General features: G+C 38.7%; 162 protein-coding genes and 1 pseudogene (1 of these 163 running past the window's edge). 79 read left to right on the top strand and 84 right to left on the bottom strand.

The genetic code is table 11. From position 1 onward, the window contains the following. A pseudogene (locus R2R28_RS02720) lies at positions 1-213 on the bottom strand (AraC family transcriptional regulator); the annotation flags it as partial. A 1,060-nt stretch (positions 214-1,273) separates the two neighbouring features. Then, positions 1,274-1,990: a sulfite exporter TauE/SafE family protein gene (locus R2R28_RS02715; RefSeq protein ID WP_316824172.1), complete on the bottom strand. Its 717-nt coding sequence runs from the start codon at positions 1,988-1,990 to the stop codon at positions 1,274-1,276. 850 nt (positions 1,991-2,840) lie between these two features. On the opposite strand from R2R28_RS02715, the gene R2R28_RS02710 reads away from it, so the two are divergent. The 4 genes from R2R28_RS02710 to R2R28_RS02695 all read left to right on the top strand — a co-directional run bounded on the left by R2R28_RS02710 (position 2,841) and on the right by R2R28_RS02695 (position 8,834). Beyond that, on the top strand, positions 2,841-3,173 hold the full coding sequence (locus R2R28_RS02710) for a LytTR family DNA-binding domain-containing protein (RefSeq protein ID WP_316824171.1): 333 nt from the start codon (positions 2,841-2,843) through the stop codon (positions 3,171-3,173). A gap of 268 nt (positions 3,174-3,441) precedes the next feature. Next, the gene (locus R2R28_RS02705; protein WP_316824170.1) at positions 3,442-5,520 is read left to right on the top strand and encodes a sugar-binding protein; all 2,079 of its coding nucleotides are present in this window, start codon (positions 3,442-3,444) and stop codon (positions 5,518-5,520) included. 16 nt (positions 5,521-5,536) lie between these two features. Then, a complete protein-coding gene (locus tag R2R28_RS02700; RefSeq protein ID WP_316824169.1) occupies positions 5,537-7,588 on the top strand; it encodes a hypothetical protein in 2,052 nt (683 codons plus the stop codon). Between the two features lie 31 nt (positions 7,589-7,619). Continuing rightward, positions 7,620-8,834 (top strand): DUF5000 domain-containing lipoprotein, encoded by a 1,215-nt coding sequence (locus R2R28_RS02695; protein ID WP_316824168.1) that lies wholly within the window; start codon positions 7,620-7,622, stop codon positions 8,832-8,834. Positions 8,835-9,100: 266 nt separating this feature from the next. On the opposite strand, the gene lepB is transcribed toward R2R28_RS02695, so the two are convergent. From lepB to R2R28_RS02655, 8 genes are all read right to left on the bottom strand, one after another. Continuing rightward, entirely contained in the window at positions 9,101-10,099 is a 999-nt protein-coding gene (lepB, locus tag R2R28_RS02690; RefSeq protein WP_316824179.1) for a signal peptidase I, read from the bottom strand. A gap of 169 nt (positions 10,100-10,268) precedes the next feature. Continuing rightward, positions 10,269-12,158 (bottom strand): O-antigen ligase family protein, encoded by a 1,890-nt coding sequence (locus R2R28_RS02685; protein WP_316824167.1) that lies wholly within the window; start codon positions 12,156-12,158, stop codon positions 10,269-10,271. Then, complete coding sequence (locus tag R2R28_RS02680; RefSeq protein WP_316824166.1) at positions 12,148-12,726, bottom strand: hypothetical protein; 579 nt, start codon at positions 12,724-12,726, stop codon at positions 12,148-12,150. Before R2R28_RS02680 ends, R2R28_RS02685 begins: the two co-directional genes overlap by 11 nt. 60 nt (positions 12,727-12,786) lie before the next feature. Beyond that, the gene (locus tag R2R28_RS02675) at positions 12,787-15,621 is read right to left on the bottom strand and encodes an outer membrane beta-barrel protein (RefSeq protein ID WP_316824165.1); all 2,835 of its coding nucleotides are present in this window, start codon (positions 15,619-15,621) and stop codon (positions 12,787-12,789) included. Further along, positions 15,621-16,871, bottom strand: a complete 1,251-nt coding sequence (locus tag R2R28_RS02670; RefSeq protein WP_316824164.1) for a 6-bladed beta-propeller — start codon at positions 16,869-16,871, stop codon at positions 15,621-15,623. The genes R2R28_RS02675 and R2R28_RS02670 overlap by 1 nt, the downstream gene beginning before the upstream one ends. Before the next feature lie 113 nt (positions 16,872-16,984). Continuing rightward, positions 16,985-18,121, bottom strand: coding sequence for a 6-bladed beta-propeller (locus R2R28_RS02665; protein ID WP_316824163.1), 1,137 nt, complete (start codon positions 18,119-18,121; stop codon positions 16,985-16,987). A gap of 221 nt (positions 18,122-18,342) precedes the next feature. Further along, positions 18,343-18,666 carry a hypothetical protein gene (locus R2R28_RS02660; RefSeq protein ID WP_316824162.1) on the bottom strand — a complete coding sequence of 108 codons (324 nt, stop codon included), beginning with the start codon at positions 18,664-18,666 and terminating at the stop codon, positions 18,343-18,345. Between the two features lie 20 nt (positions 18,667-18,686). After that, the gene (locus tag R2R28_RS02655; RefSeq protein ID WP_316824161.1) at positions 18,687-19,007 is read right to left on the bottom strand and encodes a hypothetical protein; all 321 of its coding nucleotides are present in this window, start codon (positions 19,005-19,007) and stop codon (positions 18,687-18,689) included. A 1,070-nt stretch (positions 19,008-20,077) separates the two neighbouring features. On the opposite strand from R2R28_RS02655, the gene R2R28_RS02650 reads away from it, so the two are divergent. Genes R2R28_RS02650 through R2R28_RS02640 form a run of 3 tightly spaced genes read left to right on the top strand, consistent with a single transcriptional unit; the run spans position 20,078 to position 23,554 of the window. After that, positions 20,078-20,443, top strand: coding sequence for a BlaI/MecI/CopY family transcriptional regulator (locus tag R2R28_RS02650; RefSeq protein WP_316824160.1), 366 nt, complete (start codon positions 20,078-20,080; stop codon positions 20,441-20,443). 4 nt (positions 20,444-20,447) lie between these two features. Continuing rightward, the gene (locus R2R28_RS02645) at positions 20,448-21,965 is read left to right on the top strand and encodes a M56 family metallopeptidase (protein ID WP_316824159.1); all 1,518 of its coding nucleotides are present in this window, start codon (positions 20,448-20,450) and stop codon (positions 21,963-21,965) included. A 5-nt stretch (positions 21,966-21,970) separates the two neighbouring features. After that, entirely contained in the window at positions 21,971-23,554 is a 1,584-nt protein-coding gene (locus R2R28_RS02640; RefSeq protein ID WP_316824158.1) for a hypothetical protein, read from the top strand. Positions 23,555-23,727: 173 nt separating this feature from the next. Here the strand turns inward: R2R28_RS02640 and R2R28_RS02635 are convergent, their stop codons facing one another. The 10 genes from R2R28_RS02635 to R2R28_RS02590 all read right to left on the bottom strand — a co-directional run bounded on the left by R2R28_RS02635 (position 23,728) and on the right by R2R28_RS02590 (position 41,273). Then, positions 23,728-27,006, bottom strand: coding sequence for a TonB-dependent receptor (locus R2R28_RS02635; protein WP_316824157.1), 3,279 nt, complete (start codon positions 27,004-27,006; stop codon positions 23,728-23,730). A 9-nt stretch (positions 27,007-27,015) separates the two neighbouring features. Then, positions 27,016-29,520 (bottom strand): phosphocholine-specific phospholipase C, encoded by a 2,505-nt coding sequence (locus R2R28_RS02630; RefSeq protein ID WP_316824156.1) that lies wholly within the window; start codon positions 29,518-29,520, stop codon positions 27,016-27,018. Between the two features lie 17 nt (positions 29,521-29,537). After that, positions 29,538-32,744 (bottom strand): TonB-dependent receptor, encoded by a 3,207-nt coding sequence (locus tag R2R28_RS02625; protein WP_316824155.1) that lies wholly within the window; start codon positions 32,742-32,744, stop codon positions 29,538-29,540. Between the two features lie 116 nt (positions 32,745-32,860). Further along, positions 32,861-33,850, bottom strand: a complete 990-nt coding sequence (locus tag R2R28_RS02620; protein WP_316824154.1) for a FecR family protein — start codon at positions 33,848-33,850, stop codon at positions 32,861-32,863. A gap of 52 nt (positions 33,851-33,902) precedes the next feature. Then, positions 33,903-34,442, bottom strand: coding sequence for an RNA polymerase sigma factor (locus R2R28_RS02615; RefSeq protein WP_316824153.1), 540 nt, complete (start codon positions 34,440-34,442; stop codon positions 33,903-33,905). A 143-nt stretch (positions 34,443-34,585) separates the two neighbouring features. Then, the gene (locus R2R28_RS02610; protein ID WP_316824152.1) at positions 34,586-35,431 is read right to left on the bottom strand and encodes a sulfite exporter TauE/SafE family protein; all 846 of its coding nucleotides are present in this window, start codon (positions 35,429-35,431) and stop codon (positions 34,586-34,588) included. A 986-nt stretch (positions 35,432-36,417) separates the two neighbouring features. After that, on the bottom strand, positions 36,418-36,948 hold the full coding sequence (locus R2R28_RS02605) for an outer membrane beta-barrel protein (protein ID WP_316824151.1): 531 nt from the start codon (positions 36,946-36,948) through the stop codon (positions 36,418-36,420). A gap of 47 nt (positions 36,949-36,995) precedes the next feature. Further along, positions 36,996-37,739, bottom strand: coding sequence for a porin family protein (locus R2R28_RS02600; protein WP_316824150.1), 744 nt, complete (start codon positions 37,737-37,739; stop codon positions 36,996-36,998). A gap of 6 nt (positions 37,740-37,745) precedes the next feature. Beyond that, positions 37,746-38,807, bottom strand: a complete 1,062-nt coding sequence (locus R2R28_RS02595; RefSeq protein ID WP_316824149.1) for a PCMD domain-containing protein — start codon at positions 38,805-38,807, stop codon at positions 37,746-37,748. Between the two features lie 75 nt (positions 38,808-38,882). Next, a complete protein-coding gene (locus R2R28_RS02590; RefSeq protein WP_316824148.1) occupies positions 38,883-41,273 on the bottom strand; it encodes a phosphoketolase family protein in 2,391 nt (796 codons plus the stop codon). Positions 41,274-41,591: 318 nt separating this feature from the next. Between R2R28_RS02590 and R2R28_RS02585 the strand changes: the two genes are divergently transcribed. Further along, positions 41,592-41,801 (top strand): hypothetical protein, encoded by a 210-nt coding sequence (locus tag R2R28_RS02585; RefSeq protein ID WP_316824147.1) that lies wholly within the window; start codon positions 41,592-41,594, stop codon positions 41,799-41,801. 140 nt (positions 41,802-41,941) lie between these two features. Here the strand turns inward: R2R28_RS02585 and R2R28_RS02580 are convergent, their stop codons facing one another. The 5 genes from R2R28_RS02580 to R2R28_RS02560 all read right to left on the bottom strand — a co-directional run bounded on the left by R2R28_RS02580 (position 41,942) and on the right by R2R28_RS02560 (position 48,820). Next, positions 41,942-42,556, bottom strand: a complete 615-nt coding sequence (locus R2R28_RS02580; protein ID WP_316824146.1) for a class I SAM-dependent methyltransferase — start codon at positions 42,554-42,556, stop codon at positions 41,942-41,944. Positions 42,557-42,786: 230 nt separating this feature from the next. Further along, positions 42,787-45,183 (bottom strand): TonB-dependent receptor, encoded by a 2,397-nt coding sequence (locus R2R28_RS02575; protein WP_316824145.1) that lies wholly within the window; start codon positions 45,181-45,183, stop codon positions 42,787-42,789. Positions 45,184-45,186: 3 nt separating this feature from the next. After that, positions 45,187-46,536 carry an HTTM domain-containing protein gene (locus R2R28_RS02570; protein WP_316824144.1) on the bottom strand — a complete coding sequence of 450 codons (1,350 nt, stop codon included), beginning with the start codon at positions 46,534-46,536 and terminating at the stop codon, positions 45,187-45,189. After that, positions 46,523-47,641 (bottom strand): imelysin family protein, encoded by a 1,119-nt coding sequence (locus tag R2R28_RS02565; RefSeq protein WP_316824143.1) that lies wholly within the window; start codon positions 47,639-47,641, stop codon positions 46,523-46,525. Before R2R28_RS02565 ends, R2R28_RS02570 begins: the two co-directional genes overlap by 14 nt. 78 nt (positions 47,642-47,719) lie before the next feature. After that, positions 47,720-48,820, bottom strand: a complete 1,101-nt coding sequence (locus R2R28_RS02560; RefSeq protein ID WP_316824142.1) for a DUF4856 domain-containing protein — start codon at positions 48,818-48,820, stop codon at positions 47,720-47,722. Between the two features lie 146 nt (positions 48,821-48,966). Here R2R28_RS02560 and R2R28_RS02555 point away from each other — a divergent pair, with 146 nt between their 5' ends. Together R2R28_RS02555 and R2R28_RS02550 are read left to right on the top strand one after the other, a co-directional pair. Then, positions 48,967-49,641: a response regulator transcription factor gene (locus tag R2R28_RS02555; RefSeq protein ID WP_316824141.1), complete on the top strand. Its 675-nt coding sequence runs from the start codon at positions 48,967-48,969 to the stop codon at positions 49,639-49,641. After that, positions 49,641-50,879: a HAMP domain-containing sensor histidine kinase gene (locus R2R28_RS02550; RefSeq protein WP_316824140.1), complete on the top strand. Its 1,239-nt coding sequence runs from the start codon at positions 49,641-49,643 to the stop codon at positions 50,877-50,879. The genes R2R28_RS02555 and R2R28_RS02550 overlap by 1 nt, the downstream gene beginning before the upstream one ends. A gap of 12 nt (positions 50,880-50,891) precedes the next feature. Here the strand turns inward: R2R28_RS02550 and R2R28_RS02545 are convergent, their stop codons facing one another. Further along, positions 50,892-52,067: a hypothetical protein gene (locus R2R28_RS02545; protein WP_316824139.1), complete on the bottom strand. Its 1,176-nt coding sequence runs from the start codon at positions 52,065-52,067 to the stop codon at positions 50,892-50,894. 603 nt (positions 52,068-52,670) lie between these two features. Here R2R28_RS02545 and R2R28_RS02540 point away from each other — a divergent pair. The 9 genes from R2R28_RS02540 to R2R28_RS02500 all read left to right on the top strand — a co-directional run bounded on the left by R2R28_RS02540 (position 52,671) and on the right by R2R28_RS02500 (position 64,993). Continuing rightward, positions 52,671-55,724, top strand: a complete 3,054-nt coding sequence (locus R2R28_RS02540) for a TonB-dependent receptor (RefSeq protein ID WP_316824138.1) — start codon at positions 52,671-52,673, stop codon at positions 55,722-55,724. A gap of 19 nt (positions 55,725-55,743) precedes the next feature. Then, positions 55,744-57,522: a RagB/SusD family nutrient uptake outer membrane protein gene (locus R2R28_RS02535; RefSeq protein ID WP_316824137.1), complete on the top strand. Its 1,779-nt coding sequence runs from the start codon at positions 55,744-55,746 to the stop codon at positions 57,520-57,522. Positions 57,523-57,680: 158 nt separating this feature from the next. Then, on the top strand, positions 57,681-57,935 hold the full coding sequence (locus R2R28_RS02530; protein WP_316824136.1) for a hypothetical protein: 255 nt from the start codon (positions 57,681-57,683) through the stop codon (positions 57,933-57,935). Positions 57,936-58,071: 136 nt separating this feature from the next. After that, entirely contained in the window at positions 58,072-59,310 is a 1,239-nt protein-coding gene (gene dctA / locus R2R28_RS02525) for a C4-dicarboxylate transporter DctA (protein ID WP_316824135.1), read from the top strand. A 96-nt stretch (positions 59,311-59,406) separates the two neighbouring features. Continuing rightward, positions 59,407-60,072 carry a GDSL-type esterase/lipase family protein gene (locus R2R28_RS02520; protein WP_316824134.1) on the top strand — a complete coding sequence of 222 codons (666 nt, stop codon included), beginning with the start codon at positions 59,407-59,409 and terminating at the stop codon, positions 60,070-60,072. After that, positions 60,072-60,983, top strand: a complete 912-nt coding sequence (locus R2R28_RS02515) for an alpha/beta hydrolase (protein ID WP_316824133.1) — start codon at positions 60,072-60,074, stop codon at positions 60,981-60,983. Before R2R28_RS02520 ends, R2R28_RS02515 begins: the two co-directional genes overlap by 1 nt. 667 nt (positions 60,984-61,650) lie before the next feature. Next, positions 61,651-62,571: a M57 family metalloprotease gene (locus tag R2R28_RS02510; RefSeq protein WP_316824132.1), complete on the top strand. Its 921-nt coding sequence runs from the start codon at positions 61,651-61,653 to the stop codon at positions 62,569-62,571. Between the two features lie 128 nt (positions 62,572-62,699). Then, a complete protein-coding gene (locus tag R2R28_RS02505; protein ID WP_316824131.1) occupies positions 62,700-63,284 on the top strand; it encodes a TetR/AcrR family transcriptional regulator in 585 nt (194 codons plus the stop codon). Between the two features lie 158 nt (positions 63,285-63,442). Continuing rightward, complete coding sequence (locus R2R28_RS02500; RefSeq protein WP_316824130.1) at positions 63,443-64,993, top strand: DHA2 family efflux MFS transporter permease subunit; 1,551 nt, start codon at positions 63,443-63,445, stop codon at positions 64,991-64,993. A gap of 242 nt (positions 64,994-65,235) precedes the next feature. Here the strand turns inward: R2R28_RS02500 and R2R28_RS02495 are convergent, their stop codons facing one another. Continuing rightward, complete coding sequence (locus R2R28_RS02495; protein ID WP_316824129.1) at positions 65,236-67,296, bottom strand: TonB-dependent receptor plug domain-containing protein; 2,061 nt, start codon at positions 67,294-67,296, stop codon at positions 65,236-65,238. 153 nt (positions 67,297-67,449) lie between these two features. On the opposite strand from R2R28_RS02495, the gene R2R28_RS02490 reads away from it, so the two are divergent. Next, positions 67,450-68,214 carry a hypothetical protein gene (locus R2R28_RS02490; RefSeq protein ID WP_316824128.1) on the top strand — a complete coding sequence of 255 codons (765 nt, stop codon included), beginning with the start codon at positions 67,450-67,452 and terminating at the stop codon, positions 68,212-68,214. A gap of 160 nt (positions 68,215-68,374) precedes the next feature. On the opposite strand, the gene R2R28_RS02485 is transcribed toward R2R28_RS02490, so the two are convergent. The 4 genes from R2R28_RS02485 to R2R28_RS02470 all read right to left on the bottom strand — a co-directional run bounded on the left by R2R28_RS02485 (position 68,375) and on the right by R2R28_RS02470 (position 72,517). Further along, positions 68,375-69,784 (bottom strand): alpha-L-fucosidase, encoded by a 1,410-nt coding sequence (locus R2R28_RS02485; protein WP_316824127.1) that lies wholly within the window; start codon positions 69,782-69,784, stop codon positions 68,375-68,377. A gap of 121 nt (positions 69,785-69,905) precedes the next feature. After that, positions 69,906-70,208, bottom strand: coding sequence for a GNAT family N-acetyltransferase (locus R2R28_RS02480; protein WP_316824126.1), 303 nt, complete (start codon positions 70,206-70,208; stop codon positions 69,906-69,908). 321 nt (positions 70,209-70,529) lie between these two features. After that, on the bottom strand, positions 70,530-71,654 hold the full coding sequence (locus R2R28_RS02475; protein WP_316824125.1) for a glycoside hydrolase family 18 protein: 1,125 nt from the start codon (positions 71,652-71,654) through the stop codon (positions 70,530-70,532). 20 nt (positions 71,655-71,674) lie between these two features. Then, positions 71,675-72,517 (bottom strand): ThuA domain-containing protein, encoded by an 843-nt coding sequence (locus R2R28_RS02470; RefSeq protein ID WP_316824124.1) that lies wholly within the window; start codon positions 72,515-72,517, stop codon positions 71,675-71,677. Between the two features lie 345 nt (positions 72,518-72,862). On the opposite strand from R2R28_RS02470, the gene R2R28_RS02465 reads away from it, so the two are divergent. The 3 genes from R2R28_RS02465 to R2R28_RS02455 all read left to right on the top strand — a co-directional run bounded on the left by R2R28_RS02465 (position 72,863) and on the right by R2R28_RS02455 (position 76,137). Next, entirely contained in the window at positions 72,863-73,540 is a 678-nt protein-coding gene (locus R2R28_RS02465; RefSeq protein ID WP_316824123.1) for a phosphatase PAP2 family protein, read from the top strand. Next, positions 73,541-75,064 carry a glycosyltransferase family 39 protein gene (locus R2R28_RS02460; protein WP_316824121.1) on the top strand — a complete coding sequence of 508 codons (1,524 nt, stop codon included), beginning with the start codon at positions 73,541-73,543 and terminating at the stop codon, positions 75,062-75,064. It abuts the gene before it with no gap. A 113-nt stretch (positions 75,065-75,177) separates the two neighbouring features. Beyond that, positions 75,178-76,137: an alpha/beta hydrolase gene (locus R2R28_RS02455; RefSeq protein ID WP_316824120.1), complete on the top strand. Its 960-nt coding sequence runs from the start codon at positions 75,178-75,180 to the stop codon at positions 76,135-76,137. A gap of 15 nt (positions 76,138-76,152) precedes the next feature. On the opposite strand, the gene R2R28_RS02450 is transcribed toward R2R28_RS02455, so the two are convergent. Together R2R28_RS02450 and R2R28_RS02445 are read right to left on the bottom strand one after the other, a co-directional pair. Continuing rightward, a complete protein-coding gene (locus tag R2R28_RS02450) occupies positions 76,153-76,350 on the bottom strand; it encodes a hypothetical protein (protein ID WP_316824119.1) in 198 nt (65 codons plus the stop codon). 1,101 nt (positions 76,351-77,451) lie between these two features. Then, positions 77,452-78,336, bottom strand: a complete 885-nt coding sequence (locus R2R28_RS02445) for an NAD(P)H-binding protein (RefSeq protein WP_316824118.1) — start codon at positions 78,334-78,336, stop codon at positions 77,452-77,454. Positions 78,337-78,416: 80 nt separating this feature from the next. Here R2R28_RS02445 and R2R28_RS02440 point away from each other — a divergent pair, with 80 nt between their 5' ends. Continuing rightward, positions 78,417-78,776, top strand: a complete 360-nt coding sequence (locus tag R2R28_RS02440; RefSeq protein WP_316824116.1) for a helix-turn-helix domain-containing protein — start codon at positions 78,417-78,419, stop codon at positions 78,774-78,776. Positions 78,777-78,887: 111 nt separating this feature from the next. Here the strand turns inward: R2R28_RS02440 and R2R28_RS02435 are convergent, their stop codons facing one another. Next, positions 78,888-79,976 carry a metallophosphoesterase gene (locus tag R2R28_RS02435; protein WP_316824115.1) on the bottom strand — a complete coding sequence of 363 codons (1,089 nt, stop codon included), beginning with the start codon at positions 79,974-79,976 and terminating at the stop codon, positions 78,888-78,890. 296 nt (positions 79,977-80,272) lie between these two features. Between R2R28_RS02435 and R2R28_RS02430 the strand changes: the two genes are divergently transcribed. Then, complete coding sequence (locus R2R28_RS02430; RefSeq protein ID WP_316824114.1) at positions 80,273-81,244, top strand: Gfo/Idh/MocA family oxidoreductase; 972 nt, start codon at positions 80,273-80,275, stop codon at positions 81,242-81,244. Positions 81,245-81,247: 3 nt separating this feature from the next. Next, on the top strand, positions 81,248-82,336 hold the full coding sequence (locus R2R28_RS02425) for a cell division protein ZipA C-terminal FtsZ-binding domain-containing protein (protein WP_316824113.1): 1,089 nt from the start codon (positions 81,248-81,250) through the stop codon (positions 82,334-82,336). A 151-nt stretch (positions 82,337-82,487) separates the two neighbouring features. On the opposite strand, the gene R2R28_RS02420 is transcribed toward R2R28_RS02425, so the two are convergent. Next, the gene (locus R2R28_RS02420) at positions 82,488-83,459 is read right to left on the bottom strand and encodes a zinc-binding alcohol dehydrogenase family protein (RefSeq protein WP_316824112.1); all 972 of its coding nucleotides are present in this window, start codon (positions 83,457-83,459) and stop codon (positions 82,488-82,490) included. A 61-nt stretch (positions 83,460-83,520) separates the two neighbouring features. After that, on the bottom strand, positions 83,521-84,102 hold the full coding sequence (locus R2R28_RS02415; protein ID WP_316824111.1) for a Crp/Fnr family transcriptional regulator: 582 nt from the start codon (positions 84,100-84,102) through the stop codon (positions 83,521-83,523). 128 nt (positions 84,103-84,230) lie between these two features. Between R2R28_RS02415 and R2R28_RS02410 the strand changes: the two genes are divergently transcribed. After that, positions 84,231-85,973 (top strand): ABC transporter ATP-binding protein, encoded by a 1,743-nt coding sequence (locus R2R28_RS02410; RefSeq protein WP_316824110.1) that lies wholly within the window; start codon positions 84,231-84,233, stop codon positions 85,971-85,973. Between the two features lie 506 nt (positions 85,974-86,479). On the opposite strand, the gene R2R28_RS02405 is transcribed toward R2R28_RS02410, so the two are convergent. The 11 genes from R2R28_RS02405 to R2R28_RS02355 form a co-directional block, all read right to left on the bottom strand. Beyond that, complete coding sequence (locus R2R28_RS02405) at positions 86,480-88,273, bottom strand: right-handed parallel beta-helix repeat-containing protein (RefSeq protein ID WP_316824109.1); 1,794 nt, start codon at positions 88,271-88,273, stop codon at positions 86,480-86,482. Between the two features lie 59 nt (positions 88,274-88,332). Then, positions 88,333-90,579, bottom strand: a complete 2,247-nt coding sequence (locus tag R2R28_RS02400; protein WP_316824108.1) for a beta-galactosidase — start codon at positions 90,577-90,579, stop codon at positions 88,333-88,335. Positions 90,580-90,653: 74 nt separating this feature from the next. Beyond that, complete coding sequence (locus R2R28_RS02395; RefSeq protein WP_316824107.1) at positions 90,654-91,133, bottom strand: DUF5018-related domain-containing protein; 480 nt, start codon at positions 91,131-91,133, stop codon at positions 90,654-90,656. A gap of 17 nt (positions 91,134-91,150) precedes the next feature. Beyond that, the gene (locus R2R28_RS02390) at positions 91,151-93,037 is read right to left on the bottom strand and encodes a RagB/SusD family nutrient uptake outer membrane protein (RefSeq protein ID WP_316824106.1); all 1,887 of its coding nucleotides are present in this window, start codon (positions 93,035-93,037) and stop codon (positions 91,151-91,153) included. Positions 93,038-93,051: 14 nt separating this feature from the next. After that, positions 93,052-96,435, bottom strand: coding sequence for a TonB-dependent receptor (locus R2R28_RS02385; protein ID WP_316824105.1), 3,384 nt, complete (start codon positions 96,433-96,435; stop codon positions 93,052-93,054). 149 nt (positions 96,436-96,584) lie between these two features. After that, entirely contained in the window at positions 96,585-97,637 is a 1,053-nt protein-coding gene (locus R2R28_RS02380) for a FecR family protein (protein WP_316824104.1), read from the bottom strand. Positions 97,638-97,743: 106 nt separating this feature from the next. Continuing rightward, positions 97,744-98,322, bottom strand: a complete 579-nt coding sequence (locus R2R28_RS02375; protein ID WP_316824103.1) for an RNA polymerase sigma factor — start codon at positions 98,320-98,322, stop codon at positions 97,744-97,746. Between the two features lie 238 nt (positions 98,323-98,560). Next, a complete protein-coding gene (locus tag R2R28_RS02370; RefSeq protein WP_316824102.1) occupies positions 98,561-99,142 on the bottom strand; it encodes a peroxiredoxin family protein in 582 nt (193 codons plus the stop codon). 53 nt (positions 99,143-99,195) lie between these two features. Continuing rightward, entirely contained in the window at positions 99,196-99,444 is a 249-nt protein-coding gene (locus tag R2R28_RS02365; RefSeq protein WP_316824101.1) for a hypothetical protein, read from the bottom strand. A 60-nt stretch (positions 99,445-99,504) separates the two neighbouring features. Then, positions 99,505-99,771 carry a zf-HC2 domain-containing protein gene (locus R2R28_RS02360; protein ID WP_316824100.1) on the bottom strand — a complete coding sequence of 89 codons (267 nt, stop codon included), beginning with the start codon at positions 99,769-99,771 and terminating at the stop codon, positions 99,505-99,507. Between the two features lies 1 nt (position 99,772). Continuing rightward, positions 99,773-100,372 (bottom strand): sigma-70 family RNA polymerase sigma factor, encoded by a 600-nt coding sequence (locus R2R28_RS02355; protein ID WP_316824099.1) that lies wholly within the window; start codon positions 100,370-100,372, stop codon positions 99,773-99,775. A 133-nt stretch (positions 100,373-100,505) separates the two neighbouring features. Between R2R28_RS02355 and R2R28_RS02350 the strand changes: the two genes are divergently transcribed. Genes R2R28_RS02350 through R2R28_RS02340 form a run of 3 tightly spaced genes read left to right on the top strand, consistent with a single transcriptional unit; the run spans position 100,506 to position 102,831 of the window. Next, on the top strand, positions 100,506-101,297 hold the full coding sequence (locus R2R28_RS02350) for a DUF1223 domain-containing protein (protein WP_316824098.1): 792 nt from the start codon (positions 100,506-100,508) through the stop codon (positions 101,295-101,297). 39 nt (positions 101,298-101,336) lie between these two features. Beyond that, entirely contained in the window at positions 101,337-102,056 is a 720-nt protein-coding gene (locus R2R28_RS02345) for a cytochrome b/b6 domain-containing protein (protein ID WP_316824097.1), read from the top strand. Beyond that, positions 102,040-102,831, top strand: coding sequence for a molybdopterin-dependent oxidoreductase (locus R2R28_RS02340; RefSeq protein ID WP_316824096.1), 792 nt, complete (start codon positions 102,040-102,042; stop codon positions 102,829-102,831). Before R2R28_RS02345 ends, R2R28_RS02340 begins: the two co-directional genes overlap by 17 nt. 4 nt (positions 102,832-102,835) lie before the next feature. Here R2R28_RS02340 and msrA read toward each other — a convergent pair whose 3' ends face one another. The 3 genes from msrA to R2R28_RS02325 form a co-directional block, all read right to left on the bottom strand. Next, entirely contained in the window at positions 102,836-103,492 is a 657-nt protein-coding gene (gene msrA, locus R2R28_RS02335) for a peptide-methionine (S)-S-oxide reductase MsrA (RefSeq protein ID WP_316824095.1), read from the bottom strand. A 9-nt stretch (positions 103,493-103,501) separates the two neighbouring features. Continuing rightward, the gene (gene msrB / locus R2R28_RS02330) at positions 103,502-103,969 is read right to left on the bottom strand and encodes a peptide-methionine (R)-S-oxide reductase MsrB (protein ID WP_316824094.1); all 468 of its coding nucleotides are present in this window, start codon (positions 103,967-103,969) and stop codon (positions 103,502-103,504) included. Positions 103,970-104,097: 128 nt separating this feature from the next. Next, positions 104,098-104,280: a twin-arginine translocase TatA/TatE family subunit gene (locus R2R28_RS02325; RefSeq protein ID WP_316824093.1), complete on the bottom strand. Its 183-nt coding sequence runs from the start codon at positions 104,278-104,280 to the stop codon at positions 104,098-104,100. A gap of 226 nt (positions 104,281-104,506) precedes the next feature. Here R2R28_RS02325 and R2R28_RS02320 point away from each other — a divergent pair, with 226 nt between their 5' ends. From R2R28_RS02320 to R2R28_RS02275, 10 genes are all read left to right on the top strand, one after another. Then, positions 104,507-104,737, top strand: a complete 231-nt coding sequence (locus R2R28_RS02320) for a hypothetical protein (RefSeq protein ID WP_316824092.1) — start codon at positions 104,507-104,509, stop codon at positions 104,735-104,737. Between the two features lie 313 nt (positions 104,738-105,050). Next, positions 105,051-106,031, top strand: coding sequence for a GTP 3',8-cyclase MoaA (gene moaA / locus R2R28_RS02315; protein ID WP_316824091.1), 981 nt, complete (start codon positions 105,051-105,053; stop codon positions 106,029-106,031). Between the two features lie 6 nt (positions 106,032-106,037). Beyond that, positions 106,038-107,216, top strand: coding sequence for a gephyrin-like molybdotransferase Glp (glp, locus tag R2R28_RS02310; protein ID WP_316824090.1), 1,179 nt, complete (start codon positions 106,038-106,040; stop codon positions 107,214-107,216). A 2-nt stretch (positions 107,217-107,218) separates the two neighbouring features. Further along, on the top strand, positions 107,219-107,959 hold the full coding sequence (locus tag R2R28_RS02305; RefSeq protein WP_316824089.1) for a sulfite exporter TauE/SafE family protein: 741 nt from the start codon (positions 107,219-107,221) through the stop codon (positions 107,957-107,959). 1 nt (position 107,960) lies between these two features. After that, positions 107,961-108,458 carry a molybdopterin-binding protein gene (locus R2R28_RS02300; protein WP_316824088.1) on the top strand — a complete coding sequence of 166 codons (498 nt, stop codon included), beginning with the start codon at positions 107,961-107,963 and terminating at the stop codon, positions 108,456-108,458. 4 nt (positions 108,459-108,462) lie between these two features. Further along, positions 108,463-108,696, top strand: coding sequence for a MoaD/ThiS family protein (locus R2R28_RS02295; RefSeq protein ID WP_316824087.1), 234 nt, complete (start codon positions 108,463-108,465; stop codon positions 108,694-108,696). A 5-nt stretch (positions 108,697-108,701) separates the two neighbouring features. Next, a complete protein-coding gene (locus R2R28_RS02290; RefSeq protein WP_316824086.1) occupies positions 108,702-109,808 on the top strand; it encodes a ThiF family adenylyltransferase in 1,107 nt (368 codons plus the stop codon). A 1-nt stretch (position 109,809) separates the two neighbouring features. After that, the gene (locus tag R2R28_RS02285) at positions 109,810-110,253 is read left to right on the top strand and encodes a molybdenum cofactor biosynthesis protein MoaE (RefSeq protein ID WP_316824085.1); all 444 of its coding nucleotides are present in this window, start codon (positions 109,810-109,812) and stop codon (positions 110,251-110,253) included. A 1-nt stretch (position 110,254) separates the two neighbouring features. Then, positions 110,255-111,163, top strand: coding sequence for a bifunctional molybdenum cofactor biosynthesis protein MoaC/MoaB (gene moaCB, locus R2R28_RS02280; RefSeq protein ID WP_316824084.1), 909 nt, complete (start codon positions 110,255-110,257; stop codon positions 111,161-111,163). 260 nt (positions 111,164-111,423) lie between these two features. Continuing rightward, positions 111,424-111,765 (top strand): hypothetical protein, encoded by a 342-nt coding sequence (locus R2R28_RS02275; RefSeq protein ID WP_316824083.1) that lies wholly within the window; start codon positions 111,424-111,426, stop codon positions 111,763-111,765. 1 nt (position 111,766) lies between these two features. Here the strand turns inward: R2R28_RS02275 and R2R28_RS02270 are convergent, their stop codons facing one another. The 8 genes from R2R28_RS02270 to R2R28_RS02235 form a co-directional block, all read right to left on the bottom strand. Further along, positions 111,767-112,300 (bottom strand): hypothetical protein, encoded by a 534-nt coding sequence (locus tag R2R28_RS02270; RefSeq protein WP_316824082.1) that lies wholly within the window; start codon positions 112,298-112,300, stop codon positions 111,767-111,769. A gap of 384 nt (positions 112,301-112,684) precedes the next feature. Continuing rightward, complete coding sequence (locus tag R2R28_RS02265; protein ID WP_090503206.1) at positions 112,685-112,873, bottom strand: cold-shock protein; 189 nt, start codon at positions 112,871-112,873, stop codon at positions 112,685-112,687. A gap of 121 nt (positions 112,874-112,994) precedes the next feature. Next, positions 112,995-113,285, bottom strand: coding sequence for a hypothetical protein (locus tag R2R28_RS02260; RefSeq protein ID WP_316824081.1), 291 nt, complete (start codon positions 113,283-113,285; stop codon positions 112,995-112,997). A gap of 411 nt (positions 113,286-113,696) precedes the next feature. Continuing rightward, entirely contained in the window at positions 113,697-114,587 is an 891-nt protein-coding gene (locus tag R2R28_RS02255; RefSeq protein WP_316824080.1) for an SMP-30/gluconolactonase/LRE family protein, read from the bottom strand. 140 nt (positions 114,588-114,727) lie between these two features. Further along, the gene (locus R2R28_RS02250) at positions 114,728-116,488 is read right to left on the bottom strand and encodes an ABC transporter ATP-binding protein (RefSeq protein ID WP_316824079.1); all 1,761 of its coding nucleotides are present in this window, start codon (positions 116,486-116,488) and stop codon (positions 114,728-114,730) included. Next, entirely contained in the window at positions 116,472-118,208 is a 1,737-nt protein-coding gene (locus R2R28_RS02245) for an ABC transporter ATP-binding protein (RefSeq protein ID WP_316824078.1), read from the bottom strand. The genes R2R28_RS02250 and R2R28_RS02245 overlap by 17 nt, the downstream gene beginning before the upstream one ends. 143 nt (positions 118,209-118,351) lie before the next feature. Next, positions 118,352-118,951 (bottom strand): phospholipid scramblase-related protein, encoded by a 600-nt coding sequence (locus R2R28_RS02240; RefSeq protein WP_316824077.1) that lies wholly within the window; start codon positions 118,949-118,951, stop codon positions 118,352-118,354. Between the two features lie 323 nt (positions 118,952-119,274). Beyond that, positions 119,275-119,880, bottom strand: a complete 606-nt coding sequence (locus R2R28_RS02235) for an LURP-one-related/scramblase family protein (protein WP_316824076.1) — start codon at positions 119,878-119,880, stop codon at positions 119,275-119,277. Between the two features lie 299 nt (positions 119,881-120,179). On the opposite strand from R2R28_RS02235, the gene R2R28_RS02230 reads away from it, so the two are divergent. Then, positions 120,180-121,025 carry a S1 RNA-binding domain-containing protein gene (locus R2R28_RS02230; protein ID WP_316824075.1) on the top strand — a complete coding sequence of 282 codons (846 nt, stop codon included), beginning with the start codon at positions 120,180-120,182 and terminating at the stop codon, positions 121,023-121,025. 71 nt (positions 121,026-121,096) lie between these two features. On the opposite strand, the gene R2R28_RS02225 is transcribed toward R2R28_RS02230, so the two are convergent. The 3 genes from R2R28_RS02225 to R2R28_RS02215 form a co-directional block, all read right to left on the bottom strand. Then, complete coding sequence (locus tag R2R28_RS02225; RefSeq protein WP_316824074.1) at positions 121,097-121,771, bottom strand: MCP four helix bundle domain-containing protein; 675 nt, start codon at positions 121,769-121,771, stop codon at positions 121,097-121,099. A 114-nt stretch (positions 121,772-121,885) separates the two neighbouring features. After that, positions 121,886-123,319, bottom strand: a complete 1,434-nt coding sequence (locus R2R28_RS02220) for an ATP-dependent RecD-like DNA helicase (protein WP_316824073.1) — start codon at positions 123,317-123,319, stop codon at positions 121,886-121,888. Positions 123,320-123,662: 343 nt separating this feature from the next. Further along, the gene (locus R2R28_RS02215) at positions 123,663-124,802 is read right to left on the bottom strand and encodes a putative sensor domain DACNV-containing protein (protein WP_316824072.1); all 1,140 of its coding nucleotides are present in this window, start codon (positions 124,800-124,802) and stop codon (positions 123,663-123,665) included. A 331-nt stretch (positions 124,803-125,133) separates the two neighbouring features. Here R2R28_RS02215 and R2R28_RS02210 point away from each other — a divergent pair, with 331 nt between their 5' ends. From R2R28_RS02210 to R2R28_RS02190, 5 genes are all read left to right on the top strand, one after another. Further along, positions 125,134-125,940, top strand: coding sequence for a DUF3822 family protein (locus tag R2R28_RS02210; RefSeq protein ID WP_316824071.1), 807 nt, complete (start codon positions 125,134-125,136; stop codon positions 125,938-125,940). Then, positions 125,931-126,464, top strand: coding sequence for a 16S rRNA (guanine(966)-N(2))-methyltransferase RsmD (gene rsmD, locus R2R28_RS02205; RefSeq protein ID WP_316824070.1), 534 nt, complete (start codon positions 125,931-125,933; stop codon positions 126,462-126,464). The genes R2R28_RS02210 and rsmD overlap by 10 nt, the downstream gene beginning before the upstream one ends. Before the next feature lie 127 nt (positions 126,465-126,591). Further along, complete coding sequence (gene coaD / locus R2R28_RS02200) at positions 126,592-127,053, top strand: pantetheine-phosphate adenylyltransferase (RefSeq protein ID WP_316824069.1); 462 nt, start codon at positions 126,592-126,594, stop codon at positions 127,051-127,053. A gap of 323 nt (positions 127,054-127,376) precedes the next feature. Beyond that, positions 127,377-127,880, top strand: a complete 504-nt coding sequence (locus tag R2R28_RS02195) for a sigma-70 family RNA polymerase sigma factor (protein ID WP_316824068.1) — start codon at positions 127,377-127,379, stop codon at positions 127,878-127,880. After that, complete coding sequence (locus tag R2R28_RS02190; RefSeq protein WP_316824067.1) at positions 127,870-128,475, top strand: hypothetical protein; 606 nt, start codon at positions 127,870-127,872, stop codon at positions 128,473-128,475. The genes R2R28_RS02195 and R2R28_RS02190 overlap by 11 nt, the downstream gene beginning before the upstream one ends. Before the next feature lie 133 nt (positions 128,476-128,608). Here R2R28_RS02190 and R2R28_RS02185 read toward each other — a convergent pair whose 3' ends face one another. After that, a complete protein-coding gene (locus R2R28_RS02185; protein ID WP_316824066.1) occupies positions 128,609-129,220 on the bottom strand; it encodes an NUDIX hydrolase in 612 nt (203 codons plus the stop codon). A gap of 491 nt (positions 129,221-129,711) precedes the next feature. Here R2R28_RS02185 and R2R28_RS02180 point away from each other — a divergent pair, with 491 nt between their 5' ends. Further along, positions 129,712-130,578 carry a hypothetical protein gene (locus R2R28_RS02180; RefSeq protein ID WP_316824065.1) on the top strand — a complete coding sequence of 289 codons (867 nt, stop codon included), beginning with the start codon at positions 129,712-129,714 and terminating at the stop codon, positions 130,576-130,578. Positions 130,579-130,664: 86 nt separating this feature from the next. Here the strand turns inward: R2R28_RS02180 and R2R28_RS02175 are convergent, their stop codons facing one another. Together R2R28_RS02175 and R2R28_RS02170 are read right to left on the bottom strand one after the other, a co-directional pair. Further along, the gene (locus R2R28_RS02175; RefSeq protein ID WP_316824064.1) at positions 130,665-131,708 is read right to left on the bottom strand and encodes an NAD(P)-dependent alcohol dehydrogenase; all 1,044 of its coding nucleotides are present in this window, start codon (positions 131,706-131,708) and stop codon (positions 130,665-130,667) included. Positions 131,709-131,846: 138 nt separating this feature from the next. Further along, the gene (locus tag R2R28_RS02170; RefSeq protein ID WP_316824063.1) at positions 131,847-132,023 is read right to left on the bottom strand and encodes a hypothetical protein; all 177 of its coding nucleotides are present in this window, start codon (positions 132,021-132,023) and stop codon (positions 131,847-131,849) included. A 287-nt stretch (positions 132,024-132,310) separates the two neighbouring features. Between R2R28_RS02170 and pyrE the strand changes: the two genes are divergently transcribed. The 7 genes from pyrE (at position 132,311) to R2R28_RS02135 (ending at position 142,522) form a co-directional block, all read left to right on the top strand. Beyond that, the gene (gene pyrE / locus R2R28_RS02165; RefSeq protein ID WP_316824062.1) at positions 132,311-132,976 is read left to right on the top strand and encodes an orotate phosphoribosyltransferase; all 666 of its coding nucleotides are present in this window, start codon (positions 132,311-132,313) and stop codon (positions 132,974-132,976) included. 37 nt (positions 132,977-133,013) lie between these two features. Continuing rightward, a complete protein-coding gene (locus R2R28_RS02160; RefSeq protein ID WP_113951480.1) occupies positions 133,014-133,412 on the top strand; it encodes an SRPBCC family protein in 399 nt (132 codons plus the stop codon). Positions 133,413-133,554: 142 nt separating this feature from the next. After that, positions 133,555-136,230 carry an alpha-L-rhamnosidase gene (locus R2R28_RS02155; RefSeq protein ID WP_316824061.1) on the top strand — a complete coding sequence of 892 codons (2,676 nt, stop codon included), beginning with the start codon at positions 133,555-133,557 and terminating at the stop codon, positions 136,228-136,230. A 1,182-nt stretch (positions 136,231-137,412) separates the two neighbouring features. Further along, positions 137,413-140,013, top strand: coding sequence for an ATP-dependent chaperone ClpB (clpB, locus tag R2R28_RS02150; RefSeq protein WP_316824060.1), 2,601 nt, complete (start codon positions 137,413-137,415; stop codon positions 140,011-140,013). A 409-nt stretch (positions 140,014-140,422) separates the two neighbouring features. Beyond that, positions 140,423-141,076: an outer membrane beta-barrel protein gene (locus R2R28_RS02145; protein ID WP_316824059.1), complete on the top strand. Its 654-nt coding sequence runs from the start codon at positions 140,423-140,425 to the stop codon at positions 141,074-141,076. A gap of 11 nt (positions 141,077-141,087) precedes the next feature. Further along, a complete protein-coding gene (locus R2R28_RS02140) occupies positions 141,088-141,708 on the top strand; it encodes a hypothetical protein (protein ID WP_316824058.1) in 621 nt (206 codons plus the stop codon). Between the two features lie 163 nt (positions 141,709-141,871). Beyond that, positions 141,872-142,522: an outer membrane beta-barrel protein gene (locus R2R28_RS02135; RefSeq protein ID WP_316824057.1), complete on the top strand. Its 651-nt coding sequence runs from the start codon at positions 141,872-141,874 to the stop codon at positions 142,520-142,522. A 952-nt stretch (positions 142,523-143,474) separates the two neighbouring features. Here R2R28_RS02135 and R2R28_RS02130 read toward each other — a convergent pair. After that, positions 143,475-144,677, bottom strand: a complete 1,203-nt coding sequence (locus R2R28_RS02130; protein ID WP_316824056.1) for an MFS transporter — start codon at positions 144,675-144,677, stop codon at positions 143,475-143,477. 106 nt (positions 144,678-144,783) lie between these two features. On the opposite strand from R2R28_RS02130, the gene R2R28_RS02125 reads away from it, so the two are divergent. After that, complete coding sequence (locus tag R2R28_RS02125; protein WP_316824055.1) at positions 144,784-145,341, top strand: NAD(P)H-dependent oxidoreductase; 558 nt, start codon at positions 144,784-144,786, stop codon at positions 145,339-145,341. Between the two features lie 318 nt (positions 145,342-145,659). After that, positions 145,660-146,262, top strand: coding sequence for an outer membrane beta-barrel protein (locus tag R2R28_RS02120; protein WP_316824054.1), 603 nt, complete (start codon positions 145,660-145,662; stop codon positions 146,260-146,262). Positions 146,263-146,343: 81 nt separating this feature from the next. Here the strand turns inward: R2R28_RS02120 and R2R28_RS02115 are convergent, their stop codons facing one another. Continuing rightward, complete coding sequence (locus R2R28_RS02115) at positions 146,344-147,996, bottom strand: M28 family metallopeptidase (RefSeq protein WP_316824053.1); 1,653 nt, start codon at positions 147,994-147,996, stop codon at positions 146,344-146,346. A 327-nt stretch (positions 147,997-148,323) separates the two neighbouring features. Here R2R28_RS02115 and R2R28_RS02110 point away from each other — a divergent pair, with 327 nt between their 5' ends. The 4 genes from R2R28_RS02110 (at position 148,324) to R2R28_RS02095 (ending at position 150,491) form a co-directional block, all read left to right on the top strand. Continuing rightward, positions 148,324-149,067, top strand: coding sequence for a hypothetical protein (locus R2R28_RS02110; RefSeq protein ID WP_316824052.1), 744 nt, complete (start codon positions 148,324-148,326; stop codon positions 149,065-149,067). A 103-nt stretch (positions 149,068-149,170) separates the two neighbouring features. Then, the gene (locus R2R28_RS02105) at positions 149,171-149,524 is read left to right on the top strand and encodes a c-type cytochrome (RefSeq protein ID WP_316824051.1); all 354 of its coding nucleotides are present in this window, start codon (positions 149,171-149,173) and stop codon (positions 149,522-149,524) included. A gap of 25 nt (positions 149,525-149,549) precedes the next feature. Next, a complete protein-coding gene (locus R2R28_RS02100) occupies positions 149,550-149,987 on the top strand; it encodes a hypothetical protein (protein WP_316824050.1) in 438 nt (145 codons plus the stop codon). Between the two features lie 45 nt (positions 149,988-150,032). Then, positions 150,033-150,491 carry a c-type cytochrome gene (locus R2R28_RS02095; RefSeq protein WP_316824049.1) on the top strand — a complete coding sequence of 153 codons (459 nt, stop codon included), beginning with the start codon at positions 150,033-150,035 and terminating at the stop codon, positions 150,489-150,491. A 176-nt stretch (positions 150,492-150,667) separates the two neighbouring features. Here R2R28_RS02095 and R2R28_RS02090 read toward each other — a convergent pair whose 3' ends face one another. Further along, on the bottom strand, positions 150,668-153,493 hold the full coding sequence (locus R2R28_RS02090; protein ID WP_316824048.1) for a S8 family serine peptidase: 2,826 nt from the start codon (positions 153,491-153,493) through the stop codon (positions 150,668-150,670). Positions 153,494-153,615: 122 nt separating this feature from the next. On the opposite strand from R2R28_RS02090, the gene R2R28_RS02085 reads away from it, so the two are divergent. Beyond that, positions 153,616-154,452 carry a M57 family metalloprotease gene (locus R2R28_RS02085; RefSeq protein WP_316824047.1) on the top strand — a complete coding sequence of 279 codons (837 nt, stop codon included), beginning with the start codon at positions 153,616-153,618 and terminating at the stop codon, positions 154,450-154,452. A 387-nt stretch (positions 154,453-154,839) separates the two neighbouring features. Here R2R28_RS02085 and R2R28_RS02080 read toward each other — a convergent pair whose 3' ends face one another. Continuing rightward, positions 154,840-157,347, bottom strand: coding sequence for a S9 family peptidase (locus tag R2R28_RS02080; protein WP_316824046.1), 2,508 nt, complete (start codon positions 157,345-157,347; stop codon positions 154,840-154,842). A gap of 175 nt (positions 157,348-157,522) precedes the next feature. On the opposite strand from R2R28_RS02080, the gene R2R28_RS02075 reads away from it, so the two are divergent. The 4 genes from R2R28_RS02075 to R2R28_RS02060 all read left to right on the top strand — a co-directional run bounded on the left by R2R28_RS02075 (position 157,523) and on the right by R2R28_RS02060 (position 162,065). Then, positions 157,523-158,401 (top strand): polysaccharide deacetylase family protein, encoded by an 879-nt coding sequence (locus R2R28_RS02075; RefSeq protein WP_316824045.1) that lies wholly within the window; start codon positions 157,523-157,525, stop codon positions 158,399-158,401. A 52-nt stretch (positions 158,402-158,453) separates the two neighbouring features. Then, a complete protein-coding gene (locus tag R2R28_RS02070; RefSeq protein ID WP_316824044.1) occupies positions 158,454-159,815 on the top strand; it encodes a M1 family aminopeptidase in 1,362 nt (453 codons plus the stop codon). Positions 159,816-159,826: 11 nt separating this feature from the next. Beyond that, positions 159,827-160,711 carry a polysaccharide deacetylase family protein gene (locus R2R28_RS02065; protein WP_316824043.1) on the top strand — a complete coding sequence of 295 codons (885 nt, stop codon included), beginning with the start codon at positions 159,827-159,829 and terminating at the stop codon, positions 160,709-160,711. A 187-nt stretch (positions 160,712-160,898) separates the two neighbouring features. Further along, positions 160,899-162,065 carry a DUF3298 and DUF4163 domain-containing protein gene (locus tag R2R28_RS02060; RefSeq protein ID WP_316824042.1) on the top strand — a complete coding sequence of 389 codons (1,167 nt, stop codon included), beginning with the start codon at positions 160,899-160,901 and terminating at the stop codon, positions 162,063-162,065. A 56-nt stretch (positions 162,066-162,121) separates the two neighbouring features. On the opposite strand, the gene R2R28_RS02055 is transcribed toward R2R28_RS02060, so the two are convergent. From R2R28_RS02055 to R2R28_RS02035, 5 genes are all read right to left on the bottom strand, one after another. Continuing rightward, positions 162,122-162,574 carry a 3-oxoacyl-ACP synthase gene (locus R2R28_RS02055; RefSeq protein ID WP_316824041.1) on the bottom strand — a complete coding sequence of 151 codons (453 nt, stop codon included), beginning with the start codon at positions 162,572-162,574 and terminating at the stop codon, positions 162,122-162,124. Between the two features lie 44 nt (positions 162,575-162,618). After that, positions 162,619-162,963 carry a DUF1801 domain-containing protein gene (locus tag R2R28_RS02050; protein WP_316824040.1) on the bottom strand — a complete coding sequence of 115 codons (345 nt, stop codon included), beginning with the start codon at positions 162,961-162,963 and terminating at the stop codon, positions 162,619-162,621. A gap of 161 nt (positions 162,964-163,124) precedes the next feature. Then, complete coding sequence (locus R2R28_RS02045; RefSeq protein ID WP_316824039.1) at positions 163,125-163,700, bottom strand: nitroreductase; 576 nt, start codon at positions 163,698-163,700, stop codon at positions 163,125-163,127. Between the two features lie 102 nt (positions 163,701-163,802). Continuing rightward, complete coding sequence (locus R2R28_RS02040; RefSeq protein ID WP_316824038.1) at positions 163,803-164,363, bottom strand: hypothetical protein; 561 nt, start codon at positions 164,361-164,363, stop codon at positions 163,803-163,805. A 256-nt stretch (positions 164,364-164,619) separates the two neighbouring features. Next, positions 164,620-165,300: a hypothetical protein gene (locus tag R2R28_RS02035; RefSeq protein WP_316824037.1), complete on the bottom strand. Its 681-nt coding sequence runs from the start codon at positions 165,298-165,300 to the stop codon at positions 164,620-164,622. Positions 165,301-165,673: 373 nt separating this feature from the next. On the opposite strand from R2R28_RS02035, the gene R2R28_RS02030 reads away from it, so the two are divergent. From R2R28_RS02030 to R2R28_RS02015, 4 genes are all read left to right on the top strand, one after another. Next, complete coding sequence (locus tag R2R28_RS02030; RefSeq protein ID WP_316824036.1) at positions 165,674-167,296, top strand: ABC-F family ATP-binding cassette domain-containing protein; 1,623 nt, start codon at positions 165,674-165,676, stop codon at positions 167,294-167,296. Positions 167,297-167,460: 164 nt separating this feature from the next. Next, positions 167,461-168,156 carry a DUF4397 domain-containing protein gene (locus R2R28_RS02025; protein WP_316824035.1) on the top strand — a complete coding sequence of 232 codons (696 nt, stop codon included), beginning with the start codon at positions 167,461-167,463 and terminating at the stop codon, positions 168,154-168,156. Between the two features lie 120 nt (positions 168,157-168,276). Next, a complete protein-coding gene (locus R2R28_RS02020; protein WP_316824034.1) occupies positions 168,277-168,861 on the top strand; it encodes an RNA polymerase sigma factor in 585 nt (194 codons plus the stop codon). Further along, on the top strand, positions 168,854-170,074 hold the full coding sequence (locus R2R28_RS02015; RefSeq protein WP_316824033.1) for a hypothetical protein: 1,221 nt from the start codon (positions 168,854-168,856) through the stop codon (positions 170,072-170,074). Before R2R28_RS02020 ends, R2R28_RS02015 begins: the two co-directional genes overlap by 8 nt. A 268-nt stretch (positions 170,075-170,342) precedes the next feature. On the opposite strand, the gene R2R28_RS02010 is transcribed toward R2R28_RS02015, so the two are convergent. Then, positions 170,343-171,415 (bottom strand): IS3 family transposase gene (locus R2R28_RS02010; protein WP_316824032.1). Its coding sequence is split into 2 segments (ribosomal slippage): positions 170,343-171,154 and positions 171,154-171,415, totalling 1,074 coding nucleotides; the frame shifts between segments, so codons are not numbered across the junction. A 79-nt stretch (positions 171,416-171,494) separates the two neighbouring features. Between R2R28_RS02010 and R2R28_RS02005 the strand changes: the two genes are divergently transcribed. Further along, positions 171,495-171,686, top strand: a complete 192-nt coding sequence (locus tag R2R28_RS02005; RefSeq protein WP_316824031.1) for a Uma2 family endonuclease — start codon at positions 171,495-171,497, stop codon at positions 171,684-171,686. A gap of 68 nt (positions 171,687-171,754) precedes the next feature. On the opposite strand, the gene R2R28_RS02000 is transcribed toward R2R28_RS02005, so the two are convergent. From R2R28_RS02000 to R2R28_RS01985, 4 genes are all read right to left on the bottom strand, one after another. Next, positions 171,755-172,261 carry a peptidylprolyl isomerase gene (locus R2R28_RS02000; protein ID WP_029280752.1) on the bottom strand — a complete coding sequence of 169 codons (507 nt, stop codon included), beginning with the start codon at positions 172,259-172,261 and terminating at the stop codon, positions 171,755-171,757. 292 nt (positions 172,262-172,553) lie between these two features. Continuing rightward, on the bottom strand, positions 172,554-173,057 hold the full coding sequence (locus R2R28_RS01995; RefSeq protein ID WP_316824030.1) for an endonuclease V: 504 nt from the start codon (positions 173,055-173,057) through the stop codon (positions 172,554-172,556). Further along, on the bottom strand, positions 173,057-173,863 hold the full coding sequence (locus tag R2R28_RS01990) for a hypothetical protein (RefSeq protein ID WP_316824029.1): 807 nt from the start codon (positions 173,861-173,863) through the stop codon (positions 173,057-173,059). Before R2R28_RS01990 ends, R2R28_RS01995 begins: the two co-directional genes overlap by 1 nt. A 143-nt stretch (positions 173,864-174,006) precedes the next feature. Next, a complete protein-coding gene (locus tag R2R28_RS01985) occupies positions 174,007-176,016 on the bottom strand; it encodes a thioredoxin domain-containing protein (protein ID WP_316824028.1) in 2,010 nt (669 codons plus the stop codon). A 127-nt stretch (positions 176,017-176,143) separates the two neighbouring features. Here R2R28_RS01985 and R2R28_RS01980 point away from each other — a divergent pair, with 127 nt between their 5' ends. Together R2R28_RS01980 and R2R28_RS01975 are read left to right on the top strand one after the other, a co-directional pair. Continuing rightward, the gene (locus tag R2R28_RS01980; protein ID WP_316824027.1) at positions 176,144-177,127 is read left to right on the top strand and encodes a YhcG family protein; all 984 of its coding nucleotides are present in this window, start codon (positions 176,144-176,146) and stop codon (positions 177,125-177,127) included. 4 nt (positions 177,128-177,131) lie between these two features. After that, positions 177,132-178,229: a dipeptide epimerase gene (locus tag R2R28_RS01975; RefSeq protein WP_316824026.1), complete on the top strand. Its 1,098-nt coding sequence runs from the start codon at positions 177,132-177,134 to the stop codon at positions 178,227-178,229. 194 nt (positions 178,230-178,423) lie between these two features. On the opposite strand, the gene R2R28_RS01970 is transcribed toward R2R28_RS01975, so the two are convergent. The 3 genes from R2R28_RS01970 to R2R28_RS01960 are packed head-to-tail and all read right to left on the bottom strand — an operon-like array spanning position 178,424 to position 181,307. Then, a complete protein-coding gene (locus R2R28_RS01970; RefSeq protein WP_316824025.1) occupies positions 178,424-179,317 on the bottom strand; it encodes a glycoside hydrolase family 25 protein in 894 nt (297 codons plus the stop codon). 47 nt (positions 179,318-179,364) lie between these two features. Next, positions 179,365-180,330 (bottom strand): hypothetical protein, encoded by a 966-nt coding sequence (locus tag R2R28_RS01965; RefSeq protein WP_316824024.1) that lies wholly within the window; start codon positions 180,328-180,330, stop codon positions 179,365-179,367. Between the two features lie 17 nt (positions 180,331-180,347). Then, a complete protein-coding gene (locus tag R2R28_RS01960; RefSeq protein ID WP_316824023.1) occupies positions 180,348-181,307 on the bottom strand; it encodes a phytanoyl-CoA dioxygenase family protein in 960 nt (319 codons plus the stop codon). A gap of 172 nt (positions 181,308-181,479) precedes the next feature. Between R2R28_RS01960 and R2R28_RS01955 the strand changes: the two genes are divergently transcribed. The 3 genes from R2R28_RS01955 to R2R28_RS01945 all read left to right on the top strand — a co-directional run bounded on the left by R2R28_RS01955 (position 181,480) and on the right by R2R28_RS01945 (position 184,552). Then, on the top strand, positions 181,480-182,700 hold the full coding sequence (locus R2R28_RS01955; protein WP_316824022.1) for an MFS transporter: 1,221 nt from the start codon (positions 181,480-181,482) through the stop codon (positions 182,698-182,700). A 394-nt stretch (positions 182,701-183,094) separates the two neighbouring features. Continuing rightward, positions 183,095-183,985: an OmpA family protein gene (locus tag R2R28_RS01950; protein WP_316824021.1), complete on the top strand. Its 891-nt coding sequence runs from the start codon at positions 183,095-183,097 to the stop codon at positions 183,983-183,985. Positions 183,986-184,006: 21 nt separating this feature from the next. Beyond that, on the top strand, positions 184,007-184,552 hold the full coding sequence (locus R2R28_RS01945; RefSeq protein ID WP_316824020.1) for a hypothetical protein: 546 nt from the start codon (positions 184,007-184,009) through the stop codon (positions 184,550-184,552). Positions 184,553-184,642: 90 nt separating this feature from the next. Here R2R28_RS01945 and R2R28_RS01940 read toward each other — a convergent pair whose 3' ends face one another. Further along, positions 184,643-185,623, bottom strand: a complete 981-nt coding sequence (locus tag R2R28_RS01940) for a glycoside hydrolase family 43 protein (RefSeq protein WP_316824019.1) — start codon at positions 185,621-185,623, stop codon at positions 184,643-184,645. A 934-nt stretch (positions 185,624-186,557) separates the two neighbouring features. Further along, the gene (locus R2R28_RS01935; protein WP_316824018.1) at positions 186,558-187,928 is read right to left on the bottom strand and encodes a dipeptidase; all 1,371 of its coding nucleotides are present in this window, start codon (positions 187,926-187,928) and stop codon (positions 186,558-186,560) included. Between the two features lie 256 nt (positions 187,929-188,184). Here R2R28_RS01935 and R2R28_RS01930 point away from each other — a divergent pair, with 256 nt between their 5' ends. The 3 genes from R2R28_RS01930 to R2R28_RS01920 are packed head-to-tail and all read left to right on the top strand — an operon-like array spanning position 188,185 to position 191,262. Further along, complete coding sequence (locus tag R2R28_RS01930) at positions 188,185-189,159, top strand: SGNH/GDSL hydrolase family protein (protein ID WP_316824017.1); 975 nt, start codon at positions 188,185-188,187, stop codon at positions 189,157-189,159. A 55-nt stretch (positions 189,160-189,214) separates the two neighbouring features. Continuing rightward, the gene (locus R2R28_RS01925) at positions 189,215-189,757 is read left to right on the top strand and encodes a PH domain-containing protein (protein WP_316824016.1); all 543 of its coding nucleotides are present in this window, start codon (positions 189,215-189,217) and stop codon (positions 189,755-189,757) included. Further along, positions 189,757-191,262, top strand: coding sequence for a PH domain-containing protein (locus tag R2R28_RS01920; RefSeq protein WP_316824015.1), 1,506 nt, complete (start codon positions 189,757-189,759; stop codon positions 191,260-191,262). The genes R2R28_RS01925 and R2R28_RS01920 overlap by 1 nt, the downstream gene beginning before the upstream one ends. 283 nt (positions 191,263-191,545) lie before the next feature. Here the strand turns inward: R2R28_RS01920 and R2R28_RS01915 are convergent, their stop codons facing one another. After that, positions 191,546-191,869, bottom strand: a complete 324-nt coding sequence (locus tag R2R28_RS01915) for a DUF493 family protein (protein WP_316824014.1) — start codon at positions 191,867-191,869, stop codon at positions 191,546-191,548. Positions 191,870-192,449: 580 nt separating this feature from the next. On the opposite strand from R2R28_RS01915, the gene R2R28_RS01910 reads away from it, so the two are divergent. Then, on the top strand, positions 192,450-194,351 hold the 5' portion of the coding sequence (locus R2R28_RS01910; protein ID WP_316824013.1) for an ATP-dependent helicase. The gene runs 402 nt beyond the window's last position; only the first 1,902 of its 2,304 coding nucleotides appear in the window; its start codon is at positions 192,450-192,452; the stop codon falls past the right edge of the window.

Here is a 194,351-nt window from a genome sequence, read left to right as displayed (position 1 = left end):
TTCGGTGAGGATGCGGGCCGGACCATCGAATTTCATTTCCGAATGCACCAAAAACAGACCATTTGTTGAGAGCTGATAATTTTTGATCCCCACAGGGGCATCTTTTATGGTAATTGATTTTTCGGATAATCGGTGATCGGGAACATACTTATCTGGAATCTCTTCCATGAACAGAAAATCTTTCTGATGCTCTATTCTTGCCTTTACAATCATTTTCCGGTTAATTAATATTAATCATAGATTAGACAAATATAGTAATATTATTTATATCAATTCTAAATAAGAAACTTTATATAGTTCTATTCGTGGAAAATCATGTGAACAGAACCCAGTACTTTAACAATTAAATTTAGGACGGGACAAACTGATATAAACTGGGTTTTTCATAATAGGTTGAATGAAAATTTTACCACTAGGTTTATAACCTGGTTTCTTCTTCTTTATAATTTCAGCAATTGCCAATACAAGAAGAATAATCGGCTAAATTCAATAAAAAGGTATTGGAAAATAAACAGAGAATAACCATACATTTGCAACAAACAATAGAAACAACACAACAATAAACAATATAAATAGCACAACTAAAAACAATAGAAATAGCACAACCACAAACTACACAACAATAAAAAAATCTAATTGATGTTATTGCATTTATTAGAAACGAAGCAAGAACTCTAAAGCAGGAGATGTTAATGCATTAGGTCTTAATAGACTGGCTAGAATATCATCAGAACAAATTAAAAGGCAATGGCGACACCAAAGGAAAAATTTGCAGAAGCATTATAAACACTAAAAAAACTTCAGAAAGATGGCTCGGAAGGAATCCATACAAAGGAAATCCCGAGCCGTTCCCAACGGGAGATTCTGTTGAATAATGGCTTTATAAAAGAAGTTTCTGAAGGCTGGCATATCTCATCCGACCCTTCTGAAGCTCCTGGAGATACAAAATCCTGGTACAGTTGTTATTGGGATTTCTGTGCTAAATTCATTCGGCACAAGTATTAAGAAAACTGGTGTCTTTCTGCGGATCAGTCGCAAAATGAGCACTCCACTAAAAGTTATAGAATCTGAGAAATTAGATTTAATATCGAAAAATTCGCCCCCCTTTCGATCTAACTCATTATCAAAACATTTTTCCCTAGCAACAGGGATAAAAGCGGATACCTGCCAGTGAATAATGCCGGGAAGCCTAAATAGCGGGTAGCCGGCAAGTTGCCCACACAAGAAAAGGATTTGATCAAAATCACAAAAGGTCATAAACTAGAAACCATTTCTATGCAGCATACCCCGTTAGCAAAGTATTCACAATCAAAAAGACACCAATCGCAATAAGCCCGAAATAGACATACTTAAAAAAAGTACCTCCGCTAATTTGATGATTAAGATAGCGCCCTAAAAATATTGCTGGAAAAACAGCAGGCAAGGAGGTCAAAAAATATTTCAGCACCTCCAAGGTAATCAGCCCTTTCGCAGAATACCCGATGGCACCTATAAAACTTACCGGTAGGAAATAAGCCTGGAGCGTTGCCCTGAAATGTTTGGCACTCCAGTTCCTCATATTTCCGTAAACAACAAGAGGTGGTCCATTTACCCCATATGCCCCACCCAATACCCCCGATAAAAAACCGCATATAAAAAGCCATGGCTTACTATCTGTTTTAAGGGAAAGCGCGTTCTTGCCAAAAACGGCATATAACGCATATAAAACAATCAGTAGCCCTAAACCGATTTTCACCCAGAACTCATTGCCATAAATTAAAATCAGCAAGCCAAACGGTATACCTAAAATGGCAAAAATGATCAACCATTTGGCGCTGTTAAAATGTATCTGGCTATGATCCTGTACAACCACAACAAAGGCAACCAAAATTGAAATCAAAACAGACAAGGGAACAGCAACCTCTAGCGGAATAAAATGTATAAATAAATGAACTCCATATTTCCTATAAAAATACGATTTTTTATGCGTAAAACTCCCCCAAAAGCTCAATAATGCAGTATAATAGAACTATCCGAAGATGAGACATTAGTCTACTATGAATGGTGTCAGTTATAAAGAAAGCGCCACAATCCTGAAGCCTTAGTTTAGATAAAAAGTGCAGACCATATAGGTTTGCAGCGCGAATATTAAAAAACAGTTCCGAAATAGAGGAAGTTTAGGCTAAAAGCGTTGTTAGCATAATCAGTCCCTTTCGCTATTTCCTCATTACAATGAGTCGAACACAGGTTTCTCTCTAAATCTTATTCAACTTTGCTCGATGAGGTTCCAGATCGGACTTCCGGTTACCACCTTTTTACCCAAGCTTGCATAGATGTGATCGTCAAGCCATATCTATGTGGGTTATGCTTCATCCTGATACCCGGGAGATTGGAATCACACCAATACAGAACTACCGTTAAACGCATCAAGCGTTCTACACTTTCCTGCTGTCTCAGCAGTTTCGGTGTAAACGGATCGCAGACCAAAAATGAAGAAGAACCACTTTAAAGCGGAATGGGGTGACAGCTTAAACGCGGAACGGGCAGCCTTTTTGCCGAAATGCCCATTCTGTGCCCTCATCGGTGATGGCACAGGCATTTCCACTTTGAAAATCTTATTTCATATCCGGAAAATAAATTATTGGAACGCCGTATATCAACTACAAAATTGTATTTAAAAAAATGATTGTATAATCCATCTTTTTGCCCGAAATATCTATTTTTAAAGCTACTTATTCAGTCTATTTTAGCGTACCCCCCATGTACATTTTACGGGGCGACCTGACCAGATATCAAAGTTATCTACTTCCCTTAATTATAGCGCTGATACTAGCAGGTAAACGGAAAATCTAAATGAAGCTATGAAAAAATTAATTGTTAACTCTCACGACTCACTCCGTGTTATTGCACACTCTGATATCACTTTTTGCAAATCCGACAACTGCTATACCAGCATATTTCTGAATACAGGTGAAGAGTTGGTAATGTGCAGATCTATTAAAAAAATATCCGAAGCCCTCGAGGGTACCTCATTTATCAGGGTAAACAGATCCTATCTGATCAATAGAGAATCGATCAAACTCGTTGATAAAAAAAACAAGCATGTGGAACTCAATGGTGGTGAATGTATCCCCTACACTACTTCGCTTGCAAATCTTGTAAACATGATCTCTGATGGTATGGCCGTGCTATAGTATAAAAATCTTATTCGATAATATTAGCTGGCTGTCAGAGCGGAAATAATGCTGTTTCGGCTTCCGCCCGGATCCTTTGGAACCCTTAAGCAAAAAACAGTCTTTCAGCCATAATTGATGGAGAAAACAGGACAGATTATCAATTGATCTGACATATTAAAATTGCTAAAATTTTCCCGGTAACCAGACCTTAAACAGATTTCACCTGCCTTTTCAACAATGCAGACGTTGGAGATATACCACTTTATTTATCATCAATCCATTTAAAATGCCCCATCAAAAAAAGCAACATGTCCTCATCGCACTTTTAAGTGTTTTAATGCTGCTATCCTGCAAAAAAGACAAGGATGGCATCGGCAGGCTCGCTCCGGCGATTATGAAAACAGCCGGCGATTTACATATTACCGGTCTTTCCTATCTTATCTGCAACCATGACCGCATCTTGTATTCCCGCTTTGCGGATGATGGACTGAAGTTGGATCCAAATGCATATAACGACATTATCACTAATTTTTCAGGTCCGGTCTTACTTAACAGGATGATGAAAGATAATCAGATAAACGCTGGAACAGGACTGGAAAAAATTGTTCCTTCCCTAAAACCAGATTCACTGACGGTCAGTGATCTGGTTTTTATCAAAGCGGACCGCATTTCCCCTTTTTTTGATAGCATACCATTGATGAACAGCACAATCCGCAGCACGATCGCATCGGTAGGTACGAAAAACGGCGATCTGCTGGATAAGTTCACTCGGGCAACATTGAAGTTGGAAAAAAAACAGGATCTCAGGTCACTCTTTGAAAATGCTTTTTTAGTATCAAATTATTTCGACGACGCTTTCACAGAATACAGTTACAGGGATACTGCAATCCAAAATCTGTCGCCTACCTGGTATACACGAAATATTGTTGGTTTTTTCGGCTGGAATGTATTCAAGTTCCACCGGGAAACACTTTTGTGGAAATCCTTTACGGTCTCGGGAAAGAGTGTCCTTATATTCAAATCACCGGACAGGGATTTATTCATTTCCATTGCTTATGATAAAATAGATGTGCTGGAAACGGATTTTCTCCATAAAAAAGACCTGCTACAGTCCCCCATGGCACTCGTAATACTTAAATACCTATTCCTCCCCGGGAAAGTGGGTGATATCGACTATGACCAGGGGGAGGGAGGATTAACATCGGCATTTACCAGGGTGAAAAACCTGGAAGGCTATATTTTTCTCACAAGGGAACTGCTCGCCTATGCGAGGTTCGAGCAAAAATATGGCAGTATCCGTAAAGCGGATAAGCTGTATGGTATCTATAAAAGGTCCTTGGATAATTCTCCGTTAACGGCATATGTAAATAAATCACCCCTGGCAGAAATCAACTACGTGCCTGATAACCTGGATGCTGTTATCCCTTTTAATATCACCGCAGATACGGTTGTCCGGTTTTTTGGGGCGGGACAGGTGATTACCAAGGATGATTATATTACCAGCCCCGAAAATTATGACCATATACAGATCTATCTTAACAAAAACGTTCCTCCTGATGAGATCAGCTATGAAGATCTCCGGCTTTTCCAGTACAACTATGGACTTAAAACGGTAAGTGGCATAAAAGATAGGCAGTTCCCAGACAGTTCCCTGTTGGATCCGGGGATAAAGTTTGCCTTCAGTGACCCAAATGATACCTGTTATACTTTAGAGGCAAGGATTCCCTGGAAGTCAGTATATGGTAGGTCCTTAAGAAAGAAAAGCCTTGGCGCAAACATTTTCATAGGTGACAGTGACCTTGATGAAAATTACCGTAAAAGTATGGTTTCATGGGTGGTCAAATCTGATGAATATTGGAATGATGCCTCTAAGTACGGGCAGATTATGTTTTCAGAGAAAGGAAAAGCCGGTGATCCAAGAAAAAATTATTGTATAAGATCCAATGCAGCACCATTGATAGACGGGGTGATGGATAAAATCTGGGAGATGGCAGACTTTTCAACCGTAAACACTCCTTATATAGGAAAAGCGTCGGCCTTCGATAGTTCAGCCAGATTCAAAACCCTATATGATAATGAATATATTTATTTTTTTGTACAGGTAACCGATAACTGTAAAAACCCTGCCGGTATTACAACAAAGGATAAATGTTGGATAACAGATCCCCGGACTGGGGAAATTATCTGGAAAATGTCGGCCCCTGCTTCCAAGGGCATGCCTTCTTTTTTTGTTGACAACAGTATACATCTCAAAAAAGGCAAATATCAGTTGCATTACAGATCGGATAAGGGCAGTTCATTCGAAGGTTTTTATGGGCCTAACCCCATTTATGGTTTTTATGGTGCACAAATTTATCTTTTATAATCATATCCATTCAGACATGAGACCACAACTTAACCTTTTGCTCTTTTTTGCGTTAAGCATATTTATCTCCTGTGGGCGCAATTACGGTAGCGCTATGGATAACGCTCTTGAATCCGCCGGAGATAACAAAAATGAACTTATAAAGGTACTCGACCATTATTCCGCCCCGGGTGACAGTTTAAAACTTAAGGCTGCAGAATTTCTGATCCTAAATATGTCCGGGCACAGCGGTTATCAGAAGAGTTCTATAGGTATCTATTCAGATATGTTTTCGATCATAGATACGCTTTCCTATATGAAAGATAAAGTAACAAACGATGATAAGATCCATATCGGTGATTCAGTAACCAAAAGAATTGGGCTTCCGGATCCCGATTCGATGAAGACCGTTCCGGATAACCGGTTGGTTTCCTCAGGCTATCTGATCAATAATATCGATTTTGCGTTCAGTGCCTGGAAGAATGCCCCCTGGGCAAAAAAAGTCAGCTTCAATGACTTCTGTGAATATATACTTCCATACCGTATAAGGGAGGAACAGCTGCAATATTGGCGCCCCCAGCTCTACACCGAGTACCTTCCGATGCTCAACAGGATACCTGAAAACAAAAATATAAAACCTGTATTTGACAATCTAAACTGGAATCTTAACACGGAAACCAATTTTACTGTTTTTTTCAACAGATATTATCCTTTTGCCCAAAGCATCAGTGATGTTCTGGCCGGAAAAATAGGTGGCTGTGAAACCACGTCATTTTATTCAGCTACTGTAATGAGATCGCTCGGTTTACCCGTGGCAGTGGATTTCATCCTCCACTGGGGCAGTACAAATAACAGCCATTTCATGGTAAATGCAATTGACCAAAGTTTCAGGCCACAATTGATCACAAATGAAAATATCCAGAGAAGCACCTGGAGTGTAGTTGATTTTTCCTCTGACTATATAACCGAAAGACATCGTTTTACCAATAAGGATACCCCTTTCGGAATGTATGTACAGCATGTCAAGACCATTCCAAAAGTTTACAGATTTACTTTCAGTGCCGATAGGGAATTGGAGGAATTGAACAAAACAGTACCCAAGGACTATCTGGCGCCGGATTTCCGAAAAACAAATCTTAGGGATGTAACGGACAAATTTGTAAAAACATCTTTCTTTTCCCTTAAAGTGAAAGATGAGTTCCTAAAATATAAAGCTGCTTACCTGTGTGTATTTGACATCAACGGATGGAAGCCAATTGCCGTAAAAAAGATGAACGGCGAAAATGTAATTTTTGACAATCTGGGATGCAATGTGGTTTATTTGCCCGCAGTATTCGATAAAGGAACGGTCATTCCGATTGCCCCCCCTTTCTACTCTGATACATCAAATGTTATTACCAGTTTTACGGCAACAAACAGCAGTAGGGCTAAAATAAGGCTTTTGAGAAAATATCCCCTGCATTCTTATACTGCATATCATACCGAAACTTTGAAGGAAGGGCGGTTCGAGGGTTCGAATTCAATGGACTTTACCAAGGCCGATACATTGTTTACCATAAAAAATTATCCATTTTATATGAACGAGGTACAGATACCAAATGTGAAAAAATTTAGGTTTCTAAGGTATGTTGCGCCGCCGGGGGGAAGCTGGGAGGCTGACAACATTGCTGAAGTACAGTTTTACGGTGGTACCGGAAAAGAGCTGTTAAAGGGAAAGATCATTGGGAAAAAAGGGGTGTCCGGCCATGAGATCGAAAAAGCATTCGATGATGATCTGGATAGTTATTACCAGAATGAGCAGGGTAAAGATGGATGGATCGGTATTGATCTGGGCACAATGGAAGAAAAACGGGTATACTCCATTAAATTTTGTCCCAGGAATGATACCAACTGCATTTTGCCCGGGGTAGACTACGAGCTTTATTACTGGGACAAAAAATGGATTTCACTTGGCAGCAAAACGGCAGACAGTTATCATCTGGATTACAATAAGGTACCAAAAAATGCATTGTTCTGGTTAAAGGGCCTAAACGGAGGAACCGAAGAAAGAATTTTCACTATTGAAAATGGCCAACAAAAATGGTGGTAGCATTTTCTCAACTGAATGAATAAGAAAAAATATGAAAAAAGCGCACTCAGTTATGATAAAAACATGGCTTGGTTTAACTGCCCATGCCCTATTGTTTTCAACTTTTTCCTGTAAATACATGGATGGCCACAAAGCTAATCCGATAAGGGAAGTTAGTGTAATCAATACCTTCGGATCGGCCAAAATAACCTTCAAAGTAGCCAGACAATCTGATTTCTCCTACATAATGGCCAGTTATCCTATAAACAAAGAAAAAATACGCCAGGTTAGGTCAGACCTGAAGGGCACTCTGACCGTTGACGGTTTCAGCAGTTCCGCTGAATATACCGTAATCCTTCAGGCAGTCGGTCGGGAGGGTAATATATCAGATCCGGTAAAGGTGAAGGTACATCCACTTATGCCCTATCATCAATCTGTATGTTCAGCGCTGAGATTGAGGCCAGCATATGGGGGGATCAGTGTATCCGGTGAGAATAAAGCCAATTCGTTATTATCGCTTCATTTATTATCATATAACGACACCTTGGAGCGGTATGTCGAAAAAGATGTTTCCATACTTGCCATAGGCAAATTGGATCTTTATTATGGAAATATGGGCCGGCAAACGCAGAGAATAGCCGTATACATCTCTGATAAATTCGGTAATGCCTCAGATACGGTATACAAAGTGATGAAGCCGTTAAGGGAGGATAAACTGGACAATACCAGGTTCTATAACTATCCACTGCAAAATGATGGACGGATCGGGTTCGACTGGTATTTCAGATACCTATTCGATGGAAATCTGGGCGAACCGGGCTGGCATACCGAGAGCATGCACATGGGGGGGCTTATGATGGGCACGGTAGGGCTTGGCACTCCTTCCATGATCAGCCGTTTGGTATTATACAACAGGCTTCCAGGCATTTACCAGGACCAGAATCCAAAGAAATTTACCGTATGGGCGTCCACAAAAAAAGAACCCAAGGATTTTCGGGATTGGCCAATATCAACTACCCCCGAGGGTACTGTACTTGGAGATTGGATAAATCTGGGGAATTTTGTGCTTCCCATGCCCCAATCAGGGCTTCCTCCCACCCAGGCCAATAATGATGACCGCGCGGCCGGTGCCGGCGGCTTTAGTTTTAAGCTTAAAACAGAACTGAATGGTGCCAGGTATATGCGTTTCCAATGTACGCAAACCTGGGGAGGGCTTGATTATGTTAATGCCAATGAGATCACGTTATTTGGCAGAGGAACAAATTGAGCAATGGGGTAAACTAAACCTATTAAATATAGGAACGGTTTCTGATCTATCGGGCCATTGTAAAGTCTTGTTCTGCCAAAGGGCAGTTGATATGGCAGGACAATAACCTTTAACTGCATCTCCCCCTATCTATCCACATTTCAATCTTTACCTGTAATAAAATATCCCGGTGGACAAGGCTTACCACTGGGACAATCGAAATTGAAAAATTCCCCGGAAATCCCCGTTTAGTAGCAACCCCATATCTTTTTAACGTGCCAACTGAATCAGAATCTAAAGGAAAATACGACTTTCCCCTCTATCTGTTCTTCGGAGATGAACCCCCAGTATCTCGAATCATAGGAGCGGTGCCTGTTATCCCCCATAAAAAAATAATAATCACGGTTGAACCTGTAATCTTCCAATTTTTGGCCATGCAGGTATAGTTTCCTTCCAATTAGTTTGACATCTTTTGTTTCGGATAAGATCGCCTGATAGTAGAGGTAAATGTTGCTGCCGGTCAGTTTGATATATAGATTTTTCGCTGGTACAGTAAGAGGTCCAAAACTGTCACCGGTCCATTTGGAAAGCGATTCTTCCCTTAACTGTTTAGGCATATCACAGAAAAAACGCCAGCCGATAGGAACATATGCGATTTTACCGCCTGCGGCCATACTATGAAACTTTTGTTTTTGATCCCGGGTCAGGTAGGCACTTATACTGGAATCTTCATTCACCTCATAAAAGATATCATTTTTTAGGGCATATTTTATGAACTCTTCCCTCTGCCCGATAGTAAATCTATATCTGTTCTTCACTGTTGGATTTTGGTGCAGTTCTTTTCCGTCAACGCTGATGCTATCACCGGCAAGGATAATTTTATCCCCTGGCAGCCCGATGCATCTTTTAACAAAAAATGAGCTTGTGTCCTTTGTTTTTTTAAAAACGATGATGTCCCCACGCTTAACGCGTGCTGTACCTGAAAGCCTTAGATAAGGCCAATCGCGCGACTTTATGGAAAGATTGTTCAGCCAGGGGATATCGGCTATGCCCCTGGGAAATTTTGGGCCATACACCAATTTGTTTACGACCAGTTTATCATCCGGAAAGATGGCGTTTTCCATCGATTCGCTGGGAACTTTATAAAAATCAAGGATAAACAGCCGAAAGATGATTACATAAATCAATCCCAAAACTGCAGTAACTATAAATCCTGTCCAGTCGCCCAGTTTAAATGAAACAACCGTATATACTGTCAGTATCAACAACAACAACAGGCAGGCCATCCAGAATAGGTTTAGAATTGCCAGGCCCAATGAGGCTATTGCAAATAGCAGAAGAATAATTAACCTGTGTTTTTTTTGCGAAAAAAGTTTTATACCCATCGGATAGAAGAAACTATAATTATGATATTTGATTTCCAGAAGTATGTACTGTAAATTCCAGCCCGCTGTATTATTTATTTATGATCGATAAAATTTTGGTTGTGTCAAAATTCCGGCCGGCTACAACCTGTGCCATCTTTGTTTTTATTTCCCTGGTTGCCGGGGAATTGATTTTGACGGCCATCTTCAAAATGTTATTGGCAGATTTTACAGCACTTTCCTTATTATTCAGTTCCAGGAGGGAAATTACCTGGAGATATCTGGGATAAAGTCTTGAAGGGATCATATCGGAGGCCTTCATATATGATGCCAGGGCGAGGTCAGGACGTTTCAACTTTCTGAAACAGTTTCCACGGGCTATCTGTAGCGGATAATTATCAAAATAGTATTGTGCAGAATCAAGCAATTTCAGGGCCGGTAACGGTTCATTTGCCTTTAACAACAAATTACCATACTGCATAAGGAAAAGTCCATCTGTTTTCAGGAAAGGGTGGGCCGAAACAAAAAATGGAACGGCGTCCACGAATTGCCCGCTATCAGATATCTGGGATCCCGTTCCCCAATTCCGATAACTGCGTACCATCTTATTTAAGTATAGTGCAAATAGCACAGAAAAGACCAGGTATATAGGAATAAAAGAATATTTAAGAAGATTGAATCTGGCTTTTCCTATTCCAAAAGAAAAAATTTTAGTGTCTGAAGAAGCTAAAAAAGCCAGGGAGCATACTACATTTAATTTAATGGGAAGGATCTGCTCTGAATAGGAAAATAACGCAAAAACGATCTGCGCCGATAGCACTGCTTTTGTTATTATTACCAATGCATTCTTTTTCCTTATAAACATGATGCGGACCATGATTACCAGAATTGCAACAGCCCCAATAATCCCATTTTCAGATAAGTAGACCATAAGGATATTAAATGGGTACTTGATTTCTCCGGCAATATCTCTGTATGGGCTGGATGGGTGCCCACGGAAATATTCAGACTGATAAGCCATATACTTAGAACTGAAGTTATCAAATCCGCTACCGAAAATGGGATTATCGGACACCATTCTGCCAGTTATCTCCCATACCAGCAATCTTCCATCACTTGAATCACGGTTTATATAATACAGTAAAAAAGTAACCGACAGCATTACAAGTCCCAGTAATATAAAAATATAGATCTTCCTTATGGAGAATTTTCCCGAGAGATGAAAATATGGCAAACGGTGGAAAAACAGTGAGCAGAATATCACAAGCCCCAACCAGGAGGCCCTTGATTTGCAAGCGGAAAGCACTAAAAAAAAGCATACCATGCAACAGATAAGAAAGCCTGGAAATATTCTATCGACTATTCCCCTGGAAAGCCCAAAAGATCTCAAACCGGGCCTGAATGCTAAATCATCCCTGGATAAATATAGTCCAATGGTAACACAAAACCCATATAATACATACCCAGACAGTGGCCCCGGATTAAAAAACGTTCCTGTTATCGGGAAATTCCCACTTAAACTGGGATAAAACCCGTACAGTTGCAAAAGTCCATAGAAAGCCTGGATGAGGCAGCCAACAACGCATGCGTATAAGAAATAAATATACAGCTTGGGATTAAACCTTAAAAATAAATAAAGTAGCGACAATCCTATTAACTCGATCAGCCTAGGGGAAAATCCCGAAACCGTGTGGGCAGAATATCTTCCCAGGCCTATCAACAATATCAGGATAACCAGGATAACATCCGTCAGGGTAAAGGAAAGAACAGCTTTCTCTCTTGGCAATGGGCTGAACAGGCAAAATCCCACTACTATAATCACGCCATAAGAAAAAAATGCTATCTGTCCGGCCCTAACCTGATAAAGATCGGGAACCGTTATAGAGGCAGTAAGTGATAAAAGAATGCTTATACCAATGCAGATGCAGAATTTGACCAACCTAGAGCGCACATTTTCTGTTATGGGTACATTAAAAAACATCAACTATCCCTTTCAGATAATTCCTGGTCTGGGCCGGATATTCCAATGGCCTTGTTAAAAATATAAACCCTGATGAATTATCCCTCCCCGAAAATACAGAGTAATATGAAATCCCCTCTTTATCGATGGCAGAAACCTGGGACGGACAATAGAAAAAATTCGAGATTTTTTCCTGATATAGCCTTTTATATTTTAAATATTCTGTCATATTCGGTTCATCGACCAGTACTACAAGGTTCTCTTTCCCTACTCCTTTGGCGATATAGCTTAAATTACTAAATATCGAATCGATACATTCATGACAGTCATTCCGCAAAAACCTGAACACAAGCAATTTTTCTTTCTTTAGCTTATTCAGGCTATCGACTATATCGGGTGAAAATTGTACACGGTCAAAAATATGTTTCTTATCCGAGTTGGTATCAATACTGCGGCTAAGCTCATTGATCATAATATTTTCTTTATTTCTTAACCAGGTCTGATATATACACAGGGATAAAAGTGCTATAAAGCAAAAGGTTACAAAAAAATTTTTCTTTAAAAAAAGTAGTTGCTGATTTAGTTTCATATTAAATATTGTTTAGTTCTTTACTTAAAATCACCAAAAGATCAAATTCCGCGAACCATCTTATTTTTTACGGTTTTTCTTCCCAAACTGCCTTGGATAATAAGATACCGTTGCCATAAAATAATGTTGCAGGACATTTTGGCTCCCGATCGTAAAACTGTTCAAAGCACCGTAGTTGATTACACTCCTGTTCTGCCGTAGCAGGTCAAGTGCGGAAAATTTGGTTTCCAGATTATTCCCCTTTAACAACCGGTAGGTTAGTGCGGCGTTCCAGATGGCAAATTTGATCGCATCACTGCCTGTGGCAGTACTATTGTTAAATGTTATGTTACTGTTTAATATCAGTTTTTTTGTTACGCTATAACCCGAGCTTAAAGTTGTAGAAACATTTGTTCCGCTGTATGAGGCCATAAATGTTTCCTGTGAGGATTTATAAGTGGAATAGGACTGTACTCCTTCAAGGGCAAAACAATCCTTGTAGGTGAAATTAAATTTGATGCTTGTATTCGTATTCAGACCCTTTGCATATGCATAAATCCCGTTTACATAGCCAGGATTTCTGGATATGTTCAAAGTGTTGTTCAGGCTGATCTGAAGTTCTGATGTCTTTAACTTAAGGGCTTTTCGGATACTTCCACTAAAATTTAAATATTTGCCGGTACCCGCATTTACCAGATAGCTCACTCTCCTGTTATCATCAGCAATCAGCAGACTATCGGCGAATACCCCTTCTGTTATACCGCCCGCAAGTTCGATTTGGTAATTCAAGGTGTTTTTTGTTTGCTGGGCCTCATGGGAAAAACCAAATGATAGTGCCCTGGTTACCGATTCCCTTAGGCCAAGATTCCCTTTTTGTATATTATAAATATTTGCACTATCTATCAAAGGAGCTAATTCCTGTAAGCTCGGGATGCGGATGGAGGTATTAAAACCCAATGAATAGCTCTCATTGAAATCGCCATACTTCTCATGGGCAAACCGGATATTTCCATTGGGGGCAAATTGGCTATATTTGCGCCTGATATTTTGGAAGGATTTATCGGAACGGTTATCCTGATAGATGAGTTTCTGCTGCAATGTGCCGCTGATAACCAAACTTTTGGAGAACCTATTCGACAATACGGAGGATATTGACCTGCTTAAGGTAAAATTGGGGGTTTCTTCTATGGTATAAGCCTGTGTCTGGTTACTTAGATAGGCATTATTCTGATAGTCGGTGATAGAATCATTGGAATCCCCTACGACATTGGTATTTTTTCTGTTATTGATGCTGATCGTGTTACCCACAGAAAAATCCAGCCCCAGAAAATCTGTTTTTCCGAATAGCAGTTCTTTAAGGTTGTTAAATTCAAAATTCAACTGCGGATTTACACTGTTATAGCCGGTCTGATATTTCCGGTTAAACCTTTTATTTGAATTTGGACTGGAAAACGATATAAAATCAGTTTTATTAACCCTGTTTGACCGGTCATTATCCAAGTTCAAGGAAAAATTCACACTCAAACCTTTAAACCGGTGAAAGAATTTGGTAAAATTTTCGCTTAGGACATACCTGATGTCTAAACTGTAATTACTGCTTTTGCCATTCGCCGAATCACTTCCAATACTCGAACTAACACGTTGGTTTTCAGAATTGAACGACCCGACAACTGACTCATTTACGCTTTGATAGCTATTATCTTTAAAGGACTGGTTGATGGTCAAAGCATGGATGGTTCTCACCCATTCATATTTTGAGTCGAAATTCTTATTTGAACTGTATGAGTTACGTGCATTGAGATGTTCCTCAAGAATTTTTCCATTCAATTGCGTGGTTGTTGTAGTCTCAGATGAAGATGAATTGTCGTTATCCCTTGTTTGGGCAAAGTAATTCAGGCTTAAAATATTATTGGCACCATATATTGGCCTATCCAAAAAATTGTATGTCATGTTTGCGCCAAGTGCCCTGGGCCGGGTTATGCCGGGAATCATGAAATCCGGACGGTATTCTAATCCGGTACCTGCACCTTTGAAGGTACTATTGGCCAATAGGCTACGCACATCGTAGGCTATTTTATTGATGTTGTTATCTGCACCTACTATGGAAATCTGCACCTTTGAATTAAATGCATTAAGATTGGCGTCGGATTCATATCGCTTATTGCTTCCATACCCTGCTCCGATTTTGCCAAAATATCCAAAGTCCCTGCCCTTTTTTAGCTTGACATTCATTTCAACAGCAGAATCCAGGGGATTAATATTGCCGGCTTTCTTATATACCTGAATTTTTTCGACAGCATTTTTCGCGAGGTTCTGAGTAGCAATCTTATAATCACCGCCGAAAAACTCTTTACCGTTGACCAGTAAACTCCTGACTTCCCTTCCATTAACAGTTATTTTACCATCTCCCCAAAGTACAATGTTGGGTATCTTTCTAAGCAGATCTTCTACCACTGCATTACTATCTAACTTAAATGCCGCCGCATTAAACTCCAGGGTATCGCCGTTCATGCTTATTGGCGGTACAGAAACGACCACCTCCTTTAGTGAAATAGTTTTTTGATTCAAGATAATGGTTTTCAGGTCAATGGACCCCGAGACAGGTATGGTAAAGGTTCTGTATTCCGATTGGTAACCAACATTGCTTATCAGCAGCTTTAATGGTCTATCAACAGGGAGATTTTTAAAGTTGAACTCACCGTATGTGTTGGTTATCTGGTAACCAATTAGTGAACTGTCCTGTTTTAGGGCATTATAAACAGATACTGTCGCAGATTTTAGGACATACCTAAACGTAGTATCCCTCACAATACCTTTGGCAGCTCCTGTATTTACCATATTTTTTTGTTGGGCAGCTACGATTACGGAAATACCTGCCAGTATCACGGATAGGATAAACGAACGGTAAAACTGCATTATCGTTTCGGTTTTGGCTTGAGCCTAACAATAACAGGATTGCTACTTTTATTTTGTGTCCTGAAATACTCGGTCAATACAGGATTGTATTTGATTTTTTTTTCTGCGTTCTGCTCATTAAGGGCAAACATGGCCAATGAAGAGTAACTATTGTACAGCAAACCATCCTGATAGAGATGGAAACCTCTATTCTTATACTCATCCAACACACCCAGATCAGTTACCGGCAGAAAAGAGGAAAGAGCGTCGGGCTCAAGGTCCCCAATGGACATTAACTGATTATCCTTTAAATTATAAATAAAGGCTTTCCGGTCGAATCCAAAACTGCTGAAATTAAAGAATAAATTATCCCCACATGTATAAGTATTGAAAATCCCATAAAATTTATCGCGGTTTTTCATAAGATACTCCATCCTTTTACCCTTATAGCTGGAGTTTTCGATAAATCCGTCCGGTAGGGAATACTTCTCAGGCAGTATAAATCTGTATGCTAGTTCCGCTTTTTTCTCCCCTATCCTATAAATGTTGTTTTCAAAGTACCTGGTATAGAATACTTCGCTGCTACTGCCATAATCAAAGAAAACCTTTCCACTGTTTATCAGGTCATCATTTATGATTTTATTCAATGCAAATGGGAAAAAAGCAGTCAAAAACCTGTTCTCGCTGTTATACAGCACGAGTTCATAGTAAGAACTGTCCATATTCGATTTTATCAGCTCGTTTGATCTGACCACTATTCCGCTTCCGGGAAACCTATAAACGATATCCCACTCTTTTTTATTGGCAGGTTCTTTTTTGACCAGGCTTCCATCCAGATCGAAAAATACGGAGGATTTACCTGCCTGTATAGTTATAAGAGATTTGCTTCCTACCTTCCTGATCTGGAAACCATAAAACATCTGGTCCTCCTGTTTGCCAATGGTATTGATTTTACCTTGATTTATTTTGGCAATGAACTTTCCGTTCCTATCAAAAATAAAAATGTTCTTGGTATCTTCATCAAAGATCACAAATCTGTTTTCTGCGATTTCCAGTTGCTTGATTTTTCCAAAAACGCTCTCTTTTTTACTTTCTAAGGGAATAAATTCTACTTCATCAAAAATGTCTGAAATCGATGTTCCCCTTGCATCACCCGGATCAATCCTCAAAGTAATTACTTGTGAGCTATCTATTTTAACTTTCTGGGCCAAAGTCGACGACGAAAATAAAACCCCGAAAATGAGTGCGGCTTTTTTAATTTTGGTTAACATAGATTAGATGAATTGGAATAGATCATTAAATTACACCTTTTATATACATTATTAGAATAATATTGTCCATATATCCGGACAATGTCCATTTTTAAACTATCCCAATACATGTGCTATTTTAATTTATATACAATTAAGACCGGATTACTATTATTATTGAGTGTTGAATCTATTGCCTTAATGTAGGGAGGCACTTTAGCCCAGTCTTTAGGGCTGGATTTATAGACATTCATTTGGGATTTGAAGAAAATTGCCTGTCTGGTTGAAAGGATATAATCATCATTTCCATCATGGCCGAAAAGGTTTTCGAAATGGATCAGGTCATGCTTATTTTCGATAAAGCTGAAGGACTCGGCTTTACCATCCTTTTTGGAATACACGACAATGCTGTTTTTTCCGTAACTGAAAACCAGGAAGTTTTTGGTTTCCCTGAAATTACTGATAAAAAAGCCGTATTCATTTTTCATTGCTTCATTGTAAATATCTGAAGCAGGAAGATTTTTATCGAGTAATGAATCCGGCATATTTTTTTTTCCAAAATTGATCCTATAGGCAGGAATAATCTTGTCATCCGAATATTTGTAAATTACGGGGCTATATGGAACGGTAACATATGTACCCAGGCTATTAAGTACATTTGGAAAGACAGTCGAAAAAAAATTAAATTTTTCGGAAATGGCGTCCTTATGAATAAATTCATTTTTATCCCCACTATTCAGATCAAGCACATTAGCGGTATAACTGCCTGTAGGGTTAATTGTCAGCAATTTGCCTTTTGCAGGAATATCAATATTTTTATAATACCCCTCAAGTGGCGTTTCTGAGAGAAATTTGCCTTCCATATTATAATAAATTAGCTTGTATGGGCGATGAGTGTGTACAAGTATACGTTTTGAAGCTTTATCAATTGCAAAATCCATGATTCCGATATATTTTCCTTTATCAACACCAATGTCATGGATCTTGGTTATAAATTTGCCATTCCAATTAAATATAAATACACTATTTGTTGCCCGGTCAAGAATGTAAATACGGTTATCAAAAATTGATATCCGGTTGATGTTACCGATTAGGGATGCAGCGCTGGTCTCTAAAGAAATGACTTTTGAAGAGTCGAAATATTTATCGAAATTTCCTATCGCATTTTCTGGTGCAACATCAACCTTGATTTCTTTCCCCATATCTTCATGGTTGCCACCTTTACAGGAAATAAGGAAAAGGCATGCAACAATAATAATTATTCTCTTCATCTATTGTAATTTATTTTGGGATAGTCTGTTAGTGTTATCGTGTTTAATATTCTTACTTAAAATCAACTATGGCCATATTTCTATGTTTCACCGAAAAAAGGAATATCATCGGTAGGCCTTATGAATAGTTGAACAGGCAATGATTATTCATTGCCTGTTCTTTTTCTTTGGAAAAATATTATCTGAAAAATTATTATTTGTGTCAGGAATATTTATTTCAATTAACTACACACAATCTTTTGATTACTAATAGTATGACTAGGCGTACAAGAAACACTACCAGTTCCTATACAGTTTACAGTAACAAAATCACTCGAATTCTTACACACCTTTCCGTCAACAATCATAGAAGTAACAGTAGATCCAGTTTCTTCATTTTTTACAGCAACTTTTCTTGGACCACTAGTGTCCTCGAAATTTGCTGATGCAGAGTTTTCTACAAGCGAAAGATTTATTCCGAAATGGGCACTTTTGTCAATCTGGATATTATAAAAACCTAAGGCCGCAATCATGGCGATAAAGGCAAATTTAGTTATTGTTTTCATGTATTTTTTCAATTTATCAGTTAACAGGTCGAATGCTCGTTGCTTTTTACAACAGATGGGGTACATCTCTGACTGCCCTCTCCAAGACAGCTTACAATAACCTGATCATAAGTTACCACGCATGTCCCACCTCCAGGCTTTGTTATTGTGTTTTTAACATGGGAGGTAATTTCATCTTTAAGAAAATAGCCTTTACTTTCTTCGGCCTCAAAATTGGCAGATGCGGAGTTTTCTACAAAAGATAGGCTCGCTTCAGATTTTGTAGCCTTATCAATCTTCAGATTGAAAAAACCAAGAGCTGCTATCAATACGAACAGCGCCGTTTTAATCGTTGTTTTCATGTTTTTTTTGATTAAGATTTTTATAAAGATATATAATGTTACCTGTCTTGAAATAACGTTTACGACTGTATTATGATTACACCATGTTTATCTATGAAAAGGCTATATTCTGTACTGAATACAAGCATCTCTAATATTAAACATTTAGTTGATCCCTCCAACTCACGTTCTATGCGCGAAACAATATCAATAGTATAGAGCTAGAATATTTTCGCAAAAACTACTCTCCTCCCATTTTTTCCAGGGTTTGATATTGGCCCGATATATTTAAGATTAGGATAGAAAAACCAATCCAATTAACCCCTTTCCGTCAAAACACTAACGTAAAGACAAACAATAATTTACAGTGAATATATTTCTGGCGAGACGGGGTCAATCTATTCTGGTTTATCCACCAGAGCATAGTACACCGACATTTCGCTCTTACCCAGCTCTTTCAGTTGAGGGAATATTAATTAAGAAGTTTGTAATTTGAATAAATTGTTGCATACAAAACAATCATATTTTTGTATCTTTATGATAAAGAATTTGCACTAAAAAAATAGAGGTGAGTTTTTGGCTGAAAGGAACCAAAAATGATTTTAATTATCTGATAAACAAGCGATTAAAGGAAAGGTTCGACTCCCTTCGGCTCCACAAATCTTTAAAAGAATCCGCGAAATTTCAATAATCTCGCGGATTTTCTTTTTTCCATACAATCCATCATGATATAAGCATTACATGTCATTATCTAACGGGCCAACTACGGTTTGTTCTTCTGGTTGTATATGGTTATAAACCCTTCCCTTATCGGTATCCTTCAAATGGGTTACTTTATTATTTATATCGTAGAGCTAATATGCCTACGTTAATGCTAAAGCAGGCACGCTGTGTGAGGATAAATCTGTTTAAAACTTATAGATTAACAACGATCATAAATATTTTTTCAAAAAAAATAATGACTAATAATTAATTAAATAACTAATAATAAGTAAATTAAAATTTAAACTACAAAAAATAGTTTATAAACTAAAAAATATAGTTGCAAAACTAGATCATATAGTTATATTTACAAAAAATAAATTTGTACCATGAATAAATTAACAGCGAAAGAAGAAGAGGTAATGGGATATTTCTGGGCGCATGGCCCTTTGTTTGTTAAACAGTTACAAGAGTTATACGACGAACCAAAACCTCATTTCAATACCTTATCCACTATGGCCCGTTCTTTACAGGACAAAGGTTTTCTCGGTTTTACTGCCTTTGGTTCAAGCCATCAGTACCATCCGGCGATCTCTCTGGAAGGATATAACCGCGGCACGCTCCAAAGCGTAGTCAGCAAATACTTTAACAGTTCTTATAAAAGGGTGGTATCGGCATTAATCGAAGAGGAGAATATCAGTATTGCAGAATTGAAAAAACTAATTGAAGAGGTAGAAAAAAACCAAAAAAAATAACGTTATGGGCCTGTTCTTCATCCACATCATTAAGTCGTCTTTTTGCCTGATCGCATTTTACCTGGCTTATAAAATGTTCCTCAGCAAGGAGACCTTTCACCGTGCAAACCGCTTTATCCTGTTAAGCATCATTGTAGCTTCCATGATTATCCCCGCAATGCAGCTTACCATATCTGCCCCTAGCGTGGCAGCTTTGCCGGTTCGCGTACATAATTTTGAGCAGTTATTGTTTAAACAGCCAACGCAATCGGGCGGATTTACCACCGGGCTTGCCGAAATCATTTACCCACTACTGTTTTGCATTTATTTTATCGGCTTTTTTGTTCAGTTGATTATCAGCGGCATTAATTTTATTCGAATATATAAACTGGCAAACAGTGCTAAACAAATGCCTTTTGGTAAATATATCATTGCCGTTACTACGCAGCAACACCCTGCTTTTAGCTGGGGTAAGTATATTGTGCTGTCAGAAAAAGAATATGCCGGTAACCCGGAAATCATTATACAGCACGAACTCATCCATCTTGAAAGGCGTCATTCGTTAGATCTTTTACTCACCGAAATAACCATCATTTTGTTCTGGTTCAATCCGGCGGTACGGCTATTAACCCAGGAGTTAAAAGACACACACGAATTCGAAGTCGACAGTGCACTGATCAGTCAGGGAGTTGATGCCAAAGCATACCAGTTACTGCTCATCAGAAAGGCGGCTGGCGAAAAAATATATTCCATTGCCAACACCTTTAACCAGAGCAAACTTGCTGTACGGATTAAAATGATGCTTAGGCAACGTTCTGCCCCATGGGCAAGCCTGAAATACCTTTGCATTGTGGTACTCAGCACGTTCTCGATAATTGCCTTTGCAAAACCGGGAATAGCTGAAAACATTCAGGCCATGTCTACAGAGAAGCTGGGCAGCTTTATAAAAAAACAGGTAAACAAAATATCCGGTCCGGTTAAGGAGGATCTGCCTGTAAAAAAAGAGAAACAACCTGATAAAGCGGTTTCGGCACCTTTAACCTTATCAGATCATGCTCCGGGCAGTTCTGTTGCGCGGGCAGACCAACAGGAAATAATTACCGGAAAAGAAGGTACGCCCATATGCATTGTTGATGGAAAACCCATCACTTATGCCGATTTTAAACTCATTAACCCTGATGATATCAAAACAGTAACGGTATTAAAGGAAAAAGAGGCTACGGAAGCCTACGGCGAAAAAGGAAAAAGTGGTGCCATTATTATCTCACTATTTAAAGAACGCCAGCCAACGGTAAACAACAATGCAGCATCACTACTGAAATTTATGCTATCAGCGGTCAACAAACCAAAATGCGTATTTTTCCTGAACGGCACCAAACTCAGTGATGAACAACAGGTAGCGATTAACAGGGCGCTTCCATCAATGGCCAATATCAACAATTTAATAGAAAGCATCGTTACCATTACAGGCAAAGAAGCCCTGGATAAATATGGAGACGAGGGCATTAACGGAGTCTTAGAAATCCATCTAAAAAGCAGATAAATCTCATGAAAAAAATTATGTTATGCATAGCGTGCTTTACGCTTGCCCTGGCTTGCTATGGCCAAAAAAACAGCATCATAGAACTAAATGGCAGCTGGAGTTTTAAAAAAGGTGACAACCCTAAATGGGCAAAGCCTAAAGTAAACACTGCAAGCTGGGACAATAGAATACTACCGGTTTGGGATTGGGACATCAACTACCTGGGATATGGCTGGTACCGAAAAGAGGTTACGTTAACGGCACAGGAAACTTATTTTTTTAACCTCGGACAAGCAGATGATGATTGCGAAGTTTATTTTAACGGCGAACCGCTTAAACTGTACATCAGCAAACGCCCCGGCAATGATAATGCCGATACGAGTAAGTGGAACCAGTGGAAGAAATACCGTTCTTACTACATTCCTGCAAAACTGGTAAAATCCAATGAAAAGAATACCATAGCCATAAGGGTATGGAACACACTTGGAGCACAGGGCGGTATCCGATATGGCAATATATTTATCGGAAACACTGTTTTTTACAACCAGTTACCAGTAGAAATGCAGGGCAACTGGCTAAAAACCGATGGCAGCAATGAATGGCTGATTGGTATTTATAACAGCAAGATTGCTTATAAGGGTAAAGTATGGGATTACAGTAATATTAAAAAAGAAAACGACGGTTTCGCTATCAGCATCATTAATGGAGGAAAAACCGAAACCATTTTTGCAAAAATGGATGCCGCTACCGGCAACTGCCTTATAGGTACCAATGATAAAAGCCTGGAACTTTGCAGTCTTGGTGAAACCAATAAGCCATTATCAGATACCGGGAAACTGCAGAATTATACACAGGCCGACACCACATCGGGCAAAGCGTACTTTAGTGGTTATATTAAAGACTTTGTGCCTGCCAAAGGAATTGATGCCGTTATAGAATTAAGAGCATTAAATAGCGGCCAGTCGTTTGAAAAACGGATGCCGGTTAACGCCGATGGCACTTTCAGTATGGATATTCCACTTAATGGCGCCCATCAGCTTTTACTTCGCCTGCCCAACATATCCGAAACCATCCCGGCTTACGTTGCACCGGGTAAAAAAACCTTTGTGGGTATTGATCCGGAGGAATTTAAAATCAGGGTGACCAATGAATATTATAACCGCGACCGGCCGACCTTATACATGGGTGATGCAGTTTTACAGAACAAACTTACCTTGCAAACAACCTGGTTAAATAGCCTGGTAGAGGACGATAAAAAAGTATGGGACAGATTTGTTTACACAGGAGGCCAGTACGCAGCAGCGAGTTACGCAGATGAACAGTTGAACGATATCGCAGCTTACATTGGCCAGAATTATAACAAATACGGAGATACTGCGGCATTAAAAAGTGCTAAGTTATGGTCTGCACGTACCCTCATTGCCTCACCTGAGAACGCTATTTTTAACAGCACTTTCAATTTAATATTACAGAACCTGGGCGAACACCTTGAAGGTTTACAATACCGGGTAAAAGCATTGCGGATTGCCGAAAAAACCAAAAATGCCGAACAGGTAAGCGCCTATAAACAGCAGATCAAGAAATATGTATCAGATATGATCAAAAACTAATCTTTTTTTAAGTAAAATTCGAAAAAGGAATAAACTGATGAATACCTCCTATTCCATAAATTACCGCTAAGCTCTCTAATGTCCCGTTCAGCAAAAGTTTATCAATTATGCTGAACAGGACAATTTTATTTTTGTAAATTAAGTACCGGTTCCGCTAAAAACTAAAATGCCACCTAATCAAAGGTATATCTGATGCCGAACTGTATCAAATAGGTCGAATTAATGCTGTAATCGTTCCTGAAGGTTTCGTTAACCAGTTTGCCACCAACAGTAGCCAATTGAAAAGACGGCATCACTGTTCCGTTGGGTTGTACTTTATCCAGATTAACGGGAATCAGTAAAGCGCTGCTGTTAACCAGTTTTTTCAATCCCCAGCTGCTGTTGAGCAGGTTACCTACATTAAATATATCTGCACTAAGCTCCAGGTTGTGTTTTTTATCCTTTCCATTTAATCCAAATGTACTGCTAAACCTCAGGTCAATCTGGTGCCTCCATGGCAAAAGTGCGCCATTGCGTTCTGCGTATTCGCCCATTTTTGACCTCAGGTATTTATCCTGTTCAATATAACTGAAAAAAGCCCTGTTCTGCTCCTCAGGACTATAGTTGAGGTTTCCGTTAACTGTAGAAACCGTAAGTGTGGAAAAAGTAATTTCAGCTGGGTTTTTCGGAATATAGATGAGCGATCTGTTGGTACCATCCCCAATCAGATCCCGAGAATAGGTATAAGAAAACCGTCCTTCAGAACTTCCCTGATAAACCATGCCGAAATTTAAGGTTATGGCACGGGAAATTTTTAATGGCAGGGTTACTGAAGAAACAATCCGGTTTGGCGCTACATATCCGGCATATCCTAATGCGGGGTTATTAATCCCATTCACCGAAGGCGTGGCATTAAGGGCCGAAAGTGTCTGGTCGCCATCTCCATCGTTGTAATTTTTTGCCCTGCTCCTTACATAAGCTATTGATATATCTAACCCACTTTTAAATTTCCTGTTCAGGCTTCCCATAAAAGAAAGGTAATAACCACCGGAAGAATTGGAAATCGAAACCACATTCATGGCAGAATTCCCCGTTGGATCGCGTTGGCCGGAAGCATTTAACGGATTGATGAACTTATCTTTGTTTGCCCTTGGATAAACAAGCCTGTGATCCGGATACTCGGGAATATTCAACGGAACAGGATTGACAAGGTTGAGGTCGTGGAACAAAATACCGCGGATATCGTTATTGTAAACCAGTTCCATTTTTGCTTGAATGCCGGCAGGAAGTACCACATCTAAACCGATACTCGATTTCCAGCTCTGTGGCATTTTAAAATCATTAGAAAGGATACTGCTTACCGATGGAAGTACATCACTCCCTTTGCGCAGGGCCGGTTGGTGATAATCGGGATCAAAAACAGTTGGCGTATTGGATTGCCCCTGCCAGGTTTGACTGATCTGGCCTACTCCTGAATACCTTGCCTGGCTGATGACCCATACAAAAGGAATCCTCCCTGTGAAAATTCCCGTTCCTGCTTTTAAAACATAGCCATTATCTCCAAAAAGATCATATTTAAATGCTATCCGTGGTGATAGCAATAGTGCCGGCCTGGGTAGTAAAGCAGTATTTACCTGTTGCCCGTTCGAAAATACAAGCTGGGATAAGGCCTTATTATCAGGCAGAGGTTTGGTATAAGCGGAGATATCACCCCTCAAGCCAATGTTAATCACAATATTTGAGCCCAGATTTACGGTGTGCTGCAAAAAAGCAGAGTAATTCAGGTAATCGAAAGTGTAACTGGGTGATGTATCTTTTCCTTCGGTAGTATAGGTAAGGGCATAATCGACAGGTTTTTTGCCGCTTACAAAATCATCCCATGAGGAAAAAGTATAATATCCTGTACCAAATGGCATATAACTATTGCTGGTATTCATGTAATCTGCCTGAAAACCAAAATCCCAGCTATTTTTGCCGGGTTTCCAATGTATAATATCAGTTAATGAAAGTAAGGTTACCGCTCTTTTATTGTTCAGCGAAAAAGGCTCATAACCAAATGAAGTAAAGGGTAAGCCATCTTTCATGATATCAACAAATGGAAAAAGCTGACTTTCGGAAGTCCGGTATTCATTCTGGTGGGTATAAGAAGCCCGCATGGTATTGCTGAGCGTATTGGAAAGCCGTTTGTTCCATTCGGCAGCAAGCGAATAAAAGTTAGAACGGGTATCGAAATTAGCGTTACTAAAGGGTAAGGCATTTAAACTCCGTCTTCCGGCACTCGCTGCAAACGGGGTAAGTGGACTTCGTGAGGCGTTAACCAATTCGGGTTTGTTACTTATCAATTGGTTATAACGGATGCTCAGGGTATTGTTGCGTGCAATATTCCAATCTATACGGGCAAGAAACCTGTTGCCGGCCACCGTAAAATTGTAGCCCTGATATGGCCCTGTAAGGTAACCATAATGGCTGGCCAGATACGAACTGATTGCATCGAGCTCGGTAACCGTAGGCCGTGCAATATTAGGGCTGCTGCCATAATCCTGACTACCGGTAGCCGCACTAAAGGTTTGAGACTGATATACTTCTTTCTCCTGTTCAATACTTAAAAAATAAAAAAGACGGTTTTTAATGATGGCCCCTCCCATCCTTGCCCCCAAAAGGGAATAACTTCCCGGTCTTTTGTCTATAGATTCTCCGCCTACCTTGTACCCATAACTACGGCTGCCACGGAAATAAGAATATACCGCTCCGGCTGTGTTGTTGCTGCCTGAACGGCTTAAAATATTAAGGGCACTTCCGATAAAGCCCGATTCCCAGATGGCATTATAGGGTGCATTATTGATCGAAATCTCAGCAATGGCATCGAGGGAGATAGGCTGGGCACCGTTACCAGGCAGGTTATCGCCGACACCGAAGTTGTTGTTAAATTCTGATCCATCAATTGTAATAAAATTCTGCCGGTAATTGCCTCCTGCTATAGCCGATCCAAAAGCCTGCGGAGTAAGCCTTATAAAATCAGGAAGCCCACGTTTAATGGTAGGTAACAGCATCATTTTACGAGCGCCGATATTAAAAGCTCCGGCACCAATAAAAGATTTATCAAGACTATCTTTTTTCGTAGCACCAACCCTTACATCGGCCAATATCAGGATTTCTTCATTTAGCACCACGTCGATTACCATTGGCTCATCAAGTTTAAAATATAAACCCGGGCGCTGGTACTTTTGCAGTCCAATTCTTTTGATTTCCAGGCGGTATGGTCCTCCTGGCATCACTCCCGGAACCAGATAACCTCCTGCAGCATTGGTTGCACATCCATACACCGTGCCTGTGGTTTCATAGGTAAGGGTAACGGTAACACCTGGAAGTGCAGCACCCTGAGCATCCCTCACCCTACCGGTTAAAACCGTTCTTGTGGTCTGCGCAAAAACAGCCGAAGATAATAAGGAAAAAAAGATGATCAGGGTGCGCATTTGTGATTTTTAAACCATTTTACCCATTAACGGGTCTGTTTTAGTCTCTTTTCCTGTCTCTACCCTTCCGGCAAATCTTTCCATAAAAACCTTATTCCCTTTTAAAATCACCTGAAAATCGTACCAGTTATGGCTTTTGTTTAGGTTTAGCATCAATGATGTACTGCTTTTTGCAGCAACTTTCACCAGGTGTTTACCCGTTTTATAGGCCATATCTTCGATCATTAACTCAAGGGCTACAGCCCCTTCGTTATGCAATAAAACCACCACGTTTCCATTTAATGCGGTTTTAGTTAAATCTTTCTGGTAAGTGCATTTAATGGTTATTGCCGGGTTTTTACCATCTCCTTTAAATTCCCTGAAAAATCCGTTTGGTCCATAAGCACGCAAATGGTACTGGCCATTGCTAAAATCATTTAACTGCCATTCATCCTGAATGCGATCTCCGGCTTTTACTGTATAATCCCAAACCCTAAGGGCTTCATCTTTATAAGGGTTCATGGCATATACCGTAAAAGGTGATCCAACTGCTTTTTTACCAAAAACAGTGTTGCCGGCAGAAAAACCTACCTGATATTTTCCGTTTTCCAGCTTTCCGTCAACATACAATTCGTATGGCAGGGCGCAGGATGATCTGATTCCTTTTTCCTGTTGTGGAAAATAAGGTGATGTACTATGATCTGTATTTATGGCCTTGATTTCATCAGCGTTCAGTTTTCTATAATTATCAGGCAGATCTTTGAATTTGGCCGAATAGATTTTTTCCATAAAAGGTTCCTTCTCCAGGCCTTTTGGATAGGCAATTTTTTCGCCATTATACGGTCTGAATACCGATGTAAGATCGCCACAAACTGTTCTTCTCCAGGGCGAAATGTTCTCTTCAATTACCTTTTTTCCGTATTTTTTCCCGATAAAGGTTTCTAAAAACTGCAATGAAGAAGTATGATCGAACACTTCAGAACATACATATCCCCCTCTGGTCCAGGGCGATACAATTACCATAGGCACTCGATAACCTAAGCCGATCTGACTTTCCCTGATATTGCTTTCTTTCATTGATGGATTGGTCTGCTGGTCTTTCGCGGCATAATCCAGTTTAGTATCCAGCCCTGTCGAAACCTTACCGGCATTTTCTTTAAAAGGGTGTGGTGGTACAAAGGGAGGTACATGGTCAAAATAGCCATCATTCTCATCATAAGTCATGATAAAAATGGTCTTTTTCCATTTTTCGGGGTCTTTAGTAAGAATTTCCATTACTTCGCTTACAAACCACGAACCGAACCAGGGCACCCCTGGGTGATCGGAAAAGTTTGCCGGGGTCATCAGCCATGAAACTGTAGGCAATTTCCCTTCATCTACATCTTTTCTGAACTGATGCAAAATGTCGCCTTTTGGAATGTTCAGTTCTCTTTCTACACCCTTTTCATCATATTTCATTGCAGTAAGCGAATGGAAATCCGGATCATTGGCATTTACGCTGAATGCCTTTGCGTTTAAGTTTTTAGCTTTTTCAGAAAGGCCGGCATGGTTTTCCATTGTATATTCCTTTTCCTCATTTTCTGTTTTGAGCAGGAGTTTGCGCAGGGCCTCAACCTTTGTGCGTTCTTCTTCGCTTAGGTTTTCTTTTGATGAATCGGCAATCTGTTTTAACAACGACTCCTTTTTTTCTTTAAGGTTGGCAATGGCACCAGGATTTAAGCGCACATTGTACTGCTCAAAATATTCGATTACATTGGTACCGAAGTTACTGAGCCAGGCACTCGATTCGCCGTTCAGGCCAAAGCCCATGGTGAGCTCGTTCTGGTAAATTTTCCACGATACGTTATTTTCTTCCAGGCGTTCGGGATAGGTTTTCCAGTTTAAGGTAGGTTTATCATAATTGCTGATGTTCCATAAGTGTGCTTTCCCATCAGGCGTATTGTTTTCCCTCACGGTACCCGTCATCCAGTAATAACGGTTTGGGTGGGTACCTGCTATCACCGAACAGAAATTCTGGTCGCAAACGGTAAAGGCATCGGCAAGCGAATAATAAAAAGGGAAATCCTCACGTTTGCAATAACCGATGGTTAATGGCATGTGTGCATAGGTTGGTTTATAGGCCTTTTTCACATCCAGCCATTTATCATACTTTCCACCATTACGAGCATCGGTTTGGTCGGTCCAGTTGTGCGGAGTAGATCCCATCCAGGCAATTTTCGTATCCTTTATATCCAGGTGCCAGGGTGCATAAGTTTCGCCTTCTTTATTAGATTGCAGCCAGACTTTATTCTTATTGGGTAGCTCAATCGCCCGCGGGTCGTTAAAGCCCCTTACCCCCTGCATTAAGCCAAAAACATGGTCAAAAGAGCGGTTCTCCTGCATCAGAAAAACAACATGTTCTGCATCATAAAAGGTACTGCCCAATGCAGGGTTTATAGCCAGGGCCTTTTCTATTGCCGGTGGCAACATACCAGTTAAGGCAGCGCCTCCTGATAGGAGGGCTGCCTTTTTTATAAAATCTCTACGTGAATCCATCAATTATGTTCTGTTTTTTAAAATGAATATCTTGCACCAAGCTGGATCTGATAAGGTGTTCCAGCGGCCTGGGTTACGCCAACATTTTCGTTTACACGGTACTCATATTGTTTTTTAACCTGATCAAATTTGGTTACGGTAAGTAAGGTCTGATCGCCCAGGTTATAGTTTACGCCCCATTTTTTGTTCAATAAATTGGCAAAGTTGAAGGCATCAAAACTTAAGGTCAACTTTTGGCTCTTATAAGTTTTAAACTCCTTTTGCACGCGGATATCAAAAGTTCCCGAAAATGGGTTAATACCGGCATTTCTGTCTGCAATTTTGCCCAGGCTTTTCAGAATATATTCTTTAGCCCTGTTATCAGGATTGTTTAGCACCTTTTCCATCGAAGCTTTGTTGGCTGCACTGGTAAGCGGACTGTTCGGATCAAATACAAAAGCAAGGTCGTTGTCGTTACCCGGACCGCCTACAAAATCACCGTTAATATCAGCATCTACGCTCAGCGAATAACGCGTTCCACCGATTCCCCTAAAAGTAGCGGCCATCGAAAATCCTTTCCAGGTTGGTGTACTTCCGTAAACAACCAGTTTATTCCTGAACTGGTTATCAGAATAAACAACCTGCGAAAGATCGCGTGGATCTGATTTTACCGGTCTGAAAGTTGAAGTATTGGCTACGTTTCCATTATAAGATGAATTATCTTTAGCATCGTTTAAGGTATAACTCACATTGATATAGCCATCCTTTAGGTAACGGAAACTTGCATCCAGGATCATGGCTTTCTGCTCAAGGGTAGCGCCGTTGGTGAGCATTAATACCCTACCTACCTCATTTGTTTTCCTTCCCAACACGTTATTGGTAATGCCCGAGGCAGTAATAGAGGCTGCAGGAACAAAAACACCACGGTTTTCTTCGTTTGTAAGGGTGAAATATGGATTATCTACCATATTCTTGTCCAGATAAACATAATTGTTCTTTGTATAAGAATACAGCAGGTTAACACCAAGCCTTAAGCGGTCGCCAATGATTTTGTTGTAGCTTAAATTTGCTTTAAAGATCGATGGCATTTTAAGGTTCGGATCATTCAGGTTGATGGTCGAAACATATGGTACACCCGCGATAATGCCCGGTGCTGCCGAAGGATCTCTACGGTATAATGGGAAATCAGGTGTTGGTACCAAACTTGGCCCTGAAGCTGGTCTTGAAACATCGATAGAAGCCACTTTCGTTCCGCTGTTCTGGATGTTGTTTACCTGCGCATAGTTTACCGGGTAAGATGAGAATAAACCTCCACCCAGGCGGATAATGTCTTTTTTCTCATTGTTGATGTCCCATGTCAACTGGAAACGTGGCTGTACTTTACCTGCATCGGTAATTTTACTATCGGTACGCAAACCAAGTGTACGTTCTACAACCGGGTTATAATCTGCCTGGGTAAGGAAACTGGTTACATCGTAACGCACACCAAACATGGCGTTGATATCTTTTGCAATGTCAAATTCAACCTGCCCGAAAAGTGAAAGGTTTAAAATGTACTGCTGTACCGATGGAATGCCGTTAATTGGTGCTTCCCTTGCATACCTGGATGCACTCAGGTTATTAAAATCCGACAAACTGTTGAAGATAAACCGACCGTTCTGTTCACTCGAAATGTAAGTGTCCATATAGGTCAGGGTATTGTCGGTACCAAAGGTAAATTTGTATTTATCGAGATTGTAATATGATGTATTGATTAACTGAAACTGGTTTTCTAGGTTGTTTTCAGGAAAGAAACGCTGACCACCAAGCTGAACGGTTTTGTTTCCAAGCGTACCGTTTGGCAGTGTAGAACGGACCGTTACAATTGCCCTTGGGATATTTGCTGCAGGAAGTTCGCTATTGGGCACATAATCGCGGCTTGCCGTTTGGTACTGTAATTTAAACTCATTTAAAAACGATGGGCTCAGCTGAGAACGCAGGGAAACAAGCGTACTGTTTTCGCTCGATTTAAAATCACCCCATACCTCAAAAAGGCTGATATTGGAGTTATCGCTATTGCTTACCGGGTTTAACCAATCGCTGTAATTGTTTCTGATGGTTAACCTGTGTTTATCGTTGATTTGCCAGTCGATCCTTGCAAAAAAGGTGTTAGCAAGTGTTTTTCTTTTAAATTCGCCTACCTGTGGACCGTTTCCAAGGCCGTATTTGGCCCTTCCGATATTGATTACACTGTCTAAAGCACCTTTGCTGATCCCTAAACTCACTGCATCGGCATCATTTCTGATATCGGCAATAAAAAATGGCATGCTTTCATCCTGACGGTCTAACGCAGTAAAGAAATGTAATTTATCCTTAATGATTGGTCCGCCAAGGCTAAAACCATATTGGTTGGTGGTAAATTTCTGCTCGCGTTTATTTCCCCTGATGTCGTACGGACTTGCCAGGAAATCAGAACGGTAATAATCAAATACCGAGCCCGTAAGGGTATTGGTACCCGATTTAGTTACAGCTGACACTGTACCTCCGCCCTCGCGGCCCCTGCTTACATCATATACGTTAGCGGCCACCTCAAATTCTCTGATCGCCTCAAGCGATAAAGAATAAGGGCCGCTACCGATTGCACCTGAAGTTAAGTTATTTCTGGCGCTCGCTCCATCAATCAGGTAATTGGTAGAAGAAGCCCGTTGCCCCGAAATATTGGTTCCATTGGTCGTTGGCGCCAATGCAGACAGGTTATTGAAATTCCTGTTCTGTGTAGGCAGCTGCTGAATATTCTGGGCAGTAATTGCCGTACTCGATCCAAGTCTGTCGATACGCTTGGAAAGTGAGTTGGCACTTACGTTTACCTCGCTCAGCTGGGTATTGGATTCGCTCATACGGAAATCAGCAACAATATTATCGCCCTGGTTTAAGGCCAGATCTGATTTGCTCTGTTTAGGATAACCGATATAGCTTACGGTAACGCTGTAAGGCTTGCCCAGCGGCAACTGAATGAGGGCATAAGCACCTTCTTTATTGGTAGAAGTTACTGTTCTGAAACCTGTAGACTCATTGCGCACCACTACAGAGGCCCCTGGGATGGCGATTCCCTTTTCGTCAGTTACCTTTCCCCGTATAGAGGCATCGGTAGATTGGGCAAAAGTGAGGTTGGTAGAGGCCAGTAAAAACAGGCAGATAAGTGGCAAATGTGCCAAAAACAAAATTTTTCTCTTTGAAAGGTTAATAAAATGGTAATAATGTCGCATATTTATTTGCTTAATTGATTTTTCGGAATTGATTAAAACTCGGTAGTGCTGCTTCAGCATTATCGTACTCCGGGTTCCTATGGCTGTAGGAATCCGGTTCTTTTTTAAAGGCTATGTCATTTTGCTGGATTGATAATTAATGCATGATCTGTTAACTGGTAATTCATCCCCGTTTTGATGGCCAGGTAACCAAGTACCTGCCGGAGATCTGAATATTTTAACGAAAGGCTGTATTTAGGGAGGTTAGCGCCATCGGTTATCACTTCTACTTTAATATTATACTGTCTGGATAACACATGCCCAATCTGAACCAGATCCATTTGATCGAGATAAGCAGAGCGGTCGGTTCTCCAATCGGCATACTTAGCAGTCGGTTTATTCGCTATTGTGGTTTGATGGTTTTCATTATTATAACTCAACACCTGATTTTTGATGAGATTTTCGCCAAGAACAAGCACATGTTTTCCTTCTCTTTTTTCTACCCTCACCTTCCCTGTTCTCACCGCTACCTGATAACCCTTACGTTCTGGATAGGCATTGATATTGAAAGAAGTTCCCAGTACCGTTGTGGTATATTGGCCAGTAACGATCCTGAACGGGCGGAGTGTATCACGCTTCACTTCGAAAAAAGCTTCACCGCGATCGAGCATTACGTTACGTTTTACCGCCCCTTTAAAATCGCGGGGGATGCGGATAACGGTTCCGGCATTCAGGTATATGGTAGTACCATCTGGCAACACCATCTTTTTAATTTCGGCATTACCTGTAGCAAAAGTATCATAAACCATTTCGAGTTGAGGAGCCTGATAGACCTTACTTTTTAGCAGAAAAAATGAAGCAAAGCCAAGAATGAGCGCAACAGATGCTGCAATGGCCCAATATTTTTTATTGATTTTGGGTTTTTGTCCCTGTTTTGATATTTGAGAAGTGATCCCGGAGAAAATATCTTCTCCCACTCCTTCCCCAATCTGCATCTGTTGATCAGCACTATCTTTTTCTTTGGAGGCAAACCACTGATCGATGATTTTCTGATCTTCATCATTGGCCGTACCCGATTGATATTCGGACAGCTTTTGGGAAAGGAATTTTCGTACTTTGGATTTCATTCATCCATAAAGCGTGCGAAAGCACAAAAAGTACTTTAAGCGAACATTAAACTTATGTTAACTTTATGCGCTGCCGCAAACGCTTCAACGCTTCGGAGATATTGTTCTTTACGGTTTGTTCTGATAAGCGGAGTTCGCGGGCAATTTCGCGGATAGATTTTTCTTCGTGCCGGCTCAGCTCAAAACATAATTTCATGTTAAGGGGCATATTAACGATTTCAGAATCGATAACCGTTTGCAATTCGCGCCTGATCATTACCTGTTCTACTGTATCGTAATGATGCAGATCTTCGGTCAGGAGTTCCGCCCCTGCAAGGCGTACCTTATTTTTTCTGAACAGATCAATTACATCGTTGCGCGCAATTTTGACCAGGTAAGGCCAGAGCGAATCGGCAATAATTAAAGTGTTTCTTTTATTCCAAAAGGTAATAAAGGTGTTTTGAAGGATATCTTTCGTATGCTCTTCATCATCTACCAGCTGCATTACTACCGAATAGAGCCGTTTCCAGTAAGCATCAAAAACATTTTTAAATGCTTTGTCATCACCAGACTGGATGGCTTTTAAAAGCTCAATGTCAGATTTGTTGCCCATATCGATTAATGGCTCAAAATTAGCCAATCGATTATTAAGCCACCGTTAAGCTTATCTGAACAACAGGTTTGTTACGCCTATGTGCTGGTATGTGTATTTTTTGACATCCAACTCCTTTCGGCACTCCTTAAGTGTTGAAAAATTTAATCAATAACCAACCAAAGAGAAATAATTGATCCTTGGCCATAGCTATTTATATCCAAAACATCTTCTGGGCAGGTTTGCTCCTTAAAACCCGCGTACAAATGTTTTACTGTTAACACAGCGTTGACAATTAAGAAGATGCCAATTAAGATCAGTCCGAAATAAATATATTTAAAAAAAGAATTGTCTTTAATTTTATGGTTCAGGTATCTTCCTAAAAATATTGCAGGAATTACAGCTGGCAAAGAAATTAAAAAGTATTCGAAAACTTTTAATGTAATCAGGCCTTTTGCAAAATATCCGAGGGCGGCAATGGTGCTTGCCGGTAAGAAATAAGCTTGCAGCGTTGCCCTGAAATGTTTAGCGCTCCAGTTTCTCATATTGCCGTATACAACAAGTGGCGGCCCATTAACCCCATAGGCACCACCAAGTATACCTGAAACAAATCCACAAACAAATAACCATAACATATTATCTGATTTTAGCGAAAGGCGGTTTTTACCAAAAATGGCATAGAGGGAATATAGGATAATGAGTAACCCTAATCCGGTTTTCACCCAAAATTCGTTACCGTATATTAAAATAATTAATCCGATTGGTATACCTAAAATGGCAAATATGATGAGCCATTTTGCACTGTTGAAATGTATTTGCTGATGATCCTGGATAACCACAACCAAAGCAACAAAAATTGAAATCAAAACAGAAAGCGGTACGGCAATTTCTATTGGGAGAAAAAGAATAAACAATGGCACAGCGACTAATGACTCACCAAAACCAAAGGTTGAACGAACGAGCGTGGCAACAAAACTTATGATAAAAATATTAAAATATATAAACTCCATGTAGTGTTTAAAATACGCTTTTTTTTCGACAAAACCGCATTACAGGAGAAATTTTCAGGTTTTATCTCTCCATAATACTTAATAATTCCCAGCTGTTATCCCGGTCGTGATGCCTTTGACATTGACAGAGGTTTTTCAAATAAAACTGTTATTGAAAGCAGTTACCTAAAGACATTCCGAAAAACCTGAATGTCCTAAACTTCTTAACAGTCAAAAAAAAATGGAGCGATTTATCTAGATAAATTTCTCGACGGCGTTGCACTCGGTCGAAAGGATGGCCGGTCTTTGGACTGATTATTGGAATCTGTTATTGATAAAGGATAGAATTTTGCAAATACATTGGAGGTTTAATGACAGTGCGTAGAATCGTCATTTCCAACTTGATTGGGAACCAAGGAGTGCTCATAAATGCCTTTAAAAAAAATGAAAATGTATGAATAATCGTAATACCTTGGTAGGGCTTGCAGCGCCTATCGTGTGAACACAATTAATTATAAAGATTCTTTTCCCGCGCTATGCCGCGGCGGCAATGTAGTTTTTCACAGTTAATGTTGTTTTTAATGGTGTTCAAGAATGCTGCACATTTTAGGGCGCCAATTACCCAAAGCGCTTTGTCAATCCGGCAATGTGGCTTTTCACTGCCCCACGCTCATCAAAAAAACAGCGGCAATTGTTTTGCTCGTTTCTGCTCAATGAAAGTTTGAGTGATATTTTCACAAAACCACTGCGTTTCAGGTTTGGTAGTGCAAGTTGTCCTATTGTGCAACTGTTTTTTTGATCCTTCCGCCACTTGGGATTGACGGAGTTCTTCGGTTAGGGCTGTGTTATTTCAAAGCAAGCTGGCATAACGCCATAAAAATTTAAAAAAGATGTGTCCACACGATAGGCCCAGGCGGGAATGACGGTCGATTTTTTAAATCTGTAATTGACAGGATCAGTGACCAGATATAACAAGTCGTCATCTGTCATTGTTAGCCTAATAGCTGTTATAAAAGAATATTATAGGCCAGTTTGAGACTCAGGAAAGTAGGATCATCCCTGGTACCCCGTACATCGGTAACCTGATACCTTGCGCCAAATTCGAAGTTTTTCAGAACATAACCAATACCCAAACCTAAACCCAGGTTGAGTTTAGTTTCGCTGAGTGATATTTCTGCATTCCTGCCCACGATCCTGTTTACAGAGGTGCCAGCCTGCAATTCTAAAGAAACCTTATTGGCAAGATACCTGTAGCCCACATAAATGGGAACCGCCGCATAATTTGCTTGCACCCCATCGGGTAGTTTTTTTACCGGAAAGCGGTTATAACCCGCCTCAAAGGTTACCTGTTGGTTGTATTCTGAAAAGCCATGCATCCATTTGATTGCACCACCGTACCCGAAATTGGTTACTTCGAGCATTGCTGATGTTGGCCTGCAAATCTGGCCAGAAACCTGCAGGTAGTTTTTTCCACTTTGCGCATAAAGCCCCAAACTGAAAGTGCATAGAATTAAAATAAGATGTACCTTTTTTTTCATTGTCAAATTGTGATGTTAAAAATGAAAGAATATTTTTTAGCGACCTGTTAAAATTGATAAGACATACCTAAAGTTGCATAAATGTTGTACATATTGAAAGAGATACCACTAAAAGAATCCGGAAAAACCGGCCTTAATCCCCATTGGAGATCGGCCTTAACGGCAAAATTTTTATAAACGGATTTAGCGGCCCCGGCAACAATACCATAATCGGTTTTTCTTTCTTCCTTAGCGAAATCAAACGTGGCATTATCGATGGTAATTTTCTCCCCGAGGGAATTTCCTTTGCGGAGATAACCATCGGAAACACTTCCATAAAAAGAAGGCTTGATCAGGCGCGCAAAATAAAACCCAAGGTTAAATTTCCAGTTATTCTCACTCCTGTATACCGCATAAACAGGCACTGAAAGATAGATATTTTTCGCCTTTGTTGTATTCGTCCCGCTAAAATCTCCTTCTACAGATGCATCATCAACAGAAACCTGGGTATGAAAATATTGAACACTATCCCTTACTGCCATCGCCTTCCAATCTATCCTGACACCGGTTCCCAGGCCCCATTTTTTCTTTAACATATAAATCAGCTCATATCCAAAACTGGGCGAAAAACCTGGAGAATAGCTATTTATCTCCCGAATATTTTCAGGAAAGGATACTGGGGCCAGTCCGCCAAGGTTGTAACCCACAAATACACTGTGCTGAAATTTTCGGATATCGAACCTGGTTTTCTCCTGGCCGAATAAAAAGCCTGCCGGAATCATTAAAATAAATACAAATAAAATGTTGCGCATGATTTATTATTTTGGAATTACCGCTAAATGATCTACTACCAGCCTGCTGCCCAGGGCACCACGGTAATGGTCTCCTTCCTTACTCGAAGAGGTTACGATGGCCATCATCATCTTTGTTCCGGCCTGGGCTGTCCAACCCTGCCTGTAAACAAATGGGATATCAAATTTGGTGAAAGCCGACTTCATGGAACCATCATTGAGCACAGCCTTTGCAACAACCCGGTCAGACGTTAAAATATTTGTTCCGTTTAACCGTTGGGTACCTTCAAATAAAACGGCATATATCGTGCATTCATCTGTTCTGCCCGGAATGATATTCTGATTTTCATCCTGGTAATTTGCACCCGGAACGTATTTATAATATCCTGTAAAACGACCTGGAAGGCCCACATAAGGCTCACCAAACTCAGTTGCGGCAAGTGGCTGTGTTAACACTACAGAAGGATTAAAATTACCAATATACAAAGAGCCGGCATACAGGTATATTCCTACAAATGCAGATAAAGCTGTACCTTTTATGGTTACCATTTCGGCCGCCCTGGTACCCATATAACCATCGGTTGTTGATCTGGTTGGATAAGCGAGCGGATCTTTAGCAACACCTGAAATGGCTACCCCCTCATTGCCTGAACTCCAAACAGTACTCAGGTCATCCTCGATGGGGTACTCCCATTTATCATTGTCATTCTGTCCCCATTTTTCAAACTCAAAACTCCAGTCGCCCACATTAATCACCTGAATAACATAGTTTTTTTTATTTTCGGGCCGTTCGGCTGTAACCGTATAGGTAATTTGTCCGGTTGTATTGAAATTAATCTTTTCTCCGGATGACGGATATATTTTTGCATTTTTTGATACGGTTATGGTTGGTACGACGCCCTGTTCGTATGCTTCTTTAGTGAGGTAAAGTAAAATTTTACCATTGGCCTGATCTATAAAGGTATCTCCCGTGAGCTGTTTGGGATCAATACTAAAGGAAGTGATATCGGCCTCCGGATTTTTAGGTGCATCCTTGATACAGGATCCCAGTAATAACAGTAAGCAGGATACCAAAAGCAATCTCTTCATGGTTAACAGTTGAATGAGTAAAGTAATATTGATGGCAAAGGGTGCGATAATAACGCTGGCAATTAATTTAGTGATCTATTCAGAATCATTTCTTGTTTCCCATTGCCATGTTCTGATTTCTGGCATATCTATCCCGTTTTCACGGATAAATAATTTATGTTTAATCAGCTGCTCTTCCATTTCCTGTTTTAAATAAGCACTTGTGGCACCCAATTGCGGCAAACGTTTAAGGGCATCTATCACCAGGTGAAAGCGGTCCATTTCATTAAGTACCGTCATATCAAATGGCGTAGTGATGGTTCCTTCTTCCTTATATCCACGCACATGAATATTAGAATGGTTGGTACGGCGGTAGGTAAGCCGGTGTATCAGCCATGGATAAGCATGGAAAGCGAATATAACCGGTTTGTTTCGGGTAAACAAGGCATCAAAATCGTCATCATTTAACCCATGCGGATGCTCCGATTCGGGTTGCAGTTTCATCAGGTCGACCACATTTACAACCCGTATCTTCAGGTTGGGCAGGTGCTCACGAAGTATGGAAACTGCTGCCAGTATCTCCAATGTGGGTACATCGCCTGCACAGGCCATTACAATATCAGGCTCCTCTCCTGCGTCGTTGCTTGCCCATGGCCATATCCCTATTCCCCGCGTACAATGTACAGTTGCCTCTTCAATAGAAAGCCATTGCGGAGATGGATGTTTTCCTGCAACCACCACATTTACATAATGCCGGCTACGCAGGCAATGGTCCATAACCGATAAAAGGCAGTTGGCATCAGGAGGAAGGTAAACCCTTACTACCGAAGCCTTTTTATTGACCACATGATCAATAAAGCCTGGATCCTGATGGGTAAAGCCATTGTGATCCTGTCGCCATACATGTGATGCCAGCAGAATATTAAGTGAAGATATTTTACGTCGCCAGGCTATACCCGCAGTGACCTTTAACCATTTGGCATGTTGGTTAAACATAGAATCAATAATATGTATAAAGGCTTCATAACAGTTAAACAAGCCATGGCGTCCGGTGAGCAAATAACCTTCCAGCCAGCCTTCGCACTGGTGTTCACTGAGCATCTCAAGCACCCGTCCATCTTTTTTCAAAAGATCATCCGAAGGCACTGTAACAGCATTCCATTGCCTGTTGGTAACATCAAAAACAGCATTTAACTTGTTGGAAAGGGTTTCATCCGGGCCAAATAATCTAAAATTCCTGGTTTCCTCGTTCAATTTGATCACATCCCTGATAAAAGCACCTAAAACCAATGTATCACCTGGCCCCATGTTGCCTTTTTTCTCAATTGTAAAACCATACCGGTGAAAATCGGGCATACGGAGATCTTTAAGTAACAAACCACCATTGGCGTAAGGGTTAGCTCCCATCCTGCGTTCTGCCACTGGTACAAGGGCCGCCAGATGAGGCAATAACCGGCCCTTTTCATCAAATAATTCTTCCGGTTTATAACTATGCAACCACTCTTCAAGTTGTATCAGGTGTTCTGGCGATTGCGCCGGATCAGAAAGTGGCACCTGATGTGCACGGAATGATCCTTCCACCTGAAGACCGTCGACCATTTTCGGTCCCGTCCAGCCTTTTGGGCTTCGCAGAATAATCATTGGCCAGCTTGGACGGCTCTCGTCCCCATTTTGTGCTTTTTCTTTAATTTCTTTGATCTCTGAGATCACCTGATCAAGCAGCTTGGCCATTTCCAGGTGCATAGATACCGAATCATCACCAGAGAGTAAATAGGGTTTCCAGCCATATCCTTTAAAAAGGCTGATCAGTTCTTCTTCAGGTATCCTGGCTAGTACGGTTGGGTTGGCAATTTTATAACCGTTAAGATGTAGTATAGGTAAAACAACACCATCGGTAACCGGATTGAGGAACTTGTTGGAATGCCAGGCTGTTGCCAGTGGGCCGGTTTCTGCCTCGCCATCACCAACTACACAGGACACAATAAGCGAAGGATGATCGAATACGGCACCAAAGGCATGACTGAGTGAATAACCTAGTTCGCCGCCTTCATGAATTGAGCCCGGACACTCCGGCGAAACATGACTGGGAATGCCTCCAGGAAAGGAAAATTGTTTGAAAAGTTTGATTAAGCCCTCTTCATCCTGCGATATTTCGGGATAAACTTCAGAATAGGTACCTTCCAGATAAGTCTGTGCCACCATAGCCGGTCCCCCATGGCCCGGCCCCGAAACATAAATCATGTTTAAATCATACTTTTTAATTATGCGGTTGAGGTGAACATAAATAAAATTCTGCCCGGGAGTTGTTCCCCAATGCCCTAATAAAACCTGTTTAATGTGTTCTGCTTTTAAGGGCTCTTTTAATAAGGGATTTGCACGGAGGTAAATCTGGCCGACAGCCAGGTAATTGGATGCACGCCAGTATGCGTGGAGATCTGCAATATTTTCAGGTGACAGGTCGTTTCCGCTCAGTTGATGTTCAGTCATAGGATAATAATAGGTGATCAATAAATATCGAAATTTGCCTTTAAAATTCAGGTATGGCTTTTAATTTTTCTATCATCATCAGTTTCTGATCATTTGCTAATGTTTCCTAAAATTGCCACGCCCTTTACCTGTTGCTTTATTTAAGTAACATCGCAGCCATAAGAAAGGTTTAATAAAAAAAGGATCAAAAAAAAAACTGCTGGAATATTGCTGTGCATTCATCCTTGGAAAACTTTTTGACTGCTTTTAAAACCATTTGCCTTGTTTTGCGATTATAGGATTGCAGTATTTAACATTAACTTAAAAAAACAAGTAAAAATGAATGCAGACCTTCAAAAATTCATTGACAAATTTGAACCCAATAAATTTAAAATGATGGCAAAAGGAATTGAGATCAGGGGCGTTAATGATATCCATAGGAACATTGCGGAAGCAAAGGCACTGATCGAAAAACTTAAACTGGCGCTTACCGTAGACCATAATGCGCAAATGGTAAGTTATGGTGCCTTCGAAGTAAATGCCCTATAATCTACACCAATGGAGTAGGCATTAATATATTCCCGGTACGTGGAGATACGTATCGCGAAATTGTAAAATACTTTTGAAAAGTATTTTATGATAGCCATACCATCCCGCTTAAAAACCGGTTGGAGGTAATTTTAGGGGAATCAGTATGATTTACGTAAACACCAGGTGGTCATTGAGCGCATGTTCTGAACATTGGTTGTTTTTATAGGCTCATGCAAAGTTGCCGCAAGTTTGGTGGTAAACCTCAACAACATTTCCTGATTCACCAAAAACCGTTCAGATTCATCGGGTAGGATATACTTTCCGTTGCCGATTGACCTGACCAGGTTTTCAATGCCGATATCAGAAGCCAGGCGACAGAACAGATAACCTCCAGGACGGATCACCCGCCACATATCGTTTAACATTTCTTCAAAATGCTGAATATTGTTTGCGAAATGGAGCACCGCACTGCTGATCACCAGGTCGAACTTTTCATCTTCAAAGGAAAGCTTTTCGACCAATTCGACCCTGAAATTTTCCGAAGAAGTGTTATCAGCATAAGGTGCCGCCAGTTGTTTAATCTTTACAATATTGCCTGCCGAGGAATCGACACCGTAAACTTCATATCCCGAACGCAGAAAATATTCTACATTCCTTCCCTGCCCGCACCCGGCATCCAGAATGGTTCGGCAATCATCGTAGGTACCTTTTAAAAGCTGATCAAATAAATAAATATCGATATTACCAAACTGTTCACGCAGGTTCTCTTTCATAAAACAAACATAATGATATTCCTTGCATCCTCAGGATCCACAACCCGAATCCGTATTTATTCTGTGCTTTCACATCTTTCAGACCGCCGAGTACACGCATACTTTATGAAATCAAAATCAGCATATAATTGAAAAATAGCAGCCAGAATGAACTAACTGCTACTCATGTTCTAATTATTGTTCATCCTGTATTAAAATTTGAGGACTAATCACACTGTCTTTTTCTTCGTTTACAACTTAAACTGAAGCGTTAAATAATAGGTTCTTGGATCAGATGGTAAAATACCCGGCCCCGGATAACCATCGGCCCTGCGGGTAAAATACTTCTCATTTAACAGGTTATTGATACTGCCTGATAAGGTAAACCATTTCCAGTTGTAACTGGCAGAAAAATCGACAATTTGATATGCCGGCACAATACCGTCAACAGCTGTTGGGGTGCTTGCTGCGTTGGTGGCATCAGAAAATTGTTTTTCTACATAAGAATACTGCAAACTGGCATTAAATATTTTATTACCGAAAGATAAACCCGTACGAAACAATAATGGGGGTACAAATTCTACTTCTTTATCTTTTATTGCTGTATTACTGGTATTGATATACCGGGCATTTATTAATGAAAAATTGGTGTAAGCCACCAGTTTATATTTAGCTGCTCCATGCGTAAAAGCCTTTAATAAATCGGCCTCTACCAAACTCTCGAAACCAATATTGCGGCTATCGGCTACGTTAGTTCTTAAACGGTAGATCATATTGCTCGCATCGGTGGTAAAAACCGAGCCAATCCTGTCGTTATATTTCAGGTAAAACACGCTTAAATCGTAATAAAGCCAATCTTTTAAATTCCCCCTTACTCCACCATCGGCCGTGTAACCCCTTTCATCTTTCAATAAAGAATCTACCCTTGCGTTTTGGTTTTGTACCCTTAAATCTGTAAAGTTGATAGACCTGTAGTTCTGCGAAATATTGGCATATAGCTCAATGGCCGGATGCGGTTTATATGAAGTACCAATACCAAAAAGAACGAACGAGCGTGGATTGCTTTTGTTATCGGTTTTGATCAAATCGGGAACACCAAATTGAAATTGCGTGTAATTTCCTTTAGCGCCTGTGTAAATATATTCGAATCGGGCACCGGGGGTAATGCTCCATTTGTCGGTTATCTGGAAAATATTTTCTGCAAACAAGGCTAAATTTGTACCGGGAAAACGAAAATCAGATTTATTAGGCTGACTGTTTAAAAAGTTAAAATCAGGCCCTAAACCGGTGTCTGCATCACCCTGTTTTTTAAAAGTTAAGCCTTTATATGCTCTTGCCCCCACCAATAAGCTGTTGGTTTGGTTGTTAAATAACTTATACTGGTGCAATACCCTAAGCTCCGAACCGTAATTATCATATTTATCAGCCATTAAATCTCTTGGGGTGCCTTCGCCCGGGTCAGGGCGATTGATGTAGCTTAACACCCCTAGAGCTTCCCTCCCAGCATCTAAGTGGTAGTTGATCCAGTTTAATTTAGTATGCTCACCCAATTGGTAATCTAAACTTAAATTAAAGAGATTCCATTTTACCTTAAACCAGTTCCGAGCCCTTACCGATACTGAAGCATCTGCCTCAAACTGTTCATCGGTTAAGCCACCAGGCTGTTGCGCCAGGTAATCCATATGGGTATATTCTGCAGTTAATTTTAGCTTACTGGTAAACGCATAATCTAAGTGCGCGTAAGCCGTATTTTGATCAAAATATCCGTTTGGCCGCCAGCTATCACCTTTTTTATACTGATAGAAAGCATAATAATTTAGTTTTTTTACTTGTCCGCCAAGGCTGTTAAAAGAGTTAAAAAAGCCATATGAGCCAAGGGTTTGCCTGCTTGTAAACTCAAGTTGCTTATCCGTAGGACCTTTTTTCATCTTAAAATTAATCATACCGCCAAACTGTGTTCCATACTGCAAACTTGCTGCGCCGCGTACAATTTCAATCCTGTCCAAAGCTTCGGTTGGTGGGGTATAATAGCTTTCAGGATAACCCAATGCATCAGCACTGATGTCGTATCCATTTTGCCTCATATTAAAATTAGATACCCTGCTGGGGTTTAAACCACGGCCACCGATACCCAATTGTAGTCCGCCGCCATCGTACTCCCAAATATTTAAGCCTGCAACACGGGCATACACCTGCCTGGCGTTGTTGGTAGCCAAATTGGCATTGATGTTTTTTAAGTTAATCACCTCTGTTTTTTTACCGGCATAAATGGCGGTTCCTTCTACCTGGTTCAGTTTATCGGCAACCCTGTCGTTTATTTTGGTAATGTCAACAGCATCAAGTTCGATGGCCTTATAGGTTTCTAAATTAATATCGATCTGGACATTGTGGTCAACTATTTCGATGTTCTTTTTAACAGCTGCAGCACCAACATAAGAGATACTTACCGTATATTTCCCAGCTGATAAATCTTTAAATACAAACGCTCCATTCGCATTACTTACTGTGGTTTTATTCTGGTTTTTTAAAATAATTGTTGCGCCTTCAACCGGTTTTTGCAATAAGGTTATTTTACCCGCTATTTCAAATTGCTGGGCTTTGGCAAAAACAGATATCAAACAAAAAAACAATATGCAGGTAATTCTCATATACTAAGGTTTTGGGTTAAATGGCAAAATCCATTTATAATGTTTAAAACTAAGGGCCTCACTGGCCAAATCAATGTTACTATCAATAAAGGGGGCCGATCTGCGTCCGTTTAGTGTTACGTAAATCTGGGCATAAACCTGGGGTTGTTTAATGCCTTTTTGGCTATAAATATGATTAAGATAATGGGCATACCTTAAAATAAGATCGGGTTGGGTAGCCATCATTTTCTCTTGCTGGGTACTCAGGAAAGCAGTATTGTTTACTTCGTAGGTTTTACCCGTTGCTTTATCGCGCACATAAAAATTTGCCGTGCCCACTTTTTCCATCAACATTACCCGCCACGAAAACCGGTAACCTTCTTCTGTCCAAAATAATGGACCGGGATAAGCCAAATACCTCAATGGAATGATGATTTGTATCAAAAAAAATATCCCAAAAAAAGTTAATATCCATTTTTGTGAGACTGGTTTAAAAAGTATGGGATTATTATTATTGTAAAAAGAACGATTAAAAAAACCTAATAATTTACGGTGAAAATTACCGCTAAAAAAAATCAATGTACTTAAAACCATCATGTAAGGGAACATCCCTATTGCCGGAAAAAATATGGCTGTAGCGATGTGAAAACCCAATACAACAAGATAAGCTAGAAAGCGAGTTTTACGGTTTAATAGAAAAAACACGATAAAAAGATCATAAAATGCACCAAACCAGCTAAACAAATAAGCCATCCACCCTTTGTACATCAGTTGGCCAATAAGAGGCAAATGGCTTTTTGTGGGTAGCCAGATTTTCATAGGCTGTGCTTGCAGCAACCAATCGGGATTTAATTTTGCCAGTCCTGCAAAAATATAAACAACCGATAGCTGTAATCTGATTACTCCCACAGTCCATTTTGGCACTTCTGTTACCTTTATGGAGGGGTTTAATTTTACATCTACAGAAAAAAAACTTCCTGCCGGCAACCAGATCATCATAAAACTCACCACGCTAATAAAATAATAGTGGTTTAAATAGTAGGTTACATCAATCAGTTCTACATAGGTGAACAGTAAAAAAAAGATAGTAATGGCAAAACGATACCAAAAGCCCAGTGCAATGGCCAGGGCCGATAAAGCTATCCCTACAAAAACCAGGTGCATTCCCAAATCATCCAGTGGTTGCACCCAATTAAATCCCATAAAAGTAAAATGGTATTTTGGCGTAATGTATTGAGTGGTAATCCATCCGTTAAGCCAAAAACGAATAGTGCTTAGCAGCATGATGCTGCCAAATAATATTCGAAAAGTAATTAATGGTGCAATAGATACCGGTAATTGTATCCACTTTAAGGCTTTTTTAATCGCCGTCATTATCTACATAAGAAATTTGTACACCTAATTTAGATACCGCATCGGTTTTTATTAGCCTTAATAAAAGCTGTATTTCTTTATTCGCATCTTCAATTGCTGGTTTATTATTGGCCAACGCTGACGATAATGGAGCCGGAATAGCTTTTAATTTCGCATCAACCACACTAAACTGGTTTAATATTTCGTCTCTTAACGGTTTGTTGCCAAGGGCTACCAATAAATCTGAAATTCCTTTGCCGCTACTGCCTCCGGTAAATATATTTTTAAGGCCGTTCATATTCTCTATGGCTAAATCAAGCGAGAAACCTGAATAATAAGCTTCGCAAAGCTCAGGGAACTGAACACCGCCAGATTGTGTACCAAAAGGCCAGCCAATGCGTGGACCTTTAAGCATATCCATTTCGTAGGCAAACTGGTTTAACATAAAACTAATCGGACTGCCTGAGTCGCTTTTTGTATTTGCGATAAACTGACTTCGGTAAGTGCTTTTCCAGGTATTTAGGGTTTGATCCAACAGGCTTTTGTTCCTGTCGAGTATATCCTGAACATATTTTTTGCGGTTGGCGCTGTTGGCATTTGTAAATTTTGCCAGGGCATCATTAGCAAAAAATAAGTAATCTAAAGCTGGGAAACCCTGTTGGTGTATGGCCGAGTTTTGCGCCAAATTCCAGCTGCCGCTGGCAATATTATCTTCCATGATGGCTAAATCAGTTTTTTCGCCCACTTTTTTCATGGTATTGGCAGGTAAAGTATTGATAAAACCTATGAAAGAATTATTGCGTGAGGGACCAAATTCCAAGACAGAAATACGCTCTACCTGTAAATAAGTATCCTTAAAAACAATTTTGAGTGCCGCTTGAGTGGTTGCGTTTGGGGTAGCCAGAAAAGCAGTTACCGCCGTTTGCAGCAGTGCTAATTTTTGTTGTGTTTGTTCATAAGCCGGTATAATTAAATTATCGGCGTAATTGGTTAACATGGCTGTTTTATCAAAACCATTTGCTGTTGGTTCGTCGGTTGGATTACTTTTTTTAGAACACGAAATGTAAAAAAGTACCAATACTACCGACAGAACGGAAATCCCTATTTTTTTTATGCTACCCATCATTATTTTTTTTTAAATTCAAAAACTCTCTGCACTATAAAGTACAGAGAGTTCTGATATCAATTATATTTTATCTAACTATTAAAGACCGTATGTTGCTTTTAATATTGCCTGCGCTTCAACTAGTTTTGGATAACCAGGTTCGTTTAACAAATCATAAAAACTGGTATTAATAATAGCAGTTAACCTGGTGTAGTTTGCTGCCGAAAGTTTACTGGTTGCTGGCCTGTATTTGAAAGAAGAAATAAAGCCCCAACCTTCTGATAAAGCATGAAATTTAGCTCCTGGTAATGTACCTAAGCCCACATCTCCCGTAGTTGGAGAAGTTACATATTCTAATGCGGCAGCTGCGGCCAATTGCTCCCATTTATCTAAAATAATCTGGATTTGTGCATCACGTACTTTAACATCTTTAGCACCAATTGCTGCTCTTCCGGTTAAAAAGGCATTAAAAATTACTTCGCCAGCTTTAATCCCTTTACCACGTTCGGCTAAATACCCACCCCAGGCTAAAGGTCTGTCAGTTGCTGGAAGTGTGTTGGCATAAGTAACATTCGGATCGTAGTTTACAGGAACGGCCAAATAACCAAATGCTTCGTCAAAATGTTGTTTTTGTAATGCTATGGTAGCATCTGTTTTTACAGTCGCCAATAAATCAACAACCTGTTTAAACAATAAACTTCCCATTAAACCTTTTGCAATGGCCTGTGTATATTCTAAGCCTTTTCCATCAACAGCTATTTTACCAGTTGCAGTACGGCTAACATAACCTGCGGTTCCATTAGTGGCAGCGGTAGCACCTAATGACTGGCTAATGTTTACCAATCCATCAAAATAAGCTTTAAAAGCAGGACCATCAGTAATTTTTCCGGCTATATTTACACCTGAAGTATTTAAGGCAGTCTCTGTAAAAGGACTGTTGGTGTTGTTCCAAAAATCGTTCGCTTTTGTAGCGGTTAAAGCTGCAGCACCGGTGTTACCTGTTCCGGCATAAGTATTTTGTTCTAACCACATTCTCACCCGGCTACTCGAACTTGCATAACTGGCATCGCTAAAATTATAAGTTTTTGGTACGTCATAAGGCGCAATCACTTCATCTTCTACCTTATCTTTTTTACATGAGGCAAGGCTCAAAACTGCAAGGGCTACTAACGCCGAGTGTTTAAAGTATTTGTTTTTCATTTTATTGATTGTATGTTTTTATTGATTTTTAATTTGTATTAAGTCTAAATAAGCCTTATTCTTGTGCAAAGATTAAAACCGATTCTAAAGTTTTTCTAAAGAATTGGATTTTTTTCAGATTTTTTTTCAGAAAAATCCAACTAATCATGAAATTACTATTTGTGGAAGACGAGCCCGTTCTGCTTGATGAGATGCTCAGTTATTTTTCGTTGGATGGAAACATCTGCGAGCAGGCAAATGACTTTGAACAGGCTGTTGAAAAAATAAATACCTATGCTTATGATGGAATTGTATTGGATATTACCCTACCCGATGGAAATGGTATAGATTTAATCCCACAGATCAGGACCTGCCAGATGGGCACCGGTATCCTGATTTTATCTGCAAAAAATTCACTCGCTGATAAAGTAAATGGATTAAACCTCGGTGCAGATGATTATTTAACCAAACCTTTTTACCTGGAAGAACTTAGTGCAAGGGTGAACGCACTTTACCGCCGCAAAGCTTTACAGGGAGAAGAAAACATTTTGTTTGATGGTTTCACAATCGATACGGCAGGGAAATGCCTCTTGTTTGGGAAGGAAGAAGTTAAACTCACTAAAAAAGAATATCAGTTATTAATCTATTTTGTGGTCAATAAAAACAGGGTGGTAAGCAAATCGGCCATAGCCGAGCACATTTGGGGTGATAATTTTGATGAAGCCGATAATTTTGATGTAATTTATGTACACATGATGAACCTCCGCAAAAAACTGATTAAAACAAACGGTACAGATTATATTAAAACGGTAAGAGGTTTGGGATATAAATTTGTGAGCTAATGAAACTCCTCACCAGAACCATTATTAACTACTTCTGGCTCACGATAGGTGTATTACTGGTTACCGGATTTTTGCTCTACGGCTTTTTGTATTTGCAGATTTTTGAAGAAATAAAAGAACAACTGCAACTGCAGGAATCCATGGTTGCCAAAGAAATCAGCGAGGGCAGAAAAGTTAATTTCCCCCTGGTTAAAACTGAAGCGGTACCCCTCGATCGTTTAATGGTAAACCCGGTTTTTAAGGATACCTTAATTTATGATGACATTCAGAAAAAGAAGGAAGGTTATTATATTTTACGCCAGCCAAGGCAAATTAACGGACAGGTTTACATGATCGAAGTAATGACCACCCATATTGGCTGGGATGGTTACTCGAGGGCAATTATTTTTATTTTTATTTTAATTGCCATGATGATTGTGGTAGTGGGGTCGATCATCAATTACTTTTCGAACCGCAAATTACTTTGGCCTTTTCTACAAAATTTAGACCGTTTAAAGGTTTATTCGGTTTCTTCGAACGAGAAACTCGAACTGGTGGGTTCGGACATCAGCGAATTTAAAGAATTTAACCTGGTTATAAACGGACTTACTGAACGTGCAGGTGGCGAATACCGGGTATTAAAAGAATTTACCGAAAATGCCTCACACGAAATTCAGACGCCGTTATCCATTATCCAGGGCAAGCTCGACCGCATGAGCCAGTTCGATCAATCGGTTGAAATGACCGGGTTTATCGCAGATGCAAAATCAGCAGTAAATCGCCTAACCAAAGTAAACAAAGGTCTTTTATTACTTGCCAAACTGGATAATGGGGCATTTCCGGATGAAAACGTTTTAGATATCTCAAATTTACTTTTCCGCCAGATGGAACAGATTGACGACCTTATCGATCACAAAGCGATTAAACTTGTTACGGAGATTAAACCAAAAAAGATTACAGCCAGTGCGTCGCTTATGGAAGTACTCATTTCGAACCTGTTATCTAATATGATAGCGCATTCGCCAAAAGGTGCTACGGCAAAAATTGTGCTGTTAAAAAACAAAATTTCTTTTGAAAATTCAGGTAACCAGCTTCCCTTCGAAGAACATAAATTATTTAACCGGTTTGGAAAAAGCGTTTTGGGTAAAACCGGTAATGGATTGGGCTTGCCTATTGTACAGCAAATTTGTTTGTTATATGGATGGCAAATCTCTTACTGTTACCGTGGAGGAAATCACATTTTTGAAATCATATTTTAACAAAAGGTCTTTTCACTTATCCTGTAAATTACCAATTAGCACGGTAGAATCAGGGTTTCTAAGCAATATACTGTTTTCATCAAGCAGGGTCCTCAGGTTTTTATCTGGCAACGAATCGAGCAGGATATTCTTCAGGTAATAATTACGGTGTTTGCTGCCCTCATCCAGTCTGATAATTTTACACTTACAGCTGCTATTTTCGATCGTGTTCAGGATTTCTTTTGTAGAACCAAAATTACTCTGTTTGATGTAAACCTCCCGAATGCCGATTACATCATTATATTCACCCGTATCAAAATTCCAGGAAGCAGAAATCACACTCTGAAATTTATTTTTTGCATCGAGGCGCATGAGCGATAATCTGGGCGATTCTACGGTATCCCGATCGTTGGATACATACGAATGTATCGAAATAATATCTTTGCTCTCAAACTGCATATAACCATTATGGTTAAAGTTTGCTCCATAACGTTTAAATACAAAATAACCACCTTTAAAACTGACATCAATTACATTGGTAACCACCTGATGGTACCTGTTTTTTTCAGAACGGCGTGCCTGCGGACTTCCAATGTACACCAGCCAGGTACCCACCAGTTGGTTAATTTCGGATAAGGTAGGCTGATAAACGCCAATTTTCATATCGGCAGTAATCGTTTGTAGCTTATTAGAAGTACGGAAGGTATAAAAAGCAAGAAATAAGCAGCTGGCAAAAAGCACTACAGCTGCAATGCGCCAAAAACCAAGGTTAAAAATACCAGGAAATTTTGAAACATTTAACTCATTATGAAAAGATTGTTTCTCAAGCAAATTTGTGTCCGTTGGATTTTCTTCGAAACGTTTGCGCCCTACTCCATACAAATAAATATAACAGGCATCTATCAGAAAAGAACGTGGATTTGATACCATGCCATTGCAGGCATCTTTAATTTGTCCACCAGTGATATCATACCTCAGATTTGGATAACTTAGGTTATTTTTATTGCGATCAGGGGCATATTCTTCATGCCCTAAATTTGCAGAAGTTACAGGCAGCGAATTGCTGATTTCGCTGAGCATTTTGGCAATCTCCTCATAGTTTTTGCGGTTCGTATTCCGTCTTACCTCATTACCGGTAATCCTTTCATACTTTTCAAATACCTGGGTAAGTAGATAAACAATTTCCTCTTTACCTGTTTTAAGACTCATTTTTTAAAATCCTTTTTGAATTTACGTTAATATCTGATGATGCAATTTAACAAACATGAACAAAATATTACGTAGCCACAAATTATTTCAATCAACGTAACGGCTTATTTTCAATACCACATAAAGCTAACAAAAACACAAAACAATTTGATTACCAACAAATTATAATAATTTCGGAAATTTCATTTTCGATTTCAGAAATCATCAATCACATTTCTAAATGCTAAAGGATAATGAATTGTAAGAAAACCCTCCTTATTTAGTATAACCAAATATCAGTACAAATGTATCCCTTTGGATGAATAGCTTATTGAAAATTCAAGGGCTTAAAACCAAAGGCATTTTTACCGTAAAAATAACTAACCAAACCAGCGTAATTATGATGAGCAAACAATCCCATTATCCATTTTTTTATCGGAAGGTGAACACGTCTAAATAAGATTCGCCATCTCGATTTCGTTACACCGTCATTGATAAACTTCAATAAAGAGACTCTTCATTGCGAGGCACAGCTTCCTCGGCTGAAAAGCCTCCCTGCAATGACAACTTCTAACACGGCTTCATGCACCTAAGCATTAAAAAAAGAACCAAATTAAACCAAATATGATCAAATATTACTTAACTAAAAAAACGTATTGGAGCATAGTGAGCGCTTCCAGGCTGCTCCTGCTCGCTTTACTGCTCAGTGCATTTTTAATAACGCCGGCATTTGCCCAGCAACTGGTTACAGGCACAGTAACCGATACCGACAAAGAAGTTTTAGTTGGTGTTATCATCCAGGTTAAAGGCAAAAGCAAGCCAGCAACAACCAATAGCGAAGGTAAATTCAGTATAGAAGCTAAGACGGGAGAAACGCTTGTTTTTTCTTATGTGGGTTTTACGCCACGCGAAATTGTGGTAGGGCAAAACAATAAAATCACGGTAGTGATGGAATCGAGCATTGCCAACTTAAACGATGTAGTGGTGGTGGGTTACGGAACACAGAAAAAATCAGACCTCACTGGTGCAGTGGCCACGTTAAATACTAAAATATTAGAAGAACGACCACAAACCAATATTGTAAATGCATTACAGGGCGCAGTACCGGGACTAAATATCTCCATTACCGGTTCGAATGCTGAGGGTAGCTCTTCGGTAACGCGGATCAGGGGCGATAAATCAATCACGGCAGATGCCAGGCCTTTAATCATTTTAGATGGTATCCCTTTCGATGGCGCATTTTCTGAAATCAATCCTAATGATATCCAGTCGCTTGAAGTGCTTAAAGATGCATCCTCATCAGCTATTTATGGTGCACGGGGCGCAAACGGTGTCATTATCATCACCACCAAAAAAGGTACCGAAGGAAGGCTGAGTATCAATTATGATGGTTTTATTTCTTTCGATAAGGCCATTAATATTCCACAGATGATGGATGGCGAAACGTTTTGGAAATACAAAATAGAAGCACTTAAAGCTGCCAATACCACTACGCCTACGCCAGCCAATCCGGAGCCGTGGCTGGGTACCATTACCCCTACCGAATTTAGGATGCACAATGCAGGTCAATCTACCAACTGGATCGACGTGGCTACACAAAACGGGTTTAAACAACAGCACAACCTTTCTTTTAGCGGTGGAAATAAGGGCACTAAATTCTTTGTTTCCTTTAACCATTCCAATACAGAGGGGGTAGCTTTAAATGATGAATTTACCAGGGATAATTTCAGGATAAACCTGGATCAGAACCTTACCTCATGGTTAAAATTCTCTACCAACACCCAAATGGGCCGTTATGTGCGAGATGGCTGGCCACCCGATTTTGGAAGGGCATTCAGGATGAACCCACTTTCTGAAGCTTACGATGCCAATGGCAATATCAGGCTTTCATCATGGGAAGATTCGAGTGTTGCCTTTGCAAAAAACCCTTTAAGCGCCATTAATGAATTGAACAGTGATAAAACCCTTAAAATTATCACCAATAATGCATTCGATATCACGCTGCCGTTTATTCCCGGTTTAAGCTATAAACTGAACACAGGTTATACTTACCAGGCCAACAATTATAAAAACTACAGGGGTAGAAATACGTATGAAGGTGCACAATCAAACGGCGAACTGAATACCAGTTATACCGAAAACAACGACTGGATTTTAGAGAATATCCTGACCTATAAACATGATTTTGGCAAACACCGCATTTTTGCAACCGGTTTATACTCGGCACAAAGCAAAGTGAACGAAAATAATTCGGTTACCGGAAAAGATTTCCCTAACGATGTAATGTATTATTACCAGGCCTCGAAAGCGGGTGTATTATCGGGAACTTCTTCTTATTCGAAACTAAACCACGAATCGCAGATGTTAAGGTTAAACTATTCGTACGATAGCCGTTACCTATTAACAGCAACGGTGCGCCGCGATGGATTTTCTGCATTCGGCGACAACACCAAATACGGCATATTCCCTTCTGTAGCCCTGGGTTGGAACATTTCGAACGAAGATTTCTTTAAAAAATCATCTGCATCGAATGTACTTTCCAATTTAAAATACCGCTTATCGTGGGGTAAAAATGGTAACGAGGCTGTAAATGCTTATGTAACCTTGCCAAGTTTGGCCACTTTTAACTACCTCAGCGATGATCATAAAGCGCTTTACGGTTTTTATCCATTGCAGCTGGCTTCGCCCAATTTAGGCTGGGAAACCACTACTTCTTTAAATACCGGTTTAGATTTCGAGTTGTTTAAAGGCCGGGTTACCGGAACTTTTGATGCTTATTGGTCTAATACTTCCGATCTGCTTTTAAGCCGCACCATCCCATCCATTAACGGAACCAGTTCGGTAACCGAAAACATCGGTAAAACTTCAAACTCAGGTTACGAGGCCCAGTTAACTTTCAATGTTTTCCGTACTAAGGATTTCAGCTGGTCATCTACCCTTAACTACTCACATTACAATACCAAAATTAAGGATGTGGGGATTTACGACCAGAACGGAACGCCGATAGATGATGTGGGCTCAAGATGGTTTATCGGTCAGCCGATCAATGTAAACTACGATTATGTTTTTGATGGCATCTGGCAGATCAGCAACGCTGCAAACCCAACAGGCCAACAAGATCCGCGTTATATCTATTCTATCCCCGGCAACGTAAAATACCTGGATGTAGATGGCGTAAACGGCATTACCACTGCCGACAGACAGCTTATCGGCCGCACCATTCCGGATTTTACCATGAGCATGTTAAACTTTTTCAGTTATAAAGATTTCACTTTTAGTTTTTTCCTCAATGGGGTTAAAGGCATTACGGCCAGGGATGTATTATTGAATGAAAACGATATGTCGTACAGGCAAAACGTGCTGAACCGCGAATTCTGGACACCAGGCAATCCGATCAACACCTATCCAAAAAACGACCTTAACGGCGCAGTTAATCCATTAAAATCGGGTTATTACCGCAAGGCGGATTATCTCCGTTTGCAGGATATTACACTGGGCTATAAAGTTCCCGCTAACCTGTTAACCAAAATACGGCTGGAAAGATTAAGTGTTTTTGTAAACATTAAAAACCTGGCCACCTGGACCAGCTGGAAAGGCCTCGACCCTGAATTTATTGGAAGTCAGCTTGCCGCACCACAGGTTCGATCGTATGTATTGGGCTTAAAAGTAGGATTGTAAATTATTTAGACGTATAAGAATGAAAAAGTTAATCTATATTTTAATAGCCATGATGCTTATCAGCATTGGGGGCTGTAAAAAAGAATTTCTGCAGGAAGAACCCCGTGATAATACCTATGCAGATAACCTGCTGGTAGATTATACCGGTTTTAAAACCATGGTAACGGCATTACAGGGCATGATGCGCCACGAATATCGCCGTGTTGATGCTTTTGGAGGCTTCGGAAGCCTGCCGTTGGTGCAACAAAGCATGTGGAGCTGTGGCGTTGATAACTCCTGGAGCAATAATTCACACAGTTCTTTCAAATTTATGTATTACCCGAAAAATATCGATCAAACCGATGCAGAACCATTTAAAGCAACTTTTGAGTGGCTCTACCGCATGGTTACCACCTCGAACATGATCATTACCCGGGCCGAATCGCCTTCGATAAACTGGGGAAGCGGAAGTAAAGATGAAATTGTAGCTTCGGCACGTTTTTTCAGGGCCTGGGCTTACCGCCACCTCACCTACTCTTTCGGAGCCGTACCGCTGGTTACAGAAGAAATTAACGGGGTAAACTACCGTAAAGACTGGGATCGTACACCTGTTGCAGAAATCCGGGCGGTAATGGAAGCCGATTTAAAATTTGCAGCCGAAAAACTTCCTGCCAGGGCTGCTTCAAATACTTCAGTTTCTGGGGCACTGGCCCGTCATTACCTTGGCGAACTTTATCTGGCCATGGATAAACCACAGGACGCCAAAAATGCCTTACAACCATTGGTAGAAGGGGCTGCTTATAAACTGATGACTACCCGTTTTGGTTCAAATGCCACTAAACCCGGTTGTGCATTTATTGATGTTTTCCGTTCGCCATTTTACGCTCAGGGTAACCAGGAGGTGCTTTATGCCTTCGTTAATACCGAACCAGAAGTAGAATCGCATGGTACTTCGGCCATCTACATCAAAAGCACCTATAAAAACTATTATTCTAATGATGTGGTGATCCGTAAAAGTAACCTGAATGCTCCTGAATATGTAAGTGGTGTGGTAACCCTGCCGCAAATATTCTGGCTGGTAAACGGCGGAAAAGGAGCCGGCAGATGTGTGCCTTCTCTTGGTGCAATCCGTTTATACAATTACAAAAATCAGGGTACGGTGGATGACAGGATTTCGGATTACAGCATGGTTTGGAAAATTTACGAGAAAAATGCCGCAGGAAATATCGTAGAGTTTTTATCAGGCGGTAAAACACCGATTGATACCACTTTAACGGCAGCCATGCTGGATGATAACCGTACCACCATTCAAAATTATAAATGGCCAACCACACGCAAATGGGATTATACACAAACCATAGCTTCGAGGGGTGATGCAGACGAATCGTACAACGATGTTTCTTACCTGCGCCTTGCCGATACTTACCTGCTTTATGCAGAAGCCTTATTTAAACTGGGCGACATGGGCGGCTCCATTACCTGGATAAACAAAGTGCGTAACCGTTCTAATGCCATATCTATTAGTACAACGGATTTAACCACTGGCGGATTGGATTTTATCCTTGACGAACGTAGCCGTGAGTTATTATCGGAAGAAGAACGCAGGCATACTTTGATGCGTGTAAGTCAGGAAAAAGGTGGTGATGAAAGGGATGTAAACAACTATTTCAAACGCCGTACCCGGAAATACAACGAAATAGCCGGCCGAAATGCCAGGGGTATGAACGATTACGATACACCTGTGCTGTTTCCGCTTCCACAGGATTTTATCGACTCCAATACCGGCCGTAAACTTACTCAGAATCCGGGTTACCATTGATAAGATGAGATTGTATCATAAATATATTTTTCATCCTGAGCTTGTCGAGACGCTTTTAACAGTATTAAGAAAGGTCCTTCAACAAGCTCAGGATGACACGATAAGCTACTATTGACATTATTTATTAATCCAATAATAATAAACACTTTACACTCACCATGCATTTCTGCCTAACTAAGCCAAAGCACCGCACCTCCGTTTTACTTAATTACGGCCTAACAAATTTTTCGGGTTCCACTAACCGAGCCATACCACTGACTTCAAAAGAAAAATTTTCAGCCGGCATTTTTTGTTTTTTCATAGGCTTTTATGTTTTCAACGGCATTCAAGCTAGCTGCGCTGGTCTTTTTGATGCCAAAAAGAAAGAGCCCTTCGGCGGCGGCGAGCCGGGGCAAGACCGTGCCATAGGGTAAAAAAATTATTAGACCTCTTAAAAATATTGGCTTTTACATAATCAATTATTCCTCAGGATGACAATTCTATTTTTAAAATCCATCCTCACAACGATCTCATTACACAAGAAAAACATAAACTAAAACAGAAAATAAGTTGAGATATTTAAAAACACTATACGTACAGGTATTAATTGCCATTGTGCTAGGCGTTATCGTTGGGTACCTTTACCCTTCATTCGCACCATCGGCCAAACTCATCAGCGATACCTTCATCAATATGATCAAAATGATCATTGCACCTGTTATTTTCCTCAGCATTGTAATCGGGATTGCAAAAGCAGGTGATATTAAAAAAGTTGGCAAAATGGGTTTAAAAGCCATTGTCTATTTCGAAATCATCACCACTATTGCCATTATCATCGGTTTGGTTATCGCAAACATCATTAAACCCGGCGAAGGTGTAGAAAAACCCGTAACTGCCGCAGCACAGGCGGTACATGGGGCAGAAATAGACTGGAAAGAGTTTATTGCGCATATTGTTCCGGGGAATATTGTAGAGGCATTTGCCAAGGGCGAAATTGTTCAGGTATTATTTTTCGGGGTTTTATTTGCCATCGCTTTAAGCAAAATGAAATCAGCCGGCGATAGCGTAATTGCTGGTTTTGAAAAAATCAATCAGGTATTATTCAATATCCTTCATATTGTGATCAAAGTGAGCCCCTTGGGTGCTTTTGGCGGCATGGCCTATACCATTGGTAAGTTTGGGTTTGCCACATTAGCAGTTTTGGGCAAATTGCTCATCACCTTCTACATCACCGGGTTTGCCTTCATTTTTATTGTGCTTTACCTGGTACTCAAAGCCAACGGATTTAGTTTATGGAAACTGCTGAAGTACATCAAATCCGAACTATTGATTGTACTTGGCTCGAGCAGCAGCGAAGCCGTTTTGCCCAATATTATGGAAAAACTGGAAGCGGCAGGCTGCGAGAAAAGCGTGGTCGGTCTGGTCGTTCCGGCGGGTTATAGCTTTAATCTTGATGGCACCAGCATATACCTCAGTTTAGCTGTTGTTTTCCTTGCCCAACTTTTTCATGTTAACCTTACCCTGGGGCAGGAAATTACCATTATCGGCATCCTGATGCTTACCAGTAAAGGTGCTGCAGGTGTAACAGGAAGTGGCTTTTTAGTGCTTACCTCTACCCTAACTGCTTTAAAAATTATTCCGCTCGAAGGTTTGGCACTTTTGGTAGGTGTAGACCGTTTTATGAGTGAAGGAAGGGCCATCATCAACGTAATCGGCAATACCATTGCCACCTTAGTCATTGCCAAAAGTGAAAAATTAATTGATGTTCAAAAATATTTAGCTACAGTAGAAAATCCTGAAAAGAAATAATGGATATGATACAGGCCGCAAATACCATGATCAATCAATTTTGCGGCATTTAAACTACTCCAAAATATTTGCAACGAGGAAATAAAACAAAATCCAATGAAAAAAATAAAACTATTGATCGTTTTCTGCTGCTTTTTTGCCTCTTTAAGCATGGCACAGGAAAAGCACCGTTTTTTTAACGATGTACAGGTCATAAAAAGTTACGATAAAATTTATGCCCCTGCTGCTAATCCTATCCTGTTTATCGGCAGTTCATCAATCAGGCGCTGGAGCAATCTGCAAAGCACTTTTGGTGCATATAATGTTTTGAACAGAGGCATCGGGGGAGCGGTAATTGATGACGTTACCTATTACCTCGATGATCTGCTGTTTGTTTACCAGCCGAGGCAAGTGGTGATTTATGTAGGTGAAAATGATATCCCGATCGAAAATGAATCACCGGAAATTATCCTCGAAAAAACCATTACACTTTACAAGGCCATCAGGTCAAAATTGCCTGAAATTCCTGTTGTTTACATCTCGCTAAAACCGAGCCCGGTACGGGATAAATACCAGGCAAAATGCATCGCGACGAACAAACTCCTCCGATCCTTTTTTGAAAAGGGAAAAAACACTTCATTTGCAGATGTTTTTACGCCAATGTTAAAAGATGGCAAATCGCGCCCGGAATTGTTCGTTTCGGATATGCTGCACATGAAACCCGAAGGATATAAAATCTGGGAAAAAGTATTAAAACCAAAACTCTTAAAACCAACAAAGTAATGAAATGGCATTTATTGATTTTTCTGCTCTGTATTTCTGTCGTTGTTAAAGCACAACAGGAATTTAACCTTTACACCGGAAAAATTCCCAATTCAAAAGGATGTGAGGTTAAAGAAGTATGGGCGGAAGAAAACGGTAAACGCGGGACGGTGAAAAAAGTTACTGTGCCAACCTTAAAGGTTTTTATGCCTGAAAGTACAGGGAGCAATCGCCCGGCGGTAATTATTTGTCCGGGTGGTGGCTATGCCAACCTCAGTATTTTTGATGGTGGTTATGAAACGGCAACCGAGCTAAACAAAGCCGGAATAGTGGCTTTTGTACTAAAATACCGTTTATCAGATAGTTTATGCAATACAAATAACAGCCTGATAGCTTTACAGGATGCCCAGCAAGCCATTTACCTGATCAGGGAAAATGTAGCAAAATATGGTATCAACCCTAATAAAGTGGGCTATCTTGGTTTTTCGGCAGGAGGACATTTAGCCGCTATGGCTTCTACTCATTTTGAAGATAAGCAAATTGATTCCGACATCAGTTTAAGGCCCGATTTTACCATTCTTGCCTACCCTATTATCAGTTTCCGCGATTCGTTAACGGCACCGGGATCTAAAACCAAAATTAACCTTTTAGGTAAAAACGTAACCCAAGCGCAGATCAGGTGGTATTCGGCAGAACTAAATGTAAGCAATCAAACACCTCCTGCCTTTCTGATCCATGCTTCTGACGATCAAACGGCTCCGGTAGAAAACAGTCTGAGTTATTACGAAGCGCTGCATAAAAGAAATATCCCTGCCACCATTAAAGTATACCAAAAAGGCGGACATGGTTTCGCCAATTATAACAAAGCAGAAGATGACCATTGGCTACCACAAGCGGCAAAATGGTTAAAGTTGAATCATTTCCTGGATTAGGCTGTCATTTTTGAATTGAATGAAACAGTCAAATTTGATTCATCCCTTAAACAAATAACTGTTGATATTTTTAAACGATCACCAAGCCCGTTTTAATTCTTTGTTCTAGTATGAGTTATGGAGATTTCATTTTGCTTTCGAAGCCCTTAAATATGCTTCGACTATATCTTCGGCAATAATTACAAATTTTTTAACACGTTTTGACTCTGATGGTACGCTATTTAAAGCTAAAAACTACACACAATTATAATTTTCATGTAAATTTTAATAAATAAAAAATACATAAAATTGTTACAAACAACTACAAATCTCATTTGGTGTAAAATTCTAAGGTTCAACCACACCCAGCAGCTGTAATATTAAACAACTACCTATATTTGTTTCACATCCCACATAAACTAATTAAAACTAACTATGATGGGACCATTCCACATTTGCTTCAGTCTTTCAGAACGTTACAGTTCAAGCGGCCATTTTTTTTATTTTAATATATCTTCTCAAATCCCCCTCCGGGATCTAATTTGTATTGCCCCTGAAATACTGTAGCTGATATCACGAATATCAACTCATATTAGTCTATTCTATAAAAAAGCCTGATAAACTGTATCCGGTTTTTCATAAAAACCTTGTAAGATCAACTATTAACTAACTTTTAACTATCAAACCCATGAAAACACAATTTTCGAAATGGAAAGTAAGCTATATGCTTATTTTATTGGCTGGCATAGCAATAGCTATCAGCTGTAAAAAAAACAACAACAGTAACGAAGGTCAAAATCAGGATCAAACGCAATTAACCAAAGATGAAGAAATGGCCATACTAAAAGCAGGCTTTTCTCCAGATGATGCCTTCAGAAAAGATGGCGGTTATATGGTAGAAGGCGATATTTTTTTAGATGCGAACAACCTTGCCACTCAGCAAAAAATAGTAGAGGATTTAAAACAAAATAAACCCACAACAGAACAATACCGAAGTACAAATATTGTTGCTGTCGGCGTATCAAAAGAGTTAAAAATAAAAGTTGATGCAGGTACATCGGAAAAAGTATTCAGGGATGCCACAAGTGAAGCCATTAAACGTTATAACGATCTTAATTTAAAGTTGACCTTTAAACTTTTAGATGCCAATGCTGTAGAAACAGCTGATATTGTAATTAATGGTGCAGATTTAGGAAAAACACCAGATGGAAAAAAAACCATTCTTGGACAGTCTGCAGGCTTTCCGGCAAATGGAAACCCGGCTTCTCCGATTAAATTGAGCACTGTGGTATATGGTCCCAATTATAATAACAACAATCTACTGGCTAGTGTAATTGCACATGAGATAGGCCATGCCATTGGCTTTAGGCATACCGATTATGCAGATAGAAATTATAGCTGTGACATAAAAACATATAATTCTTTTTTTGGAAAATATAGCAAGCAGAATGAAGGGCAGGGAACCGGTGGGGCTATTCATATTCCGGGAACACCGCAAGCCGAAAATGGTGATCCAAATTCATGGATGCTTGCTTGTATTGAAGGTGATAACCGTCCATTTACAGCAAATGATAAAGTTGCTATAAAAGCCCTTTATCCTGTAAAATAATAAAATACCGTCGGTCTTACAAAATGGTAACCGGAATACTGGTTACCATTTTTTGTTTTGTAAGCGCCATGTAAATAGAAAAATATAAATCTCCATATTTGCGACCGATTGTTCATATTTACACCGTCATGAGAAAAGCAGAACGTACCAAACAATTCATTATTGAAAAATCAGCACCGGTTTTCAATACTAAAGGTATTGCTGGTACTTCTATGAACGATATTATGGAAGCTACGCAATTGGCAAAAGGTGGTGTTTACAGGCATTTTGCCAGTAAAGAAGCCTTGAGCCTGGAGGTTTTTAACTATTTGAGCAACCTGATGCACGATGGCGTTACCGGGGCTGTAAGGGAGATACCAACGGCCAAAGGAAAACTTTATGGTTTGCTCGATTTTTACGATAACCGTATTTTATCAAAATGGGGTGGTTGTGCCATCTTAAATTTTGGGGCAGAGGCTGATGATACCAATCCGGTGATGAAGGAGAAAGTACGTGCTGCCATCCACCGGTTTAAAAACCGCATCAGCAAAATCATCATCGATGGACAGGAAAATGGCGAATTTTCTAAAGATTTCGATGCAGAAAACTACGCTATCAAAGTTTTCACGATGTATGAAGGTGGCGTATTAATTAGCAAAATAGAAAATAACCCAGAGTACCTTCATCACATTATTGCCATGCTGAAAAAAGAAATCGAGCCTCATATCCTCTAAAATTTTTTACCCAAAAAGAGACCGATCATTCACTTTTTTAATATTACCGATCATTTTGAAAATCTCCATTATATAAAATCAACCCATCTAAAAATCAGCAACTATTTTTTTACCCAAAAAGAGACCAATCGTTCACTTCCATACTCCCCCCAAAAAAAATGACCAGTTTAAAACGCATTCTATTAATTATCACGGTATTAATGGCCGCTGTGATGGAACTTATTGATACCACTATTGTAAACGTGGCCCTTTCGCACATGAGCGGAAACCTTGGCGCCACATTAGAAGATACCACCTGGGTGGTTACAGCTTACGCCATTGCCAACGTAATTATTATCCCCATGACGAGTTTTCTGACCGCAATATTTGGCCGCAGGAAATACTATATCGGTTCGATTATCGTATTTGTAATCTGCTCCATTATGTGCGGGGGAGCTCCGGATATATGGACATTGGTTGCTTTTAGGTTTTTACAGGGCTTAGGCGGTGGTGCGCTGTTATCGGTTTCGCAGGCCGTAATATTCGAACTCTTCCCCAAAGAAAAACAGGGTGCAGCCAGTGCCATTTTTGGTATAGGTGTATTTATCGGTCCAACTATTGGCCCAACAATGGGTGGTTTAATTATTGATAACTACAACTGGCCGCTTATTTTTTACATCAATATCCCCATCGGTATTGCTGCGGCTGTTTCCTGTTATTTTCTCCTTACTGAGCCGCTTATTAAACCCAAGATAAACAAGGTAGATTGGCTGGGTATTATCCTGCTTGCTGTGGGTATCGGCTCTTTACAAACGGTACTGGAACGCGGACAAACCGAAGATTGGTTCGCTACGGGGTATATTATTGTATTAACCATTACTGCCATTGGGGCTATAACGGGATTTATCTTCTGGGAATTACATGTTACCCATCCAGTAGTTAACCTGAGGGTATTTAAAAGCAGGTCGTTATCCATTGCAGCAATTTTAACCTTTATTACGGGTATAGGGATGTTTACTTCGGTTTTTATGACGCCTGTTCTGGCCCAGCGCCTGCTTGGCTTTACGCCTACCGAAACAGGACTTATGCTACTGCCCAGTGCGGTAATTGCCATATTTGCACTCATTGCTTCGGGCAAGCTGATGGCCAAAGGAGTATCGCCGATTTTGATTGTTGTTTTGGGTTTTATCTGTTTTATTTATTTCAACTGGAGCATGGCAGGAATTAATTTTGGTATTTCTGCCGGTGCCATCAGCATTAATCTGATTTTCAGGGCTACGGCCATGGCTTTTTTAACGGTTCCCCTCACCTTACTGGCGGTATCATCATTGGCTCCGGCCGATATTCCGCAGGGTGCATCCTTAAATAATATGATGAGACAATTGGGCGGCGCATTCGGCATATCAGCAGTAAATACCTATTACGCCCAAAGAATAGCGGTGCACCGTACAGATTTGTTAACGCACATCAACCCCTACAATCCGCAGGCTGTTGAGCGTTTAAATTCGTTAACGTCGTATTTTCAGGGGAAAGGCATCAACGCCATGGATGCCCGTATGAAGGGAATTGGCGTGTTGGAGCATACCATCAGCACACAATCTTCGATGCTCAGCTACATTGATTGTTATTATTTTGTGGGCTTGCTTTTTGTAGTCACCCTGCCTTTATTACTTTTTGTAAAGGCGCCAAAAAATCCGGCAGCTGCTAAAATGGTCATTTCAGACCATTAAATTTACTCAGGTGAGTTCAGGTGCATGATGTGGTTATAAAATGCGTATGTTAATTAACCATCCAGCTTAAACACCTGAGAACATCTGGACTGTTGAAGGATAATCTGTACGCAGATTTTTTAACCATATGAGAAATATAAGAACATGTAAACTAATATGATCCTTAATACCTTATACGTTTGCCTAGGCTACCCATGAAAAAGCGGCACGATCCTGCCGCCTGTATTTTTTGCTTTAATAAGCTATTCTACTTTGTAAATAAATTGCTGAGCGCAGATTTCACCTTTCGAACCGATGCCCTCGATAGAAATGATGTAGTTACCGGACAAAAGGCCAGTGTTGAATGCAATTTCTCCCCTTCCGGCCCAATCAGTTTTTAATTGAGGTGCCCAAAAAACTGTAGGTCCGGTAGGTTTGGTGTTATATTTAAAAACCGCAGCATATGCTGCGGGGAACTCTATCTCCAAAACAGCTTTATGATCAGTTTTTAATGGTGTTTCCCTTCCGTTTTTGGTGGTGATGAGCAACACCCCTCCAGATCCGCGGATGCCGTAAATACCCGCATAAGCCGGGCTTTTCATAAATTCTATTTGAGCAATATCCCTTGGCGAAATCGTATTTAAATCTCCTCCATCTGCCCCGTTAATCAACACCAGTACATTCGGGGAATGAGATCCTACGCCTGAACGAAGCCGGAGGGCTTTACCACCTCCTATCATCTGTGTTCCGGGCAAGAGTACATCCAGTGTACCTAAATCGGGCATTTTCTCGAGTACCTCGGGGCCAATTACCACATCGGCATTGCCACTACCATTTAAGTTTGTTGATTTATAGGCTTCTTTTTGACCTTTTATGGTTATAGTATTGAGCTTAATTCCCTCCTGTTTAGGTGGTGATAAAGATTTTTGATCCATTATGCCTGAAGCCTGAGAAAAGTGATTTCCATTTTGTGGTGCCGAAACAAGTAAAGACCCCCTCAATGGTGTAGAAATAGAATCAGGCACAATTTCACTTCCTTCTTTATCACCATTCAATTGCAGTCGCATGGGCGTAAAAACCAGGCTATCGGGTACAGAAAAGCTGAATTTTCCTTGATTATCCGATACAGCATCAGCAAACATGCCATTGCTTAGGTTACCAATAATCAGCGAAACTTTTGCCCCGGCCAATGCCTTTCCTTTCTTTTTAACGGTTCCCCTTATTGGGATACCAGTTTCCGGGAAACCTTCTTTTAAAGCAGGTTGTTTGGAAAAAAATGGAGTCTCTACTTGTTGTTCGGATACTAATTCCAGCTCTGTGGCATTGTAATCATGATCCAATGTATTATTATTCAAATATCGCCCGAAAAATATTTTTTTCTCTATTTCGGATACTCCAAAATTTAGTTTTGATGAATCGGCTTTAGACACTGAAATGGCGAATGTGCCTTCAATTGGTCTTCCTTCTTTTCCAAGTACCTCCAAAGGTAATTTTAGCTGTTGATTTAATGGATAGCTTTTTTGTAGTCCGAATATTTGAATTTTATTACTCCTTGCAGCCGGGCAAACGACCGCTTTTTTTGCCAAAAGTGTTCCGTTCGCACGAAAAAGCGCAAACCAAATCAGGCCATCAGGCAATTTAGCCTTTGGAATATCGAGTGTAATTTTTTCATCAGGAAACCGGGTAGGAAAAACAAAAAGCGCTTTCTGATCTGCAATGGGTACGAGAAATAGCTTTTCACCATTTAAAACATCTTTAGCAGCCTGCAGGATTACCCTAATGCTATCCCTATTCTTTTCTATTTCAATATTATAACTGGAAACCTGTTTTTTGGATAAATTAGGCTGAACTTTCGTGGAATGACCCCGGTCTGCTATCGTTTTTTCTGTTCCTATAAAAATGGCTGTCGAAAAAACAGGTTGATTTCCGGAGGTTTCAACCAACTCAACGGATGCATTGAGCCTATAATTACCTGTTACCAGCCCATGCAATATAGGCAATTGACCATATCCAATACCATCTTTCATCAGAAGTCGCTGTTTGGAAACCACTACCCCTCCTGCATTACGCAGTTCTATATTCAATATCCTCGATGAAAGCCCGATGGAGATATTTTGAGGTCCCAATATAAATCCACTCATCCAAATGGTATCACCGGGAAGGTAAAATTTTCTGTCAATGGACAGATATGCTTTTTCTAATGGGTTAACCGGATACCTCTTTTTGATATTGGAGAGTAAAGTATCAATGCTATGTTCATTTTGGGCAAATGCCTGTGCAGAGCAGATCAGAAAACACATGGAGAAGAGCAATTTTTTTAGCATCAGGAAAAACAGGGATTATATAGGGTTAGGCTATTTCAGTTAAAGATATAGAATTTGGAGGCTGATTCAAATATCCTGTGAATTTCATATTTGATTTTCTCCGTTTCATTGTATAAATTGAACCGGAATTATTATTCTATTCAAATCAACTTTATGAAACGGTATCTTTTTATCATTCTTTTAGCACTCTCTTTTTCTGTAAAGGCACAACCCAATCTTAATCATTACAAATATATTATTGTGCCCGAGAAATTCACTTTTCTAAAACAAGTCAATCAATACAACTTAAATCGCATTACAAAGGCATTATTTGAGGACATGGGTTATACTGTTTATTTTGATAATCCGGATTTACCTACAGAAGTTGCAAGCGACAGGTGTAAGGCATTAACAGCTGATTTAGAAGAAAAGAACAGTATGTTTGTAACCAATCTTACGGTTGTACTTAAAGATTGTAAGGGCAATGTGGTATTAAAAAGCAAGGAAGGCAAGAGCAGGGAAAAAGAATATCAAACATCATACAACCTGGCGTTGAGAGATGCTTTCAATTCTATGACCGATTTTCGTTATACGGCAGGCAGCACGCCAGAAACTTCGGCACCGACCCCAATAGCTGCAACAGCACCTGCCAAAGAAGTTAAAACTGAACCTGTACCAACGCCTGCTAGCCAGCCGGCAACAACAGAAACAAAAATAACCGAAGCGGTATTGTATGCACAACCAACAGCCAACGGGTATCAATTGGTTGATGCAACACCTAAAATTGTGATGACCTTGTTAAAAACCTCTGTCGAAGATTGTTTTATTGCCAACAATGGAAGCACTGCAGGTGTGGTTTTAAAGAAAAGCGGTACCTGGTATTTTGAGTATTACAAAAACAATATACTGGTTTCTGACAAACTGCCAATAAAGTTTTAAGATTAGAGGGTAAATTGGTTAACTATTTAAATCGGTTAATTGAGGCAAAAACACCTATCACCCATTCTCAATCTTATTTTAATCGCAAAGGACGCCTAGCCTACAAAAATGATTTGTAGGCTTTTGACTAAAGACTTTCGACTGAGAACTTTGGACTAAGCTATCTTCTTTCATTAAATACCTGGAACTCGGCAATTGACGGGGTTTCTTTGGCATGCGCGATACGGATACGGACTTTGCTGGCCCAAACGCGATCGAAACGATGAATTTTAATGCGGTCTTCATTTTTACCGTCGAAAACCTTTTTCCAGTCCGCGCCATTCCAATATTCGAGTATGTAGGTATCAATATTTACTTTTTGTTCTGCCACAACGATGGTATTGATTGCCTTTTCGTTTTTAAAATCGACTTCGTACCATGGATTTTCAACTGCACTGTTCGATTCCCACGAGGTTCGGTAGCTATCATCATTGGCAAAATCCATAATGTCCATATCATTGCTCCAGCTCGAATTGGTGGCCTGGTTTTTAGCCAGGTTACTCGAAATAATCGGCAAACCCAGTGGTGGAAGTGCTTTGGTTGGTCCTTCGTTTTTCCATAATTGTCCAACTTCTTTTAAAGCGGCAATGGCATTATCGTCTATTAAACCATCCCGGTTTGGGGCCACATTCAGAATAAAATTGCAACTGGCTTCATTTAAAGGTTTTATTAAGTCGTTCACAATTTCCTGTGGTTTTCTTACTGGTACGGTAGGAAAATCGGTTTTCCAGAACCAGGAAGTATTGATTGGCAAACAAGCTAAAGTTGGCATCAGCTTACTTTCTTTTGGCATACGTTGCCCCGCACCCATTTCGTAAGTTTTGATATCGGTATAATAAAGTCCTTCGGATGGATATTTTGCACCATTTAAATCCATCACCAAACAATCAGGCTGCAAACGCTTAATCAGGGTGTAAATATCTTCGAAAGGAACATCGTCATAAGAAATCCTCGACCAGGGTGCATCCCACCCATCGATAATCAGGGCCTCAATTTTGCCATATTTGGTTAACAGTTCGGTAAGCTGCTGTTTCACCATATCGATATGTTTTGGCGTAATCTGGTTGGGTCTTAACTTATGGTGTGTATCCAAAATAGAGTAATAAAGCATCACTTTTAAGCCATTTGCACGAAAAGCATCGGTAAATTGTTTTACAACATCTTTACCGTAAGGGCTGTTCATTACGTTATAATCGGTGCTTTTGGTATCCCAGATGCAGAAACCGCTGTGGTGTTTAGTGGTTAAACAGCCATAACTCATATTGGCCGATTTTGCAGCTTTGGCCCATTGGTTGGCATCGAGTTTTTTGGGGTTGAATAATTTTGGTGAAGCTTCGGGATCCGGCCAATCGGCATTGGCATAGGTAGGAATATTGTAATGGATGAACATTCCGAAACGCAGATCGACAAACTGCTGCTGAAGTGCATTTAATTTTTTGGAAGCTTCGGTTGTATTTTGAGCCATGGCCCCGATTGAAATCACTAAAAAAAGAACTAGTAAAACGTTTTTCTGAATGGATAAAAGCTTCATTGTTGGTTTGGGTATGATGGTTAAGATTTACAGGTAAAAATATAATTGTATAAGAGGTTAAGGCAAAGCAATTCCTTTATGCACAACACTTTTTGTGGGTCAAAGTGTAAAAGAGCAACTTTTATTCTTCTTTCACTTTATTCCAGATATCTTGATAAAGGGCCTCATGCCTTCTAAACTGGAGGTGTACGTAAGGACAGAGCGGAATTACTTTCAGGTTATTTTGGCGCACATAGGCTACCATTGCATCAAGCAATAATTTCGCATAACCTAATCCCTCTTTTTCAGGCGAAACCTCTGTATGATAAACAGTGAGGTCGTTCCCTTGAATATCAAATACCATTTCGCCAACTTTTCCATCTTGATCATGCAGATCGAATGAGCTTGGTCCGTTTTCCTGAATATTGATTTTAACTTCTGCCATAAGGTTGGGTAATTTTAAGGCAATTTAGCAAGAATTAAGTTTTTTGTTTGGGATAAGCTCATAGAATAGTTTTCGTAACAAAAAAGTGGCTTCGGTAAAGATCATTTTGCGTAATTCCTCCATCTGTCATCTTGAACGCAGTGAAGGCCCCTTCTTTTTACAGCCGGATATCAATTTCCATGGTTTTAAAATGCTATCAGGAATCAACGACTCTAGATTTCTCCATTTTTTGTTTCCTGCAGATGGTGCAAAAAAGAACGCAGATTTATATGTGCAGCCAGATTTTACCTTCTGACAGTTCAAAGTAAATAGAGGTCTAATTTACTTCATATCTTTATTAATCTGATCGAGCAGGTACCCTTTCAGGTCCGAATCGTTTTCCCAGTACATTACGCCACCCATCTGGTTTTTCTTTACATACTTACATTTTTCCATTACTGATTTTTCATCGTCGAAAGTCATAAATTCTTTTGTTTCATTATTAAAAATATAAGATGCCTTTGCCGATTTATCTACAAAATGTTTAAATCCTTTTTTATTAATCAAACTGTCGCGGATAAACGTATAACCTTTGCCATAACCCTGTGTTTGTACACTATCTGCAATTCCATTTTGCGATGCATCTTTTAATTTGATCATCCTGCCATAAAACGCGATGCCCATTACCAGTTTACTGGCGGGTACACCGGCCTTAACAAAAGCCTTAAAAACGGCATCACCACTATTCCCTTTGTATTTATCAGAAGCATAGAGGTTGGTATGGTGTACGGCCACACCATCACCCGGATAAAAATCGTAGGTCATCAGGTTCACAAAATCCAGATAACTTTGCACTTTATCCATTTCAGTATGGTTGATGTAATTATTAAAACCTCCAACGGCAATCGTCAACAGTTTTTTCGATCCGGTTTCAGTTTCAAGTTTATTTAATTCATCGCGTAATGCCGCCATCATCAGGGTAAAGTTCTTTTTATCTTCGGGACGGTACACATTTCCCTGCTCTCCGGGAATACCCGGATATTCCCAATCGACATCTACTCCGTCAAGTTTAAATTTACGGGCAATATCTACCGCACTTTTTGCAAAAGCAACTCTTGCGGTATCCGTAAGCGCAGCATCCGAGAAATTCTCGCTCCAGGCCCATCCACCAATGGAAATCAAAATCTTTAACTTAGGGTTCTGTGTTTTTAAAGCAACCAGATTCCTGAGGTTCACGGTATCGGTAGCCGGCCTGTTGATGAAAGCACGGTTATCTTTTACGTTAATAAATGCATAATTGATGTGCGTGAGTTTTTTTGGCGCAATAAGCGAAACATCAACCAATCCGCGGTAACCGCCAACATAACCGATAATGACCTTTTCGGTTTCATTCTTTGATACGGCCATCACCATGCATGCGATAATCAACACCGGAAAAACCGCTAAAAACTTTAAATTTCTTTTCATTTTGCAGATTTTTAATAGGACTATTTAATGTTTTTACCTGTTCCCAACCACAAAAGAGCGTTGATCATTAATTTATCCTGCGCGGGATTACCGAATGAGGAAGAAAGCGATTTATTGGTATTATCGTATTTATGCTCATAATCCATATCGTTATGCCCCATGTTTATATACACCATTTTAAACTTTTTGTTGCTCCATACCACGGGATAAAAGCCACTGCGCCAGATTTCATGCTGTTTTGGCCCGGTACCCAGGGGGAAACTTGTTGAATCGATTGATAGCAGGATGTCGATATCAGGATTATTGCGCAAGTCGTTTTTCCAGCGGTACCATTCATTGGGCTGCGCCTTAAAGGTTTGAGGCAGCGTTGCAGTAACCGGGTGTTTAACGCCTACCCTTAATATGGCGCTGGTAGGTCGCCAGGTATTACTCCCGTACTCGCCAGATCCCAAAAATGTATTGTGGTACCAATCCCAGTTTTGCGGAACAGCCGAATTGTTTAAGCCAAAGGCCGCAAAATGGAAACCCATCCATCCGCCGCCTTTTTCCATGTATTTTTGGAAAGCTTCGCGTTGCTCAGGCTTTTCAGGACGGGTATCTAAAAATAATACCACCTGATAACTGGCAAGGAATTTTTCGTTCAGGTTTTCCCAGTTGGAGGTAGAATCGTATTCGAAATTATATTCTTTAGCCATTTTCGGAAACCATATATTGGCTTCGTGTACAAAACTGATGTGCGCCAGATCGCTCTTAGCCGTGTAAAAGGCAATCACCTTAAATTTCTTTTTCGATGCCGCCAACAGGCTTCCCGAACAGAGCAAATTTGCCAAAAAGAAAAGGAGAAGTAAATATATTTTTTTCATAACCATAGTTTCCAATCATCTGATCCTGCCAGGCACTCGCTATAAGATTACTTTAAACGGATCAGGGCCAATATCGTTATTTTTGATCCGTAATTATTCCAACAAGCACCTAAGCTTACCACTACAAATCCACTTCATTGCGATTTTAACGACATTCCTTTATAAATTAGAACTTAAAATGTGAGGCCGATTATTTTTCATGTTAAAAAGCAATTTGTTAAATAGAATAAATACCCTGTTTCCAATCTGTAAACTTTCCCTAATCAGGTGACATAAACATGACAAATCCTTAACCTGGAGGTGATCTTCAACTGGTAATTTTATCAACAGGAAACTGTGATCAAAATGGTAAAACGACTGACAAAACTCCGCTATTATTTCATTACGGTACTATCTGTTCTGGTGGCAGCCTTTATTTTCAAATTTTGCTTTTCTAAAACAGAAGGTTTTCTCCTATTCAATCAATATCACCCCGCTTGGCTGGATTTCTTCTTTAAATATGCTACCAATTTTGGTGATGGTTTAATCAGCATTTTGGCGGCAATCATCTTGCTTTCGCTAAGGAAAAAGAAAAAGGCGATGACGGTTACCCTTGCTTATATTTATTCGGGCCTGTTGATACAGGTTGCAAAAAGGATATTCCACATGCCCAGGCCAAAATTCTTTTTTGAGCAAACTTTATTTCAGTATTCTCATTTTGTTGATGGCGTTAGGATGCATGATCAAAACTCTTTTCCATCGGGCCATACGGCTTCTGCATTTGCCCTGGCAACTGTTTTCGTACTGGTATTTAAGAAAAAGAAAATCTCTTTTTTGTGTCTTTTTATGGCCATTACGATTGGTTATTCGCGGATATACCTGGCGCAGCATTTTCTGATCGATGTAATTGTTGGAGCCATTGCCGGGATGGGCTGTGCGCTGCTCAGTTATCATCAGGTTTACGACCTTAAACTTTTCAGATCGGCTAAAGTTGCCAGGAGGTATAAAAAACTTAAAATTGCCAGTCAGGCAAATGCGATTTAGGTGAAAGATTTACCGGTTAAACTGTGGTTTTTTATTGCCGCCATATCCTTGTTGCGGATCATCGTAGCCTCATCATTGGCATTGGGTAACGATGAAGTATATTATTGGACTTACGCTTTACATATAGAGTGGAATTATTTTGATCATCCTCCCTTTGTGGCTTGGTTAATCAGAACTACAACTGCCAATCTTTATCTGCACAACGAATTAGCGGTTCGTTTTGGTGCAATTATTTCATCAGCAATCTGTACCATTATTGTATTTAAAACAGGCAAATTACTACTTAGTGAACGTGTAGGCTGGTATGCGGTGCTGCTTTATACTTCATCATTTTATTGCAGCATTATTGCCGGTACGTTTATCCTGCCTGATAGTCCGCAAATGGTTTTTTGGCTTTGGAGTATCTATTTACTGATCAAAATTACCAGATTCATTAAATTAAGCTTGCCAACATTAAACCTTTGGTACTGGTTTGGTTTGGCAACCGGCCTTTGTATGATGTGTAAAATACATGGCATATTTTTATGGTTTGCCGTGCTGTTATTTGCGCTAATTAACAACAGAAAAATGCTTTTTCAAAAAGGTCTGTATATTTCTATGCTCATCAGTTTAGTTGTGATTTCTCCGGTGATTATCTGGAACATACAACACCATTTTATCACCTACACTTACCATAGCGACCGGGTTAGCCTGTTCCATGCCGGCATTAATCCTTTGGCTTTTGCAAGAGAAATTAGCGGGGAAATATTTTACAATAACCCCATGGTTTTTTTCCTGGTCTGGACTGCTGTATTTGGACTATTCCGTAAAAAATATCACCAGCATAAAAGTGACATACGAGTACTGTTGTGCTGTGGACTTCCGCTAATTTTTACCTTGATTTTTCTTTCCATTTTCCGAGATACCCTGCCCCATTGGTCTGGCCCGGCATACACCTGCTTAATATTTCTTTCTGCACTACAGCTCGAATCATACACGCCACCAAAAGCAAAACTTATGATAACAGCGTCCCTCCTGTTTTTCTTCGCTATTGTGGTAACGGCTTTACCCATGATTCATTTTTATAAAGGATCTTTCTCTTCTGATCAAGATGCGCTGCATTTTGGTAAAGGCGACCCCTCATTGGATTTATACGGCTGGCGAGAAACAGGAAAAATAATCGACACTGTTTACAACATGGAGAAAGATAAAACAATCCACACCATGGTGATTACCAAATGGTTTCCCGCGGCACATTTGGATTTTTATACCAATATGCAAACGGGACTAAATACTTATGGAATAGGAGAAATATTTGATCTTCACCAGTATTATTGGTCGAACCGGCTTAAACACAAGTTAACCTTCGGAGACAACGCCTATTACATTATTCCATCTAATCTTTATGATGAAAACGATCTGAATTTTGTTAAAAGGCAGTTTAAAGGTTGTAATAAACCACTTATTTTACCTGTTTTAAGAAATGGAGCTATTTGTAAAAACATCCTCATTTTTAAGCTGAAAGGTTATAAAAAACGAAAATAGCGATGATTATGCCTGCTAAAAGCAATCTTTTATCTTAAAATTGCGATAAAATTGAAAATGCGATAAATTAGCTGAAATCAAAAAGGCTTTGATAGTACAACTAAAAAAAATAGATGATGCCCAATAACAGAATATATCCGCTAAGCATTTTTTTCCTTGTTTTTTTATTCAGCTACCTATCATCCTCTGGGCAAATTGTATTAAAGGATAAGAAATACCGTGTAGAAACCAAAATATTTTCGGAAACCGATTCTGTTCCTCTAAAACTGGATATTTATTACCAGGGACAAATAACAGAGAAGAAACCAACCTTACTTTTTGTATTTGGTGGCGGTTTTGTACTGGGCCGCAGAGATAGTAAATTATATGAGCAATATTTTAATACATTGATTGAACATGGTTTCAAAGTGGTTTCGGTTGATTACAGGCTTGGGCTTAAGGGCAAAAAATTCCCGACGCCATTTAACACCTCTAACCTAAAAGCAGCAATTGATACCGCAACTGCAGATGTTTTTAAAGCCACGGCTTATCTTTTAAAAAATTCAAAAACATTAGGTGTAGATACCAGCATGATCATCATTTCGGGATCGAGTGCTGGAGCCATTACCGCACTGCATGCCGATTATAATAAACGGAATGCGACACCATTAGCGGCAGCCTTGCCGGCAAATTTCCAGTATAAAGGGGTAATTTCGTTTGCAGGTGCCATTTTAAGTTATAAAGGAGCACCAAAATATGCAGTAGCGCCTGCACCAACCATGCTTTTTCATGGTACGGATGATAAACTGGTACCTTATAATAAGGTAAGGTTATTTAACCGCGGCTTTTTTGGTTCAAAATACCTGGCACATCAGTTTAAAAAAAACAATTACCCCTATTACTTTCAATATGTACAGGATATGGGCCATGAAATAGCCGGCTCACCAATGGCTGAAAATCTGCCCGATATTTTATGGTTTATCGAAAATTATATTGTGAAGCATAAACGTTATTTTATGGAAGTGGATTTTAAAGATGCCGATAAAAAACGCACTTTCAATTTATCTGCAGCTAAAAAAGTGATTGGGAACTAAGAAACTACAAAACGATTAATGATCGGCCCCGCCTGCCTGTTCGCCAAGGATACGTTCTATTTCCAGCATCATCTGCTCAGCCAGTCTTTGTTTGGCCATTGATTTAGAAAGATAGGCTTCAGCAAAGGTAGCATCCAGCTCATCCATAATAAAGGCGTATTTAGCCTTAAGTTCTATGAGATCAATCTGAAGCTTCTTTGGAAGGTTTTGCATGTTACAAAGCTAAAAAAAGCAGAACGTAATTTCTGATATACTTCGTCATTTTTCCTTTTTTAAAAAAAATATTACCAAATGGGTAAATCGTTAAAACAATCTGTGTTTCCTTTCGTTTATATCATAATTCCGGCGTGGTTTCCGGAATTCATTTGTTTGGTTAGTTGATTAGGGATCAATCTCAAATTGAATCCCTTTTCTTTTTTTAAGCTATCTGGAAAGGTATTGATCTATGGGAAAATTCTTAGTGGTGTAAGATGTTACCAGCTTACACTTAATCAAATCCTTTTTAGATTAAATGCTAAGTCAGGTGGTAACACCTGACTTCACTATTAAAGATTATTTTACTGCATTCTTCATAGCCATTAGTATAAGAACCGAAGATGAATGATTTAACCTTCGCCATTATCTTAGTGGTGTAAGATGTTACCAGCTTACACTTAATCAAATTCTTTTTAGATCAAATGCTAAGTCAGGTGGTAACACCTGACTTCACTATTAAAGATTATTTTCTTAGTGGTGTAAGATGTTACCAGCTTATACTTAATCAAATCCTTTTTAGATTAAATGCTAAGTCAGGTGGTAACATCTGACTTCACTATTAAAGATTATTTTCTTAGTGGTGTAAGATGTTACCATCTTACACTTAATCAAATCTTTTTAGATAAAATGCTAAGTCAGGTAGTAACACCTGACTGCACTATTAAAGATTATTTTACTGCATTCTTCATAGCCATTAGCATAAGAACCGAAGATGAATGATTTAACCTTAGCCATTATCTTAGTGGTGTAAGATGTTACCATCTTACACTTAATCAAATTCTTTTTAGAATAAATGCTAAGTCAGGTAGTAACACCTGACTTCACTATTAAAGATTATTTTACTGCATTCTTCATAGCCATTAGTATAAGAACCGAAGATGAATGATTGAACCTTAGACATTATATTAGTGGAGTAAGATGTTACCATCTTACACTTAATCAAATTCTTTTTAGATTAAATGCTAAGTCAGGTAGTAACACCTGACCTCACTATGAAAGATTGTTTTACTGCATTCTTCATAGCCATTAGCATAATAACCGAAGATGAATGATTTAACCTTAGCCATTATACGCTATGGCAAACTCTGTAGCAAAATCCTCTAATTTAATTTTACCAGCCGGAACAATCCCTTTCGCTTCAAAATCTTCCCACAATACTTCACTTCTTATTGCTGTACCCATTTCTACATAAACCCTTGCCATTTCTGGTGGTAAACCTGCACCCACCATACCATCGTAAGCTTGTGTGTCGTCAAACTCTATCCAGGGTAGATCTGTTTTACCTATTGCTGTACCCAAAGCCGATGCCACTTCGCTAAGTCTACGCTTATCACTGGCAATATAAACAATACTGCTTCCGGTAAATCCTTCATCTATCTTACTTGCAGCAACAGCAGCAATGTCTTTTGGATCAACCATTATAATCGTTTGATTAGCACCGTAATTAGATCCAATAATACCTGCATGTTTAATCAAATCAATATTTGCATAAAAGTTATTGTAAAAAAATGCAGGACGTAAAGTTAACAAGTCGATATTTTCCAATTCGCCGAAAATTTGTTCTACGTCATGCAATCCGGCAATTGGCCCGGTACCTTTATCTAAATGGGCACCAATACTACTCAACAAAACCACTTTTTTTACCCCGACTGCTTTAACTGCATTTGCATAATGCTGTCCAACGGTTTTAATATGCTCACGTACATTGCTTGCTGCAAAATGAGGTGGAACCATCAGATAGGCCAGATCGGCACTTGTAAAAGTATCGACCAAAAAGCTTTCATCTGTTACCGATCCTATGGCAGCCTCCGCACCAAGCTGGGTTATTTCTGCTGCTTTTTCGGGATTACTGCTTACTACCATTACCTGGTGGCCCTGGTTGATTAATTGTGTTGCAAGTGCGCTGCTGATATTCCCTAAGGAACCTGTTATTACTATTTTCATGATTTTTATGTTTTTATCTGAAAGCAAAGTTATATTTGTACTTACTTTTATACAAGTACTTACCCCAAAGTATGTATCCTATGACAGCCATTAAAGAAAACTCAACTTTAAACGAAAACAGGAAAAGCAGCCAGGCCAGTTGTCCGGTAAGTTTTGTGATGAATAAAATAGGCGGCCATTGGAAACCAATTATCCTCTACCACCTTTTGAGTGGTACAAAACGGTATAGTGAATTAAAAAAGCTTATTCCTGCGATTACCGAAAAAATGCTGATACAGCATTTAAAGCAGATGCAGGAAGATCGTTTGGTGGTCCGTGAATCACAAAATGTAGTTCCTCCGTTTGTAACTTACAGCCTTAGCAATGAAGGCGAGCAACTAAGACCTGTGCTTGATGCCATGGTTGAATGGGCTTTTGCACAGGATTTTAAAATGGATTAAATTAATGCTGCTTTAATCTTAAAATGGCGGCTGTATTTTCCTCCTAATTTCGGTGATAATTGCTGAATATATAAATCAACGGGAGCATAAAATGACAATTCGTACTTAACACTAGTTAATTTCAGCTGGTGTATCTTTGATTTCGAGTTGTTTTTGTATGCCTTTATCATCAACCACAAATGTTTTATTGCCGATAAAAAGAAGGGCTTTTCGGTCTCCACGGTGTTCGTTCACATCAACACCAACTACTTTACCATTGTAATATCCTGCAATATTATCTTTGGTAATGGTATGGCCAACCACAATCTGCTTACAGGCAAATTTAGCCAAAGTAGAATCAACAGTGGCTGGATTGGTACGGTCTTTTCCGAAATAGCCCCTATACCAGAACGGCCCTGAGCTACCCATTAATAAATGTCCTTCAGCTGGCAGGCTTTTGGTAGCAATACCATAATAGCTCCTGCATTTATCGTTAATGGTTTGTAAAGAGAAATCAGTTGCATTAATTTTAGGTGAAATGCCAGCATGCATAAAAATCCTGTCGCCAATTTTTTCTATCGCATTTTTACTTCTCAGCCATTTTCCAATTTCGGTATCTGCATCAATTAATTTTGCATATTCGAGCCCCATTAATAGAGCTGAGGATGCATATTTAGGGGAATGGTAGCGTAAATCGCCTGCCATATTCATGATATCATGATTACCCAAAACCACATGTACAAAGCCACCTTTTTTAGCAGCATCTTCCTCCAGTTTATACAAAAGCCATAAATAGGGCATCACTTCTTTTCCACGGTCAAAAAGATCCCCGCAGATAACAAGCTGCCCCTTACCAAATATCCAGTTGTATTTTTGATCCATCACGCCGTTACCAATCATTAAAGCACGAAAAGCTTCAAACTCACCCTCAATATCAGAAAGAACAAGCATTTTATCTACGCCATCATAACTAACAGGTGGTACAACAATTTTTTTATGAAGCTTAAAGTCGAAATTCCAATCGGTATGACTGGCGAAACGTACTGTTACGGATGCATCTTCTTTTAGTGAATCTGTATGCAGCACATCATTTAAAATATAACGGTTAATGATTTGCTTACCCGAACGCCAGATATAAGGTCCATCTTGCTCCACCTGCGCAAATGAAGGTATAGATAATATTAAGAACAAGGCCAGAATGACGTTTTTATATCTTTTCATTTTCTTTGATTAGGATCATCTGTTTTAAGCATTCAGATAGTCAAATGTAAAAAAAGCACCTTGTAATTTCCAACCGAATTTTAGCTCATGCAATCAAATAATTGATATAAAATTATTCCTGATCTAAAACAATGTGCTTGTAATTGCGTTTATACTATAATTCCGGCGTGGTTTCCGGAATTCATTTGTTTGGTTAGTTGATAAGGGATCAATCTCAAATTGAGTCCCTTTTCTTTTTTTTATAATGGCTTTCGGTCAATATTTTCTAAATTCAACCTTTTAAAATCAATTTTATAATGGAAGAAATCAGATGGGGCATTATTGGCTGTGGTGATGTAACGGAGGTAAAAAGCGGACCAGCATTTAATAAAGTTGCCAATTCAAAATTAGTGGCTGTGATGCGCCGTGATGGTGCGAAAGCTGCCGATTATGCAAAAAGGCACGCGGTATCAAAATGGTACAGTGATGCTTCTGAACTGATTAACGACCCGGAAGTAAATGCCATTTATATTGCCACACCTCCCCTACAACACGAAGCCTATACGCTTGAAGCGCTAAAGGCCGGCAAACCTGTATATGTAGAAAAACCAATGACTTTAGATGCAGCAGCAGCCCAACGTATGACTGATGCTGCAAACCAACTCCATGTAAAGCTTTGTGTAGCGCATTATCGCCGCGCACAACCCATGTTCCTGAAAGTTAAAGCACTATTGGCAGAAAATACAATTGGCGAAATCCGTTTGGTAAGGTTAAAAATGCTCCAGCCACCGAACCCTGCGTTGATTGCGAAAACCGAAGATAACTGGCGGATTAATCCGGCAATTTCTGGTGGTGGTTTGTTTCATGATCTGGCACCGCATCAGTTAGACCTGATGACTTACTATTTCGGCCCTGTTAAAAATGCTGCAGGCATTGCGACCAGGCAACAGCAAAACACCGAAGTTGATGACCTGGTTGCGGGTAATATCCTGTTCGAAAATGGTATTGTTTTCAGCGGAACCTGGTGTTTCTCAGTTGCTCCGGAAGATCAGGCTGATAACTGTGTAATATATGGCTCAAAAGGGAAAATCAGTTTCCCTATGTTTGGAAATAAAATTACAGTAACCACAAACCGAACTGATGAGTATATATTTGATCCGTTAGAACATGTGCAACAACCCATGATTGAAAAAGTGGTTGATTATTTTTTGGATAACGGGCTAAACCCCTGCAGTGGCGAAGATGCGTTGATTACGATGAAACTGATGGATGATTTTACACGGAAATAAACAATGAAAAGAACGGTGCTATTTATTGCCTTAGCTATCATTTTTCTAAGCATTTTGGCTTACTTCATAACAGGCAAAAAAAGTAATGAAGATTCTGACAAATATTTTATTGCTACTGAAATGGAAAGTAACAAGCGGGTAAAAGACTCAAATCTGGATGCAGTTTCCGAAGATGCATCACACATTCTTGATACAACAAAACTACTATTTCCAACCAAAAGTACTAAGGTTAAAAACGCAGGTTATAAGGCTGATCCTAAACGCGAATGGATCATCAAGTTGACAAAAGTAAACGGTGGGGACTTTAAACAGAAAGACATTACAGAACTATTTGATTATGAATGGAGAACAAAGTACGAATCTACCATATATGGTTATTTGATAAAAAATCATGAATGGACTTTTGCGGATGCTGGCGACTCCCCAGATACTTTCGATAAAATTGAAATTGCAATTAACCTTTTGAACACCTACAATACTGAAACGCCTGATTACGACCCGAAAAAATTAGAGGGTTACCTAACAGAATTACAGAAACGAGCGGAAAAGTTTCATGAGAAACTTTTAATCGAAAAGACAGAGACTATAGCGAATGCAATTATCAAAGCAAAAAAAATAGTTCAACTAAATCAAGAATTCAATTTAGATGCAATTATAATCCTTCGGGCGAAGCAATCTTTTAAAGGAGCAGCAGCCTGGGATGCTTTACAAAGCGTTGGACTAAGTTGGGGAGATGGTGACCTATTTCATTGGGTCAATACGCATGATTATGGTGGAGATGAACATTTTAGTGTATGGACATCTACGGCACCAAATTATTTCTTGCCAGAGAAAGTTAAATCTGGAAACATGAATCCCAACGATCTTATTTTTGGTTTTTCTATAGCCCGAAGTGTAGATCCAGAAAATATATTTGAAATTATGGTAAATGCTGCAAAATATTGCCAGAAAAGATTGGGTGGAGAACTTTTGAATGAAAATGGGAAGTCATTCAATTTTGATAATGAAAAATTAAAACTCAAATTATTCCTTTCCAAAATGAAACAGAAAGGTATTGTTCCAGGCTCCGGTGATGGATTACAAAATTTCTGACAGAGGTAAATCGCTGTGCTAGTCGGGGTTTATAATCCGCATTTAGAGGCTAAATTTTTGCAATCCTTAAAACATATGAATCAAGATGCGGATTGAAAATCCGTAGAACAGCAGGTCAAGATCACAGATCCTGACCAACGATAAATTCTTTTTATATCGTTACCACCAAACGTTTGCCATTTGAAACGTTCAGGTTCCAAAGACTGGCGATATTTTCGAGTTTTACCTCTATGGTTTCTACTTTCAGTTTATGATCTGCAGCAAGCTGAAACATTTCGGGCAATATTTCAGAGAATAGCTGCCCTACCTGTTGTTTACTCCAACTGCCCAGGCCTGAACCAGTGAGCTGAAGATCTACACTTCTTAAATTGGCAGCCGATAATTGGATTAGATCGCCAGCCATACTGCCTACAGAAACAAATCTGACTTTATTGGTGAACGAGCCCTGGCCCATTAAACTGGATAATAACAATTCGGCTGTACGTCCCCAGAGATAGTCGATCATTACATTTATCGGTTTTTCATGCTGGCTTTGTTTCACAAGTTGCAAAAATTGCTCATCATCTCCGGTAACCGCAATAATTTCGTCAGCACCAATTGTTAACAAATTTTGGAGCGATTGCACATTCCTGCCCGTTGCAATTACTTTTGAGGCGCCGTAATGTTTCGCAATCTGCACGGCTACCATTCCCGTAAAACCTGTTGCACCATTAATTAATACTACATCTCCCTGCTGAACAATGGCCTTAAACCTTAAAGCCATGGCCGAACCGATTACGGCATTGGCTAATGCTGCCGCAGTAGAGTCGCTTAACCCTTCCGGCAATTTCACCATTCTTTGCTTATTAATAATAGCCTTTTCGGCCAACGTTCCACTTATACCCATCCCATAAACCCTGGTACCATCTTCAAGCAGGCATACACCATCACCTCCAATCACCGCACCAGTTGTTTTCGGTGCATCACTCGAGTAATGCGTACCTGCTGCTCTTCCTTTATCGAAATGTTTAATGGCTACGGCCTTTACGTTCACCAGTATTTCGTGCTCGTTTTGTGCTGTTGGTTCTTCAAAATCTACATATTGGGGCAATTCCCCTTTTTGATATATTACTGCTGCTTTCATCTTTTTTGTATTTTGTTGATACAAAGTTAGATTTGGCCGTAATGCTGAACGATAACATTTGTTACCGATTATTTTTTTTAAGCAGGGCGCTTTTTATTCGACTTAGGTGTACACGGGTTACGCCTAAATAAGAGGCAATATAATGCTGGGGAACGCGCTGAGCAATATGTGGCCTTTCTTGTAAAAGCTTCTGATAACGTTCTTCAGGCGTATCCCTGATAAAGGAAACAAACTCATTCATGTAATGCATTTGCCGTTCGGCCAGGATATTTAAAATTATATCTGAAAATCCAGGTACCTCACGCAGTTCGGCCATTAATGCATGTACCTTTGTTTTATGCAAAAGATAAATAACAGAAGGTTCTACCGTTTCGATGGTAAAAAGACTGGGGGTATTCTTTAAAAAACTTTCCAGAGAAGTAAGGCCCTCGTTTTCGAAGAAAAACTGTACAGTTTTATCATCTCCCTGTTTATTTAACGAAGCACGGACACAGCCTTTTTCGACAAAATAATAGTGCTGCGATATTTTCCCTTCTTTCAATAAAATGGTTTTAGCAGGAACTTCAATCCGCTCCTGAAATCCTAGATACCTGTCCCAATAAGGACTTAATTGCGGAAATTTATCTTTAAAATGAAAAAGCATCTGTTGGTGTATTCTTACAAACTTAATTATTATGTAGGGAGTAAAAGAAATACAAAGCAATCTTATCGAAACTATTATTGTTTGTTCACGTTTATTAATAGCCAATTTTACCTGCTATCCTCCTGAAAATGAAAATACTTTTAAAATACCTCAAACCACATCAAAAACTCATTATATTTTCACTTTTGCTGGCCGCTGCAGCACAGCTTTTAAGCCTGCTGGATCCGATTATTTTTGGTAAGATTATCGATAATTATTCGACTAATAAACACCATTTAAATGAAAAGCAGCTGATTAGCGAAGTTTTATATTGGTTGCTTATTGCGCTTGCCATTGCGCTGGTGGCCAGGCTCTGCCGCTCCATACAAGAATTTACCACGCGTAAAGCAGTAGCCCGTTTTGGCATGCATATTTTTAACGATGGTTTAAAACAAACCTTACGCTTGTCTTTTCAGGAATTTGAAGAAAGCCGCAGCGGAACGACCTTATCGGTACTGCAAAAAGTAAAAACCGATGCCGAACGTTTTATCAATGCTTTTATCAATATCCTTTTTTCGTCGCTGGTGGGTATTGGATTTTTATTGTGGTACAGCCTGAACAAAAACTGGTTGCTGGTGCCCGTATTTTTTATTGGGGTGCTGGTTCTGGGATCGTTAACCGGATTACTCTCTAAAAAAATCAAGGCCATCCAGCGTTCTATTAACCGACAGGCAGATAAACAAGCCGGCGTTATTACCGAAAGCCTGCGAAATATTGAACTGGTAAAAAGTTTAGGCCTCACCTTTGCAGAAATCAGGAGGCTGAATGTACAAACTTTGAAAATTTTCGATCTCGAAATGTTAAAGGCCAGAAAGGTAAGTATGTTATCCTTTCTGCAAGGCAATTTGCTCAATTTATTAAAACAATCTGTACTGTTTATCCTGCTTTGGCTCATCTTCAGAAAAATATTGAGTACGGGAGAGTTAATTGCCATGCAGTTTATTTCAACCGCTATTTTTACGCCTTTACAAGATCTTGGTAACATGATTATTTTATACCGCGAGGCGGATGCATCATTAAAAACTTTTGATACATTGATGCAAAAATCTGTGGAAACCCGTCCGGAAAATGCAATAGAAATTGACGCGCTTAACCGGCTTGAATTTAAAAATGTAATTTTCAGGCACAAAACTGCGGGTTATAATGCCATTGACGATATTTCTTTCGAAATTAAAAATGGAGAAACAGTGGCCTTTGTAGGGCCTTCGGGTTCGGGTAAATCTACTCTTGTTAAATTGCTGGTGGGACTTTACCTCCCTGTTGAAGGAGAAATTTTGTTTAACGAAACCAGTTCTAAGCGAATCAGGTACAATCCTTTACGCCGGCAGATAGGCTTTGTAACACAGGATACGCAACTTTATGCAGGATCAATCAGGGATAATATGCGTTTTGTTAACCCTACCGCAAGTGAAGAAGATATTGTTGAGGCTTTGCGTAAGGCATCGGCCACAGCGCTGATTGCTAAGGCTGCGCAGGGAATAGATACGGTACTGGGTGAAAATGGAATGAAATTATCGGGAGGTGAAAAACAACGGATTTCGATTGCAAGGGCTCTTTTAAGAAAACCAAGGCTACTGATTTTTGATGAAGCCACTTCGGCACTCGATTCGCTTACTGAAGAAGAAATATCGGCAACGATAAGAGAAATTTCCGACAGAAGGGAACAAATGACCATCTTGATTGCCCACCGCCTATCCACCATTATGCATGCCGATAAAATTTATGTGCTGGAAAAGGGGAAAGTATCTGAAACGGGCAGTCACAACGAACTGCTCGAAAAAAAGGGTCTGTATTATTCCATGTGGCGCCAACAGATTGGAGAACGCAGGTAATTTAATTAAAAAAGGTTGGTGAGCCAACAACCTTAGAAGAAGTGGTTTATGTTTCACTGTGAATTGCATAAACCAATTAATCAGAAATTTTATTTTTTGAAGCGCAGAACCACTGCATCAAACTAACTCGGTTCCCGTGTTACGCTTTTACACTTCGGGCTTTGCTTCGCAGCCCTGCAGGGTAACACTTCACCCGGGGCTAAATGGCCAATACAGCGTTTTATTTTTACGGTGGCCGGGTGCATAAGCCTTTATTCCTAAACCCGATTGTAGCGAACATCCCGTCCCGATTTTTCATCGGGATCTATCGGGATAAAGCGTAAAGCGGGACTAAAGCTGCCAAGAAGCACAAGCTGCTCATTTCCTTATTAAGAAACGACCAATTCTATTGGAGCGCAAAACATTTCTTTTCTTCAAATTTTATGCGTTTACGGTTCACTTTCTCAAACAGGCCTGCATCCCCCTACGAATAACCGTCCTTTCATTTCCAAAAAACTGAAGATACCTTATTCCTTAATATCTGATTTAATATCACTTTTTACCATTTCTTTCAACTGTATTTGCGGTTTTTCGGCACTAAACTTATTGCCTCTGATCAGCACACCTGTACAGGCCAAAAAGTTCAATGCAGGCCGGGGCTTTCCTGAAGGCATAAAATCTGATTTTTCGATCTTATTATTGATAAAAGTGAGTCCGCTTGTACTTTTTGCCGATAATATCGGATAATCATACAATTTGAAAGTATTATTTTCTATTTTAATATTCCGGTGTACATAATAATTTTTCACCAGTTCGCGGTTTTCGGGATTGATTTTAATGGCATAGCCATCGGGAGCACTGTTAAAGCCGCACTCAATAAACTGGTTGTTACGGATGGTTACATCGGTTACCGGACCGGATTCGTACCAGCCCATGGCATCATTTTCAATCAGGATGGCGTGCATGCCAGTGCGGTAATACACATTGTTTTCTATTAAAACCTTACGTCGGGTGGTAATCAATGTGCCTCTTGATATGGTCCCCTCGAACCTTGAATTTGTAATTTTTACTGCTGGTGTCCAGGTTACATTTTCCAGGGCATCACCTACCTTTAATTCAGCAGAAAAAGGTTTATCCATTTCTACGAGCATTTCTCTTTCCGAAATTAATTTCGCGGTTTTGATTATTCCCTGCGCATAAATCTGCAATGCAGCGCTATGCAGGTAAGCAACGGTATCACCAGGTATAAATGCAGCAAAACCATAACTCTGGTGATGCATAAATTTCAATTTTAAAGTATTAGGTGATAAAATTTCGCTTACTTTTAAATGCGTACCATGTACGTTAACGGGATCATCGTGTAAGCCGTTAAACCTGCAATTGTTAATGGTAATCTGTCCTTTACAGCCTGAAAAGTGCATTCCATCGGCTGATGAAGCAATTACGCGGCCGCTGCCCGGCTCCGGTGCTACAATTACACGGTCATAACTGAGATTTTCGGAAAACTGAGATACAATGCCCAAACCATGCATGGAAAACATATTGATGTTGTACAGGCTGATATTTTTAGATCGGTTGTTAAATGCCCCTACATAATCGCGGTAACGGTCTCTGATGGTTAAAATATCGCCAGGTTGCGCTTTAAATTTGGAAAAATCGCCTGTAAATTTCACTTTAAGCGGCCCGGTTTTTTCTGCTTTGCTTTTCTCAAAAGCCTCCCAGCCGCTATACCATAAGGTACCCTGAGATGGTTTAAACAATACTGCATGATGGTTTTTGGTGATCCATTTTTCACCATACCACTCCAAACGTCCGCCAATAATGGCAAATTTACTATCGGGATGAATACTGGCTGTAACTGAGGTTGTTGTGATGTTTTCCAACGTCATTTCCGACATGCCCGGGCGCTCATAATTAACCGAAAAATTTTGCAGCCGGATATTCTCGCTGCCATCGATCACCCAGGTGATCATTTTTCCATGAAAAACAAAAACCGATCCATTGCCTTCGATGGTTACATTTTTTAAATCTTTTAAGTATAAACCAACCTTTTGTTTTTTTACCGGAAATTCTATTTCTGATGAAGAATTGGAGATGTAATAATGGGTTTCAGTAGCGCTATCGGGCCAAAAATCGTATCTTCCTTTAGGAAAATTGAGCACAGATTTCGGTTGTCCTTTTGTAACCTCAATGGCTTTTTGTACACTGGCAGTAGCATCGGCAAAACTGTTTGCTTTAGCACCAAATTCGCTTACATCGATGGTTTGGGCATGGAGCTGATAAGCAAAACACAATAATAAAGCAATAAAATATTTTTTCATGATGGTATTATAAAGCATTCAACCTTTACAGGTTTTTGCAACCTGTAAAGGTTATAAAGCTAATTTAAATGAATCACAGTTTGGTATTGTGGAAGCGCTTTTATCGATTTAAAACCAGTTCCTTTCGCTTTAATTTCCTGTACCAACTCAGCCGGAACGCCTGTGGTTTGATCATTCCAGTCTTTTAAATTCAGGTTAAGTTTGCCCCGACCTAAAAACCTTTTCAAACCAATTTGCCAGGTTTCTCCATTAAACAGGTTATCGGTTTTAATGGCCTGTTGCTGAATCAGATCGCAGGCATCGCCCCGGTAATCTACGTTTAATACTACATCATTTACATTTTTCGGTAAGGTAACAGGTAAAGTGATTTCTGCTGTTTTATTGGTAGGATAATTTACCGGTATTTTAGTTGCATAGGTTGGTGTTTGCCATTGGTAAATATCAAAAAGTGTTTGCGAAGATTTTACTTGATTACCTTTAAATGCATTTAATCCTTTTGGATACACCTTTAAATCAAACATCGGTTTATTTACCTGTTGCAGCGTAAGTTTATCTGATGCTGTTATAACATCGGCCTGGGTAAGGAGTAGTGCGTCTTTACCTTTCAACTTTATCCGCCATGCATTTTGAGCTTGCTCAGGGCTGATAAAAATAATCCTGATCAAATTACCCTCTACATCTGTAAAACTGCAATCGTTACTGTTAATAGTCTCTAACTGCAATTGATCGCCAGATTGTTTGTTTTTCCAACCGATAATGTCTTTATCTTTCACTGTTCGGCTATCTAAAGCCAGTTGTGGTTTAACACCGCTAAGCAATTTAAAAAACACCGTAATGTTTTTACCGTTTACTAATTTGGCAAAAGGCTGTGCGGTTGCATATTTAATTAAAGCTGAGCCTACTTTTAAGTTAAAAGGTAAAATGGCCGTAGTTTGCCCTTTGAGTAATATTGCCGGGTAAGTAATGGTTTCGTTTGGTAAGTTTACCTGCATGGTAACCGTTTTATCGGGCATGGTAATGCGCACCTGTGTATTGCCCAAAAACAGAAAGCCACTATTTCCGCTTGCCCTTGCGATATACCGTAAATCTTTGGTATTCTTTTCGTCGCGTATGGGGTTTTCAGGCTCATAAACCTGCATGGTTGCAAGTTCTGAGCCGAAATCGTTAACAAAAGTGTGCAATACCTTTAAATGTTTATAAGAGGGGCGCAAAAAACCAAACTCGCTTATAGGTGCTTGGAAATCGTAACTTTCGGGTAATCCGGGTTCTTTTAAACCTGGCGTTTGTGTACCGCCGGTAAACATATAATAACCAACTAAATTCATTCCGCGACCAATTTGATTCTGCAAGTGCGCTTCTACTACTTCTGGTTCAACCACAAAGCGGTTTCTATACATCATTTGGCTACCAGCACCCTGTTCGCATAAGCCTTTAGGAAATTTAGTTACATCGTAATAAACCTTTCCCAAAGCATCGGTCATAATCCATTGGTCGTTGGCGTAAAGAAAATCTTTGGTGGCCACCCCGCCAGCACGTTCCCAACCCCGGTAAGCATAAGCACCCTGCAAAGGAATTGCCTCGGCTATTTTATCGTTAAATGTGCTATTTCCTGTTATGCTGAAATAAACAGGGGTAATATTGTTGGCGAGTGCCATTTTTTTAAGTGTACCAATATGGGTTGGCCTGTTAAAATCGTATTCATTTTCTAACTGTACGCCTATAATTGGCCCACCTTGGGCAAAAAACAACCCTTTGGTTTGCTGGCTTATCTGGTTGTAGAGTTTCGTAGCTTCTTTTAAATACTCCGGATCGTCGGATCGATGCCCTTTTAGTTTTTGTATCCAATCGGGAAAACCACCATGCAACTGTTCTCCATGGCTCCAGGGGCCAATGCGTAACCAAACATACATGCCATGTTTTTGGCAAAGTTTGATAAACCTGTTCATATCTCTATTGCCTTTCCAATCCCAAATTCCTTTTGCTGTTTCGTGTTCGTTCCAAAAAACGTAGGTGGCCACGATAGATAAACCTCCGCTTTTCATTTTTAAAATTTCAGTTTCCCAATTTTCAGGAAGCACACGGTTATAGTGCATTTCGCCCATTATTGGAAACCAGGGTTTACCGTTTTTGGTAAAATATTGATTGTTTACCCCAAGCCTTGTGCCTGCCGGATTTATGCCCGACATTGGAATAAGGGTATTTTGTTTAGGAGCAGCATCGTTAATATTGACCTGATATACTTGTGCCTGCAATTGGAATAACAGACAACAGCACAAAATAAGGGTAATGATTTTTGATTTTAACATATCCATTTGATTGTGAACCCGGTTTACAAAAAGAGCCGTTAAAACTTAACGGCTCTAAAATAACCAGCTCCATATTAATTATTTGTAAACGAGGTTACATTTACGGTCCATACCCTACTTGCACCGTTTGCAGCGGTTACTACATATTTTAAAGGTTTTGTAGCATCAGTAGGATCGCCCAGCGCAGGGGTTCCACCGGTGGGTGAAATGCTTGCTGCTGTAGAGATATTAAAATAAAGCCAGAGTTTAGTTTGTACTACTTTGGCTTTTTCTGCAGCCGTAAACTGCCCATTTGTTGCAGGCACCGCAATAACCACATTGATTATAGAATTTGTTTTATCAACGGTTTGGGTAACTGTTAACTTTTGATAGGCAACAACCGGCTGTCCATTCATTGTAGCTGTACCATTAAAACGGTACTCAGCATTTACCAATGTAATTTCATTGGCATCAAAGAGCGGATAGTCTTTAAGATCCTTTTTTAAACAAGAGGAAAATAAAGCCAATGATATTAACATCATCAGAAGAGATATGTGTTTTATTTTGATTTTCATGATTTGATTTTTTAGCGTTACCATCCTGGATTTTGCGGACCAAATTTGGCGTTGTTATCAATTAAATTTTGTCCTATAGGAAATAAATATCTTCTTGAAGGATCGAATTTCCTGTCGTTATACTGATTGCCGAATGGACCTGTTACAATCGAAAATGATTTACGGTCTTTCGACACATCCATTACCCGGATGGGTTCGGTTAATTCTTTTATAGTACCGCCGGCAGCAATGCCATCGTTAGCATCTCCACCAAACCTGCCCCAGCGTAACAAGCTATAATAACGGTCATTTTCTTCTGTAAGCTCAACGCGACGTTCTCTTCTGTAATCTTTCCAGGCATCGGTTAAGTTACCTGCAGTTGAAGGAGGCAACTGACCATGTGTTACGCGTGTTTTGTTTAAATTGATCAATGCATTTGCTAAATCGCCTTTTAATAAATAAGCTTCAGCTAAATTTAAATATACCCTGCCCAAACGCATACAAACAAAATGATAATCGGTACTTACACTGTTTAGATATGAGGGAGAAACATTGGTATATAATCCTTTGCGCCAGTACATATTACTTAAAGTACAATCATAGCCACCGCCATTTATGGTTCCTAAAAACCTGCCAGAATTGCCTCTTAATCCTGTGGTAAGTAGTTCGCCATAAAATCGTGTAGAATCGCTGATAATGGATGCCTTCCATCTGGCGTCGCGGTTTTCATTTGTCAGCGTCCAAATGGTTTCTGTACTTCCTGGTTTGATACGGCCCATTTTCACTAAAATATCGTTATTTAATTTAGCAGTTTTATCATGGGGGAAGCCTGTTTTGGTAAAAGGGATGATCACATTTACGCTCTCATCCACTGCATTGATGTACTGCGAGGTTTGGTTCCAGGGCAAAACTTTAGTCGGATCAGCTTTATCGACGGTTAAATAATCGTCGGTTAGGTTTTGTGTAGGAAAATTCTCTGGCCAGCACTCAAACGGAACGGGTTTATTAAACAATGGAGAGCCATCAAAATTCTTGATGGTTTCTGGTTTAATATTAGGCACCATGTTTTGCATCGGGGTATCTTGAATGGCCGTATTAATCGCCTTTCTGTAAATACCGAATATAATTTCACCTGATGTGCTTTTGGTTTCGTTAAACATGCCTTCATAATCGGTTTCGAGCCCATAACCCCCATTAATTACCGTTTGCGCATTGGCAATAATTTTATCCAGCAGCGGATCGTTTGCGGTTACGTTTGGTGCCGAAGGGTAATTTTTATAAGCCAAAGCCTGTAAACAAACTTCAGTAAGGAAAGCTGCTGCAGTATATTTATTGGCCCTGCCTGCCTGTTTGGTAGCGGGCATATCCACTACGGCATCTTCCAAATCTTTAATAATGTAATTATAACTTTCAGTTGGATTTGTCGTGCTGGGCAATTTTAGATCATCATTTTCAGTTAAAACACGGTCTATCCATACAATACGACCTGTTTTTCTGGCTATACTGTAGTAAGACATAGCCCTTAAAAATTTGGCTTCCGCAATGAGCGCTTTTTTATCTGCATCAGCAATTCCGGCAGATTCGCCCACGTTTTTAATAATTACATTGCAACGGCGAACCGCAGCCCAGTTATCAAATCCATAATCGCTTCTGTTGGTTAATGTTTCGGTATAAACAGGAAATGCATTTGATGCTGTACCATAAGCGGCTACTATATTTGAGGTATAAGTATCCTGTCCGGGTCCGCTCGCATACGCATTCATAATTCCATAGGTTGCAAAAACAAAGGTTTCGGCATTGGCTTTACTACTCCAAACTACCTCTGGACTGATTAAACTGAGTGGGTCTGCATCTAATACTTTTTTACAAGAGTTTAATGCCAGTATGCCTGTAAAAAAACAGATTATTAATATAATTTTTTTCATGACTTTTAAATAAATTAGAAACCAACATTTAAACCCAGAGCGAAGGTGCGCTGAATAGGATAATCGTAATTATTGGTGTTTGATTCCGGATCGATAAAATAATCGGTACTATTGGATGAGGTTAATAAATTGGTTCCTGAAACAAATAAGCGTAATTGCTGGAATGGCGTCTTTTTTAACAGCCCCTGTTTAAAATCGTAACCAAACTGTACATATTTTAAGCGTACATATTTCGACTTAACCAACCAGAAATCGCTGGCCGTAAAATTGTTACCCCCATTTACAGTTGTTGCACTAACTGCTCTAGGAAAAAGGGCGTCGGTATTATCAGGTCGCCAATAATCTAATTGAAATGCATATGCCAGTGGATTTTGAGGATCTCCACCTTGTACCGCATTTCCGAGGTAACGATCGCGGTTACCCGCCCCCTGAACAACAGCATTAAAGGAGAAGCCTTTATACCCCAAATCAATCGTGATACCGTAATTGGTACGGGGAAAAGCATTGCTGCCAATTCTTCTTTGATCATCAGCATTTAATTGCCCGTCGCCGTTTAAATCCAGGTACCTGAGATCGCCTGCCACTACATTTGTTGAACTTATGCGGCGAGCACCAGTTAACAGATCGCTGTTATTGTTATAAAAACCAGCGTTATAATAACCCGTTTGCAAATATCCACCTGCAGTATTTGTTGTTCTGGTGTAGGGATTTTTTAAAGTGGCGTCGTCATCACCAGGGTTACGCTCCCATAAAGAATTGTAACGGGTAAAATTGAAGCCTATTTTATATGTAAAACCACGGATAGCACTTGCCCAGTTAATATTAAAATCGAATCCCTCAGTACGTAAGCCACCTTCAGTAAAATTAATTCGTGGTAATCCTATTCCTAAAGTCTGCGAAAAACGGGGATCGCCAGTAACATAACCTGTTCTACGGGTATAATAATAATCAAATGTTCCGCTCAACCTATTGTTTAAAGTAGCAAATTCTAAAGCAACATCTCTGCTACTTATCGTTTGCCACGAATAGCTACTGTTTGGCAAACTCCCTGGTTCGGAAGTACCCTGTACTAAACTTCCATTAATTACATATGCAGTTGGATCTATACTGTAAGATGGTATATATTGAAATGCTGAAATGTCACGTCCTGTTCCAGGATCCTTTTTATCACCTAAAACGCCAAAAGATCCCCTAAGCTTTAAAAAATCAAGAATATGCTTATCCTTTAAGGATTTCATGAATATTTCATCAGAAATGATATAGTTGCCAGAAACGGCATAAAATGTACCCCATTGCCTGCCAGGAACGAACAAATAATCACCATCTCTTCTTACCGAACCTTCTATTGAATATCTTGATTTGTAGCTGTAGGTTAACCTTCCGAGTAATGCAGCCCTTGCCGCTTCAGTTTCTCCTCCACCAACCGATTGATCAAGCGCTGGCCCGGCGATCAGCTGGTCAAAAATAATCTGATAGTTTTTTCTTGTCCCTGAAATATTAGAAGCTTCATCTTGCTGACGCTCCGCAACACCGGTAAAATCGATACTATGATCTCCAAAAGTTTTACTGTAAAGCACATATCCTTGTAAAGTTAAGGTACTGCCTTGCCCCTGTCCTACTGTTAAGCTCGGTGCATTACCATAAATAGGTGTTGTACTATTAAGGTTATAAGCTGGTGCAAGGTAATTCCAGTTTTTACTCACATTATTATACGTGGTATAAGTACCATTAACCTTAAATTTTAAACCATCCAAAAAATGAGCAGTATATTCCATTCCTAGATTCGCATTTAAAATTTTAGCTAAGCCTTTGATGTATCCTGATTTTGGGTCCAATTCTCTAAGGGGATTATCTGGCTGGGTAGTTGGCAAACCAAATTCATTTACAGCTAATTGAGCTGACCCTCTGTTTTGAATATGACTGTATATTGCTGAATATGCAGCATTGGCATCACCATTAAAGCCCGCACTCGGTACTGAATTGTTTTCAATAAAACCGTCTAATCCTGCGGTTACTTTAAGATTAAGGTTATCAAATTGGCTGGTGGTATTTAAACGGTAAGTAGTACGTTTATTAAAATTTTGATCGGTTCTTAAAATACTTCCCTGGTCATAATAAGAAAGCCCGGCGTAATAGGTTAATTTTTTTGTCCCTGAAGTAACCGATAAATCATGCCTCATTTCTGGTGCAAAGTTCTTCATGGTTAAAGCTTGCCAATCGGTATTCGGAAAATTAAAAGGGTCTGAACCGGTACGTAATTTTTCTAAATCTGCGGCCGAACGGAAAGGACTTCTACCTTCATCGGCATACAACCGGTTTAAAGCAATTGCCTGATCATAAGAACTAATTTTTTCTGGAAATAATGTAGGTTGAGAGAAGATCTGATTATAGGAATAATTAATATTTACTTTCCCTTCTGCACCACGTTTAGTGGTTACCAGTACCACCCCATTTGCCCCCTGATTACCATATAGTGCCGTAGCGCCGGCATCTTTTAAAATCGAATAACTTTCAATATCATTCGGGTTTAAATTTGAAAAATCGTTGGAAGAACGTACGATATTATCAATTACAAAAATTGGATTTTGCCCACGTATCGAAATGCTACTTTTGGTACCCGGGGCACCACTGCCTGTTGTTATAATTACGCCTGGTAATCTTCCAGCCACCGCATCATTAATTGATTGTACCGGTAATGAAGCCACATTCGTCATATCAAGGGTAGCAATGGCACTTGTAGATTTCCTTTTGGTGGTTTTACCATAAGCCTGTACAACCACTTCATCCAGGCTGTTAGCTAAAGACTTTAAAATTACAGTTATAGAAGACGCGGCTTGTTTTTGTACTGTTTCATAACCAATTAGAGAGAAAACCAAAGTTGAATGCTCAGGCACTTTTAAACTAAATTTTCCCTCGCCATCCGTAGAAATTCCTATCCCTTTTACTCCTTTTACGGTTACAGTAACCCCAGGAAGACCTACACCCGTACTATCTGTAACCGTCCCTTTCACCACAATATCCCGATCCGCTTGTTCAGTTTGCAAAATGGTAATCAGGTTGTTTTGCTGCACACTAAAATTAAGGGTGGTTCCGGAAAGTAAACTTTGCATCACCTCTTCTAATGAGGCCTGGCTGGTTTTAATACTGATTACTTTATTAAACGGTCCTTCGGTTGGACTGTACACAAAACGGTATCCACTTTGTTTTTCGATGATCTGCAGGGCTTTTTCGAGCTTGATGTTTTTGAGATCAAGTGAAAGTTTTTCTTGCGAAAAAACCTTGGCAGAAACATTTAAACAAGTAACAAATACTAATAAAAATGCAATCTTCATTGGGATAATGACTTTAGAAAGCAGTCTGAGCCACGGCGAGGCTTGACTAATGTAAATTTTAATCATATTTTTGGTTTTTGGTTGGTTTATTTGAGGCTGCGCACTTGTTATGATGAAGCCTCAGATTAAAAAAGAAGATCAAAAAAAATTATAGAGGGGAATTGTTAGCGCAATCCCCTCTTTTTCTTTTAATACAGGTTTATTTTGGTTAGTTCTTATTTGGTTATCGTAATGAGTTCTCCTTTCTGTTTAAAATTAAAATGTTTTACATCCTGCAGGGTATGCAGTACCATTAAAATATCTTCGTTTTTGAAATTCGCGGTATAAATGTATTCTGCTACTTCCTTGTCTTTAAATTCGATAGTTACATTAAACCACCGCTCAAGCCTTTCTTTTATTTCTTCAAAATTGTTATTCAAAAAGATGATATTATTTTCTGTCCATGCCGACTCTACCACCTGTTTGTTCATTACGGTAAGGTTGTTGACTTCAATTTTAGGGAACTTATCTGCTGATTCTGTTAATGCTGGCGTTTGGTTTATTTCATCATTTGATAGGTGATAGGTAATTTTTTGTCCGGCTTTAAGGATAATGGTATTCTTATTTAATCCGGTATTATCTTCCAATTTAATCGTTCCCCTAACTAAGGTTGCAGCCGATTCGCTTTCATTCTGATAACTTTTAACGTTAAAAGCGGTACCCAGTACGGTGATCCTAAAATCTTTTGTCAGTACATGGAAAGGTTTCTTCACATTGTGTTTTACATCAAAATAGGCTTCTCCTGTTAATTTCACATTCCTGTCTTTTTGATCAAAGTTTTCTCCAAGTTCAATTTTACTATCACCATTAAGGTATACTAAAGTACCATCCGGCAAGGTGATTTTCTTTTTTTCACCCTTTTTTGCAACAAAATTATGGGTGTATTTTGCCACTTCATTCTGCTTGGAATAATTAAGATAAATAAGTCCAGCAAGGAAAATAACCAATATAGATGCTGCAATGGCATAATGGCTCGGTTTAAACCTCTTAACTTTTATTTTAAGTGATAATTGCTCAGTAAGATAATCTACCTGCTGATTAACAGGTTTTAAATCACCACTTAAAATCTGGTATAATTTTCGGGCTGCATGTACGGTTTTGTGTTTTTCAGGATGTTTGGCAATCCATTCCTCCCAAAAAAGCACACATTTTTGGTTACTCCCTTCGCAATATTGCTTAAAGGTATCATCCATTAAAAAATCTTCTGGGTAATTATATCCGTCAATCATTACACTCGCTTTTAATACCAGTGCTCCGAATGTTAAATTTTTACCAAGTATTTTTTACTTTTTTTTCATTTATTTTAAAACAGTATGAAAATATAGCTTGAAAAAGCTAAAATTTAAGGTGGGTACGAAGGTATTTTAAAGCGGTATAAATGGTGTTATAGGCTGTTCTAACTGTTAACTGGCTTATTTTCGCCACTTCTTCGTAACTTAAACCATCATAAAAACGCAATTGAATTAGTTTTCGCTGTTGTGGTGTTAATTTTTCTAAAGCGGCAAGTAAACTGGCTTTTACCAACTCATCGGATTGAATTTTAACAATCAGTTCTTCATAAGGAATCTCTAAAAGCGCTTCATCTTCCCGCACTATAATCGCAATGGCTTTATTTAGCCGTTGCTCATGTTCGATTTTCTTCAAAATCTTCCGCTTTAAAATGGTACGCAGGTACGATTCAACCTGCTCTACCCGGGGAAGGGTGTCATGTTTTTCCCAGATTTCGAGGAAAACCTGGTTTAAAGTATCGGTAACCATTTCTGAATCGTTGCAAACACGCAGACCAAATCCGGCTAAACCTCTGTAAAGGCTTTTGTATAAATTAAGAAAAGCATCTTTTTCACCCAGGCACACGGCCTCCCACCACAAACTATGCAGAGAAATGTTCTCATCCAGAATATTCTTTTTGTCCATAGTTAGTGGAACTGTTTATTTGGTTATTAACCTACCCATAGAATCGGATTTTTTGGTAAGTATTTTCCAAAAGTAACACTTAAGTTGCATATTTTCTGTTAATAAATACTAAACAGGCAGCTTTGCATAACCTGCTGTAATTATAAAAAATAATATTAGAGAAGCATATCAAACAAAAACACCCGGCTCCTTAAGGCAACCGGGTGTTTTTCATATTCGATTAATTTTATCAATCCAGCTAAAGTTTCGACAGCAGCAATTTTACTGAAGCCCTTTTTTGATAATTGGGATCGAAGTGAACATATTTAATTTTCCCTGAGCGATCGATAACATAAGTTGCCGGCACCGGTAAGGTATGGCGGTTATTGCCATTATTGGTTTCCAGATCTATTCCGTAACCTTTATATTTAGTAAAGGTGGCCTCATCCATTTTAAAATTTACGCCATAAGCTTTCATGATTTCATCGTCTTTATCCTGTAAAATCGAGAAACCAGCATTGGTCTTTTTAATGGTTTTATCAATATTTTCTTTGCTTTCAGGCGTAACGCCAATAACATAGGCATCTTTTGCAGTAAGCAGGCTTAAAGAATCCTGAAGTTCTTTGATGTGTTTATTACAATACGGGCACCACTGGCCACGATAAAAAAACAACACCACCGTTTGATGCAACTTTAATGCATCTTTTAAACTCACGGTTTTTCCGTTTTGATCAATCGCGCTGAAAACCGGAGCTTTATCCCCTTCTTTTAACCCTTTTTGTGCCTTAACCTGAAACGATAAAGCAACAATTAAGGTAATAAATAGTATAATTCTTTTCATTTTATATTTTTTTTCAAAAGGCAGGAAAGATTAGACTTCCCTGCCTGGACTTTTTACATTTTACTTTTCGACATTTTTCCTTTGGCCATTTTAGATTTCTCCATTTTGGCTTTTTTCATCGAATCGGTTTTCATTTTGTCCACCTTCTCCATTTTCTTTTTGTCCATTTTGCTTTGTTTCATTTTAGACATTTTTTCCTGCAACCGACTGCTAACCGAGGCAAAACCTGGTAAAGAAAGACCAACCACAACTAAAGTGGCCATAAACAATTTTCCTGCTGATTTTAAAATTTGATTTTTCATGTTTTTATGTGTTTCGTTTAACCCTTAGTCGAAGCAAGAGCCATAACCTTACAAGAAAAATTAATTTTTATTTATTTCTTTTTCAATCTTTTCTGTCAGCGTTTTTTTAAATGCCGCATCCAGTTTAAAATCATCATTTTTAAAACCTACAAACACCCTGTTAATCAATATACTTTGTTGCTGGTAAATTTTACAAACTGAACAACCGGCCAGGTGAACATGTAATTGCAGTGTTTCTGCAGCCGTAATTTTACCAGCAATTCTTTTTTCGATCAAAAAAGTTGCCTGCTTACAGTTATAAATAATATTTTTAAGCGCGCTCGTCATATCAGTTCCAGTTTTTTTGAAGGCAGGCCCTCAGGTTAAGTTTTGTGCGGTGCATAATTACCCAGAAATTGGCCGCGGTAAGTTTAAGTTCGGTACAGATCAGTTCCGATGCGAGATCATCCATGTGTTTCATCGAAAATACCGAAAGCCACAAAACCGGGAGTTTAGTTAAACAATCATTTAATATCCCGCCCAACTCTTTCATCATAAGCGGATTGTCTGTTTCTAATCCGAATGCCTGCGGGCGGTGTTTTTGATTCCAATGCCCCGTTTCTGCATCAAAAAAATCCTGCTGTTCATGTTCCGCGCCGGTTACTTTTAAATCCTTTATGGCACTCGCAGAACGTTTACGGTAAAAATCGACAATTTTGTTTTTCAGAATAGCGGTAAGCCATGTTTTTTCGTGACTTTGTCCCTCAAAACGATCCAACTGTTGCAAGGCAGCTAAAAAAGTATCCTGCACCAGATCTTTAGCCACGTCTTCATCCCTTAACCTCGACATGGCAAAGCCAAATAAGTAATCGGCATATTTTCCGACCCAGCTAAGCGGATCAGGCTGAGGGCTTTTTGCAATATTGCTGTCATCCAGTTTGTTCTGCATTTTTTTTATGTATCTTATATAAATATAGTGCTTAATTGATTAGTCGAACGGGAAGAAACATCCTTACAGATTATTTTATTTTTTTCCTGTAAGGATTCGTTGTAAAAAACGACTAAAGCTAAAATTGATGATCATGATCAGAAAAATAGCCTTGCCACTCTTGCTGATAAGCATCTTTAGCGTTGCTTTTAGTGCGGGTAATAAAACCACATCAAAACCCTTTGCAGAAACAGGTTTTGCAGTTGTTGAACTTTTCACCTCAGAAGGTTGCTCAAGCTGCCCACCTGCAGATGCATTGCTGGCTGAGATAGCAAAAGAAAGCCAAAATAAGTCAGTGTATCTATTGGCCTTCCATGTAGATTATTGGGATAGATTAGGCTGGAAGGATCGTTTTAGCAGCCCTAAATTTTCTGCCCGCCAAAATCAATATGCCAATTGGCTCAACCTTAAAACCATTTATACGCCGCAGGTAGTTATAAACGGAGGTAAAGAATTTGTGGGTTCAGAAGAAAATATCATGCGTAACAGCATTAAAACAGCACTTGCAAAACCAACGGGAGGCAATTTGCAGATTTCGTTAGGTAAAACAGATAAACATCGCCTTATCCTGAACTATACTACTGATCAACAAACTGATGGCTTTTCGCTTGCGGTAGCTTTAGTAAGTTCAAATGCCAGCAGCCAGGTTTTAAAAGGCGAAAATAAAGGAAAGACACTTGCCCATGTCCAGATTGTGCGCCAGTTTGAAACTTTTGCTTTACAGGGTAAAACCAAGGGATCAGTAGATATGCAGGTAGATGAGGTTGATGGAAAAGTACCTACAGAACTGATTGCATTTTTACAAAACAACAAAACAGGTAAAATAATTGCCACATCGAAACTGAACAACCTGTTCATTAATCACTTAACCAACAAATCTGAATAATGACCTTTTGCGTTTATCAGGTATAAATCCGCCTCCACAATGAAAGTAATTAAAGAAAAACATTCGCTTTTAATGCGGTGGACGCATTGGGTAAACTTCCCAGTGCTTGCCGTGATGATCTGGAGCGGGCTGTTTATTTATTGGGCCAATGATGCTTATGGCATTTCAATTTTTGGTTTCAGCCTTATCAAATTTTTCCCCGAATGGTTTTACAATTATTTTCACATTTCGGGCAGGCTGGCCGAAGGAATGGCTTTCCACTTTCTTTTTATGTGGTTCTTTTTTATTAATGGTTTGCTCTACATCGGTTACACGCTATTTTCGGGTGCATGGCGTGAGCTTTTACCCAACAAAAACTCGTTTAAAGAGGCCTGGCTAGTGCTGTTGCACGATCTGCACATCCGGAAAACTATTCCGCCACAAAAGAAATATAATGCGGCACAACGCATCGCGTATACGGCCATTATTGTAATGGGCATAGGATCGGTAGTAACCGGACTAGCCATTTATAAACCTGTACAGTTTTACTGGATTTGCTGGTTATGCGGCGGTTATCATTTCGCCAGGATATTGCATTTTGCCTTAACCATAGGTTATGTCTTTTTCTTTTTAATCCACATTGTTCAGGTAATCCTTGCAGGCTGGAACAATTTCAGGGCAGTAGTGGCCGGCTTTGAAGTAGCAGATGAACCGCTCCTTCCCAAACCAGAAAATTTAATCATCGAAAAAACTGAAGACAAAGATGAAAACAGATCGTAAAAAAAAGATTAAAGTTCCGCTAACGGTTGAGCAAAAAATAAAAAGACGCACTTTTATTTCATTCGGCGCTTTCGCAGCACTGGGAGGCGGTGCTGTAGCGGGTTGGAAATGGCTTTTAGATGCTCCTGAAGAAGTACCTGGCCTTACCGGAGGCACCAGAGCCCCTTTACGCAGGGCATTGAACAAAACTGAACTCTTTTTTCGTAATTTCTTCAGCAACAAACACCTGGTTAAAACTTACCCCATCGAAAAAGCTGCCAGAAACCCAAGGGTAAACAGTTTAATCGGTATTGAAGATGATGAAAACTTTGAAGTTAACAGCTGGAAACTTCAGGTTAAAATCCAAAATCAAAAAAGCCATTACATTACCATTGAAGAGATTAAAACATTACCTAAAACAGAAATTGTATACGATTTTAAATGTGTAGAGGGTTGGGACGAAATACAACATTGGGCAGGTGTAAAACTGAGTGATTTTTTAACGCACTTTAAATTAGAAGATCAAGCCCAAAAACAATATATGGGACTGGAAACGCCTAACGGGGCTTATTACGTTGGACTTGAAAGAGATAGTATTCTTCATCCTCAAACCATACTGGCTTATGAAATGAACGGAAAACCAATCAGTATCGAGCATGGGGCGCCGTTAAGATTGATTGTTCCTGTAAAATACGGCATTAAAAACCTGAAAAGAATCGGGACCATGAGCTTTAGCAACAGCAGGCCAAAAGATTACTGGGCAGAGCAAGGCTATGATTACTATTCAGGCTTATAAAAGATTATTTTTTAAACGAAGGTTTTAAATACGCATACCGGTTTTTTCTGAGCTTCATTACCTTTGGTACGGATACATTTTGGATGTACGAATCACCAGGGTGCAACTGGTAATAATCCTGATGGTAATTTTCGGCCGGATAAAAAGCTTTAATTGGCATTACCTGCGTTACAATTGCATCGGGATAATGATGGCTCGAATTTACTTTTGCAATTACAGTTTTTAATTCTTGCTGTTCTTCTGGTGTTCGGTAAAAGGCAACCGAGCGGTAATCTTCCCCTTCATCCGGACCTTGCCTGTTCAGCGTAGTAGGATCATGTGCATATAAAAAAGATTCAGCCAGTTCAGCGTAGCTAATTACTTTGGGATCATAATATACCTGTACAGACTCCGCATGTCCTGTACGATCGCTGCAAACTTCTTCGTAAGTAGGATTTTTAATTGTACCTCCGGCATAACCCGATACCACCTCGTTAACGCCTTTGAGTTCGCTAAGCCCTTCAGAAAGTGCCCAAAAACATCCTCCGGCAAATGTGGCTACGCTTTCATTACTTTTTGCAACCGGTAATTTCGCAAAATCATTTTCATTTCTATGGCTTTGTCCATTGGTACAGGCGCTTAAAAAAACAAGTCCGAGTACCCAAATTTTATTCCTTAACATAGCCTAAACTTATTTAGCAGGAATAAATTTCAGCGCATAAGAATTCATACAGTATCGTTTGCCTGTAGGCTCAGGGCCATCGTCGAATACGTGGCCCAAATGCAAACCTGTACCCGCTTCTACCACTTCATCCCTCACCATACCGTCTGATTTATCAGTAACAATTTTAATCGCTTTCTGGTCAATTGGCTTAAAAAAACTGGGCCATCCGGTTCCCGATTCAAATTTGGTATCTGAACTAAATAAAGGCTTACCGGTGGCAGCGCTTACATAAATCCCCTTTTTATGGTTGTTCCAGTAAGGATTTTTATAGGGTGTTTCCGTCCCGCTGTTTACCATAATATCGTAAGCATTGGCCGAAAGTACTGTCTTCCAGTAGGCAGCAGGTTTAGCTTCGGGATATAACCTGCTGTTATTTTCCATTTTCGTATCTGTTGCCGGTTTACCCTGGCTACAGGCGTTCAGTGCAATTGCCATGAACGGTATTATTAATAATTTTAACTTTTTCATATTACCATTAGTCGTATGACAAGGAAAATCCTTACAAATGCGTTAAAATAAACTGAATACCTGCCAGATCAGAAAATTCTGAAAAACAGAGGCAATTAAGCTTCTTTTGGTACCTCTGGCTTTTCTTCTTCCTGCCCGGCTTTAAATTCTTTGATTCCTTTACCAAGGCCTTTCATTAATTCAGGGATTTTTTTACCGCCAAACAATAATAACACAGCAACTCCAACAAGGATTAGTTCTGGCCCTCCTAGCAAGGCAGCGATGGTTGTATTTAACATTTTGTTTTTAATTTAAGTGATTCATTTACACTTACGCATAAAACGGAGCTTTGGTTCTCGGTTATGAAATTTAAAATAACCAAAGTCTCCTGATCAGTTTTTTAAAAATCTGTTAATCTGTGGTTAACTTTTAGCAGAAAAAATAATTTAAAAAAAATGCTTTTTGTTTAAAGTAATTTCTAAAGTGATACGTCTACACCTGTAACAAACCTAAAAAATCTTCTTTATGATAGCCGTTTTCAAAACAAATGTATCTTCAGACAGCGAGTTAAATGAAATCAGTCCATTACTGAACAGCCGTTTCAAAGAAATTAAATGGAATATCGATCTGTGGGACAGTGATAAAATCCTTCGTGTAGATTCGCCTAAAGATTGGACTAAAGAAATTACGGCGCTTTTTAACAGCATAGGTTTACGTTGTATAAACCTCGAAATTTTCCATTCGGAGCCTTTTTAGTTGAGGTTGTATACAACCTTTTTCAGGGAATTATATACTATATTTTCGCTTAATAATGGTGTCAGATATTCCTATCTGACACTGAATCATCTTTAATTCGATCGAATTAGCTTTTTTAAATCACTACATTACTAGTCTGATGGTAACATCTAACTGCACAAATCTCCCATTATCAGAACATTTCTTTCTATTTATTACGCTTTAATACCTGATTATTGCAATTGCCAGTCATATTTTTTTTTAAAAATGAGTAACTTTAAGCAATCAATGATATTGATATCAAAAAAGCGTATAAATTTTAATTAAACCGGCAATGATAGCAGATTCTTTTGGAAGAATACACGATTACCTGCGGATATCGCTTACTGATAACTGCAATTTTCGCTGCTTTTATTGCATGCCCGAAGAAGAATACGATTTTACTCCCGCTTCCAGATTAATGCAAACCGACGAAATTATCAAACTTGCAGAAATTTTTGTGGCTAACGGCATAAAAAAAATCAGGCTTACGGGGGGCGAACCACTGGTTAGAAAAGACGCTTCCGAAATTATCGCTGCGCTAGGTAAATTACCTGTAGAACTGGTGATTACCACCAACGGCACCCGGGTTGCAGAAATGCTCCCTATATTAAAAAATGCAGGTATCAAAACCATCAACATCAGTCTGGATACCTTGCAGCCAGAAAAATTCTTTACAATTACCAGAAGGGATGTATTTCATCAGGTACGTAGCAATATCGAATTGCTTTTGCAGCATAAAATCAAGGTAAAGATTAATATGGTGTTGATGAAAGGCCTGAATGATAACGAAATCAACGATTTCATCAGCTGGACCAAACACAATCCCATTCAGGTAAGGTTTATTGAATTTATGCCCTTTAGCGGTAACAAATGGACCAGCAACCAAATGTTTTCTTTAGAAGAAATCCTGGCAGTTATAGAAAAAAAATATACGATATTACCTGTAAAAGGTGAATCCAATGATACCGCCAAACATTTTATGATTCCCGGTCACGAGGGCTCTTTTGCCATCATCAGTACCATGACACATCCGTTTTGCAGTACCTGTAACCGCATGCGCTTAACGGCCGATGGAAAATTAAAAAACTGTCTATTTTCTGACCACGAGACTGATCTGCTTACGGCATTGCGTAACAACGAAGATGTACTACCGCATATACAATCGGCAATTTGGAGCAAAAAACAGGCTTTAGGCGGACAATTGTCCAGCGATTTCGAAAAAATTGATGCCACAACCATTCAGAACAGAAGTATGATAACCATTGGAGGATAAATTTTGATGATCAGCGTAAAAGAAGCAAAAGACCTCATTTTTCAACATATTAGCCCCTTAAATCCAGTTACAATTGACTTAGCTCAGGCAGCTGGTTGTATACTGGCAGCCGATGTTTATGCTAAATTCGATATTCCGGCATTCTGCCAGTCCTCGATGGATGGTTATGCAATCAAATTTGAAGATCACGAACAAGAGCTTGCCTTAATTGGCGAAATGGCAGCCGGAACTGCCAGCAACATCACGATTCAACACGGGCAAACCAGCAGGATTTTTACCGGGGCTCCATTACCAGAAGGTGCCGATACAGTAGTAATGCAGGAAAAAACAACCCGGCTGGGTAAAACAATTACGCTACATGACCCCAACCTAAAATTGGGTTTAAATACCAGGGATAGCGGTTCAGAAATCAAAGCCGGGGCATTGGCCATGGAAAAAGGAAGTCTGCTAAGCCCTGCTGCAATCGGTTTTCTGGCCGGAATTGGCATTAACAAATTAAGCATTTACCCCATGCCAAAGGTTTCGGTAATTGTAACCGGAAAAGAATTACAAGAGCCGGGGAAAACCCTTCAGTTTGGGCAGGTATACGAATCAAATTCTTATTCGCTTTCTGCAGCCTTAAAACATGAAGGCATTGATCAGATTACTGTTTATGAAGCCGATGATGAGCTCGAAATCCTTAAAAAAGTATTACAAACTGCCTTAATAAACAGTGATGTAGTATTGTTAACAGGTGGTGTAAGTGTTGGCGATTATGATTTTGTGATCGAAGCAGCTGCCCTTTGTGGCATTAAACAAGTTTTTCATAAGGTAAAACAGAAACCAGGTAAACCTTTATTTTTTGGCACAAAAGATCAAAAATTAATATTCGGACTGCCGGGCAATCCTTCATCTGTGCTAAGCTGCTATTATAATTACGTACTACCAGCTGTTAAAGCATTATCTCAAAAAATAAATAGTGTTATGGAGGTTCAGGCCGAACTTACCCATCCCTATAGTAAACAGGCAGGCCTGGCACATTTTTTAAAAGGAAAATACGAAAACGGAGAGGTTACCCCATTAAATGCGCAGGAATCTTACCGGTTGAGTTCTTTTGCACAGGCCAATTGCCTCATTTGCCTGAACGAAACGCAAAAGCATTTCGAAAAAGGCGACATCTTACCCATAATGATTTTACCAAACTAACCATGCAAGAAAGTTTTATCCTCTTTTACTGTTTATTGTTTATTGTTGCTTTTTTATATGCTTCCGTAGGTCACGGTGGTGCCAGCGGATACCTGGCTTTGATGGCTATTTTCGCCATTTCTCCAGCCATTATGAAACCTACGGCTTTATTACTCAACCTTTTTGTTTCTTCCACTTCCTTTATCCAGTTTTATCGTGGCGGCCATTTTAAATGGAAAACCTTTTGCCCATTTGCGCTCGCCTCCATTCCGCTCTCTTTTGTTGGCGGCATGATGGCGATTGAAAGTTCCATTTATAAAAAAATTCTGGGTGTGCTCTTACTGATTCCGGTTATCCGTTTTTTCTTTTTCCAAAATACTGATCCAAAAGATTTTAAACCCTCCAATATCCCTCTATCCTTAGCCATTGGTGGTATTATAGGATTGCTTTCGGGGATGATTGGCATTGGTGGCGGAATTATCCTTTCGCCTGTGCTCCTGCTCTTAAAATGGACCGATCAAAAACAGACCGCGGCCATTAGTGCGGCGTTTATTTTTGTAAATTCAGTTGCTGGTTTAGGCGGACAACTCATCAAAGGTTTCGAATTTAACAGCCACATGCTTGCTTATGTTGGTGTTGCCTTTGTTGGAGGGATTTGTGGAGCCTATTTTGGTGCCTTAAAATTCCCGCAAACCGTTTTAAAAAATGTTTTAGCCTGCGTACTCGCATTGGCTGCTTATAAATTACTATTTACACACGCATAATATGAAATACATCATCATCGCACTATTATTTTTAGGTTTCTCGGCAAAAGCACAAGAAAGCAAACAGTTTACCGTAGAAGGAAAAGTTAAAATGCCATTAACGGTTACTTTAGACAATTTAAGCACTTATAAACCCGTTAGTTTAGACAGTATTACCATATTCAATCATCTCATGCAGCGTAAAAGCAGTATTAAAAATGTTAAAGGCGTGCTTTTAAAAGATATTTTGGCCAAAGTAGAAATTGATGCCGCTTCGCCAAAAACATTGAGCGAATATTATCTTGTTTTTACCGCAACCGATAACTATAGAGTAGTATACTCCTGGAATGAAATTTTCAATTCTTCAACCGGAAATCAAATACTTGTTTTAATGAGTTACGATACCAACCCTGCAAAGGCAGAAAAAGGAAATATTGCCATCATTACGCCCAGCGATTTCGCTACAGGGAGAAGATTTGTAAAAGGATTGAGCAAAATCAGCATCTTACAGGTAAATTAGCCGCATGGAAATCGAAATCATCAGTTTTGGCCAGATTGCAGAGTTGATTAATAATCAAAAGATTGATACAACAGGAATTACCGATACTGAAACCTTTAAGCAACATATCGAAAATCAATTTCCTGCGTTAAAAAGCATGAAATACAAACTTGCCCTGAACAAAAATATTGTTCAGGAGAATACAGAAATCCCCAATCAGGCTACTATAGCCATAATGCCTCCATTTTCCGGTGGTTAAATCATATGAGTGCAGAGCGATATAACAGACAAATAATCCTGAAGGGATTTGGTGAAGAGGCACAACAACAGCTGTTAAAAGCTAAAGTATTGGTTATTGGCGCTGGTGGTTTGGGCTGTCCTGCCTTGCAGTACCTTGCTGCCGCAGGTGTTGGCCATATTGGTATTGTTGATGATGATACCATTTCACTATCCAACCTGCACAGGCAGATTTTGTTTACCACAGCCGACATTGGAAAGCTGAAAGTAGAGGTTGCAGCAAAACGTTTACAGGAAATGAACACCCAGATAGGAATTATCCGTCATCCCATCCGTTTACAGCAGAACAATATCCTCGATATCATTTCCAGATACGATTTTATTCTGGATGGCACTGATAATTTTGAATCCAGGTATTTGATTAACGATGCCTGTGCCCTGCTTAATAAACCGCTCATTTTTGCCGCTGTAGCTGGTTTTGAAGGTCAGCTGGCGATATTTAATACCCCGGGCCAGCTAAGCTTAAGCACCAATTACCGCGATCTTTTTCCAATTCCACCCCTTAAAGGAGAAATACCAAATTGTGCCGAAAATGGCATTATTGGCGTATTGCCTGGCATAATAGGCGCAATGGCAGCAGCAGAAACCATTAAACTAATTGCCAAAATCGGGAAGCCGCTTACCAACAAAATATTAAATTACAACTTACTTACACAAGAACAATATACCATCAATATCAGTCATGGCAGTGATTATACCTTGCCCCAAACTGTTGATGAATTTTTAAATATGGAATATCAGGATACCGGCGAAGGACCACAGGGATATATAGAAATTGATGCCAGTGAGCTGGTTAAACTGCAACAAACAGAATCGACCATTCTAATTGATGTACGCGAAAGGCACGAAGTACCCGTATTGGATAAACAGATTTACACACAGGTGCCCATGTCGGAGTTTGGTGCATTCTTAAACAAGGAGTTTTACCAAAAGCAGGTGGTATTAATCTGCCAGCACGGAATCAGAAGTGTTGCCGCGGCAGAAGCTTTGCAGGAAAAATATGGCGATGCCAAAAAAATTTACAGCTTAAAAGGTGGCATTGTGAAATGGAGAGATCATTTTTTAAGATCATAACATGAGCGAAAAGAAAACTAAAAATATATTTGTTAATGGCCCTATAACACCTGCTTTTATAGCCGATAGCATTGCTAAACACAGTAATAAAACGGCTATTGGCGGACATAGTATTTTTATGGGTCAGGTGAGAAGAGATGAAATTGACCGTAAATTTGTCGCTGCGATTGAATATAGCGCTTATGAGGAGCTTGCCATCGAAAAAATGCACCAGATCAGGGAATCCATTTTCGAAAAATACCCGTTAAACTGCATGCACATTTACCACAGCTTAGGTACGGTTAAAACAGGAGAAATTTGTCTTTTTGTTTTCACCTCCTCTGCCCACCGTAAACCTGCGATAGCAGCCTGTGGTGAATTGGTAGATCGTTTAAAAGCCGAATTACCGATTTGGGGTAAAGAAATATTTGAAGACGAAACACATCAGTGGAAAGAAAATAAATAACATGGTAAACATCACCAAAAAATCCAGCACTTTGCGAATCGCGATCGCCACTGCTACGGTAAAAGTATCAAAGCAGGAAACCATCGATGCCATTGAGCAACGTAAAATACCCAAAGGTGATGTGTTTGAATTTGCACGTGCTGCAGGTTTATTTGGTGTAAAAAAAACCAGCGATGTGATTCCGGATTGCCATCCGCTCCCTATCGAATACACGGCAATTACCTACGAAATTGTGGGGTTAACCATTATTATTACTGTTGAAGTGCACACCATTTATAAAACCGGTGTAGAAGTTGAAGCCATGCACGGCGCCTCAGTTACTGCCTTAACGATGTATGATATGTTAAAGCCGATTGATAAGGGTGTAGAAATTGAAAACATCAGGTTACTCAAAAAGTCTGGCGGCAAATCGGATCTTAAGAATGCCAGATTCCCCGAAATTAAAGCTGCCGTTGTAGTTTGTTCTGATTCTGTTTACGAAAATAAAGCACAGGATACTGCTGGTAAAGCCATTATTTCGCGTTTAGAACAATGGGGAATCAATACAGAAAAATATGAAATCGTTCCGGATGAGGTTAATGTCATCAGGGATAAAGCCAGCGAATTAAGCAAAAAAGGTTATCAACTGGTGATCTTCACCGGTGGCACCGGACTTTCGCCCCGCGATGTAACTCCAGATGCTATTGAACCATTAATCGACCGCAATATTGATGGTATTATGGAAACGGCCAGACGTTATGGACAGGAACGGATGCCTTACGCGATGCTTTCGCGTGGTGTAGCAGGTTTCATAGGCAAAACATTGGTGCTTACCTTCCCAGGGTCAAAAAATGGTGTGGAAGAAAGTATGGATGCCTTGTTTCCACAGGTTTTACATTTGTTTAAGGTAATTAAGGGCGAGAAACATTAACCGTTTTCGGGATTTACAATTCAATACCTATTTGTCATTCTGAACGTAGTGAAGAATCTTTAAAGCGTGTTAGTCGGGATTTGCAATTACCGTTGGGAATACAAACCGGATTAAAAATCCCGAAATCGAAGGTGAAGATCACAGATCCTGACCAACATAGGTTAATTACCAGCACGCTGCCTTTTACAATCATCAATAAAATTAAATCTAAACAGCAAAAATGTCTTTTGGGATAAAAAATTTAGTCCTATTTTTGCCGGATGTCGTCCAAATACAAAACCTTATACTTTTTCCAAAATACAGATACCGCTATTCTAGAAATCCAACGCCTTAATCTGCCCGAAAATGCAGATGCGGAGGCAACCTACCATTGGCTTTATTACGATAAGCTTACCGGCTCACTGATTAAATTATGGTTCAGATCGATGGATTCTTCTACCGAAATTGAGGAACGTTATTTTGAACAGGGCTATCTTAAATTTAATAAAACAGAGGCTACCTATATCGAAAAACATAATTCATCACAGCAAAAACTCAATAATATGGGAAATAGGGCACTCGGCGATGAAATTAGTGCTTTATTGGAAAATTACCTTAAATAATTCAGGCCATTTCGGGAAGTTCCGATTCAAGTTTAACTTTATTTAAAGGGTATCTCGAGGTATGAAATGTTTCGAGTGAGCTGGAAAATCCAGGGTACCATTCTTCTTTTTGCATTTTTTCTAAAAGTTGCGTACAAGAAAGCACATCGGTATCGGCCTGACTGATTGCCTGTGCGACATAACTTACTACGTCCCATACGCCTTCCATCATAAAAAAACGAAAGGTAGACAGGATTGCTGACCATTGTACTTTTTTAGCCTGTAATAAAAAGAACCTGGAAACCGGACTACACAAACGTTTAAAGGCCATATAATCTTCTTCAGCACCTTCCAGCTCTAAAAGCCCGTCGCTATAAGGCAGATTTGCTATTTCTGCAGCAATTTTATCAAGTCCGTGGAAATAAACGCTTCCGGCGCAAATAGAAGATATTGAGATCAATGATAAATGATCGTAAATTTCAGGATGCATTTTCAATTTGCCATTACGCACAAATACCAATCCACCCTTTTTAGAAACGCCGGTTTGCGGATTCATCGCCGATAAGCTTAAAAGCTCAAATTCAGTTTCAAAATTTAACGCAGTTACAAACTGGGCCGCAGCCATAAAAACGCTCCGATCAAGAGGTTTGTTATGAATAACAGGTTCCTGAATTGAAAAAATAGAAAGTTGCAAAAATCCTTAATTTGTTTGGTTCCGGCCGAGTACATCGACAATAACAAAAATAGAAATCCATTCCAAAAAACAACCATACTCAGCGTAGTTAAAACCGCATAATGAGGTAATTAACTAGAAATGAGCAAGAAATTTTTTCAGTCTTTTTGTTCAGAAAATGAAGCCTTGAATTAAATAACAGGATACTGTGGATAAGGGCAAAAAAAAAGCAGGACTAAATCCTGCTCAAAATCTTTTTGGGAAGAATTAAACAACTCTTACTTTCACTGCATTAAGGCCTTTTTTGCCTTCTTGAACTTCGTATTCAACTGTATCATTTTCTCTGATTTCATCAATCAGGCCTGATGCATGCACAAAAATCTCAGATCCGTTTTCTTCTTTAATGAAGCCAAAGCCTTTTTCTGAGTTAAAAAATTTTACTGTTCCGTTTTTCATTATACTGGATGTTTTTAAATTAAAAACCAAAAATAGGATTAAAACCCAAAAACAAAAATAACTTGCAAACAAAATTGAGTTTACGGCAAAAAAAAAATAAAAACGACAAAATTTGTAATTACTATGATAATTTTCTCTGCGTAAGTGAAGAATACCAATTGATGGGATGCGACCTTAAATTCATTCCGTCACTTTCGATATGGTAAAGGATAATTGGCATGCTAAAATCAACAAAACGTTCTACCTGGCGGGAAAGTTTACCCAGAAAATCCATACTCGATATGCCTTCCTTTAAATGAACGTAAATTACGTTGCCTGTTTTAAATTCAAAGCGCTCTACCACCCCCGGCCACTCTGCTTTTATCCTGGTGAGGAAAGCTTTGATTTTGGTTTCTTCTTTTAGATTTTCCATAAGCTTATCAGGTTTTTATGAATATATGCTAATTTAAAAAATTATTCCTAATAAGATTAAATGTAACAGTACCTATACAATTTAAAAAGGAAAATGATCCGATTCACCTGAGCGAAGTCGAAGGGTCTACCATAAGGTTATTTAAACCAATATTTATTATTAGATTCAGTAAGGTACTGATAAAGATTCTTCACTAAGTTCAGAATGACAACTTGTGGAAATAAAAGTAAAAAAGCCCTTCAATCCTGAGAGGGCTTTTTCATAGTCGTCTATCCCTATAAGTAGGAATCCAAAACTAAAAAATGAGTTTAATATTTTCAGGGGTTGAATAAACTGAACAGAAAAAAAATTCAGTTCAATTCATCTGCGTTTTTCACCTCTCAAACGTATTTAAACGACTATTCATTCCATTTACTCTACTCCTTTAGCATTTACCGGAATAACATAAATCGATTTTGAAGCCGTGATAAAAAGCATATTTCTATCTTTTCCACCAAAACAAATATTGCCACACCACTCTTCAGGAACATCAATATGACCAATTTTTTCTCCTGTAGGTTTGTAGATATTCACGCCTTTTCCGGTTACATAAATATTTCCGTTACTATCCAATGTCATCCCGTCAGAGTTTTGGTTAAGCACAAGTTGTTTATCGCTTAATTTCGCATCAGCATTTATCGTATAACGGTAGGTTTTGTTGGCGCTCATATCAGCGATGTACAAAAATTTACCATTTGGCGTACCTACAATGCCATTGGGTTTGATTACATCATCAGCTACAATAATGGCTTCTTTTTTACCTTTCGGAAGATAATAAACCTTTTGTCCCTGGATTTCAGGCGATTTTCTTGTCCAGTAATCACGCTGATAATAAGGATCGGTAAAATAAATACCTCCTTTGGCATCTAACCAGATATCGTTTGGTCCGTTTACCTTCTTGCCTTCATAATCGCTGAAGAGCACGGTTATTTTTTTATTTTTATCGATAGACCAGATCTGGTTGTTTTCATCAGCACAAACAATCAGATTCCCTTTTTTATCGAAATATGTTCCGTTTGCCCTGCCGGATTTATCCATATAAAGGCTCAATTTGCCCTCAACATCATATTTCCAGATTTTATCGTTCGGCTGATCGGTAAAAAAAACGTTACCTTTTTTATCAACCGATGCACCTTCTGTAAACTTAAATTGAGAGGAAATTAATTTTAAACTGTCCTGAACAAAAAGATTTTGATTTGCACTTTGTGCAAAACAGGCCATACTAAAGGCAGAAAATGCCAGAGAGAAGAAATATTTTTTCATTTGTGTTTTTTATTAATGTTAGTCGGGATTTGCAATCCCGACCATTCGAACTAAGGATTTCTAATCCTTTACGTAGATTTCAAATCCACAACTCATACAGTCGAGATTGCAAATCTCGACCAACCACATGGGTAAATATATCAACTTACCCGTTTTCCTTTTAGTAACATATTCAATGCATCATTCAATGTACCGGCTTTTTGCACTTCCCCTTCATTTACAAAGTAAATTTCATCGGCATTTTCGATGGTATTTAAGCGGTGGGCAATAATAACCAATGTGGTTTCTTTCGAAAGTTTATTCAAAATGCTGCTTAAAAGCTGTTCGGTTATGGTATCGATATTGGCAGTAGCTTCATCAAGGATGAGCAGTTCGGGATTGCGTAATACCGCACGCATAAAAGCAATCAGTTGTTTCTGTCCTAAACTGATACTGTCTGATCCTGAAGTGATCTGTGTATTTAGTCCTTCTTCAAATATGGCTAAAAGTGCATTCAGGTTGGCTTCTTCGATTATTTTTTCCAGTTCTGTATCGGTAACCTCTTTATACTGACTGTTGCCATAAAGGATGTTTTCTTTTACCGATCCGGTAAATAAAAAGGGTTCCTGCAAAATGAAACCGATCTTTTGCGTTCTTTCTTCTGCAGAAAACGAACGGATATCTTTACCATTTAATAAAACCGTTCCTTTTGTGGCATCGTACAAACGGGAGATTAACGAAGCCGTTGTCGTTTTTCCACCACCTGTAGGACCGATCAGTGCATAAGTTTTGCCCTTTTCGAACTTTAAATTAATATTATGGAGAATTTCTTTACTATCATCATATGAGAAGTGTACGTTTTTAAACTCCAGCAAAGCATCAGAAGTAATGCTTTCATTCACTGCTATTTGTTTTAAATTACTTTCTAACGTTAAAATCTGCGATATCCTGTCCCAACTGGCCATGGCTACTTGAAAACTTGTCCAAAGTGCCGCCAATTGTCTTAAAGGGTTGTAAAAATTGGTGGTGTAAGAAATATAACTCACCAGCAAGCCCAGTGTAAAATTACCTTTAGAAATTAAATAAATACCAAATAACAAGGTAATTAGCTGTGCGATACTCGATAATAAGCCATAAACCGGCACAAAAATATTGTTGGCCAGGCCTGCCCCTATCGCAGTTTTATAATTTTGGGTATTGGCTTCGTCAAAACGTTTTCTGAAATAATCACGACGATTAAATGCAATAATTACTTTAAAATTATTCAGGCTTTCCTGAATCTCAGCACTCATACCGCCCACGCTTTTTAAGTTTTTCGCATTTTTTCCCTTTACCCAGGGCGATAAAGCCATGGTAAAAAGCACAATTACCACTGCAGGTGCAAGAGTAGCCGCTCCCAGCTCGGTGTTGATGGAAAGAAGAAAAATCCCTGCTCCGATCATGGTTACAATACTCCCTATAAATTGCATCAACGACTGCGAGAAAAACTGATTCAGTTTATCTGTATCGTTGTTTACCCTCGATATCAGATCTCCAGCTTTATTCTGATTAAAAAATGAAACCGGCAGTTCCTGTAATTTATTAAATATTGCATTGCGCAGCGTATAAAGCATCCTTTGGCCTACCCCACCCATTAACCTCGTTTGGGTATAACCGGTAACCATGGCAATCATGTACATCACCAATAAGATGCCACCAAAAACAAGCACGCCATGAAACTGTTTAGTGCGAATGTAGGTATCAACGGTATGCCCTACCAATAAAGGACCCAAAAGTAACAGGCCCGAGTTTACTAAAATGGCAATCAATGCCAGCCAAAGGTTTCTACGTTCGGCCGATATGAGTTTTAGCAGGCTTTTAAGCGCCTTATAAGTAGATTGCTTTTCCTGCCTGGTGTTAAGCTGGTTAAGATTGTAGTTCATAATTACTGGTGCTCTGTTGTGAATTGTAAATCTGAACATATTCAGGACTGCTTTTCAGCAATTCCTGGTGAGTTCCTTCTGCAATAATTTCGCCCTGCATCAACAGGATCACTTTGTCGTAATGTTCAACAGAAGCTATTTTCTGGGTAATGGAAAGTAAAGTTAAACCGGGATAATTCTGCTGGATATTCTCCAGAATTCTTTTTTCGGTATTGGTATCAACACGTGCGGTAAAATCATCCAGTAATAAAATTTTAGGATTAACGGCCAAGGCACGGGCCAGCATAATCCGTTGTTTTTGTCCTCCAGAAAGGCTGTTTCCACGTTCCGAAACAATAGTGTTTAATTGATCAGGCAGCGCATCCACAAAATCCTTCAACTCCGCCGTGGCAATGGCTTTAGCCAAAGATTCATCCGTAACAGTATCGCTAAAGGCAATATTTTCCCTGATGCTCATGTTAAACATGATGCTATCCTGAAATACAAAGCCTACCTGTTGATGAAAAGCTTCCTGTTTGTATTGTTTAATCTCCTGGCCATCGTATAATACCGATCCGGTATCTGCATCAATCAAACCCGTTAAAATATAAAGCAATTGCGTTTTACCCGCCGCTGTAGGGCCAATAATTGCCGTTTTAGAACCTGCCTTTGCGGTAAAAGAGATTGACTTTAAAATTGGTTTTTGCCCGAAACTTAAACTAAGCTCTTTCGCTTCCACATCTCCTTTTAATGAAGTTGTTAAAGTTCCCGGATGGTTAATTTCTGCTGCATTTAAAACGCTCTCAATTCTTTGGTAAGATGCAGTTGCCTGAGCAATTACGTTACTCATAAAACCAATTACCAAAATCGGGAATATAATCAGGGTAAGATAACTGCTAAAAGCGGTAAATTCTCCTAAAGTCATCGAATTGGTAATCACAAAGTGCCCACCCAGTACCAAAATACATAGTCCGGCTAAATTTGCCGTAAAAACAATAACCGGTATCAGCGCCGCAAACATCCGCAAGATGGAAATACCCAGATCTCTTGCTTTGGCATTCGCATCTAAAAATTTATTGTATTCCAGCATTTGCGAGTTGATTACCCGGATCAAAGCCGATCCCATAATACTTTCGCTGATTACCTTGTTCAACCAGTCGATCACTTCCCTGCTCTTTTTAAAAAGCACCCTCACTTTGCTCAGCACATAAAAAAAGGCTCCCCCAATAATGGGTACAATGGCGATTACACAAAGCGCCAGTTTCCAGTTAATCATCAGCAGCAGAATACTGGCACCAACAATTAAAAAGATGGAAGAAGCAATGGAAACAATAGCCTGCGAAACAAACATTTTGATCGAATCGGCATCGGCAGTAAGGTTGGTGAGCAGTTTTGAAGGGTTTGCCTGGATAATATAAGCATGGCTTTGCCTCGAAATCTGATCAGACAGTTTCGTTCTTAAATCTTTTGCCACACGTTCCGAAGCATAGGTTTGCACAATACTTTGCAGGTAAGTAAAGATAAAAACCAAAACTATCGCCAGCGAAAACTGGAACATGATGTGCTTTAAATCGAAGGTGTTGTTGGTATAAGAATCGATACCGCTGGCAATAATCTTTGGTAAGAGCAGGTTAATGCCGTTACTGAGCAGGGCAAACAGAATCAGCAAAAATATTAACCCCCTGTAGTTTCCAAGCAAACTGAAAATACCTGGCTTTTTGGCTTCTTTGGTTTTTTTCATATCAATGAAGATACCTTAAATTGTAGATCCCAAATTTAGCCGAATTATTTGATATCGTTTGTAAGAAAGTTATTGAAGAAGACATATATCCCTGAATGAAAGAAAATCGAAGATCTTGCAAGCAATCATCCAGCAATTAAGCGTTATCTACTTTGCTTCAAAATCATATCAATAATTATAGCGATTGAAATGATTGGCATTCTATAAATATCCTTAATATAATCTTTAAATATGGTAGTGCAATATTTATCATCTTCTTTAAATTTAGTATTAGACTGAAGGCTGCTCTTATTTATTTCACCTATCTTGATGTCTTTATTACTTATAACATCAAAACTCCATCCTTTGCCATCTCCAGTCATTTTCGCGATATTTTTGTTTGATATTGGATCAACAATACTTAATGTTCTAGACAAAATACCTAAACTCAATTTTACAATACCAACCACATTCCCGTATTCATCTACAATTTTCATTTTAGGATTCCATATACCAAAATTTCTTAAAACCGATGCAACTAATACTCCACTTTTATCAGTTATTTCGATCTTAAATGGTAAGATAGATTTGTTTATTAGTAAAGGTAAAACCCTTTGCCAATCTTTAATTCTTTGTTTTATTAATCCTATCTCTTCACCTTCAATATTATAAATTTTATAATTTCTTGCAAACGTAAATGTATTTATCTGTTCATCTGTAACATATTGGTTATTCAGATAAAAGATATTAAGTGAAGCATTCATAAAGTTAATTTAGTTATAAACCAAAATAGATGTTTTTTTTAGAATAAAATTAAATAATTGCATTCCCACCACAACCAATTCATTTTTAAACGGGATGGAAGCGATATCCCCCGATTCTTCATCGGGGATTTAGCGAACAGCCCGACTTCATTTCCCGATGGAATACTACAGTACCTTTTCAAATAAAATAAAAACTAATTTGCTGCTAAAAAACCATTGAAGAACATTGTTAAACAAAAAAATGAGCGAATAACCCTATGCCGTATATGCATCTTTCAGTTATCCGCCCACTCAAAAATTAAACAGTTTAAACAATTAACCGTTTACTTACTCTCTTTCAAAACCATATCAATAGTAATCGCAGTGGCTACAATCGCAACTTTTTGATTGCTTTCTGCATAATTGGGATCAATGGAAACATTGTATTTGTCGGCGGTGGTAAAAATTTCTTTCATGGCACCTGCCCATTTTTTGCTAATTTTGCCCATTTCGGCACCTGCATTATTGGTGATGCTGAAATTCCATGCCTTCCAATCGCCGGAGATTTTAGCTATTTCTTCTCCCGTTGCTGGACTCGAAATGGTAAAGGTTGGCTTAAAGAACTTAAATTTCTGTTTAATAATGCCTACTTCGGCCCCAAGCGGATCGGTAACAATAATTTTCGACATCCAGAAAGTCCAGCCCCTGGTAATCGTAGCCTGCAGCTGATTGTTAATGTCGGTAATCTCCAGTTTAAAAGGCATCATACGTTTATCAACCAGCAAGGTTAAAGCCTTTTGCCAGCCCGAAATGCGCTGTTTAATAATCCCGATCTGTGCCCCCTGATCATTGTACACTTTGTACTCGTTTGCAAACTTTAAAAAGTTTACTTTCTCATCAATAAAATACTCGTCGCTTAAAAAAAATGGAGGAATCTGCTTGTTCATCATTAAGATATATTTTTAGATAAGCCGCTAAAATATATATTTTTTTCCATTGCCTATTTAAATGCAGCCTGTTATCCTGAGCCTGTCGAAGGAGCCACGAATGCACAGATGAACACGGAGGCATTTCTGCAATATGCCAAACCAATGAACAAATGACAAATGAACCAATGAACGAATAAGGAGTTTTCAGTTGGCAATTTACAATTAACAAATGACCAGTGAACCAATGACCAATGAATGAATAAACATTGCTACCTTTGTAACCGAAAAGCCATTGAAGAAAATGGTTAAACCCAAAATACATGATTGAAATAGGAAAATACAACGAGTTAAGGATTTTAAGCAAAACAGAAGCTGGATTAAACTTAACCGACGGCGATAAACTGGTAATACTGCCTTACCAATACGTTCCAAAAAATGCAGAAATTGGCGATAACATCAGTGTTTTTGTTTTTATACAAAAAGATGGCCGCCTAACCGGAACCACCCAAAAGGCTTATGCCGAAGTGGGCGATTTTGCTTTCCTAAAAGTAGTTTCTGATGGTGACGACGGCGTTTTTATGGATCTTGGGATCGACAAAGACGTTTATGTACCTACCCGCGAACAAAAAAGGCCAATGCAAAAGGGCTACAAATACGTAGTTTACCTGTATTTAGATGAAAATAGCGATCGCTTACTGGCTTCTTCTAAACTTTACGATTTTGTTGAAGAAGATGGCTTCGATTTTGAAGAAGGTGATGAAGTAAGTTTATTGATTACTGAAGAAACAGACCTTGGCTATAATGCCATCATTAACAATACCTATATTGGTTTACTTTACAATAACGAGGTTTTCGACAATGTTCAACCTGGTGAAATGCGTAAAGGCTGGATCAAGAAAATCCGCGTGGAAGGAAAAATCGATTTAACCCTGCAACCCAGTGGTTATGGCCATATTCTCGATTCGAAAGAAATGATGTTAAAGGAACTTAGAAAGAGTGGCGGCATAATCGAACTGGGCGATAAAAGTTCTCCTGAAGACATTTATCATCGTTTCCAGATCAGCAAAAGTGCTTTTAAGAAAACCATTGGATCATTGTACAAAGAACGTTTAATTGTACTTTCTGATGATTCAATCAGATTGATCACAGACGAGGACGCTGAATAACCTCATTTGCCACGGAGACACAGATTTCCACGGAAAATAGTCCGTGATTTCCGGGCCTCCGTGGCAAAAAATTAATTCAAATTAAACTTATCACTCTGAATCTTCACCGCATTCGAAGCCGAAACAATGGCCACAATCATAATCCCGATTACTATCGCCAAAATAACCTGTAACGTGGAATAAACTTTAGTTCCCGAAACAAATATTTTAGTACCCTTAATCAATTCGTTCCCTACTTTAGATTGTATTTTAATCAGAGCCGAAAGTTTGGCAAGGGTTTGATCAGCTGCATTCTTTCCCATCGATTCATAAATTGTCCTTCCTTCAGCTCCTGCCATGCTTAGTATTTTAACTTCCAGACCTTGCTGAACAACCAATGCTTTTTTAAGGTCGTTTAAAAAGCTTTGCTCCTGTTTTACCAATAAAGTAAGTTCATATTTATTGATCACCGAATCTATTTTACGGTTGTGTTTTTTCATTTTTATAATGGCCGTTGAACCATGGGCAATATCATTCCCTAACAACACTTCCTGAAGAATCGCATTTTTATGGTACAGGTTTTCGGCAATAAAATATAAATCTGTTGCAGGCACAAGCCTGTCATTATACATCGAAATAAACGAATCGTTAATTTTCTCTACACTTTTATCTTCCAAAAAACGGATTAACAGCGTACAGCACATGATACAGAAAAGCAGGAAAGCAATTTTAAGTTTGTTTTTGAGACTAAAGGCAAATTTCATCATATCATTTGGTTAGTATATTTGACCACAAAGGCACGAAGACACTAAGAAAATAAAAAACCTTTGTGTCTTTGTGGTTATCCCTATCGTTCAATAAATCAGTGTAATCATCTTCATCTAAAAGTAGTCTTCCAACGCCGTCTTAGCAAAAAGCTGTGGCGCAAAATTAACTAAATATAACTCTTTTTTTGCCCGGGTTACCGCGGTGTACAACCAGCGGAGAAAATCCAGATCGATCATTTCTTCCGTAAGGTAACCCTGGTCAGCAAAAACCGCATCCCACTGCCCACCCTGGGCCTTATGACAGGTAACCGCATAGGCAAACTTGATCTGCAGCGCATTATAAAAAGGATCAGCTTTAATGGCCAGCATCCGCTGACGTTTGTTGGCAATATGCTCATAATCCTCATTTAATCCCTCAAAGAGCTTTTTATTCTGTTCGTAGGGTAAATTGGCACTTTCTAAATTCAGCGTATCCAACATTACCTTACAGCTAATTTGTCCTGCAGCCGGAAAGTCCATAAACTCTAAAGTGGCATCGGCAAAACGGAAGCCATAACGCTCTTCCTCTCCCCTTACGCGGATTACTTTTGCCATGTCGCCATTGGCAATAAAAGCCGTATCCTCGTTTTCTGGTAGCCAGAAATAATTATTCCGAACCACCATAATCTGGTCACCACCTGTTAATTCCTCCTCGCGATATAACAGCCTCGCCCTAATCTGCTGGTTATACACATTGGCCGATTTATTGGAGCGGCAAACCACCAGCGTATTTTCCATCCCGAATTTCCGGTAAGCATATTCCAAACCTTCTACTAATCTTGCACCTGGCATATTATAAATATCAGTATAGTTTTTAGTAAGGAATTTTGGCAGTGGATTTTCCGGGTTTTTCGCAATCTGGTTCCGCAACATGGTGGCATTGGCCAATATCCCTGATTTCTTTCCCTGTCGCACCACCTCTTTTAATTCAACAGAACTCACCGTTAACGCAAATTTATCTTTAAGGTATTGTTCGTTCAATGCAGGGCTATCTAAACTTCCTACTGGTGGCAATTGCGCTGTATCACCCACAAAAAGCAAAAAACAGTTTTTAGTATTGTACACAAATTCGAGCAAATCCCTCAATATTGAAGAACCGGTTTCATTAAATTCATCAGCAATCATCGAAGCTTCATCAATGATAAACAACGTATTTTCGGAGAGGTTTGGAGCCAGCTGGAACTGCATTTCGGGCGATGCCGCAGAACGTTTCCGATAAATGCGTTTATGTATCGTTAAGGCTTTCCGGTAAGAATACTGACTCATTACCTTTGCTGCCCTTCCGGTGGGCGCCAGTAACTCGCTACGCAGGTTAAATTTGGCTAAAACTTTAACCAAAGCCGCTACAGAAGTGGTTTTACCTGTACCCGCGTATCCTTTCAGCACAAAACAACGGTATTCATCTTCCTGTTGCAAAAACACCGACATTCGCTCGCAAAAAAGCAATTGCTCTTTAGTTGGTGTATGTTCGTATGCTGAAGCTATAAGCTGACTTTTATTGGATAACATGTATTGTTAGAATGGTTTTATTGATAAATTGTTTTTGAAAAGCAGTTGCAGTGCTAATTTGTTCCGGCAGTCCGCCTTTCCGCTATATCCCCGATGAAAAATCGGGGGATGCCGCTTCAATACGGTTTAGAAGGCAAAGATAATATGCATTTTTAAGTTAGTTCCAGAAAAAATGCATAAACTCCATGATAAATCTTCATTCTATTTTAATCCGGCCTAACAAATTTTTGGGAATGCAATAAAAAGCCCAAGTAGTAGCTTTAAAACAAAAATTGCCGGCTAAGACAAACAAAGCTGTAAATACACTTTATTCTTTTTTATTCCCTTTAATAACGTGTAACGACTATAAGAGTAATGTTTCAATGCGGTGTGCCATTACCATATTTTGTTTTTGGCTATAACTGAAAATCGTAAAATGGCCATCCTGAGAAGCAACAAGGCCAATTGCCTGTGGCTGATCGTTAACGAATTGTGCTACCGAAAAGTGCCTGGTTCCGCCGAGTTGCCCAGGGTATAAAATCTTATCCTCCCCGCCAACAATTGGTTCCGAAAAGGCAATCTGTTCTACCGTAGGTTTGCCTTTCGCCCGACCGATTTTTGCGCCGAATGCTATCAGATCAAATTCTTCATTAATAATCGTTGCGCCATCTACCGCGGTTAAACCAGCTAAATGTTCTACTTCGCGACGAACAGCGCCCTGCGAGAAAATTTCGCTCTGGTTTCCATGCTGTTTCGCCAGGTTTGATAAGCCACAGAACGGAGGCTCAACCAAATATTGTATCGGGTGAATAATCGATTCTTCCCATTTCGTATCGCCTTTGGGCACAATTAATAAGGCACCACCCCGGCCATGCGCACGCATAGAAACCGAAAACTGAATGAGGATATTAATCGGATCATTCCAGCTGGCTAAAACCGTCAGGTCTAATAATGCCTGTAAAATTGGCGGACAATCTTTATTCGAACAGCTTCTATCATCTACAATCCGAATCTGCTCTCCTTTTAGCACAGCCACATTGGTAAATTTACCGATGCCGTAAATCCTGCGGTGTTTTATCACGATTAACCCGGGTTCAGAAACATCAACAACAAAACAAAAGTTCGGAATATTTAAGGTAGTACCCCAAATATAAAGTTCGCCATCTTCCTCCCAAACGCCAAGGTGAATGCCCGAACGTTCAATTCCAGGAGCAATTTTGGTTAAAGTATTGGCATTAAGTGCCAGTTTCTTTGCAAAGCGTAAAGGTTTAGAGGTTTGCTCTGGTGGCAAAAATGCAATCGAAATGCGTGGCGAGTGTCCTTCTTCTTTACGCAGGCTACTCCAAAAAGCAACATCTATAATTGCTTCAATTATTTTTTGATCCGGTTGAGTAGCCAAATCTATCTCACCCTGTGCAATTGCATTTTTGTGCAGTTTAACAAAATGTTGCTCAATAGTAGCCGCAATCGTGTTCGCGGCTTTATAGGTAGGCTTGTAACTCATGTTCCGAATTTAAGCCGAATATTTCGATTTTTGAATAGTCGGAAGGTTTGATTTTGGTAAAAATATTTCGACGTTTTAACCACAAAGCGCGCAGAGAGGATATTAACCACAAAGACGCAAAGAGGGCGAATATAAATTGCTCAAGTGAACTAGAGTGTCTTAGATGGTAAAAAAGTTTATTGGTTCATTGAGCAATTAGTAAGCATAGTTGCTAAGAATTATTTCTGTGTACTCCGTGTTTCAGTGGCAAATACTAATGCACGACAGTGGTAAAACCAAAAAATTAACCTCATCTTACCATTAATCCTTAAAAAACTCTATTTTTGTTTCAATGAGTAACAATAGTCTCTTATTGGTTGATCCGAACTTTAAAGCTGATGCATCTGCAAACTGCCATTTATTGTTAAAAATAACGAATGACAGCTTTTCTTATGCCGTGGTAAGCAAGGATACCGATGAAATTAATCTCATTTTTGACAAACAGGGTTGTGAAAATGTACAGAAGGATTTAAAATCTGCTTTTGAAACCGATCATTACCTTTCTCTAAACTACGGAGTTGTTAAAGCTGCAGTCCATACCTCAAATTTCATTTTCATACCTGATGAGTGGTTTGATGATGAAAACTTGGCTGTTTATGCTCAATACTTGGGTTCGGATGCGAAAGTTTATACAAAACACAATAAACCACTGGGTTTTAACACTGTTTTTTGTTTAAATGATGAGGTTAAAACACATTTACCAGCGCAAACAGATTTATTTCCACAATCAGAACCTTTAGTAGCTTTATTTAATCATTTGGCCGACGAGTCGTTATTGATTGATTTTACGGCTGTATCCTTCAATGTATTGTACACCAGGGATAAAAAAGTCGTTTTTCAAAACCACTATGAATCAGAAACTGCCGAAGAGTTTAACTACTTCCTTTTACTGATGATAGAGCAACTGGGCTTAAATGAGGCCATTCCTGTTTATATACAAGGTATTATTAACGAAGATGACGAGCATTACAACTGCCTGTTAAAATATTTCAATCAACTTTATTTTTTCTTCCCTGCCGGAAAACAGAATAGTGAATTACTGGCCGATATGCCCAAACACTATTTTAGCGGCCTGCTTGCTTTAGATTTATGCGGATAATTGGTGGCAAATTAAAGGGCATCCGTTTACAGCCCCCTGCAAATTTACCGGTGCGCCCTACCACGGATATGGCAAAAGAAGCACTATTTAACATCCTGAATAACAAATACGATTTCGAAACCTGCACCGTACTGGACTTATTCTGTGGTACCGGAAATTTAACCTTCGAATTTGCTTCACGAGGTGCAGAAAGCATCTTAGCCGTTGATATGGATTATGGCTGTGTAAACTGGGTAAAAAATACCGCTAAACAACACCAGTTTGATCAGGTTGACGTACGTAAAGGCGATGTTTTTAAATTATTAAAACAAATGACAGGTAGTTACGACCTGATTTTTGCCGATCCACCGTACAATATGCCAAACATCCCGCAAATCCCAGTGATGGTTAAAGAACAACAACTGCTCAAGCCCGATGGTTTATTAATTGTTGAACATCAAAGCCATATGAAACTGAACAGTCAGCCCGGTTACACCGAAACACGGAAGTACGGCAATTCTTCTTTTAGCTTTTTCGAGTGGTAATTGTTCATTAGTCATTGGTTTAGTGGCCATTAGTTTTAATTACGGAATACTAGTTATGCTGATGGTTATTTTACTCCGGACTTCTTAACGTATTTCTCTTTTAACTATAAAAATCTATATTTGAAACATGAAGATAGCGCTATTCCCTGGCTCATTTGATCCGATCACCATTGCCCACGTAAACATTTTAAAACGTGCAACACCGCTTTTTGATAAAATTGTAGTGGGTATAGGATTAAACAGCTCCAAACAGAATTTTTTAAGCGCCGAACAGCGTCTTCAGATTTTACAGACCGTTTTTAAGGGGTATCAAAATATCGAAATCCAAACATATGAAGGTTTAACGGTAGATTTCTGCAGGAAAATTGATGCCAAATATATGGTGCGAGGCATCCGTTCAGCAGCAGATTTTGAATACGAAAGGGCCATTGCACAAATCAACCAAACGATGATGCCCGAAGTAGAAACCATTCTCCTGTTAAGCAAACCCGAATATTCAGCCATTAGCTCAACCATCGTCCGCGATATTTTAAGAAACCATGGCGATGTAAGTCCATTTGTACCTAAAGAAGCACTTAGTTTTTTATAGTCAATCTCGAGATCGTAATTGCGAGGCTTAATTTATTGCTTAAAAGTCAATATAGTAGTATAAAAGTTAATGCATATAACATCCCAAAGTTATCGTCATTTCGAGCGGAGTGCAGCGCAGCCGGGAAATCTGCCAAGATAGATCTCTCCATTCCACTTCGTTCCAGTCGAGATGACTATCCTTTTATTAAATTTTCATCCTGAACGTTGTCGAAGGACCTCCCTTCCACTTCATTCCAGTCGAGATGACGTTTCTATTTAAAATATTATTTTTACTAACCTGTAACGTTTTCATAAATCCGTTACCAATGGGTTATACATTAAATGAAAGAAACAGAAAACGCCTTCCTTAGTTTGATCAACCAGCACCGGGCAATTATACATAAGATTTCGAAAATGTATATGAATGGTATGGAAGAACAGCGTGATCTGTTTCAGGAAATGGTACTGCAATTATGGAAAGCTTATCCTACTTTTAAAGGAAACTGCAAATTTACCACCTGGATGTACCGTGTGTGTTTAAATACAGCGCTGATCTATTTCAAAAAAGACAGCAGAAAGGTAGATAAAACGCCGTTGGATGAAAGTATAGACATCATTGATGTAAATGAGAGTGAAGGGAAGGAAGAGAAACTGGCTTATTTATATAATGCCGTTCAGGAATTAAATGTGGTTGAAAAAGCACTGATCTTTCTCTTTCTCGAAAACCAATCGCATCGCGAAATTGCCGAAAACCTGGGAATCAGTGAGGTAAATGCCCGAGTTAAACTCAACAGAACTAAAGAAAAATTACAATTCATCATAAAGAAAAACGGTTATGAATTTTGACGATTTAAAAAATGAATGGAATGCTGAAAATCCAGATGGAGGTAACATTTCTACCGATATGCTCAAAATAAAACAGGCACATACCCCTATCGATAAGATTAGAGCTAAAATGAAACATGAGTTTTTTTACCAGCTATTCTTTTTGGCATTTATGGCTTTTATCCCCTATTTTGGTGGTTTTTCTACTGCAATTAACCGGGTATACCTCATGACTTATGCCATTACCAGCGGTTTTACAGCTTATTATTTCTTTAAATTTTATGGATTTTATAAAAACTCTTATGATATGAGTATGGATACCCGTAAAAATATCCTCTGGTTTTATTACGAAATGAAACTGAATATAGAATTATATAAAGCTTTAACCTACATTGTTGCCTTTATTACAGTTGGGTTTCTTGCTGCTTATCTATTTATTGAAAAGGCTTCCATTTTTGCTAAGATTTTAACTAAACTATCACCCGTATACATCTTATTGAACTGTTTCATCACCATCCTGGTCATTGGCGCAATTACCGAACTATGGGCCTGGTTTTATTACGGTAAGTATTTAAAACAGGTTAAAAAAGTAGTTGATGAACTGGATTACGAGTAATTAGATCTGTGTTAACCCTTTTTATCTGTGGTTAAAAATTTAGCTAATATTAGTGCTGTCAGATGTTACCATCTGACAGATAGCTGTATTAATCCGTCGGTTTTAATTGTTTTGATCCCTGTACCTTACACCACTACAATATTCCGCCTGCCCTTAGTACATCCATAATCGATGGAAAAGTATTTTTAACCACTGGTGAAATGTGGTTTTTATCGAGCCAAACCGCTTCATCAATGCCTTCTTCCTTTTGTGGTATCAATTTCGGTTCGCCTTTAACCTTCATTTTATACCAGTTGGTTTTCTTGATTACCATTTTAGTCCCAATTGGATACACATGGTAGGTTTTACAAAGCTTATCCTCACGTTTAAAAACCCTCACTCCGCATTCTTCTTCCACCTCGCGAACCGCGGTTTCTTTCATTTTCTCCCCGTCTTCAAGTTTTCCTTTTGGTAAATCCCATTTTTTATTTCTAAAAATAAACAGGTAATTGCCATTTGCACTTTCTACCAAACCGCCTGCCGCCTTAATAATGGTACAATCTTTTTTTAGCTTCTTAAAGGTTTCCTTTGGATTTTTTGTCAAGAAAATATAACTCTTTTTAGATCCGTTTTTTAGCTTTTTGTAGAACATTTGCAGATCAAAATCCTGAAATTCAAGCTGCTGTATTTTTTCTTTTTGTTCTGGCAAAAAATCTGAGATAAACAAAGTGTTATCGTTGATATAAATTCTATAATTTCTTGGCATATAGTTTTAAAACATATTTAAACGGAGTACACATCGCCTTAGCAAAACCACTCTTTCCACATTACCTTTAAAGGTTATTTAATTCTGGCAAAAGTTACATTTTGCTTTCCCTAAAATAGAAAAATTGTTGAGTTATTTATAAGGTATAAAAAAAGGTTACAACAATTAATGTTGTAACCTTATCTAAATTAACGCTCTCAATCAAAGATTGATGCAAGGCTCTCACCCCTTGCTTGGTACAAATATATAATAATTTATTAAACTGATAAAAAAAATCAAAAAATATTTCCGCAATACTATTGTTCTTTACATAAAGAACTGAATGATAACGAATTGATTTTACACAAAAAAATATTGCTCCTGAAAATGCAGATACACCAAATTGTAAAAAAAATGGTTTAATATAAATAATGGAACATTTGAATGGAAAACAACGCTTATAATTCCTTCAACGATAAATATTTTTCATAATTTTAGCTTTTTAATCTACCATGCCCATACCTTCATTATCAGAAAAAGATCTGGAAGCATACCGAAGCGATCTTTCTAATCCGGAAAAATCGACAGGTGAACTCTTTATCAAATTAAATGGGCTCTATCAACGTTTTGCCGGTAACGAGCAGCTTCTGGCTGATTTCGAATACGTTTCTGCACTTAACAGCCTCGAAAATACCTATTCTTCTAAAAAAGAGCATTTTAATAAAGAAATTATAGAGCTTAAACGGCAGTTTAAACAGCTCGATAACCGCATTGTGGCTGCAGAACAAAAGTTACGCCATGGCATCCCTGAAGATCTGATGGTAATGGATAAAATCATTGCCGAGCAGGAATCTATTGTAGAAGATCAGGAAAAACTCAACAAGGCCGAATCAACTATTGTAGAGCAGGTAAGAAAAATCGATATTGAACACGGAAAAGACCTTCAAAAGTTAGAACAGCAGCAAAATAACAGGGAAATCCCTTTTAAAAGCAAATTTTCTACCTTTAACGATCAGCTTAACAACGCCGAAAAGCAGATTAAATTTAAAGTAACTGCTTTTTCGTTAATTGCAATTATCGGGATCCCTTTAGTGGTAGATTTATTCTTTACCATGGTCGGTGTCCCTACCTTCGCTAAGAATACCAATAATATTATCTTTAACCATTACCTTTTTATAATCAGTTTGATATTGGTCGAATTGTTTATGGCCGATAAAATCAGAAACAAGATTTCGCGGATGTTATCCATATCCTATCTAAAAGATTCATTAAATACGTTGGATAACCTGTTTACCGAAAACGAAAGGCAGATTGCTAAAGTAGAATCCGAACACCATATCCCCCTGGCTGAGTTTGTCAAAAGAAATGGTGAGGTTTAGATTATTAAACTTATCCAAAAACAAAAAGGGATTTAGAAATATAATTATCTCTAAATCCCCTTAATCAATTTCTGATCTGATTTAAACTACAATGTAGCCATATCAATTACGAATCTGTAACGTACATCTCCTTTTTCCATACGCTCGTAAGCATGGTGGATATCTTTCATATCAATTAGCTCGATATCGGAAACGATATTATTTTCTGCACAGAAATCAAGCATTTCCTGAGTTTCGGCAATGCCTCCAATACCCGATCCGGCAAGGCTTTTTCTACCACCTAATAAACTAAAAGCTGCAATTTCTGCCGGTTTTGGTGGAACACCTACACAGATATGCGTACCATCTGTTCTTAATAAAGACAGATACATGTTAAAATCATGCTCTGCAGATACCGTATCAAGAATAAAATCGAAAGTACCTTTTGCTGCTTTAACCTGCTCAGTATCGGTGGTTACCACAAAATGGTGCGCACCCAGTTTTTTAGCATCTTCCTCTTTTTTAGGCGAAGTGCTCAGTACCGTAACTTCTGCGCCAAAAGCAACACCGAATTTCACCGCCATGTGTCCCAAACCACCTAAACCAAGTACAGCAAGTTTATGCCCTTTGCCAACTTTCCAGTGCCTTAAAGGCGAATAAGTAGTAATACCGGCACATAAAAGTGGCGCAACTGCAGCCAAATCCAATTTATCAGATACGTGCAATACAAACTCCTCTCTTACCACTATAGTATCCGAATAACCACCATAAGTAGGTGTTTTTCCATCTCTTTCCAAACCATTATAAGTTTGCGTATTACCCTCTAAACAATATTGCTCAAGATCACGTTTACAGTTTTCGCACTCCTGGCACGAATCTACCATACAACCTGTACCCGCCAAATCGCCTACTTTAAATTTCTTTACATGGTCTCCAACTTTTACTACCCTGCCCACAATTTCATGACCAGGAACCATTGGGAATATACCAGGGAACCAGTCATTTTTAATCTGGTGCAGATCTGAGTGGCAAACCCCACAGAAAAGTATTTCAAACTGCACATCGTGAGGTCCTACTTCACGGCGTTCAAAATTCCAGGGTGCAAGATCCGTTTCGGCATTTTGTGCCGCATATCCTTTTGTTGTTATCATAAAAACTTTAATTAATTTAGTACCATAACAAATGTAAACAGCGCTTTGTTAAGAACAATTACACAAATCAAATAATTCATTGCAAAATTCAAACAATGAAATATCGCTTTTACATATTAACAAAAAACTTCGTTTCTGTTAAGAAAACAGTCCGTGGGTAATTTCCTCTACAGCATCATCAGCATAAAAAAGAATCGTAAAAGAGCCCGGTATCTGGGTAATTACTAAAATATCCTCACGTTTAATGTGGTTTTCGTTAATAAAACGGGTAAGGCGTTCGTGTGTACTAAAGTAATCGGATTTTAAAATGATCATGAATTTAAGATTTTGATTAAGACAGGAGATTTTAGTGATTGTTACAATTGATGTTAACGCAGTAAGCACACCACAGTTCTATCAATTCGCGACCAGATCATTCTTTATTGTACTGATTTACAGCAAGTGACAAGAAACTGCTTTTAGCATCCATCAAAATTTCCGATATTTGTAGTATTGGAATGTCGAAATCAAATCCTGATTCCTACATTTTTCTTTCCCCGATGCAAAACAAAGGGGCTTAATAAACGTTATGACAAACACAAATAAATCTGTAATTTTGAGCCATGTATAATAAAAGTGATATTGAATTAAAGGTAGCGGAATTTTTATTACAGATAAAAGCAATCAAATTACAGCCAAATAACCCTTTCACATGGGCATCGGGCTGGAAATCGCCAATTTATTGCGACAATAGGATCACCCTTTCCCATCCACAGGTTAGAACCTACATCCGTCAGAAACTGGCACAGGCCATACAGGAAGAATTTGGTTCGGTAGACGTTATTGCAGGTGTTGCAACTGCTGGTATCCCACAAGGGGTTTTAGTAGCGCAGGAATTGGGTTTACCCTTTATCTATGTAAGAGCGAAAGCTAAAGAACATGGTACCGGAAGTTTAATTGAAGGCGAAGTGGTAGAAGGCCAGCGCGTAGTGGTAATTGAAGATCTGATCTCAACCGGAAAAAGCAGCTTACAGGCTGTTGAAGCTTTAAGGGCCGCAGGTTTATCAGTTGCCGGTTTAGCTGCAATTTTCACCTATGGTTTCGAAAAAGCAGACGAAAATTTTGCCGCAGCAAAATGCCGTTACCTTACCTTATCAAACTATGGTGCGCTGATCGATTATGCTGCAGAACACAGTATTATTGCGAAAAGCGACATGGAATTATTAGGTAAATGGCGTTTAAATCCATCAGAATGGGGACAAGGACAAGTTTTAAGTCCGGAATCTTAAGTTTTGTGTAGAAAACAAAAATCTATAAAAATATATAATGACTGTTATTGAAAGCACAGTAGAAGTTAATAAACCCGTCGCTGAGGTTTATGCTTTTCTAACCAATATGAATAATCATCAGCAATTGATGCCAGAAAATATTTACAACTGGGAATCTACTGAGGATGATGCACGGTTTACCATCCAAAATATGGCAAAATTGGCCATTAAAATCTCGAATCGTGTTGAAAATCAGGAAATAACAGCAATTCCTAGTGAAAAAGCACCTTTTGATGTCGAATTAAAATGGACGGTTGCAGATAACGGAAATGGAACAACTACTGCTAAACATATCATTTCGGCTGATTTAAACATGATGATGAAAATGTTGGCATCTGGCCCATTACAAAAACTTGCCGATCACCAGACAGAAAAACTGAAAGAAATATTAGGTTAAAAGAATGATTTAATATATTTAAGTGATAATACAGATAAATGAGACGAGTTAAACCTCGTCTTCTTTTATGCGTAAAAATTCCATTGCGGTTCTTTTATCGGCATATTATTTTAATACCTTAGTTTTGGATAAGCCCTAAACTATGAACCGCAATTTTTTACAATTAACGACTTTACTTTTTGCCCTTTCTCCCCTTTCTAAATCATCAGCACAATCGGTTATTGCTTTAAAAACCGAATATTTAGTCAATCCTATTGGTCTGGATAGTCCAAATCCACGTTTTAGCTGGCAAATGAATGATACCAATCAAGGTGCAAAACAAACTGCTTACCGCATTCTGGTTGGTACCGATTCTAGTTCATTAGCAAAAGCCCATGCAAAATTTTGGAACACCGGCTGGGTTAAGTCAGATCAAAATCTGCTTGTTTATTCGGGGCAGTTACTAAAACCTTTTACCAAATATTTCTGGCGGGTAGATATTGCCGACGGGAACAATAAAAAATCAGAGAAAGCCAACATCGCCAGTTTCGAAACCGGGATGATGAAAATGGAAAACTGGCAGGGTGCATGGATTTCGGATACCGAGAATACCAAGCTTAAACCCGCACCCTATTTCCGAAATACGTTCACCACCAATAAAAAAATTAAATCGGCAAGGGCTTATATTGCTGCAGCCGGATTATACGAGCTTTCCATCAATGGAAAGAAAATCGGCAACCACCGCATGGATCCAATGTATACGCGTTTCGATCGGCGTACCTTATATGTTACCTACGATGTAACAAATGCCATCAATAAAGGCAAAAATGCCATTGGTGTATTGTTGGGCAATGGCTGGTATAACCACCAATCAACCGCTGTTTGGTATTTCGACCGTGCCCCATGGCGCAACAGGCCAACTTTCTGCCTCGATGTGCGCATTATTTATGAAGATGGTACAACTGAAACCATTAAATCGGGTAAAGACTGGAAAACCGCCTTAAGTCCTGTTATTTTCAACAGCATTTACACGGCCGAGCATTATGACGCACGATTGGAAAAAACAGACTGGAATACGGCAAATTACGACGATAAAAACTGGAAAGAAGTGATGCTCCGTTCTTCACCATCAAAAAATATTGTGGCGCAGGCCTTACACCCTATCCGTAATGTAGAAGAAATAGCCAGTATAAGCATCAGGAAATTTAATGATACCACTTACCTGTTCGATCTGGGCAGGAATATTTCGGGGGTGAGTAAAATCACCGTAAACGGTCCGGCTGGTGCAGTAATTAAACTAAAACACGGTGAACGTTTATATCCTAACGGACATGTAGATATATCGAACATCGATGCCCATTACCGCCCAACGGATAATACAGATCCTTTTCAAACCGATATTTTAATTTTAAGCGGAAAAGGCGAACAAAGTTTTATGCCGCACTTTAACTATAAGGGATTTCAATATGTAGAAGTAACCAGCTCGGCCCCTATCCAATTGCAAAAAGAAGATCTGGTGGGTTATTTTATGCATAGCGATGTACCGGTTGTAGGCGATGTTAAATCGTCGGAGCCGATTATCAACAAAATTTATTACGCCACCAATAACTCGTATTTATCCAATCTTTTTGGCTACCCGACTGATTGTCCGCAAAGGGAGAAAAATGGCTGGACAGGCGACGCACAAATTGCCATTGAAACCGGTTTATATGGCTTTGATGGCATTACTATTTACGAAAAGTGGCTGGCCGATCACCGCGATGAGCAGCAGCCAAATGGTGTTTTACCTTCTATTATCCCTACCGATGGCTGGGGCTACGAATGGGGCAACGGACCAGATTGGACCAGTACCATTGCCATCATTCCATGGAATGTATACCTGTTTTATGGCGACAAAAGGCTACTTGCCGATTGTTATGAAAACATCAGAAAATACGTAAACCACATCGACGAAACTTACCCTACCGGTTTAACCACCTGGGGTTTGGGCGATTGGATTCCTGTGAAATCAAAATCCCCTGTTGAGCTTACTTCTACCTGTTATTATTATGCTGATGTGGTAATTTTGGCCAAAGCAGCCAAAATATTAGGCAAAAATGATGATTATGTTAAATATACAACACTCGCCAAAAAAATTAAAGATGCTTTTAATGTCAAGTATTTGAATAAGGAAAAAGGGATTTATGCTTCTGGTGTACAGACTGAAATGAGTGTTCCGCTTTACTGGAAAATTGTTCCGGAAGAATCGATCGCCCTGGTTGCAGAAAACCTGGCCAAACGTGTAGAAGCCGATGGTTTTCATTTAGATGTAGGATTATTGGGCACCAAAGCCATTTTAAATGCGTTAAGCGATAATGGTTATAGCAATATCGCCTATAAGGTTGCCGCCCAGAAAACCTACCCGAGCTGGGGCTGGTGGATGGAAAACGGAGCCACTACTTTATATGAAAACTGGCCAATCGATGCCAAATCAGACATCTCGATGAACCACATTATGTTTGGTGAAATTGGAGCATGGCTGTACAAATCACCTGGTGGCATCAAGCCGGATGAAAAACAGCCCGGCTTTAAACATGTAATTCTGGATCCGCATGTTATGGAAGGTCTGGATAATTTCGAAGCCAGCCACATTGGTCCCTACGGAAAAATAACCAGTGCCTGGAAGAGAATTAATGGCGGGATTAGGTATGATATCACCATTCCGGCAAATTCTACTGCTACGATAAATTTACCACTTACACGCGGCATGGATATTTATGTAAATGGCAGGATAAATAACATTGGAAAAATAGATTTAGCGGCTGGTAAATATGTAATTGAGCGGAAAGCCAAAATTTAATCAAAATCCTGAATGCCGTCATTTCGAGCGAAGCGCAACGAAGTCGGGAACCCGAAGGCTCTGCCAAGCAAAACCTAAAAGATAGATCTCTCCATTCCACTGCGCTTCAGTCGGGATGACGAATTTAGTTTAAAACCTGCGAGGTCTAAAAAGATTAATTACCACCTAAATAGTTATACTCAGCTGGCTTAGTTGATTAATATTTTATAGAAAAGCGGGCTTCGGCACATTTCGGTTACAGCAGTCCTGCTATCCCTCCAAGTCCTCACTCATTCTTCCCTGCGGGCTTTCCGTTCTATCAGGTTTAGTTAACAATGGTTCTTCATTTCATAGCGCCCTTCCAAACCTCGCAGGTTTTTAAACGGCTAAGCCCTCAATGAGGCCGCAAAAAAACAATATAAGCTACGAATTAAACCTGCGAGTTCTGAAATATGAAAATGCTTGCGCTCGTTTCCAAACGAGTGCATAAATAGCTAAACGATTCTATCGTTTTAAACGATAAACTATTCAACGCTCATTAGAAACGAGCGTTAGCTAAAGCATTTCGGTTACAGCAGTCCTACTATCCCTCCAAGTCCTCACTCATTCTTCGCTGCAGGCTTTCCGTTCTATCAGGTTAGTTAACAATGGTTCTTCATTTCATAGCGCCGTTCCAAACCTCGCAGGTTTTTAAACGGCGGAGCCTTCAATGAGGCCGCAAAAAAACAATATAAGCTACGAATTAAAGCTGCGAGGTCTGAAATATGGAAATGCTTGCGCTCGTTTCCAAACGAGTGCATAAATAGCTAAACGATTCTATCGTTTTAAACGATAAACTATTCAACGCTCGTTAGAAACGAGCGTTAGCTAAATCCTCGAGCTAGCTTAACGCGATAAGTACCGCGTTAGGGATTGTAAGGGTTCAGTACCGATCCTTTATCGGTACCGGAGCGAAGCGCTGCCCTTAAAAGCCCGCCCCTTTCCCGTATTTCACGGGATTGGGTAACGCCCAAATCAGTTGGTAATTCGCAATACAAACCTCGCAGATTTCGAAAACCTGTGAGGTTTAAAAGCAACACGACAAATCTTCAGTATAAAATACTATAAATCAGCAATTTAGTCATTAAAAACAAAAACTTACCGACAAAATTTCCGATTCTAAAATCAAAATCAACATGGCATTTGTTTTGACTTAAATCGGATATGAACTTCAACAATTTTACGATAAAAGCCCAGGAAGCAGTTCAACAGGCTTCTGAAATAGCCCAAGGCAATCAGCAACAGGCTATTGAAACGGCACACCTGCTTAAAGGTTTGCTTACTGTTGATGAAAACGTGGTTTCTTATGTTTTAAAGAAACTGAATGTTAACCTAAATTCACTAAATCAAAACTTAGATGCAGAGATTGCCAAATTCCCGAAAGTGAGCGGAAGCAATGTCTATCTGTCATCAAATGCCAATAGCGTTTTGCAGAAAGCGCAAACATTTTTAAAAGAATTTAAAGATGAATTTGTTTCCGTAGAACATTTGTTATTGGGTATTCTTGCCGTTAACGATAATACTTCAAAATTATTAAAAGAGCAGGGTGTTAACGAAAAAGACCTTAAAAAAGCCATTACAGAATTGCGTGGCGATAACCGTGTAACCGATCAAAATGCCGAAGCTACTTACCAGGCCTTAAGCAAATACGCCCGGAACCTGAATGAGTATGCGGAGAGCGGAAAATTGGATCCAGTAATCGGTCGCGATGAAGAAATCCGTCGGGTAATCCAGATTTTATCGCGTAGAACCAAAAATAACCCGATATTAATTGGCGAGCCTGGCGTGGGTAAAACCGCCATTGCAGAAGGTATCGCGTTCAGGATTATAAAAGGTGATGTGCCCGAAAACCTGAAAAGCAAAGTGGTTTATTCGCTTGATATGGGTTCGCTTATTGCCGGTGCAAAATACAAAGGCGAGTTTGAAGAACGTTTAAAAGCCGTTGTAAAAGAAGTTAGCCAAAGCGATGGCGAAATTGTACTGTTTATCGACGAGATCCACACTTTGGTAGGTGCTGGCGGTGGCGAAGGTGCAATGGATGCCGCAAACATTTTAAAACCTGCCCTTGCCCGTGGCGAATTACGTGCCATTGGTGCAACCACTTTGGATGAATACCAAAAATACCTTGAAAAAGATAAAGCTTTAGAGCGCCGTTTCCAAAAGGTTATGGTTGAAGAACCTGATACCCAGGATGCCATTTCGATCCTCCGCGGATTAAAAGAGCGTTACGAAACACACCATAAGGTTAGGATTAAAGATGAGGCGATTATTGCAGCTGTAGAAATGAGTCAGCGGTATATTGCCGATCGTTTCTTACCGGATAAAGCCATCGATTTAATGGATGAGGCTGCGTCTAAATTACGCATGGAGATGGATAGCGTGCCAGAAAATGTTGATGCCTTAGACCGTGAGATTATGCGTTTAGAAATTGAACGCGAAGCTATTAAACGCGAAAAAGACGACAGAAAAGTTAAAGAACTTTCGGAAGAGATTGCCAATTTATCAGCAGAACGTGACGAATTGAAAGCCAAATGGCAAGGTGAAAAAGACCTGGTAGACGCGGTAAATAACGAGTTAGAGCAGATTGAACATTATAAATTAGAAGCAGAACAGGCAGAACGTGCAGGAGATTATGGCAAAGTGGCCGAAATCCGTTACGGGAAAATTAAAGAAGCACAAGATAAAGTTGAAAAACTTAAAGCCGATTTAGAAAGCCAGCAAACGGACAGCCGCATGCTTAAGGAGGAAGTTACTGCCGATGATATTGCGGGTGTAGTGGGCCGCTGGACAGGCATTCCGGTTACCAAACTGATTGCAAGCGAACGCGAAAAACTGCTCAACCTGGAAGATGAACTACACCAGCGTGTTGCCGGACAGGATGAAGCGATTGAAGCCATTTCTGACGCCATCCGCCGTTCGCGTGCAGGCTTACAGGATAAACGCAAACCAATTGGTTCCTTCATTTTTTTAGGTACAACTGGTGTGGGTAAAACAGAATTGGCAAAAGCTTTGGCTGAGTTTTTATTCAACGATGAAAATGCCTTAACCCGTATCGATATGAGTGAATATCAGGAACGCCATGCCGTTTCGCGGTTGATTGGAGCGCCTCCGGGATATGTAGGTTATGATGAAGGTGGACAGTTAACGGAAGCCGTTAGACGCAAACCCTACTCGGTGGTATTGCTTGATGAGATTGAAAAAGCCCATCCGGATGTATTTAACATCCTGTTGCAGGTATTGGATGATGGCCGTTTAACCGATAACAAAGGCAGAACAGTGAATTTTAAAAATACCATCATCATCATGACATCTAACATTGGTGCGCATTTGATTCAGGATAATTTTAAAAATTTAAGCGACGAAAACCGCGATGAAGTAATTGCCAAAACCAAAAACGAACTGTTTGAGGTATTGAAACAAACCATTCGTCCGGAGTTTTTAAACAGGATTGATGAGCTGATTATGTTTACCCCGTTAAACCGCAGCGAAATCAGAAATATTGTGAGCTTACAGTTTAAACATGTACAGCAAACGCTGGCAGAGATGGGTATAGAAATGGAAGCCAGTGATGAAGCTTTGGATTGGTTGGCACAATTGGGTTACGATCCGCAATTTGGTGCCAGACCGCTAAAAAGGGTAATCCAAAAAAGAATCTTAAACGAGCTGTCGAAAGAGATACTGGCTGGTAAGATAGATAAAGACAGCAAAATTAAGCTGGACATGTTTGATCATAATTTTGTGTTCCTGAACCAGAAAGCGGATTAAAACATATCGATAAATTAAATCCCATCCTGATAAAATCGGGATGGGATTTTTTTGTTTAAAAACTAAGTTACTTTAAAAACAAAATTTCGCCATCTCGATCCGATAGTTATCGGATGGAATGTCCCGAAAATTCGGGAGAGAGATCTATAAGGAAAGTCGTCATTACAAGGAGGCACGACAGCCTGTCCCAATGTCGGGGAAGCAATCTTACAACAATTGCTATAACCCATAGTTTAAGATTGCTTCGTCGGCTGAAAAAGCCTTCTCGCAATGACGCCCCTCAGCGGGTTCGTTCGCGCATCGAATCCTAATTCAAAAACAGCCTTAACGTAACTAATATGATAGTTCATTTTCTTGTTTTTTAATTCAATAATGATTATTATTGATTACACACAAAAACACAAATAAAATGAAACCTAAATTAATCATTATGGCGCTGCTATGCGCCGTGAGTTGGCGCTGTTATGCCCAAACTGAAAAAGGAACCGGCTTTGTTGGCGGAAGCCTGAGTTTTGGAACTTCCAAACAAAATAATTCATCAGCCAGTTTAAACACATTTACCTTAACACCCAGAGGCGGGTACTTTTTAGCCAATAACTTTGCCATTGGCCTAGAAATTCCGTTAAACCTTTCGAAGCTCAGGGGCGAAAGTTACATCGCATGGAATGATGAATACGGATTTTACGAAGAACAGCGTGGTGTAAAGGAATTTAGCCTTGGCATCTCTCCTTTCGTACGCAAATACATTGATGTTAAAGAGCGCTTCAAGTTTTTTATGCAGGCTAACCTGCTGCTTCAAATCAATACTTTTAACAGGGTTGATGAAGAGGGTTACCTGATCCGTACTGACGCCAAAATAAAGGGATGGGGTGCAAGCGTAAGCCCTGGTTTTACCTATTTCATATCCAAACATGCTGCATTGGAATTTTCGGTACCTATTGTAACCTTTTTCCATCAAAATTATTATGCTGAAGAATCGCTTTATAATTACGACAAAACCAATAATTTAAGGCTGGCACTCCAGAATTTCACACCAACTGTAACCTTCAATTACCATTTTTAACATGCAATAAAATGAAAAATATATTTAACCAGCTCAGCTTAAAAGCATTAAGTTTAGTCTTGCTTTTAACTTATGCATTTAATGCAAAGGCCCAGACTAAAGAAGTAAAATATTACAAAAGTATTTTCCCGGAAGAAAATGGAAAGATCAAATCAATCGGCAATACCAACTTTGAATACTACAAAAGTATTTTTCCCGAAGAAAATGGCAAGATTAAATCTATTGGAGATAAGAAATTTGAATACTATAAAAGTATTTTTCCGGAGGAAAACGGTAAAATTAAATCAATAGGCGATAAAAAAATAGAATATTCTAAAAGCATTTTTCCTGAAGAAAACGGAAAGGTCAAGTCAATCGGAGATATGACTATCGAATATTACCGAAGCATATTCCCTGAAGAAAATGGGAAAATCAAATCAATTGGCAATATTTCCATCGAATATTACAAAAGCATTTTTCCCGAAGAAAATGGAAAAATCAAATCTATAGGCGGTGCAGAGATCGAATACTATAAAAGCATTTTCCCTGAGGAAAATGGGGAACTCAAATCAATTACAGGTAAAACAGGTAGCGATTTAAACTTCTCTCCTACCGAACTGTATTATTTTATCCTGAATGCAAATTCGAAGTAAAATTATAATACAGTCATTTTTATCATCCAACACCGATCACACAAACGTATCGGTGTTTTTATTTATCACTGATAATCAATAAATTAAAACAAAACAACTAACAACATAGTTTTTATTTCATTTTTTTATTTTATCATTGGATACACAAAAAACACAAATGAAAATGAAAAAACAATTATTAATGCTGGTAGCGGTATGCGCCATCGCCATGGCAGCCAATGCTCAAACCGAAAAAGGAGACAACTTGATTGGAGGAAGTTTAAGTATCTCTTCGTCTGAAACTAAATCGCCTAATTACGAAAAAACAAATTTTTATGGCATCAATCCGAGTTATGCCCATTTTTTCTCTAAAAACTTAGCGATTGGATTAACAGCAGGTGCAGGTTATAGCAAAAATTTCAACAACAATTTTGATTCTAATAATAATTTAACTTATACAAGAACAAGTAAGCAAAAAAGTTTTTCGGTAGGCCCTATGGTGAGGTATTATATAGATATAGTTGATAAACTTAAAGCATTCGGCCAGATTAGCGGAACAATTGGGTTCGTAAAAACTAATGAAACCTATGAAGGGCCTTATAACTACAACCTTACACCAAATACAAAATTTACGCAATATAATGCATCGATCAGACCAGGGCTGGCATTTTTTCCCACTAAAAAATTGGGCGTAGAACTTGGCTTCTCCCTTTTGTCATACAATAAAACTGACTATGATGGTCAATCACCAACAAATACCTGGTACGAAGCAGAAGCATTTAACTTCGGTTTCAACACTTTTAATCCATTTCTAGGATTTAACTTCCACTTTTAAACATATAGAGGCTGTCTTACAAAGTTAACCTCAAATCGAATTTATCATATTGAGCCTGTCGAAACGCTAAAGCATAATACATTAAGCTATTCCTTCGACAGGCTATTAATGACAGATTTAAAGATTGGCGTCATTCCCGCACAGGCCTATGGTGTGGACACATCTTTTTTAAATTTTTGTGGCGTTATGCTAGCTTGCTTTGAAATAACACAGCCCTTACCGAAGCACGCCCGTCAATCCCAAGTGGCGGAAGGATCAAAAAAAACAGTTGCACAATAGGACAACTTGCACTACCAAACCTGAAACGCAGTGGTTTTGTGAAAATATCACTCAAACTTTCATTGAGCAGAAACGAGCAAAACAATTGCCGCTGTTTTTTTGATGAGCGTGGGATGGTAAGAAGCCAGATTGCCAGATTGACAAAGCGCTTTGGGTACTTTGGCGCCCCAAAATGCGCAGCATTCTTGAACACCATTAAAAACAACATTAACTGTGAAAAACTACCTTGCCGCCGCGGCATAGAGCGGGAAAAGAATCTTTATAATTAATTGTGTCCATACGATAGGACTGCGCGGGATCCACGAAGTGCTCAGCGAAGCTAATCTTAATGCAACCTGCCCCCCTACCAAGGCATTACGATTGCCAGTCGAACTGGCAATAACGATTCTACGCACTGTTATTAAGCTTCCAATGTAGTTGCAAAATTCTGAGCGCTACCATTAACAGGCTCCAATAGTAAAGTCGTCCTCTCCACCGAAGCAATGCGGAGTGGAGAGAACTATAAGTCAAATTAAAAGGGAAGATAGATTTCTCGGCTGCGTTGCACTACGCCCGAAGTGAAGATACCCAGAGGAAATTAATTTACTTAAACTCTCTTGTCTCTCATCTTGATTTTTATACCATAAATTATCCCTCGGGATGACAAAATTTATTTTAAAGAGATCGTATTCTCCTATTTCTTCTTTGTTTCAATGTTCGGCAAGAAACCAGTTAACAAACCAATTAAAGGCAGAAACGCACAAACATTAAACACATATTCAATGCTTGTAGAATCGGCCAGTTTCCCTAATAAGGCTGAACCAATCCCCCCCATACCAAAGGCAAAGCCGAAAAATAAACCTGCAACCAAACCAACTTTCCCGGGAATCAGCTCTTGAGCATAAACCAGTATGGCCGAAAATGCCGAGGCTAAAATCATTCCGATGGGAACAATAAGCACACCGATCCAAAACAGGCTGGCATGTGGCAACAATAATGCAAAGGGTGCTGTACCCAATATCGATGCCCAAATCACATATTTTCTCCCTATTTTATCACCAATCGGGCCACCCAGTAAAGTACCTGCAGCTACAGAGAATAGAAACACAAATAAATATATCTGCGAAGTCTGTACCGAAACATGGAATTTATCGATCAGGTAAAAAGTAAAATAATTGGTTAAACTCGCCATGTAAAAGTATTTGGAGAAGATTAACAGCAATAAAATACACACGGAGAAGATGACCTTATTTTTCGAAAACTGGTTCACAACCGTTTGGATGCTCACTTTTTTACTTCTCGAAAGCATAAAGCCCCTATACCAGTTACCTACATAGGTTAAAATAACAATGGCCAGAAGCGCAATTACTGAAAACCAGATTACACTGAACTGCCCGTAAGGTACGATGATCCAGGCCGCTAATAAAGGTCCTAATGAACTGCCTGCGTTACCACCCAGCTGAAAAACAGATTGTGCCAGTCCCCTCTTTCCTCCTGATGCAGCATGTGCCATCCTCGAAGCCTCCGGGTGAAAAATGGAAGAACCGATACCAATAAAAGCAACAGAAAGCAGCATGGTGTAAAAATGGGCCGATTGCGATAGCGAAATCAAACCGATCAGGGTAAAACCCATGCCTATTGCCAGCGAATATGGCTGGGGCTTTTTATCGGTATATAAACCAACAAAAGGTTGTAACAGCGATGCCGCCAATTGAAAAGTTAATGTAATTAAACCAATCTGCGAAAAGCTTAAATGATAACTGGTTTTAATAATGGGGTAAATGGCCGGGATTAAAGATTGGATGGTATCGTTTAACAGGTGCGAAAAACTGAGCGCAAAAAGGATCGGGAAAACGGTTTTTTCAATAATTGATGTGGTAGAACTTTGTTCATTCATAATAGGTAATGCTTATACCGTCAAAAATAGCGATTATAAATTTTTAAACGACACGCATTGTCCTTGCAAAAACCAAACATTTTTATAAAGTTTCGGTTTTATAGCTATGGAAAAGAATAGAAAAATTGTTGGTTTATGTGGAAGCTTAAGAAAAGGTTCTTACAATCAGATGTTATTAAAAGTTGCAGGTAGTTTAATCCCGGAGGGCATTACATTTGAAATGGTAACTTTTGATGATATCCCTGTTTATAATGCAGACCACGATTTGCCCGAAACCGAAGAACGACCAGCAAGCGTAGTCAAATTCAGAGATGCCCTGGCCAACGCAGACGCTTTTATTATTGCTTCTCCTGAATATAATTATTCTATTCCTGGTGGATTGAAAAATGCCATCGACTGGGCCAGCCGCGGAAAAGATTCGCCATTGATGCATAAACCTGTTGCCGTAATGGGCGCTACACAGGGCATGTGGGGAACGGTTAGGATGCAAACCGCGTTTCTCCCGGTTTTTACCTTTTTAAATATGAACCCTGTTTTACAACCCGAAGTATTGATCGCCCAGGCACAAAATAAATTCGACGCTGAAGGGAATTTAACGGATGAGCGGACAATCAGTATTATCCAAAAGAAAATAGAAAATCTGATTTCGGCATGTAAAGTTTAATTGCCACTTTACTAAAGCTTTCTTAAAAACCTGTCATTTCTGGTACTTAAAAATCTGACATTTATACAAAAAAAGTCAGATTGTCAATTTGTCATGCCTAAAAAATTAATCAATCGATTGATTTTACGTCACACGAAAATAATATTGAGTTAACATTAAATTTACATCTGTTTGTAAGTTAAGCAGTTGACCAAAAACTGATTTTTTGATGACGTAGACAGAGTTTTTTGGCACAAGTGTTGACTTTTAGGCGAATATAGTCAGACATTAAAACAGTAAAATTGACTATATTTTAATAACAAATAAATAATAAAAAAGATGAAAAAACTATTATTATCTTTAGTAGCAGTAGCAGGTTTAGTTTATGGTGTACAAGCACAAACTGAAAAAGGAAATTTTATGTTAGGCGGTAACGTAGGTGTAAACTCTACAAAAGTTGACGGCGCTCCAAAAGCAGATTTCAGCTTTACAGTATTACCAAGTGTTGGTTATTTTATCAGCAACAATTTTGCAATCGGTACCGGTGTTGGTTACGAATACAATAAAACAGTAAGCGAGAAAACACAAGATGGTGCTTTTAAAGTTGCTCCGTTCGGTCGTTATTATGTTGGTTTATCAGATCAGTTTAAGTTCTTCGGACAGTTATCTGTGCCTTTGGCTTTCGGTCAGTTAAAAGCAACTGATGCTAACGGCGATAACTCAGTTAAATTAGGTACTACTACCAAAATCGGTGTAGAAGTTGCTCCAGGTTTTGCTTTCTTCCCTACTAAAAGAATCGGTATCGAGCTTTCAGTTAAAGGTTTAAGCTACGAAAACTATACTTTTAAAGCTGAAGGAACAGGCGCTAAAGTAAAATCAAACAGCTTTGGCTTAAATGCTGATACTTTCGCACCAAGATTAGGTGTTCAGTTCTACTTTTAATTAATTTTCCCTTCGGGAAATTTTAATAAATGACTTTTTTTCAAGGAGCGTCCCGATAATAAAATCGGGACGCTTTTTGTTTTATTTCTTCTCCCTGATGGCTTTAAATTCGGATCCGTCTTTCCATTTCGGGTAAGAATCTTCGTTGCTGATGCGGTAACCCATATCAAAAAGCAAACGTACATCTTCTATAATACCAGATAAATCCCAGGTTTTGGCATCGAAATTATCCTGTGGCGAATGGTAACGGAATTTGGTAAAATCGGCCACCTGCTTTAATCCCCATTCCCTGCCATTTTTAACATTATCTACACCCGAACCGGTAAATAAGGAAGGTACACCAACTTTGGCCAGGTTAAAATGATCAGAACGGTAATATAGTCCAGATGATGGAACAGGATCCGGAACAATCACCCTCCCCTGTTTTTTAGCAGCTACAGCTGCATAATCTTCCAGTTCTGATTGCCCGAAACCATATACCACAATATCTTTCGTTTTACCGGCAATGCCCATCATATCCATATTAATGTTAGCAACCGTTTTAGCTAAAGGAAAAGTAGGGTGTTTGGCATAATATTCGGATCCCAACAAACCTTGTTCTTCTGCCGTGTATGAAATAAACAAAATGGTGCGGCCCTGAACTTTCGGCAGTTTTTTAAATGCAGCGGCAATTTCAAACAAGGCGGCAACACCTGTAGCATTATCAACTGCTCCATTATAAATAGAATCGCCTTTTATTTTTTCTCCAACACCTAAATGATCCCAATGCGCAGAATAAATAATGGCTTCATCTTCACGTTTATCGCCGGGTATTTTAGCCAGCACATTATAAGTAACGGATTTTTTGATGGTATTTTTTACTTTTAAAGAGATGGTCACATTTAAACCGACCGCTTTAAAACCTTTTTTACGGGCATTAAGCGCCAATTGACCGAAAGATTTACCATCCATTGCAAATAGTTGTTTTGCTTTATCTAAAGTAATCCAGCCTTCTACCACTGCCCTGTTCATACCGTTATCTTCACTTTGCAAAGTAAGTTTAGATTTCGACCAGCCACTGCGCACCACCGTCCAGGGGTAGGCAGCAGGTTCAGTATCGTGTACAATGATAATCCCTGTTGCACCCTGACGCGCTGCTTCTTCAAATTTATAGGTCCAGCGACCATAATAAGTCATATTTTTACCTTTAAACAAAGTAGAATCGGCAAAACCAGGATCGTTAATCAACACCACTACGGTTTTTCCTTTTACATCGAGATTAGCATAATCGTTCCAACCATATTCTGGCGCTACAATGCCATAACCAGCAAAAACCAACGGCGAATTGCCAATACTTACTTCATTTTGTACACGACGGGTTCCGGCCACAAAATCAGTTAGATAGTTTAAGGTTAAAGAGGATGTTTTTCCTTTCAAAACCATTTTATCTTCCGGTATCGATTTAATCTCAACCATAGGCACTTCCTGAAAAAAACTGTTGCCATTACCAGGTTCCAGCCCCAATTTTTCAAACTGCGCCTTTAAATAATTAATGGTTTTGGTTTCACCACTGGTGAAAGGTTTTCTTCCCTGCAAACTATCAGCGGCAATAACCGATAAATATTGGGTTAAACTTGTATCATTAATGGTTTTAATGGCTAAAGAATCGACACCATCACTGCTACTTTGAACACTTTGTTTACAAGCGCCAAAGAAAAGGAGCACACAGCCTGAATATAGTAGTATTTTTTTCATTTATAAGGAATTGGTTTTATTTATGGTCGCATTTGCTGAAAAATACGAAGAAAATGCTAAATAGATTAACTGTAACTGAATATTGTTCTAAGTAATCAGGCACATATATTTTATTTATTTGTATATTAGTTTACGTTTTTATCAAAACTATCCCTTAAAACGTATTCATCCCACATTATTTTTTGATTAATTAAAATTTAAACGGATGAAAAACGACCTGCAATATCTAAACCTTTTATTGGTTCAGATTTTACCGACTACTGAAACATCTTTTACAATCCACCGAAGTATTAATAATTAGCCAAGGTAACGCTCGGTCAATTATTAATGAAGGTTTCTTTTGCCCAGGGCAGAAAACTTTCTGGCGGCATTACCTGTAATGGATTAAGGATACAACAATCGCATATGCCTGGCAAAATGCCCGAGCTTTTGGTAACAGGCGATGTAACGATTACCATAAAAGTGTTTGACTTAACCAGCACTGGGGTGCCTAAACTAAATAATTTAATGGCATATACCCAGCACAATATTACCAATAAGCTTAGGGGAGAAACGATGGAGCATAACAGATATTTATCGAATTATGATACAAAGGCCAACAAATTTAATATAAACACCATGGCAACATATAACGTTCGGTATAGGATTAATTACATTGTAAAACTTAAAAAAATTAACAGATTAAGCCAATTATCAGGTAATGATTTTGTTTTGGCAGTGGTAGATCGGATTTGTTTCAAAACTGATAATTTAACTACAAGCGGATTAACATTAAGACAAGGAGGGCCAGCTACTGTTGTTTACAACGACTGGTGTAAATATCCGAATATTAGTATGCACGAATTTTTTCATACTTTAGGTTTAGAACATATTAAGGGGGCTTCAAGCAGAAAAAGTCTAATGGCCGAAGTTGCAGGTATAAACAATAACATGATTTCATTGAGTGAATTATCAATAATGAATGCATACTTAATGAGAGGTTTGGTTGATATGTCTGATGGTGCTTATGCCAACCCAACTTTAAATACAGCAGAAAATTTACGGAAATTTTTAAACAACCCCACCAATTGATTTAAATATAACAAAGCTAAGTTTAGGTAGTTTCCTAATTATCTTATTTATTATTGGCTGCACAGGTAAAAATAAAGAAGTAGCCACTAAAAATCATGCTAAAATGTTTTCTGATACTTGCGGTGCTTTATACCCTGCAAAAGGAAGTGAGCTAGAATTTAGTATCGGCTGCAGAAGTTGCCATGCTCAACAGGAAAAAAGAATTTATTCTCACGTACCCTCTTACATTGAGCTATCAAAAATAGACAGCCTAAAACTAAGAGACTTTATCTTCATTAGCAAGCATAAAGGATACTTCAAAAAGGAACCATTCTTAAATCATAAAATTAAGACTTTAGATAGTTTATCAGATTGCGATAGAAAAAACCTGATCCATTATATTAAAGAATATAATCGCCCACATGTGTACATATTAAGAACCCCTGAAGATGTTAAAGATACTATACCTAAAAAATAAGCGTAAGTTCTAAACTCCCCTACTAATGCATTTAAATATAACAAAGCTAAGTTTAGATAGTTTTTTAATTATTTTTTTAGCAGTTAGCTGTACTGAAAATAAAAAATATAAATCTGAGACAATCAAAATTCAACCAAAAAAGATAATAGATGACTGTGTAACTCTGGATTTGGCTAAGGGAAATAATCTTGAATTTAATGTAGGATGTTCTGGCTGTCATACAGCTCATGAGAAAAGAAATCTCTTAAATGTTCCTTCTTTTCCAGAATTATCAAGAATAGATAGCCTTAAATTAAGTGATTTCATATTCCTCAGCAAACATAATGGGTACTTTAAAAAAGAACCCACTTTAAATTTCAGGATCAAAAAGATCGATAGCTTGTCAGAATGTGATCGAAAGAATTTAATACATTTTATAAAACAGTATAACCGACCTCATGTGTATATAACAAATACTCCTTAAGATGTACAATACCCGATAAATAAAAATAGCATTAACTGATTACCAATGGATTTAAATATAACAAAGCTAAGTTTAGGTAGTTTCTTAATGGTTTTAATTGCCTTAAATTGCAGAAACAATGATAAAACTGATGTGCTGGTTAAAAACAAAACTGACACCTGTAAAGTAGATACAGAAAAGTCCGAGAAGCTTGGACAGGGTATTAGCTGCACAAGTTGCCATACTTTAGCAGATGAAAGGGTTGGACCTAATGTGTTTACCATGAAAGAGGTTTCTGACATGGATAGTCTAAAATTAAGAGATTTTTTGTTTATCGTTAAACATAAAAAAAATCTTAGTTTGTATAAAGATGCTCCTATTACAAAACAATGGCTAAAAAAAATTGATACTTTATCAGATTGCGATAGAAAAAACCTGATCCATTATATTAAAGAATATAATCGCCCACATGTGTACATATTAAGAACACCATCGGATTCCACAAGTAATAAGTCCGATAAATAAGGATATATTTTATGCAAAGAAACTATAACCTTCTGTATTTATTTTCTTAAATCTAAGGGATATACCATAAGTAAAATATTTCCCGCTGATCACACAGATTTATGAGGAAAGCGCCGTCCTCTCGACCGTAGCGGATATATCTATCTCGAGATGACGACTTCAATAGAGACTAAGCTTTATTGCTTAATCAACTTAAATTTCTTCAACTGCTGCCCGTTTTTATTAATCACCCCCACGTAAACACCCGTTGATAATGCATTAAGGGCAAATTTATTCGAACTTGTGGCCTTTTCTTCGAAAACCTTCTGCCCCAGGATATTAAAAATCGATAGGCTATAATCTTCGAAAGATCCGCTGAGAATGGTTAAATAATCGGCTACGGGATTAGGAAAGAAAGAAAACTGGTCTGCCTTGAGGAATACTGCCGAAACCAGATCGCTTTGCACCTGCCCATTGGCCGTTTCGAAGGTTACACGATAAAACTGGGTACCTTCTTTTGGTTTATCGTCAAAAATGGTATAATCGAGTTGATTTGCGACTGGTTTAGTTTGCTGCAATACACTGAAGGTATTAACACCTGTTTGCTTTTCCCAGGTGATGTTCTTTAAATCCAAAGTACTTCCTATACTCAGATCCAGCCTTATGCGGTTATCATCTGTTACCGATGCAAACAAATTCCTTACATAACAGGAAATTCCCTGCTGAGTATAATCGATGGTATAACTTTTTAAGCCCGAGAAACCTGCCCCATTGGCCGAAACAGCAAAATATTTAGCTGCAACTTTGGCTATATCCAGCTTTATGATGGTATCTGTTAAAGTTAATACCGGAGACAGTACATTATCCACAATGTTATACAGTGTATAATCTTTAGCGCCAGGCTGAGGATTCCAGTTTAAAGCAATGCCATCTTTACAAGCATAGCCAACTTTTAACATCCTTGGGCTCGAAATCACAAAAGACTGGCTCAATATTGCATTGCCATCAAATTCCATTTTAATCATCGCTTTCGAAAACAGATCCGGTGTTATCCAATTGTAAAAGCCTTTATTAAGGTCTACATTTTGGGCGATTGATTTCCAGGTTGCTCCATCATCATAACTTACGGATAAATTTCCGGTTTTAGCGGTATAGGTATTCTCCCAGCGGATATAATTACTTTCATTGGCAAAAATATAGCCCGCTTTATCAGGACTGATAAAAGAAAAAGCATTTTTAAAAGTATAACGATAAGCCAGCGCAAAAGCCTGATTGTTTCCCAGTGTAATGCGATTACCCTTAATATGAATATTATAAATTCCTTCAACAGGATTATCCAAACTAACTTGTTGAACAGTATTAATTAGATCTGCCTTACGTACAGCTGGTTTAGCAAGCGAATCTAAATGAGGGTAATTACTTAAAACCCATGGGAGGACTATACTTCCTGAGGGATTTTCGAGACTTAAATCCAGTCCGTTAACCAAACTTTGTGCTGCATTAACAGTTGCTGGCGGATCATTCCAGGTAATGGTTAATTTAACCCCAGCTACATTTGCTGGAATAGATAAAGGCACCACCAAATCCTGATTTTTATTTACATGATATAAAGCTACCCGGTTTTCATCCAGTGTTTTTAAAGATTGGGCTACATTTAATTTACCATAACCATACAAAAAATCAACTTGTGGTATACCGAGGTCATCAGCCGAATTAATTAAAGTTGCCCGGATTAATGCCGCAGAAGCTGCCTTTTTATATTTCTGCTGATAAAACTGCTCCAATAAAGCAATCGAACCACTGGTAATGGCGGCAGAGCCTGATGTTCCGTCTTCACCCAGGGCTACAAGCTCAGGTTTTACACGTCCATCATAAGCCGGGCCCTTGCTGCTCAGGTTTTCGGAAATGTTTTCACGGTTGATCCCACCGATCACCAGTAAATTTTTGGCCTGTTTAAAATTACCTGTTAAATTGGCCCTGGCAGTCATCCCCTGATATAAACCTACAGAGGGTGTTGATGTTCCTTTATTTCCGGCAGAAAAAACATGGATCAGGGTGTCGGTTTCAAAAATCTGTTTATCATAAGCGGCGGCTTCCATACCGTAATCGTTATCAATATCAGTACCATACGAATGGTTTTGAACCCTGATCTGCAGTTTGTTCAGATCAACTACCGGATCGGGCATGAGGTTATCAAAACTAGAATACGCCAGTTTAGCCTTAGGGGCTGCACCCAAACCCCGGATAAAAGAGTTGCCATTTCCCAATGCCAGGGTGGCCATAATGGTAGCGTGGGAAGTAATTTTTTTACCAATCACTGCACCAGGCACTGTCTTTCCAAGTAAATCCAGATCAGCTGCATCGTACATGTCTTCTTTAAAAGAAAGGCTAATTCCTGAACCATCAACACCAGGGAAAAGGCTATGTGCATTCGAAATCTGGTTTAAGCCAAGATCAAGCCCGTTAATTACAATTTCCGCTTTGGCAACAGGTATAACATCGGCATATAAAACATCATCCTGCTCCAATAGCGTAATCAGATCGGCCGGTGAAATATAAACGCTGTAAATATGGTTAACCTGATCTAATGATTTTATATTTAAACCTTTAGCAGTATTGGCTAATGCATCTATATTTTTAAAGGCCAGTCTTACCAGTAAAGAATCCTTCCTTTTACCTGCCTTATTAAGCACTTTCATCAACCGGTCACTCACCTTCCAGAGTCCATTAGCCTGTTCTTGCGAAACCACATTCCCGGAGAGCATTGAAAGAGCTGATTGCTGTACGATAAAATAATCTCCTGAAAGCCTTTTTTTAGGGTTTAATAATTTGATTTCAGCCGCTGTTAACACATGGTTAAACCTGACCAAAATGGGGCGATCGCTATTTATTTTTGAAGAAACTGGCGCTTTGGCAATATATTTTTCAAAATATTTTTCTATTCCCCCAGGTTGTATCTGTGCGTTTAAACGAATTACAGACAGACAAAAACATAAAACTAAAAATACAGTATTGACTTTCAATTATTATTTTATTATAAAATTTTGTTTACATCGATTATCTTCCCTAAATTAGGATTTATAAGGTAATCCACCAATTTTATTAACTAACTTATTCAATTTAAAAAAAATCAAACCTAAACAAGATGAAAACATCCAAATTTTTATCAATTACAGCACTATGTCTTTTGTTCACTACTCTATACTCTTGTAAGAGTAATAATACAGAAAATGCGGTAGAAAACAAGACTGATATTTCAGCTGACAAATTATCACAGATCAAATCTTTAGGCTTCAGCACGGATAATATCCGCAAGGTAGGCGAAGGTTATTTAGTTGAAGGCGATATTCTTTTAACTGAAGATAATTTAACTGAAACTTCAACCGGTGCAAATTTAAACATTGCCGAAACCGAGCAGTACCGAACCACAAACGTAGTTAAATCTTTACCACGCGTTGTTACGATATCGGTTACTAATTTACCACAAGTATATAGCGATGCAGTAAACACCATGATTTCGAGATACAATTCTTTAGGCTTACGCCTTACTTTCCAAAGAGCTAGCGGAAGTGCAAAAGGAAACATCGACATTGTTGGCTTTAACGAAGGTCCGAGCGGCGGTTTTATTACTTTAGGCTCATCAGGCTTCCCTACTTCATCAGGCGCGCCTTTTAACCAGGTTAAAATGAACACCAATGCTGCAGCTTATGGTGCAAATCCTAATTTATTGTACCTGGCTTCTGTTCTTCAGCACGAAGTTGGTCACTGTATTGGTTTCCGCCATACTGATTACATGAACCGTGCATTTAGCTGTGGATCAAGTGGCGCAGGAAACGAAGGCGCATCAAATGTTGGCGCGGTAAGGATTCCCGGAACTCCCTCTTCTCCTGATGCTGCTTCCTTTATGTTAGCTTGCTCTAATGGTGGCAATCGCACCTTTAATGCAAACGACGTAATTGCAATGAATTACCTATACAAATAAGATCAAAACACCCAAGGATTACCTTATAAACCTAAGATCAGGCCTCCCGATGTAAAAATCGGGAGGTTTTTTTATGCGGTTATATTTTTAGCCACAGATGTACGGATTAACGAGGAGTTGTTTTTTAATCCATGTCGTCACTCTGTGTTACAGATCCACTGGCATATCGCAATTGATCCGTGAGGATACGAACCACTGCACAAGAATGGCTTTTTCCGTGCTAATCTGAGTCTCCGTGGCTGATTAAGTTTTTTTTGCCACGGATGTACGGATTAACACGGAATTAATTTTTGCACAAATAAAAAAAACGGCCTATGTCTCCACAGGCCATTATTAAACTTCTTGAAATGGTCCGTGGAGACACGGACCGTGGAACTTTATTAATTATTACTTCCCATTCTGCTCAATATCCCTGTCCATTTCAACCAGATCCACATCACTTGGTTCAGAAAAATCGCCTATTAAGTACTTATTAAAATGATCGGCCAGTTTCCAGAAAGCATATTCCGTCATATCACCAAAACCATGGCGCTGACCAGGAATAATTAAAAAGTCGAAACGTTTGCCTGCTTTCATTAATGCATTAGCCACGCGGATTGAATTTGCCGGATGCACATTATTATCTACATCACCATGCATCAATAATAAATGACCTTTAAGGTTTTTTGCCAGATCAGGATTTTTATCAATGCTGTATTTAAAAGAAGTATCTCCTTTTAACGAAATCGTTTCTTTTACACCATGGTGTTTCTCGCTCCACCAACGGTTGTAAATGCTGTTATCATGGTTTCCTGCATTTGAAACCGCAGCCTTAAAGAAATCTGGATAAACCAACATGGCAGCTGTAGACATAAAGCCACCACCAGAGTGACCCGTAATACCCACTTTAGATTCATCGATATAAGCATATTTTGCCGCCAATTGCTCAATGGCTGTTTTTTTGTCTGCCAAACCATAATCACGCAGATTACCATAACCATATGTATGGTACCATTTAGAACGTGAAGGATTTCCACCTCGGTTACCTACTGTAATTACGATATAGCCAAACTGTGCTAAACGCTCGGTACGGTCCATGCTTTTGCTGAAAGCTTTATTTACCGCCTCTGTTTGTGGTCCCGGGTACACGTACTCAATAATCGGGTATTTTTTATTCGGGTCAAAATCAAATGGCTTATACATTACGCCATATAAATCGGTAATGCCATCATCTGCTTTTACTTTAAATGGTTCAGGGAATTTATATCCTGCGGTCATTAATAAAGAAAGATCGGTGGTTTCGAGCTCCATTACTTTTTTACCACTTCCATCATATAAAGTAGCCTTTGGCGTGGTGTTCACCCTCGAGTAGTTATCCACAAAAAAAGTATTGTTATCGTTCATGTTTGCCAGGTGGTCAAAATCTCCAGCGTTCAATAACTTCATATTAGAACCATCGAAATTGATGCTGTACAGATGCAGGTAATAAGGATCTTCCTTACCTTCACGTCCGTTGGCGGTAAAATAAAGCACTCTTTTTTTCTCATCAATATTCACTATGCTTTCGCAGTGAAAAGCGCCTTTTGTAATCTGGTTTTTCAGCTTACCATTTCCATCAAAAAGATAAAAATGTGCCCAGCCATCACGTTCGCTCCAATGGATCAGTTCGTTACCATCATTTACCAAACCAGGGCGGTTTACTTCAACATAAGTATTAAAACGTTCGTCGATTATTGGCGTAACTTTACCTGTGGCAATATCAATTGTGCCAATATCGATGCGTTTTAAATCGCGGCTGGTACGCGAAAAGTAAAAACGGCTATCGTTTCCTAACCAGATTGAGGGACGAAATTCGTTATCACGGTCTTTATTTAAAGAAGGTTTACTCCAAACCGAAATGCTTTGATCTTTAAAGGCTGCAACATTCAGTTTTTTAGAAGATTTTGCAGCAAAATCAAACAATAAAACTTCGTCCTGAGGAGCTTCAGCCTCTCCCGGCATCTGGTATTTATAAGTTTCTAAAGTCGGCCGGCCCGGTGTAACACTATTGATTACCCAAAGATCTTTAACCTTACGGGAATCGGTTCTATCCAACACAAAATATTTCGAATTTGGCGACCAAAGCACATAAGCACCACGGCGTTTTTTATTGTTTTTCTCATTTTCTACATTGTTTTCGCCATCGCCATCACTTCCGTACGAATAGAATTTGACACCATCTTTTGTTAACTGATGCTCAACAATGGTACTGTCTTCTTCATTTTTAATCGCTTTTTTATAATTCTCTTTATCCATCCAGTAAAGATTATAGTTGCGGGCAAAGATAATAGCCGATGAATCGGGCGCAACCGATCCCCAGCCTGGTTTTGGTTTCGGTTTACTGAAATTAGGCACTTCAGTTAATTTTGCGCTGGCCAGCTCGTATTTAAAAGAATAGATTTTTTTCTGCATCGAATCTGCAGCTTTTTTATCCTTACGGTCTTTTTTCAGCTCATCTACACTGCTTTTAATTTCGAAAGAAATGCTTTTTTCATCTGCAGCAAACTTTAGGTTTTCGAGTGGTAAATGTTCTGCATCAAAAGGATCGCGCACAATCAGGGTGATATCTGCCGCTAATTTCGAGTTATCAAACATCAGCTTTTTACTTTTTGAAGCCGGATCTACCAGGTACCAGAATTTACCTCTGGGACTTTCGAAAGTGTACCAGAAACGGTTACTCAATTTTAACCAATGTGGATCAACAGCAGTAGAATATACCATTTTCTTCAATTTATTTGGAGAAAAACGCGATGCAAGCTGGTAATTGGCTTTAGGCTGTGGCTGAATATTTTCGGTTATGGTAAATGTTTTGGTTTGTGCGGCTACAGTTAAAGATAAAAACTGCGCCCCAAGCAGGAGGTTATAAAGTTTATTCATCAAAATTTGTTTGAACCGCTAAATTATTTAATAATAGCCTATTAAATAAGCTTTAATATGTAATAAAAGCGATAGTTAACGCGATTTTTTCGATGCAAAATAATTATTAACACAATTTATTTTAATACCTAAATAATTCGCGGATTTTATAGTTTTGTAGCTATACATCCCAATAATGAAATATAGCTTTTTAACCATCCTAACAGCTGGGGTAATTTTATTTGCCAGCTGCCAGTCCAAATCCCAAACAGAAAAGTCTGTTGATAAAGATTCTGCCACGCAAACCGCTAAACCCAAAGCAAGTACCGGTACTGCGGTTGATGTTTCAAAAATAAAAGTAGCCGATGCCAAAACCATCCTGGCCAGAAAACAAGTTCCTATTTTATGTTATCACCAGGTAAGAAACTGGAAACCAACCGATGGAAAGGTAGGTAAAGATTATATCGTAGAAATTCAGAACTTTAAGGATCAGATGAAAATGCTGGCCGATAGCGGTTATCACACCATTTTACCAGATCAGCTTTATGCTTACCTCAATACCGGTGCCGCCCTGCCAAGCAAACCCATTATGTTAACTTTTGATGATACCGACATGGACCAGTTTACCATTGTTCGCCCAACTTTAGAGAAACTGGGTTATAAAGCCGTTTATTTTATCATGACGGTTTCGATCGGTAGAAAAGGAAAGTTTGTAGATTATATGACTAAGGAGCAGATAAAACAACTTTCTGATGAAGGAAATATCATCGGCAGCCATACGTACGACCATAAAAACTTTAAAAAATATGCCGGTAAAGATTGGGAGGAGCAATTGGATAAACCAACCAAAAAACTGGAAGAAATTACGGGCAAAACCATGACTGAATTTGCTTATCCTTTCGGTTTATGGAATGCAGAAGGAATCCCTGAATTAAAAAAACGTGGTTTCAGAATGGCTTATCAATTATCAACCAAACGTGATGAAAAAGACCCATTATTTACCATCCGCAGGATTATTGCCAGCGGTTACTGGTCGCCAAAAACACTAAGCAACAGCATTAAAAATAGTTTTTAAGCATAAAATCCCGGCAAAAACCGGGATTTCTTTTTTATATCTCCTCATAAACATGAAAAAATTAGCGTTACTATCCTTATTAGTTCTCCAAATCATTAAAACCTATGCGCAAACACCTCACTTAAGTGGTAAAGTTGAAGTGGTAATGGCCACCGGGCAGATTACCTGCGATTTTGTGCTGAGCAACATTCCAAACCTGGGAAAAGACTATCAAATATTATTAAATAAAGGTTTTAATATTAAAGCCATAAAAGATTCTGTTAACCAAACACTAAAATATTCTGGCTTTTATGGTGGTGCCATGCGTGGCGAAGGTTTAACCTATGCCCCATTGTACAAAGACAGCACCATGGTAAATCCCGGTAAACTGCACATCACTTATACCGGTGCGTTCCCCATTTATACCGATACCTTAAACTTTATTGATTTTAAAGGATTAATTGCATTTAACGGAAAAACAATGCGGGCTACCGATCAATCGAAATGGTATCCGATTATTTACGATATTAAAAACGACAGGCAAATTGAACAAATGACCTTCGATATCCAAGTAACCAGTAAAGATGCCAAAATGATTTTTGTAAACGGCGATCAACCTAAACCAGGACCTGTTGCCAGGTTTAAATCCGATTTACCTATAGCACCAATGATTTTTGCGGGAGATTACGGCGTGCAAAAAACCAAAGGGGCAATTTTTATAAACAGCCAGATGAATGAAAAGCAACTGGAGTTTTTTGAAAATAATATTGCAGAAATGAAAGCATATTATTTTAAAGTATTAAAAATCCCTTATGACACGAAAAATGTATTTATAGAGCATTCGCCAGTAGAAAAATTTAATAAAGGCAGAAGCTGGGGTTTTGTGGCTTTCCCTACCATTGCTTTTGCAGGTATTAAATTGGGCGATATGATCGATGTAGAACACCATAAACTTAAAGATTCTACCGATTACCCTTTTATTGCACACGAAATTGGCCATTATTATTTCGGAAATGTACTGCAACCTAACTCCACCTTATTCTGGTTTTTTTTAGAATCCACCGCCGAGTATTTATCAGTTAAAGCTGCTGAAGAAAAATTCGGAAAGGTTTTCGGCACCAAATATTTTGAAGACAGGGGAAAACAATTGAAGAACTTTAAAGCTAAACCTTTAAATACGATTAAAGAGATTAACGAAATAACAAACACATACCGCTATTCTTATGGTCCGTTTTTACTGCGCGGCCTTGAGCAAATGATTGGCGAAAAACGCATGTTTAAATTCTTAACTACCTGCTTAACCACCAAAAACGAACTAACAGATTATGCTTTCTTTAAAAGAAATGCCTTAAAATCGGGTATTACAGAAAAAGAGTGGGATGCGTATGAAAAAGACTTTATCCTTTCTGAAAACGCTGTATCTTTGATCAAATAATTTCCAACACATTGAATCAACATTTAAAAACGGCTGCCCATACCCTATTATCGGCCCTACTTTTTGGGTCATTTTCATTCGCTTGTTCGGGCAATAAGCAAAAAGAAAAAACCACGACAACCGGGACTACTGAAGTAGCTAAAACAGATTCTACAAACACCAAACCTGCCGATAATAAAACCATTATGGCCCGTAGGGAGGTACCTGTACTGTGCTATCACCAGATCAGGAATAACATTGCCAGCGATAGTAAAAGGGCACATGATGATATTATTGCCCCTGATAAATTTAAAGAACACATGAAAATGCTGGCTGATAGCGGTTACCATACCATTTTACCCGATCAGCTGTATAATTACCTTGTTTATGGCGCCAAACTGCCCGAAAAACCCATCATGATTACTTTCGATGATACGGATGAAGATCAATTTACGATTGGCAATGCCACCTTAAAAAAATATGGCTTTAAAGGTGTTTATTTTATCATGACGGTATCTATCGGTAGAAAAGGCCGTATCAATTACATGACTAAAGAACAGATTAAACAGTTATCTGATGAAGGTAATGCTATTGCCAGCCATACCTACGACCATAAAAACTTTGCCCAGTTTACAGATGCCGACTGGACAACCCAGATAGATGAGCCTACTAAAAAACTGGAACAAATTACCGGAAAAAAAGTACAGTATTTTGCCTTCCCTTATGGGGTTTTTAAATCTGCTAGCCTCCACAAATTAAAAGAACATGGATTTAAAGCCGCTTTTATCCTATCAACCGCAAGAGATGAAAACTACCCGCTTTATACTATCAGAAGGATAATTGACCCGGGGAGATACACCGCAAAAAATCTATATTTCAGCATTAACAAGAGCTTTAATAAAACAAAAACTAAATAGAGGGGTTAATTAAGGAAGTTGAAAGGTTTTAATGTTGAAAGGTTATGAGAGAAGCGTTCGAAAGTTGAAAGATTAGTACAATCGGCTAACAGAACATTTCATCCTTATAACACTAAAAAAGATTTAAATCCTGAGATAAAGCAACATTTCAGCTTTACAACCTTTCAACATTACAATTTAAAGCCCTATGAAATATTCTTTTCTTTTATGTCTTTTCGGATTAACAATACTATCAGCTTGTAATAACCCCAAAAACGGGAACAAAACCACCGGAACTCCTGATAGCACCACCAATGCAAAAACCGAACTTACAGAGAATTTTTATAAGAGATTAGAAGGTACTATTGCAGGCAAAAAGGTGGTAATGCACCTGCAAAAGGTTAATGATGATGTAAGCGGGACCTATTATTACGACGGCTCCTGGCTTAACTTATCAACCGATACGTTAATTGGTAAAGACAGCATCGTACTAACCGAATATAGTTATTACGAATCTTACTTCACCCAGGATTTTAAATCGCCTCATTTAGCTTTAAAATGGAATGGAAATGGCTTTAGCGGCACATGGGAAAGCGGAGATAAGGCAAAAAAGTTTCCTATTGCCCTCATGGAAAAATATCCGGAAGGGAGTTATCAGTTTAATACAGGCTTTTACGAAGATTCGGTTAAGGCTTTTGCCAGTCAGCCCAAATCACCTGCAGCCCAAATCAGCTTTGAATACCTCGAAAGTAAAAATACCGATGAATATGGCATCTGGTTAAATACAGAACTTAAAAAAATTTCAGGTGTAAAACCGCAGGTCGACCGGTTAGTTGGTTTTAAAAATATTGCTACTGCCTATTTTAAGGATTATAAGTTGCAGGTAACCGAGCAATCAAAAAATGGTCGGGATGAGGATTTTCAGGCCTGGATGAATTATACCAACAACAGCCAGCAATCCGTTAGTTATAATGATAAAGGTTATGTAGTAATCGATTTCCTGGCCGATGCCTATACCGGAGGTGCGCATGGCAATTACAGCAGTTTAATGTTTTGCTTAGATGTAAAGAATAAAAAACAATTGGTATTGAGCGATATCGTTAAAACAGACTCAAGTACCTTACAAGGCATTTTAGAACGTAACCTCCGTAAAGCATATAACATTAAAGCTACAGATGCGCTAAGCACCGTATTATTTGATGATGTTATAAAACCGAATAATAACTTTTATTTGAATGCGAACGGGATTGCTTTTATGTACAACCCTTACGAGGTAGCCAGTTATGCACAGGGTCAAATCGTGGTATTTATCCCCTATTCAGATCTAAAAACCTATTTAGTGCCGGCTTTTGCGCAGCGAATGGGTATAAAATAGTTGTGAGTTATGGTTAATTGTTGAAATTGGCTAACTGGAAACGGCCAACTAAAAACTTACAATATCTCTTTCACTAAATAATCCTTGCCGTTAAACTTAAAACTTTCTCCTGTGGCTTTCCCAATCAGAAATTTACCAATCGGCGAAGCCTGCGATACCGCAAAGAATTTCTGCCCATCGATATTTAGTTCGCCGGCACTAATGCTGATGTAGAAATTACCTTCGGACGTTAATGCCAAACTACCGTTTTTAATCACTTTACCTGCTTCAACATTTTCTATCTGTTGTAAAGCAATTTTCTGCTGCCCCGCTTCATAAAGCAATTTATTGTTGCGGTCCATTTCCTGTTGCATCATTTCGCGGGTGGTTTCGTATTTATCGCCCGCACTGCTTTTCGTATCATCGTTAGAGGCCTGCCTGGCCTGTTGTAATGAATATTCGATATTTTCTATCCTGTTTTGGATAAATGTTAAGCAAAGCTGATAGAGTTTAGATTTTAATGCAGACATACTGATGATGGATAATGGAAGATGTTGATGAAAGGAAACCGAAGCTATTTGCGAAGATCAAAGGCTTGTTTTAAAATCAGTTTGATTTTATCTTCATGAATATCTTTTAAATGGTTGATTAATAAAATTTTCATTCTGGCTCTTTTCTCCTGCAACAAATCTTTGTGTTCAATTTTATTTCCATCAACCAAACCAATGTAAGGCTGATGAAGTTTTTTATGCGTCCAAAGATAGCAGAACATTTTTCCTTTATGGTAATAAAAAGGCATTCCGTATTTCCAATGCTCTGTAACATCAGGATATCCCGTTAAAAGCAACCTCAAATATTGTAAGCAGCTTTTAAGCGGTTCATCTTTTTGCTCGAAATAGTGATCAAGAGGATTTAGCATAGATTGGTTCAAAGTTCAGTTTGGAGTTGGGCGTTCGGAGCTTGGAGTCGATTAACCTAAATAGTTGGGTGTTTGGAGCTTGGAGTCGATTAACCGATTTAACGGTTAACCGCTTAAATCAATGAACTAATGACCGATGAACTCATGAACCACCCTAAAAACTACCCTTCTATCCACCTCACCTTTTCTTCCATTGAAGTTCGGTTTGGTTCCCATGATTTTTCGTTATGATAACCCATATAAAACAAACCTATACATTTTTCATTTTCACCAAGGCTTAAAAAATCGCCCAAGTCATCAATTAACGGTGGCGAACTCCAGTAAGCCCCAACCTGTAAACTTTCGGCAGTTAAGGCCATATTTTGTACCGCACACGATACTGCCGCCAATTCTTCCCATTCGGGTATTTTACCACTTACCTGCATATTAATGGCAATAATGCAATCAGCCTGACTTGTTTTCTCCGCAAAACTGTCGTACTTTTTCTGCAAAAACTGTTGCGGACTAACCAATGCTTTATATAACCGGCCTAGTTCCTCGCCCAATTTTGCCAATCCAGCTTTCCTGATTACCACAAACCGCCACGGTTGGGTTAATTTATGTGTTGGTGCATAATTGGCTGTTTCTAAAATCTGGTTGATTACCTCTACAGGGATTTCTTTTTTAATATAGCTTGCAGGGAATATACTGCGTCGTTCTTTTATAACTTTTGAGATGATTTCGTATGTTGTACTCATTTGGTAAATATAAGGTAAAAGGTGGAAGGCAAAAGGTTTAAGGCTAGATTTGACGTTTAGTTAACTGAAAACCTTGAACAGCTAACTGCAAATTAAAAATGGTTAAATGCGAACTGAAAACTGTTTCCTGATCTGTTTAACCTTCGCAAAAAAGGCGATACTTTCCTGATCAACCAGAAAATCCATCGTTTGTAAAAGCTCTTCCCTTATCCATGGATGTTTGGTATTTAAATTTGCCAGAATGTTGAGGCAGTACGATTTTGTGGCAACAGGGATCTTATCATCAATAAGCCAGGCAAAAACTACTTCTACCAAATGATCGGTTTCATAACCAGCAATAATAGCTTTAATTGCAGCGGAAGCATTTTTCTTCGTCATAAAGGCCAGAATTTTAACATAATGTCTTAATGCTGATAAATTGCTTTGTTGAGGAAGTTTTTCTAAAAAATAAGATGTATAAGGTAAAAACCGGACCTGGTGCGCGGAATATACGTTTTCCAAAATCCAGGCTGCCCTAAATCCAATCTGTTCATCATGATTAAAACTCAAATCGATCAGGTCTTTTACCGAAAAGCTTTTTTCTGAAGCAACAGCAGCCAGTTTTTCTACTTTACTTTTCTGAAGTGTGGTTTTAATGGTTTCGAGCAAGAGATCGTTTTGCATAAGGCTAAAATAAAATTTTTACCAGATAAAAACTTGTAGGTTATAAAATATAACGCGCAAAATTAGTTATAGGGTTTAGTTTTTTTTGGAAATCGGGGTTCAGTTTTTCATCGGATCTTTAGCCCCGCTTTCGTTTTATCCTGATGAAGAATCAGGATGTTCACTCCAATCTGGTTTAGTTTACAATGCTGGTATACCATCGGTATATATTACCCCGCAGGTTTTAAAAACCTGCGGGGTAATATTAAAAACAGGATTAATGTTCCGGAACAAAAGATTTATTTCCAAAAATATCTGTTTTGAAAATTCCAGCCTTTTTACCATTCGCATCTTCAATAACCGTATTACCAAAAACATCTTTTTTATATTTTGCCAATAGATTTCCATGGTCATCCTCAACAATGGTATTACCTAAAAAATCTTTTTTCTGCTTGCCAATCACCTTTCCATGACCGTCTTCTATCACAATGTTGCCCGAAAAATCGGTTTTATAAACGTACAGGGTTTGCCCGCGGTCGTTTTCAAATACAGTATTACCTAAAACATCTGTTTTTTGCTTAATGGCAACTTCTTTTCCCCCACCTCCCGGAACGAGGCCTCCTAACGCTTTTGGGATAAGATTTTCTCCCCTTTCGCTTTCTAACACCATATTACCGGAAAAGTCTTTCTTTTGTGTACCTACCATTTTGCCGGCTTCATTTTCCAATATGGTATTACCAAAAAAATCCTGTTTTTGTGTTGCTAAAGTTTTGCCATCTTTATCAACTATAATGGTTTTGCCAAAAAAGTCTTTCTTTTGCTTACCAATGGTGTTATCTTTCGAATCGACCAGTATGGTATCACCAAAAAAATCTACTTTATACTTGTACTGGCTTTCCTGACAGTAAGCCATAACGGAAGTGGTAGACATGATAATGCCTAGTGTTAATTTTTTCATATTGATTTCATTTTGTGTGTAATACTAAAATACAAAATTTTATCAAGATAAGGACTGACCAACTCATATTAATGTTGTTAATTTAAGGTTTTAAACTATTGGTCAAAAGCTTCCCAACTTTGTAAAATAAACCCGGTAGTAGCGAACACGGAGTGCAACGGAGTAAAGCGAATAACGGGGCTGCTTACCCCTTCAAAGAACAGCACTCTCCATTTCCAAATCCTTCAAACCTTTCAACCTTAAACATTCAAACACCTTCCAACTTTTTAACTTTCCAACCTCCAAACCATTTAATAATAAAACAATCAAACCATTAAACACCTTCCTACCCTCAACCTTTTTCCTTATCTTTGCGCCTTATTTCAATTACAGCATGATTTCAGTTTCTAATTTATCATTACGATACGGCAAACGCACATTATTTGAAGATGTTAACCTAAAATTTACCCAGGGCAACTGCTATGGCGTAATTGGGGCTAACGGTGCAGGTAAATCTACCTTTCTTAAAATTTTATCGGGAGAGGTCAACCAAACTTCTGGTAGCGTAGCTTTTACTCCAGGTGAAAGAATGGCCGTTTTAAAACAAAACCACTACGAATTTGATGAGTTTTCGGTATTAGAAACCGTAATGATTGGCCATAAAGAACTTTATGCCATCATGAAAGAGAAAGATGCCATTTATATGAAAGAAGATTTCTCAGAAAAAGATGGCGAACGTGCCGGAGAACTGGAGAATCTTTTTGCTGAGATGGACGGCTGGAACATGGAAAGCAATGCAGCAACCATGTTGAGCAATTTGGGCATTACAGAAGATAATCACCATAAATTATTAAAAGAACTGGATAATACACAAAAAGTACGTGTGTTATTGGCACAGGCACTATTTGGCAACCCCGATATTTTGTTACTGGATGAGCCTACCAATGATTTGGATATTGAAACCATTGCCTGGTTAGAAAACTTTTTGGCCGACTATCAGAACATTGTTTTAGTGGTATCCCACGACAGGCACTTTTTAGATGCAGTTTGTACGCACATTGTAGATATCGACTTTGCAAAAATGAGCACCTACACTGGTAACTACACTTTCTGGTACGAATCTAGTCAGCTGGCTTTAAAACAACGCAGCGACCAGAACAAGAAAATGGAAGATAAGGTGAAGGAACTGCAGGAATTTATCCGCCGTTTTAGCGCGAATGCCTCGAAATCAAAACAGGCAACCTCACGTAAGAAAGCTTTAGATAAAATCGATATTACCGAAATCAAAGCATCAAGCAGAAAATATCCTGCAATTATCTTTAATAATATAGGTCGTGAGGCTGGTGACCAGATTTTACAGGTGGATGCTTTAGGTAAAACCGGAAACGATGGCGTTTTATTCGACAAAGTTACCTTCATGGTAAACAAAGGAGATAAAATTGCAGTAATATCGCAAAACAGCTTGGCTACTGCAGCATTTTACGATGTATTAACTGGCAGAGATACCGATCATAAAGGTGAGTTTAAATGGGGTGTTACCATTAGCACTGCAGATATCCCGAATGATAATTCTGAATACTTTGCCGGTAAAGATGAAAACCTGGTTGATTGGTTACGTGAATATTCGGGAACTGATGCCGATGAGCAATTTGTACGCAGTTTCTTAGGCCGTATGTTATTCTCAGGCGAGGAAGTGCTTAAAAATGTAAAAGTGCTTTCAGGAGGTGAAAAAATGCGTTGCATGTTTTCCAGGATGATGTTACAACAAGCCAACTTGTTAATGTTTGATGAACCAACCAATCACCTGGACCTTGAATCTATCGAGGCACTCAACAACGGTATGAAAGATTTTAAAGGTGCAATATTATTTACCTCGCGAGATCACCAGTTAACAGAAACGGTTGCCAACCGCATCATCGAAATTACACCAAAAGGCACAATCGATAAATTGATGACTTACGATGAATACATTAACAGCAGCGATGTTGCCAAACTCCGCGAAGAAATGTACGCATAATAATAAATTAAGCCATTTTAAAAGCCACATGCAAAAACATGTGGCTTTTTCTTTAAAAAACTGATACCTGCTGTAGCGTTTTCAGTTCCTTAATCGTTTTACAAGAAAAAAGCGTTAATGGCCATTAACCAATTTTATTCATAAAAATTGATTTAAACATTAAAATGAAAACGAATTTGAAAAATTTTAGCACTACGGCAAAAATTATACTCTCTCTTCTTGCAATAACCTTAACCATAACCGCCTGTAAAAAAGATTTTAACAACGATCCTATAGAAGCAGCAGGTATTGGTTTTGTACATGCATCGCCCGGTACAGGTACCCTTGATTTTATCATGGATAACCAAAAAATCAACTTTTTTACTTACACCAAAGATTTAGGTTATTATGCAGCCTACCCTGGAACAAGACTGATTGGAGTAGCGAAAAAAGACTCTTTAAAATATGTAACTACGGCTACTGCAGGTTTAAAACCAGGTTTTTTCTATTCAGTATTTGTGGTTGATACCTTAAAATCGACCAAACTTTTGATTCTTGAAGACGATTTAAAAGCGCCGGAAACAGATAAGGCAAAGGTTCGTTTTGTAAACCTAAGTCCTGGCACAGCAACTTACGATTTAGCTGTTGCCGGAACTGATGCGCCTCTATTTACAGCAAAAGCTTTTAAAGAATTCACCTCATTTACCAACATCGCCCCTAACGATAGCTATACTTTCCAATTAAAACAAAGCGGAACCGTTAAAGTAAGCTTGCCGGCCATTAAAATTGAAAAAGGGAAAATTTATACCATTTGGGCTAAAGGTTTAACCAGTAAAACCGATACTACCGGGTTAGGTTTATCTGTTATGACAAATAAATAAGAATCGCAATACCAGTGAGAAATGAAAATTGACACCACTCAAAAAATTGGGTGGTGTTATTTTCTTAAATTTGCAAGCAATTAATCATGATAAACCTTTAATAAATAGTCCTTTACAGGGGTGATAAAAAAAATACTCAGTTTTGAGGAAATTTTAAAAGGCTGTGTAAAAAACGACAATAGCTGTAAAGAAATGATGTATAAATCATTTTATGGCTATTTAATGGGCATTATTTTAAGGTACACCAAGAATACTTCTGATAGTGAAGAGCTTGTAAATGATAGCTTTATCAAGATTTTTAAACATGTAGCGGGTTTTAAATCGCCTAAAAATCCGGAAGAATTACAACGGTCGTTTAAAGGTTGGATTGCTCAGATTGCTTCCAGAACGGCAATAGATAAAATACGGAGTTCGAAAGTTCAGTTCTATGTGGATGACCTGGCTGAAAGTGAGCATCCGGCTACGCAAGTTTCGGTTGCCTCAGAACTTCATGTAAATGATATCTTGAATTTACTAAATCACTTACCAGATACGCAGCGACTGGTATTTAACTTATACGAAATTGAAGGATTTGCACACGATGAGATATCGAAGATGCTGAATATTCCGGAGAGTTCGAGTCGTGTTTATTTAACACGTTCTAAAAACAAGTTACGTACCCTTTACCTAAATACGATGGTTAATTCATACGAAAAAAATGGATAAGGAATTAATTGAGCATATTACTGCGCAACTCCAGAACCATGAGGAAACATACCCTAATGGTGCCTGGGAGCGCTTTTCGGAAAAGAAAAATAAAAAAAGGAGAATAGTATACTGGCCTTTATGGGCTGCTGCTGCCCTGATTTTTGTTTTCGGAGGGGTATTTTTTGCCCTGAACAACACCGATCAAAAAACCGTTATTGCGATAACCAAACCTAAAATACAGCAAAACCCAATTGCTGAAAGGAATAATAACACCCCTGTAATTCCTAAAAACAAAACTACACCGTTAAATGAAACAAGCATTGTTTTAAACAATCTGGCCATAAACCGCGCATCGAAAATTGCACAAACAGCAAGTCCGGTTATTGAAAAAAATAAGAACTATACATTTGTTAATAGTTCTGAAGAATTAACAACAGTAAACAGCAATGTATTAGATCATAAACTGGCGGGCATTAACATTTCTACTTTAAGCCCAAAAAACTTCGAGATTTTAACTGAAAAGAAAAAAACTCAACACATTAAAACAACCACGTGGGAAGACCTGCTTGCTAGAGATAGTTATGCAAACCAACAAAAGCCTGCTGCTAAAGCGAATGAAAATTCTAAATGGCAGCCTGATGTATATGTTGCCCCTGCAATGGGTAACGATAATAAGGTAAATATGAACTATGGGTTTTCATTATCGTATGCAATTGCCAATAAGTTATCCATCAGTTCTGGTGTTTCTTATGCGGCTATCAGCACTACAGAATCATTAAATGCCTCGGCTCCCCAAACATTGTCTGGCAGAAATCTGGAATCGGTTGATGCTAAAGTCCGTGGAATTAACGTTCCATTAGAATTAAAGTATAACATTACCGACAAATTATATACAGGTATTGGTGTTTCGGCTTTGGCTGTATTAAACAATTCGCAACAGAATAACTATATAGTAAATCAGGTGCAGAGTTTTTCTTCCCCAGCTGTAAATGGTTATGCTGATTCGAAAACAATGATCGTGAAAGAAAAAACGACAGAACCGCAGCCTGAGAATAGCATTGATCCTGATAAGTACATCGGTTTTTATAATTTCTCTTTGGGTTATAAGCAAAAAATTTCCAAAAAGAACAATATTGCCATCGAACCGTTTTTAAGATTACCTATGAAAACTTTTTCGAGAGAGAACCTTAACCTCACTAATGGCGGTTTGCGTTTAAAGATCGATTTTTAGGAACAAAATCAGATATTTATATATTGGTTAAATGCCAATATGAAAAACATCAAACCTTACCCAACTGAAGAGGAGTTGCCTCCTGTTAAGACCGTTAATGTGGTAGATTTTTCTGCTGCGTACAGTTATGCAGAGTATATGCCTTTTTAGTTTGAAGAACGCCTGGAAATCATCAAAGGACGTATATAACTCATTAACAAATCGAAGTTTATAAGGAGGCTTGTAAGCTCCCCTGTTTTTCAGACCATTCAAAAGTATAATTTTGTCCTCAAATTTCCTGTAATAAATCTACAGGAGATTTGAAGTTCAATGCTTGGTGTGGTCGATGGTAATTGTAATCCACCATCCATTCCTCTACTTTCTCCCTTACATCATCCAGGGAGTGAAATATGTATGCATTTAACAATTCTCTTCTGATGCTTCCATTCAATCTTTCAATATATGCGTTCTGTGTTGGCTCTCCTGGCTGAATAAAAACTAGTTCAACATTGTTTTCCTTGGCCCATTCATCCAACTTATGCGAGATGAACTCCGGCCCATTATCCATTCTTATTTTTTTTGGAAGCCCTCTATATTGTTTTAACTCATCCAATGCTCTGATAACCCGCAATGACGGCAGTGAATAATCTATCTCCATAGCTAGCATCTCTCTGTTGTAATCATCAGCGATGTTCAACAACCTAAATTTCCTTCCATTCCAAAGCGCATCACTCATAAAATCCATAGACCATACCTCATTTATAGTTTCTGGTACAGACAAAGGCTTCTTGACTCTTTCCGGTAATCTTTTCTTTGCCCTACGCCGAATATTAAGCTTCATTGCGGTATAAATCCGATAAACCTTTTTGTGGTTCCATTCGAGTCCTTTTCTACGCAATCTGTAGTAACATTGCCAAAAGCCTATAGAAACATGCGTTTCAACGAGAAGCGAAAGTGCATTAACTATTTCGCTATCATCTCGAAGTTTATGTTTGTAGTAATGCCTGCCCCGGTTTAATCCGACACATTTACATGCCTGACGATGGCTAATCCTTTTCACCATTTCATCCACTAGACCAATTTTCTCGTCAGGCGTTAGAGCTTTTTTTCCACCGCCTCCTTGAAAACCTCATGTACAAGGCTGAGATTCGCATACATTTTTTTTAAACGTGCATTTTCCTCCTCCAATGCCTTAAGTTTTGACAACTCTTTTACTTCCATTCCGCCATATCTCTGGCGCCATTTGTAAAAGGCTGCTGTACTTATTCCTAACTCTCTGCAGAGATCGTGCACATTCTTGCCATTTTCATGTTCCTTGATTGCTTTTACAATCTGGGATTCCGTAAACTTGATTCTTTTCATATTGCCAATTAAAATTAATAGTTTTTCTAATAGCCTCGCTGCGCTCGGTCTAGAATTATACTTTTAACTGGTCTGAATTTTGGGAAGTGCACAGGCTGGCGTTAAAGAGTATTGGATTTTAAGTCCATTGGATAAAACTTTTTTCAGGTATATACTGGATGACCAGGGCAAATTTCAGCCAACTAAACTGCTTACAGAAGGCGAAGAGGTTATCACAGCTATTTTGCCGGGCTTTACACTCATTTTAGAAGAAGTTTTTCAGGATTTATAAATGATATTATAACAAAAAAGGAGTCAAGCTTAAAAAAACTTGACTCCTTTATCATTTATATCAGTTGCTTAGTGACCAGAATGGCCGTCAGCTCCGTGAGCATGCCCATGAGCCAATTCATCCTGAGTAGCTTCGCGTACATTTAAGATTACACCATTAAAAACCAGGTTTTTACCAGCCATCGGGTGGTTTAAATCAACCGAAATGGTTTCATCATGAACAGCAGTAACACCAGCTCTGAATTGGTTACCATTGTTATCCTGTAAAGGAATCACATCACCAACATTTGGCAGTTCGCCACCAGCTTCAGTAAACATGGTTTTCGGAAGATCGGCAAAAGCACCTGGATCGATATCGCCGTAACCATCTGCAGCAGATAATTCAAAACCATATTCATCACCAGTTTTTAAACCGGTTAAATGCTCTTCAAATTTAGGCAGCATCATGCCAACGCCATATAAAAATACTAAAGGATTTTGTTCATCAGCTTTTTCTACAAAAACTTGTTGTCCTTCTTCGTTAGTAGTATGCAATTCGTAAGTTAACGCTACTACAGAGTTTGGTGAAATATTCATTTAAATTAATTTATTGTAAATACTCTAATGCGTCCTCAACAGAATTAACCGGCAACTGGCATACTTTATTTCGGCAAATATTTATTAAACTTATTATAGTGCTTTTAAATATTGCTGGGCAAAGATAAGTTAATTATTTACCTAACAAAAAAGATGAGCTGATTGTTCAGAAAAGAAGATGTTTTTTAGTACTAGTACGAAATGTAGTACTGAAAATACTTACTATATCTTAGAGATTACCTTTAATAATATTACTCTAACTGCTCATTTGAGAGAACGCAATTAATTGTTACTACACGTTTTTAGTCAAAATATCCAAATCTTTTAAAAGTTTAGGAATTCTAAAATCACCATGCATCGCCTTAATAAAATTTGAGGCTTCTTGTAAGTCAATCCCTATAGAAGTTAAGAAAAGAGGTTTTTTACTTTCCCCTCGTAAAACAGCTTTTTTATTATTATGAATTGCCGCAAAATCTGATTTTGCAACCCCTATAACTGGTATTTTTTGCCCCAGTTTTTCATATAAATGACCACCTAACCCTAATTTTTTATCATCGTCCAAATAAACAAACCCGTCCACGATTATAAACTCAACATTGGTTAAGTCAATTTTAGCGATAAGATTTAAAATGCATGGCAACTCTCTTTTATAGAACTCTCCCGATATGTAATCTTCTATCCCAACAACAATATCAGAATAGATTGTGGTTTCTCGGTCAGATTTCCATTCTGCAAAACTTAAACAAATAGTTTTAGCTTTATCCTCAAAGTAAAAAGTGTCAAATGCCAATATCATCAGTCAAATTTAATTTCCACACATTTATTTGTGTGATAAGAATATAATTCAACTATTCTATCATCTTCTAAGTGCTTTTTAAGAGATGTGTAGTTATGAATTAAAACTGATTCATCTGATATACTTGAGCGATTTTCATTTTTTCTCTTAGTTGCATCACTAACTATTTTTTCAGCTACGGTAATTGCTTTATCCTTATAACCTTCGAGATATAAACAAATAATATAGTGATTTATTTGGTTGTCTAATCCCGTCGTCGAGTCACGATTATCTTCATAACGAGAGTATTTACTCTCAAATAAATCTGATAAAAACCTTGTAATAACTTTATCAAAAAAAATAGTTTGAATTTTACATGGAGAGTTGTCATCTGAAAAAACCGAATTAAAGATGGCAACATCTCCATTGGGAGATAGATGATAGTTACCAAGTTCATCATTTTTTGTCCTAGGATTGCCATTCTTATAAAAATAAATCCAATCTCTCCTTACTACTAATCCATCGGCATCCCAAATAACATTACCAGAAGAACTGTCAAAACGTAACTGGCCATTGTTGTACCATTCTTTTCCCGAAATGTAATTTCCATTTTCGTAAATACAGTCCCCACTAAGGGCCCCATTTTTATAGTATGCTATTTCTCGTCCATCGAACTCTCCATCTTTATATTCTGTAAATGATACAGGGTCAGTATCAGTATAAATTATAGTCCCAGTGAAAAATTCACCTTTATACCTAAGACAACATGCATCATAAGGATTGAACTCCAATTCTGGGTCCTCGGAATCAATAATTGGTTGTCTCATAAATTATTTATCGGATAACTTATCTATTAGCTCTATTCAAGTGTATTTCATGCCGGAAGTTGTAAACTGGAACGAAGGAGTAGCAAATAATTGAATATTAAAGATATAAAACTGACTCTATAAACTGAATTACAACAATTGCCTTATTTTACATATTCTAATGCCTCTTCAACTGTACTTACAGGCAACTGGCATACTTTATTTCGGCAAATATAAACTTTTGTTTCATTGCTTTGCTTACCTTTTAACAGTGGTAAGTTACTTTTTGTTCCGCCCAATGTAATTTTGTTCGGAATATAATGTCCGCTTAATTCTAATTTAATCACATCAGTTTCTAAACCGGTAATGGCAATTTCGTTTATACCATAAATTTCGTTCAGCAATTGAATGGCCCAGTTAGAATAGGCTGATCCATACGTTTTAATCTTCGGTTGTACCGCAGCCAACATTGCTGAGGCTTTTTCGGTATATGCTTCAATATCGAAAAGCAAACCCAGTTTCTTTAAGTTTTGTGCCATTGTAGAATTGGAAGCAGGAATTACATTATCCATTACCTCATGTTTGCGGGCAATTAAATCTTCGCTTTCGGCAGAAGTATAAAAAAACATGGGCGAATCTGCATCACTGAAGTTAGTCATTACATAATCAGTCAATAATTTTGCTTCATCCAGCCATTTTTCATCAAAATCGTATTCGTATAATGCAACTAAAGCTTCAATAAAGAAAGCATAATCATCCAAAAACCCCGTAATGGATGCTTTTCCATTTTTGTAATTGCGGTATAAGCCACCTTTTTCTGATTTGAGGTGATTTAAGGTAAAACTGGCAGCAGCTGATGCTTTCTCATAATATTCGCTGTGATTTAAAATTTGTGCTGCATCTGCCAAAGCTTTGATCATCATGCCATTCCAGGCAGTTAAACATTTATCATCCAATCCCGGGCGGATTCTTTTGCTCCGCACCGCCATCAATTTTGATTTGGCCGATTGTACTTTATCATAAAACAAACCAGCTTCGATATCAAATCTGGCAAGCAATTCATCATCGCTAATGGTTTTCCTTAAGATATTGGTTTGTTCTTCCTCCCAATTGCCTTCTTCGGTAACGTTGAAGTAGGCACCAATCAACTGGGCATCCTCACCTAAAATCTGATCGAACTCTACTTTATCCCAAACATAAAACTTACCTTCTATGCCTTCGCTATCTGCATCCAATGCCGAATAAAACAAGCCATCAGCAGAGGTCATCTCCTCAAAAACCCAGTTTATCGTTTCAACCACCGTTTGCTTAAAAGAATCGAATTTAGTGCACTGGTAAGCCTCTGCGTATAAACTGATCAATTGTGCATTATCATAAAGCATTTTTTCGAAGTGTGGTACATGCCATTTATCATCAACCGAATAACGGGCAAAGCCGCCGCCAATCTGATCATAAATACCACCTCTGCTCATTTCTTCAAGCGTATGACAAACGGCTGTAAAAACAGATTCATCATCTTTTAAAAAACCATACCGCAATAAAAAGACCCAGTTATTGGGCAAAGGAAATTTGGGTGCACGGTTATATCCGCCGTAACCAATATCGAAATGACGTTTCCAGGGTTCAGTTATTTCAGTCAGGTGTTCGTTAGTATATTCTTCTGTTTCAACCGCGGGGATTATTTTTTCACTGTCTTTAATACCAGAAGTTAAACGCTCGGCATATTGAATGGCCTTATCAGGTTCGTTTGCCCAAAGTGCAGCAACATTTTCTAAAATATTAATCCAGTCATTTTTCCTGAAATATGTTCCACCATAAATCGGGCGCTGATCGGGCAGGCAGATACAGTTTAAAGGCCAGCCCCCACTGCCTGTCATCAGTTGGATGGCATACATATAAATCTGATCAATATCCGGACGTTCTTCGCGGTCTACCTTAATACAGATAAAATGTTTGTTCATCACTTCGGCAACTTCATGGTTCTCGAAACTTTCACGCTCCATTACGTGGCACCAATGGCATGCCGAATAACCAATACTTACCAATATCAATTTGTTTTCTGCTTTAGCTTTTTCTAGTGCTTCCTGCCCCCATTCGTACCAATTAACCGGATTATGGGCATGTTGTAATAAATATGGCGAGGAAGCATGGATTAGGTTATTGGTTTCTGACATGGCAGGTAATGTAAAATGTAAGAGGGAAAATGGAATTTTAATTCGAGGCGTAAATCTATTAATAATCTACAAACCTGTTTCTATTTAGTTTTTGTTTTTATACTTTAGTTGGAAATCTATGCGATGAATGGAATTGAGCAAAAATGAATTATTTAATGCCATAAGGGAGATTATTAATCAATCTCGTTTAAAAGTATTCCGTGCTGCAAATTCTGCGTTGCTAGAATCATACTGGCAAATTGGGAAACTGATTGTTGAGGATGAACAACAGGGAAAGTTACGTGCAGATTATGGTGCAGCGACGTTGAAAAACCTTTCCAATCAATTGACATTTGAGTTTGGGAAAGGTTTTGATGAAAGCAATCTTCGAAATATTAGAAGCTTTTACAAGTCATTTCCAATTCGTGACGCAGTGCGTCACGAATTGAGTTGGACGCATTATCGACTGTTATCCAGATTAGATGCTGATGAAAAAAGAAAATTCTACATTAATGAATCTATAATATCGAATTGGAATAGCAGAGAATTACAAAGGCAGATTAATGCTTTATCGTATGAACGCTCTTTAACAGAACCCAAAGTAAATAACGTCAAGCCAAATATCCAGGACTATATAAAAGACCCTTATATTTTTGAATTTCTGGGTTTGAATCCTAATATTAAAAATACAGAAAAGGATTTAGAATCTGCTATTATAGATCATCTTCAGAAATTTTTACTGGAATTTGGAAAAGGTTTCGCCTTTGTTGCTCGCCAGCAACACATTGTAACAGATACTTCAGATTTTTTTATAGACCTCGTATTTTACAATTATATTTTAAAATGTTTCGTAATCATTGATCTTAAAACAACAAGTTTGAATCACCAAGATATCGGACAAATAGATATGTATGTTAGAATGTACGATGATCTGAAAAGAAATGATAGCGACAATCCAACAATTGGCTTATTACTTTGCACCGAAAAGGACGAGACCATCGTTAAATACTCTGTTTTAGGTGATAAAAATCAATTGTTTGCCAGTAAATATCTATTGTACTTACCAAAAGAAGAAGAATTAAAAGCAATTATAGAAAAAGATAGACAACGTTTCGAATTAGATAACCAATAGCCCTATGAAAATCACCCACACCGAAATATACCGCTTTAGCATACCTATGGAACCTTTTGTGATTGCAACAGGAACCATGCATTTCGCCCAAAATGTATTGGTGAGGATTTATACCGATACAGGCATTCATGGAGTTGGAGAATGTTCTGCTTTCCCGATGATTGTTGGCGAAACACAGGAAACCTGTATTGCCATGGCTAAAGATTTTGCAGCAATTTTAAAAGGCAAAGATCCATTGGAAATTCCTGAAAGGATGAATGATTTGTTAGGTTATGCCGATCATAACAACACCATTAAAAGTGCTTTTGATATGGCATTATTTGATATTGCAGCTAAAAATGCTGGTTTACCACTTTATAAATTTCTTGGTGGACAAAAACGTACCATAGAAACCGATATGACCATTGGTATTGATACGCCTGAAGGAATGGCTGCAACGGCCTTAAAGTATAAAAGCCAGGGGTGCAGAATCATTAAAATTAAGCTGGGCAAAAAGATACATGATGATATTGAAAGGGTAAAACATATCCGCGAAGCGGTAGGTGAAGAATTAACCCTGCGTTTGGATGCTAACCAGGGTTGGAGTTTTGATGATGCCCTATTTGCGCTGGGAGAACTGGAAAAGTACAACATTGAGTTTTGCGAACAGCCTATGCGGACGTGGTATGATGATCAACTACCTGAACTAAATGTGAATTCTCCCATCAAATTAATGGCTGATGAAAGTTGCTATAACCACCACGATGCCCGTAAACTGATCAATAGCCAGTCTACCACTTATTTAAACATCAAGTTTTCAAAATCTGGTGGTATTTTAGAAGCGCAAAAAATCCACGAAGAGGCTTTGCAGAGAGGTGTAAAATGTATGATTGGCAGTATGCTCGAAAGCAGGATTGCATTAAGTGCTAATCTCCATTTTGCATTGGCGAGCCCCAATGTAGAATTTTTCGACCTTGATACTGCCCTACTCGGCCTTTTGGTTGATCCTGTGGTTGGCGGTTTAACTTATAATGGTTACTTTCTTGATGTACCTGACGAAATTGGCATCGGTGCCGAAGCAGATGAATTTTTCTTAGAGAAATGTGAAAGCTGGACTATTTAGTTCAGTTGTTCATTAGTCAATAATTAATTGGTTTTCCTATCTGGGGCCTTTAGGAGATCAAATTATCCTTTAGCTAGTTTGAATAATGACCTATTGAACCTATTAACCAGATTGCTTCGTCGGCTGAAAAAGCTTTCTCACAATGACGAAAACGGTTTTGCATAATGACTAACTAATGACCAGTTAACCAATGCCTAATGAACCAAAAGCCTATCAAGCGCTAAACTATCACCATTAAATGCATTAAAATCAACCACATGCCCAATACCGTTAATTTTAGCTTTATCAGAGTGTTGCCAAAATTTCCAGCGACTTTTATCCATCCGTAACTTTGGTTGGTAATAGTGGGCAATCCATAAAGGATAGTCATCGAAAAAATCGACCAGATTATCTTCGTAAAACTTAAGTCCGGTATAAATGATTGGCCTGACTTTAGTCTTCAATTCTACGTAATTTAGAAAATCTGACAGTTCGGCCCTCATTTTTAAAGGAGAAACACCATCTAAAGATTCTATATCCACTACGGGTGGCAAATCGCCTTTTTCCACATTTACAACCTGCAGGAAAAATTTAGCCTGCGCTTTACCATCCTTTTTAGGCCTGAAAAAGTGATAGGCACCACAGATAATACCTGATTTTGGCGCTTCACGCCAGTTTCTTTGAAAATATGGATCAACCAACAACAATCCTTCAGTCGCTTTGATAAAAGCAAAACTAATTTTCACTTCATCTTCTTTCATTTCCTTTACCTTTGGCCAGTTTATTTTGCCCTGATAATAAGAAACATCAATTCCATGAACAGTATATTTTTTAGGGATTTTAATATTAAAACTCTCGTATGTCCTATAATTTGGATCTTGCCCCCAATCCTTAACCCATCGCCAGGTGGCCACAAAACTTCTTAACACGTAACCGTAGTAAAATGGAGAGAGAAGTACCAACAATAAACCAACGAGCAATAATTTAAGCTGAATCGATAAAGCGCTTTTCTTCCTTTTATTTGTTGCAGGTTTTCTGGTTACTGACTTTTTAACCCCAGGTTTCCTGGTAACTGGTGCTTTATGCGGGATTTTTTTCTCTGGCGGCATATTTATTATGATGCGGCAAAGTTATTAAAATTAAAGCTGTTCAGTCATTAATTGTAAACCATAAAACCTGGGGTTTCTTTTAAAGCATATCTGAATTTTAAATTTTTTGGATCTAATTTATCTGTTTTTACCCTTTCCAATAAGTTTAATGAACAATCGTTAAAACCCAGAAAATTAGCTTCGTACACTTTAATTTCGGTAGAAAAAAAGAGGCTTTCTCCTTCTTCCAATTCAGTTTTTATGGCTACTTCATCAAATTGCCAGTTAAAATCAATAGTATCATCAACAAGTTTTTGCCTTAAAGAAGTATTAAACTCCATTAATCGCTTTATTAATTTGGGCTCAGTGCCACTCTTGTGCTGTGTACTTAATCCCACATTTATTTCTTCGGGTATAAAGATGGTATCTGAGGGTAATTGCCTTGCAAAATTAAGCATAATGGCCACTTGTGGTTCTTTTATTAGGGCCCGGCTCATGGTTTCACTTAAAACAATATCAATATTTTTATTTTCAACCTGGTAAATTGTGGCGTCGGCAACTTCACATTTAGCGATATATGCATTTAAATTAAATGCATCCAATACTTTTAGCAAAACATCATAAGTTTGCTGGTTAATTTCCAATAAGGTAAACTGAACTTCAGCAGGAGTAAAATGCATCATTACCGGTAAGGCCAGGGCTGCAAATGGTCCTGTACCCGCATATATTACCTGAACCGGTCCTGATTTTTGATTCAGTTTTTCTTTAATTGCCGAAAATAAACTCCTCGCAAAACGCTGTGTCCTTAAAATTTCTTTCACACATTGTGCTGCCCAAAATGTACCAATAGCCTGCCCCATTTCACTTTGAATATGTTTTCTATTCTGCTCATCATCGCTATCTATTTTTACAATTTGGGATAACAAAGCCACATAATCGGTTATGGCAGGTGCAAGTTTATCGTGAAAATCTCCAGGTTTTAAAATTTCATCACTTATTCGGCATAATTTTTCTCTTAATTGTTGTGTTTTCATTTGATATTATGAGGTTGTTAAATTTGATTAAAACTGAGGTATTGCACAAACCTCGGTACATCATCAAGATTTGGCGAGGCGGCATGTGGAAGCGCCTGCAACCATAAAACGAGGTCGCCTTGTTCGCCTGTAATGGGCACGGCAAGGTTTTCATCTGTTAATTGCTGAATCAATAATTCAGGGCTTTTATGTTGTAGTTCAGCTTCAATCTGAAGATGATACCCTGGAATAAGGCTAAATGGGCCACGATTTACAGGCACATCATTTAAATAGAGTAATCCTTGTATATAATATTTCGGGCCGATGTTAAAATCGATATCCCAATGTAGCGGACTACCTTTAAAAGTGTAATTTTTATTTACCGGTGGGTTAAAACTTACTTTTTCGCAATTGGGTAATAAGGCATCTGTTCCGTATAAACTTGCAAAAACAGATTTAACCTGATCATCGTGCCGGATAACATCAAGCGCCTCGTGCTGATAAAGCTGTAGCATAAGTCCTTGCAATAATTTATGGTTGGCATACCAGGTTTCTGGTTTATCCATATCCACACCAAGTGTTTCCATGATCAGGTCAATTACCGCATTACATCGCTTTGCATCAATTATTTTATCGATTTTTAAATACCCGTTTTCTTTCCAAAATTGATGTTGTGTTTCATTTAAAATACCCTCAAACGGAGCATCGGCAACATGGTTGGTTCCAAGCCATTCGTTAAACCTTATAGCGGCTTGGCGATAAAAACCAGCACCTTTTAACTGTATAATCCAGGCTGCAAAGTGTTCATCATCATTACATTCGTTGTATAAAAAGTGGTAAGTTTCAAATAATCCGATCTGAAAAAAATTGAGAAAGATTTTTTCCTGATGTGCATAATCTTTTCCAACATCCTTATTTGGAGATTTTGGATGATGGTATTGCCTGATAACACTTAAGAAATGGCAAGTTATAGGTTGTTGAGCGTTAGGAATGAGCATGCTGTTTTAGTGATAACAATTCTAACAAAAATTAATTAAACCTATAGTAGCCTGAATAAAAAATATTCGTTTCAGGGATATTAACACCTCCATATTATTTCAAAACTATTACTAAAACTTTTGAAGGTATCATCAACACATTTGTTACTTTTGATACTTTTCAGAACCACCTATGCTTAGCTCTATCTACCAAACATATAAAACTTCTTTTAGCGGACTGAGCAGAGAAACCTGGTTATTAAGCCTGGTAATGATGTTTAACAGGTGTGGAAGTATGTCGGTCCCATTTATGGGATTATATGTTACCCAAAGCCTGCACCGATCGGAAATGGATGCGGGTTTAATCATTACTTTATTTGGCGTTGGCTCTATACTTGGTTCGGCTACTGGTGGTAAATTAACCGATATGATCGGCTTTCGCCCCGTCCAAATTTTATCTTCCATTATAGGAGGTTTACTTTTTATTCTTTTTTCTACCATCACACATTTTTATACCTTATGCATTTTAGCTGTAATTATCAGCTTTTTCTCTGAGGCCTTCAGGCCGGCTAATTTTACTGCAGTTGCCCATTACGCCGCAGAAGGTACCACAACAAGATCTTATTCATTAAACAGGCTGGCGGTAAATATGGGCTGGTCTGTCGGGATTAGTTTTGCCGGTATTATTGCCTCTATTAATTACAGTTTACTTTTTGTTGTTGAGGGCGTGGTTAGCATTATTGTTGGTTTATTAATTCTGTCGTTTTTGCCACAGGTTAAAGGTTTTATAAAAAAAGCTAAAGAAACCGCCGGTCATATGATCATTACAAAACCGTGGGAAGATCCTTTTTATATAAAATTCATCCTGCTTACCACCGTATTTATAACCTGTGCCTTTTTAATGTTCAGGATCGTGCCTGTATTTTTTAAAGAGGAATGGCACATTGATGAATTTGCAATCGGCATTATTATCGGCATCAACGGAGCAGTAATTGCCTTGTTCGAAATGGTGATGATTAATAAAATTGAAGCCAAAAGATCGCCTATGTTTTTCATCATCGCCGGCGCAGTTTTATTTTCGGTTTCTTATATCATATTAAGTGCTCCGGTAAGTTTTCATATTGTGATGGCTGTAATTACCATTGTTGTTTTTACGCTCGGAGAAATGCTCTCTTTACCTTTTATCAATACCATTGTAATTAGCAGGAGTAACCAGCACAACAGGGGTTTGTATGCGGCGGGTTATACTTTGAGCTGGTCATGTGCTCAGGTTATAGGTCCGTACTTTGGTTTTCTCATTGCCAAAAATATGGGGTATAACTGGCTTTGGTTAGGGCTTGCCTGTATGCTTTTGTTATGCACCTGGGGATTTAACAGCTTGCATAAATCACAAAACAGCAAAGTAAATATTTAGAAAAATAAAACTGTAGAATTTTCACATCAGTGCCTTATTCCGGGGATTAATTTCCACACATCCCATTTTTTTTTAAAAAATGCTTCAAGCCATCCCTTGGCTTCGATAAACTTTTATTCATACTTCAATTAGTTAAGTACCAATAACTTTCCCTCCAATATCATTCACTTTTACGATCAAAAGGCTTTAACTGGCATGGTTTTTACAATTTGGGTAGTTGCATACCGGCGCTTTGGTTATGCCTGTTCTTAAACCAATACGTAATCCCATATTACTGATAGTTTAGGCATGCTTTGATAACGAAGTCATGCTGTAATTGAAGCTATCCAATCACTCAGGTTTCAGGTAAATTCCAAAAAAATGATTTAAATAACTATAAAACCAAAATTTTAAAATGAGGAAAAAAACAATTTATTTGCTGGGTATTTTATTAACCATTATACTCGGCACCCTGTTATACTGCAATTTTTGTTGTAGCTGTAAAACAAAAGTAACACAGGTAGTAAGTACCGTAAGCGCCCCAACATTACCCGCTAATGGCTTTAAACTCGAAACAAACGGTTATAACTATGCTACTGAAAAGAATTTCAACTTTCTTGGTAATGGATTTAACACCCTGCTCCCGCTAAATGATTCTATTAATATTGGTTTGGATAGCTTCAAAACATTCTTATCTAAAAACCCGAACATACAAGTATTGATTACCGGTTTTGCCAAGCGTGATGAAAAGAATACATCTGCTTTTACAAATTTAGGAGAGGCAAGAGCCGTTAACGTTAAAAACTATATGGTATCAAAAGGTTTCGAGTCACGTTTATTTGATACCAAAGGTAAAATTATAGATGAATGGAAAAAACAGGGTGATACCGTAATAGGACCAATCAGTTTTACCCTGTCTACCGTCAAAATCGACAGTACTGACTGGGCTGCTTTAAAAAGCAAAATTAATGCGACTCCATTAATTTTATACTTCCAGACGGGGCAAACAGAAATTAATTTATCGGGTACTGAAAGAGAAAACATATCAGAAATTGTAAAATACCTTGATCATGTCCCTAATAGTTCCATCAACGTTACGGGATATACTGATAACGCCGGTTCGGTTAAAAATAACATGAAATTGGGACAAGACAGAGCAGCGTTTTTGAAAGCCTACTTTATAAAAAATGGCATCCCTTTAAACAGAATTAACACTTCAAGCAAGGGGCAAAATGATCCTATCGCCAGCAACAACAGTGATGAGGGCAAAGCAAAAAACAGAAGAACAGTTGTAACCATTAATTAAAAAAGAAATAAAAAATACATTATGATGAATTTACCTTGTATCTTAATTCCTGCAGTTGTGGGTATATTATGTGGAATTTTAGGCTATTTAATCGGAAAAATGAATTCCAAGGCTAATATTTATACTCCGGCACCTAATATAGAGGCCGAATTAGAAAGCTATAAATCTAAATTAAAAAATTGCCAGGCCGATTTAAAAGAACAGAATGGTTATTTTGCTGAGTTATCAAAAGCTTACGAACTTAGTTTAGCTGCAAATACAGTTTCTTTTAATGCTGATTTGGCTGCCAGCGTTTTTGGTATACCCGTTAAATTAAATGATTTAAAAATTGTAGAAGGTATTGGACCAAAAATTGAAGAACTATTTAATGCAGCAGGCATTACAACCTGGAAAGAATTATCGACAACCAGTAATGATAAAATGCAGGAAATTTTAAATGCAGGCGGTGACAGATTTGCGGTTCATAACCCTTCAACATGGGCTAAACAATCAGAATTAGCCTACCAGGGCAAGTGGCAAGAATTAAAAAAATGGCAGGATGAACTGGATGGAGGTAAGACTGATTAATTAAAATAGGTAAAAAAACCAGATTATAAATGCCCCCAAGAGTTAAAAAACTTTTGGGGGCATCATTAAAAACAGGTTCCTAAGCACTGTTTATTTTACTTTCTGGGCTTTTACACCTTCATTTGTAATTTTTACAGGCAAAATGTTTCCATCCGCATCAAAATTCATTTCATCAATGCAGGTTACACGATGGTTTCCGTCGGTTTCGGTTAACGGTCTGCGGTGATAAACGATATAATATTTCCCTTTTTTCTCGTTAATGATTACAGAATGATGACCTGCTCCAGTAGCAATAGTAGGATCTTGTTTTAAGATTTTTCCTATTCTTTTAAAGGGGCCAAATGGCGAATCGCCCACAGCGTAAGCTACAGAATAATCAGGTCCTGTCCAGCCGCCTTCGCTCCACATAAAATAATATTTACCATTCCTGATGAACATGTATGGTCCTTCTACATAATTATCGGGTGTAATTTCTTTAAAGGTAGTACCGTCTTCAAAAGGTAAAAACCCACTAAAATCTTTATTCAATTTAGCAATGTTACAGTGTTTCCAGCCTCCATAAATGAGGTAATACTGCCCATCTTTATCTTTAAATACAAACTGATCAATAGGCTGGGCACCATTATAGAATTTATCTACCAAAGGCTTGCCCAAGTGATCTTTATATGGCCCCTCCGGTTTATCTGCAACAGCAACACCAATCCCTCCTGCTTCATTATCGCTCTGAATATCGTTGGCTCCAAAAAACAGGTAATATTTTTTGTCTTTTTGTACAATTGCAGGTGCCCACATGGCTTTATTAGCCCATTTTACGGCAGCTGTATCTAAAATATGGGGATGTTTTTTCCATTTCACTAAATCATCAGATGAAAAAGCATCCAGAAATACCTGTTCTTTATATTTCGCTGAATAGGTTGGATAAACCCAGTATTTATTATTGAATATAGCAGCATCAGGATCTGCGTACCAGCCCTGAAAAATCGGGTTTCCTGACTGGTTAATCGTTTTAGTATCCTGAGCAAAAGAAGTAAGTCCGGATAAAAGTAAAAGAGATGAGATGAGGTGTTTCATGCCACCAATTTAGAAAAAATTCCGTGTTTTAAAAATTAACGGTATGGTTTAATGGTAAAATACCTCTTTGGCTCCTCCTCAAACGACTGGCTATAATGATCAACAATGTTTTGGAAAGCAGTTACAGCACTTTTGGGTTACTTCAGTCCCGCTCTACATTTCAAATCCTCGCACTCATGCTTCGGGCTGTGGGTTTTACACTTCGATCGGGTTAAGTGACAGGGCAAACTGCACTATCTGGGGTTATAAACTGCATAATTAATCGCATTGCAGAAACAGGCTTTGATCTGAAAAACAGACCACTGTTAAATAAACCCGACAGTAGCGAAAATACTTTTTGTTGCAACGCTCTTAAACCCAGCATGACAGTGACACAAAAAGATTGAAGCGAATGGCGGGACTACAGCAGCTATGAAAAACAAACTGCTCATTTTCAAAAAATGGCAAAAAAATCCCTGCTTATAAAAATAGGCAGGGATGATCTTCAACTCGGCTCAGACGGAAGAAATATTTTTATCAACTTGTTTTTGAAAGCAATTACAGCACTTTTCGCTTTCAGTAGCCCCGCTCTACATTTCAAATCCTCGCCCTCATGCTTCGGGCTGTGGGTTTTACACTTCGATCGGGTTTAAATGGCAGGGCAAACTGCACTATTTGGAGCTGTATGGAGCACCATTTATGCCATTGCAGGAACAGGCTTTGATCTGAAAAACAGACCACTGTTAAATAAACCCGACAGTAGCGGAAATACTTTTTGTTGCAACGCTCTTAAAACCAGCATGACAGTGACACAAAAAGATTGAAGCGAATGGCGGGACTAAAGCAGCTATGAAAAACAAACTGCTCATTTTCAAAAAATGGCAAAAAAAATCCCTGCTTATAAAAATAGGCAGGGATGATCTTCGACTCCGATCAGACTGACAAATAAGATGACTTATTTGCTCAATTCCGCGAAATATTTATGGAACAGCGGCAAAGTCTCTATTCCTTTATAATAGTTATAAATATCGTATTTTTCGTTTGGAGAGTGCAGTGCATCGCTATCTAAACCGAAACCAAAAAGTACCGATTTAATACCCAATACATCTTCGAACAGCGCCACAATCGGGATACTGCCACCACCACGGGTTGGGATAGCCTTTTTACCGAAACTATCTTCAATTGCTTTTTCTGCAGCCTGGTAAGCAATGCTATCGGTTGGGGTTACCACCGGTTCGCCACCATGGTGAGGGGTAACTTTAACCTTTACATTTTTAGGGGCAATGCTTTCGAAATGTTTGGTGAAAATTTCTGCAATTTCTTCTGAACTTTGGTGTGGAACCAAACGCATAGAGATTTTGGCATTGGCTTTACTTGGCAATACTGTTTTTGCACCTTCGCCAATATAACCGCTCCAGATACCATTTACTTCTAAAGTTGGGCGTGTACCGGTACGTTCTAACGTAGAATATCCTTTTTCGCCCCAAACTTCTTCAATATTCAGGTCTTTTTTATACTCTGTCTCATCATAAGGAGCTGCATTTAATGCTTTTTTCTCTTCATCAGTTAACTCTTGTACTTTATCATAAAAAGCAGGAATAGTGATATGGTTATTTTCATCATGTAATGAAGCGATCATTTTGCATAAAATAGTAGCCGGATTTGCCACTGCACCACCATAAACACCAGAGTGCAAATCGCGGTTTGGACCAACCACTTCTACTTCCATATAAGCTAAACCACGTAAACCGGTTTCGATAGAAGGATGTTCCATACTGATCATTGAGGTATCAGAAATTAAAACTACATCGGCTTTTAAACGCTCGGCATTCGCTTTTACAAAAATACCCAGGTTTACAGAACCTACCTCCTCTTCGCCTTCGATCATAAATTTAACGTTGCAAGCCAAAGTATTGGTTTCCATCATTAACTCGAAAGCTTTAACATGCATGTAAAACTGACCTTTATCATCACAGGCACCACGGGCATAAATTTTGCCATCGCGTACGGTTGGTTCAAAAGGCGGCGTATGCCAAAGTTCTAATGGATCAGCAGGCTGAACATCATAGTGGCCATATATTAAAACGGTTGGTAAAGAAGCATCTATAATTTTTTCGCCGTACACAATCGGATAACCGGCCGTTGGGCAAATCTCAACTTGATCAGCACCTGCATCTTTTAATTTCTGCGCAACATAATCGGCAGTTTTTAAAACATCGCCTTTGTATTTCGGATCAGCACTAACCGACGGAAAACGCAATAACTCAAACAACTCATCTAAAAAACGTTGTTTGTGCGTTTCTACATAATTTTTAATCTCTTGCATAACAAAATGAATTTGGACAAATATAGGCTTTACCAAATAAATGGCATACTAAGTAACTACAATTTATAACTTTCAATAAGTAATTTAGGTTCCTGGCCAGAACGTTTCCTTTTAAATTTAAGTCCGTCTATTAAGGGATACAAAAAAATAGTTTATTGTTTGTAAAAAATAATAGTATAACATTATTTGTATAGACTTTTTTGTAAATTGCGCCTTTAACAGATATCCTTAAAACCTGTAAGTAAGAATTTTAACAATGAAGTTTAGCGCAAAAGTATTTTTATCTCTGCTGCTGCTTCTGTTTGTCTGCATTTCTTCATTCGCTCAGGGTCAAAACCCCACCCGGGTAAGTTGCCCTGAAGCAGCTCAATATTACGCTAAAGACAGTATAAACATAGTAACTTTTGGAGCCAGTACGGTAGAAGGCGTAAATGGTGTTGGCTTCCAAACCATGCTTCAGAATAATTTTTTAAATTGTTACACCAATAAAACAGTCGATATTACCAATCACGGTATTGGCGGGCAAACCACTTTTCAAGGCTTATTGAGGATTGATAATGCAATAGCCAATAGAACGGGTTTTATTGTGATTGATATGGGAATTAATGATGCCGTTGCCATTGCCGGTGGTAAAGGCAGCATAGCAGAAACGGTTGCCAATATGCGGGTATTTATAACTTCGAGTTTGAAACAGAAATTGGTCCCAATTTTATGCACCCTCCAGTTTGTTGATGACAGGACCAATAAAGGTTATATTGCCGTAAACACCAACATCAGAAATATTAATGCTGCTTACCGAAAACTGGCTACTGAATATAAAATTTACCTTGCTGATGTAAATGCAGTAATGAGACGCGATTTCACATTATATCAGGATGCGTTTCACCCTAATGCACGTGGGTACCGATTGGTAAGTTATGTAATTTTCGATGCCATTAATAAAGCCATTTTTGATAAATTCTTAAAATTTACCGTTTCTCAGAATTACCCAAACCCAGCTGCAATGCAAACTTTTATTGATGTGGTTTTGCCAGAATCGGATAAACTCAACATTCAGATTTACGATTTAATGGGCAGATTGGTAAAAACTGTGGTAAATGAATACCTCAACACAGGAAAACATACACTTGAAATTAATACTTCTACTTTTGTGCCCGGCATTTACTTTTTTAAGATCTCTTCCGATTCGGGTCAGTATAACACGGCAAAAAAGTTTATCGTAGCGAGGTAACAAAAATTTTTAATTATAGTCAGATAATGGATTAATATGTTTTATATCTTTAACCATGTCTGCAGATACACCTTTCACTAACGAAGCTATTGATATTGAGCACCTTCCTAAATATGAAGAAATCTCATTAAAGCAGCCCCACCCCGATTATTGGAAAATCATCTGTATTAACTTGTCAATCTTCTTCGGTTTACTGGGTATAGGATTGGGTTCACTTTTATTATTTGTTGATGAAATAAGGCCAAATGCCGTTTGGATTATTCCTGTATATATTGTTTTTGTCATTCTCTTTTTCCTGCTTTTTCGTTTGAGTTTTAAAAAACGGGGTTATGCGGTACGTACGCATGATGTAATCTATAAAAGTGGCGTTGTAGCCGAATCAACCACCATTATTCCTTTAAACAGGATTCAGCATATCGAATTAAATGAAGGTATTTTCTCTAGAATATACAAATTAGGATCACTACAGGTTTTTACCGCTGGTGGCCAAAGCGGGCATATTCACATTTCGGGTATTGCCATTAATGAAGCAAAAAGCATCAGGGATTTGTTGTTAAAAAAATTAGACCTTCTCGAAAATCCTGAAACTGAAGCATAATGGATAACGATTTTAGTAAACCACAGCGCGAATCGGCCTTTGGCATTATTGTAATGGGTGTATATACTGCTTTTCAGATCATTAAAGGAACTTTTTTCATTTTCGTTATCGCATTTTTAAAAATGCAGATTAAAGACATTATTTATGTTTTGCTCGGTGCCGTTGTTATTATCTTGTTCAGTTTCCTTCTTGCTTATTTACGATACCTAAAATTCACTTTCTTTTTAGACAAAGAAAAGCAGGAATTTGTGGTAAATAAAGGCATATTCAACCGCGATCAGGTGATTATCCAGCTCGATAAAATACAACAGGTTAACATCAACCAGAATATCCTGCAGAAAATTATCGGTGTTTATGGTTTAAAAATCGATACTGCCGGTGCTCATGGAGAAGAAGTAAGCATAAAAGCGATTGATGAAACTTCTGCTTACAACCTTAAAGGGCATCTTTTAAATAGAAAAACCGCAAATGAAGCACAACCAGAAATTGCAAATGAAAATCATATAGCAGAAGAAACTCCGTTTTTAAGAATAAGCAGCTGGACTTTATTTAAAGTAGGCCTAACCTCCAATTATGGACAAAGTTTAGCCTTGCTTGCGGCATTTTTTTATACCGTTATTTATGAAGGAAGACAACTACTTGATGCTTTTAAAATTAACAAAGATGAAATTCAGAGTACCGTAACGGGTATGCTCACTATTGTTACGGTATTTATTTTAATTGCATGCCTTTTAGCCGTATTACTGGTTATTAACCTGGTGAGAACTTTTTATAAATACTTCGAGTTAGAAATTAGCCAGCATAAAGATACCCTCCTGCTGTCTTCGGGATTGATTGCCAAAAAAAATACGCTGATCAGTCCGAATAAAGTGCAGATTACCAAATACAGCCAGAACTACTTTCAGAAAAAGATGAATATGCTGAATATGAGTTTAAGGCAGGCACATTTCGGGCAAAGTAAAAAGGGGCACGAAATGCAAGGAAATACATTGGAAATTCCAGGCTGCAACCCCATTGAGCGTGATGAATTATTAAAAATGATATTGGGCGAAGCCCCCTTAAAAGGAAAAACCTTTATCCCCGACTGGCGATTTTTAAACCTGCCTATTTTCTTTAAACTGGTTATGCCTGTTTCGATTTTTTTAATCCTGGCTTTCAATATCCCTGAGATGAAACCTTTTACCGGCATCGCAATAGGGTACTTTGTTATCGGTGTGCTGATGATTTATATTAGTTATAAAAGACACCGCATTTCGGTAAATCAGGATTTTATCATCAAAAAAAGTGGAATCTGGGATGTTTCGAATGAAATTGTCAAGCCAGATAAAATTCAGGCCATTACTACTTTTCAATATCCATGGCACAAAGGGGTTGATGTTGGCCACCTCTCTTTACACACTGCTGCCGGTCAGATCCATTTCAAGTATGGGAATTATACCGCAATTAAAAAACTGGTAAATTATTGGCTATATCAGCTAGAGAGTGGTAATAAAGATTGGATGTAGTTAAGGTGGAAGGCTTTAAGGTGGAAGGTAGAGGGTGAAATAGTGTATTATTTGGTTTGCATCCTCCGTTTGCTGTAGTTCGTGTATTTCTAAGAACCGTTATGCTATGACATTTAAATCTTGATAATAGCACCAAGCTGCGCCATGGTTCGTGTCTCGAAACAAACCGTTAATTTAACAAAACCTCGGTGAGGCAGGTATTGGCTTTTCATGTGTGGCCTGCGGGATATGCCTGCAGGCCACACTATTCATTTTGCAAAATCATTTTAGATGAGGTGGGGAACTAGAGGATCATAATTCCGGTGATGTTTGCTGCCTGCTTATAAACAGCAATAACTTCATCAGCATTTTGCATTTGCTTTTTTACGGTAATCGAAACATATTTACCGGTTTTTGAAGGCTGCTCAACAAACTCATCGTCAGGTAAAATGGCACGTAGATCTTGTATTTTGTCTAAGCCCCCAGTGATAATAAATTTAAAATTGTAAATTCCAGGAAACTGCTCAACACTTTCTAATTTCTCTTTTAAATTGGCATAAATATCTGTACTTCCTCCATCCGGGATATCAGAAAACTCAATATCTTTATTTATATTTTTCTCTTCCATAGTGAAAGCATATCAAATTCTATACCCAAATCATTAAGGTGTAATTCTGACAGAACACTATATTTATTTAAGACAAAATTCCGCCATTTTGCGCAATAAAATAGCTTCTGGGTTTTAAAATTCTTAATAGTAGCACAAACCCATTTTAAATAAACCTTGGCGAAGCGGATACCGGCCTAAAGTGTAAGGCCTGCAGGCGTATGAGCAAAGCAAAGGACTAAAGAAGCCGATGAAATACTAATGCGGTTTTTCTCAAAATCAATTCAATATCAACATCTGCCATGTTTCGTGCCCTTTCAAATCATTATTTAACCATTTAAGGCATATAAGTCCCATGTAAACTCAACGTAAAACCTTTTGGCAATATGGGCATCCAAACCTTATATTTTCTTATATGATTGATGACCAAACAAGCCATGATTTGTGCCTCCTAACCATGCACCACATATCAGCTCAACCATAAAAAGATTCTTAAACATCTCAAAATGATGTATGCTTCGGTTTTCAAATAATTACTAACAACTTTGGCAAAAAGCCCCAAGAATTGTTATTTTTGAGCCTCAAAAAAACAGGAGCCGATTTGAATTATTTAGAAGGATTAAACCCACAACAAAGAGCAGCAGTAGAGAACACAAAAGGACCAGTAATGATTGTTGCAGGTGCAGGTTCGGGCAAAACCAGGGTAATTACGTTTCGTGTTGCCCACCTGATTCAAACCGGTACCGATCCGTTTAACATTCTGGTTTTAACCTTTACCAACAAAGCAAGTAAGGATATGCGCGAGCGTATCAGTAAAGTGATTGGTGCTGAGGCAAAAAACATCTGGATGGGTACTTTTCACTCCGTTTTTGCGAAAATTTTGCGTGTAGAGGCCGAAAAAATCGGTTATCCGAACAATTTTACCATTTACGATACCGACGATAGCAAAAGCGTACTGCGTGCCATTTTGAAAGAAATGCAGCTGGATGATAAACTTTATGCTGTAAATTTCGTTTTCGGCCGAATTTCATCCGCAAAAAACAACCTGATTTCCTGGGGTGAATATCAATCGAATGACCAGATTCAGGCAGAAGATATTCAAAATAAACGTCCGCTTATTGGGCAGATTTACGAACAATATGCTAAACGCTGCTTTAGGGCTGGCGCAATGGATTTTGACGATTTACTCTTCAAAACGAATATTCTATTAAAGGAACACCCTGAAGTTTTAAATAAATATCAGCAAAAATTCAGGTATTTAATGGTGGATGAGTACCAGGATACCAACTTTTCGCAATATACCATTGTGAAAAAACTGGCTGCAGCTTACCAGAACATTTGTGTGGTGGGTGATGATGCACAAAGTATCTATGCTTTCCGTGGGGCAAATATCCAGAATATCCTAAATTTCGAACGCGATTATCCCGACTTAAAGGTTTATAAATTAGAACAGAACTACCGTTCTACCCAAAATATTGTTGATGCGGCAAGCAGCATCATTGCCAACAACAAAAACCAGCTGGAAAAAAATGTATTTTCAGAAAATGTTGAAGGTGACAGAATTAAGGTTGCGCGTGCTTTTACCGATAACGAGGAAGGTAAACTGGTTGCCGAATCGATTATCCAGGAACGTAGTACGAAAGGTTACCAACATAGTGATTTTGCCATTTTATACCGTACCAATGCACAAAGCAGGGCAATGGAGGAAGGTTTACGCAAGCTTAACATCCCATACAGAATATATGGCGGTCAGTCTTTTTACCAACGTAAAGAGATTAAAGATTTAATTGCTTATTTCCGTTTAACTTTTAATCCAAAGGACGAAGAAGCCATAAAAAGGGTAATTAATTACCCAAAGCGTGGTATTGGAGATACCTCTATTGATAAAATCATCGTTGCGGCAGACCAGAATGGAAAAACCATGTGGGATGTAATTTCGAATGCACACGAATATGTTGACGGACGTTTAGCCAATCAACTGAACGATTTTTCGATGATGGTACAAAGTTTTCAGGCCGAGGCAAAAAAACTCGATGCTTATGATTCGGCCTTGTTTATTGCGCAACATACCGGTATTTTAAAGGAACTTTATACAGACGACAGCGTTGAAGGACGAAGCCGTTACGAAAATATACAAGAGTTATTAAATGGTATTAAAGAATTTGCAGAACGTGAGGATATAGAAGAAAAAGGGCTGGATATTTTTATGCAGGATGTTGCCCTTTTAACCAACGATGATAAAGATGGCGATAAAAACAAGGATACTGTTTCTTTAATGACCATCCACTCGGCGAAAGGCTTGGAATTTAAAAACGTATTTATTGTGGGCTTGGAAGAAAATCTTTTTCCATCGCAAATGTCGGTTAATTCCCGTTCTGACCTGGAAGAGGAACGCCGTTTGTTTTATGTAGCCATTACGCGTGCAGAAATTAAGTTAACCATCACTTATGCTACTTCGCGCTACCGTTGGGGAACATTAACCAATTGCGAACCAAGCCGTTTC

Source organism: Pedobacter miscanthi (genome assembly GCF_032678605.1).
Lineage (GTDB): Bacteria > Bacteroidota > Bacteroidia > Sphingobacteriales > Sphingobacteriaceae > Pedobacter > Pedobacter miscanthi_A.
Note: the sequence above shows the minus strand (reverse complement) of the source record. Positions and strands in the feature narration are given on the sequence as shown.

Bases quoted from the DNA above. Each gene is read 5' to 3' on its own strand.
- R2R28_RS02580 (WP_316824146.1), bottom strand. From the start codon at position 42,556: ATGAAAGAGAACCTGCGTGAACAGTTTGGTAATATCGATATTTATTTA.
- R2R28_RS02505 (WP_316824131.1), top strand. From the start codon at position 62,700: ATGAGAAAAGCAGAACGTACCAAACAATTCATTATTGAAAAATCAGCA.
- R2R28_RS02470 (WP_316824124.1), bottom strand. From the start codon at position 72,517: ATGAAAAAAATATATTTACTTCTCCTTTTCTTTTTGGCAAATTTGCTC.
- R2R28_RS02615 (WP_316824153.1), bottom strand. From the start codon at position 34,442: ATGGGCAACAAATCTGACATTGAGCTTTTAAAAGCCATCCAGTCTGGT.
- R2R28_RS02385 (WP_316824105.1), bottom strand. From the start codon at position 96,435: ATGATTAAAATTTACATTAGTCAAGCCTCGCCGTGGCTCAGACTGCTT.
- R2R28_RS02115 (WP_316824053.1), bottom strand. From the start codon at position 147,996: ATGAAAAAAATACTACTATATTCAGGCTGTGTGCTCCTTTTCTTTGGC.
- R2R28_RS02560 (WP_316824142.1), bottom strand. From the start codon at position 48,820: ATGAAAAACAAATACTTTAAACACTCGGCGTTAGTAGCCCTTGCAGTT.
- R2R28_RS02405 (WP_316824109.1), bottom strand. From the start codon at position 88,273: ATGAAAAAATATTTTATTGCTTTATTATTGTGTTTTGCTTATCAGCTC.
- R2R28_RS02295 (WP_316824087.1), top strand. From the start codon at position 108,463: ATGGAAATCGAAATCATCAGTTTTGGCCAGATTGCAGAGTTGATTAAT.
- R2R28_RS02250 (WP_316824079.1), bottom strand. From the start codon at position 116,488: ATGAACTACAATCTTAACCAGCTTAACACCAGGCAGGAAAAGCAATCT.
- R2R28_RS02125 (WP_316824055.1), top strand. From the start codon at position 144,784: ATGGAAAAGAATAGAAAAATTGTTGGTTTATGTGGAAGCTTAAGAAAA.
- R2R28_RS02680 (WP_316824166.1), bottom strand. From the start codon at position 12,726: ATGAAACTAAATCAGCAACTACTTTTTTTAAAGAAAAATTTTTTTGTA.
- R2R28_RS01915 (WP_316824014.1), bottom strand. From the start codon at position 191,869: ATGGAAGAGAAAAATATAAATAAAGATATTGAGTTTTCTGATATCCCG.
- R2R28_RS02045 (WP_316824039.1), bottom strand. From the start codon at position 163,700: ATGAGTACAACATACGAAATCATCTCAAAAGTTATAAAAGAACGACGC.
- R2R28_RS02685 (WP_316824167.1), bottom strand. From the start codon at position 12,158: ATGTTTTTTAATGTACCCATAACAGAAAATGTGCGCTCTAGGTTGGTC.
- R2R28_RS02530 (WP_316824136.1), top strand. From the start codon at position 57,681: ATGCATTTCTGCCTAACTAAGCCAAAGCACCGCACCTCCGTTTTACTT.
- R2R28_RS02665 (WP_316824163.1), bottom strand. From the start codon at position 18,121: ATGAAGAGAATAATTATTATTGTTGCATGCCTTTTCCTTATTTCCTGT.
- R2R28_RS02345 (WP_316824097.1), top strand. From the start codon at position 101,337: ATGAAAGTAATTAAAGAAAAACATTCGCTTTTAATGCGGTGGACGCAT.
- R2R28_RS02610 (WP_316824152.1), bottom strand. From the start codon at position 35,431: ATGGAGTTTATATATTTTAATATTTTTATCATAAGTTTTGTTGCCACG.
- R2R28_RS02190 (WP_316824067.1), top strand. From the start codon at position 127,870: ATGAATTTTGACGATTTAAAAAATGAATGGAATGCTGAAAATCCAGAT.
- R2R28_RS02550 (WP_316824140.1), top strand. From the start codon at position 49,641: ATGAAACTCCTCACCAGAACCATTATTAACTACTTCTGGCTCACGATA.
- R2R28_RS02230 (WP_316824075.1), top strand. From the start codon at position 120,180: ATGATTGAAATAGGAAAATACAACGAGTTAAGGATTTTAAGCAAAACA.
- R2R28_RS02600 (WP_316824150.1), bottom strand. From the start codon at position 37,739: ATGCGCAACATTTTATTTGTATTTATTTTAATGATTCCGGCAGGCTTT.
- R2R28_RS02565 (WP_316824143.1), bottom strand. From the start codon at position 47,641: ATGATGGGTAGCATAAAAAAAATAGGGATTTCCGTTCTGTCGGTAGTA.
- R2R28_RS01950 (WP_316824021.1), top strand. From the start codon at position 183,095: ATGAGGAAAAAAACAATTTATTTGCTGGGTATTTTATTAACCATTATA.
- R2R28_RS02440 (WP_316824116.1), top strand. From the start codon at position 78,417: ATGACAGCCATTAAAGAAAACTCAACTTTAAACGAAAACAGGAAAAGC.
- R2R28_RS02140 (WP_316824058.1), top strand. From the start codon at position 141,088: ATGAAAAATATATTTAACCAGCTCAGCTTAAAAGCATTAAGTTTAGTC.
- R2R28_RS01965 (WP_316824024.1), bottom strand. From the start codon at position 180,330: ATGAAAACACAACAATTAAGAGAAAAATTATGCCGAATAAGTGATGAA.
- R2R28_RS01940 (WP_316824019.1), bottom strand. From the start codon at position 185,623: ATGAAACACCTCATCTCATCTCTTTTACTTTTATCCGGACTTACTTCT.
- R2R28_RS02080 (WP_316824046.1), bottom strand. From the start codon at position 157,347: ATGAATAAACTTTATAACCTCCTGCTTGGGGCGCAGTTTTTATCTTTA.
- R2R28_RS02110 (WP_316824052.1), top strand. From the start codon at position 148,324: ATGAAGGTTTCTTTTGCCCAGGGCAGAAAACTTTCTGGCGGCATTACC.
- R2R28_RS01970 (WP_316824025.1), bottom strand. From the start codon at position 179,317: ATGCCGCCAGAGAAAAAAATCCCGCATAAAGCACCAGTTACCAGGAAA.
- R2R28_RS02070 (WP_316824044.1), top strand. From the start codon at position 158,454: ATGAAAAAATTAGCGTTACTATCCTTATTAGTTCTCCAAATCATTAAA.
- R2R28_RS02265 (WP_090503206.1), bottom strand. From the start codon at position 112,873: ATGAAAAACGGAACAGTAAAATTTTTTAACTCAGAAAAAGGCTTTGGC.
- R2R28_RS02500 (WP_316824130.1), top strand. From the start codon at position 63,443: ATGACCAGTTTAAAACGCATTCTATTAATTATCACGGTATTAATGGCC.
- R2R28_RS02255 (WP_316824080.1), bottom strand. From the start codon at position 114,587: ATGAAAAAATATTTCTTCTCTCTGGCATTTTCTGCCTTTAGTATGGCC.
- R2R28_RS02420 (WP_316824112.1), bottom strand. From the start codon at position 83,459: ATGAAAGCAGCAGTAATATATCAAAAAGGGGAATTGCCCCAATATGTA.
- R2R28_RS02040 (WP_316824038.1), bottom strand. From the start codon at position 164,363: ATGCAAAACGATCTCTTGCTCGAAACCATTAAAACCACACTTCAGAAA.
- R2R28_RS02630 (WP_316824156.1), bottom strand. From the start codon at position 29,520: ATGGATTCACGTAGAGATTTTATAAAAAAGGCAGCCCTCCTATCAGGA.
- R2R28_RS02355 (WP_316824099.1), bottom strand. From the start codon at position 100,372: ATGCAGAACAAACTGGATGACAGCAATATTGCAAAAAGCCCTCAGCCT.
- R2R28_RS02545 (WP_316824139.1), bottom strand. From the start codon at position 52,067: ATGAGTCTTAAAACAGGTAAAGAGGAAATTGTTTATCTACTTACCCAG.
- rsmD (WP_316824070.1), top strand. From the start codon at position 125,931: ATGCGGATAATTGGTGGCAAATTAAAGGGCATCCGTTTACAGCCCCCT.
- R2R28_RS02480 (WP_316824126.1), bottom strand. From the start codon at position 70,208: ATGGCAGAAGTTAAAATCAATATTCAGGAAAACGGACCAAGCTCATTC.
- R2R28_RS02050 (WP_316824040.1), bottom strand. From the start codon at position 162,963: ATGCTAAATCCTCTTGATCACTATTTCGAGCAAAAAGATGAACCGCTT.
- R2R28_RS02160 (WP_113951480.1), top strand. From the start codon at position 133,014: ATGACTGTTATTGAAAGCACAGTAGAAGTTAATAAACCCGTCGCTGAG.
- coaD (WP_316824069.1), top strand. From the start codon at position 126,592: ATGAAGATAGCGCTATTCCCTGGCTCATTTGATCCGATCACCATTGCC.
- R2R28_RS02465 (WP_316824123.1), top strand. From the start codon at position 72,863: ATGGTAAAACGACTGACAAAACTCCGCTATTATTTCATTACGGTACTA.
- R2R28_RS02395 (WP_316824107.1), bottom strand. From the start codon at position 91,133: ATGAAAATCAAAATAAAACACATATCTCTTCTGATGATGTTAATATCA.
- R2R28_RS01980 (WP_316824027.1), top strand. From the start codon at position 176,144: ATGGAATTGAGCAAAAATGAATTATTTAATGCCATAAGGGAGATTATT.
- R2R28_RS02410 (WP_316824110.1), top strand. From the start codon at position 84,231: ATGAAAATACTTTTAAAATACCTCAAACCACATCAAAAACTCATTATA.
- R2R28_RS02075 (WP_316824045.1), top strand. From the start codon at position 157,523: ATGAAATATAGCTTTTTAACCATCCTAACAGCTGGGGTAATTTTATTT.
- R2R28_RS02400 (WP_316824108.1), bottom strand. From the start codon at position 90,579: ATGTTAAAATCAAAAATCATTACCCTTATTTTGTGCTGTTGTCTGTTA.
- R2R28_RS02025 (WP_316824035.1), top strand. From the start codon at position 167,461: ATGAAAACGAATTTGAAAAATTTTAGCACTACGGCAAAAATTATACTC.
- R2R28_RS02620 (WP_316824154.1), bottom strand. From the start codon at position 33,850: ATGAAATCCAAAGTACGAAAATTCCTTTCCCAAAAGCTGTCCGAATAT.
- R2R28_RS02445 (WP_316824118.1), bottom strand. From the start codon at position 78,336: ATGAAAATAGTAATAACAGGTTCCTTAGGGAATATCAGCAGCGCACTT.
- R2R28_RS02390 (WP_316824106.1), bottom strand. From the start codon at position 93,037: ATGAAAAAAATTATATTAATAATCTGTTTTTTTACAGGCATACTGGCA.
- R2R28_RS02475 (WP_316824125.1), bottom strand. From the start codon at position 71,654: ATGAAAAGAAATTTAAAGTTTTTAGCGGTTTTTCCGGTGTTGATTATC.
- R2R28_RS02275 (WP_316824083.1), top strand. From the start codon at position 111,424: ATGTCGTCCAAATACAAAACCTTATACTTTTTCCAAAATACAGATACC.
- R2R28_RS02625 (WP_316824155.1), bottom strand. From the start codon at position 32,744: ATGCGACATTATTACCATTTTATTAACCTTTCAAAGAGAAAAATTTTG.
- R2R28_RS02290 (WP_316824086.1), top strand. From the start codon at position 108,702: ATGAGTGCAGAGCGATATAACAGACAAATAATCCTGAAGGGATTTGGT.
- R2R28_RS01990 (WP_316824029.1), bottom strand. From the start codon at position 173,863: ATGAGACAACCAATTATTGATTCCGAGGACCCAGAATTGGAGTTCAAT.
- clpB (WP_316824060.1), top strand. From the start codon at position 137,413: ATGAACTTCAACAATTTTACGATAAAAGCCCAGGAAGCAGTTCAACAG.
- R2R28_RS02055 (WP_316824041.1), bottom strand. From the start codon at position 162,574: ATGTCTGCATTAAAATCTAAACTCTATCAGCTTTGCTTAACATTTATC.
- R2R28_RS02240 (WP_316824077.1), bottom strand. From the start codon at position 118,951: ATGAATGCTTCACTTAATATCTTTTATCTGAATAACCAATATGTTACA.
- R2R28_RS02415 (WP_316824111.1), bottom strand. From the start codon at position 84,102: ATGCTTTTTCATTTTAAAGATAAATTTCCGCAATTAAGTCCTTATTGG.
- R2R28_RS02340 (WP_316824096.1), top strand. From the start codon at position 102,040: ATGAAAACAGATCGTAAAAAAAAGATTAAAGTTCCGCTAACGGTTGAG.
- R2R28_RS02000 (WP_029280752.1), bottom strand. From the start codon at position 172,261: ATGAATATTTCACCAAACTCTGTAGTAGCGTTAACTTACGAATTGCAT.
- R2R28_RS01975 (WP_316824026.1), top strand. From the start codon at position 177,132: ATGAAAATCACCCACACCGAAATATACCGCTTTAGCATACCTATGGAA.
- R2R28_RS02120 (WP_316824054.1), top strand. From the start codon at position 145,660: ATGAAAAAACTATTATTATCTTTAGTAGCAGTAGCAGGTTTAGTTTAT.
- R2R28_RS02305 (WP_316824089.1), top strand. From the start codon at position 107,219: ATGCAAGAAAGTTTTATCCTCTTTTACTGTTTATTGTTTATTGTTGCT.
- R2R28_RS02225 (WP_316824074.1), bottom strand. From the start codon at position 121,771: ATGATGAAATTTGCCTTTAGTCTCAAAAACAAACTTAAAATTGCTTTC.
- R2R28_RS02215 (WP_316824072.1), bottom strand. From the start codon at position 124,802: ATGAGTTACAAGCCTACCTATAAAGCCGCGAACACGATTGCGGCTACT.
- R2R28_RS02245 (WP_316824078.1), bottom strand. From the start codon at position 118,208: ATGAAAAAAACCAAAGAAGCCAAAAAGCCAGGTATTTTCAGTTTGCTT.
- msrA (WP_316824095.1), bottom strand. From the start codon at position 103,492: ATGTTAAGGAATAAAATTTGGGTACTCGGACTTGTTTTTTTAAGCGCC.
- R2R28_RS02670 (WP_316824164.1), bottom strand. From the start codon at position 16,871: ATGTTAACCAAAATTAAAAAAGCCGCACTCATTTTCGGGGTTTTATTT.
- R2R28_RS02130 (WP_316824056.1), bottom strand. From the start codon at position 144,677: ATGAATGAACAAAGTTCTACCACATCAATTATTGAAAAAACCGTTTTC.
- R2R28_RS02145 (WP_316824059.1), top strand. From the start codon at position 140,423: ATGAAACCTAAATTAATCATTATGGCGCTGCTATGCGCCGTGAGTTGG.
- R2R28_RS02635 (WP_316824157.1), bottom strand. From the start codon at position 27,006: ATGCGCACCCTGATCATCTTTTTTTCCTTATTATCTTCGGCTGTTTTT.
- R2R28_RS02170 (WP_316824063.1), bottom strand. From the start codon at position 132,023: ATGATCATTTTAAAATCCGATTACTTTAGTACACACGAACGCCTTACC.
- R2R28_RS02015 (WP_316824033.1), top strand. From the start codon at position 168,854: ATGGATAAGGAATTAATTGAGCATATTACTGCGCAACTCCAGAACCAT.
- R2R28_RS02575 (WP_316824145.1), bottom strand. From the start codon at position 45,183: ATGAGAATTACCTGCATATTGTTTTTTTGTTTGATATCTGTTTTTGCC.
- R2R28_RS02605 (WP_316824151.1), bottom strand. From the start codon at position 36,948: ATGAAAAAAAAGGTACATCTTATTTTAATTCTATGCACTTTCAGTTTG.
- R2R28_RS02380 (WP_316824104.1), bottom strand. From the start codon at position 97,637: ATGATTGACGGATATAATTACCCAGAAGATTTTTTAATGGATGATACC.
- R2R28_RS01945 (WP_316824020.1), top strand. From the start codon at position 184,007: ATGATGAATTTACCTTGTATCTTAATTCCTGCAGTTGTGGGTATATTA.
- R2R28_RS02270 (WP_316824082.1), bottom strand. From the start codon at position 112,300: ATGAATCCGCAAACCGGCGTTTCTAAAAAGGGTGGATTGGTATTTGTG.
- R2R28_RS02105 (WP_316824051.1), top strand. From the start codon at position 149,171: ATGTTTTCTGATACTTGCGGTGCTTTATACCCTGCAAAAGGAAGTGAG.
- R2R28_RS02285 (WP_316824085.1), top strand. From the start codon at position 109,810: ATGAGCGAAAAGAAAACTAAAAATATATTTGTTAATGGCCCTATAACA.
- R2R28_RS02595 (WP_316824149.1), bottom strand. From the start codon at position 38,807: ATGAAGAGATTGCTTTTGGTATCCTGCTTACTGTTATTACTGGGATCC.
- R2R28_RS02235 (WP_316824076.1), bottom strand. From the start codon at position 119,880: ATGATGAACAAGCAGATTCCTCCATTTTTTTTAAGCGACGAGTATTTT.
- R2R28_RS02135 (WP_316824057.1), top strand. From the start codon at position 141,872: ATGAAAAAACAATTATTAATGCTGGTAGCGGTATGCGCCATCGCCATG.
- R2R28_RS02660 (WP_316824162.1), bottom strand. From the start codon at position 18,666: ATGAAAACAATAACTAAATTTGCCTTTATCGCCATGATTGCGGCCTTA.
- R2R28_RS02710 (WP_316824171.1), top strand. From the start codon at position 2,841: ATGAAAAAATTAATTGTTAACTCTCACGACTCACTCCGTGTTATTGCA.
- R2R28_RS02095 (WP_316824049.1), top strand. From the start codon at position 150,033: ATGGATTTAAATATAACAAAGCTAAGTTTAGGTAGTTTCTTAATGGTT.
- R2R28_RS02360 (WP_316824100.1), bottom strand. From the start codon at position 99,771: ATGACGAGCGCGCTTAAAAATATTATTTATAACTGTAAGCAGGCAACT.
- R2R28_RS02700 (WP_316824169.1), top strand. From the start codon at position 5,537: ATGAGACCACAACTTAACCTTTTGCTCTTTTTTGCGTTAAGCATATTT.
- R2R28_RS02375 (WP_316824103.1), bottom strand. From the start codon at position 98,322: ATGGACAAAAAGAATATTCTGGATGAGAACATTTCTCTGCATAGTTTG.
- R2R28_RS02195 (WP_316824068.1), top strand. From the start codon at position 127,377: ATGAAAGAAACAGAAAACGCCTTCCTTAGTTTGATCAACCAGCACCGG.
- glp (WP_316824090.1), top strand. From the start codon at position 106,038: ATGATCAGCGTAAAAGAAGCAAAAGACCTCATTTTTCAACATATTAGC.
- R2R28_RS01935 (WP_316824018.1), bottom strand. From the start codon at position 187,928: ATGCAAGAGATTAAAAATTATGTAGAAACGCACAAACAACGTTTTTTA.
- msrB (WP_316824094.1), bottom strand. From the start codon at position 103,969: ATGGCAATTGCACTGAACGCCTGTAGCCAGGGTAAACCGGCAACAGAT.
- R2R28_RS02260 (WP_316824081.1), bottom strand. From the start codon at position 113,285: ATGGAAAATCTAAAAGAAGAAACCAAAATCAAAGCTTTCCTCACCAGG.
- R2R28_RS01920 (WP_316824015.1), top strand. From the start codon at position 189,757: ATGGATAACGATTTTAGTAAACCACAGCGCGAATCGGCCTTTGGCATT.
- R2R28_RS02430 (WP_316824114.1), top strand. From the start codon at position 80,273: ATGGAAGAAATCAGATGGGGCATTATTGGCTGTGGTGATGTAACGGAG.
- R2R28_RS02655 (WP_316824161.1), bottom strand. From the start codon at position 19,007: ATGAAAACAACGATTAAAACGGCGCTGTTCGTATTGATAGCAGCTCTT.
- R2R28_RS02485 (WP_316824127.1), bottom strand. From the start codon at position 69,784: ATGAAGCTTTTATCCATTCAGAAAAACGTTTTACTAGTTCTTTTTTTA.
- R2R28_RS02490 (WP_316824128.1), top strand. From the start codon at position 67,450: ATGAAACGGTATCTTTTTATCATTCTTTTAGCACTCTCTTTTTCTGTA.
- R2R28_RS01930 (WP_316824017.1), top strand. From the start codon at position 188,185: ATGAAGTTTAGCGCAAAAGTATTTTTATCTCTGCTGCTGCTTCTGTTT.
- lepB (WP_316824179.1), bottom strand. From the start codon at position 10,099: ATGGCCTGCCTGTTGTTGTTGTTGATACTGACAGTATATACGGTTGTT.
- R2R28_RS02035 (WP_316824037.1), bottom strand. From the start codon at position 165,300: ATGAAAAAATTAACACTAGGCATTATCATGTCTACCACTTCCGTTATG.
- R2R28_RS02300 (WP_316824088.1), top strand. From the start codon at position 107,961: ATGAAATACATCATCATCGCACTATTATTTTTAGGTTTCTCGGCAAAA.
- R2R28_RS02370 (WP_316824102.1), bottom strand. From the start codon at position 99,142: ATGAAAAGAATTATACTATTTATTACCTTAATTGTTGCTTTATCGTTT.
- R2R28_RS02650 (WP_316824160.1), top strand. From the start codon at position 20,078: ATGAATAAATTAACAGCGAAAGAAGAAGAGGTAATGGGATATTTCTGG.
- R2R28_RS02570 (WP_316824144.1), bottom strand. From the start codon at position 46,536: ATGACGGCGATTAAAAAAGCCTTAAAGTGGATACAATTACCGGTATCT.
- R2R28_RS02325 (WP_316824093.1), bottom strand. From the start codon at position 104,280: ATGTTAAATACAACCATCGCTGCCTTGCTAGGAGGGCCAGAACTAATC.
- R2R28_RS02590 (WP_316824148.1), bottom strand. From the start codon at position 41,273: ATGACTGAACATCAACTGAGCGGAAACGACCTGTCACCTGAAAATATT.
- R2R28_RS02030 (WP_316824036.1), top strand. From the start codon at position 165,674: ATGATTTCAGTTTCTAATTTATCATTACGATACGGCAAACGCACATTA.
- R2R28_RS01925 (WP_316824016.1), top strand. From the start codon at position 189,215: ATGTCTGCAGATACACCTTTCACTAACGAAGCTATTGATATTGAGCAC.
- R2R28_RS01995 (WP_316824030.1), bottom strand. From the start codon at position 173,057: ATGATATTGGCATTTGACACTTTTTACTTTGAGGATAAAGCTAAAACT.
- R2R28_RS02210 (WP_316824071.1), top strand. From the start codon at position 125,134: ATGAGTAACAATAGTCTCTTATTGGTTGATCCGAACTTTAAAGCTGAT.
- R2R28_RS02540 (WP_316824138.1), top strand. From the start codon at position 52,671: ATGATCAAATATTACTTAACTAAAAAAACGTATTGGAGCATAGTGAGC.
- R2R28_RS02365 (WP_316824101.1), bottom strand. From the start codon at position 99,444: ATGAAAAATCAAATTTTAAAATCAGCAGGAAAATTGTTTATGGCCACT.
- R2R28_RS02435 (WP_316824115.1), bottom strand. From the start codon at position 79,976: ATGAAAAGATATAAAAACGTCATTCTGGCCTTGTTCTTAATATTATCT.
- moaA (WP_316824091.1), top strand. From the start codon at position 105,051: ATGATAGCAGATTCTTTTGGAAGAATACACGATTACCTGCGGATATCG.
- R2R28_RS02185 (WP_316824066.1), bottom strand. From the start codon at position 129,220: ATGCCAAGAAATTATAGAATTTATATCAACGATAACACTTTGTTTATC.
- R2R28_RS02585 (WP_316824147.1), top strand. From the start codon at position 41,592: ATGAATGCAGACCTTCAAAAATTCATTGACAAATTTGAACCCAATAAA.
- R2R28_RS01955 (WP_316824022.1), top strand. From the start codon at position 181,480: ATGCTTAGCTCTATCTACCAAACATATAAAACTTCTTTTAGCGGACTG.
- R2R28_RS02675 (WP_316824165.1), bottom strand. From the start codon at position 15,621: ATGCAGTTTTACCGTTCGTTTATCCTATCCGTGATACTGGCAGGTATT.
- R2R28_RS02155 (WP_316824061.1), top strand. From the start codon at position 133,555: ATGAACCGCAATTTTTTACAATTAACGACTTTACTTTTTGCCCTTTCT.
- R2R28_RS02695 (WP_316824168.1), top strand. From the start codon at position 7,620: ATGAAAAAAGCGCACTCAGTTATGATAAAAACATGGCTTGGTTTAACT.
- R2R28_RS02510 (WP_316824132.1), top strand. From the start codon at position 61,651: ATGAAAACACAATTTTCGAAATGGAAAGTAAGCTATATGCTTATTTTA.
- R2R28_RS02085 (WP_316824047.1), top strand. From the start codon at position 153,616: ATGAAAACATCCAAATTTTTATCAATTACAGCACTATGTCTTTTGTTC.
- R2R28_RS02060 (WP_316824042.1), top strand. From the start codon at position 160,899: ATGAAATATTCTTTTCTTTTATGTCTTTTCGGATTAACAATACTATCA.
- R2R28_RS02100 (WP_316824050.1), top strand. From the start codon at position 149,550: ATGCATTTAAATATAACAAAGCTAAGTTTAGATAGTTTTTTAATTATT.
- R2R28_RS02645 (WP_316824159.1), top strand. From the start codon at position 20,448: ATGGGCCTGTTCTTCATCCACATCATTAAGTCGTCTTTTTGCCTGATC.
- R2R28_RS02425 (WP_316824113.1), top strand. From the start codon at position 81,248: ATGAAAAGAACGGTGCTATTTATTGCCTTAGCTATCATTTTTCTAAGC.
- R2R28_RS02495 (WP_316824129.1), bottom strand. From the start codon at position 67,296: ATGCTAAAAAAATTGCTCTTCTCCATGTGTTTTCTGATCTGCTCTGCA.
- R2R28_RS02705 (WP_316824170.1), top strand. From the start codon at position 3,442: ATGCCCCATCAAAAAAAGCAACATGTCCTCATCGCACTTTTAAGTGTT.
- R2R28_RS02520 (WP_316824134.1), top strand. From the start codon at position 59,407: ATGAAAAAAATAAAACTATTGATCGTTTTCTGCTGCTTTTTTGCCTCT.
- R2R28_RS02640 (WP_316824158.1), top strand. From the start codon at position 21,971: ATGAAAAAAATTATGTTATGCATAGCGTGCTTTACGCTTGCCCTGGCT.
- R2R28_RS01960 (WP_316824023.1), bottom strand. From the start codon at position 181,307: ATGCTCATTCCTAACGCTCAACAACCTATAACTTGCCATTTCTTAAGT.
- R2R28_RS02535 (WP_316824137.1), top strand. From the start codon at position 55,744: ATGAAAAAGTTAATCTATATTTTAATAGCCATGATGCTTATCAGCATT.
- R2R28_RS02175 (WP_316824064.1), bottom strand. From the start codon at position 131,708: ATGATAACAACAAAAGGATATGCGGCACAAAATGCCGAAACGGATCTT.
- R2R28_RS02350 (WP_316824098.1), top strand. From the start codon at position 100,506: ATGATCAGAAAAATAGCCTTGCCACTCTTGCTGATAAGCATCTTTAGC.
- pyrE (WP_316824062.1), top strand. From the start codon at position 132,311: ATGTATAATAAAAGTGATATTGAATTAAAGGTAGCGGAATTTTTATTA.
- R2R28_RS02455 (WP_316824120.1), top strand. From the start codon at position 75,178: ATGATGCCCAATAACAGAATATATCCGCTAAGCATTTTTTTCCTTGTT.
- R2R28_RS01985 (WP_316824028.1), bottom strand. From the start codon at position 176,016: ATGTCAGAAACCAATAACCTAATCCATGCTTCCTCGCCATATTTATTA.
- R2R28_RS02180 (WP_316824065.1), top strand. From the start codon at position 129,712: ATGCCCATACCTTCATTATCAGAAAAAGATCTGGAAGCATACCGAAGC.
- R2R28_RS02555 (WP_316824141.1), top strand. From the start codon at position 48,967: ATGAAATTACTATTTGTGGAAGACGAGCCCGTTCTGCTTGATGAGATG.
- R2R28_RS02515 (WP_316824133.1), top strand. From the start codon at position 60,072: ATGAAATGGCATTTATTGATTTTTCTGCTCTGTATTTCTGTCGTTGTT.
- R2R28_RS02320 (WP_316824092.1), top strand. From the start codon at position 104,507: ATGATAGCCGTTTTCAAAACAAATGTATCTTCAGACAGCGAGTTAAAT.
- R2R28_RS02220 (WP_316824073.1), bottom strand. From the start codon at position 123,319: ATGTTATCCAATAAAAGTCAGCTTATAGCTTCAGCATACGAACATACA.
- R2R28_RS02450 (WP_316824119.1), bottom strand. From the start codon at position 76,350: ATGCAAAACCTTCCAAAGAAGCTTCAGATTGATCTCATAGAACTTAAG.
- moaCB (WP_316824084.1), top strand. From the start codon at position 110,255: ATGGTAAACATCACCAAAAAATCCAGCACTTTGCGAATCGCGATCGCC.